We start from the raw sequence: 176,004 nt of genomic DNA on the forward strand, positions 1-176,004 counted from the left end.
AAATTAAAATTTAACTTAACATTCTAATAAATCTGCATATTGTAAAATATTGCGGTGCTTCAGTAAGCAGTTGGCAGTAGGCAATTGGCAATAAACACAGTTATTAACTTTTTTATCAACTGCTTGAGTCTTGCATAAATTACATACCCGTGCTTAGCAATGCCGGGAAATTTGCCTACTGTCAACTGCTTACTGTTCACGTACATCAATTTCTATTCCAAAAATACTTTTGTTGATACTCTCTCTGCGTTTGACCGGTCCACTCACAAGGCGGAATACTACATGCGAGGAATACCAATATCCGGGCACGGATTATTTTGTCAATCAACCCGGCATTGATGGAATCGAATCGATGACACTAAAGTTTTCGAGGCCCATCCAAACGAGGAAGAGAATATAAAAGATAATCAGTATGAAGGATTCTTTTCGGCCGAGAATCATATTGGTTCGCATGAAACTGAAAAGCATAAGTGTTCCAAATGTGAGGGCCCCCATCAAAGGAGCAGCAACTGAAAAGTTAATGACGGTTGCACCCGCTATAAGAATACCTATCGGAATGCAAACCAACAGGTCGAAAATATTACTGCCCAATACATTGGCAATAGAAGTGATGCCGTTCCCTTTTTGCGCTTTTTTAACACTTACAAAAAGATCCGGGATGCTGGTTCCGGCGGCCACAACCGAAATTCCCCAGAGAAAAGAGGGTGTGCCCAGGATCTCTCCGAATTGTATTGCCGATTGTACCAGCATTTCAACACCTGCTAAAATAACCAACAGGCTGCCTGCAAGAATACCCCATTGCTTAAGAGGGCGGATCGCCTCGGGTTCTACCTCCGGTTTGTAATCCATGGTATCTTGATACTGGATGAATATATAGAAGAGATATAAAACCAGGGGCATGAGAGCAAGGAACCGGTCCATCTCTCCCAAAATGATACCTTCACCATCAGAAACTGGATTGAAAATCGCTGCAAATGCAAATGTGATAATTAAAACGGCTACCGAGATAATATAAAATTGTGCTTCTTTGTACACCAGGTCACGATTGGATTCCAGCGGTTCTTTTGATATCAATCCTGCCACAGCCGGTATAACCAAAATGTTAAAAATAGCAGAACCTACAATTGCTGCCACGCCTAAATCAAACTCTCCGTGTAGCAGCGTAGACAAAACTACGGTTGCCAGTTCCGGGAAACTGGATCCAATAGCAACTACAATGGCTCCCTGTACAATATCCGGCAGTTCATAATAAACAGACAACTTTTCGCTTGAAACTTCCAGCCAGTCACTTCCTTTCCAGAGGATTGCTGTGGCAACAATCGCAACTGCGGTCCAAAGAAGCAGGGATAAAATCATCTGTTTTCAAAATGGGTTGAGAGTGTTATGGCGGATAAAATTAAGAAATGATCGGAGAGAAAACGAGTGGCGAGATGATTTAGTGATTTAAAGGAAGGCTTTGCAAAACCTTCTAAAGATCTAATGATGGTTTGATTTTCGATCTGTCTCCTGCCAGATATAGTTCCGAATCCGCCTCCAGCAGCGACTAGTCAGATTCTTTTAAAGATTTGGTGAGGTTCCAACATTTGATTTATACGAGTTGTTCGATTTAGCGATCTAAAGATTTTTGATCTTTTGGCTTCTAAGATTATCGCGGTTTCAAGACTTTTGTAAGAGATAGTCACCAGTTCATTGCATTCTGTGATCACTTTGTTATGGATACCAAATCAGCTAGAGCGTTACAGTTTTATTAATCAATGATCTCGCACATCTCAAAATCCACAAATCTTGTCAAAATCTGCGTGAAATCTATACCGCTGTCGTTTGGCTGTTAAGTACACGTCAATCAATTGATCTGAAATGATTTGTGAGTTTAGCGAAGTCAAGATTTTGGATGCTTTTGGGTTATTGACGCAAAACTTTCATGTTTCAAGACTTTCCGGTAAAAGATAGATCAGTTCATCGCATTCTTCGTTTACTGTAATATTATGTATCAAAATCTTGACACAAGCTTACAATTTTTTTAAAATAGATCGCACATCTAAAATCGAAAATCTCAAAATCTCTAAATCAATCCGCTGCCTTTTTTTAAGTCTTCAACATTTGATTTAATGATTTTCGATTTAGCGATGTAAAGATTTTGGATCAGCTTTGAGGAGTATTAAAACCGGGCTAATCAGTAGATTGCGAATAGAGGTAGATGGTTCGGTGAATGGTTTGATTATACTGCACGTGAACCCGTAAATTTTTCTCGGGAAATTCTACGCGGCCAATTGTTTCAGCCTTATATGGCAAAAGTTGTTCGTGAAGTTTGTAGTGAAACGTGGTTTTTGAAAAGGAGGGAGGCACTTCAACGGTAAATCGTTTACGGGTAAATGTGCTGTCTATTCGGATGTTTTGGGTTCTGACCTGGCCTCCGGAGATATCAAATTCATGAAACGATTCGGTAATCAGGGAGTCAAGTTTTTGGGGAGATTCCAGTTGGTAAACCGGCGTGGATTCCGAGATATATAAAAGGTAGATAGATAACGCGCAGGAGATCACTAACAGGAGAACAATCATTCCTCTTTTTCTTACTGACGACATATCACTCAATAAACCCAATTGTTCTGATTTCTTCTGGTTTCTGTGTTTGTACAATCCCGCAGGGGCTTGTACTTTTAAAAATCCCCCTTCGAAGGGGGAAAGAATCAACAAAGTTGATTCAGGGGGATGACCTTCTGTCACATTCTGTAATCCCGAAACTTCGGGTGGGGTGTTATCATCCCCCTGCGCCCCCTTCAAAAGGGAGATTTTTCGACCACAAGTTAACAATAGATTTACTCTGATGGGATATCGCTTTGAGAAGATTACCGAAAAAAAGGAGATTGACCTCTTTCACTCCTTTCCATTTAAAATTTACAAGAATGACCCAAACTGGATTCCTCCATTCCGCTTTGAGATCGAGAATATTTTTGATCCCGAAAAAAATTCATTTTTTGAGCAAGGAGAGTGCGAGCGCTTTTTAATGTATGATGAAGATCAGCTTGTGGCCCGTTTTGCTGTGATGAATCATGAGGAGCGTGACGCCGCTTTTGAGCCGAAAATGGGCGGACTTGGATTTGTGGAGCTGATAAACGATCAGTCTGTTGCCGATGGAATGATCGCTTTTGCAAAAAAATGGCATTCCGACAGAGGATATAAAGCATTTCGGGGACCCATTAATTTTGGGGAAAACATCAACTTCTGGGGATTACTGGTGGAGAATTTCGAGGAACCGCCCATCTATGGAATGTTTTATCATGCTCCGTACTATAAGCAGCTGTTTGAAAACACCGGCGCTGAAAAGCTGGACGACCACTGGAGCTACAAACGAGAATTTGATAAACCGCTGCCCGGGAGGCTGATACGGATTACAGACCGAATTGAAAGTCGCCCGAATGTGAGCCTGCGTCCCATTGATATGAACAACCTGGAGCGGGATGCAGAATATATTCGGGGAATATACAACCAGGCGTGGCGCGACCAGGATATTGCCGAGAGAGAAGAACAGTTTAACGAACTGGGCCGGGAAGAGATCCGGGAGATGGTGCAAAAGCTCAAAAAAATCATGATTCCGGATAGTGTCATTATTACGTTTGTAGGGGATGAGCCGGCATCATTCGTTGTTTGTGTACCCGATCTGAATGAGATCTCTGCCGAAACCAGGGGACGCCTGCGATGGTGGCACTACCCAAAACTGATGCGTTTCAAAAAGCGGGCTAAACATCTTCGAACCACCGTTTACGGAACTCTGCCCAAATACCGAAAAATGGGACTCGAAGCCCTCACCTTTGTCCGCGGAATTCAAATGACCAAAGCTGCCGCACCCACGCTTGAATATTTAGAGGGAACCTGGGTGAGCGAAAAAAACTGGCTGATGCAGCGGGGTCTGGAGGCGTTGGGGTGCTATCGTCATCTAAAACACACCGGACATATCGGTGGGAAGTTGGGGACAGAAATTTCAGGAAGACACAAGTGACGCTTCGCCGAACACTTGCGCTGTTTTTTCGGCGCAGCGGATACATCGGTGGCAGATTGGGGTTACCGGTTATAGTTCCAATTTGTCTTGATCGACATCGGCCAATTAATCTTTATCCAACGAGTGTTATGCAAATTTCAATTATTTCAATTTTGCATAACACTGAAGAAAGCACCGGGCTATCATTGGTTTTTTGAGTGATTTGGAATATTATGAAGCGTATTGGAACGGATTGTCAAATCTGCTCAATCATATGTTACAGTACCCTTAGATTCAGGCTGCTTCCAACTCTCCTTCTAAAAGTTTCCCTATCTGCTTTTTCGATGTCCCAAGGCGGAGAAGTGCTTTGATCATCAAATCCATAGAAATGCCGGGGTCGCCACCTTCCAGTTTGGCAATTCGTGACTGACTTGAGCCTATCGCACGGGCAAGTTGCTCCTGGGTCCAGCCTCTTTTTGCACGTTGGGCTTTTACCATATTGCTGATATCCAGGCGAATGTCAATATAGGCCTCCTCTTCTGGCGAGAGTTCCAAAAAATCTGCAGTAGAACCTACCCGAAATCCTTTTTCTTCCAGTTGTTGTTGTCTTTTCTTATCCATGATATTTCCTGTACTTAACTATTGTTTATAACGAGTCAGCCGATTTTTGCATACATCAATGACTTTCTGCGGCGTCATTTGTGTTTTCTTCGCGAACACCTCCAATATGACAATAGCATCATCATCGATGAAATAGATAATGCGCCACGTTTTATTTTTGTCGTTAACGCGAAGTTCATGACAGTTCTTTCCAATCGACGGCATTGGTCTGGAATCTGGCATTTCTATTATATCTCCTTTTTGAAGCCTTCTTAACAGAAAACCAGCTTTTATTCTGGCATCTGCCGAGAAAGGCGGAGACTTTACTTCACCCTTAATCCAGACCAGTGGCTTATCATTTTCAGACATAACACAAATATGTCGAATTTGACATAAATAAGCAATAGCACAGGCGGGAAAAGTTACCCCGAAATTATACTTATAAGTATGTAAAGTATTAATATAACAATGTTGTAATACTTTTAACAAGTGGAAACTGAAAGATATTGGAAAATAGACTGGCCTTGAATAGTTGGCGGCAAAAGGACAACGAGTTGAACCGTGAGATGAATCCTTTCATACCGGTCGAGCAGCGAAATTTAAGGGCTGAAAACCTGATGGACCATTGAAAGGATTCTTCACGGTGAACTCGTTGTCCGCCGCCAAGTATTCACAGCCTTGATTTTTTCGTTCTTTTGTATCAAGACAAAAGAACAAAGCATGTGCAACAAATTTACATCATAAAAATGGGGTAAGTCCTCCACAGGCGGGTACTTAACAATGCGTTTTAAAGCGGACGCGGATGGAGTGTGATCGAACTTTTTTGTGTGGAATTAATTTCGCTACTTCAACCAAATCATAATCTCCGCACCGTTTAAACGCTGGGCATTAAGACCTATCTAAGCAGTGGAAGGCTTTGCAAAACTATGACCGTCATCCTGAACTTTCCCTCGGGATCCCTCCGGGGGATTCAGGATCTCCTGATACTGGCTATAAAGACGAATGGAGAATCTGAATCGAGTTCAGATTGACGCATACCCACGGTTTTGCAAAGCCTTCCAGTGAAGTATTACCATAAAAACAGCAGGAAATTCTCAGAGTACAGTCACATCTTCTGTTGACTTACTTTCTGCCAGAATAGTATCGCGAATGTGCAACACATGGTTATCATCCTCGGGATCGAGCACTCCAAGATAAATCCATTCATTTTCTATCAACTTTCCAACTGTTTCTTTATTTGATTCGATAATGGATTTTACTCTTTCCCGGGGAGCATAAATTAAAACCATCAGCCGTAGCGGCAGGTGTTGTAACAGGTTCTCATCTTCGCGAATCGACTCAAGAGGCAATCCGCATTTAAGATCTCCGCCATTTCCCTGTACCACACCATATTTTCCGGTTACATTTTGAGTTACTTTTGTACCGCTGCCAAATTTTTCTATATCTACCGAAGCAAAATAGTAGTGGTTGTTAATCCATTGCGTTACAACCATGGGGCCCTGCAGGATCGCCTCCAGTTTTTTACCGTCGGGATCTTTTTGCCAGTCGTAAGAATGCAGAAAACTGCGTGTTTCCAGATCGAGGTTAGCGGTAAGTTGACGGGGTCCAATTATAAAGGATGCATTGCCGGCCAGGCCCCATTCAGGACGTGTTTCTGCCCAGTCTGATGCCCGCCGATTCGCCTCACGTATTGATGCTTTCTGCTTGTACTCCGAAATATTGAATTGCTCGTAATTTGCATAATTTTGCGCCATTCGCAGATTGGCCCGCAGTTGTTCTACCTGTTGTTGGAACGGGTCCGGTATGTTTCCGTCAAACAGGTGAATGTGGTTGGTCGTGGTATTGTGCTCAGCAGCCAGGAACCAGGTATCATCGGGAATGGCGATTTCGTAATTCTCATTCAGATATTTTCTGACTTTGCTGTCATTGCAAATATTGGCCAGGGCCCGGGCATTATGGCGCCCTTTATTCCCGGCACAGGCTCCGCAATCCAGGCTCGAAGCAAATGGATTATTTGCCGTTTGACTGCCATGCCCGGCAAAAATAACCAGATCCGAAAATTCGTCCCAGCCCATCAGCTCAAATGCCGTCTTTGCAATTTCCGCCTTCACAGGTAACGGTAGTGCCTGAGTTATTTGCGACTGATCAGAGAGCCGCGGGAATAAATTTAAATCGCTAAAATTTTCGGGCTGATCAATGACTTTAGACACATAGTTTTCAATACTATTGACCCAATTAGGAGTCAGCGTCCGCATCAGCATAGCAAGAGCGTAAAAGAATCCAGTGGATTCCACATAGCCGAAAGACGCCGGGATATTGTTTTTCAGAGAAAATCGTAGCCTCTCCACAGCCTGTTTAAGACTGTTGTAATAGTCAAATTTTTCAGATTTGGTTCTGTTGTTTGCCCCGACCTTTTCGGTTGCCTGTATTTCTGCTTCCACTATGGGCGGACATGATTTATGGTGAATCTCTTTTTCGGGATGTATGTAATCCATAGCCACACCAAAAAATCCGGCATAGCCAAAGGTTTCATAATTACCGGCTTTTTCTACGGCACGTCTAATCCGTTCGGAGCGGGTATCAATACAGAATACAAACTGCGCATCGGGTACCGTTTTTGTGCCGTTAGAACCTATTACCGCCTGTTTTTTTATTTTGTTAACAAGCTTTTCCTGATAGGTGAGTTCCATAGCCGTAAGCCAGGCTAATTTCAGCTTGTCTAATTCTTTGCGGTCCTTCTGTTCCGGTTTTATTGATGGCCGGAGATCTTTATTGAGCATTGCACAAAGCGTAAACCGTACAGCCAGGTAATCTTCTAACGTGATGGGATAGAGATCTTGCCAATCACTTTGATTCGACACCCGGAATTTGATATATCCGACCCAACCCGGAAGAGCAAATAGATGATGCTTCAAAATTGGGTTTAACATATCCGGCTCGAAGGATGCTGTAAGATGCTGTATCGCCTCCAGCGGTTCGTCCGGCAGCGAATTGATGACCTGCCGGTTGGGCAGTGTCCGGTCAAAACGAGCCGTTGTCAGCCAGGCCTTGTAAAATCCTGATTTCCGGTTTGGCATCCCCCATTCGGTAGATCCCTCATCCAAAAATACAGTAAGCCATTTAATCATATGCCGGTCTATTTCGCCGAGCAAGTGATTTTTTGTGGTGTCGGTTTCCAACTCTCGTATTCGGGACAACGACTCTTCACCACTAAGCGTTATATCTTGGTCCTGTAACTGCTGGTTGAGTATTTCAATATCAACCTCTCCATTTTTCCAGGCCTGTTGAAAGGCCTGAACAGAAGGGTATCCCTCAATACCAATATCTTTTCGGATCCCGGAAATCGCCTCCTCGAAACGAAGGCCCTCCATGCCGGCAAGCGGATTGGAGGTAACAAAAGAGTAAAGAGGCCAGTTATTTGGCAATTGGTCCGAAAGTGATTGTATGATTGCAGTAATTGATTCTTTATCCATGCTATTTAGCTTAAGTCCGTCTATTGAAGTATTGTGTTTGATTTGGGTTGAGATATATTCAGCAGGTATACATAAAGGCGACGAGATTTTTTATACCACTTTAGTTCGATAGCTAAAAAGGTAGCCAGATACAGCCCTCCAACGGTTAACTGATCCCAGGTAATAGGTAAGGGAACTTCTGCCATTGGAACCTGCTGCATCAACACTGAAATACCATTAAATACAACGGCATATGTCAAAAGTGCCGGGATGATAATGATGGGTAATGCAATAAGCCGGGAGAGCAGGGGCAGAGAAGATTTACCGAGAAAATCCTGGGCTCCGTGGATAACGGTTAACACAATTACGAACGTTAGAAAAAGTCCGCTGTTAAATTCCAGCCCCTTGCCTGTGGTAATGGCAAATATCCATCCTCCGGCTAAACCGCTAATAAGTGTGACGGGCAGGTACCATTGCTTCCAGCTCCGTTTTCTATCTCCATTGTAAGGTGAGCTTTGCTCTATATTGTCACCGGATGAAAGAAACAGGTAAGCTTTGTAGAAACCGTGCAGTATCAGGTGTGCAATAGCAGCTGAAAAGAAACCGAGTCCGCATTGCAGCAACATAAAACCCATTTGAGCAGTCGTTGAACAGGCCAGTTTCTGTTTGATATTTGCCTGCACAAACTTGCTGAACTTTCCGACAAGAGCACCTACTCCACCAACTATGACCAATACCCAAAGCAGATCACTCACAAAGAGAACGGGTGCCGTACGGGTCAGTAATACAGCACCGGCATTCACAAAGCCCGCATGCATCAGGGCCGATGCCGGTGTTGGGGCTGTCATAGAAGACATCAACCAACGCTGGAAGGGGAATAGTGCTGATTGTACGACCGCCCCGCCAATGAGCAGCAGTGCGGCGACCGAAACAGAAGGTTGATCCATGGTATCAGCTAAAGATGTAATCTCTGAAATACTCCATGCCCCGGTAAGAATAGATAGCCATAGAAATCCGGCGGATATAAATGCTGTACTTAATAAAAAGTAATTTCTGGCATTCCTTCTTGAGGCTTGTCCCTCATAATATTGCGTGTATCCACCAATCAGCTCTGCCATGAGAAGCCCCATGCACAACCAGGCTGCAATAAATAATAGAATGTGATTAGCTATAGCCATTAAAATGGCTGCGATCGTGAATAGTGTGCAATTAATTAAGAATCGGCGGAGTTTTTTGTGGCCGGCAAGATATCTGGATGAGTAGGTGAGTACAATGCTGCTGAAAAGAGCAACAGCAGAACTAATGATAAGTCCAAGGTGATCTATAAGCAGTATTTGACCGATATGAATTTCTATAGGATAAAAAAATGATGTAGCTAATATGGAGACAAGGAATAAGGTCAGTGTCCACATAAATCGAACTATTATCGAAGAAAACGGACGGTTCTTTTGTCTTAGACTTTTAATTTCTGATTGAGGCGACATACGATCTTCAATTATGCTTGTGATGAGGTTATGATCTTTGTTTTATTAAAAATGATTCCGGGGAATTCAGGCAATGCAATCCATTAATATTCAGCGATGATCTCAATGAATAGCATTTGCATAGGATGATGTTGCTCTTTGAGCTTTGATAAGATTGGTTTATGTACCCTTAAGACTATTTTACAGCAGTGCATGGGGCTATTTGGAGTTCTCAAAAAATTCAATTTTTATTTGTGATTCCACTTTGACAGACATTCCATTTTTATCTGCATTTTTTAAATGGATCAATAACTTTTCCCGCATCTTTTCCAGTTCTCCTATCCGCTGTTTTGATTCTTGCTCTTCGCTTCCATTGTATTCATAAGAGCGCAGGTTCTTTATGTTGTGAAATGAAATTTTGCTGCTAATAAGACTCATTAGCATTTCCTGTGCTTCGGAAGGGGTAAAGGTGCCTTTTATCAAGGTTAAATCTTTTATAGAAGAGTGATCAGAAAATTCTATTTCGCTGGTAATTTGGTCGTTTCTATTACTCATAAGTTATCTTCGTTAGATTTCCTTTCTTCTGTATTCATTGACATTATGTGTGTTTTATAACTGCCTTTAAATAGAGATGGATTTCTCAATCCTTAGAATTACTATCGTAAAACAGCGTATTTTTCAGGAGTGAAAATAGAGGCTTTTATATATAAGTATTAATTAAATATTTTGATGTTATACATAAACGTTTATTTATGTATTGGTTTTACATAACATCAATGCTCTTTTTCGGAAGGGTAACCCGGTAGTAGAATATGACAGGGGAGGTGGCAGATATTCTATTGATGAGATAGTTGGATGAAAGCTTTAAAAAAGAGAACAATTGTCCTTTCGGTCACAACACTCTTTTTTGAGTAAGGACATATTTTGTGAAGACATAAAGTTGACTGCGTTATTTACAGGATTCTGGAGATTCTTCGACCCAAAAACAAAAGCAGTGTATGGGTCTGCCAGTGACAGATTCATAAAAATACGTCTTGATACAACATAAAAGCCTCATACCGTTTCTTCCCTATTCCTTTTGGACCGCCAAAAGGAATCAAAAACTCCCGGCTATGATTGCTTCCGGGGCATGGTTTGCCCGCACGGGTACACTCTGCGAATGCTCACAAGGCGAGCGCGCAGAGCGATTTCTCCCGTGCTGTGTTGCAAACCATGCAATCCCTCCACCAATCAAGGCCGAAGACCGAGAGACCTAACTTATAATTAAAAGTTGGAACTATGGGCAAATTTTCTGTCACTTCTTCAATGGTGTTGCCCCGCCTGCTTTACTGTCTCTACTTCTGCCAATGTCATCTTAACGAATTTCGTCAGCGTTTTTCTGATGGAGTGAGGTCCCAAAGGAATCCGCCTAACGGATGAAAGGATCTCTTTTTTTATTGCAAACGTATGTCCACACAATGGGACTTCTTGGAGTGTATCTCAATAGGAGTCCTTTGGACAAACCAAAAGAATTAAGAACATCAAACGAATAAATCAGACTAAAATGGGAAACTCCTCAAAATTGAACGATCTAATACAAACCATTAATTTAGCGTGTGATAGTCGAGATTTCATGCCAATAATAATCAGATACCAATGGACAAAAATCATTCACTAAAAAATGCCCTCAACGAGAAAACATCATCAAAAGAGAATAGAAAGACAGAGTTGGATGAGAGGGAAGCTAATCCAAACAGAGAGATGCCAGAGCCGCCCAAAGAAGATATTGTTGATAAATTGTTAAGAGGGTTTATGGCTTTTTTCCTGTCAGTATTCGTAAGTGCAGTCATAGCAGGTATGCTGGAGGTTGCACTAAGCCGGGAGATCTCATTTGGAAGCTGGCCCATGATCGTTGCTACCGCCATTCTTTATTACCCCTTTTATAAGATCCTCACCTGGATGGGATTTTTCAGGCAAAAATGAGAATCATTCTTGTAGTTTACAGTGAATAATCAGTCTTGTTTTAGGTCCTTACTTCATAAACCATTAACGTTACTTTTGTAAATAGAAATAAAGTCTAAAATTTGAGCCTGTTTTTGGGGTCAAGACATATCTGAAAATGAAGGGAGAGATACCATGAAAAAATTTATCAAAATTACATTTATAACCATTGGCGTTGCTATTTTAGTTGTTCTGCTCCTCGCCGGTGGTTTAATTTTGTACACTTCTATTGCTCCATCACCAGATCCTCATTCTTACGCTGAATACTGGCCCGATAGGTTGACATTCCAGGAAGCGGATGAGATTTCCGTTGATCTTGTATCTCAAATGACATTTGAAGAGAAGCTTGGCCAGATGACGGGGGATATGTCCTTTCTTGATATTGCAAGTGGACTCACATCCGTTTTGGTGTTTGAGAAAATACCCATTGTTGCTTCGGGCGAAAACGAACGGTTGAACATTCCTCCCTTCACTTTTACAGATGGCCCCAGGGGAGTTGTGGTAACGGAAGCAACGGCATTTCCCGTGGCAATGGCCCGCGGAGCTACCTGGGATCGGGATCTTGAGTTTCGTGTTGGTGATGCAATCGGGAAGGAAGCGCGCGCCGCCGGAGCGAACTATTTTGGAGGTGTTTGCATCAATTTGTTACGGCATCCGGCATGGGGACGAGCCCAGGAAACCTTTGGAGAAGATCCGTGGCACCTTGGTAAGATGGGCGTATCCCTTATCAATGGTGTTCAACAACATAATGTGATGGCGTGTGCAAAGCACTATGCTCTGAATAGTATCGAGGAATCCCGGTTCAAAGTAGATGTTACTGTGGATGAACGGACGCTGCGGGAAGTCTACCTGCCACACTTTAAAATGGCCGTTGATGCCGATGTTGCTTCCATCATGAGCGCCTATAACAAAGTTCGCGGTGAGTTTGCAGGTCATAACCGATATCTGCTGACCGATATTTTGCGTAATGAGTGGAATTTTAACGGGTTTGTAACCTCAGATTGGCTGTTTGGTTTACGCGATGGTGCAAAAGGTATAAACGCAGGAATGGATGTGGAGATGCCGCTTCAGGAACATTATACCCCTGAAGAACTACATCCTGCTCTTGAATCGGGTGAAATTTCAATAGACCAAATTGATGAGATGGTGCGGCGTGTGGTACGAACAAAACTGCTCTATATCACAAATTCAGATCCGCAGGAGTACGCTGATGAGATCCTGGCGTCTGAGAAGCATCAACAACTGGCACTGGAAGTTGCCGAAAAAAGTATGGTGCTGCTGAAAAATGAAGACGATTTTCTTCCCTTATCCGCCCGTGGAATTGGATCTTTAGCCGTTATCGGTGAGTTGGCGGATTCCGATCACACGGGCGACCGCGGCAGCAGCGGTACACATCCACCTCATATCATAACGATGCTGGAAGGGCTGCAGGAATACAGCAACGGCAGTTTTGAGGTTATTTATAACGATGGCTCAGATTTTGAATCGGCGAAGCAAACGGCAGAACGTGCAGATGCTGTGGTGTATGTAGTTGGATATAAATCAGAGGATGAGGGTGAATATATTACATCAGGTGACCCCGAAGTTGCACCGGAAAATCAGTGGGGAGAGGGCGGTGACAGGCCTGATCTTTTTTTGAAGCCTCATGACCGGGATCTGTTAACTGAGTCACTACCGGTCAATCAGAATTCAGTAGTCACACTTATCGGGGGCAGCGCTATTATGACAAATAACTGGGATCAATTGACGCCATCAATTCTAATGGCTTGGTACCCGGGTATGATGGGTGGCCGGGCTCTGGCAAATATCATATTTGGTGATGTCAATCCAAGTGGGAAATTACCGTTAACTATTCCTGAGGAGGAAGATCATCTTCCATTTTTCCAGGCAGATATCGATTCCATTCACTATGGCTATTACCACGGATATACGCTGTTGGACAAGGAAAATATTGAACCTGCATATCCATTTGGTTTTGGGTTGAGTTATACGAATTTCGAGTATTCAAACCTTCAGTTGGACAAAAAACAGGTTGAAGAGAACGACACTCTTTGGGTTTCAGTGGATGTAACAAATACGGGTGATATGACAGGAGAAGAGACTGTTCAACTTTATATTGGTTTTGAAAATTCAACAATCGAACGCCCGGTAAAACTTCTTCGCGGGTTTGAGAAAGAAAGACTCAATCCCAGGCAGTCGAAAACAATTACACTACCAATAGTAGTTGAAGATCTTGCATGGTACAATCCGGATGATAAAGACTGGGAGGTCGAAAAAATGCAGTATTCGGTGTTAATCGGAGGGTCATCACAACCGGAGGAGTTGTTGAGGTCAGATTTCGGCATACGGTAGTTGCCGGCACGGTATCTTAAAAACCAAAGCTGGTGCAAATGGGGAATAGATGCCGGAGTTGAGGGGGCGCAAGTGACGCTATGCTGAACACTTGCGCCAGTGTGGGAACGTCAGTTTGAGCGCAATGAGGAGGTACGACGAGTGAAGTCGAAAACAAATAATTGCTTCTGCAAAGCCCTCTGTCAATGCATCGGCCGATCATTTTTATTCAACTATGTTATGCAAATTTCAGGCATTTTAAATTTGCATAACATTGAAGAAACAGGGCTTAAATTGGTTTTTTGAGTGATTTGGAATATTATGTAGCGTATTCGAACGGATAGTGAAATCTGCTCAATTATATGTTATTGCTACTTATTAATATAAATTAGTTCAAGGTATGGGACTTAAAATTCATTCAATTGCAGAAATACCTTCTCATGAAAATAGAGAGTACTATTTATATTTACTAGATTTTGGCTGGCATGAACCTCTTGGAGAAAACATTAAGATCTATAATTTTGATGAGCATAGCTTCAAAAGCAGCCAAAAATGAATCTGCTGTAATAATGGGCTTCAAAGGCAGTCATTTTAACGATTGAGGTATTATCCTGGCAGAATATCAATGGAGAAGATGGTGAAGAAAATTTTGCCTGCAATTATGAGTTCGCAACCTATCTATCCTGAAAAGTTTTACATCTGATAGAACTATCAGAAAAAAATGAAAATAGATTATGCCAAAACGAGAAAATGCTATTAATACCACTTAAAGAAGTTCTGTGATTCTGACTATCTGATGTTATCAGTTTAATATGAGCAAATTTTTAGTGATATAGAAAAACAAAAAAGTCTTTTAGATTTTCAGAATCCAAAAAACTAAACCGTGAAGTAGGTTAAAGCAGCAAGTGATGCAATAATTCTTGAATCCAAATTGCTATGAGGAGTTGGCATGAGATTGTAAAATGAAGCTGTTAGAAAATGGTAAAGCGGCGCAACTCAGTAGGATAGATTCGTCGACCTACCTTAACGACGGGCGCAGGCTCGGCCGAATCCTCAACGCCCTCCTGGTTTTAAGTAGCTAACCATCTTTCGTGCGGACGTGTAAGAGCTTGTTGCACAACGAGTAACTGCTGCCGCGCCGCACTAATGCGCAATGTCGTTATATGGCTTAAACACGGCATGCTAAAATATTAGAAAACTTAAGAAGCCTTGCTCTTCAATATAAGACTCTTAAGTATTATTAAACTTTAGCGAGTAGACATTTCATTACGATCAAAAACTATTCTGTATCAAGTCTAGTCCATTTCTTAGAATTATAGACGCTTTTAGCTTTCCTGAAAGTTGATGCTTTAAAGTTTTTTGTGACTTTTTAGCTATTTCTTCGACTACAATACCACAACGACATTCTAAACTTTAATCACATATACCAACTTATTATGAGTACTGACATCAAAATATTACACTCGTCTTGCTGCGCAAGCGGCTCACCTATTAAAGAACGAATCGAAAAAATTGCTGCTGAAAATAGTATAGAAATATCGATTGAAGAATTATCAGACATACAAGAAACAGCTAAATACGGTACTACAACCTTTCCCTCACTGGTAGCAGGAGGAGAGGTTTACGACTATAGAAAGCTGTCGACTGATAAAGAAATATTGTCAATTTTGAATCAATAATTGAGCACGTCAACAATGGAACAATTGACTAATCTCTTTTCGAGTTTTGCAGATTATATTGTCTATAATTTGCTCGAGTTGGAAAAAGCAGGGCTGTTTAGTACAGCCCTGCAATACTTTATCACTACATTTATTTTGATATCTGTGCTGGTAATTTTGGTTACATACATTATGGGTATTGTTACCAGCTATTTGCCAATGGATAAAATCAGGAAATATCTTGAAAAGCATAAAACAACGGGGTTGGGAAATATTATGGCCTCCGCATTAGGTGCTATTACTCCTTTCTGCTCCTGTTCTTCTATTCCATTATTCGTGGGCATGATGCAAGCAAAAATACCGCTGGGTATAGCTCTCTCATTTTTAATTACTTCTCCTTTGGTTAATGAAATAGCAATTGCATTATTTTGGGTGACTTATGGCTGGAAAATTACGGTCATCTATATTATTTCAGGAATTTTATTGGGCATATTTGGCGGTATTATATTAGAAAAGCTGGGTATGGCTAAATATGTAGCCGATTGGTTGCAGGATTTAGATAAAAGTAACACCCGGGTTAAAGAAGATGAGCGATCATTTCTTCAACGGATACCTGAAATAAATGCAGAAGCCTTACAGACAACAAAAAATTTAATGCCCTATATTTTTGTTGGAATCGCTATCGGAGCGTTTATTCATGGCTATGTTCCGCAATCCTTTTTTGAAGAATATATTTCAGAAAGTAATCCTTTAGCAGTTCCCATTGCGGTTGTTCTTGCTATTCCGCTGTATATTGATGCGGTCGGGATTCTGCCGATTATAGAATCCCTGATTGGCAAAGGAGTTCCCCTTGGTACTGCAATTGCTTTTATGATGGCTTCCATAGGCCTGTCACTTCCAGAAGCTCTTTTATTAAAAAAAGTGATGAAGAAAAAATTAATTATTTCATTTTTTACCACCATCGGAATAGGAATGATCTTGTCAGGTTATTTATTTAACCTTGTAATGTGAGTAAAAAAAGTTTATGAAGATTTATGATACCATCATAATAGGTGGTGGGCAAGCGGGTTTATCTGTTGCTTATTTTTTACGAAGGAGTGATTTAGAATATCTTATTTTGGATGATCACAAAGAAGCCGGAGGTTCCTGGTTGGAAACCTGGGACAGTTTAAAATTATTTTCACCATCTGAATATAGCTCCTTACCGGGTTGGCAGATGCCAAAAAGTGAAAATGAATACCCAACCAAAAATGAGTTTATTGACTATCTGAAGGCATATCAAGAACGTTACGATTTTCCTGTTCAAAGAAATACCTATGTCAGTCGGGTAGAAAAAGAAAATGGACTTTTTAAAATTGAAACCAGTGAGGGCGATCTTTGTACAAAGTCACTGGTAAGTGCCACGGGAACGGCGAAAAATCCGTTTATACCCAACTATCCCAATCGTAATGATTTTAAAGGTATACAAATACATTCAGTGACCTATAGAAATCCGAATGATTTCAAAGGCAAAAAAGTACTTGTGGTAGGAGGGGGCAACTCCGGAGCCCAAATATTAGCAGAAGTCTCTAAAGTAGCCGAAACCACCTGGATTACGAAAGAATCACCCGAGTTTCTTCCGGAAGAAATAGATGGACGCTATTTATTTAAGCAAGCCAATGCCAGATATGCTGATGATACGAAAACCTATGAACAAGAAGTTTCTTTGAGTAATATCGTACAGGTTGAAAGCGTAAAAGATGGTTTAAAAAGAAATATTTACGATGCTGTAAGACCGTTCGATTCTTTTTACGAAAATGGGGTTGTATGGCAAAACGGAGAAAAGGAAGCTTTCGATGCGGTAATATGGTGCACCGGTTTTCGATCGAATCTTCAACACTTGCAACCCCTCGATATTATTGAGAACAACCGCATTAAAACTGAACACACGCGCTCTGTAAAAGAACCGAAACTTTGGTTGGTGGGCTACGGCAACTGGACCGGTTTTGCCTCGGCAACTATCTACGGCGTAGGGAAAACGGCCAGAGCAACCGTTAAAGAAATAAAAGAGGAATTTGAAAATGTTTCCTAACGACGAAAATTCCGTTGCCAACAGGTTGTAGATTATGGAAAAAGAATTTATAAACTATTTAGTTTACGTCGCAGTTGGTATGTTTCCTTCCGCCGGCGTTTTTAAGTTGATATTTGAACTAAGTAATTTTTAGTCATGGATGATCACTCATTGGATATCAGTAGCACGGCTCAGGAATTTTATTCTTACTTGAATAATTATATATCGAAAAAAGTAGGCGATCCCCATATTGCTAAAGATTTGACACAGGAAGTCATGTATCGACTGGCTAAAGCAGATGATGAGGATCGAAAAATCCAGAACGTAAAGGCTTGGCTTTTCCAAACAACCCGTCATGTAGTGGCCGACTACTATCGCGATAAAAATAAAAACCCTGTTAATGACATTCGTAGCAATTTTTCGACAAATTCAACCACATTAGAGGCACCTCCACTATCTGAAGTTGATTTTCTTATACCAATGATTAAGTTACTGCCAGATAAATATAGCCGTCCATTACTGATGAGTGATATTAAAGAGCTTCCTCAAAAAGAAATTGCAGAGAAGTTAAACATTGGGCTCTCGGCTACTAAAATGCGCATCAAGAGAGCACGAGAAAAACTACATGAACTATTTACTATTTGCTGTGATATAGAGTTCAGTTCAAATGGAGATTTTGTTAGCTGTACTGTCAAAGATCATTGCGAACCATTGCAGAAGTTTCGAGAAGAATTGTGTCAGGAAAATAGATGCTAAGCAAAATTCTTGTTATCGATCCTATCATGTAGTGCCATATAACCATGCAAATCAAGCGGACACCTTTGCGTTTAGGTTACCTACATTCAAGCGCTTAGAAGCGCCGCTTATTTGCCAAGCCGTTATGTAACCTATCTTCCCATTTGTTCCCAATAGTGGAACTTTATATATTCCTCTATGCGAGTATTTGCCCGAAAAACATTGCGTGAGTTTTGGACTAATCATTCGGACAGCGAAGATGCTTTAAAGTCGTGGTTTTCTGAAGCGGAAAATTCTCAATGGGAATCACCAGCTGATATAAAGGATAAGTATCCACACGCCAGTATTCTTCCTGACAATCGAGTGGTTTTCAATATCAAGGGCAATAATTATCGGTTAGTAGTCAAAATTAATTATGACTACGGACAGGTATTCATCCGTTTTGTAGGTACTCATGCCGAATACGACAAAATTGATGCAACGACAATTTAAAGCGGATTTTAATTATGCAGATTCAACCCATACATACTGAAGACGATTATCAAAAAGCATTGGAGCGTATCGAAGAAATTTTTGATGCTAAGCCCGGTAGTAAAGAAGGCGATGAATTGGAAATATTGGGAATTTTAGTGGATGAATATGAAAAAAAGCACTTCCCTATTGAGTCTCCCAAACCAGTTGAAGCTATAAAGTTTCGAATGGATCAGCTTGGACTTGAGCAAAAAGATTTAGCAAAAATATTGGGATCGAAATCAAGGGCTAGTGAAATCCTATCAGGCAAACGGTCCCTTTCCCTTCGTCAAATAAAATTGTTGTATAAAAAGCTGGGAATTCCTGCAGAAGTTTTAATCCAAGAACCAAAACCGGTTACATAACCAGCAATTCCTGCTGACGGATTCGCGTTGGTTGCTCGACTTCATAGTTGATCGCCCCGCAGCAGAATTGCCAAACCGTTATAATGCTCTCCCACATCTGCAAATTAAGCTCAAAAATTCGTATATTACAGTCATGAAATCTATCTCAAAGAAGAAAAATATCGAATCTATTTCCCGTGATGCTATGAAATCACAAATGGCTTCTTTTCGTATTGAGGGGATGAATATTCCTAAAGAAAGAGCAGATCAAATTCGACGAGAGGTTGTCCGCGAGTTTAAAAATGAGTCTACTTCTTCAAACTCCTAAAGAGAGTAATCATTGGTTCATAATTCTTATCTGCTGCTGCCTGAACGGCTTTAATATATTCAGGCATTCTCTTCTCCGTTATCTTTTCGAAATCGAACCGTTCGAAACCACTTTTTAAAGCAATCAAATCGACAAATAGTCGTGCTGTTCTGCCATTGCCATCCCGAAACGGATGGATAAAAAGAAGCTCAGCATGAAGTGGCGCTACGTGTTCAATCAGTTTGTTATAATCTTCAATTTTGTCTGGTAATGGATCCAAGAATTCTTTTTCAAATTTCTCAACAGCAGAAGGGAGAAATTTAGCAGCAGGAAACATGAAGCCTCCTTTAGACAGATTTACTTGCCTTAAGTCTCCAGCAAATTCGTACAAATGTCCTAAAGCTGTTTTATGGATCATAGACAACAATTCCCAGTTAAAAGTGGCTATCTGGTCCAGTTCAGATTCGAATTTGATTTCTGCCCTTAAAAATCCACGGTATTCTTCTTCAGCAATTTTTTCGGGGTCATTTAAACCGAGTTTGTTAGGCAGTATCTCATCTTCAGATTTGGGCGTGTGGTATTTCATAGATCAATGATAATACGAAATTGGGTGAATCGCATTATAACAAGGCATTTCAAGCGGATTTTGCCACTCTTTGCTTCCATTCAGTTTATAAACTTTGTGGAGTATCCTGATTTTAATGATATTCATTTATTGAACCGGCAAAACCGCTTAAATGCCAAACCGTTAGGTAAACTCAACTAAATTAAAATTATGGCTCAAGAATTTACTTCCGAAGATGCTCCTTTCTTCAAATGGATGAATAATAATCCAGATGGTTTCGTTTTAAATACGAAGAAATCTGAAAAATCATCTTACGCCTATTTTCATAAATCTAACTGTGGCCATATTGGCGGACCTATCGAAGGAAATGGATCAAATCCCTATACCTCAAAAGACTATATAAAAGTCTGCTCTACTGATCCTAAGGATTTATTAAATTGGATAAAATTAAATCGGGAAAATGCTATCGAGCATGCAGTAAACTGTAAAGATTGTAATCCTGATATTGACCTTGATTCTATCAATATGGCTTATCCGTCAGAACAGCACATTCCTTCACATATGGAAGGCGCAAAAAAAGAAGTAACAGTAAATAGATATGAACGTGACCGAAAAGCTCGAAAGAAATGTCTTGAGCACCATGGATATAATTGTGCAGTATGTGAAATGAATTTTGAAGAACGTTATGAAGGATTAGAAGCCAATCCTATTCATGTTCATCATTTAGATCCCATATCACAGGCTAATGGAGAAAGAGAAGTTGACCCTAAGAAAGATTTAGTGCCTGTTTGCCCCAATTGTCACGCAGTAATTCACGCTACTTCTTCCATTTATTCAATAGAAGAAGTAAAAGAAATGTTACAAAATTAAAGAGTTTACCTAACCCGCGCATTAACTCGGACACACCTCGCCAAGTCTCTGTGGTTCTTGGTTTTAAAACTCATCTTTCGTTAGTTGCAAAATAAATAGAATTGCGTGTACCGGTTATGCGTATGCGCAATGTCGTTAGGTAGCGCACTAAAATCGTATTCTAATCGTTGCATAGTACTTATATTGTAATTACATTAAAGATGTAATCTCATTAATCCATAGTGCTATGAAAACGAAACTTGTTCGTATCGGAAATTCCCAGGGAATTCGTATTCCCAAACCTATTATTGAAGAAATTGGGCTTTCAGAGGAAATCGAAATGATTCTTAAAGATAATCAAATCATCCTTCGTTCTGCTGAACAGACTCGCAAGGGCTGGGATAGTGCTTTTGAGAGAATGGCTGAAGAACAAGATGATCAGCTGATTGACAAAGAGGAAGTTGAAGCCCCAAGCAAGTGGGATGAAACTGAGTGGACATGGTAAAACGAGATCTCGTTGAACGTTTTGATGTCTACCTAATATCTCTTGATCCAACGAAAGGGTCGGAAATAAAGAAAACCCGTCCTTGCCTAATCATTTCTCCTGATGAAATGAATCGCCATATTCGAACGGTTATTATTGCTCCAATGACATCAACAATTAAAAACTATCCATCAAGGGTTACAACGACTTTTCAAAAGAAACGTGGACAGATCGTCTTAGATCAAATTCGGACAGTAGATAAACAACGGTTAATCAAAAAGTTGGGAACGATTAGTTCTTCAGCCCAAGACAAAACATTAAATGTACTCCAAGAAATGTTCTCTCCATAGTGCGCATACCTAACCCGCGCATTAAGTGGGACGTGCCTCGCCGTCGGCTGCCGGTTTCCATTTTGTCTGTTTCAATAGTACATTTTAAAACAAGTTCAGCGCTGTTTTGCACGCCCCTTATGCGCAATTTCGTTATGTTTCCTTTTAATTGCTCCCCTCACCATTTTGTTTTTCTCTACAAACCAGAAAAATACATTTGCAAATGTTCGCATATATGCTAACTTATAAGTTATGCGCATTATTAAATTTTACCGAACAGAAACAGGAAATTGTCCGGTGGAAGATTTCTTGCAAAGTCTTCCCGATAAACAATCCAAAAAGATTGAGAAGTTACCCCAATATTTTCAGATTAAAATATCTAAGACAAATATAATCAGTGTTTTATAATTTTTATAAAGTGGAAATAGTAAACATGGGAGTGTAATGGGCCTTGAATAGTTGGCGGGAAAAAGGACAACGAGTGAACCGTGAGATGAATCCTTTCATACCGGTGAGAAGCGAAATTTAAGGGCTAAAAGCGTGATGGACCATTGAAAGGATTCCACGGTGAACTCGGGTCCGCCGCCAAGTATTCACAGCCTTGACCTTTTGGTTCCTTTTGGGTCAAGCCAAAAGAACATAGAGCTTGTAATACTTTTACATTAAAAAAATGGGGTAAGTCTCAAAAAAGGTTGCCTGGACACTTCGAGTTGTTCGTGATTTAGAACAGGTTCCAACCCAATATCTGAAGAAACTCAAAAGCACCGAGGATATTTGGAAAGTACGGGCAACCCTTGGCAACAATACATTTCGTCTTTTAGGTTTTTATGACGGGCCAAACCTGATTGTACTGACCAGTGGTTTTGCCAAGAAAACAAATAAGGTTCCAAAGCAGGAAATTGAAACTGCTGAAGAACGCAAACGTGATTATTACCGGAGGAAAGAACAATGAAAAAAGATGATTTAGAAATATTTATCGATAAGAAAAAGGCAAAGAGCTCAGAGTTTGCAGAGAATTTCGAAGAAGGATATTTGAATTTTAAAATTGGAGCTATTCTAAGACAGGCTCGCGAAAATATGGGAGCAACCCAAGCAGATGTTGCCGAGAAGTTAAATACAACAAAATCTGTGATCTCGCGAATGGAGAATCATGCTGAAGATATCAAGCTTAGCACACTTGCCAAGTATGCGAAAGCGTTGGGAAAGAAGGTCAAACTCGAGATTCAGTAATCAGAAAACATAACAAAGTGGCTCAAGCGGACGAGTTTTGTATACGGATTTCAAAAAAAATCACTGCCTCGCCGCTTAGCTACCAAACCGTTAGTATTGCAATTAAAGTTTGTCTCTTTCAAGAATTAGGTTCTTTACTTGGGTACAAATTTTAAGGTAAAACGTATTCGATTATGAGGCAACCTAATTCTCATAAATATTCTTGTATAGTTCTTATCTCGTCATTAAAGCAGACTTCCTGTTCGGAAACAACAGAATTAACCAGCTGATTCATAACACATACTTTTATGCCGATTCATTAATTTTGTCGTGCATCGAGTCGGGCAGCCGTACGCATATAAAATGCTCATGATTCTTCGATTCTAAAGTCTGAAGTTCCTGATGGTAAAACTTCCACACCAAGTTGCTCATTACCTTTGAAGAATGGCAATCGAGGAAGTAGTCAGGAATACAACTACAAGTCAACTACTGCATTCGACAGCTAGATGTCCGGTCATCATATCATCATTGAGAATACGTTTCAATAAAGGTTCTTCCACAAGATGAAGATATCTCGCTTGTCAGCTACTTTGCATAAATAGTTTAACGAATCATCGATATCTGTATCAATCAGATGTTTAACTTTTTGCGCTTATTATTTACCGCTTAATACTCAATCAACATGGTACGGAAAGGCTATTGGAGTTGTTAATGTAGCAGTGGAATACGAGGGCGAGAGTTATCAAAACGAGTTTAAAGTGTCTTCATCAGACTATCAAGAGACCCAATCAACTGAGTATCGGTAACAACATTTATCATAATGTGAAAACCATATGCAATAGCGTTCTACAGTTGTTATCAAAGTACCTTAAACAGATCTATAATCCAGTTCGACAATTTTATAAGGCAGATTATGACTGCTGAAGATTAAATAAAAGTGTATAGCTATCTAAAATATACATTTCCAACCCGACACAAGTGACGCTACACTGAACACTTGCGCCAGTTTTTTGGGAATAAGATACGTCTCAATAGTCATCCCGCACTCCGATGCGTGATCTCCAAATGTTGATCCTACTGCTATTGGTATCAACGGCATGGAGCCTTTGGCACGTTTGGAGATTCTGAGTCAAGCTCAGAATGACGGTGTTTATGTTATGAAATCTAACCACAGAACTCCCCAATAGTGTCATCCCACACCCCAATGCGGGATCTCCGTCTGTTGCCCTGTTGCGGTCGGCATCAACGGCATGAGCCTTTTGGAACGTTTGGGGATTTCACTTCGTGGAAATCGCCTGTGGCTCGGAGCGCTTTGCGGGGAAAAGATGAGCAGCTCGGGGACCGGAATGACGGTTTTAGCGTTGTTTGCGTATAAAATTGTTCCATTTTTTTTAGAATTGTTAAAGAGTCTTATTCGAATTCACTTTCTTTCAATATTCACCTTCATGCAGTAGTTTAATTGATATAGCAACCTGAATTGTTAGCTTGCCATGATTGAAGGAAGTTCGATAATATACTATGCGTTTTTAGCCGGGGCAGTGTTCGCCGGTGTGTATGTTTATTTCTTTTATGGTTTGAATGATTGGTTACGAAAGGTATATCGATCTGTTCTTTTTGTTGTGGGCCTCATTTTAGTGTATGGTGTAGTTTACCAATGGGGCATGGCCTACTTCGAAGGAATCGAAAAAAGTTACATTCACTCGCTTCAGGTAGTTATTGAATCCGTTACAACTGCGGGTTATGGTGGTGATGCGCCATGGACCAGCGGCTTCATGAATTTTTTTGTGATATGGATGAATCTGACAGGTGTGATTATGGTATTTTTGGCATTCCCGCTTTTTGTGTTTCCAATGATTCGAGAGGCAATTCAACCACATCCGCCCGAGAGCATTGATTTTGAAGATCATGTTATTATCTGTTCCATTTCAAAAAGAGCATCTATTTTACAACAAGAGCTTCAATCGAAATCTATTCCGTATGTAATTGTTGATCTGGACGAGAAAGCCGTGATGGATCTGCATGAAAATGGAATTCCGGTTTTGCTGGGAAATCCCTCGGATGAAGAGGTGCTGAAATCGGCCAACATTAGTAAGGCTCGTGCTTTAGTTGCTGATATGGATGACGAGAATAACGCTCTGATTTGTCTTGCAAGCCGATCACTTAAAAATGAGTTAATTGTTTTAAGTGTGGCCACGGAGGAAAATATGATTCCTTACCATCGCTATGCTGGTGCGTCACAGGTAATACTGCCCCGACGGATCTTGGGAAAAAGCCTGGCAGAACGTGTCATCGTATCGATAACCGAAGATTTACAGGGAGTAACCCAGTTGAGCGATGAATTAGAACTCACCGAAATTTTAATCGAACCAAATAGTGATATTGTTGGTAAAACCATTCAGCAGTCCCAGATTCGGGAGAGGTACGGGGTTAATATTATCGGTGCGTGGTTTTCAGGAAATTTTGTATCCAGCCCCAAGCCCGATAAGGTTATAAACGAGCATACTATACTGCTTCTTGCGGGTTCTCACCAAAATCTGACCGAATTTCGTGCAAAAACGGTATCCAGGCAGCATGATGTTGAGGGGCCCGTAATTATTGCAGGATTAGGTGTTGTAGGCCAGACGATTTCAGAACTATTCAGGGAAAGAGATATCGAGTATATAGTTGTCGATATAGCGGATAAAGAAGGTGTTGATATTGTTGGAGATATCACAAAGAAAGAAACATTGGAGAAGGCAGAAATTCACGACGCTTCTACAATAATATTGGCTGTAAATGATGACCGATCGGCAATTTTTACAACACTTGTTTTACAGCAAATAAATCCAAAGGCAGAGATCATCGCACGCGTTAACGATATAGATAACATAGGAAAGGTATATCGGGCAGGTGCTGATTATGTACTTTCCTTACCCACAGTTACGGGACGAATGTTATTCTCGATGCTAATGGAAGACGATGATATATTATCTACAGATACCCTATACGAAGTGGTGAGAATTGAAGCACCAAAATTAAGCGGCAAAACACTCAGTGAGGCAAATATTCGTGCTGAAACCAGTTGTACGGTAGTAGCTGTTGAGAGAGATGGTGAGCTTATTTCTGAAATGCATCCGAACTTTGAAATCAAAAAAGATGATGAACTTATTGTAGTAGGCAGTGATGAAACGATCAATCAATTCAGGAAGAAATACAGCTAAGAGAATACGGTGCTTTTCTATTTTATTTTCAGAAGGCTTTGCAAAACCGTGGTTATTGGTCAATCTGAACTCGATTCAGATTCTCCATTCGTCTTTATAGCCAGTATCTGGAGATCCTGAATCCCCCGGAGGGATCCCCCGATGTTCAGGATAACGGTCAGAGTTTTGCAAATCCTTCTTTCAACTTTTGAGGTAGTATTGCCGGAAGTTTTATTTAAAATTGATCTCAATAATAAAGGGGTTAAATTACAGAAAAGAGAACATTTAACAGAGGAGAAGAGCGATGGAAAAAAGCTATCCTCAAAAGACGACGCAATCGTTTGCAGTTATAATCATTTCTACATTTGTATTTTTTGCTTTCACTGCATTTAACGGATCTAACCCTGATTTTAACCAGACAACCGGCATTTCTCAGTCTGCACAAGGTGTTGATACAACGGTAACGGCTTCACCATTATCAGGTAAAGAACTTTACATGCAAGCCTGTGCAAATTGTCATGGTGTGGATGGAAAAGGAGGATCAGTTAAACAGCTTGGCTTGCAAACTCCTCCGCCTGATTTTACAGATTGTGACTTTGCAAGTCGTGAACCGGATGGAGACTGGATTGCCGTTGCACACCAGGGCGGCCCCGCAAGAGGGTTTTCAACAGAGATGCCGGCATTCGGAGAGGCAATATCGGTCGGGGAGCTTCAAAAAATTATGGATCATGTACGAACGTTTTGCAGGAATGACAACTGGCCACGCGGTGAATTAAACCTGCCAAGGGCGTTGGTTACCGAAAAAGCTTACCCGGAAGATGAAGCCGTTATTTCTTCTTTTATTGATGTGGAGAATGAAGGTGCTGTAATGAATGAGATTGTCTATGAGCAGCGTTTTGGTGCGAGGAATCAAATTGAGATTGTTTTTCCTTTCGGCTATAGCCAGATGCCCGGGGGAAGCTGGAGCGGCGGACACCTCGGTGATATGGCAGTTGGCGTGAAGCGCGCTTTCTATCACAACTACAACAGTGGAACAATCCTCAGTTTAACCGGCGAAGTTATTCTGCCCACGGGAGATACTGCAACTGGGTTTGGCAAAGGGACGACGGTTTTAGAACCATTTGCCTCTTTTGGTCAACTGTTGCCGGCCGGAGGCTTTTTGCACGTTCAGACAGGGTTGGAATACCCGGTGTTGCAAGATAAAGCAGAAAATGAAGCCTTTTGGCGAGCTGCTTTAGGTAAGAGTTTTAATCCAAATCCCTGGGGACGAACATGGTCGCCCATGGTTGAAATGCTCGGTTCGAGAGAGCTGGAATCCGGCGCTGAAATTCATTGGGATATCGTGCCTCAAATGCAAATCACTCTTAATAAGCGACAGCATATCATGCTAAATGTTGGGTACAGAATACCGGTAGATGACGCCGGCAGAGAATCTCAGTTTATGGTTTACATTTTATGGGACTGGTTTGACGGCGGTTTTTTTGAGGGATGGTAATGCAGATGGGATTCAAAATGATATTCTTAATAGATTAATGAATGGGAGAACGAGATGTATAAAAACCTGATAATCATTATATCACTTCCAATTTTGACGATAGCTTTGAGCGTCAGTATTAATAACTTCCACGCGGATAACCCCGATCCTGTACCTCAAATTCACGGAATGGATCTCCCTAAGGCACAGCAGATGCTTTTTTCGACAGCTGATAATTGCATGAACTGCCATAACAATTTAGTATCGCCAGCCGGCGAGGATATATCCTTTGGAACGAACTGGCGTGCCAGCATGATGGCCAATTCTGCCAGGGATCCCTATTGGCATGCAGCTGTTCGCAGGGAAGTGATGGATCATCCGGAATCTCAGGCCGCTATTGAAAATGAATGTTCTACCTGCCACATGCCGATGGCTCATACCCAGGCAAAAGCGATGGGACAAATGAGCCAGGTGTTTGCCAATCTTCCGGCCAATCAACCCTTAACACAACAAAATATGCTGGCTGTGGATGGTGTATCCTGTACTACATGTCATCAAATAAAACCTGATAATTTCGGAGAGCGCGAAAGCTTTGTCGGTGGGTTCCTAATTGATACCGAAAAGCCGATGGGGCAGCGAGAAATTTACGGACCCTATCCCGTCGACCAGGGGCGATCAAAAATTATGCATTCCTCATCCGGCTTCCAGCAGGTTGAATCGAAACACTTGATAGAATCTGAGATGTGTGCAACCTGTCACACGCTTTACACTCATACATTGGGTCCCGGGGGAGAAGTGATTGGCGAGCTTCCGGAGCAAGTGCCCTATCTTGAATGGAAACACAGCAGTTTTGTGAATGATCAGAGTTGTCAATCCTGCCATATGCCGGTGGTAGAGGGAAGTACGGAAATTGCGTCTGTTTGGGGACAACCCCGGGAGGAAGTATCAAAGCACACGTTCAAGGGCGGGAACTTCTTTATGCAGAGAATGCTCAATCGCTACCGGGATGAACTGGGAGTTCAGGCGTTGCCGCAGGAGATGGATGCCGCTATCAATCGAACCGTAGATCACCTACAGACAAAATCAGCTTATATTTCAATAACGAATGCAGAGGTAGTTGGAGATGAATTAATTGCCGGGGTGGAGATCGAAAACCTTGCCGGGCATAAGCTTCCAACCGCATATCCCTCCCGAAGGGCATGGATCCGTTTTACGGTATTAGATCAGAACGATAATGTAGTTTTTGAATCTGGTGCAGTCATGCCAAATGGTTCGATCGCGGGAAATGATAACGATCAGGATGGCAGCCGTTTTGAACAGCACTATTCAGAAATTACGGATGAAGACCAGGTTCAAATTTATGAAGCTATTCTTGCTGATCCGCAAGATGAAGTAACAACCGGGCTTTTAACGGCTATTCGATATATCAAAGACAACCGAATCCTGCCGAAAGGATTCGATAAATCCACGGCTGATGATGATATTGCCGTAAAAGGTTCTGCAGATAATGATAATGATTTTGCGGGCGGCGGTGATAAAGTTCGATATAGGGTTAAGTTGGATAATTTGAATGGACCATTTCAGGTAACAGCCGAATTGTATTATCAACCGATTGCCTACAGGTGGGCTCAAAATCTCGATTCGTACCAGGCATCTGAGACAAATCGTTTTGTTGGCTACTACAATTCAATGTCTGAGCAATCGTCTGTAGTACTTACCTCTACAAAAATGACAGTTACGAAGTAAAGGCTCCAAACCTGGCACAAGTGTTCAGCGGAGCGTGACTTGTACCCCAAACCTGGCGCAAGTGTTCAGCGGAGCGTCACTTGTGCCACTCACGCCCCTGCCTGTCTTAACTTCCCCACCCATCGAACTTGCGCTATTCAAGAGATAAATGTATTTATCTTAAATGGTCAGACTAACGATCAGAGGAGAGAACAATGAGCAGAAAATACAAATTCTATGACTCAAAGAAGCCCCACTTCGTAAGCTTCGCCATCGTCAACTGGATCGACTTGTTTACAAGGAAAGATTATGTTGATATCGTAACGGAGAGCATGTCGTATTGTATTCAAGAGAAAGGACTGATATTGAATGCCTGGTGTATTATGACCAATCACGTGCATCTGATGATCCGATCGGAACAGAATTTGTTGTCCGATATCATGAGGGACCTGAAGAAGTTTACTTCTTATAAACTATATTCTACAATTCAAGAGCATCCGCAAGAAAGCCGGAAGGAGTGGCTCTTATGGATGTTTGAACAGTCTGGGCAGGCAAATGAAAATAACAAGAACATTCAGGTTTGGCAGCAGCATAATCAACCGATTGAACTGGACACGAATGAGAAAATTGATCAACGGTTGGAGTATTTACATATGAACCCGGTAAAAGCCGGATATGTCATCAAGCCGGAAGATTGGGTGCATAGCAGTGCCCGACAGTATGCAGGATTGGAGGATCGGTTTGATCTGGAGCTGATTGAATAGTTGCCGGAAGTAGAAAAGGCGCAAGTGACGCTACGCTGAACACTTGCGCCAGTGGATTAAAAAATTGCGATTTATTGAAGGCATTCATTTCTTAGCATGATAAAGCAACTTCTCCTATTCAGGGTATTTATGATTCCACCATGCGGGCTGATCCTTCAGGTATTTATCGAACCAAGAGATAATACTCGATTTCCATAAGCTTGTATTTGTTGTAATCCAGAATGTGGTGGTCTTGTCCTTCTACCTGAACGAGAGCTGTTTCCTTTCCAAGAAGTTTGAGTGCCGTGTACATTTGATAACTTTCTCCGGGCGGCACGTTTGTGTCCGCAGCACCAGTCACAAAGAGAAGAGGAGTTGTAACCTGATCCGCTGAATAGAGCGGACTTTGATCAACATAAACTTCTTCGTTGTTCCAGGGGAACGAGTTCGCGGCAGCCACAGAATTATATTGGAATCCCCAGTAACCCACGCCCCAATAACTGGCGATATTGCTGATTCCCGCATGGCTTACGGCAGCAGTAAACAGATCTGTTTCGGTCATCAGGAGCATCGTCATAAATCCGCCATAGGAAGCTCCAATGGCTCCCACATTTTCGCGGTCAGCATATTCGTGTTCATCCAGGAATTTGTTCACGCCGTTGATAATCTCACCTGAAACGATTTTACCCCAGTCATTTACATGAAGGGCAGAGAATTCCTGTCCGTACCCGATGGCTCCGCTCGGCTGCATCACATAAACGATGTACCCTTTTGCAGCATACAGCTCTTTGGGGTAACGTCCTCCAAATGCCCGGCTGACCGGAACCGTGCCCCCGTAGTAGTACGAGATGACAGGATATTTTTGATTGGGATCAAAATCAGGAGGATAGTAGATCACTCCGTCGATTTCAGTTCCGCGATCATTTGTGAAGGTCCACGTTTCATGATCGCCAAACTCAACATGTGCAAAATGCTCTTCGCCGGGATAGCGCAGCAATGTAGACTCATCCTGTTCAACATCATATGAATAGACCTGAACCGGCTGAGAAATTCCCGTGCCCGAATAGACCGCAACGCTGCCATCACTGGAAAAATCTACATCAGAAACTACATCCAGTTCGGTAGATAATTTTGTGAATCGTGATCTTCTCACATCATATTTATAGAGCGTCTTAAAAGATCGATCCGTAGTTAAAAAGTAAATCGTATTTGAATTTTCTCTCCAAATCGCACTGTCGATGGAAGGTGCAAAATCTCGTGTGATCGGGGTCACATCGGCAGATTCGATATTGTAGAGATATGCCTGGTTGTCAAAATCATTTGGAATCGTACCCTCAGGAACATTCACGCCTTTGTCACCAAACATATTTGGACCGCCAGTAAACAGGATCGTTTCTCCATTAGGTGAAAACTGACCACTTCCACCAAAACCGGCTGAGAAAAGTGAATCGGTTTTCATGGTTTCCAGATCCAGTAGTTGATATTCGGTGACATTATAAGGCCGTTGGGAATAATCGATGTGAGTACGTGAGAAGAGAAGTTTGTCACCGTCCGGGCTGATATCATGAAGCGTAGTTGTGAGCCTCCCCGCCGTAAGTCGTTGTGTTGTCCCGTTCGGTACGTTCAGCCTGTATAGAAAATTTCGGGAGTCAAAACCAGGGCGTCGTGCTTCCATCTCTTCCAACAGCTCCACTCCGGAGTCATCCGATTCCGCTTGCTCAGAAACAGAATAGATGATAAAAGTGCCATCCGGGGACCATTCGTAGCTGCCAAAGTTTTCAACATCTTTCAAAAGCCGCTGCTGAGATCCGTTTTCCAGATCAGAAAGCCAAAGTGATGTTTTTTCATCTTTCGATTCTGTGTAAGTGAACCTTTTTCCCTTCGGTGCCCATTCAAGGCTTCCAAAATTTTCCACTCCTTTGTATTCGCGATAGAGATCTCCGGTGTCTGTTTCCAGGATTTCAAGCCATGAATCGCCGTTTCCGTCAGGTGGAGCCGGCTTGTGAATTTGAATCGCTGCGAGGGATCCATCGGCCGAAATACCAAGGCTATTTACAGACGGTTGATTGGAAAGGGTTTCCAGGTTAAGATACTTGTTGGGATGCAGTGATTGCGTGATCTCTGCTTTATCTTTAGTAGATAAGGTGGCTGAAAGATTGAGAGAAGCCCGGGAACTCGGATCATATACCGACCGGATCAATATTTGATGCTTGCCTTGTTCGAGTACCAGGGAATGGCTGTGAGAACCGGCCTCTTGTATAATATGTTGACAGCTTACTTTTTGTGCTTTCTCCTCCCCATTCACATACAATTTAAAAGGGTGATGACTTTCAATTCTTAACGTGGCCTCTGTAAACTGATTCGCATCCAGGTAGAAAGCGGACCAGTAGTTCTTGGGAATATCATCATTATCGGTTTCCAGCTTAAGTGTGTCAGCCTGAACGTATCGCCATTCCAATTCCATATTTTGAGACCAGTCCACCATCCTGCCCTCTTCAGGGCGCCAATCTGATACATCAACCGGTTCAAAGTCCAGCAGATCAGAGATGGTATAGGTTTTATCCTTAATATTCTTCTGATCATGATAGACAGGCATCTCTGTTTCAACAGGCCCGAGTATCAGCCATTCAGAAATTGTTAGCCGGTTATCTTGTGCCAGGGCAGATGTGACAGTTAAAAGAATAAAGGAAAGGGTGAGTACGAAGAATTTCTTTAAACTCATTGATGAATAATTTAGAAACTGTGATTAGAAATAGAAAATGAATTAATAGATGATATAAAGACGAAATAACAGAAATAGATGACGGCGAAAACGTCAAATCATAATCAAAAACTTATATTGAACTGGTTTTTATTTTATTAAACATAACGCTTTTACCGGCTGAAGAACTTTTAAGCGTCCTTTTTGAGGACTTTCTTAAAGAGATCGTGACGATTGCCCAACTCGGGCAAAGGACTTCCGCTCTTCCTGTCTGCCGAAGCCTCGGCAGAGGTAAGCTTCAGACGCTTCTCCCATGAAGATCCCTGGCGGGCAAGGACACTTTTTTGGTCAACCGATAAACACGTTAACTATACTTAAATATACCATTTAATAAACTTTCTGTCTGTATATGAGGTTGTAAAAAGGAACGTTTTACAACTAATAATACTTTAACATTAAACAATATAAATTTTGAATAACTGTAATTAATATCATGAAATACAAAGACAAAGGAATACATCACATCTCAGTCATCTCAGGCGATGCGCAAACGAACGCTGATTTTTATGTGAATAAACTCGGTTTACGAATGGTGTTGAAGTCCGTAAACCAGGATGATCCCGGAACCTATCACCTGTTTTATGCGAACGCTGAAGGGGAGCCCGGATCGAGTATCACATTTTTTCCATGGAAACGAGCCGTGAGATCCAAAACGGGTACAGGAGAAGTAGAGCGAATCTCATTTTCCGTTCCGGTGGATTCTATTTCATACTGGCAGAAACGGTTTGATGATTTGGATATTCCGGCAGGTGGACCCTTTGAGCGGTTCGGCAGAAAAGTACTGCCATTTGAAGATCCCGATGGATTGACGTTGGAGATTGTTGAAGATAACCGATCCAAAGATCTGCCGGGCTGGAAAGATGCAGATGTTCCGCTCGACAAAGCGATCCGCGGATTCTGGGGAGCGAATCTCCTGCTTTCACAAACGGAAGAAACAGCGGAAATTTTGACAGATATTTTAGGATTTAAGAGGGTGGAGGATTCAGGAAATCAAACATTATATGAAACCGGAAGTGATCTTGGTCATTCTGTAATCCTGGAAAAAGCCGATGTGGTTCAATACGGCAAAACCGGCCGCGGAACGGTTCACCACTTAGCATTTCGAACGAAAGATGAAGAGCAATTACAAGAGTTCCGGCAAAAAGTCATCTCGAAAGGATTATCACCTACGAATATTATTGACCGCCACGTGTTCAAATCCGTCTATTTCCAAACACCCGGCGGCGTTCTCTTCGAAATGGCAACAGACGGACCGGGATATCAATCCGTGGCATCCAGTGATGAAAAAATGGGACAGGAACTCTTCCTGCCGAATTTCCTTGAACCGAAACGTGATATAATTGAGCAAAGGCTGGAACCAATTGAGGTGTAAATTCCCCCTTTGACCTGCCTACCGTAGCTTTAGCGAAGGGAGGAGGGGGCATGATTAGCCGAAGGCTGATCGAGGGGGATGACTCGCCGTGCCTTAACACCCCTCTCGATTTTTCAAGAACGATTGAAAAATCATTTCTCCCCTGAAAGGGAGATTATCATTCCCAAACTACTGCATGTTTGTAACTTATGCGATGTGGGGTTTATTTGTCTCGAAGAGATCCCTGCGGGACAAACTTGAACCAGTCAGAAAACTGAAAAAATCCCCCTTCGAAGCGGGGAAAGTTAAATGCGCGCTTAGCGAATGAACTCGCGGGATGGTAGAAGTTACAAATCTGAAATAGCTCTGAGTAGAGTTGCCAAAGTTACAAAACACCCCTCTGACGATTCGCATGAACATTTGCGCCAGTAATGTCGTCGAATTATCTAACAAATACAGCGATGACAGAAAAAAGATGCGCATACATCAAACAAAATCAGCTCTCCACATTCAAAATTAATCAATCCATTCCGTACCTTTCGACCTTATCAAATTTGATCCATTCAACATTCAAAATTCAGTAAATCAGTGAGTGATAAAAAAGTAATTTTTTCGATGGTTGGGGTAAGTAAAGTGTACAAACCCAACAAAACCGTTCTAAACGATATCTACCTCTCGTTTTTTTATGGAGCAAAAATTGGTGTTCTCGGGGCAAACGGCTCTGGAAAGAGTACACTGCTTCGAATTATTGCTGGCGAGGATGAAGAGTACCAGGGAAATATTTCGCGTCAGAAGGGAGTGACGTTTGGAATGTTATCTCAGGAACCAATGCTGGATCCGTCCAAAACGGTCAAGGAGATTGTGCAGGAAGGTGTGCAGGAGACGATAGATTTGATTAATGATTATGAAGCGGTGAATGCGGCGTTTAGTGATCCCGATGCAGATTTTGACAAGCTCATCGAAAAACAGGAGAAGCTTCAAAGCCGGATTGATCACCTTGATGCGTGGGATATAGACAGCAAACTGGAACAGGCGATGGATGCGTTACGGACGCCACCGGGCGATACCTCGGTCGAAGTTCTTTCAGGTGGGGAGGCCCGGCGCGTGGCGTTGTGTCGTTTGCTTCTCAAAAAACCGGATGTGCTGTTACTGGATGAGCCGACAAATCATTTGGATGCGGAATCCGTTGCGTGGCTGGAACAGCATTTGGCAAGATATGAAGGAACCGTCATAGCCGTAACGCACGACCGATATTTCCTGGATAATGTTGCAGGCTGGATTTTAGAGCTGGATCGCGGAGAGGGAATTCCGTTTGAAGGAAACTACAGCTCATGGCTGGAGCAAAAACAGGAGCGGTTAAAAACCGAGGAAAAGCAAGAATCGAAACGGCAGAAAACGCTTCAACAGGAGTTGGAATGGATTCGTCAAAACCCGAAGGGACGGCGGACGAAGAGCAAAGCCCGTATCAACAAGTATGAAGAACTGCTTTCTGAAGAGAGGAATAAGAAACGTGAAGATATGGAGATCTTTATTCCGGCCGGTCCGCGTTTGGGTGATAAAGTGATTGAAGCGGATCACGTATCAAAAGGATATGACGACCGGTTGCTGATTGAGGATATGAGTTTCAAACTACCACCCGGTGGAATTGTAGGAGTGATTGGCCCGAACGGTGCCGGTAAAACCACGCTGTTCAAAATGATCACCGGCGAGGAAGAACCTGACAGCGGAAACTTCGAAACGGGCAGTACGGTGGAGTTGGGGTATATCAATCAGAAAAGACCTCTCGATCCGGACAAAACGATTTGGGAAGAGATCTCCGGCGGACAGGATTTGATCAAACTTGGAAATCGGGAAGTGAATTCGCGGGCATATGTTGCGCGTTTCAACTTCAGCGGGAGTGATCAACAGAAAAAATGCAGTGAAATTTCTGGCGGAGAGCGCAATCGCGTGCATCTTGCAAAAATGCTCAAAGAGGGAGCGAATGTTCTTCTTCTTGATGAGCCTACCAACGATCTGGACGTCCACACTCTTCGTGCGCTCGAAGAAGCACTGCTTGATTTTGCCGGATGTGTGGTTGTGATTTCTCACGACAGGTGGTTCCTCGACAGGATTGCAACGCATATGTTAGCGTTTGAAGGCGACAGCCAGGTCTACTGGTTTGAAGGAAATTATTCTGAGTACGAAGAGAATCGTGAGCAGCGGCTTGGTTCGAAATATCACCCCGAGAGAATTCATTACAAGAAGTTGATGCGGGAGTAGGAAATCCCCCTTTGAAGGGGGAAAGTGAAATGAGCGTATAGCGAATGAACTCGGGGGATGTTTCTTGGACTCCACTCCCAACGTAAACACCCCTCTCGATTTTTCAAGAACAATTGAAAAATCATTTCTCCCCTGAAGGGGAGATTTTCGTGAATCTACTCTTCTCCATCCTCTTTTTCCTCTTCATGATGAGGCAGCGAGATCGAACTTTTCACATGCAGATCGCGCTGGGGAAATGGAATTTCAACGCCGTATTTTTCGAATTTCCGCACGATAGCTTTGTTTAATTCATTACGAACAATTGGGTAATCCTTTACATTGCCGATCCACGCCCGAAGCTGCATATTCCAGGATGAATCACCAAATTCAATGAGGTGACCCTGGGCTTTTGGTTCCGGCATCACGAAAGTGTTTTCGTCCGCCACCTCTTTCAGAGCCTTCAACACGGTATCAAGATCTGATCTGTAGGAAACACCCACATCAATATCGAGCCGGTAGGTTGGATCGCCGTGCGAATAGTTAATTACATTTTTGGAGACGAACTCCGAATTGGGAACAATGATGGAGATATTGTTGACCGTTCGAACTTTGGTTGCCCGAATATTTATCTCGGTTACATCTCCTTCAATATTATTGACCGATACACGGTCGCCCACTGAAATGGGACGCTCAAAAAGAATAATCAATCCGGAGATAAAATTTGAGGTTATATTTTGCAGGCCAAAACCAATACCAACGGAGAGTAATCCAAATATCACAGCCAGGCCGCTGAGGTCAACACCAACAAACTGGAAGGAGACTAAAGCTCCGATGGTAATAATAGTGTATTGAGTAATTCGTGAGAGGGTGTAGGTTGTTCCCTCATCAATCTTAAATCTTTTCAGAATTTTCCGGTTCAGGGCTCTTCGGGCCAATACACCAAGAAAAATAAACCCGGTAATCAGGAGAAGAAAAATGAGAATGGACACCACTGTGACCGGAGTCTCTTTAATCTGGAAAAGAGTCAGGTTCAGAATCTCGTTTATATACTCAAAAATCTCATTCCAGGTCATAAATCAGTTCTTCGTTTCGTGTTCCGCATTTGAAATGATTGCGGACAATTTCTGTTTTAGAAATAAATATACAATTCACTATGAGTTTTCTTACAAACACTATATAGTAAAAGTTTTACAAATATCAACGAATTTAAAGCTGGCTAATATTCTTGATCTGCAATACAAGAAGGCTTTGCAAAACTATGACTGTCATCCTGAACTTTCCCTCGGGATCCCTCCGGGGGATTCAGGATCTCCAGATACTGGCTATAAAGACGAATGGAGAATCTGAATCGAGTTCAGATTGACGTATTCCCACGGTTTTGCAAAGCTATCTACAAAAGATTTGCAGATTTTTTTAAAATAGACATACATACTGGCTCTAAAAATAAATAATGATATGATTGAATCGATAGGTGACTCTCTTCTTTTTGAATATGAACGAATAATCGCATTTCTTCCAAGGCTACTTATTGCCTTTCTTATCGCTTTTATTGTTTACACACTTGGAAAGTGGTTGGCGAAGGGTACAATTACCTTTTTGAAAAAAAGTTCTATCCCGGAAGCGTATCACGACTATTTTGGCAAACTGATAAAGATTATCGGTGCTTTCGTGGCATTTGTTGTTTTCCTGAACCTGATAGGATATCAGACACTTGCAGCCAGTCTTTTGGCGGGTGGTGGACTTGACAGCGGTGATGCTGGGTTTTGCATTTAAAGATATTGGAGAAAATTTCCTGGCTGGATTTTTCCTGGCGTTCAGCCGCCCGTTTACAACGGATGATGTGATTGAAACAGAAGGAATTCTCGGGAAGGTAAAAGGAATTCAGCTCAGGCATACGCATATTCGAACGGCAAACGGTTGTGATGTTTTTGTCCCCAGTGCCCAGTTATTTACCAAGCCGCTTCATAATTACACGTTGGACGGACTTCGGCGGGGAAGTTTTACCGTTGGCATTGATTATGCGGATGATTCTGAAAAAGCGGCTGAACTTCTTCTTGAAACCACAAGAAAAACAGACGGCGTCCTTACTACACCTAAAGCTTCTGTGCAAATCCAGGGATTTGATGCTAATTTTGTGAATATCCAGGTCTTTTTCTGGATCAGTGCAAAAGATCAGGAGGCCGGTTTATCAGTAGTCAGAACCCGGTCGATGAATAATTGCAGAAAAATGTTAATGGATCAGAACTTCACAGTGAGCTCAAACGTTACAACAGCAGTGGATATGAAGCCGCTTGAAGTTCTGTTGCGTAATCAAGATGACGCTTAAAAATTTAGCAGGAAATGAATAAAACTGAGGTCTTTTCAAAAATAAATGAATACAGAATCATGAGAATAACTACCATAATTGTTTGTCTGCTTATACTAACTTTTTCTATTAATCTGAATGATGTTCAGGCACAAATCGATGCCCGAATGCTTCGCCAGCCGGATGTATCCGATACGCATATTGCATTTTCTTATGCGGATGATATCTGGATCGTTTCCAAAGAAGGGGGCATTGCAAATCGCCTGACATCTGCTGAAGGCGTTGAATCTTTTCCAAGATTTTCTCCCGATGGTTCGATGATTGCATTTAATGCCAATTATGATGGCAATCAGGATATTTACGTTGTTTCGACTACAGGAGGAATTCCGAAACGAATAACCCACCATCCTATGGGAGAGCGCGTGTTAGATTGGTTCCCGGATGGTGAATCTATTCTGTTTGCATCCTCAAAAGAGAGCGGCCGGCAGCGGTTCAGCCAATTCTATCAAGTATCTGCCGAAGGGGGTATGGCCGAAAAACTACCGGTTCCATACGGTGAGTTTGGTGCCATTTCTCCGGATGGGAATAGTATCGCTTACACTCCTAAATCCAGATCTAACAGAACCTGGAAACGGTATCGCGGTGGTATGGCACCGGATATTTGGTTGTTTGATCTGGAGTCTTTCGAATCTGAAAATATTACAAACAATCCGGCGAATGATGAGCTCCCCATGTGGAATGATGAGACTGTTTACTTCCTCTCGGATCAGGGAGAAAATCAGAGATATAATATCTGGGCATACAATACTAAATCTGGTGAAACACGACAGGTTACAAATTTCAGTGATTACGATATACACTTTCCTGCAATTGGCCCAAACAGCCTGACGTTTGAAGCCGGCGGACGACTCTACCTGATGGATCTTGAAACCGAAGAATATGAAGAGATCAATGTAGATGTCATTACCGATCAACTCACGATTCAATCCAAAACGGAAGATGTAAGCAGTTTGATTCAGGATGCAACCATTTCGCCCGGCGGAGAACGGGTTCTGTTTCAGGCCCGGGGCGATATTTTTTCCGTTCCGGCTGAACACGGACCCATCTTGAATCTCACGCAAACATCAGGAGTTGCTGAGCGTTTTCCGGCCTGGTCGCCTGATGGCAAATATGTGGCCTACTGGAGTGATCAATCCGGTGAATATGAATTAACCATTCGTGATGAATCGGGCTCAGGAGAAGAACAAATCCTTACCTCAACTGATGAAAAGTTTAAGTACTCACTGCACTGGTCGCCGGACAGCCAAAAACTTGTGTTTATTGACAACTCGATGAGTATTCGCATGTATGATACCGAATCTGAAGAGATCACGGATATTGACCAGGGACTGTGGATGTATGAAGGCGGGTTGCGAAATTTTAGCGCCGATTGGTCGCCAGACAGTAAATGGGTGGCTTATTCCCGCGGGTTAGACAATCTGCAAAATGCCATATTTCTATTTGATACAGATAGCGGTGAGCGGCATCAGGTTACTTCAAGTTATTATCACGACAGGAATCCGGTTTTCGATCCCGATGGGGAATATCTTTACCTGCTGACCAGCCGAAGTTTCAGCCCGGAATACAGTGATTTTGATAATTCATGGATCTATGCAAACTCTACAAAAGTAGCGGTTGTGCCCCTGCGCGATGATGTAGATTCACCATTGGCACCCCGAAATGATGAGGTTAAAGTTGAGGAGGAAAACGAGTCCCCTGAAACTGATTCATCCAACGGAGAAAATGGTGAAGAGGATAAAGAAACTGAAGTAGTTGAAATTGATATTGAAGGCTTCGAAGATCGGTTGGTTGAACTTCCTGTTGATGCCGGAAACTACGGAAATCTTAGTGCGGCGTCCGGAAAAGTGATTTATCTGAAATATCCGAGCACCGGTGCTGATGGCCAGACAGCTGCTCTCGCTTACTTCGACCTGGAAGAGCGGGAAGAACAATCAGTAATTGAGGGTGTTATTGGATATCAATTATCGGCCAACAAGAGTAAAGTGTTGGTTGCCCAACCCGGAAATCGGTTTGGAATTATCGATCTGGCGCCCGGGCAAAGCATTGAAACACCGCTTCGAACCAGTGAACTCTCCATGACGGTTCATCCGCAAGAGGAGTGGCAGCAGATTTTTAATGATTCATGGCGATTTGTACGTGATTTCTTTTACGATCCCAATTTTCACGGAGTTAATTGGAATGAGGTCAAAGAGCGTTATCAAACCATGTTGGATGATGCCGTAACCCGAAATGATGTGAACTATGTGATCGGGGAGATGATTGCGGAACTCAACGCCTCTCATACCTATCGCGGTGGAGGAGATATTGAAAGTGCCGAGACTCGTGGCGTTGGATTACTTGGAATTGATTGGGAGTTGGAAGACGGTGCCTATCGAATCAAAAAAATCATCGAAGGAGCTCAGTGGGATAATGAAGTTCGCTCCCCGCTCGATATGCCCGGTGTTGAAGTATCAGAAGGAGATTACATTTTGGCGGTAAATGGGGAGCGGTTGGATCCCGATGAAGATCCGTATGCGGCATTCCAGGGATTGGCCGGTAAAACGGTTGAGTTGACTGTGAATGATTCCCCCGATATGGAAGGTGCCAGAAAAGTAATTGTAGAAACACTTTCTGATGAAACAAGATTGCGTCATCTCGCCTGGATTGAATCAAACAGGAAACGGGTGGAAGAAGCCACCGATGGCCGGGTGGGATATATTTATGTGAGAAGCACGGGTGTGGATGCACAAAATGAACTGGTCCGACAATTTATGGCTCAGCATGAAAAAGATGCTTTGATTATTGATGAACGGTTCAACAGCGGCGGGCAAATACCGGATCGGTTCATTGAACTTCTGAATCGGCAGGAGCTGGCGCACTGGGCAGTTCGAGACGGAAGAGACTGGAAATGGCCGCCCGTTGCACATTTTGGCCCCAAAGTAATGCTGATTAATGGATGGAGCGGCTCCGGCGGTGATGCCTTCCCGGCATATTTTAAAGAAACAGGATTGGGTCCGCTGATTGGAACGACAACGTGGGGTGGTTTGATCGGAATTTCCGGTTCACCGAATCTCATTGATGGAGGAACGGTAACCGTACCTACGTTCCGAATGTATTATCCCGATGGAACGTGGTTTCCTGAGGGCGGTGGTGTACAGCCGGATATCCAGGTGATTGACGATCCGACTCAACTTGCCAATGGAACAGATCCGCAACTGGAACGAGCCATCGAGGAAACACTGCGGCTCATGGAAGAAAATCCGGATTCATACACAAAACCTGAGCGTCCGGCATACGAAGACAGGTCTGGGAATTAACAAAAATCGTCCTTTTCAGTGTGTGTTTAGTGGATTGAATCAAACAACCTGGCAGAGCGCCGGGCTTTTCGGCTCCTGTCAGAGTTGTGAGCCACAAGCAATTTTCTTCGAAGTAGCTAACCGCGACTCTGACAGGAGCTATCGCACTCTGTCAGGACGCTAAACACATACGAACCCAACGGTAATAGATAAAAACTGTATTTATTGATCTTAGTCAAGTATTTGAAATCTGACCTTAAGCTTCATGGCTGGATGGTTTAATCGAATTTGTAACTATGAAGCTATCGACAAGCGAATCTATTACCGTCTGCTTTAGCCTGACGGGTATAGAGCAAATACAGCGCTCATTGGCTTTAGCCACATACATCACGTGAGTATTACCTCTGAGTCACTTCGTTTTCTTGACGGTTTTTGAAACCTGAGAGTCTGTGGAGGAGCGTAAAGTTATTTATTTCTCCTCTGCCGGCTTCCAGAAAAGAAAACCAGCCATCAAGAGAAAAATTCCGTTTCGGATGACCATTTTCCAGCCAAACTCGCTTCCGAGTAGTGCGCCAATCAGGGAAGATTCACCAAGTTCCCCAAAACAACCACAGTCGCCTTCAATACCCTGACCGAGACCGTAGATGGCAAAAATAAAAAAGACCAGGTAAATGCCGGTGGCAATCGGATCAACAACTTTCGAGAACAAACTAAAAGCAAGCAGTCCACCCACGATAATTTCAATATAGGGAAGAAGATCAATCACAAGAGATTTAATACCGATTGGGATCCATGTGATGTATGCCACAGATTCAAACAGGGCAGAATTATCCTGCATTTTTAAGATTCCGGCAAATACTAAAAGAGCACCAAGAATAAACCGAAAAAGGTATTGAACGTAGGTAATGATTCTTTTTTTCTCCATGAGATTAAATTACGAATATTTTTTTGAAATCATGTAATTCATCGGATACGTGATATAGCTTTAAGTTGGATTTGTGATGAATTAGCTCAACTGGTGAGTTTGTTTAAGAACTTTTAATTGGTACGAATTTGTGTCTGTAATTTAAAGTACTTTTCCATATCTTCACTTTTACGATTAATTCTTTGAATATCGCTGTCTAAAATGACTGACAAACCTCACGATTATTGCGGAATATTTGGAGTTTATAACCACCCCGAAGCCGCAATCCTCACCTACTATGGTTTACATGCCCTGCAACATCGCGGGCAAGAATCAGCCGGAATTGTATCCTCTTACTACGATATTAACAAAGGGCGATATGTGATGCCCATGCACAAAGATTTTGGCCTTGTGCTCTCTGTTTTTGATGATTCCAAGTTGTTCAAAAAAGAGCTGATTGGCCGCTCTGCCATTGGACATAATCGTTATTCTACCTCAGGGTCGTCCAAAAACCCGACCAATATTCAGCCGTTCCGGGTGCATTACAGGAATGGAAATCTTGCCATCGGGCACAACGGGAATCTTACGAATGCAAGAGAACTGCGGGAGCGATTCAGGAAGGAAGGTGTACTGTTTCAAAGTACGTCGGACACAGAATTGATTCTCCATCTGATTTCTCACAGCAAAGAGGAAACGGTAGTAGACCAGGTTTTGGATGCCCTTAACCAAATAGAGGGGGCTTATTGTTTGATGATTTTGACGGATGAGCAGTTGATTGCCGTTCGAGATCCCAATGGATTTCGCCCGTTGGCTCTTGGAATGATTGACGATTCATACACCGTAGCCAGCGAAACATGTGCGTTTGATATCATCGGGGCAGAATATATTCGGGATATTGAACCCGGTGAGATTTTAATTATCGACCGGGAGGCAGATGTCAATCAGAAGCCAAAATCTTATTTCCTGGAACCAAAACCAGGAACGGGATCGAGCCAGTGTATTTTTGAGTATGTCTATTTCTCTCGTCCCGATAGCAAAATTTTTGGGGAAAATGTCGATAAAATACGTCGTAATCTTGGAAAACAGCTCGCAAAAGAACATCCGCTGAATGATGTAATTAAATACTCAACTGGAGAAAACAGGCCGATTGTAATTTCTGTACCCGATTCAAGTAATACGGCGGCGATTGGTTATGCTCATGAAAGCCAGAACAAAGGGTTCGATTGCAAATACGATATTGGCCTGATTCGGAACCATTATGTGGGACGAACGTTTATCTCACCGGGACAGAAACAGAGGGATCAAAAAGTACGAACAAAATTCAATACCGTGCGCGGAGTATTAGAAGGCCGCTCGGTGATTATTGTTGATGATTCGATCGTGCGGGGAACGACCTCCCGCTATCTTGTGGATATGATTCGTGAAGCCAATCCGCTGGAAGTTCACTTTCTGGTAAGTTCACCCCCCATTACAGATCCCTGTTTTTACGGTATGGATTTTCCCGATCCTGATGAACTGATTGCCAATAAATTTAACGGAAATACCGAAGCGATTGCGAAAGAGATTGGGGTTGACAGTCTTCGGTATCTATCATCTGAAGGATTAGTTAGTGCCGTCAAAGAAGCCAATGAATCCCATCATTCCTATTGCACGGCATGTTTTACGGGAGATTATCCTGTGCCGGTCAATTTTGATGTGGAAAAAGAAGAAAATGAAATTGTTTGATGGCATTTGAAACGGCTACATTTTTAACGAGTGCACCCTCGCTGGCCGATTGCCCACCCGAAGATCTGCCCGAAGTCTGTTTTGCAGGACGATCGAACGTTGGAAAGTCCTCTCTGATCAACGCTCTTGTGAACCGAAAACGGTTGGCCCGCACGAGTAATACGCCGGGAAAAACGCAGCAGATGAATTACTATACCATCGATCAAAAGTTTTATATTGTGGATCTTCCCGGGTTTGGATTTGCTAAAGTTCCGGAGAAAGAAAGACAGCGTTGGGGGAAAGATATCAAACAGTATTTGCTGCAACGAAATACGTTGAATATGATACTTCACCTGGTGGATGCAAGACACGATCCCACCCGGCTCGATACAGATTTTTTTTACTGGATGGCATCAAAACAGAAACCGTTTAGTGTTGTTTTAACGAAGACGGATAAGTTATCCGGTAACAAGTTGGCTGCATCCAAAAAAACTGTAAAAAAAACACTGGAAAAGATGAATATTGAAGTGCCGATTATTGTTACCTCATCTGATTCAGGCCGGGGAATGAAAGAACTTCAATCCCTGATCTTAGAATTTGTCAACTATAACTAAACTCATTTGAACCAAAGAACATGTCCTTTAAAGTTTTAATACTTGATAACGTTGATCCCGTTTGCGCGGAAGTTTTTAAAGAACGAAATATAGAATCTGACCAGCGCCCCAAAATAGAGCTGGATGAACTGAAAGAAATTATTGGTGATTACCAAGCGATTGTTGTACGAAGTGGTACAACTGTAGATGAAGATCTGCTGAGCCATGCCGATAACCTCAGAATTATTGGCCGTGCAGGTGTTGGAGTCGATAATATTGATATTCCGGTAGCTACATCAAAAGGTGTTTTGGTAATGAACACACCAGATGGAAATACGATCTCTACAGCAGAACACACATGCGGAATGATTATCGCTCTTGCACGGAATATACCTCAATCTGTAGATCGTGTGAAAAGCGACGGCTGGGATCGAAAGAAATTTATGGGAACTGAAGTTCACAGTAAAACCCTGGGAATTGTAGGCCTGGGTAAAATTGGAACAGAGGTTGCCCTGCGTATGAAACAGTTCGGGATGGAAGTGATTGCATACGATCCGTTTACAACTCAAGAACATGCCAAAGATGTGGGTGTTAAACTGGTTGAACTGGATGAACTTCTTGGAAAATCAGATTTCCTGACCGTGCATACACCGCTGACGGAGAAGACCAAAAACATGATCTCTCTCGAGAAAGCGGATAAACTGAAACCGGGTATCCGATTAGTGAACTGCGCACGTGGCGGTATCTATAAAGAGGAAGATTTAGTACCACTTATTGAAAAAGGAATTGTAGCCGGTGTGGCTCTTGATGTATATACAAGCGAGCCACCAACAGAAGAGTTGTATGAAACGCTAAAAAATCCTGCGATTATTTGTACCCCGCACTTGGGTGCTTCTACTGAAGAAGCTCAGGAAAAAGTGGCTGTTCAAATTGCAACCCAGATTTCTGATGCACTTGAAAACAAAAATTATAAAGGCAATCTGAACAGTAAATCGATCTCACTTCTTACAAATGATGAAGTTCAGCCCTATGTGGAGCTTGCTGAAAAACTGGGAAAAGTCTCCGGACAGATTATGCCGGACAACTCCAATAATTTTTCGTTTGAATATACCGGGCTTTGCACTAAATATTCTGAAGTGCTGACAGATGCCGTATTAAAAGGGATGCTTTCTCAATATGTGAGCGAATCTGTAAACCTTATTAATGCCCGCCACTATGCACTTGAAAGAGGCTTCAAACTCAGTGAAACGAATAAGAGCGAAGACAAGAACTATAACGATCTGATTACCATAAAACTGGGTGACAGTACAGAATATAAGCAGATTTCTGCGGCTGTGTTTGGCCCCGGTGATTATCGTATCGTTGAGATTGATGGATTTGGAATTGAACTTCGTCTGGAAGGTGATATCCTGATGTATCAAAATCTGGATCAGCCCGGAATGCTGGCGGCTGTTTCAAGCACACTTGCCAAGCAGGATATCAACATTGGCGCATTAAGCCTGGGGCGTGAAGGGAAAGGCTCAAATGCTATTACGGCTGTGATTGTAGACAAGCAGCTCAATAACGAAGAGCTCCAAAGCATCTATGATTTAGATGGCGTGAGCAATGTGAAATACATTTCATTGAGCTAACGATTACACACTTCGCCTGCCGATTGTCTTTTTCGGCTGGCGAATTTCCCAATTCACACCACAAATTCGGCAGCTGAAGTGGATTCAGCAGCCGAGCATTTTTTGAAATCTACGCCCTGGATGGCGTAAGTAATGTGAAATATATTTCATTGAGTTAAACTTCCCCCTTCGAAGGGGGAGAGATTGACAAAGTCAATCAAGGGGGATGACTCTTTGATTCGGCATCAATCGATTTTTTAGCAATAAATACTTCAAGCTGGTTCAGGTTTAAATCTTGGATCAGCTTTTTTTATGTCATATTGGGAAGATCTTCTTTAAAAAAAGAAAAGATTAACGAAGAACAATTAAGGTTGCACCTCTGCATAGTTCGTTTTTCCGTTGTAAACATTTTTCTACATATTGTGGAAATCAATAAAAGAAAATAATGTAGATTAATTATCAGTTTACAAAGAGTTTAACTTATAGAAGATCAAAAAACGTGAGATATGAGTGTTGAACCAAAATGGTACATAAAATATGTATATGGCTTAGCGGGGACTGTTCTGACAGTTTATGTGATGGTTATCGCAAAATCGGTGATAGTACCGCTGTTGTTTTCCATCTTTTTCGCGATCTTGTTACTGCCTGTAAGTCAATGGCTCGAGCGGTTTAAAATTCCAAGAGTCTTATCCTCTCTCGGGGCTATTCTTTTTGGCATTATCCTGTTTTCAACCATTCTGTTCTTTTTCTATTCACAAATGACAGACTTTGCTCAGGATGCCGACATGTTTGTTGAACGCCTGAATGAAATGATGGGTTCTGTGAACCAGCTCCTGGGAGATTATTTTGCTATTGAGAGTATTCGCCTGGATCAAATTACGCAAACGCTGATCAATTTTGTACGGGAAAACGTTGGATCCATCACCCAGCAGATAGGTGGAGCAGCATCTACACTTACATCAGTATTGTTAGTTCCTATTTTTGTTTACCTGATTCTTCTACTGAGAGATATTTTGAAGAACTTTCTGTTGAAAACATTTGGCCGGGGAGACTCAGGGCAGGAGACAAAAGTGACGACAATCATCAGGAATGTAAAATCTACAATTCAGAGTTACATAACAGGTGTCTTAATTGTGATTGGTATTCTTTCTGTTCTTTATTCAATCTTGCTTGCAGTGATTGGAGTAGAACATGCTATTTTCTTCGGTTTTTTTGCTGGAATGATGAATATCATCCCATTTATTGGCCCGCTCTTTGGTTCCATACTACCAATCTTTTATGCTTTGATAACGATGGATTCGATCTTCTATCCGCTCATTATTCTACTCGGGTTTTATGTCATTCAACTTTTTGAAGGAAATCTTATTACACCTGTTATTGTGGGAAGCCAGGTAAGTATGAATGCTCTTGTTACACTTTTGCTTCTTGTTATTGGAGCTCAAATCTGGGGACTATCCGGTATGATTCTTTTTATCCCGCTTGGTGCTATTGTAAAAGTAATATGTGATGAAGTCGATCAATTGAATCACTATGGTTATGTAATGGGCCGAACGACTGATGACAAGAGTGAAGAGAGAAGTATACTGGCACAAAAAGTCCGGCAACTTTCTAAAAAAGCGACCTCAGAAAAAAACAACCATTAAATACCAGGATCATATTCGGGGAGTAATTTATCGGGGGAATTTCGTAGCCATTTGCCACAACACTCAAAATTGAGCTATCATTATTTTCCGATACATCTAATAATATCAGTAACTTAACTTCTATTTTATACTTTTTCGTGAATAATTCGAGTTAACATCTTAACAGATATAAGCATTAATAATTATTTTAAGAAGGCTTTGCAAAACTCTGACCGTCATCCTGAACTTGATTCAGGATCTCCAGATACTGACTATAAAGACGAATGGAGAATCTGAATCGAGTTCAGATTGACCAATAACCACGGTTTTGCAAAGCCCTCTTTAACGGTTTTTATAGTAAAACAAACGTATAGTTTCATGAATAAATTGGTAAAGGTGCTACTCTAAAGTATCTTTTTACATGGAGCTAAAGAAGTGAAAGAGATATGTTTTTATGATTGAAGAAATGCAAATCCTGGGACGCTTATTAGCTTCCCTGGCCGTTGGGTTATTAATTGGTACTGAACGCGGATGGAGTGACCGTGAACAGGACGAAGGTGTTCGGGTTGCAGGGATGCGCACATTCAGCCTGCTTGGTTTGTTGGGAGGAGTCTCTGCCTTACTATCCTCAGAGTTTGGTAATTGGTTTTTGGGGGTAGCCTTTAGTGCGGTTGCTATCCTGATCATAACGGCCCATGTGATGGAAACAAGAAAGAGTGGCGATTTAGGTACCACAACAGAATTTTCAATGATGCTTACATTTGTGTTGGCTGCCTGGGCAGCAGTTGGATTTTATATGTATGCACTGGTAACATCGGTTGTGGTTGTTGCTCTTCTGAGTATGAAACCGGTACTTCACAGATGGTTGAGAAATATAGAGACAGAAGAAATTTATGCAGGAGTAAAGTTATTGGTTATTTCTGTAATATTTCTGCCACTGCTGCCTGACAAAGGGTATGGGCCTTACGAGGCGCTCAACCCGTACTGGATATGGTGGATGGTCGTATTAATATGCGGGATCTCATTTGCAGGGTATTTTGCAATTAAATTTATTGGAAATCGACTCGGAACAATAATTACTTCCATTACGGGCGGGCTTGCTTCTTCAACGGCGGTTACGATTAGTCTTGCTCAGTTTGCAAAAGATCAACCTCAAAAAGCTCTGTTTATGGGTGGCGTTATGATTGCGACCTCCATAATGTTTATTCGGGTTACCATTGAAGTTGCTGTTGTGAATGTTGCGTTAATCAGCGATTTATGGATTCCTCTTTCTATAATGTTTTTCAGCGTACTTTTAGGCGGATATTGGCTATGGAATAAAAATGATGAAATTTCAGTAGACACAGAACTGAATCTTGATAATCCGTTTAAAATTGGAATGGCTTTAAAATTTGGAGTACTGCTGGCCTTGATTCTGTTATTGACAGAAGGGATGAAAAATTGGTTTGGCGATCAGGGCATCTATATTTTATCATTAGTTTCAGGGTTGATGGATGCTGATGCAATTACATTATCTCTGTCAAGACAGGCGCTTGGCGACCTGGAAAACGGTGTTGCTACTCTTGGAATTATTATCGCATCGGCAATGAACACAATTGTTAAAGGATTTATTTTTGCGTTCTTTTCTGGTTTTAAAAAGAGTTTAAAATTTATTCTATTGCTTTTTGCATGCGTGCTTCCGGGTTTAATCGCAGCTTTTCTGATGCTCTATTTCTAACCGTATTTTTAAAAAGAGGGCAATATTGCAAGACCAATGAACACCCCTCTCGCAGAAGGCATCACTTGTGGAAAATCTACCCTTGTTTGGGGAGACTTTTTCATTCGTGTTTATGAATCGAACTGAGGTTATAAAATTGGATCTCCAATATCTATCTATATGAACCGAAGAAATACTATTAATTTTTGAAGGGTTTTTACTACGTGTAGAGCAGATCAGCACCTTTACCTTGAGAGATAAGTGATTTATAACTTTTTAATTCTTCCTGAACATCCTCATCAGTAAGATCAATCGTTTTCCTTCTCTCCGCAGCCATATATGCAGCTTGCACAAGTTTGGTAACTTCAACGCCAAATTCCCAATCAAGGAAAGCATCTTTGCCATTCAAAAATGCATTTACGGCATCTTCCTGTTCCGTGTCGTATCCATAAAGTCCGGCTTCATCGGGGTGTACAGGTAAGAGCCCGCGGGTAGTCGTTGATTTTTCGATAGCGGTTTCGGCATCAGCAACGCCTTCGGCGGCTTCGTCACCCACAAAAATTTCGAGGGGAGAGATCAGTGAATTTACTTCCATGGCGTAGCCGGGGCCAATCGCATCCATCCAGAGGCGGAGGCCCTGTTTGTCGTACATCCAGGAGTTTGTGAACTGACCTTTTACAAGCTGACCGGTATCGGGATTCTTATAGGTGATGACTCCCGTTGCAAAATCCTCGGCCGGAGTTTTGGAGTAATCAACCCCAAATCTTTCCTTCAGTTGTTCCCGGTATTTAGGCTGCCCCCATTTTAACAGAGAGGTATCACACTGTACAGATACCGGTTCAAGAAAGAGTGGATCTTTACCGGGTGGTGTTAAAATATGACGGCTGACGGCGATACTATGGCATCCCATATCTGATAAAACTCCGCCACCTTGTTGAGTAGGATCCCAAAACCAGGCATTATGGGGACCTGCATGCTCTTCAGTACTTCGGGCAAGAGTGAAAGATCCCATCGCTTTTTGCTGGGGTTCCAACTGGTCAAGGGCTTTATTCACTGCATTCATATGCAACTGATTCTCGAAATAGGCCGTTTTTAGATTGGCATCCCGGGCTAAATCTACCATTCGCTGAGCTTCTGCTATCGTACGGCCAAGAGGTTTTTCACAAATAACACCTGTTAAATTGGCTCCTTGTTTAACTGCATCGTTGATTTCCTCCATAATGGCTACCCGGGTGTAGTTGGGCGAGTAGATGGCAATTGCATCACAATGGTTACAAACTTCAGTTACGGAATCATAGATTGTAGGATCGCCAAGTCCATTCTCTTTTGCATATTTGGCGAGCTCTTCTGATCCGCCTCGTTTATAGATCGCTGAAATTTCAATATGCCGAACCTGTTTCATGGCCACAGCTAAAAATTTGGCAATAAATCCGGACCCAACAACTCCAATCTTCAAAGTCTTCATCAGTAAATCTGTTATTTATGTTTAGTATTTCTGCGTTGTTAAATTCAATACCATTAATCTAAGGAGTCTGTGCCATTCAAAAAATTCAAAGAACGACTTTTACAGGAATTTAAAAAAGTCTACAAAAAATGTATTGAAGTAAAAGCTGAAAAAAATTTGGAATTTATAAATCAGCGGTTAAATTCAGTTATATCATACATTGGAATAAAATCAAATAAATAAGGAGAATTATGGCCAATTTAGATAATAAATACAGTGATTTAGCACTTTTGTTATTGCGAGTAGGAGTCGGAGTCATTTTTATATATCATGGATGGGGAAAACTGACCGGAATAGAAGGTGTCCAGGGATTTTTTGGAAATGTTGGAATTCCATTGCCGGCTCTAATGGCATGGGTGGTTGCCATCATTGAGTTCTTTGGGGGCATAATGGTGTTATTCGGGGCTTATGCTAAAATACCATATTTGCTTCTTGCTTTCATTATGGTTGTGGCTCTATTTACGGTTAAAATTGGACAGGGCTTTGAGGCCGCAAGAATTGACTTGATGCTGCTGCTTACAACCCTTGCACTTTTCTTTCTTGGAAGCGGAGCCTATTCGGTCGATCATAAGATAGAAAACCGCTAATAGTGTTTTTATTCAATCATCGGATGAGTGAAATTGGTATTGTATTTCTGAGCTTTAATCATTCATCCGATGAATTTTAATAATTCTTTTATTCATCAATTTCCTCTTCTTGAACTTCTGTTAACAGCTCAGTTAATAGCATTCCTTTTTCCCCGATGTAGAAAACAACAATCTTTACAGGTTCATCCCCGATATTTTTTCCATAGTGCCAGGTGTCAATGACTTCGGCAAAAGCATCTCCTTTTTTAAAAATTTTTGATTCACCGCTGTCTTTTAAAATCACCTTCAATTCTCCGTTAATGACATAAGCAAGTGAGGGAACCGGATGGCGATGCCAGCTTGTCTCTGCTCCCGGTTCAAATACAATTTCCAAAGCTGTGATCTCTTCAGAACCGTTTTGAGGATATTCAATATCTTTTCCATTCCAGGTAGTTTCAGTTTGAAGGATTTGTGTGCTTTTTACGGGTTGTTCAGGTGGGGTTTGGGCATAAGCCAAATCAAAAATAAAAAAGAAAGAAGTAGTAATTAGGAGGCCGAAGGAAAAGAGAGATATAAATTTCATGGATATACAGGGCTTGATTTTAGAACTGCTTAGTTCGTTTTAACGATCCTCAAAATGCTTTTTTTCTCGCATATAATCATCATTAGATATTAAGCCCTGCTGCCAAAGTCCGGTGAGGTAATCCAGTTTATCGAGATTGGTTTGAGATGACTCGGTTTTTTCTCTCTCCTTTTTTGCCTGTTGTTTTATACGATATCGTTCAGCTTCGGCAGCTTTCAGAATCATATCAGACATATTCTTTGGATTCTCCAGCCCGATAAGATCCATTCTGCGTGTATTCGTGATGAGCTGTAAACTACCAATCCCGAACTTCTTATCAATCCACCTCTGTTGAATTTTTATGTTGTTGATATTAGCAATATCAACGGTCTCTGTGTAATTCGGATTTACAGACGTAATTGTTTGGTCTGTAATTTTATAGTGTGTATTGGATAGCTCACTGAATTTTTTGTACAAAATGTAAAGCCCAACAATTATTGGTGCGAGCAGGATACCAATTACGAACCACCAAAAATGGTGGCTTTTCTTGGGTTGTAGTTCAATCTTTTTTTCAGCCATAGATAAAAAATAACAAATGATTGGGAACTCTCATTCATCGGATTATGAATCGTTAAATGATAGGTGGCTCCGATGGAGCCATTTCAGTGCAAGGCAACTTTCTTTTTCTATAAACAGGCGGCTCTATCGAGCCATTTGAGATTTCAAAAGAATATATTTGTGGAAAAGAGGCTATTTGATGGGGGCTGATAAAAAATTCTGTAAGGGATCTGATTTTTTCTGTTCATACAAATGGGAATAAACTATAAAACTATAAATGTCTTACTTAAAAGCTCCATTGGAGCTTCCTGTTTATAGAAATAGAAATAGTTTAGAAATAAAAATCTGGCTCTGTAAGAGCCACCTAAAAAACGTAAGTAATTATGGCTAATACATTTTCACAGATCTATCTACAATTTGTGTTTGCAGTACAAAATAGGATGAGTCTGCTACCAAAATCACACAAAGAAGAATTACACAAATACATGACAGGTTTAGTGAGAAATCGCCAAGCAAAAATGCTGGCTGTCCATTGTATGCCCGATCACACCCACCTTTTTGTTGGTTTCAAACCCGGAAGCATGTTAATCTCCGATTTTGTAAAAGAGATCAAAGTTGAAAGTAATGAGTTTGTCAATTACAAAAATTGGTTGAATGGCCGATTTAAATGGCAGGATGGTTATGGTGTTTTCTCCTATTCACATTCTCATATAGACAGGGTTTGTAAATATGTTTTAAATCAGGAAGAGCATCACAGAAGGAGAACATTCCGAGATGAATACATTTCTTTATTGAAAAAATTTGAGATTCAATATGATGAGAAATATCTATTTCATTTTATCGATGAATGAAGTGCAGGAGGCTCCGCTGGAGCCATTCGGTTTAGAGCATCTTTCATTTCTATAAACAGGAGGCTCTAACGAGCCATTATTCAAGAGGCACACATTAAAAGGTGTTAGAGTTCAATAGAGATTTTGTAATAAATAAGCTTTTTAAAAGTTCCTTTGAAGCCTCCTGTTCTTATTGTCGGAATAAATAAGAAATACCACAGCCGGAAGCCCTCTTCCAAAAATAACCAGCCAAATTTTCTTCTAAACCTTCACAATCACTTTATAAAAAAATCGTTCATTTTCGTATCTTTTAGGCTGTTGTTTAGATAAAAATAAGTGCACTATTTTGAAGATTTGGAAAATTGTCGTAGCGATTTGGATGACCGGAGTCATTTTAGCCGGATTCCTCATTCAGATTCCTGAAATACCTATTTTGGAGCAATCGGCAAGAAATCTGTTTCTGCATGTGCCCATGTGGTTTACGATGATGATTGCCTTTTCGATGGCATTCTATTTTAGTGTTCGGTATTTAAACGATGAGCATCTGAAGTGGGATCGAAAGGCAGAAACTGCAACTTCGGTCGGACTACTGTTTGGTATTTGTGGATTGCTGACTGGATCACTCTGGGCACGATTTACATGGGGGTCTTGGTGGACGTTTGCAGAGCCGCGAATGAACCTGGCTGCATTAGCCATGTTGATATTTGTGGCTTACTTTATTCTGCGGTCGGCATTTAACGATCCCGAAAAGAAGGCAAAAATTTCTGCTGTTTATAATATTTTTGGAGTAACTACCATCCCGTTTTTACTATATATTATACCGCGTCAATTACCAAGTTTACATCCGGGGGCTGAAGGAAATCCGGCTTTTAGTGAAATTACTGCGCCTGAACTCAGATATATATTTTACCCGGCAGTGATCGGATTTATTGGTTTGTCTTTGTGGATTATGAATGTTGTAAACCGATATAAAGTTGTGCAGCAAAAGAGTACCGTGAGCGGATCATGAAAGTAAACATACAAGATTCAGTGAACACCGCCGTTGACACTCTGACCAACAGTTACTCCGGCAAATGGGAAGGGGTTGAAAGTACCGAACAAACATCTGCATTTATACAATTCATGGCATCCAACGATCTTATTTTTGTAGTTTTAGGAGTCAGTTTAATAATCTGGTTTGTGTTGCTGTTCTACCTGATCCGGGTGGACAGAAATGTAAGCAAGCTGGAAAAATCATTGAAAGAGGAATCAACAGATGAAACCTAAATTAATTATTGGCATTGTATCTATCATTGTTTTTACATCACTGTTGATGTACAATTTTGGCAACAGTATTAGTACCTACGTGAATTTTGAAGAAGCAGAAGGGCGATCATCTTCACATGTGGTAGGTGTATGGGATTCCTCAGAAGAGTATGGATTTTCGAGAGAAACCATGCAGTTTACATTCCATATGGAAGACCGGGCCGGGAATGTTCGAAAAGTGGTTTATGCCCGTCCGAAACCAAATAATTTTGAGCAGGCTACTCAGCTTGTTGTTATCGGTGAGTTAAGAAATAATGTTTTTTACGCAAACGAAATGCTCATGAAATGCCCGTCTAAATACAACGATTCGCCCGATTTTGAAAAGGCAAGTGCCACAGAGAGTTAGAATTATATGATTGCCGAAGCAGGACGCTGGTTTATTTATCTCGCTTTTATCTCTTCTATTATTACTATGGGGTTGTATGCCTTTGCCTCAATCAAAGAAAACAAAAAGGCTGAACGGTTGTCCAACTGGATTTGGGGATTCAAAGGGGTCCTTGTCATAGGGGCTTCCGTTGCGCTCGTTTACCTTATTATGACGCATCAGTTCCAATACTATTATGTGTGGAACTACACAAGCCTTGATCTCGAAACCAAATATCTCTTTTCAGCTCTTTATGGAGGACAAGAGGGGAGTTTTCTGCTGTGGATTTTCTTTGGATTCTTTGTTGGACTTGGTCTGATCAAATGGACCCGGAAACCGTATCGGGGGCCGGTTATGTTTGTGATGGCATTGACACAGTTTTTCCTTCTTTCTATGATTTTGGGTTTGGATCTTGGAATTGCAAAAATCGGGGCTTCTCCTTTTCGAACCATTGCCCAGGAGATGCCAAATGCCCCTTTTTTACAAGCTAATCCCGACTTCGTACCGCAGGATGGAACCGGTTTGAATGATCTGTTGAAAAGCCCATGGATGATGATTCATCCACCTATCATATTTCTTGGGTTTTCAATGATGACCGTACCTTTTGCCTTTGCAATCGCATCTCTCTGGACTAAAACATATCACGGGTGGATTCGACCTGCTCTCCCCTGGACACTCGCAGCGAATCTGTCACTATTGACAGCTATTTTTCTCGGTGGTTATTGGGCGTATGAAACACTTTCGTTCGGTGGTTACTGGGCGTGGGATCCAGTTGAAAATGCATCTCTTGTTCCCTGGTTAATCGGAACAGCCGGAATTCATGCGATGATCATCCAGCGGAAAAGTCGCCGGGCTCATAAAGCCTCTCTCTTTTTTGCAATACTGGCTTACGTCTCCGTAATCTATCAAACCTTTTTAACGCGCTCGGGCGTACTGTCAGATCAATCCGTTCACAGTTTTGTAGATCTGGGGCTGTATAACCAGTTGCTTGCTTTTATACTGATCGTCACATTTATGGGAATTGGGTTCTATCTCTATCGTTATAAAGATCTTCCATCCCCTAAAGACGAGTCCAAAGTTTTGAGCCGGGAATTTATGACCTTTACCGGCGCAATGCTTCTTTTTATACTCGGTTTAGTTATAATTCTGGGAACAAGCTCGCCCATATTAGGAAAGCTATTTGTTGCTAATCCCACACCGCCTGAGATCCAGTTTTACAATAACTGGAGTATGCCGATTGCAATTATTATGGCCATTGCCACAGTTGTGGGACAGTATCTTTTTTGGGAGAAACACAACTGGGAAAGCCTGGCTGGAGAGTTGATTACCCCGCTTCTTATCACATCAACCGTGGCTGTTATTTCAATTGTCATGGGGAATGTTACTTCTCTCTATTATATGATTTATATCTTTGCCGGTTGGTTTACAGTGATTGGAAATGGAACTGTATTGGTAAAATTATTGAGAAAAAATCCAAAACTGGTTGGGGGTACTATTACACATATCGGGTTTGGAATGCTTTTGTTAGGAATTATTGCTTCTTCTGTTTACACCGAGCCGATGCTGGATCCGCAAACCTCCAATTACAACACCCGGATTGAACAGGGAGAAGTTTTTGATGATGAAGGTTTTCCCATCACACAAAAAGTGGAAATGTTTGAGCTTAAACTCAATCAGCCCAAATTAATTAATGACAAATATATGGTGACGTACGAGGGATACGAACTCACCAATTCGCCTCGGCCCGGACAACAAAATTATCGTCTGAAATTCGAATCGATTGAAGGAGACAAAACTTTTTATATGTCTCCGGAAGTTTACCCCATGTTAACATCCTCGGGACCCAATAGCGTTGAATGGTCTGTTGATCCCCATGTTAGAACAGGTCTGATGAATGACATCTATCTATATGTAGCGGGAAGTCAATACGTAGAAAAGCGAAATGAGGCGATTAAGGAGAATACAGAAAATCAGTCCATTGTACCAGTTGGTGATGAAGAAGCTATCCAGGATGAGCAGGGAGAAGCTCAAATAATTGAGATCAGCCGCGGCGAAACAACAACTGTAGGACCGTTTACATTTACATTCAGGAATTTCGTACCGGCCAGTGAAGAATCACTCCCTGAAAATACACAAATTGGAATTCGTTCCTTGATACATATTGAACACGAACCCTCCGGGCGGGCTTTTGAGGCTGAACCTCTTTTTGCCGTTTATACGGAAGAAGAGAAGAGCTACACCTATTCACCACCTATTGAAATTCCGGAGTGGCAAATGAATGTACTCTTCAGCAGTGTTCACCCTGATTCAGACTCCATAGAACTGAGTGTCTATGGTTTGGATGAAAACTTTGAAGAAGATTGGGTGCTGGTTGTTGCCGAACAGAAACCGTTTGTATCCGTAGTATGGATGGGAACGTTTTTACTGATGGCCGGTTTTTCCATATCAATTTTCCGCCATTGGGCACGAGAGAAAAATACCGCTGAGAAAGAATAAAGAGTCTCCCTTTCAGGGGAGAAATGATTTTTCAACGGTTCTTGAAAAATCGAGAGGGGTGTTCGAAGTCAATGAGACATCTCCCGAGTTCATTCGCTACCCCGAAGGTATGACTTGGGCAAACGGTCATTTCACTTTCCCCCTCCAAAAGGAGGATTTTAATCCGCTTTTTGCCCTTCCTTATAAGCATATTCTAAAAGCATATCCATAGAAACCACATTTAGAACCAGCTCGTTTGTTGCTTCAAGAACAACGTCGGGGGCCATGCCGGCATCATAGGCTTCTTTCCACCTGGGAGCACAAAGGCACCATCGGTCGCCGGGTTTTAAGCCGGGAAAATTATACTGAGGAATTGGAGTGGAGAGATCATTCCCTTTCGATTTGGAAAACTTGAGAAATTCTGTGGTCATGATGGCACAGACCATATGATCCCCATGATCCTCATCTCCCGAATCGCAACAGCCATTTCTGTAAAAACCGGTCATGGGTTCATTACTGCAGGTTTTAATGGGTTCGCCAAAAACATTTCTGGATTGAAATTTCATTTTTCTAAAAAATCTAATTCAAGAGTATTTAAATTTAGTTTCCTGTAAAAACAGGAAGTTCTTGGAATGCCATCCTTATTTTTGGTATGGCAGGCACCATCTCCATCAAGAACGACTTTGTAAACTAATGCATCCTGGTCGCAATCAACCAATATCTCCTCAACCAGAAGTGTATTTCCTGAAGTTTCACCCTTTACCCAAAGTTTATTTCTGCTGGTACTCCAAAACGTGGCTTTTCCTGTTTTTATCGTTTGATTGACCGCTTCGCCGTTTACGGATGCAATCATTAATATTTCACCAGAGGAATATTCTTGTACAACAACCGGCAGAAGGCCATCTCGTTTCTCAAATTGCAATTGAAGTTCAGTTCCTTCTTCAATCGGATTCGTAGAGTTCTTGTCCATTGTTTTTAATGATTTAACTAACTTTTCTCTTTTGAGAATTATAAATATACGACTTAAAAAGAAGCATTAATTAAATGATCTATATAAAAATGGAAATGTCAATCGATGTAATTCATTATTAGTATTTTTTAATTACCTTCATGTGACGGCTGATTGTGCTCAAATCATTGCTAATTAATTGATTTATAGAGTATTTTAAATATCATCCAATACAGACAAAATAAATGAGAGTACAAGTCACACTTTACCTGTTGATAGCGCTGCTTCTTAGCTCGTGCTCTTCTGATCCGGATACTCACCGGTTAACTACATCTGTTGTACCAACTGAAGCCGGAAGTGTAACCCCGGAAGATGGTGAATTTACAGCAAACAGAGATCTTGAGATCTCGGCCATTCCCAATGAGGACTGGGTTTTTGAACGATGGGAAGGAGACCATAGCGGTACAGAAAATCCCGTTGTTATTGAAATGGACTCAGATAAAGATATCGCTGCAATTTTTACAAAGCGAGATTACACACTTACCGTAAATACAGAAGGTGAGGGAACAGTATCTGAACAGGTAGTCCAACAAAAAACGACAGATTATCCGCATGGAACCGTTGTTGAATTGACGGCTGAACCCGCCGATGATTGGGAATTTGTAGAGTGGCAGGGTGATCTGGAGGGATCCGAAAACCCTAAAACCATAACTATTGAGGATGAAACAGAAGTGACGGCTGTATTTTCGCCAGTTTCTTATCCTTTAACGATAAATGTTGAAGGTGAAGGCTCAGTGGATGAAAATGTGATTCAACCAAAGACAACAGATTATCCGTTTGGAACGGTTGTTGAGTTGACTGCAATCCCCGACTCTGCCTGGGCCTTTATTGAGTGGGAAGGAGATATTGAGGATACTGAAAATCCCGTTGAAATTACCATTGATGAGCCGAAAACAGTCACGGTTGTATTTGACAGAACATTTGGATTGACCACGATTCCAATTCCGGAAGAGGGAGGTACAATAGAACCATCCGGTGGAGAATATATACGCGATACCTCTTTTGATGTAGAAGCAATTCCGAATGAGGGATGGGAATTTGTTGAGTGGAGAGGAGATTTTAGTGGAACTACCAACCCGTTCAACCTGACAATGAACGGTAATAAAACACTCGAAGCCCATTTTGAACGTGCTGCCTTTACTCTTGATACGACTACAGTTGGAATGGGAGAAATCTTGCTGGATGTGCTGGTTGGCGAAGAGACGGAGACTGGGTATGAATTTGACTCTGTAGTTGAAGCTACAGCCGTTCCCGCGGATGGATGGGAATTTGTTGAGTGGCAAGGCGATTTAAGTGGTACAGCCAATCCCAATACCATTACGATTGACGGGAATAAATCGATCACAGCCGTATTCAGATTTTTTAACGGAGGAGACGGAACTCTTGGTAACCCATATCAAATATCCAGGCTCGACCAACTGCAGGCGATGCAGGAGGCCCCTGATGCTCATTATATTTTAGTAGATGACGTTGATGCAAGCGAAACGTCAACAGGTGAGGGATTTAATCCCCTGGGAGATAACACCACTCCGTTTACCGGAAGCCTGAATGGAGATGGATTTACAATTTCAAATCTGACGATCGATCGTCCGGCTGAACAATATGTGGGTTTGTTTGGTGTGATTGGAGATGGAGCTACAATTCAAAATGTATATCTTGAATCTGCTGATGTTACGGGTGGAATGGAGGTTGGCATCCTGGCCGGTTCAAATAGCGGTGATATTATTGATTCCTACACGACCGGTTCTGTAGGTGGAACTGATGATGTAGGCGGACTCATCGGGCGAAATAATGGTTTGATACAGCAGTCGTTCTCCAGTGCAACCACGACAGCTTCCAATAACAACGTTGGCGGGTTGGTTGGTAACAACTCCGACACAATTCTGAGTGCATACACCCTTGGAGATGTAACCGGAAATGAAAATGTAGGCGGCCTCGTGGGAGTGAATGCTGTTACCGGTGAAGTTTCTGAAACGTATGCTGCCGGAGAAGTATCTGGCTTCACATCGGTTGGAGGTCTCATTGGAGTGAACAGTGGTATTGTTGATACAAGCTATTGGGATACAGTGGCCACTGGACAAGCAAGCGGGGCAGGATCCGGAGATACAACCGGCATGACGGGACTGACTACACCTCAGATGACTGGTGAAGATGCCGATGATCCCGGAAACATGGATGACTTTGATTGGGATGACGTTTGGACGACTACAGGTGGCTATCCTACCTTTCAGTGGTTGGTGGAGTAGATTACTGGTAAAAAATAATTTCAAAAAAGTGTTGAAAAGAGGTGCAGAAAGGTTTTATATTTGAAGCTCTTGCAAAAGCGGGAATAGCTCAGTGGTAGAGCATCTCGTTGCCAACGAGAAGGTCGCGAGTTCAAATCTCGTTTCCCGCTCCATACTAAAAAAGCCCGATGATTTAGATCATCGGGCTTTTTTGTTATATCAGATTTTTTTACCTAACAATGGTCTCAGATCGTTTTGGGCCAGTTGATATTATATTGAACTTCACACCGATATAATTTTCAAGGAATGCAATATATTTTTTGGCATTTTCGGGCAGATCATCAAAAGTGGAGGCCTCTCGTGTTGAAGAGTTCCATCCTTTAAATGATTTGTAAACAGGTTTCACTTTCTCAACATTTTCGGTATCAAGCGGAAAGGTTTTTGTTGTTTCACCATCCAGCTTGTATTCAGTACAAACTTTGATCTCATCGAATTCATCCAGCACATCGAGTTTGGTGAGTGCAAGTTCATTCATGCCATTAAGTTGAACGGCGTATTTCAGGGCAACCAAGTCAAGCCATCCACAGCGTCTCGGCCGGCCGGTAGTTGCTCCAAATTCCTCACCGCTTTTTCTAAGCAGTTCGCCGCTCTCGCCGTTCAATTCCGTAGGAAAAGGCCCGTTACCTACTCTTGTACAGTAGGCTTTTGTAATACCCATTGCTTGAGTAATGGCCAGCGGAGGAATTCCACTTCCCGTACAGGCTCCGCCCGCTGTAGGACAGGAGGAAGTAACATATGGATACGTTCCATGATCTACATCCAGTAAACTACCCTGAGCTCCTTCAAGAAGAATAGATTCACCATCTTCAATAGCCTGATGGAGAATTTGTGAGGTGTTACAAACAAATGGCTTGACAGTTTCAATTGCCGGTCGTAACTGTTCAATCATCTCATCAGCGTCCAGCGGATCTTCCCCATATACATTTTCGAGGGCTCTGTTTATGTCGTTTAGATTTTTGCGGATTTTTTCATTCAAAGTCACCTCATCAATCAGATCATCCATACGAATGCCAATCCGGGAAACTTTACTGACATACGCCGGGCCGATACCACGCCCCGTTGTACCAATGGCATCACTACCACGGTTTTTTTCTTTTACATTATCGAGGACTTTGTGATAGGGAAGAATCAGGTGTGCAGAGCTACTGATAAAAAGCCTGCCCTCCAGGTTAATATCGTGAGATTGAACTTCTTCGAGTTCTTCAACGAGTGCAATGGGATCTATTACAACACCGTTGCCAATAATACATTTTGAGTTTCCATTAAAAAGTCCAGATGGAATCAGATGCAGAACAATTGTGGTATCATCGAACTTCAGGGTGTGGCCAGCATTTGCACCTCCCTGGTATCGAACAACATATTGAGCATCAGAACTCAACAAGTCAACAATTTTTCCTTTTCCTTCATCTCCCCACTGGGCACCAATAACAATTCGAACAGACATAAAATCCAAAAAAAAGGAGGTGTTTAAACCACCTCCATATTAAAATTTAAAAGGTTTATTAACTACACTACTCTTCATCCTGGTATGAAGCAATAGCTTCATCCAGTGTTTTATAGTGTTTGAATACAGTAATGAGTTTTGTGATAATGAGCAAGCTTTCAATTTTGTCGGTAGGATTTGCAATGCGCAGATCTCCGCCGGCTTTCTTCATGGTTGTGAGTGCTCCAATAAGCATTCCCAACCCTGATGAATTCATAAATTTTACTTTTCCGAGATCAACCACAACATTGGTTTTCTCTTTTTCTATTAACTCATGAAGTTCTTCATTCAAACTGACGGCATCAGGTCCGCCCATCACATTACCTTTAAACGAGATAATTACACAGTTGTATTTTTCAGAAACATTAAAACTCATACGTTCGCTATTTCAGTTGATAGGTTGTTATGATTTGGCCTGCATTGCCCGTTTCTGAAGTTCTACAACGAGCGCGCTTGCTACAAAAAGAGAACTGTAAGTACCTAATATTACACCAATTACGAGTGCAAATGCAAAGCCTTTTAATACCTCTCCTCCAAAGATAAACAGCACAGTTACCACAAACAAGGTTGTTACTGATGTGATTACGGTCCGGCTGAGAGTATCGTTTAAACTTTTATTAATCATATCTTTGAAATCCATGGTTTTATACACCAGTGAATTTTCTCTGATACGGTCAAAAACAACTACGGTATCATTCAAAGAATAACCTACAATTGTCAGGAATGCAGCAATAATGGTTTGATCGATACTTACATCGAAGGGAGCAAATTTTGCCATTATCGTGAAAATTCCCAGCACAATGAGAACGTCATGCGCAAGTGCCGCAATGGCTCCGGCTGAGAAATACCAGCCCTTAAACCTTATAAAGATATAGATGAAGACAACCGCCAGGGCAAAGATAATGGAGTACAGAGCTCCTACACGCAGATCCTCAGCAAAACGAGGCCCTACAAGGTCGGTTTTTTGAACCGTTACCGGGTTGTCTGGATACAAGCTGCTGAATTCAGACATGATCAACTCCCGGGTTTGGGTGATATCTTCTTCTGTATCAACACGCAGAAGAATTTCGCTTTCGGAACCAAATAGTTTTACTTCCGGGGTTGTACCGAGAGGCTCGCTAAGTTCACTTCTTATCTCGACAACATCTACCGCATTTTCAAAGTCGAATACAAATTCCTGCCCGCCCCGGAAATCAATTCCGTATGTCAGACCCATTGTAAAAATTGCAAAAATTGAAATGATAATTAATGAACCTGACAGGAAATAGGCTACTTTTGTGGCTTTAATAAAATCAAAACTTGGTGTTTCAAACCATCTCATAATGTGTACCTGTTTATTTTAATTTTTTTATTTGTTTAACCGAAGTTAACGTCGGCGGTTTTATCACGTGTGAGGTAATCAACAACCACACGTGTAATGACAATTGCACTAAAGAGTGAAGAAACAATACCTGCCATTAACGTAACTGCAAAACCTTTAATCGGACCGACTCCAAAACTGTAGAGTATAATCGCTACGAAAAAAGTAGTCACGTTGGCATCCACAATAGCACTCATGGCATTAGCATACCCGTTATCAATAGCAGCGCGAAGTGTTTTACCTCCCCTCATCTCTTCACGTATCCTGTCGAATATCAATACGTTTGCATCCACCGCCATACCGATCGTTAACACAATACCGGCAATTCCCGGAAGGGTAAGTGTGGCGTTAAAGGCAGCCAGGATTCCAAGAATAAATATAATATTGAGAATCAGTGCAAGATCGGCAATTCCACCTCCAGCGCGGTAATAAACAATCATAAAAAGTGCTACAACTACAAGACCAAAAAGAGTGGAATAGAGACCGGCTTGAATTGAATCTTCACCAAGTGATGCCCCCACGGTTCGTTCTTCAATAATATCAAGCGGGGCGGGAAGTGCACCTGAAAGCAGAATGTTTACAAGGTCTTCCGCTTCTTCAACCCCGCCGAGTCCTGAAATGGAGGATCGACCGTTGTTGATTTTATTCTGAACAGTTGGATATGAGTAGACATAACCATCCAGTACAATGGCTACGGGCCGTCCTATGTTGGCACCTGTAATGCGAGCCCATCGCCGGGCCCCTTCAGCATTCATAGACATGGAAACTTCGGCAGCATTTGTGGTTGGATCGAACGCCACCCGGGCTTCCGAAATTACATCACCTGTCAATTCTATCTGGTTTCGGACAGCTATCAATTCATAAAGTTCGGTGCCGTTATCTTCTGCAAATGGTGTGGCTCCCCACATCAGTTCCATATTTCTTGGTATGAAACTCTGCACTTCTTCCTGTTGGATAAGCCTGTTTACAGTAGATGTGTCTCGTCCGGCGGAATATCCAAAAGAGTGTTGATTGGTTCCTCGGAGATCAAACACTTCAAGCAGGTTTGTTGTTTCATCATCAGCCTGTCCCAATGTGTCAGATTGTAACGTATCGGCCTGTTCTTGTTCCATCTGATTGCTGAAATAATCTGCAATTTGCTGTTTTACAGCGTTGATCTCTTCCGGTTCGGGCAGAAGTCTGAACTCAAGACGTGCTGTTCCCCGTAAAAGATCCCGAACACGCTCTTGATCGTCCACGCCGGGAAGCTCAACTACAATTCGGTTGTTCCCCTGTTGAAGGATAGAAGGTTCGGTTACTCCATACCTGTCTACACGAGACCGGATAATTTCCATTGCCCGGTCAACTGCTTCGTCGCGTTGTTGCCTGAGATAGTTCGTTATCTCTTCATTTGAAGATCGACGCGTAATGTTATCTGCATCAGAACGATAATACCGGCTCAGTAATCCATCGGGATTCCGGCTTTCAAATTCAGCTACAAATTCATCAATAAAATCTGTTCGCTGTTCGAATGCCCGATCTCTTGCCGTCTGTATGATTTCATCAAGTTCCTCATCCGCATATTCGCCGGCAAGTTCCTGCAGCAACTGGGGGGTTCCAACCTCAAGAGTTACATACATACCGCCCTGGAGATCAAGGCCCAGGGAGAGTGACTCCTCACGAAGCTGCTGTAATTTTGCTGCATTTTCTTCCTGGTACTGTACACGTTCAGACGGTACCATATTTTCCATATGTCTCTGTTCCAGCTGCCATTGTATGGTTGGAAACAGATAGTAGATCGTCAGGCCAAGAAACAGGACGATACTACCAATTTTAAATCCGTTATTTTGTGATTTCATAATTTCTTCAGATAATCTTTTGAAAAAGGTTTAATCGTTAAATAATGATAGATATGAACAGAAGGCTGTTTTTGTAAGCACCTCTGTTAAAAGGTTGACAGAGGAGAGAATACTACGGAGCATTAATGCTGATTCCGCTGCTCAAAGGCTGGAGAAAATCGGCAGATCTTCGAAAAAAGAAGAAAAACTGGTTTTTATAAAATCCGTGATGATCGGTGCCGGTATCAGCTTTCAGGAATGAAACATTGAGATCCTGCGGAACCCAGTTGGCGAGAGCTTTTGCAGATTCAGAAAGAACAGAATTAAATCCCGATTTTTGGTTTTGAAAACTATTCCACTGATCAATTAACCAGTCCGATTGGGGTGAATGGTCATTTTCCCCTGGCTGTGAAACAAGGATTTTAAAATGATCTTTATGATTGGCAACCAGTTCAGAAGCTTCCTGAACTAATCCCCAAAAATCTCCGGTCTGGTCTGATAACTCATTAATGGTATTCCTGAGTTCGATCTCACTTTCATTACCCGAAGAAACCACATTGTGATTCAACCACCGGGTAAATGCTGTTTTTTGAGCCTGGCTGGAGAACGGCACAATCAGGTGTGCAAGAAATCCTGCCATCAAACATGTGATGGTTGCCGACCGAAGGATATGGTGAATTCTGTTTTTCATCAGACTTGTAAAAATATAGAGAAACCAATCAGTTGACAAACATTTTTTTTACACTAATGAAAGCCGATTTCAAATAACTAAAACCGATCAAAAAATGTGTTCAAATCGATCTGCTACCTGATTTTCTACACAGAGGTTTTAGATCGTTTATGCTCTCTTTCAAATTCTTGTTTGAGATATCGGCCAGTATAGCTCTCGTCATTTTTTGCAAGATCTTCCGGAGTTCCTGCAGCGATAATTTCACCGCCGGCATGTCCGCCTTCCGGGCCGAGATCAATAATCCAGTCTGCCGCTTTGATAAGATCGAGATTGTGTTCGATAACAATGACCGTATTTCCTTTATTAACCAACTTTTGGATTACATTGACCAGCATACGAACATCCTGGAAGTGGAGTCCGGTTGTCGGTTCATCCATAATATAGACCGTATCACCGGTGCCAATTTTTGAAAGTTCGCGCGAGAGTTTAATCCGCTGAGCCTCGCCGCCACTTAAGGTAGTACTGGATTGGCCAAGCGTCAGATATCCCAAACCAACCGAATTCAATGTTTTTAGTTTTCGTTTGATGGCGGGAATTGAATCAAAAAAGTCTTCCGCTTCACTGATTGGCATCTGCAGTACATCAGAAATATTTTTGCCTTTATAGTGGATCTCAAGGGTTTCCCTGTTGTAGCGCTGACCGTTACAGGTTTCACAATCCACATACACATCGGGCAGGAAGTTCATCTCAATTTTTCGAACACCATCGCCATTACATGCCTCACATCGGCCTCCTTTTACGTTGAATGAGAATCGTCCCTGGTCGTATCCCCGGATTTTAGATTCAGGAAGTTCGGCAAACAGAGAGCGAATATGATCGAATACCTTTGTATACGTTCCGGGATTAGATCGGGGTGTTCGCCCGATCGGGCTTTGATCAATAGAGATAACTTTATCCACATTCTCAATTCCTTCAAACTTTTGATAGGGAAGAGGTACATCTTTCGAATTATAAAACTCATTCGATAAGATAGGGGTTATTGTCTGATTGATGAGGGAACTCTTTCCACTGCCACTTACGCCGGTTACACAGATAAACTTTCCAAGGGGTATTTCGAGGTCCACATCCTTAAGATTATGACCACTCGCCTTTTTAATTTTAAGAGTTCCGCCCGATCCTTTTCTTCGTTTATCAGGATAGGGAATGATCTCTTCATCTCTCAAAAATTTTGTGGTCATCGATTCGGGATCAAGCTCTTCCGGTTTGCCTTCGGTAACTATATATCCACCTTCTGTTCCGGCACCCGGCCCCAGGTCAACCACATAATCGGCATGTTCAATTGTTTCGCGGTCGTGTTCTACAACAATAACCGAATTTCCAAGGTCGCGAAGAGTTTCGAGGGAGTTTATCAGTTTAATGTTGTCTTTTTGATGAAGTCCGATACTTGGCTCATCTAAAATGTAGAGTACGCCTACAAGCTGTGTTCCGATCTGCGTTGCCAGCCGGATTCGTTGAGCTTCGCCGCCGCTCAATGTTTGTGCTTCGCGGTCGAGGGTCAGGTAGTTCAGTCCTACATTCAGCAGGAAATCAAGTCGGTCAATGACCTCTTTTAGTACCTGTTGACCAATCTTTCGCTGACGTTCATTCAGTTTCAGATTGCCGATGGTTTTTCGAAGACTTGAAATATCCTGCTCAACAAGATCGTGAATGTTTAACCCATCAATTTTATAGGATAGTGCCTCGGGGTTGAGGCGGCCCCCACCACAATCGGGACATTTTATTTTTGACAGATACGCTTTCGCTTTATCGCGCTGTTTGTTGGATTTGCTCTCTTCGTACTGCTCCCGAATGATAGATCGCAGGCCGGAAAACTTATGTTTATAGGTTACATTATTCTTTTTGAAATCATAACTCACATTAAACTTCTGGTCACCGCCGCCTTCAAACAGAAGATCTAATGCCTCTTCCGGGAAATCTTCGATAGGAGTGTCGAAATCCAGATCAACTGTGTCCAGTACAGCTTTCAACTGTTTGAAGACAAAAATGTCTCTCGGTTCACCCAAAAACCGTATTGCCCCTTCATTAATTGTTTTTTCGGGATTTTGAATCACAAGTTCACGGCTTACATCATACCGGTATCCGAGGCCATTGCAAGCTTTACAGGCACCATAGGGCGAATTAAAAGAGAAAAGATTGGGGGCCGGATCTTCATAGGAAAGTCCACTTTCGGGATCATATAAATTTTTACTGTACACCTTATCTTTGATCACGCCGTCTTTCTGTATTCCGAGGATCAAGTTTCCATCGGCCATTTCCAACGCCAGGTGAACACTTTCTGAAATTCGTTTTGCGCTGTTTTCCGATATCACGAACCGATCAACTACAACTTCTATATTATGTGTTTTATACCGGTCGAGTTTAATCTCTCCCTCAAGATCAATTAATTCACCATCCACCCGGGCTTTTATATAGCCCTGCTTTTTCATCTGCTCAAATAACTCCCTATAATGGCCTTTGCGTCCCCGAACTACAGGAGCAAGGCAGTAAGCTTTAGTACCATGCTCAATCTCCATGATTGATGAAACAATCTGATCTGATGTTTGTTTTTCCATCTTATTACCAGATTCGTAGGAATAGGGCATACCAATGCGGGCGTACAGCAGCCGGAGAAAATCATATATTTCTGTGATTGTGCCAACTGTAGACCGGGGATTCCGGTTTGTTGTTTTCTGATCGATGGAAATAACGGGGGAGAGGCCATCAATAAAATCGATATCCGGGCGCTCCATCATACCCAGGAACTGCCGGGCGTAGGCAGAGAGCGATTCCAGGAAACGGCGTTGCCCTTCTGCATAAATCGTATCAAAGGCCAGCGATGATTTTCCCGAACCGGAGATACCGGTTAAAACCACAAACTGCTCCCGTGGGATATTAATATCTATGTTCTTGAGATTGTGTTCGCGGGCTCCGCGAATGACAATATTTTCTTGCAATTGGAGTGGATTGAGATTAAAACTTTAAAGATACAAAGAGTTTGTAAGAACAACATCCACTTCAACAAGGAAAAAAAGAAACACATTCATTTTACAAACGCAGTGATGCTGTCAAAAAAGGATGTGAGAGAAATCAATATTCTCATTTTTGTCATACTGGACCCCAATCCGGTATCTCCAAGCATAGTTAAAGAGTGGAGATTCTGTCCCAAGGACTCCTTTGGAGAATCGAGCCTGCCCCGGGAATGCGGGGTTTATAATGACATCCTTTTTGGGCAGCCTTACGTAAAGTTGAATTTTTAAACTTTTGATTATGCTTGAAAGATATTATTAATCCATACGTTTAATCGATTGCAGATTTAAACTTTATCAATTCGATAAATGATGCTTATATTTAAAGTCTTTTAACCGTATCTAAATGAACCAATGAGTACAATCGCCAAACGAGCAAATAAAATTGAAGTCCCCGATCTTATGGAAGGTAATGGATGGCATCCGCTTTCCTGGAATGATAAAGAGATCACACAGCTCCCCGAATATCCCAGTACAGAGGAGTTACAAGATGCATTTGAAGATTTAAAAGCCTTACCTCCGCTGATTACATCCTGGGAGATTGAAGCACTGAAAGACAAACTTGCAAAAGTCTCCGATGGAAAAGCATTTTTATTGCAGGGTGGTGACTGTGCAGAAACGTTTGAAGGGTGCCGATCATCCAAATTGGTAAACCTATTAAAGGTGATGCTCCAGATGAGTTTCATCATGATTCATGAGATGGGCACCGAAGTGGTTCGGGTAGGACGTATTGCCGGTCAATACGCAAAACCCCGATCAAAGGATTTTGAGATAGTTAACGGCGAAAAGATGCTCAACTATCGAGGAGATCTTATCAATAGCTATGAGCCAAATAAGGAAGCAAGAAAACCCGATCCACAGCGATTGATCGAAGCATATCAAAAATCGGCCCTGTCATTGAATTTCTTACGGGCTTTAGCCGATGAGGGATTTGCCGATCTGCAGCATCCCGAACAATGGGAACTCGATTTTATGCATAACAATGAGTTCTATAAGGAGTACGAGGAGATGGTTAGTTCGATCAATAACTCCATTAAATTTATGGAGACGATCACTCCTAATAACAGGTTTAATACGGCTCATAAAGTAGATATCTATACATCACACGAGGCATTGAACCTGTTTTATGATTCGGCTCAAACAAGAAGAGTTCCCCGGAAACAGGGATGGTTTAACCTTAGTTCTCACCTTGTATGGCTGGGAAATAGAACGCAGCAGTTAGACGGGGCTCATGTTGAATACCTGAAGGGAATCCAAAATCCTGTGGGTATAAAAGTTGGCCCTCCGTTTGATATTGACAATTTATTGAGCCTTTTAGACAATATTAATCCATCTCATGAGGCTGGAAAAATTGTTTTGATTACCAGGATGGGACAGGAGAATGTTGAGAAATATTTACCGTCTTACATCCGGGCTGTCAAACAAAACGGTCACCCTGTGGTTTGGAGTTGCGATCCTATGCATGGTAATACCTATGCTACTGATAACAACGTGAAAACCCGAAATTTCAAAGATATTCTTAAAGAGATACATCTGACTTTTGGTGTCCACCGATCTGAGGCAAGTTATCTTGGTGGTGTTCATCTTGAGCTTACAGGTGATAATGTAACAGAATGTGTGGGAGGTGCCAACGGGCTGAAAGAAGATGGGCTTAGTCATAACTATGAAACCTATTGCGATCCTCGCCTTAATTACGAACAAAGTCTTGAAATGGCATTTCTCTTAGCAAAAGAATGGAATAAAAGTTACCAGTAAGAAAGCTTTTTGAATATGAGGGAGAAAAATAGAATCTCCCTTATATTTTTCATTTAAGAGAAAATTTACTCTCAATATTACGATCTGCACTTCTACTTTTTAACAGAGTAAATAGATCAAAGGGGACATCTATGTCTGTTTAAACAACTCTCCGCCAACTTTACAGTTCAGAAAAGACAGGTTGTCCATTATATAATGTCAAACGGTCTGTGAACGTTATAACAATGAAATAAATGCAGAAACCTGAATCAAGGTTGTCATTAAATTCATTGAAATTTTGGTTTGGCACCAAGGTTGCAATATTAATAAGTGAAATAATGAATTAATCTTAACCAAATGGAGATTAGCTATGACACTTATAAAATATAATCAACCTAAAACAGACGTCTTCGGAAAAAGATTTTCAGACATCATGGATGAATTTTTCAATGATGCAGTGGCAACTCGGCAAAACAGATTTGCACCCAGCATTGATATTTCCGAGACGGACAATCAATATATGATTGATGTTGAAGTTCCCGGTATGAACAAAGATGATATCGAGCTCAACATTGAAAATAACACTTTAACGATTTCCGGCGAACGAAAGTTTAAGAAGAAAGAAGACAATAAGCAGTATCACAGAGTTGAATCACACTATGGAAGCTTCAGTCGTTCTTTCACACTACCGGAAAATGTAGAAGTTGATAGTATTTCTGCTTCTTACAACAATGGAATACTAAACATTACCGTTGATAAGAGTGAGCAGCAGACGAAGAAACAAATTAAAATTAAATAATTGAAGAACTGTTCTACTTAGTCCCCTAAAGAGAGCAGGTTAGTTAGCGCCGGAGCCGCATTGAATATGCGCCTCCGGCATCTTTTTGATACAAAGAAATTTTTGAACAATAAGATAAAAATTTCACGTTAAAGTACATTAAAAATCCAATTAAATATTTATCTAAGATGGATAAAATAAAGATTAGTATTGCTGCGATGTTTGCAGTGATTTTTATATTTGTAGGAATGCATTACGCAACCGATAATGGGTCGAATAATGCATCCATGTTTCGGTTACCCGACTTTAATACTACGGAAACTACTGCTGACCAGACTCCGATTACCACTCTGAAGGACTTCAACGATGCAATTGTTAACATTGCAGAGAGAACGAATAAAACGGTAGTAACAATTACCACTACACAAACCGTTACAAGGCGTCAACAATCTCCCTTTTCTTTCTTTTTTGATGATCCTCGATTTAACCAGGAAAGAGAATATAGCCGTCAGGGATTGGGCTCAGGCGTTATTGTTTCTGAGGATGGATATATCCTCACAAACAATCACGTAGTTGAAAACGCAGAAGAGATCAATGTTCGGTTTTTTGACGGCGATGAGATGAATGCTGAAGTTGTGGGAACAGATCCCGCCAGTGATGTGGCCGTTTTAAAAGTTGATGTGGATGAAAGCCTTCCCGCGATCGCCTTGGGGAATAGTGATGAAATCCGCGTAGGAGAGATGGTTTTGGCTATAGGTAGCCCGCTGAATCCCAATTTTGCTCATTCGGTTTCTATGGGAATTGTAAGTGCAAGCGGCCGCTCTTCGCTGGGTTTAAATATGTATGAAAATTACATACAAACTGACGCTGCTATTAATCCCGGTAACTCAGGCGGAGCACTCGTGAATCTTGATGGTGAGCTTGTTGGAATTAATACCGCAATTGCCAGCCGAAGCGGCGGCAACCAGGGAGTAGGATTTGCTATTCCGGTGAACATGGCCCGCGATGTAATGGAGGCATTAATTACGGAAGGCCGTGTAGCAAGAGGTTATCTTGGAATCGGTGGTAGTACGGTTGACAGAACCATGGCACGTGCTCTTGGCCTTAACAGAGCAAGAGGGGTCATCATTGGAGAAGTACTGCCAGACACACCTGCAGCAGAAGCAGGATTGCAAGATGGTGATGTAATTGTATCTTTGGACGGTGAAGAAATTGAAGCCTACAGAGATTTTCAGGTTGCCATCGGAAGTAAAAAACCCGGCGATGAGATTTCCCTTGAAGTCATCCGCGATGGTGAACAGATGGAGTTCAATATAGAACTGGCCGAGCGCGATATGGAAGAGATGGCAGGCAACACAAGAGTAGATGATGATCGCATGAACGATCTGAAAGAAGCACTCGGATTTTCTGTTGAAGATTTAACAAACTCTATTCGACAGCAGCTTCAATTAAACGAGAATGTTGATGGAGTTGTGGTAACGAATATTTCCCAGGGAAGTCCTGCAGCCCGGCAAGGATTGCAACGCGGCGATGTAATTACCCAGGTAGGAGAGCAAGCCGTAACAAATCCAAATGAGTTTTATGGTGCTATTCAAAATTATATTGATGATGAAACTGATGCCGTTCTGCTGCGTGTAAACAGGCAAGGTAGAAATGTTTTCATAGCTATCGAATTGATGTAAGCAAACCATATGTGGTTATGGTTAGGGTTGAAGCCTCTGTCTTTGCTGGCAGGGGCTTTTTTTTATGTCTTGGAGAGACGCTGACTTGTATTTTGTCAAATTCAGGTAATTGGCACTGTCAAAATCGCAAACCTGTGGGTGGTGGCATATCTTTTGCTATAACATTACATGAGGTAATATTATGGACTATAAAGATTATTATAACATTTTAGGTGTGTCCAGGGATGCGTCCCAGGACGAAATTAGGAAGAAATACAGGAAACTGGCAGCTAAATACCATCCGGATAAAAATCCTGATGATGATAGCGCCGAGGAGAAATTCAAAGAGATCGGTGAAGCCTACGAAGTTCTGAAAGACCCGAAGAAGCGAAAATTGTATGATAAAGTCGGGTCTGATTGGAAAAAATATGAACAGGCCGGTGCCAGTGCTGATGATTTTAACTGGAACCAATATGCAAACCAAGGTGGCGGCCAGCGAATTAATATGGAGGATATTTTCGGTGGCGGAGGCCGAGCGGGAGGTGGCGAGAGTCCATTTTCCAGCTTTTTTGAAACGATTTTTGGCGGGGGCGGCGGTGATCCGTTTGCCGGACGCCAATCCCAGGCACGTCAATATCAAAGCAGAACGGGCCGGAATGTGCGCCAAAAAGGGCATGACACAAAGGCCGAGGTAGATGTAAACCTAAAGGATGTACTCACCGGTACAGAGAAACAGTTTCGAATAAACGGGGAGAGAGTTAAACTTAAAATTCCCGCCGGTATAGAAGATGGAAAACGACTTAAACTGAAAGGGAAAGGACAAACTTCGCAAATGGGAGGTCCAAAGGGGGATCTCTACCTGAAAGTGAACGTCAGAGAGCCGGAAGGTTATGAAAGGAGAGGCAACGATATCTATCAGAAAGTGCCGCTGGATCTCTATACAGCTGTTTTAGGTGGGAAGCTGACAGCCCAGACACTCGAGGGAAAAATCAAGTTGGATATTCCGCCGGAAACTCAAAATGGCAAAACATTTCGTTTGGCCGGGAGAGGTCTTCCGCAGTTCAAGAGAAAGGGAAAGAGAGGAGATTATTTCCTGAGAACAGAAATTCAAATTCCTGAAAATCTCACCTCAAAAGAGAAAGAGCTTTTTAAAAAACTGGCTGAAGAGCGGAAGAATTGATCAGTTCATAATTGAAAGATGTTGAAGTTTCAACTCGTAAAAGTAGTGGATTATTTTTTCAAACCAATCAAAGATTTTTACTTTCTGCTATCAACAAAGCTCTTATCTTAAAAAGAAAAACAGACAGTTATGCATCTATTAATTTCACTTCTACTTCTCACCGGCTTTTATTCCGATTCACATGAAACTGAAAGATGGGGGCAGATCGGGCATTATGTTTCGGGCGAAATTGCTGAAAAACATATGAATGATCTCGTAAAAGCCCGGGTACAAAAGATTCTTGGTGATCGGTCCATCGCCATTTCAACGGTTTGGATGGATGATATCCGTTCGGACGATAGCTACGATTTTGATACATGGCACTATGTAACCATCCCGGATGGTGAGAAGTACGATCCTGAAATCCAGGAGGAAAGTGGCGATATTATATGGGCGCTGGAGACGTTGATTGAGGAGCTAAAAGAGGGAGATCTGACGGAAGACGAGGAAAGGGAAAAGCTGAAGCTGGTGATGCATATGATCGGCGATATTCATCAGCCGCTGCACGTTGGAAACGGCGAGGACCGGGGCGGAAATGATGTTCGCCTCCAATGGTTTGGTGATGATTCCAATATACACCGGGTGTGGGATAGTGGAATTATTGAGTCCTTTCAAATGAGTTATACGGAGCTTGCCGATGAGTTAAATACTGCAACATATGAACAAGTTGAAAACTGGCAGAATGATTCGGTGAGAGACTGGGCGTACGAGTCGATGGATTACCGCGATGAGGTGTATGACCTGCCAGACAATATGCGGCTTAGTTACGAATATAGATACTATAAAAAAGGTATTATCTACAAGAGATTACTCCAGGCAGGTGTACGAATGGCCGGCGTTTTAAATGAGATTTATGCAGAGTAATCTTTCGCCTGACGATTATAGTTTTTAGATCTAAACTCGCAGATATCTCCCCTTGAGGGGAGTACCCGACAGGTATGTCGGGGGAGGGGTGTCCAATGCTATTCGCGTATTTACACCCCCCTCCTAAATTTTGAAAACATAAAATTTAGCTTAAACACTCATCCGATGAATAGCCTCTATAAAATCTCTCGATTGCCCTTTCGGCTGTTGAATTTTGAGTATTCAAAACGTTTACTCGGCAGGCGAAGAAGACAATCGCCAACCGGGTGGCTTGATCTCTCGTCCGTCGATAGTCTTTTTCTTCGGACGAATCAGAGATAGCGCGAGCGTCTCGCTCGTGCTTCATTTACAGTGTATCTACTCGAATTCATCGAATAAATATTTCGATAAAAAATTTCAGAATTCGCTAATCCACTTATCAGGAGTGATTGATACTACGATATCTTCTCCAACACATCTGCGTGAACATTAAATGCATTTTGTCCCCAGAGTATAAACCGAACGGTTTTAACATGTTCAAGATCTGCGGATAGGTTTTGGTTCCGAAAGCCCCGTCCGGAATGCATGCCGGAACCTCCGGTTTTGCTGTTTAATACTGGCTTCCCTGTATAAAGAGTTCTCGGAATTAATCCCAAAGATTCAGTTGTTTTCCAAATCGGGAATCTGAATACCAAAAGATTTTGTTATATTGATCAGTGTAAAAACAAAATGTACGAACTATGTCAACCACCCAATTAGAAAAAGAACTTATTAAAAACACCAAAGGTCTTCCCGAAGATGCCCAACAAGAGATCGTAGATTTTGCCAAGTTCATCAGACAAAAAACATTAAAGAAAACACAGAATTCTGTTTCCATTGAATTGTCAAAGTTAAGCAAGTCTCAGGCTACTCACCTCGAAGAAGAGTTTACAGACTACAAAAAACTCTTTCCGAATGTATAGCTATGTTGCCGATACCATGGCTTTAATTCTTTGGCTTGAGAAAAGAAAAATGCCTCCTAAAGTTAAAAAACGATTTTTGGAAGCCGCAAAGAAGGAAGCTGAAATCATTATTCCTTCCATGGTATTTGCGGAATTGGGTTACCTTTCAGAAAAAGGAAGAATTGATACAAATTTAATTGAATCACAAAATCTGATCCAAAATAACGCTTCATTTAAAGAACATACTCTCTCCTTTTCTACGATTCAAGAAGCATTTAAAATTGAAGACATTTCGGAATTACATGATCGTTTGATTTCCGCTGCCGGAAAAGAATTAAATCTTCCAATTCTTACAAATGATCCCGAGATACATCGTTCGAAATATGTGGTAGCAATTTGGGATTGATTTAAGTTAATAGAAAAGATTCTTAGGGATTAATTAATCTTTAATATCATTGAGAAGTTACCCCGAAATTTGCATTGTTTAATCTGAGATAAAGCGAGCAGTATCCCGATCCATCCTATCATGTGGACACAAGTTTATCTATATCTATAAGACGTCTACCGGAATGAATCATCCATAGTTTTCAGGGGATCCCTCCACTGCAATCCGAAGAAAGCGCTGCGAACGCACGGATGGATCTCACTGATACAGGCTATCATGCCTGCACGACTCCATAAGAATCTTGGTTTATACTTGAATAATGTAGATGTGTCCACAAGATAGGGTTCGTCGGGGTCTCGCTCGTGCTTCATTTACAGGGTATTCACTCGAATTCATCGAATAAGTACTTCGATAAAAAATTTCAGAATTCGCTAATCCACTTATCAAGAGTGATTGATACTACGATATCTTCTCCAACATATCTGCGTGAACATCAAATGCATTTTGTCCCCAGAGTACAAACCGAACGGTTTTAATATGCTCTAAATCTATAGATAGCTCTTTGACAGCCGTTAATGCAATTTTAGCAGCCTGTTCCATAGGATAGCCGAATGCACCGGTTGAAATAGCCGGGAAAGCTATGGATTCTAATTCATTCTCATCAGCTATTTTCAGTGCGTTTACATAACAATTTCTGAGAAGCTGGTCTGCCGGTTTATCCCGTCCATACACCGGGCCAAGACAATGAATAATATGACTGTTTGGAAAGTTTGGGGCTGATGTAATAACAGCCTCACCGGGAGTGATGGGGGCAAGACTCCTGGTTTCTTCGGTAAGCTCCGGATCACCGATTCTGTGAATGGCTCCAGCCACTCCGCCTCCGATTTGCAGTTGGGCATTCGCCGCATTTACAATGGCATCACAATCGGGTTGGTCTACAATATTTCCACCGTCTAATTCTATGATAACGTTGTTGAATTTTTTTTGGATCATGGGATTGTTAACTAAAAATTATGAAGTTGACTCTCAACTTTTCCTTAATTTGGACCTGTTACTCTCAAAACTCGCACAAAAAGCATTCACAGAGCCTGTCAGAGTAACAAGAAGCCCATATTCGAAGCGCTTTCCATCTCTAAATTTACCAAAAAGTATATGTTTTTTTGGCAGAATTATGATTGTAATGTCCGAAAGCGCTTTCTATAAAAATAGACATTGTAAGGGCTTTTTTCGAATGCTATTGAGGTTTTTTAATTCGCCAAAAAAGAACTGTGTTAAGACATTGTTAAGACAAAATAATGAAAAGGGCTTCCAATGATAAAAGATGCAATTATGACACTATCTTAGAAAATAGATTGGAAAAAATAGTAGTCAAACTCTTGAATTAAGTGCTTTTAGCCCCCTACCTTTTAATCGAGTTGATAAAACATCAATCTCAAATAAATCGCAATTAATAAATATCAAAATGAAAGCATTAAAAATTGTAACCGCAGTTAGTTTCTTATTTATTGCCAGCATTGCTGTTGCCAGTGAAGTACTTGCTGATAACACAGTGGCAAAAGACTCAACAGCTGTTACAAGTGTTGAAAATGAGAAAGCACTCTTTAACAAACTGGAAACAGGATTGATTTACAGTCTGAATTCCAACGTTAACGGAGTTGTTGAATCATCTCTTTATAATGCAGTTAATTTTAAAATTACTTACCCGGAATTTAATTCCGAAAAAGTAAAAGAGATCCTGGCCAGAATGGCAAAAGAGGGAAACAGTCATACACTGAGATATAAAGCGTATCTCACATTGGCTTATTACCAACACCCAGATCAATTTGGTTCTCCTAAAGCTCTGTTATCTTTGCTGAATAACAAGCATGATAGCGGAATCTTTTTCCATCTACAGACAATAGTAGAGGCTAATCAGTTCACATCGAAAATCAACTAATCCCACTTAATGGTATCCTGATTCACTTTGTAGAATCAACATCAAACTCAAATAAATCGCAATTAACAAATATCAAAATGAAAACATTAAGAATTGTAACCGCGGTTAGTTTCTTATTCATCGCCAGTATTGCTGTTGCCAGCGAAGTACCTGCTGATAACACAGTGGTAAAAGATTCAACAGCAGTTGAAAAGGTTGAAAATGAGAAAGCACTCTTTAACAAACTGGAAAAAGGATTGATTAACAATCTGAACTCCAGAATTACAGGAGTTGTAGAATCATCCATGTATAACGCAATCAACTACAAAGTTGAGTACCCTGAATTTTCTTCAGATAGAGTAGAACAGATCCTTAACAGGATTGCCGTTGAGGGAGAAAGCCACTCACTGAGATATAAAGCATATCTCACACTGGCTTATTACAAGAATCAAGATCAATTTGATTCTCCTGAAAACCTGCTGTCACTGCTTGATTACAAGCACCAGGATGGAATTTTCTTCTATCTGCAGGAGATCGTACAGACAGATCAATTCACATCGAAAATCAATTAATCCAATTTATCGGCAACCTGACTCAGTTTGTAGAACCAGGCAATGCCGATAGCTAATCAATGGAGCAGTTTTAATAAAGACTGTAAACCACCATACACCCATCCGGTTGATTCCTTCTTTGAAGAATGCGAATCAACCGGATTTTATTTTTTATCATAAAAAAGGAGGTTCTTATGCGAACAGAAAAAAAAGTTTCGAATGGAACCCTGAGTTTACCTCAAGAAATTTTATCCTATTTGAAGTTGAAGGATGGAGAGACCGCAAGTTTAGAAGTCAATGAAGACGGCTCGGTAACCATCCGCAAGAAAGAAACAATCGCCGATTTGAAAGGAATTATTAAAAAAGGCGAAACCCCCGATCTGCACGCAAACGGGGATTATGAATTTGAGACGTCATCAAAACAACGGGAGAAATTATGAAAGTTTTGACTACAGAAATTTTACTGGCATATCTTGTAGAAGATCATGAACAAAGCCACCATGCCGACCTGTTTTTTGACTCGGCATCTGAGGCGGAAACCTATTTTTTGAACAATATTGTATTGAACGAGGTAGCAACTTTTTTCGAAGAGAATGTGAAATTTGATAAATGTGATATTTTAAAGGCGCTTCGGGCGCTGGAATCAAATTCACAAATTCGGTTCGAGAATCGCGAAATTGTTTCGGAGGCGATTGAGATGTACTCTATCAGCCGGGAATCTTTTTCGGAATGCCTGAAGTCGGTAATTAACGTCGGCTTTCAGATGAAAAATTTAAAGGCTCTCACTAAAGAGAAGAACGGATTTTTACCCGTCCGAAAACTGCCAGTTATTTAATGAGGGGTTCATCAAAGTGGCAGTATCCATTGGTATAAGTTTTGGTTACTGAGTTTTTAAGCCGGTAATCTACAATTTCTGCAGTTCATTAAGATCAAAAAGGGACATGTATTCCAAGTTGTTGGATTCATTTTTAAAAATTATCAAGATAGCATTCTGTTTTCTTTTGAGGACTTACCCCATTTTTATGATGTAAATTTGTTGCACATGCTTTGTTCTTTTGTCTTGATACAAAAGAACGAAAAAATCAAAGGCTGTGAATACTTGGCGGCGGACACGAGTTCACCGTGGAATCCTTTCAATGGTCCATAACGCTTTCAACCCTTAAATTTCGCTTCTCACCGGTATGAAAGGATTCTTCTCACGGTTCTCTCGTTGTCCTTTTTCCCGCCAACTATTCAAGGCCGGTTATTTTCCCAAAATCACCATTTCCACTTGTTAAAGATCTTAAACTACTGTTATTTATTACTTTAAATTACTTAAATTTAAAATTTCGGGGTAACTTCTCGTTTTCTTTTAGCTTGACATAGGTAAAATATGAGAATATAAAAATAGTAATGCTATATAAGAGGGGCGCCTGCAAATGATGAGCAATTGAACTCTCTGCTGATGATTGAAAATCTCTAAAGTAGTAAATAATAAAACGCCCTACAGTGAAACTGATTACAAAAACTGAGGTTTTAAGTCCTGCTAATTTTATTCTTTCAAAGACAATCCATGCAATAGTTATTGAAAGAATGATAACCAGTATTTCGTATATCTGGGTGGGATGAACGGCCTGAACAGATGCAAAATAACTTAGTGGGTTTTCAGTAATTTGAGCTCTGTGCACGAAACTATCACGGGGGAAAACAACGCCCCACGGCATATCGGTTTCCTTTCCATAGCAACAGCCATTCAGAAAGCATCCTGTTCTTAAGAAAATTAAAGTAACGGCTACATGGGGAATTAGTTTATCTGAGGTTTTCAGAAAAGGGAGTTGTTGCCATTTAGAAATGCCCCATAAGGTGAACAACGATAGATATAACCCTCCAAACAGGCTAAAATTTGAAAGTGCAAATTTGTAGATAATAGATGGATCGAGTAGCGTTCTCTCCAGGAAAAATGCAGCATAAAGAATTCGTGATCCAATGATAAATGAAACACCGATGATACCAGAGATGAACCAACGATGATAACGGCTTATGTCATTTTGTTTAAGAATTCCCAAGAGTTTATATAAGAAATAAAGTCCTCCTGCTACTCCAAAAAATTTATAGGAGCTTACTGAATACGGTACACCACTGATAGAAAATTCAAATAGTGTTTCATACATAGAGTGAATATGATTGGAAGATATTTATTAACAACCCTTAGGATTTTTATAGTTCATTCATTTCCAAAACTCAGGAGGTAATCGTTCTGATGACCAACTTCCTGTCATCATTTCAGGTTTGGATGTAGTGCCCATTAACCAGTAACCTGATAATGTATATTTGTCTTCTCCTTTTATTTCAAACTCTCCAACGTAGGTGATACCAACTCCCTGTTCTTTACCTGTTAAAGTTAGGCTGTTGTCTGTAAATACACCATGCAAGTAAATAACCTCTTCATCTTCATCCTCAGCAGTATAAATATTATAGGCTGTTTTCATACTCGAATTATCAGAGAATCCGGAGGTAAGCTCATCTTCTACATCGTATATAATCATCGTTGCTTCATATTCCTGGCTATTCTCAATAATTTCCAATTGAAGTACAAATGGTTGCTCAACACCTATAAATTGGTCAAAGTCAATTTCTTCAAAATCATCTATTTCACACCCCTCTGCAAGATCTTCATCTTCTTCGATATCCTCGGAGTCAAAGTTGATTTCTTCAATGACCAGGGTACCATCCCACCTGCCGGTAAGATCTTTGCTTAGCTCATCATCTCCGTCGTCGTCACCATTTTCATCAGGTTCACTAAAAACTGACAATTCATTCATTGCACCAGCAATTATATCGGTGACCTGTTTCTCAAAATTCCCCCAAATATCCACGGATTTAAATTCCCAGTTACCTTCCGGAACCACCATCTCAAATTCTGTAGTATTGCTTACATAGTCGGTTAGCCCAATTAACACCTGAGTAATATTATCAAAATTTGAATCGGTAGCTTCAGCTACCACAATATCGCATTCACTTCCGGTTTTACTTTTATCCACTATTTTAACTCCACCCCATTTTGGATTGCGATTCAGCCAGTTTTCAGGATTTCGAGCTCCTTTTGATGTATTGTAAAGATTCTTTAGAGACTCACTTAAATCTTTGGCCATTTCACTGTTATCAATAATTTCATCTATGGGTACATATCCACTCAGGTAATCTTTTATTGCATTCTCTACTTGCTCGAGTTTTCCATCTCCATCCAGAGGAGCATCAACTGCTTTCTCCGCATTATCTATGTAATTATTTGCGTTTTCCACCATTCCCATACCTTCACCCAGTGGCGTTGCCTCTTTTACTGCTTCAATGAGTACAGTGGCTCCTTTATTTATTCCTTCAGCTCCCTCTTTTACAAAAATCTTGTGTATATCAAGATCTTTTTCCTGAGCCATTTCAATAAATTCTAAATTATTGTTGAAATCAGCGAAGATACTATTCGCTTTTGTATCGAGTTCTCCTTTCTCTAATTTTTTCCAAAAATCATCTTCATTTTCAGACTCTTGTTTGGTTTCTTCTCTCAACCAGTCATTATAAAGTTGTGACCTTTCCTCTTTTGTTAAATTTGAAGCAACCGTTAAAACTCTTGTCCGGGCTCTTTTGGAAGAGCCGGAAATCCATCCAAAAAAATCTACCATGGCCCCTTTTAAGTCTTTTTTTGGAGTATAATATTCGAAAATATTTCCTGCATCATTTAATTCATCACGATGTTCAGCAGCAAAAGCAGAAAAGGAATCTAAGGTTTCTGCAACTTTCATTAACTGCTCTTCCGTCATCTCTTCTTCCAAAAATTTACTCTTATAGTCATTCGAAAAAGCTTTGATGATAGTAAACATGCCATCCTGTTTTACTGCATGTGCTTCAACTAAAAACAGATAGGCATCTCTCACATCAGTTTTGTCTACATCCGGTGATAGCGGCGAATCTCCATTTTCACAGCTACTCAGAATCAACATTACTATTCCCACAAAGAAAAGTGGTACGGATATAATTTTCAGGTAAGATTTCATAGCCCCGCCTCAATGTTAATTAACTGTAGAATACTCTTTTATCTACTTTTTAAATTAATCAATTCCGCATTTTGGTACGCTTTAATTGAATAGTACTTTCTCTATAAATGATGTAATCATTTCACCTACGATCTTATTTATCAAGTTTTTTCAATCTTAGAAGGCTTTGTAAAACTCTGACCGTCATCCTGAACTTGATTCAGGATCTCCAAATACTGACTATAAAGACGAATGGAGAATCTGAATCGAGTTCAGATTGACCAATAACCACGGTTTTGCAAAGTCCTCTCTTAATTACGCGGGATCAACAGATCAGGACTCTACAATTTATACGTTGGATGGAGTGAGAGCACCTGCAATATGGATGAGGATATATTTAATTACTGGAATTAAAGCTGTTACTCAGGAACCTATCTAAGCTGACAATCTCCCGTTTAGATTTAACATTATGTCAGATATCTGCCAACTCCGTTTAATTACCTGTTGATAGGGTGTTTTGTTCGTCAGGATTCTGCAATTCCGACAGTTCTTTATTTGGAGGTACGGTTTTAGCAACAACTCTAAATAAAAAGGCACAAATATTAGCAAGTTATGAACTTCAATAAATTTACGATAAAAGCTCAGGAGGCTGTTCAGGCTGGTATTGAGCTTGCACAAAATGAAAATCACCAGGCGGTTGAACCGGCACACGTTTTACGGGCACTGATTTCTGATCCCGAAAACGTAACGGTGAATATGCTGAAAAAAATTGGTGCAAATATTCCCAATTTGCAGGAAAGACTGGATCGGATGATTAAAAAATTTCCGGTTGTGAAGGGTGCGTCTGTTTCCGGACAGTATCTTTCAAATAAGACCAAAGAGGTTTTTGATAAGGCCCAAACTGAAGCCGATGAACTCGGAGATGAATATATCAGCTCCGAACATGTTCTCTTAGGTATTTTACAAGTTTCATCTGAAGCGGGATCAACCCTGAAAGAGATGGGTGTTCAGAAAAAACAGGTGTTACAGGTTCTCAAGGATGTTCGCGGATCACAAAAAGTGGATGATCCCAACGCCGAAAGCCGCTACCAGGCACTGGAAAAATATGCCCGGAATCTGAATGAACTGGCTGAAAAAAATAAGCTGGATCCTGTCATTGGACGCGACCAGGAGATTCGGCGGATTATGCAGATTCTTTCCCGCCGCACAAAAAATAACCCTGTACTAATTGGTGAACCGGGGGTTGGTAAAACGGCGATTGCTGAAGGGCTTGCTCTGCGAATTGTACGTGGTGATGTACCGGAAGGCCTGAAGACCAAACAGATTGTAGCCCTGGATATGGGGTCACTTGTGGCCGGAACAAAATTCAGAGGTGAGTTTGAAGAGCGCCTGAAAGCCGTTGTACGCGAAGTGATCGATTCAGACGGTGAACTGATTCTCTTTATTGACGAAATTCATACTTTGGTTGGAGCCGGTGCTACCGAGGGGTCTATGGATGCCGCCAACATCTTAAAGCCGTCACTGGCAAAAGGTGAACTCCATGCTATTGGAGCAACCACGCTGACCGAGTACCGAAAATACATTGAAAAAGACAAAGCTCTTGAGAGAAGGCTTCAAACTGTATATGTAGGTGAGCCTTCGGTGGAAGACACTGTATCGATTCTGAGAGGTTTGCAGGAGCGGTACGAAGTCCATCACGGGGTTCGCATAACGGACGCTGCAATTGTGGCGGCTGCGGAGCTATCTCACCGATACATTGCCGAGCGATTTCTGCCGGATAAGGCGATAGACCTGATTGATGAAGCTGCATCCCGGTTACGTTTGCAGATCGATTCAATGCCGGAAGAACTGGACCATATCGAACGGCAGATTCGTCAGCTTGAAATTGAACGGGAGGCTCTGAAGCGAGAAAAAGACGATGCCAAACTCAAATCAAATGAGAAAGAGTTGGCTGACTTGGAAGAAAAACGAAGCTCCATGCGAGCTCAATGGGATTTGGAAAAGAATCTCATTCAAAAAACCCGCGAACTCAAGCAAGCCATTGAAACGGCAAAATTGGAAGCCGACAAAGCCGAACGGGAAGGATTCTACGAAAAAGTGGCTGAGTTGAGATATGGAACCATCACGCAGCTTGAAAAAGATCTCGACAAGACGAAAGAGGAACTGAATGAAGTTCAGGAAAACAAATCACTCCTGAAAGAACAAGTTGAAGCGGAAGAGATTGCGGAGATTGTCTCTCGCTGGACCGGCATTCCGGTAACGAAGATGCTATCAAGTGAACGGCAAAAACTGTTGATGCTTGAAGATGAACTTCATAAGCGAGTAGTTGGTCAAGACCAGGCGATTGAAGCTGTATCTGATGCCGTAAGAAGATCTCGTGCAGGATTACAGGATGAAAATCGCCCGATTGGATCGTTTATGTTCCTGGGATCTACAGGTGTGGGTAAAACTGAGCTGGCCCGATCTCTGGCTGATTTTCTTTTTGATGATGAAGACGCCATGATTCGAATTGATATGAGTGAATACATGGAAAAACACAGCGTCAGCCGTTTGATTGGTGCACCTCCCGGCTATGTGGGATACGATGAAGGTGGTCAGTTAACCGAGGCGGTTCGAAGAAAACCCTATTCCGTAATTCTCCTGGATGAGATTGAGAAAGCACATCCGGATGCGTTCAATATACTGCTCCAGGTTCTTGATGACGGCCGGTTGACCGATAATAAAGGCGTAACGGTAAATTTTACCAACACGATTATTATCATGACCAGTAACATCGGCTCTCACCTGATCTCAGAAGAGATTGAGAAGAGTGGTGGAGAGATGGACGAGGATACATACAGAGATCTCCAGGCTCAACTGCTTGAAAAACTTCGAAAAACTATCCGTCCGGAGTTTCTGAACAGGATTGATGATGTGGTTGTATTTCATCCACTGGACCAAAGCCATATCCGTCAAATTGTGGATATTCAGTTGCGGCGAGTGGAGAAAATGCTTGGACGAAATAAAGTGTCACTCAAAATTTCGGATAAAGCCAAAGATTGGCTTGCAACCCGGGGTTACGATCCCGTGTATGGTGCACGTCCGCTGAAGCGGCTCATTCAAACGGAGATCGTCAACCAACTTGCCAAGCAGTTGATTAAGCGCGAAGACGATACTGAAATGGTTGAGTACGAAGCGACCGTCAGTAAAGATGGAAACAGCCTCGAATTCGTTGAAGTGTACAGTGACGCCGAAGCGTGGGCGGATTAAGGGTAGTGAAAAGGCAAAACGCAGAAGGCAAAAGTTTTCGTCTGTCGATTGTTTTCTTCGGCGGACGAATTCCCAAGTCAATAAACATTTAATCCGGCAGGCGAAAAGAACAATCGCCAGCCGGTTACTTTTCACTTTTCCCTTTTGCGTTCTGCCTCGCCATCTACCACCAGCCAAGAATAAGGCCTGCCAAAACCAATCCCACCACATGATATCCGTTATCCAGGAAGTGGAGTTTCATTGGAACTTCAGTAAAAATTCCGGTTGCACCAGCAAGTGAAAACACAAAACCGGCTCCGGCTCCAAATCCTATGAGGGCACCGTTTGCGGCTCCCACAACCCCAAGAGCTGTTATGAACAGGGCGAGGGAGACGACCCCAATAAATTGAAGGATAAAGGAGTAGAGATAGATAATAGGGTTGGGCTGTTCCATCGTTTCAGGGTCTAAATTCCGGAGTTTCATCCAGATATTCCCGAAAAAAACAGGGCTGTACCACAAAGCCCCCAATGCAAAATAAACCACCGTTGCTACAATAACTGTAATCCAATTGAGTGAAGTAAGTAGGTCAGACATGAGTGTGGGGTTAAGAGTAAAGGTTACTCTTATTTAGTTAATAAAATCTGAAAAAAGCAATATTATTGTGATAAGAGACTGCTATCAAAGCATTTAGTGCCATAATTTATTCCTAAATATACTCTCTAAACTACACATATACTGGCGAAAGCGTACGTATCTGTTTAGCGGCTGAAAGCAGAATTTTTTTGATCTCAGATTGGAGATATGCGATATTCGATCGCAGATCTAAGAGGAAGAGGTTCAAATCGTATATCTGAGATCAAATATCTCCAATCGCATATCGGTATTCCATACTCTACAAGGTTCTCTATTCAACGGTTAGATTGACAATCATTCGCTAAGCACATACAAGCGGACGCTTGCGCCAGCAGAGGAGATTTTAAAACAAAGAGAATCAAATGAAAAGTAGATGAAGATCCGCGAAGTCTGGGAGACTTCGCGGATCTGGTATAATCGGCTCAACCTAACAAAGACTCCGGATTCAACCCTTTCAACTCCTCTTTCACAAATTCCCGCCCTTTTCGTATCAGCTCTCCGTCGCAATACACATCCGGCCCGATGCAGACCAGGTCCCAGTGAATACTGCTTTTGTTACCGTTCGGTGCAATGGCATAATCTTTTCCGAGCGTAAGGTGATTGGAGCCGTAGATTTTTTCATCAAAAAGAATATCATACATCGGTTCTTTAATCACCGGATTTAATCCAAAACTAAATTCACCAAATCGGCGGGCCCCCTCGTCTGTATCCAGAATTTCTTCGAGAGCGATGTTGTTTGAGGAATCAAAATCCACAACAACGCCGTCTTCCACTACAAGCTTCACAAATTCGAACGGTTTACCCTGGAATACAGAAGGTGCGTACGTGATCTGCCCGTTCACCGAATCAAGAATAGGAGATGAAAAAAGTTCACCATCAGGAATATTTCGTTTTCCAAAACAAGGGATCCAATTTTGTCCCTTTACAGAGAATTCGATATCCGTGCCTTCTCCTTTCAGCCGGATCATATCAGTCTCACGGAGAAGTTCTTCCAGAGGAACCATAGCTTTTTGAAGGGATTCGTAATCAAAAATACAGGCGTTGTAATAGAATTCTCGAAATTTCTCAGTTGGCATTTTCGCATTCATTGCAAATGCCGGGGAAGGATATCGTAATACAACCCAATTCGTTTTTTCAACACGCTCTTCATAATGAACGGGCGTGAGAAAATGTTTAGAATAAGCACTGTTCTCCTCTTTTGAGACGGCAGAATTTTCATAAATATTTTCTGATGCACGAATTCCAACAAATGCATCCATCTGGCGCATGAGGGGTAGCTGGTCAACCGCAGCAATATGTTTCCAAAAATCTGGTGTCCCGCTTTCCAGCATGACCCGGTTCACTTCGGTATCTTCAATCCTGATGAACGGATTTGCATCTCTTTTTCGAACTTCCTCCACCAGAGCTCTCATAAGGCCTATTCCATTCAGGCCAATGAGTTGAAGCATGATATTTTGCCCCGATTCCAGTTCTGTACTGTGTTCGAGCAATTTCTGTGCAAGTTGTTGATCTTCTTTTGTATACATCTGTTTTGTTAATTGTTGGTTGGTCGTTAGTGGATTGTCGTGTCAATGGTGCGAATGTTTGTACTAATGGCGCGAGCGTCTCGCTCGTGCCCGTGATATAAAGCACAAGCGAGACGCTTGCGCTATCTCGTCCAGGCCATCCGTCAGACGGGTTATGTGGCAGACAACGAACAACAAACGACTACCTTTATTTTTTTAGTTCAATAATTTCATTACAAAGTTCCAGTTCATGTTGCTGATTTGAGGCGATTACAACCATTCGCCCTGAATTTTTAAACTGATCAACCAGCGTGGTGATAACCTCTTTGCCGGCCTCATCTAAATTTGAACCGGGCTCATCGAGTAGTAATATATCTGGATTATGGATAAATGATGCTGCCAGTTTTATTCGCTGCTGCTGACCCGTTGACAGTTCACCAAAATTGATATCTATTAACTTTCTTGCTCCAAGTGGTTCAAGCAGATCTGCAAGTGATTGTTTGGGATTCAATGACCGCACATTTTGAATAAATTCAAGATTTTCCCGGACGGTCAACTCCTCATAAAGTTGGATATATGGAGCAGCGAAGCCTAAAACTTTTTTTAAATCTGTACGGTTGATATCATGCCCGTTTACTCGCCATTGAACAATTCCTGAAGTGGGTTTTAAAAGCCCCGCCAGGCATTTCAAAAGGGTAGATTTCCCTGAACCGTTGATACCAGCAATTCCTAAAACAGGTGTATTTGTTTCTATGGAGAGATTACTAAAAACGGTCTTTGACCCGAATCGCTTTTCCAGGTTGTCAGTATTTAATTGTATCATCAACAAAAGGTAGCCTGAGTGCAATCAAAAAGAAAAGTTTTTTTAAATGAAGCTCTTATTTTCTAAGAAATAGGAAATGTGATAAATTACCATAAATATCATCATTTACGTATTGACTCGTAACCTCACTCCTCAACACATTATGGAGCAGATTTCAGAACAAATATCTCAAGAACTTCTCCAGGAACTTCCCGATCAGGTACAATTTTTCACACCCGATGAACTGCTATCAGCTGGATTTCCATACATAGTTGTCGAAACAATTCGAAAAAATGTGGCATCCACTATCGGTTCTGAACTACATATGCCTGAATCCAAGTGGGTTCAACAAGAAGACGGGAACGTCCAACAGGCCTGGCAGAATTTTATGGATATATCTATAAAACATTTGCGATTCCCGGCCTCCAAACTATCATATATACTGGCAGAAGCTGTAGAACAGTGCCTGGAATTGGCCCTGAAACCACGACAGGCTGTACCCGAATTGATTTTCAGAACACGTGATACTATCGATTTTGAAACGGCTAAAGTGAGAGTAGAATCGCTGGAGGTAAATAAACAGCTTGGCCTGGCCCTCTTGCGGTATATGGAAAAGAAAGAGAAAGATGAGATTACGATTGAGCAGGCGAAAGAACTGGTGAAAAAGATCGATGAGAGGCTGGCTGAAAATTACCATCCGCTTAACTGGGCACAGGTGCTTAAGCCGGTTTTTGAAATCGCGGGGCCTTCTGTGGATACCGAACTTTTCCAGATTTTCTTTGATGATAAAGAGAAACCCGTTTACGCCCGAAAATTCGGTCAACTGAATGATAATCTCAATGAAACGGAACTGATTGAAGTACTGAGTTCGGCAGATCTGCTGGATATTGATGAGGATGAAGATGAGCAGCCGGAGCTTTTTGTGCCGGTTGAAGAGGAGTCGGAACCTGAAAAAGTGGTAGAGATTGAAAAAACCGACGAGGATGAAAAAGTTATTACACCCGAGGAAGAGCAGGTGGTGGAGGAATCGGACCAAAAAGATCATCGGGAAATTCAGCTTGAGGAACCCGAAGATTTTGAGGAACCGGAAGAAAAAACGGTTGAGCAGGATCAACCGGAAAAGAAGGAGGACTTTGTTGCTGAGGATCCCACGGATGCAGAAGATATTGATGACACAGAAGAAGAGGAGGAGCAGGATGAAAATATTGTAGATCTGTTTTCCCAAATAAGAGAGGATGATCTGTTTGAGGAAGACAAGAATGAGCAGTCATTATCACTTGTTGAGAAGGAAGATGAGCAAGATGCTGAAGATGACAATATCACCCTGCTCAGTAAATTTAAGTTTGATGATAGCGGAGAAGATCTGCTGCAGGATGATACTCAAGATGATACAGAGACTCCTGAATCATCCGGGAAAGAAAACCCCTCATCAATCTACGAGGAGATGAATCTTGTAAAAAATGACTTGACAGATGTTCAGGAAAACAAAGATTTTTTTGAGACATCCCCTGAAGAGAGCGAGGAGAATGAGGAGGAATTTTCCCTTAACATTGAAAATAGGGAGAAGGAAGAGGTTGAAACCGAACAAGAAGAGTCCACGCAGCCAGAGCCGGAAGCTGTGGATTCCGATGAAGAAGAAGATGATCAACCTATGTGGCGGTCTTTCCTGGAAAGAGACGATCTTGATACAGATTCGGGGTACGAGTATGACGAAGATTCTGAGGATGAATCTACAGATGAGTTTGAAGAGGAGATGGATGATGGGTTTATAGAGGAACCGATCTATGATTTAACAACCGATGATGAGGCCCCTGACGAAAAAATAAAAAAAATTTCCAGGTGGCTGGACGATGAGAAAGATCGGTTTATTGATGAAATTTTTAAGGGGTCAGACGCAGCTTACGAGCAGGCGTTGTTAGAAATAATGGATTTCCAAAACTGGAAGGCTGCATCTATGTATCTTGAGAAAGAAGTTTTTTCAAGAAATAAAGTAGATGTGTATGATGAAGCAGCAGTTGATTTTACAGATCGGTTGCATAGCTTTTTTTTAGAAAACAATTCAAAACAAGACAATTGAGATTAAAATGACAAAAAACGGAAAAGTACAACGGTTACAAAAACTAAGAGAGGAAGCAAAAAAGGGCGGAGGTGAAGTTCGAATAAAAAAACAACATGATAAAGGAAAACTAACGGCGCGGGAGCGTATTGACATATTGGTGGACAAAGGAAGTTTCGAGGAGATCGATGCCTTTGTAACTCACCGAAGCCAGGCTTTTGGGCTGGACGGTAAGCAAGTTTTGGGGGATGGCGTAGTAACTGGTTTTGCAAAAATTGAAGGCCGGCCTGTGTATATCTTCAGCCAGGATTTTACGGTTTTCGGCGGATCACTTTCCGAAACTCATGCAGAGAAGATTTGCAAAATTATGGATCTGTCCATGAAAAACGGTGTGCCGATTATCGGGTTGAATGACTCGGGCGGAGCGAGAATCCAGGAGGGAGTGAGTTCTCTCGGTGGGTATGCTGAAGTTTTTTGGAGAAATTCCATGGCTTCGGGAGTCGTACCGCAAATTTCAGCTGTGATGGGCCCATGTGCCGGTGGAGCTGTGTATAGCCCGGCACTGACCGACTTTGTATTTATGGTAAAAAATACCAGTTATATGTTTGTTACAGGCCCCAACGTGGTAAAAACAGTGACGAACGAAGAAGTTACCTCTGAAGATTTAGGCGGTGCAAGTGTGCATGGTACGAAATCGGGTGTAGCCCATGTTACAACCGAAAACGATGCTGAATGCCTGCGCCAAATTCGGCAGATGATGACGTATGTTCCGCAAAACTGCGAAGAGAAAGTACCGGCTCAAAAATCAGTGGAACCTGATTCTAAGAAAGCAGCTCAACTGGATGAACTTGTACCACTGAATCCCAATAAGCCGTACGATATAAAAGATGCTATATCAGGTGTGATGGATAAAGATTCCTTCTTTGAAATCCATGAGAGCTATGCTGATAACATCGTGGTTGGCTTTGCACGACTTGATGGCCGAACAGTGGGAATTGTTGCAAATCAGCCTTTATCACTGGCTGGCGTGCTCGATATTGATGCGTCGCTGAAAGGTGCCCGGTTTGTTCGCTTCTGCGATGCATTTAACATTCCGCTGGTTGTCTTTGAAGATGTTCCGGGATTCCTGCCGGGAACCGACCAGGAGTGGGGCGGAATTATCAAACACGGAGCTAAACTGCTTTATGCATTCTGTGAAGCGACTGTGCCAAAAATGACCGTCATTACCCGGAAAGCCTATGGAGGAGCGTACGATGTTATGAACTCCAAACATATTCGTGCCGACTATAATGTGGCCTGGCCGACGGCAGAAATTGCCGTGATGGGGACCAAAGGAGCGGTTGAGATCATCTTCAGGAAGGAGATTGCAAATGCCGACGATCCCGAAGCAAAACAGAAAGAGCTGGAGGATGAGTATAACGAAGAGTTTGCACATCCATACAGGGCAGCGGCCCGCGGCTTTATTGATGATGTGATTGAGCCTTCAGAAACGAGAGAAAAACTGATTAAAGCGTTTGAGTTGAGCCAGAATAAAGTCGATTTCATACCCAAGAAGAAGCACGATAATTTACCGATTTAATAAAAAGAACCTGGCAGAGCACGAACGAAGTGAGTTCCTGCCAGAGTTCTTTATTCTTTTATACAAAGGCAATGGCGAGTCTGCTACGCCAAAGACTTCGTTGACCATGGACTCTCAGTCAGGATTGAGTTCCTGCCAGGTTCGGTCGTGAAACGCACAGGAGACTGTCCGAAATGGATGTGAGAGAAATCAATATTCTCATTTTTGTCATTCCGGACCCCGATCCGGTATCTCCAAGCATATTTAAAGTCTGGAGATTCTGTCCCAAGGACTCCTTTGGAGAATCGGGCCTGCCCCGGGAATGCGGGGTTCAGACATGACATCTTTTTGGAGAGCCTCCAAATATTTCAAGCACACGCGAGAAGTCGGAGCTGAGAGTTCGATAATGATTAGAAGCGGAGCTTCAATGGTGGCGTTCCGAAGGAGGACCTTCGGAACGAGTAAAGTCGGATTTGAGAATTCGAGTAAAACACAAAAAATAATTTAGTGTTTTGGTGTTTTAGTGGCTACACTTTTTAAACAATCCTAAAACGACACTCGCAACTCTGCCAGGAATCCGAAAAGCACGGATACTCTGGCAGGTTGCTGAGAATATGCTATCCCGGGTATCCTCCGCCGGTGATATAATTTCGCAGGGATTTGATCTCTACTTTTTGTTGGTCAATGACGGATCGTACAACATCACCGATTGAAATTACGCCGGCTAATTGCTCTCCGTCTCGTACCGGCAGATGCCGGATTTTGTGTTCCGTCATCAATTTCATGCAGACCTTTACGTCATCTTTGGGCTGAACGCAAATTACATCCGAAGTCATAATATCTTTGACCGGTGTATTTTTAGATTGCCGTCCCTTTAAAATCACCTTATCCCTGTAATCTCGTTCAGAGATAATTCCGTTTAAATTTTCATCATCAATAACCAAAAGAGCACCGATACCCAGTTCCGACATTTTTTTAATGGCAACGAACACTGTGTCATCTGAGTGAATCGAGTAGATTTCAGATCCTTTGTGATTGAGCAAATCTATTACTTTCATGGCAGTTCCCGTTTTTTTAGAAGTAAATATCTATTTTTAATAAACGGTTTTTTTTATGATTTGCAAGTATTTTTAAAGATAAGAGGGTCTGATAATGTAATGGTTCTCCAAAAATCATGGTTATCTTGGTACATTGAATGAATATGAAGAAGCTAATATGATAGAAATTAATTGATATGGATCTCTTTGAGGAAGGCAGTTCAGGTGATTCAATACCGGAACAAAATTATGAAGATCAACCCTTAGCTACACGAATGAGGCCGCACTCTCTGGATGAATTTGTGGGACAGGATCACCTGGTGGGCGAAGGAAAAATGCTTAACCGGATGATTAAAAGCGGTGTGATCGGGTCTCTTGTATTTTACGGACCACCAAGTTCGGGAAAAACAACCTTGGCTCATGTTATATCAAGAGAGATTGATGCCCGGTTTGAAGTGATCAATGCTGTTCTCGATGGTATTAAAGAGTTGAGGAAGGTGGTCTCAAAGGCGGAGCATCAGAAAAAAGCCACAGGGAAAAAGACCATACTTTTTGTGGATGAGATTCACCGGTGGAACAAAGCCCAGCAGGATGCGCTTCTGCCGCATTTGGAATCCGGGGTTCTGACATTAGTGGGAGCTACAACCGAAAATCCGTTTTACACACTTGTGAGTCCGTTGCTTTCTCGCTGCCAGCTGTTTGAACTATATCCGCTAACGAAAGATGATGTTTTTGTAATGCTGGAACGTGCACTGAAGGATGAGGAACGAGGGTTGGGTTATATGGATATTTCAATTTCTGATGAAGCCGTTGATCACTTTGCCGATTATGCCGGTGGCGATATTCGAAATGCGCTTAATGCATTAGAAGTAGCAGCTCTCTCCACACCGAAAAGTGAAGATGGGAGCGTGAAGATTACGCATGATATTGCAAAAGAGTCGATTCAAAAAAGAAGTGTGCGGTACGATCGGGCCGGGGATGAACATTATCACTACGCCTCAGCGTTTATTAAGTCGATGCGGGGTTCGGATCCTGACGCTGCACTATACTGGTTGAATGCCATGCTGGAGGGTGGGGAAGATCCACAGTTTCTATTTCGGCGAATGCTCATATTTGCTTCCGAAGATGTAGGTATGGCCGACCCTTACGCTATAACGGTAGTCCATTCTGCTCACGAAGCTTTTCTAAAAACGGGTATGCCGGAAGGATTCTATTTTTTATCGCACGCATGTATATTTTTGTCCGTCAGCCCCAAGAGTAACAGTACAAAAGCGATCTTTGAGATTAACAGCGAGATCAAAAAGAAAGGAGCTGGAGAGGTTCCATCACACCTGAGGGACAAGACGGCAAACAAATTGGCGTCCATGTATTTAGACGCCAAAAATGCGTCGGACGATTACAAGTATCCTCATAGTTTTACCCGCCATTGGGTTCGGCAGCAATATCTTCCCGACAGCTATAAGGACAGATCCTGGTTTGAATTCGGAACGGAAGGAAGAGAGCCCACTCTTCGTAAAAGGCTTGAAAAAATTAAGAATAAAGAAAAAAAGTAATAATCGGTTCATATAAAAAAACATGCCCGGAATTATCCATTCCGGGCATGCGAAGTATTGGAGCTATTGCTCGATGTCTACCATAACATGAGTTCTTCGTATCAGGAAGTTCTTTGTTGTCAATCACTGATCTAATGATAGGGTGTTTTCAAATAATTACCAAATAAAATTAGTCAAATATTTATAAATACATAGATAATTAAGTTATTATAGTATATTGTAAGCGCTTTTTTTAGGCATAGATGGATTTTAACGATTTAAAAAAATTTAGAAAAATTGATTTCCCCAAACTGGCGCAAGTGTTCAATCCGGTATTTCAAAGCATAAATTGGAATAAAGTTAGATAATGTCTTCCTGGAAAAAATCTTTCTACAATCAGTAAGCCAAGGATGTCACTTGTGCCAAGTTTTTTGCAAAGGGAAAGGGGCACAAGTGACGCTTCGCTTAACACTTGCGCCAGGCGGGAAACGGGCTATATCGGCTGCTGAATTCGTGAATAGTCTTAGAAATTTCGCCAGCCGAAAAAGACACTCGACAGGCGAAGAACTTAATTGGAATGAAAATATTTTAAGCCCTGTTTTCAGGGAAAAGAAAAATTATGAGTCATATACACATATTATCCGCAACCGACCGGCCCAACTCTAATGCTCTAAAAGTGGCCGGTTATGCCAATCAATTTTTATCGAAAAAAGCGACAACAAGGATTTTTTCCCTGAAGGATTTTCCAATTCGGGATGTAGCAGGAGGGAAGTACAATGACAAACCTCAATCCGTAGAAGAGTTCAACGAAAAATTCCTCTCTGCAGATGGGTTCGTGTTTGTGATTCCCGAATACAACGGCGGGTTTCCGGGAATTTTGAAACTTTTTTACGACTACCTGCCATTTCCTAAAGCTTTTAATAAATCACCGATCTGTCTGATTGGAGAAGCAGCCGGGGCATTTGGTGCGTTACGGCCGGTTGAACAATTTTCGCAGCTGTTAATTTACCGACAGGCCCATATTTTCCCTGAGCGGATATTTATCCAGCGAGTCAATGATTCTTTCGACGAGGAAGAGGGACTCATATCTGAGAAAATGCAGAAATTGTGGGAAAAACAACTCAACGGCTTTCCGGATTTTGTAGAGAAGATAAATGCCGGTTTAGTTGAGGCGTAGCATATACCCGACTCCGTGGAGAGTAACTAAAAACCTGGGATCGTCAGGATTCTTTTCAATTTTTGCTCGCAATTTAGAGATGTGTACATCCACCGTTCGGGTGTTTGTACTGTATTCATATCGCCAAACTTTCTCGAGGAGATCATCTCTCGAGATGGGACGATTGGCATTTGAAAGAAAAAACTCAATGATTTCTACTTCGCGCGTGGAGAGTTCTTCCTCTTTTTGATTCGGTTTTAGCACTTTACCGTCATTCAGATCAATCTTAAAATCTCCGAGTTTTAGCAATTCCGCAGGACCGGATTTAGAGTATGCATTGGCTCTTCGTAATCTTGCCCGAATTCTTGCCAGTAACTCCTTAACTCCAAACGGTTTTGTGATATAATCATCGGCGCCAAGATTAAGTCCGGTTACTTTATCAATTTCCTGGTCTTTGGCAGTAAGCATAATGACGGGAAATGTGTACTTCAGATCACGGATCTCCTTGCAAATATCATAACCGCTCACATTTGGAAGCATCAGGTCCAGAATCATCAGATCCGGCTCAAACTGCTGAACGGTTTCGACAGCTTCAGCACCATCTTCAACCACAGCTACTTCGTAATTTTCGGCGCTAAGTGTGTCTTTCAGGGTAAAAACAAGGCTGGGCTCGTCTTCTACAATTAAGATTTTTTTCGATTTATCCGACATAATTATCTAATTCAATACTTTTTGGTAGATTTATTTCGTCCTCGCTTTCCTGCCGGTCATACTCCTCAGGTATTTCTACAAGAGCTTTAAAGGTTAAGGTGAACGTTGCACCCTGATCTGGCACACTATGCACAGATATTGAACCTCCATTTAATGTGACAAGATTTTTAACGATAGAGAGACCCAGGCCATGCCCTTTTGTTTTTGCTGTTAATGAATTTTCGACTCGGTAAAATTTGTCAAAAATATTTTTTTGAGCTTTTTTGGGAATTCCTTCGCCCTTATCAGTCACCGAGAGATTTACAGATTTAGAATCGGAACGTAGATGAATTTGAATACTTTTCTGATTATGACTGTATTTGAGACTGTTCTCAATAAGATTGTTTAAAATTGTTTCCAGGTGATCGGGATCAATCATTACAGGCGGGACTTTTTTATCAGCTTTAAATTCAAAAGAAAATCCCTTCTCTTCTATATAGGCCTTGTTATCCTGGTAATACTCTTGAACGAGGTTCTTCAGTTGATAGGGGGCTTGTTCAACAACTGTTTGTCCGGAATCAACTTTAGCAACATCCAGCAGTTTATCGATCATTTTTCTGAGCCGGATCGCCTCGCTGTAAATATGCGAACCATAATCTTTTAATCGCGATGCGTCCGTTACACGTCCGTCGGAAAGATTTTCTCCGGCGGCCTGCATAACTGCCAATGGAGTTTTTAATTCGTGAGTTACATTAGCCAGGAAACCGGCCTGCCGGCGAGCAAACTCCCGCTCTCTCTGAGCATTGATAAACATAAAGATAAATGCTCCAAACAGTACAATGACGGCAATTCCAAGAAGCACAAAATTTCTGTTTACAGATGCTTTTGTGGCTGCTACCGAGGGAGATTCAAGGAATGCTGCATATAGCACCCAATTATCCAGAAGATCCGGGAACCGTTGACGGATATCCACTTTCGCCCTGTTGTATGTAAACTGATCGTCACTGCTTAATAAGATATCATCCTGCATCCAGTCTCTCAGCCAAACCACAATACCCGATTCATCAGGTGATCCGATTTTGCTGGCCAGTTTTGGTTTCATCACACGGTTTAACAGGTAATTTTTATCAATAAGAAAATTTATATGTCCAACAACTTTTTGTTCACTGTTGTTAATCAATGCAAAAGTCATGGAGCGATGTGCATCAAACTCCACACGTGTGTTCCAGCGATAGTCTTGAAGCGAAACAGTGTTCATCCTTGTTTTTGAAATTCCAATCCCGTCACATGCTTCTTTAGGTACTTCATTATCTACCACAAAGGATGATGTTTGCCGGTCAAACCGATATAGATCCCGATCCGGGTGCCAGCAACCGATCCGCTCATCAGGTGTATAATAAATATTCGAGAAAAGTGAGTCCTCAATGGCACTGGCCAGAACTTCTCTGAAATGAGGTGGAAAATTTTTGTTCTCCTCCCAGGTATCTTCAAGATCGCTCATATCCAGCTTGCTGATGCCGCGAAACGGAGAGTAAAAGCGATGTCGTACAGCATGGGTAAACTCTTCCAACTGAGACTTTCGGTTTTCTTTTGCTGATTCAATGGAAGATTCTCGAAGAGCATACAGTGAATAGACATTTAACCCGGTCAGCACAACAACCGCTAAAATACCAACGCCAAGGAAGAACCATCGAAGCGTATTACTCTGTTTATATTTGTTAAAGATTGATTTCATGTTGAGTACTGAATTGTATGTAGGCTAATCCTGAAACTTAAATGAAAATAAGAATACTTTCAGGTACTAAAATTTTGAGGACTTATCCCATTTTTGTAAGTGTAAACTTATTGCATGTTGTATGTCCTTTTGTCTTGATACAAAAGAACGAAAAATCAAGACTGTGAATACTTGGCGGCGGACACGAGTTCACCGTGGAATCCTTTCAATGGTCCATCAGGTTTTCAGCCCTTAAATTTCGCTCCTCGCCGGTATGAAAGGATTCTTCTCACGGTTCTCTCGTTGTCCTTTTTCCCGCCAACTATTCAAGGTCGGTTATTTTCCCAAAATCACCATTTCCACTTGTTAAATGTATTAAACTACTGTTATTTAATACTTTAGCATACTTAAACTTATAATTTCGGGGTAACTTCTCCTAAAATTTTCAGTTGTACGACAAATTGTGCTTAGCTTGGTCACACCATTCAAAAAATAGCGCGAGTGTCTCGCTCGTGCTCTGAAAAAATGGCCACAAGCGAGTCAACTACGCTAAAAGCTTCGTCGACCGAGGACGCTTGCGCCATACCCCAATTTCCAATTTACCCATCTTCGGCTGACCACTGGTTATTGGATCGATCTACATCCGGGAATTTAAAATCCGGATCAACTGTCACGTTAACAACGGGGATTTCAGATGAAAGTTGGATCTGTTTTGTTCTGTAACCATTTAACCAGTGTTCTACGTCTACTTTTTCTGTTTGAGTTGTGTTGTCTTCAAACTCAACTTGAACGGTTACGGGCATTGGCACATTACCGTGGTCTTCAATATTTATCAGGATTTCACTGTCGTTTTGAGAAACATTTGTAACGCCATGATCGAGCACCCAGGTTTCGTAATACCAGGATCGCCAGAACCATGAGAGATCCCGACCGCTTACATCTTCGTATGTTCTGAACATATCCCACGGGTAGGGGTGCTTAAAAGCCCAACGGTCGATAAATTCCCGGTGGGCTTCCATAAAGAGTTCATCACCAAGAAGTCCTTTCAGAGCATAAAGAATGGATGCCGGTTTATCGTAGGAGGCTACACTATAGCTGTTGGCATAGTAATGATAATCAGACCACCGCATGAGCTCTCCCTCAAGTTCAGTTCCTGCAATCTGCATGTAACTGGCAAATACATCCAGTTGATCAAACCGGTCGGGACTATAATAGTCGGCAGAAGCGAGGTTATCATGAAATTGAGTAAACCCTTCATCCATCCATGTGTATCGTCTCTCATTTGTACTTAGTATCATTGGAATCCACATGTGGGCCAGTTCGTGTGCGGTTACTCCATACAACCGAACGGTTCCGGCGCTATTGTAATCGCCAATCAGGGTCATCATAGGGTGCTCCATTCCGCCGCCGATAATACCGGAACCTTCAACCGATGTCATATGCGGCCAGGGATAGGCTTTACCCGTGTACTCCGCTAAAAAATCAATAGAGTGTTGTGCGTATTCGGTTTGATCGGTCCAGAATTTGGCCGGTTCGCGATAAAATGTGTTAATTCGTGTATAGTCCATCTCACCGTCGCCGTCAACATCTCCGGCTTCGGTTCGGGCACTTTCCCATTTTGACTCTAATGTGGCACTGAATGCTACATCCCTCACATTATAGGCCTGGAATCTCCAGGTAAGTTTTCCATCTTCGCTGTCAATTGTAGCTTCGTCCAGTTCCTCAAAATCGGCAATCGTTATCACTTCGTCACTCTCACCCGCCTGCCGGTATCTGTCGAGCATTTTCTCTGAGAGCGTGCTCCCGGGATTCATAAACTCCCCGGTTGACATCACCAGCCAGTCTTCTGGTGCGGTGATAGTTACATCATAATCGGCAAACCCGTGATAGAACTCGGCCTTTCCTAAAAATGGATCATTAAACCAGCCGATTACATCATCATAAACAGCAATTTTTGGATACCAATAAGCTATATAATACAGGTTGTTGTTGCTGCGCCCCATGCGTCCTGAGCCATCCCCTGCAGCTCCGTGTTCGGGAATTTCGAAAGACCATTCAAAACCAAATTCCATTGATTCGCCGGATTGCAACTCCTCTTCAGGGTAGATGTAAAGTGTGGTGCCATCCAAAATGTAGCCCCCCTCTTCCTGGGTCCACCGTCTGTATATATTTGTTTCCTCAATTTCAGAGCCCTCAACAGTGATTCGGGTCAGATCTACTCCGCCTGTAATCTCTACATATTCGTTCTTTGGAAGACCCGCCTTGTGCAGGTTTTGTGCAATTTCAACCACAATTACCCGATGTGATTGGGGGGAGTTATTTTCAAACGTAACTTGCGAATTCCCATGAAGCATATTTGTTTCGGGATCGATCTCGGCATGGAGGGTATAGTAACTGTAATTTTGCCAGTAATTTTCGCCGGGTTCGCCTGTTTCGGTTCGGGTACCATTATTTACAGCCATTTGATACGATGCCGGAGGGTGTACCGGGTAGGGAAGAGGACGCTCAAGTTGGTTAACAAGTGTCTCCAGATCCCGGGATGGTTCCTGAACCTGATCGCTGGTAGAGCATGAAGAAAAAATAAAAATTGTGAGAAAGAGGAGGTAAGTAACTGGTTTGGAAAAAAATTTCATTTCAAATATTCTGCTTGGATGAACTTTAGATGCAATATCGGGTTTAAAAGGATTGATTTAAAAAAAACGGATACTTTTATTGGGGTTAAATTTAACCTCTGCTATTGATATCTCATAGAAAAAAAGATTCATTCTAAAAAGATTATCAATAATGAGGGCTTTGAAATACCGGATATATTTCGACTTCGCTCCGCTGCGCTCAATAGGACGTCAGTTTGAGCGCAATGAGGAGGTACGACGAATGAAGTCGAAAACAAATGATTGCTTCTGCAAAGCCCTCAATAATGCCGGTTCCATGGATAAATTTAATCTTCATGAATCATAAAAAGTTTTAAATACGCATTGATAAAAGTAATAGTATTCATTGCAGACTCATTGATTTAAAGATGTCATCATCTAAACCAGTTGAGACGAAATTGCCTCATTAACACTGAAAGGAGGTATAACGTTTAGTTTTCAAAGTATTTTCCTGAACAGTTAGTACGCTTTTCAGCTTCTTTCGTTAAATTAGAAGATATAATGAGTTGATATTTTAACATGAATTAACCATTATCGGTTTAAGTAAATTAATAACTAATCAACAAAACATTATAACAGGGACAGTATGGACATTGAAGAGATTAAAAAATGGTATATAGAAGCACTGAGTAAGTATGTGGAATTTTCCGGCCGAGCCCGGAGACAGGAGTTTTGGACCTTTACATTGGTTAACTTTGTAATTTCTGTTATTCTTGCAGTTCTGGATAGTATGATTGGAATGGGGTTCGGGTTCATCGGTACACTGTTTAGTCTTGCCATTATTCTTCCAAGTATTGCAGTTGGGGTTCGCAGACTCCATGATATTGGAAAAGAGGGATGGTGGCTTTTGATTGGATTGATTCCCATTATTGGTTTAATCGTGCTGATCTACTTCTACGTTCAGGATAGTGAACCCGGCGCGAATGTATATGGGCCAAACCCGAAAGGAATTTAATCCGCAGCAGATCATTATTAATCACATATAAAAACTGACATGGAAGAAAAAAATAAACCCGATGAATTTCCTGAAGAAAAACAAAGTACTACTTCAGGCGAAGCTGATGTAAGCCAGGTAAGGCTGTTTGGAATTATAGGATATATTTTCCCAATTCTGTTTTTCCTGCCGTTAGTAACGGAGGCAAAAGACAACACTTTTGCCAAATATCATGCGAACCAACAACTGCTGCTATTACTTTTCCTGATTATTGGAAATACGGCTGCAAGTATATTAACTGTTATTCTGATCGGATTGCTCATTTATCCGATTGTGTGGATCTACGGCCTTGTTTGTATGGTGTTGGGAATACTAAATGTTGTAAATGACCGGGAAAAACCGCTTCCCATTATTGGAACCATTACCACACTCATTAAATAACTCAACAGGGATGATATTGGAAAAGCCTTTTCATAATTATGGAAGGGCTTTTTTTATGATCTCGATTGTTTATACTATGCTTTTTATGGAATGAATAATTTTACAGAGTCATAGGATGAGTACACAGACTGTTTGTAATAATCCAGCAAATTTACTGGTCTGATGATTGTAAGACAAAAGGGTTGTACACCCCTCCCGCCTAAAGGCGGACTCCCCTGAAGGGGAGATCCCTATGAAAAATAATTGCTAACGAACGATATAAAATATGATCAAAACAAAATCTATTGCATTGTCTGCCATTGCAGCCTCGCTGGCTGGGTTTCTTTTTGGATTTGATACCATCGTCATTTCCGGTGCCGATCAGCCGATCCAGGAACTCTGGCAAATGAGTGATCTTTTTCACGGGACGTTCATTATGTCGATGGCGCTTTGGGGCACCGTAATCGGAGCTATCTTTGGAGGCATTCCTTGTGATAAATACGGAAGACGAAAAACACTTTTTTGGATAGGGGTTCTATATTTATTGTCGGCGTTGGGTTCCGGTTTAGCACCTGACCCGTACATTTTTTCCATCTCCCGTTTTATTGGCGGATTAGGTGTGGGGGCCTCATCTGTAGCAGCACCGATCTACATTTCAGAGATAACCCCTGCAAATAATCGCGGCAAGCTTGTAGCTTTATACCAGTTCAACATTGTATTCGGAATATTGATTGCCTACCTGTCTAACTACTGGATTGGAACGAGCCTGGGTGAAAACGCCTGGCGCTGGATGTTGGGAGTTGAAGCGATTCCGGCTGCAATCTATGCACTTTTTGTGATTGGTATTCCTGAGAGTCCCCGCTGGTTAGCTATCAAACAAAATGATGAATCGACCGCCAAAAAGATATTGAAGCAGCTTAATCCTAAAGCGAATATCGAGAAGATGATGACGGAGATTAAGAGTTCCGTTTCGAGTGATCCGGAAGCATCAAAATTCTTTTCCGGGCGGTTCAACTTTCCCATTATGCTGGCGTTTTTGTTCGCTTTTTTCAACCAATTATCAGGGGTGAATTTTATTCTCTACTACGCTCCGCGGATTTTTGAACAAGCCGGAGTTGCTGCCAGTGATGTTTTGGGAGCCTCTGTACCGATCGGAGTTGTGAACCTGATTTTTACTCTTATTGGAATGTACCTGATCGACAGAGCCGGGCGAAAATTGCTGATGTACATCGGCTCTTTTGGATATATCGGCTCGTTATTGGGTGTTGCGTGGGCATTTTATACCGGTGCAGAAGGCGTGATTGTGGTTGCATTTCTGTGTGCTTTTATCGCATCTCATGCCATTGGACAGGGAGCCGTGATTTGGGTATTCATTTCTGAGATTTTCCCCAATGCCGTACGGGATTACGGGATGTCTCTGGGATCAAGTACACACTGGATTTTTGCCGCAATTATTGCACTGATCACCCCGACAGTTCTGAGTACATTTTCGGGAGCCCAGATCTTTTCCTTCTTTGCATTCATGATGTTCCTGCAACTTCTCTTCGTTTGGAAACTGATGCCGGAAACCAAGAATATCACTCTCGAAGAGATGGAAGTGAAACTGGGAATCAGCCGCGAGGTGCTGGAAGAGGTTGTGGATAAGGATAAACTTTGATGTGTGATAAAAAGATTAGTAGAAAAGGGATGAGTTAACACACTGTTACGTTACCCATCTGACGGAAAAAACAACCGTCTGATGGGATTTATAAAGCTTTTGATGGCGCGAGCGTCTCGCTCGTGCCCGCAAATAAAGTTTATCTCCCTGCCTGGCGCAAGTGTTAAATCCGGTATTTCAAATTTTAAATTGGAATAAAGTTAGATCATCTCTTGCTACAAAAATTTCTCTACAATCAGTAAGACAAGGATGTCACTTGTGCCATTCTTTTTGCAAAGGGTAAGGGACATAAGCGACGCTTTCGCTTAACATTTACGCCAGTCGAGGGCACGCGCATACACCCAAACGCATCTTACCAAGCGTTCCAAAAAGGAACGCATTCGATTCATCTGAGTTTGTTCGATTTTTGCCCACCAGACCTTCCTGACGGAAGGCAGGCTCTGCTGTTTCCGGAATTAAATTACGAAGAGGAACACAGAGTTTGACGTTTTCTTAGAAACACTATTTAAAATCAGTGCAAGATTACCCTTTTATGAACTGATTGATGTTCCCTTATCGTATATAATAGTGAATTCACCGACAGTTGAATCAAATTTTTTCTGTTAATAAAACTAAATTAAGAAACACATTTGTGTTCAGAAGTCGCTTCAAACAAATGATTTAATCCTTAATCCATATAATTCAATTTCCAAATCCTATGCGCACCCTTCAATCGCTATTCTTCGTCTTTTTTCTTGCTGCAGTTACCGTTTCAGCCCAACCGGTGGAGCCCCCAATGATTTATCAATTCCCATACCTTTGTCCGAATTGCAATGAGGAGATGGAGATAACGATTCGGGTATCTGCCGACGGTACATCTATCATAGAAAGACAAACAATTTCAACAACTCCCATCGTTGATCCGGAGTTTGATGACAGCGATTATCTTCCGGGTAATCTGATCTCCGGTCCGATGACCAACGCCCGTACGGGTAAGATTCAGCACTGGGAAATGGAGATAGGAACAAAATTTATAGAGGTTTGGGAGGATATTTTGCCTGAAATGGGAGAGCGATATGTTGATGAAGATTTAACGAAAGCGGTAGATGAACCAGGAGAATCGAGCTGGAGTGTAGATAATTTGACGGTACATGTTGAAGATACGGGTCAGCAGGAGACGATACAGGGATTCCCGGCCACTATTTATGAGGTAGAGGTACGTTTTGAAAAGACGGATTTTAATCCTGATGGAGAGGAGACGTCACGGGATGAAATGAACTACCAGTTTCAACTTTGGCTGTCTGAGGAGATGCCCTTCACTCCACTTCCATTTCACTACGCACCATTTAAAGAGAAACGAATACCACCCTATAATCTCTCCCCGATTAATGATCTTGTGATCTCAACAATGCTCGACAAGATAAAGGACAAAGGCGGATTGGTAAAAAGTAAGCTTATAGTTGAGGATGAGGAGTGGACGGTTGGATTGAAAAATGTACGGGCAACACCTCCAGTGCCCATGCATAAGTTTGAAGATCTGCCGGTTGTTTCTGCATCGCAGGTTGATAACTTTGCAGGTCCGCTTTTTATCGTTTCAATGCTTCGGGATGGAGAACTGAGTGAGATGGGCAGCGGTACTATTCAATTTGATGACCGGGAAATATCAGCCAGAAGCGCATGGAAAGTGAATGATGAGGGAGACCTTGTAATTGTTGTAACGGCGGAGGATGAAAACACAACTTTTTTTCTCGTCAGGCCCTTGAAAGGGTTACCCGGTGTAGCAACATTTGATGTAAAAAACCGGCCTGAAAGATCTGTTCTACGGTCGATGAGTGAAGAAGAATTAGCAGAACATTCGAACTCGTTTCAAATGTATGGTCTGGTTTCCGGGGAACCATTTCCAACAGTAATAACCGGTTTTCAGTCGGGAAGTGTAACCATTGAAAATGCAGGTAATGATATTATAAAAGGCCGAACAAGCGGAGAGGTTTTAGCGCTTCCGACGGATCAGATTTCTGAAATCGAAGCTACCCCTTTTGAAATCACATTCACGTCAGAATCAGGGCTGGAGAAATTTCAGTTCAGAAGTCCCGAGGCGAGGGTTGCAGGGAGGTAATTCAATCAAGGAACAAGTTGGGATTTAAAAAAAGCATAAAGCATCAACTAATTTAAAAATCTTTCACATCTGCCCATCATTTTGTTATTTGAGAGAAATCAAAATAATTGGGTGTGTATGATCAACAGAAAAGAATTTTTAAAACGAATGGGCGGCACGGCAGCGGCATTAACAGCCGTCCCGTTTCTGAATCCGGAAAAGACAGCAACAGTTGCAAACGATTTAAAGCAGTTTTCGGGCAACCCTGAGGAGATCGCCCGAAATGAGGATTTTTGGCGCACGGTTCAACATGCGTTTACGGTTGACCGGAGTCTGATCAACCTGAATAACGGGGGCGTGAGTCCGGCTCCTGAAATGGTGCAGGCAGCCATGAAACGTCACCTGGATTACATGAACGAGGCTCCGGTTTATACCATGTGGAAGGTGTTGGAACCGCAGAAAGAGGCGGTCAGGCAGCGCCTCGCCGGTAATTTTGGAGTAGATCCAGAAGAGATCGCGATCACCAGAAATGCTTCCGAGGGATTACAAATCTGTCAGTTTGGGTTTGATCTGAAGGAAGGCGATGAAGTGTTGACCACCACGCACGACTACCCGCGAATGATCAATACCTTTAAACAACGAGAGCGGCGGGAGGGGATCAAACTGAAACAGTTTTCACTGCCGATTCCAGCCGAAGATGACGACGAGATTGTCCAATTGTTTGAGGAGAATATCACACCAAAAACAAAACTGATACTGATGTGCCACATCATCAATATTACAGGACAGATTCTGCCTGTAAAAAAAGTGGTAAACATGGCTCGCGAAAAGGGAATTCCGGTCATTGTGGATGGAGCTCATTCCTACGCCCACTGGGATTTTGACCACTCCGATCTGGACTGCGATTACTATGCAACAAGCCTGCACAAGTGGCTCTTTGCACCTATCGGATCGGGAATGCTCTATGTGAAGAAAGATAAAATCAAAGATCTGTGGCCTCTGATGGCGGCCCCCGAGCAGAAAGAGGACGACATCCGTAAGTTCGAAGAGATCGGTACCCATCCCATTGCCAATTTTCTCGCCATTGCCGAGGCGTTGACTTTTCATCAAACCATCGGCCCGGAACGAAAAGGTGCCCGCATGAAATACCTGACCGATGTGTGGGTGGACCGGCTCATCGATCATGAAAATTTTATCCTTCACACCAGCCGCGATCCGAACTATGCCTGCGGCATTGCTACAGCACAGATCAGAGGAGTGGATAGCAGAGATCTGTCGAATTATTTGTGGGATGAGCATCATATACTGGTTACACCGATTATGCATCCAGAGTTTGAAGGGATTCGGGTCACACCCAGCGTGTATACAACCATGGAAGAGCTGGACCGGTTTAGTGCTGCCATGCAAAACGTACTGGAAAATGGAATATAGGAAACCGCGGAGAGGCAGCAGAAGTATCAGCAAAGTTTCAAATAGTCTCAAAAAAGCATCTGCGTTCTCACAAGCGATTCTGCAGCTGGCTTTATGACAATAACATCTTAAAATGTCATACAAAACAAGACTTCTTAATCTGCATCAGTTCTTACTTTTCGCCTATACTCTCATGCGTGAAAGAACCACCTGACCGAACCATCATTCAAACAAAAAACGCACCGGCTGCTATTGGCCCCTACAGCCAGGCAATTCTGGTTGGGAATACGCTTTATGCGGCTGGGCAAATTGGACTTGTACCGGAATCCGGAGAATTGGTGGGTGAGGACCTTGAATCGCAGACCCGGCAGGCACTCCACAATCTGCAAGCTGTTTTGGAAGAAGCCGGTTTTACAATGAATGATGTTGTTTCCGTTGATGTGTATCTCAGTGATCTTAATGATTATTCAGCTTTCAACGAAATCTATGCCGAATACTTTTTAGAAGGCCGTCCGGCAAGAGGCGTGGTGGAGGTGTCAAGAATACCAAGAGATGCGAAAGTAGAGATTAAGCTTGTTGCTGTAAGATAAATAGAAAAGCCCGATTCGATCTGAACCGGGCTTAGGAAGTTACAGTTGTGAAGATCGTTATCTACACAGCAGAAAACTCAATTTTCTCAGCCTCAAAAGCTTCATCGAGCGGTGTATCTGCGATGTGATTGGTGTAGTTGCTAATCGTTTTAAGTGCAGCAATCAGGTTTATCTCCAACACATTTTGCTTTGTATATCCGGCGTCAATGAATGCCTCTATCTCGGAATCATCCACGAAACCGCGTTTATTTATAACGGCTCTAACGAAGGTTACCAGTGCGTTATACTTTTCATGGGGGACAGATTCACCATTTCGTACCGCATCAACAATCTCACGATCTACATTTAACTGATTTTTCAAAATGGTTGAGTGAATGGCTGAGCAGTAGTGGCATTCATTTTCAATGCTGACGGTCAAAATGGCCAACTGCTGTTCTTCTGCACTGAAACTGGTTTTTCCAACAATCTCGTTGAGTTTGAGGTATCCTTCCAACACGGCAGGAGCCTCTGCAAATTCGCCAAGTAAGTTGGGAACAAACCCAAAGTTCTCTTTGGCTGCATTTAGTAAAGGTTTCGATTCTTCAGGTGCGTTTTCTGTAGTATAGATTGTAAAGTTCATAATGGTTTATTTGGTTTTATTTGAGGATTAAAAATGCTTTGTTTTAGTTGTCGCGATTTCGAGATAGTCATTTGTTGAGGATTGTCCCCCTTTGAAGGGGGCAATGGGGGATGATTTCATAAGACATGATTTTGATTTTCAAATGTGATTTCAAATAAGGTTCGTTTGGTCATCCCCCTGAATCAACTTTGTTGATTCTTTCCCCCCTTCAAAGGGGGAATTTCCTTATCACGAATTTGAGTTAGTCAGAAATTGTTTTTTCAGGCCCTTTCAAATCCTGATTAACCAGGAAAATGAGTGGAATTGCAAATGCAAAGTGACGCAGCAGTGTCACCACAGGTGTCATGGCGGATTGATTCAACCCTGCAACTCCGGCGCCAAGTAACGGCAGCATAAAGAGCCATACCAGGGCGATCGTTTCAGCCGTCACAAAGATGAACGGGCGTACCCAATGCGGACCCCACAGATGCGGTGCGATGGCACTATAGAGAATAGCAAGCAGTACCCCGTTTCCGTAGTGACCAAAGATTCCATAGACAAATCCAAGTCCTGTTTTTTGTCCGAGCAGCCCGGGAATATCCCACCACTGTCCTGTAAAGATGAGTCCTACAATATCAAACAAAATGGTACCTAAAACTCCGGCAATAATTGCCTTCGTCCAGTTTAGTTTTTTCATAGCGTTTTATGATTTAGTTCTGTTTTCAATTCGCTATGATGATACATGAATACTGCGGGCATGCGAATGACCGGTTTTCCCGTATACTTACCAATTCTTCCCTTATTTACTGTTTTGCACTTTTTTTACGATAAGCTGAGGGGGACATTCCTGTTTCTTTCTTGAAAAAACGACTAAAATGGGCCGGTTCCTCGAACCCCAGTTCAAAGGCGACCTCCTTCGCAAACTTATGAGTGTTTAAAAGGTTCTTCTTGGCTTCCATCACCAGGCGATAATGGATCATCTCCAGAGGGGTTTTTTGGCCGGCTGCTGCAAATACATTTGATAATGTTTTTGGTGATTTATGCAGCATATCGGCATAGTTTTTTACCTGGTGGTGCTCTTTAAAATGTTGTTCAACCAGGATGTTGAACTGTCGTATCAGCTCAGTATTTTTTTTACCTAAATTTTCAGGAAAGAACTGTTTACGGGCCAGCCGGGTACTTTTAATGATGAGCCGTTTTAAAAGCATTCTCAGCATTTCGCCCTGGATATTATCACGGGTGTTCAGTTCATCTTTAAAGACCTGGAACAGAGTTTCAAATTTAGGTTTCTCCCCTTCATTTAGCTGAACTACCGGCCGTTCAGAAGATCCCCAAAAGAGTAAGCCTTCGCATGATACTTCATCATCATTTTCGTGAATACAGTAAAATTCACGGTTAAACAGCAGTATAAAGTACTCGCCGTCAAAGGTTGAATAGTCGGGGTTTTGAAGCGGGGTGAGGCAGATCAACTGATCTTTTTTAAGGGAGATACGTTGTCCGTCAGCTTCAAATGGAAAGTCTGGCCCCCGATTCCAGATCACTTTAAAAAAATCGCTTTTATTATATGGGTGAAGATCTGCCTCCTGATCAGCCAGCAGAATCTGTCCTCCAAGTTCTGGATTCCGGTATGTGTAAATCATCGAATGAGACTTTCATTGTTTTATAAAGAGTCTTATAGATGATTCAGAGGGGAGATTTCTTACTGTAGTTAAATTATATTCTTCGTTAGGGTGAATCAATTATCGGGAATCAATACAAAAAGCATTTAAAAATTTAGATATCAATACTATCGTTATATCTTAACGGATCAGTTAATTAATGTAGAGTAACAAAACTTATGGATTCTTCAGAACAAGAAGAGATGAAGCAGGTGATCCTTGAAAAAATCGAGGACACCGAACAGGAAATTGAGCAGTTGAAGGAGTTAACGAAACCGATTCAACCCGATGCTGCTTACGGACGTCTGTCCCGGATGGACGCCATCAACAATAAAACGATTAATGATGCCGCATTAAGGGAGCAAAAGAGCCGTCTCCAAAAACTGCAGCGGGCTTTGGAAAAATTGGAAAAGGGTAACTACGGAACTTGTGTTAAATGTGGAGACTCTATACCCCTTGGCCGTCTTAAGTTTATGCCCTGGACTACAAAATGTGTGAAATGTGCTTAATGTAATTTCATCTTTAAGAGACTTTGCAAAATTCAAACCCAGTGTCATTCTGAACTTGGTACCTGTTTAGCGATCTGACAGACGAAAAAAGCCATCTCGGCACAGACCTTCGCCCCACCCTTCGCCCCTTCCCGCGGGGGGGTGGGGAGGGCGAAACAATGAATGGCCTGGAACAAGGAGTCTTTCACGCGCTAAACACGTACTGAACTTGATTCAGAATCACCAAGCTTTTTTTATGAGTGGAGATCCTGAATCGAGTTCAGGATGACTCACTCGGTTTTAAAAAGCCTATTAAATGACTCACACTCTTATCATTCAATAAACGAACTTACTGAACCTGTGTGTGTTACCATAAGCTTGTGCATCGCTCGTGTACAAGCGATGTAAAGCATGCTCCGATCTACTTCGGTTTTATAATTTTTATGATCCACATACGGTACAATTACCCGGTCGAATTCGAGTCCTTTTGCCAGGTGGGAGCTTGTAATCAAAACTCCGGATTCCAGGACATTGCTTCCCGGTGAAAGCAGGTGAATGTTTTCTGTGTGTTTCTTCAGATAACGATGCAGTTTTTTAGCCTGTTTTTGTGTTTTACACAGTATTCCCAGAGTATTTTGATCGGAGGCTTCAAATTCCCTGACGTTTTCCAGAATGGCTTTATGTTCATCTCTTGTTTTATCAAAAGCTAAAACCACAGGCTCCTCACCGTATCGCTCAACCGGGTCTACATCAGCCCGGGGAGAGATCTGTTGCGTAAACTTTGTAATCTCATATGTAGAGCGATAGCTCTTGGTCAGTGTTACAGCATCTGATTCAGAAAATATATTTTGAATATCTTCAGAAGAGGTAGAACTGTATGGATTTACATTCTGATTCGCATCTCCCAAAATTGTTTTGTTGCAGGGAAATAAGCGGGAAAGAACAGCGTATTGTACAGCCGTATAATCCTGCATTTCGTCTACAATAAGGTGTTTTACTTTGCCAAATGAATCAACTCCCTCAAGTTGTATTTTTAGATACATGAGGGGAAACAGATCGGAATATTCAAACGTAGATCGTTTGGCGTATTGGAACATCTCAGGGTTTTCCAGCCAGTCATAAAAACCTTTATAGAGGACCCGCAGATTATCGCTGCCCATCATCGCTTTTACCTGTTTGCGAATCTCTTTTTTCTCTTCCTTTTTCAGCGTGTATTTAAATTCGCGCTTTGCTTTATTGATCACATCTGTTGCAATGGCGGTTTGTCTTCGCATTAGCGGCAGCTGAGAATTTGCATTATAGCGCTGGCGGAGATACCGGGCAGAGATCGTTTTAAAACGGATCTTAATATCATGAGCCTGGAAACGATTTCGTTTAAGCCATGCTGCATAGTTATTTAGTTTCGAAAGAAAATCTGACGTTGCTTTATATTCAATACGTTTAATAAAGTTGGGATCGTGGTCTTCCAGCAGCTTATTTACCTGGTCGAAAAAACCTTCGAATTTATATTTGTCACCCAGCACACGATTCGCTAACTCCTCCATCTCCATTTCGGGAATAGTATCTTCTCCCAACTCCGGAAGTACGTTCGATATATAGTTTGAAAACACCTTATTGGGAGAGATGATCATAATATCCCGCGATGTGAGCGAATCTTTAAACCGGTACAACAGAAATGCAATTCGGTGCAGTGCAATGGAGGTTTTACCTGAACCGGCAACACCCTGGATAATCAAAACCGGAGAGGTCTCATTCCGAATAATTGCATTTTGATCCCGCTGAATAGTGGCAACAATGTTCTTCATCTTGTCATCGGCGGAACGGCTCAGCTCTTTCTGCAGCACATCATCACGAATGTAGAGATCCGATTCCAGCATCATCTCCATCTCTCCGTCAATGATGCGGAACTGACGCTTCCGTTCAATCTCTCCTTCCCGTGTACCGGTGGGAGCTTCAAATGAGGCCTGTCCCGGTTCAAAATCATAAAACATACTTGAAACGGGTGCGCGCCAGTCGTGGATCAGGTTTTCATTTTCTTCCTCATCAAAAAAAGAGTGAATACCCACATAGATGGGATCGGCGTTTGATTCGTTCACCTCCTTAAAATCAATTCTGCCGAAATAGGGAGTTTTGATCAGTTTTTTGAGCCGCTCTTTGTAAGCCACAGCTGCTTCACCGGATATTGCCTGCATATTCACCGACTGTTTGATAGATGCTTTTTCCGCGGCATCCATTCCGGTTTTATTTTCATAGAGATAGTTTTTCTGCTCCTGAAGTTCTTTATGCTGCCGGTTTACATTTTCATCAACATTGATGTAGGCATCTTCAAGCTTTTCTATGATTTCGTCCAGGTACTTTCTCTCGTCCGCTTCGGTGGGGTTAAACATCTGTAATAGTTTTTCTGAAATTTTACAAACGCTTAAGGTAAGGAGTAATTGCGAGAAGATGTAGGAATTTCAAACAATTTAAACCATTAGAAGAGTAATAACATGCAGTGGGATAGCAGTCAATAATACCGTTTACTTCAGATGACTGCCGCCAAAAAAGTCTTTTTTAAAAGAAAAATTAAGTTATAGTGATGGTTTGAAGAGTTTTTTTCTTACTTTGGTTGTCACCTTTCCCAACGGGGGCTGATTTTATTCTCTGTGTATAGCAAGACGAAAGTAAGCAGGGTGTTAAAATTAAGCTTCACGGCAGTCATCCTTTTAGCCAGATTAATTGTAGTGCTTCCGGCAGACATTCGTGAACTATGGAAAGCATTCGGGTATAACTACATACCCAGAGATAGCGAAGCGAGCCGTTTAATCTTGTTGAATAGGATACAATAAGCTTATAAGGAGAGAGTTTATGAGAGGGTGAAATCTATTGACTCTAAACCGGGACTGTAGCAGGAGAGAACAAGTTACTCTATCTAAATGAGCTTTACGGCTTTTAAATGTTTATAAAGTATTAACATTTATTGCTGCAGAATAAACCCGAATATATTTTCAAATGAAACTTTCATTTGTGTACAGAAATTTTAAAAAAGTGAATTATGATTAAGGAAGTGATTGATAAATTAAAATCAAGCCGTAAATCGGAATCCGAAAGGTTACTTGAACGCCGGCGAGCCGTTGTGGCAAATGGTGTTGGAGTATTTAATACGGCGACAGTTGCATCGGCATACGGGGCTACTATTACTGACGTGGACGGAAAAGAGTGGATCGATTTTGCCGGAGGGATCGGAGTGGTAAATGCAGGCCACTGTCCCGAATCTGTAGTAGAGGCTATCCAGGAACAGGCTGCGAAGTATATTCATACCAGTTTTAATGTGGTTACCTACGAACCGTATCTGGAACTCTGTGAAAAACTGATAGAAATTTTGCCTCATGGTAAAGAGACCAAAGCGATGCTGGTTAGCACCGGAGCGGAGGCGGTGGAAAATGCGATCAAAATAGCACGTCAGGCTACGAAACGTCAGGCGGTTCTTTGTTATACGGGAGCTTTCCATGGGAGAACAATGATGGCCATGACTTTAACCAGTAAAATCGATTATAAACGCAATTGCGGGCCGTTTGCACCTGAAGTGTACCGGCTGCCATTTCCGAATTATTATCGGTATAACCGAAAGGGAGATATGGACGAATTTGTGAACCATGAGCTAAAGCGGCTCCATGAAAGTTCACGAAATGTGGTTGACCCTGATAACCTGGCTGCCATTATCATTGAACCGGTGCAGGGCGAAGGCGGGATTAATCCGGCCCCTGCAAAATATTTGGAAGGCCTGCGGAAGTTCTGCGATGCGCACGGAATTATGCTGATTTTTGACGAAGTACAGAGCGGTTTCGGGCGAACGGGAAACTGGGCCAGCTGGCAGAATTATGGAATTACACCCGATATCTCCACCTATGCCAAATCTTTGGGATCTGGAATGCCAATCGCGGCTGTATTGGGTAAAAAAGAGGTGATGGATGCCGCAGCGCCCGGAACCATTGGCGGAACCTATATCGGGAATCCCGTCTGTTGTGCCGCTGCACTGGCAACTATCGAGTATATGAAGGAGATCGACCTGAATAAGCGGGGAGTGGAAGTAGGTAAAATTATACGAGCACGGCTGGAGAAACTTCAGGACAAGTGCCCTCAGATTGGAGATGTAAGAGGGCTTGGAGCCTTCCTTGCCGTCGAGTTTGTTAAAAACGGAGATCCCCGTCAGCCGGATGGCGAAATTACCGGGAACATTGTAAAAGCATGTGCAGAGCGAGGACTTGTTTTGTTAAGTGCAGGAACGCATAAAAATGTGCTCCGAATATTATCGCCGCTGGTTATTAGTGACGATCAGCTTGAAAAGGGACTGCAACATTCTTGAAGAAGAAACTCTGAAAGCCTGCGGGGTAAAAGCATGAAACCATTTGCAATTGCCGGTGTTCAGATGAATGTATCCGCCACTCATTCCAACGTGGAGATGATGAAGGTAAAACTGGATATTCTCATGAATCTCTACCCGTGGGTGGAGATGGTGGTGTTCAGTGAACTGTGCGCATATGGGCCATTGATTCACAACGCTCAGGAAATAGACGGTCCTTTTGAGCTTGAGATGAAAAAGATGGCTAAAAAGCACGGTATATGGCTGCTTCCTGGATCTATCTTTGAACAGAGGGGTGAGGAAGTATATAACACGGCCTCAGTGTACAATCCCGCTGGCGAAGTTGTGGCCCGTTATAGTAAAATGTTTCCCTTCTATCCCTATGAAGCGGGTGTAACACCGGGCAAGGAATTTTGTGTGTTTGATGTGCCCGAAGTCGGGAAATTTGGGGTTTCCATCTGTTACGATATGTGGTTTCCAGAAACCATTCGAACGCTGGCGGTGATGGGCGCTGAGGTGATTTTACATCCTACTCTCACCGGTACAATCGACAGAGACATCGAGCTCTCTATTGCCAGGGCATCGGCTGCAACCAACCAGTGTTACTTTTTTGATATCAACGGACTCGGGTCCGGTGGAAGCGGCCGTTCTATTATTTGTGGTCCCGATGGCAGGGTTCACTATCAGGCAGAAACCATAGAAGAGCTTATCCCATCGAAATCAACCTTGAGAAAGTAAAACGGAGCCGCGAGCTGGGAATTTTGCGATTGGGTCAGCCCCTGAAAAGCTTTCGTGATCATATCGGAGATTTTACGATTTACCAGAATGGAGCAAAACATGAATATCTGGAGTCACTGGGCCCCCTTCAAAAACCTTCGAGAGTGAGCGAATTAAAAGATTTGAAAATGCAGGAAAAGAGCCTAAAAACGACGGAAGATACAACTGAATATAAACGACCGTCTGACTGATATACTGGTTCAACAGGAAACTAAATGATTGGGATTATTGATTTTATAAGGGGAATAGATTTCAAAAATGTGAGACTTTTTTGAAAAATTAGATCGGAAGCAGTGTGTAAAATGTGATTGTTAATAATTCTAAAAAAGAAAATGATGGCAGCCAGTAAACAAAAAACTACTCCTTATTTTAACGTTGCACAACTCAGAATTGATTTGTGGAATACGTTACGCTCAGAAGTTCAGGCCATTCAATCTGCCGACGGCGATGTGAATGAGATTCAGAAGTATAAAAAAGAGGCGCTTTCTTTGGTTGAAAACCTTGCATCCATCGAACAGTATTATGCGTTTCCTGGAAAAAACAGGGTGTTAAATATTGGGAAAGCACTTGAAAGAGAGGAGTTTGTTGCCGCTCACGGAAAGGTGTCAGATCTGGTACGTCAACTTGTAAGTGACTCCTACCGAAGCAATTCCAAATTTACCAGTAATGACGAGGAAGATGAAAGTGAGAGCCAAGAGAACAAACGATCGCAATGGGATTCCCGGAAGAATTATTTTGAAGTACTGTTTGTAGATGATTTGTCAAAAAATGAAGAGCAGGCATTGCGAAGTAAAACCCGCGAGCTCGAAGATATGGATGAGCAATTGGTTTATGGCATTACCGTGCAACGCTCGTTCCAGGATGCCCTGATTGCACTGCTTGTTAACTATAACATACAGTCTGTGGTCATTCGCTATGCCCCGCCTTATGAATCAGAAAATATAAGTGAACCTTCTCCGGCCTTTCCTGGGACAGATAATTAAACAGGATTACTCATCCAATGCAGAGGAGGAACTGGGCCCCCTTCTTGGAAAATGCGTTAAGCAATTTCGCCCCGAACTGGATGTCTATTATGTAACAGATACGGCCCTTCAAAATCTGAAGGATTCAACGATCAAAAATTTCCGTCGATATATTTTACCGTAAGGATGATATCCAGGAACTGCATCTTGCCATACTCCGCGGAATTCGTGAGCGATATAAAACACCATTTTATACGGCTTTAAAGGGGTACAGCAAAAAACCGGTTGGGGTATTTCATGCCATGCCGATTTCCAGGGGAAATTCTGTATTCAAATCCCGCTGGATCAGGGACTTTGGTGATTTTTATGGGCGGAACATTTGCCTGGCTGAAACCTCCTCAACAAGCGGCGAACTGGATTCGCTTCTCCAGCCTACAGGTACTTTAAAAGAAGCTCAGGAGATGGCCGCCAAAGCGTATGGTGCCCGAGAAACATTTTTTTGTAACCAATGGCACGTCAACTTCTAACAAAATTGTTCAGCAAGCCCTTGTTGAACCCGGCGACCTGGTATTAATCGACAGGGATTGCCATAAATCGCATCACTACGGACTGGTTCTGGCCGGGGCGCTTCCGGTCTACCTCGATTCCTATCCCATCGAAAAATACAGCATGTATGGCGCCGTTCCGCTCCATGAAATCAAGGAAACACTGCTGGATCTTAAAAAGGCAGGCCGTTTAGATAAAGTGAAGATGTTATTGCTAACGAACTGTACGTTCGACGGCCTCGTGTATAACGTGGAAAAAGTGATGGAAGAAGTGCTGGCGATTAAACCGGATATGATATTTTTGTGGGATGAAGCCTGGTTTGCCTTTGCGGGTTTTACATATACCTACAAGCAACGTACCGGCATGTTTACAGCGAACAAGCTGTATCAAAAATACCGGACAGAATTGTATCGAAAGAAATACAAAGAACATATCGATTCACTTGGCAAGGATGATATTCCGCTTATGCCCGATCCCGATCAGGTAAAAATTCGGGTCTATGCTACGCAGAGTACGCATAAAACGCTGACCAGTTTTCGCCAGGGTTCCATGATTCATATTTGGGATGAAGAGTTCGGGCGTCTGGCCTCTGATAGTTTCCAGGAAGCCTATATGACACACACTTCCACATCTCCCAATTACCAAATTCTTGCATCATTGGATGCCGGTCGGCGCCAGGTACAATTCGAGGGATATGAACTTGGTGAAAAAAGCCTTGAACTGGCAATGTCAATCCGGGCTAAAATTCATGACCATCCGCTTCTCCACAAATATTTTCGTGTCCTTACGGTTAAGGATTTTATACCCAATGAATTTCGCTCTTCGGGTCTGGATGAATATTATACACGATCAAGGGAGGATGGAACCGGATGGAGGACGCATGGGAACACGATGAATTTGTTTTGGATCCAACAAAGATTACGCCTGTCTGTCGGACTGTCGGGCATTGATGGCGACACCTTTAAAAATGAATACCTGATGGATCTGTATAATATCCAGATCAATAAGACCTCGCGTAACTCCATTCTTTTTATGACCAGTATCGGGACCACCCGGGGGAGTGTAGCTTACCTGATTAATACCTTGTTGGATATTGCAGAAAAATTGGAGGAAGAGGATCGCTCCCTCAATAAAAAAGAGAAAGAAATTGTAGATAAGCGGGTAAAATCTTTGATGGAGGATGTGCCGCCGCTTCCCGATTTCAGTCATTTTCATGAATCATTTCAGGCGGTTCCGGGTGTTCCCGGAGGTGATATCCGGCAGGCCTATTTTCTGGCCTATCAGCAGGATAATTGTGAATACATTCCTCTTAATCAATGTCTGGATGTGATGGAAAACGGACGCGGACTTGTATCAACAACGTTTGTAATTCCCTATCCGCCAGGGTTTCCTGTACTGGTACCGGGGCAGGTGATCAGCGAAGAGATTGTTCGGTTTTTGTTGGCGCTGGATGTGAAGGAGATTCATGGGTACCGGCCTGAACTGGGACTTAAAGTTTTTAAAGAGGATGTACTCAGTAAAAAAAGTCTCAACAAGTTGAAGCTGAAATACAAACAACAGAAAAAAAGAATTAACAAACATGAGTTCAATAGCAGAAATTGAGGAAAAGAGTCTGACGCTGTCCAAAAAGGATGTCGATTCTGAACTCGATGTCAGAATCTCCACTACTTTACACTATGTTTGGAGATACCGGATCAGGGTCCGGTATGACAAAATTAGAATATCGAACTATCCTCTTACATCTTTCTTTGAACAAGCCTCACGTTTCATCATCAATTGCAAAAATTGAATCCTGAACTCACGATAACCAATTATTTAATTTTAAATTTAAAATACCATGGCTAAAAAGAAGAACGAAGTGAAACCATTAAAAGGCTTGTCTGATATTAGGCGATTTTTTCACCGCAATGAAGAGCCGATCTACTTTATCAGTGCTACCAATTTCAATCTTTTGGGTGCCGATGAGTGGATCAAGGGATTTAAGTTCATCTGCTATATTGAGTGTTTTAATGGTCTTCATCCCAATGTTTTTTCGCCAAAGGAAGAATTGCCGCACGATGAGTTTGAAAGCATTGAAGACATCAACAATTACCTGCTTAAACACCCTGAAGTTCAGGAATATATCAACTCACGTAAAAAAAATGGCAAAGCGGGCAAAGCGATGTTCCTGATGTTTGATGAAGAGACAGAAAAACTTGCCAAAAAACTGGGGCTTGAAGTCTGTTTCCCATCCGCTAAAATGCGGACCTCCATGGATAATAAGGTCAACACAAACCGCATTGCCGAAAAAGCAGGGGTTGCCTGTGTACCGTATGTACTTTCGAAAGTGAAGGATTATGATCACCTGCGGGAAGTTTCCAAAAAGCTGGGAGATGATCTTGTTATTCAAACTCCTTTCGGAGATTCCGGACACACTACATTCTTCATTTCTGATAAGGAAGATTTTGAAAAGTATGAGGAGGAGATCGTCAAAGAGAAGGAAGTAAAGATTATGAAGCGGATCAATTGCCGGGGATCGGCTATTGAAGCGTGCGTAACCCGTCATGGAACCATCGTTGCGCCGTTGATGACCGAACTGGTCGGATTTCCCGAACTCACCCCATATAAGGGCGGCTGGTGTGGAAATGAGATTTACTCTGATGCCTTTACACCGGATATCCGCAAAAAAGCACGCAAATATACCCGGATGCTTGGCGATCAGCTCCGTGAAGAGGGCTACAAAGGATATTTTGAACTTGATTTTCTGATTGACCAGGATAATGGTGAAGTCTATCTCGGAGAATTGAATCCGCGGGTAACCGGTGCAAGTTCTATTACCAATCACGCTGTATTTGCGTTGGCAGATGCCCCGCTGTTCCTGTTTCACCTGATGGAATGGATGGATGTGCCGTATGAACTGAGTGTAAAGGCGATCAACGATCGCTGGGCGAAGCCGGAAAATGTAGATACCTGGAGCCAGCTTGTCATCAAGCATACCGAAGACAGTGTTGAACTGATCACTGAGGCACCCCCTTCCGGAATCTGGAAGAAGCAAAAAGACGGCAGTATCGAATTTGACCGGATGGACTCCCACCGGCGGGCCGTAGAGTCGGAAAAAGAGGCTTTCTATTTGAGAATTGCCGACAAAGGCAAATACCTTTACGAAGGTGCAGATATGGGTATCCTGGTGATGAGAGGCCGTTTGATGACAGACGATTTTAAACTGACCAAACGGGCCAAAGAGTGGATCAAGGCCATTCAGGATCATTATGTTACGGAAACTCCCGATAACGAAGAGGAGTTATCCGAAGAAGCCTCTGTACTTACCGGTTTTAAATTAATGTAGCAATTATAAATTTTAGTTAAATCTGCACAAGCCGGAAATTATCGGCAGTTTTTTGTTATTGGCCGTTGGAACGAGTCAAGCTCCGAGGTTTTAGGATTACGAAAAACACACAGCAGTCAGAACTATAGTGGTTCAAAAATTCCGGTAAACCCGAGTGGCTTACTCATTAATACTGAAGTGAAATTTTCCAGTTAAATAAGTAATAAAATGACATTTAAAAGTATCAACCCGTACAACGGAAAAGTAATAGCTGAATATCCTGAGCAGTCTGAGGATGAAATCAACGCCATTCTTCAAAAATCGAAAGAGGCATTTGAGTCGTGGCGACAGGTTCCGATTGAGGAACGAGCTGAAATGCTGAAAAAAGCAGCAGAACTGCTTCGGAAAAACGTGGACGAATATGCACGTACCATGACCCTTGAAATGGGGAAGCCAATCAGTGAATCAAAAGGCGAAATCAACAAATGTGCCTGGGTGTGTGAGTTTTACGCGAAAAACGCCGCCCGATTTCTGGCCGATGAAGTGATAGAAACCGATGCATCCGAGAGTTTTGTGAGTTATGATCCTATGGGAACCGTGCTGGCGATCATGCCGTGGAATTTCCCATTTTGGCAGGTATTTCGCTTTGCTGCACCCACACTGATGGCCGGAAATACAGGTTTGTTGAAACATGCTTCCAATGTGTTTGGATGTGCCACTCATATTGAGGATTTGCTTCGGGAAGCAGGTTTTCCCGAAGGAGTTTTTCAAAACCTGATCATTCATCACGACAAAACAGAACAGATTATTAGCAATGACATTGTGAAGGCGGTGACTCTGACCGGCAGTGAGGTTGCCGGCCGATCAGTGGGAAGCCTGGCAGGTAAATATCTTAAAAAGTCAGTATTGGAGCTGGGTGGCAACAATGCGTTCATCGTGTGGGAAGATGCCGATATGAAACAGGCCGTAGAGACCGGGGTGACAGCCAGGATGATGAACAGCGGTCAGAGCTGCATTGCGGCAAAACGGTTTATCCTTGTCGGAGAAGCCTATGATAAATTTTTGCCGGAATTTCTGGAGCGGGTCAAATCCCTGAAGAGCGGAGATCCTGTGGATGAATCAACTGAACTGGGACCGCTGGCGCGGAAAGACCTGGCAGACCAGCTTAATGAACAGGTTAAAAAATCTGTTGACCAGGGAGCAGAACTGCTGACCGGGGGCAATCAGGATGAGGCGTATCATGAACCCACTGTTCTGGACCAATGTAAAACCGGGCATGCCTGCATTTGATGAAGAGACATTCGGGCCGGTGGCTGCAATCATCAGGGCAAAAGATGAGGATGAAGCGTTTCGCCTGGCATCGCAATCCAAATATGGTCTCGGGGCTACAGTGTTTACGAGGGATATAGACCGGGCACGCAAAAGCATTGATAAAATACCGGATGGCGCGTTTTTTATTAATGAACTTGTAAAGTCAGATCCACGCCTGCCCTTTGGCGGAACGAAAAATTCGGGATATGGCCGTGAACTTTCCAAAGAGGGGATACTCGAATTTGTGAACAAGAAAACGGTGTATGTGAAATAGACTGTTTTCTTTCAGATCAATCTCCGTCTGGCGCAAGTGTTAAGCGAAGCGTCACTTGTGCCCCTTTCCCTTTGCAAAAAACTTGGCACAAGTGACATCCTTGGCTCACTGATTGTAGAAAGATTTTTTCCAGTAAGGCATTATCTAAATTTATTTCAATTTATGCTTTGAAATACCGGATTTAACACTTGCGCCAGTTTGGGAACTACAAGTAGTTTTAGTCGCATCTGTATTGGGCTAAAGCCCTTTAAGTTACTCACTCTTCTCTTTCAGTTTACGAAGTATGTGTTTAGCGAAAGATTGTCAATCTAACCGTTGAATAGAGAACCTTGTAGAGTATGGAATACCGATATGCGATTGGAGATATTCGATCTCAGATATACGATCTGACCTTTTTTTTTAAGATCTGAGATCAAAAAATGTCGGCAGAGCATAAATATTCGAATAAGATTGTCTATTACCGTCTGCTTTAGCTGACGGTTCCCAAAAGAGCAAGCAACAAGTGGCTTTAGCCACATTACTACAAATACCGGCTTCCCCACGCAGCGGTAACCAACCCTATATATTTGGCATCATCCTGATTTGATAACAGATGGTCCGCGTCATCCAGAGAGATAAAACTCTTGGGATGTTTGGCAAGTTTGTAGATATGAGCAGCGTTGTCTATCCCTACGGTTTGATCGACAGGGGAGTGAAAAATGAGTAGAGATCTCTCCAAATTACGGATGATCTTATCCATAAGTTGTTCTTCAAGATCGTCTAAAAACTGTTTTTTTATAGTAAATGTGCGACCGGCCAGGTTTACTCTCGCTTCTCCTTTTTTTTCGATCTCTTCCCTCTTATCAAGCAGGTGATGAGTAACATGGTCAGGATTACAGGGAGCTCCCACGGTTACAACCGCCTCGCTGGATTTGATTTGATGAGCAGCCTGCAACACTGCTGCACCGCCTAAAGAGTGCCCCATCAGCATTCGGGGTGCTTCCCACTCATTTTCCATATAATCAGCTGCAGCGACAAGGTCATCCACATTTGATGAAAAATTTGTATCGGAGAAATCACCTTCACTCTCTCCAAGGCCGGTGAAGTCGAATCGAAATACTCCAAAACCACTACCGGTTAACGCCTTGCTGATATTGCTGACAGCCCGAAGATTCTTACTGCATGTAAAGCAGTGTGCAAACAGAACTGTTCCTCTCGAAATTCCATCATCCGGCTGATCCATCTTTGCCGAGAGTTCAGCTTCCTGGCTTCCGGGAAATGTTAGTTTTGTTGTTTTCATTTATGATTAGCTGCTTATTTTGATCGAAAATTTTTTTGAAAGGAATTCCCCTTCTATGTGGGAGGGTAAAAATCTCCCCTTGAGGGGAGTCCCCGGTTTACCGGGGGTGGGGTGTACATCCCCCGAGTTCATTCGCTAAACGCTCATTTCACTTTCCCCCTTCGAAGGGGGATTTTTAAATTCACTATCCATATTCTAAACTCACTTTAATTCAAAGATTTCATCGCCTCAAGCAGCGCATGAAACTCCTCTCTGCATTCACCGCATTTGTTAAGGTGATCTTGAACCAGCGGCATCGCCTTTTCGGCATCTTTCCCCTGGAGTTTTAATTCGGCAAATTCGTGAATCTGATCGAAGCATTCATCACACCCAATTTCATCCGGGTGCACATTTTGTGCCATGCCGATCAGTTTTTTGATTATCGCTTTATTCAATTTCATTGTGTATTTGTTTTATAATCTATAGATGCACTGACTTTCAGACTTCTTACATCTTATCTAATATTTCTTCCGGATTGATACCTTCGGCTTCCATGCTTTTTTTAAGTTTTAACCTTGCATCATGCACAAGTTTATAGATAGCATTTCGATTACTGTCCATCATATCCGCTACTACGGTCATAGGTATCTGATCGATCATTAAGTGCTGTAAGACCTTTTTTTGCTTTTCCGTTAGTTGCTCATCCATAATCTTCATCACTTTTTTTACCAGGATAGATTCATGGGTGATTTGATCTGGTCCGGCCTGTTCATGTTCTATTTCAACGGCATCTTTTTCCTCGGGATCATACGAACTGTATTGTTCAAGCGAGATATCGTTATAGCGCTTTCTGCGAAGTTCGGAGTATCCTTCACGCACGGCTATTTTCATCGCCCAGGTAGTAAACTTACTTTCGCCGCGGAATGTATCTATGTTATCCAGGACTTTTAGCAGAGAGTCCTGCGTAATATCTTCGCAAAATTGATTCAGCCCCCTGTCAACGTTTTTGTACAGTACCGATTTTAAACCTTTGAGCATGTAACTTCTCAATTGTTTTATGGCCTGTTCATCGGGTGGGGGAGTAAGAGCCTGGATCCAATCCTCATTTGTTGAGTAAGATCTTTTATTTTTATCGCGTCCTTTAAACCAGTCGAGCATAAATTTTTAGCAGTTAAATGAAAACCCTGAGTAGGGAAGACCTATGAAAATAATACGATATTTTATCATCCTTTTAATATCACAAATAATACTCTTTCCATCGAATCTTTTTGCACAACAGTTTGAGGGCTGGAAAACGGATACGAGTAAGAAAAATATTGACCTCTCCGAACTCAAATCCGGTGGCCCACCTAAGGATGGAATTCCGGCAATCAACGATCCGGGTTTTGTTTCCAGCGAAGAAGCCGATTCGTGGATAGAAGCGAATGAACCGGTTATTTCTTTTGAATTGAATGATGTTGCAAGAGCCTATCCTCTGCAAATTTTGATATGGCATGAAATAGTAAACGACAACTTTGAAGGAGTTCCGGTTTTAGTCACATTCTGTCCGCTTTGTTATTCAGCTATTGTTTTTGATCGGCGAATTGATGGAGAAACTCACGAGTTTGGGGTATCAGGATTTTTACGGCATTCCGATATGATTATGTTCGACCGAAAAACAGAATCCCTCTGGCAGCAGTTTACGGGCGAGGCTGTGGTAGGAGAGTATACCGGGAAAGAGTTAAAGATTCTTCCGAGTCAGATCATTTCATATCAACAGTTTAAAGAAGCGTATCCGGATGGAGAGATTTTATCAAAAAACACGGGTGTGGACCGCCCGTATGGAAGAAATCCCTACTCCGGGTACGATGATGTTAACAATACACCATTCCTGGCTGGAGATATTGAAGATGACCGGTTGAAGCCACTTCAAAAAGTGATCGGGATCCAGGTAGATGATCATCAAAAAGCGTATCCCTATTCCATGAGTAAAGAAGAAAAGGTAATTAATGATCAGATTGCTGATCAGCCAATTGTTGTTTTTCATATGGAAGGGGCACGTTCAGCTTTGGATGCACCTGAGCTTTCCAATTCCAGGAAAGATGGATCTACCGGAGCATTTTACAGAGTAGTAGATGGTGAAACGCTTACTTTTTTTAATGATGGATCTTCCATTAAAGACAGAGAAACCAACTCAACCTGGGATATTACCGGGAAGGCGATCTCCGGCACGATGGAGGGGCAAAAACTGGAACCTGTTTTATTTGGAGATTATTTTGCTTTTGCGTGGCTGGTCTTCTGGCCTGAAACGGAAATTTATAATTAAGACGAATTTTTATGGAAACGTTTGATGCAATTGTAATCGGAACCGGGCAAGCAGGCCCCTCTTTAGCTGCCAGATGCGCCAGTGAAGGGTTAAAGACGGCAGTTATCGAGAAAGAGAATTTTGGCGGAACCTGTGTAAATACGGGTTGTACTCCCACAAAAGCGATGGTGGCCAGCGCTCGTGCAGCACATATGGCCCGGCGCGGAGCAGACTTTGGTGTCCATATTTCCGGTGACATTCATGTGGATATGAAACAGGTTAAGGCCCGAAAGGATAAACTGGTTGAGAGTTCAACCACCGGAGTTGAAAATTGGCTAAGGGGAACAGAAAATCTGACAGTCATAAATGGTCACGCCAGGTTTACCGGTAACCACACCGTACAGGTTGGGGGACGAACGCTGACTGCTGAAAAGATTTTTATCAATACCGGAGCCCGGCCGTTTGTACCACCTGCACTTCAAAATGTTAATGCCATGACCAATAAAGAGATATTGGAGCTCGAAGAGGTCCCCGAACATTTGGTGATTATTGGCGGAAGTTATATCGGGCTGGAGTTTGGACAAATGTTTCGAAGATTTGGTAGTGAGGTTACCATTGTTGAACAGGGATCAAAAATTATCGGTCGGGAGTCAGAGGATACATCAAACACCTTGCAATCTGTTTTAGAAGAGGAAGGAATTAACTTTCGCTTGAATGCAAAATGCATTAGTGGTATACAATCAGGAGATGGGATTACAGTAAACGTTGACTGTGAAAGTGGACCGCCGCAAATTACGGGTACACATCTGTTGGCTGCTACCGGCCGCAGGCCAAATACTCATGACCTTGGGCTCGAACACACAGATATTGAAACCGATGGTCACAGCTACATCAAAACAAATGATATTTTACAAACAAGTGTGGATGGAATTTGGGCTTTGGGTGATGTAAATGGTAAAGGGGCCTTCACGCATACTGCCTACAACGATTTTGAAATTGTGGCTGCCAACCTGTTTGATAACGATCCGCGAAAAGTCTCAGACCGCATTTTGAATTATGCGCTCTATACCGATCCGTCTTTGAGTCATATTGGAATGTACGAGCATGAGGCAAGAGAATCTGACAAAAATATACTGATTGGCTACCGGGAGATGTCTCGGATTGCTCGCGCGAAAGAGCGGGGAGAGACCAAAGGATTCATCAAAATTCTTGTAGATGCCGATACTGAGCGAATTTTAGGAGCAACTATTCTTGGAGCCGATGGAGATGAAATTATCCACTCTCTTTTGGACATCATGTATGCCGGTAAACCCTATACGGTCATCAGCAGAGCAGTTCACATACACCCAACTATTTCTGAGTTGATTCCTACAATCTTACAAAATCTGGAACCATTAGAATGAATACCTGGTATCTGCCAATTACCATTTTGCCTGGTATTGGGCTTTTAATTTTAAGTACATCTACTTTGATCGTTTCTCTAAACGAAGAGTTGGAACGTTTGCTCAAAGATGCAACTACGAACCAGAGGCTTATCCATAAAAAGTTATCGCAGATGAAACTGTTAACATACGGTTTGACAGGCTTCTACATTAGTACGGCGCTTATGGTGCTTAGCGGTCTGGTTTCTTTTTCAACAGTCTCATTGGGAATCGGGTCTGAAATCCTTATCACTGGTGTCTTTTTCATTTTTTTATCACTGGTTATTTTAGTTGTTTATTCTATGCGGGCTGTACAAATCAGGCACCTACATTTTGATGAATGTCTGAAGAACATTGAGTAACCGGATAAAGCTTTCAAAGAATTTTAAAAAGGAAAAGATGCCATATATCGAGATTATTGAACCTGAAAATGCAACTGGAGAACTCAAAGATATTTACGACCGTTTAAAGGAAAGCCGTGGTAAATTAGCTCAAATTCACAAGATTCAGAGTCTGAATCCGGAGTCAATTACTACACATATGGATCTCTATATGTCCATCATGTTTAGCAAATCTCCGTTAAGCAGAGCTCAGCGAGAGATGATGGCTGTGGTTGTATCATCATTTAATAATTGCCAATACTGCAGGCTCCATCACGGGGAGGCTCTAAACCACTACTGGAAAAACAGAAAGAGGGTAGAGCGGCTTGGCGAGGATTTCAGGAAACTTGAGCTTAATGATATAGATCACAGCCTGTGCAGACTGGCCCAGAAATTAACCGAATATCCCGATCATATTGATGAGGAAGAAGATATTAAACCTCTTAAAAATACCGGCCTTTCGGATCGTGCAGTATTAGATGCTGTGTTAGTTATCGGTTATTTTAATTTTGTGAATCGAATTGTTTTAGGGCTTGGAGTTGAAACTGATGAACAGGAGATTCAGGGATATAACTATTAGCTTCGTAGTCTTGTCCAATTAAAACAGAAAATTATGCGTTTAATAATAAAAACGGCAATCCTATTCATTTCAATAATGTCATTCTCATCAGCCTATGCGCAGGAAGGGATGAGTACTGAGCAAAGCGATTATTCGGTAGAAGAAACGGCCGAGCGGCTTGAAAAAATCCTGGCAAAAAATGGTATTACTATTTTTAAAAAAATTAATCACCAACAGGGTGCAAAAGGTGTAGATATGGAGTTATTACCGACTATATTATTTATTTTTGGCAATCCAATGCTTGGAACTCCAATTATGCAGTGCAGCCAAACTGCCGCCATTGATCTTCCACAAAAAATGTTGATTTGGGAAAATTCAGAAGGTGTTGTACAGATTGGTTATAACGATCCGGACTTTATCAAAAATCGTCACTCAATCAAGGATTGTAACAAGGTCCTCAAAAAAATTGGCAATGCACTACAAAATTTTGCCACTTCGGCTGCGGGTAGATAAGTACATCCCGGATGAATCAATTAGTTTTTGTAAGAAAACTCATAATGTCCTAAGAAATCGTCAAAATCAAGGCGCGCGCAGTCCCAAAAAGCGTCCCGACTACTCGGGAAGCAGTTTTGGGTCAACCGGAACGCAGAGATTGACGTTTTCTTAGAGACACTAATTAGAAATGTTTTTTTAAACCTTCAACCCCCAGTTCATAAAGTCCTTCAAGGACCTCTTTCATCTCATTTGCTGCTTCATCTGCAACATTAAATGTCGAAGACCAGGTAAATTCGGAATGATTCTCATCTAACTCTTTAACCTGGATCGTTCCGATATAATCTTCAATTGGCATGGGCGATTCTACTATGGAATAGGTCAATTTTTTTTGATCGTTGTCCAGACTTTCAAGTTTTTCTTTTACCTTTCCTCCATCCTGCAGATACAAAGTTCTTTCAGCGCCTACACCAGAACCATTTGTTATACAGCCAGTAATCGCTTCCACAAACCGGTTTAATTCACCAAAATTACCAGCCAGTTTCCAAACATCATCCGAGGGGGCTTCAATAGTACCGCTAACTTTTGCTTTATGCATTTTATTCATTGTTATGAGATTGTAGATCTTATTCGTTTGTTAGACGGAGTGAGGTCGAAGAATCTTTCGGGTCAATGTAATTTTTTGAATTCGTCATAGTAATCATGGCTAACTATTCATTGTTGAAATATGAACAGTTTCAAAAAAAAGCTGATATGCATCACTCAGGTCGTTAGGTTTACAATTTTTCAAAAAGTATAGTCAATCAGGTAGCTACAAAATCACGAAAACACAAAACTATTTATGCTTTTGTGGCCTCTTTTCAAGTTCACTACTAAATTGACGAGAAGTTACCCCGAAAATTATTTCATGAGGGCTTTGCGAAACCGCGGTTACTGGTCAATCTGAACTCGATTCAGATTCTCCATTCGTCTTTATAGCTTGAATCTGGAGATCCTGAATCAAGTTCAGGATGACGGTCAGAGTTTTGCAAAGCCTTCTTCATATGAACTATATGTTATTAACAATCTTATTGTTAACACTTTATATAAAAGGAAATGTATTTTTTTCTTGTTTCACTGCTCTGCTGTGAAACAGAATCCAGGTGGTGCTCTGCTCCACCCTATACTGGCTTAAACGGGCAGCAGAGCAGCCCAGATTACCATCTCGGAGCAGAGCACCGAGACGAGAGTAAGTTGCAGTTCGTTTTCTGTATTAAAAAATGGGGTAAGTCTTCTAAGTTGAGTTATTAATTCTGACACTAAATGAATTTACTGGTTGCTACATTAGATTGGTGAAGAAGAATTTTGATTGAAGTCGGTAAATTTTTCTCTCCTGATTCAAGGCAACTTTAATGTTGACCTTTTAAATGCTTTGCACAGCATTTTCAATCTATCCAAACAGATTGGGCATAAAACTATATTCAATTCAAAGAATGCTCGTAAGATTATCCGTTTAAATCACTTCTTAATTACAGGAATAACTACGTGTGAACAGTTGACGATTTTCTGTAAGAGGTATTTTTTTCATGAGTTTAAGATATGTTTTGAAATTACTTACTGTAGCTGTGATATTTTTTATCTCATTTATCCAAATTGAGGATGTTATAGGGCAAAGCTTTGGTGATTCACCTTCCGACTCAACAGAAATGGTAACGGATGCAGATGCCCCAAATGTAGAACCCTACAGATCGGAACGGTCAGCAATGTCACATCTTTTAGCATTACCCTCATATCTTTTTCACTGGAGTACTCGTCCTGTGGGATGGGGAGTGAAATGGGCAGAAACTAAATTGCCAAGACTTCTTCAGGGAGAACGTGGTGATTTTGGTGTATTCCCGCTTTTTGAGCTCGGAGGAGAAACCGGTTTTTCATATGGAGCCCTGATATTTCACAGAAGCCTGTTTCATGACAATCATAACTTGAGGTTTGAAGGACTTTTTGGATCAAGCAGCTACAATGAATTCCACTTCGAGTACACCATTAGCAATTTCCTTTCAGAAAATGGAAGCCTTGTTCTCGAAACGGAATATGGCAACAAGCCGAACCGAACTTTTTTACTCGGAAATAATATCGATTTTGATGAGCGGAGTTTTTTTGAGAGGGAGGAGTTTTTGGCGTCTGTTGAGTATAGTCATAAAATTACCGATGATAAATTTATCCGGTTCAAGCCGCGGTTTTTAAATAAAAAGATATCGCAAAGTGAGCCGGAAGATGAAGACGTTGAGGAGGACGGGTATAACATATTTCCGGAAAATTTAACCGGAACAACTTCACTTCTGTCGATGGGTACTTCGTTTGAATGGGACGGTGCAAAAGGACTGCCGCGGGTTACTCATGGCACGCGATTTTTTACAGGTTTTACCTGGAATCGTTCACTAAACAGAAATGATTTTCACTATGCTGAGTACAACATAGAAGTAAACCAGTTTATTCCAATTTATTTTTTACATGAAACGCGCCGGTTTGCTTTAAAAGCCAACATGATTAAAACTGAAAGTTTTCGGGGGAAAGAAACTCCTTTTTACGATCTGCCATCTCTCGGAAGTTCAAATGATCTGCGGGGCTTTTCAACAGATCGATTTCGCGACACAGGTTCGCTGTTGTTTACACTGGAATACCGCTATCCGATATGGAATTTTTCTGACATGGTTTTTTTCATTGATGAAGGACAGGTATTTAATCATTATTCAGAAATTGGGATCAACCGATTTAATACCAGCTACGGTTTTGGTTTCCATCTGATTTCATCTAAGGGTTTTGCTCTCCGTTCTGAATTTGCATTTAGCAGAGAGACATCCCGCTTTATACTACTAATTTCACCAAATTTCTGATTTCTGTTTTGAAACTGAATACTAAATATTTTAGAAATAAATACCTGTTTGTGGTATTGGGAATCTTTTTGTTCCAGGCTTGTTCTGCTTCAAAACCATATACAATGGATCCGGTAAAAACATTTGACCCGGATACAACAAGAATTCCCGAACCCAAAGAGAATAACTCCTATCAATATTGGGATCGTATTGATAATACTATTTTTCATCAGATTGAGAAGCCGCTTGATCTTAATAACGTATTTCGATCATCCGGCCGTGTTTTAGGTGTGGCAAATGCCAGGCAGGCGGATAATATTAATCATCTGGATGAACCGTCCGAGTCGAGTTGGTATAACTATCGGCACTACTACAATCCCATGAGTCCTGAACAATTGGCTGTGGGTCCGAATACCGTTCAACCCGATACTACCGGTGAGTGGACTATATTCTCCGGTAAACTGGAGGGAGCGAATCCTGGTTTTTTTATTGAGGATTCATCTGGCAACCGGTTTCTGATAAAGTTCGATGGTCCGAGTTATCCCGAACTTACAACTTCGGCAGAGGTAATAGGTACGAAAATATTTTCATGCCGCTGGTTATAATGTGCCGGAATCAACAATCACCTACTTTAATCCCGAAAAGGTGACGATTGGTGAGAATGTGGTGGTAAATGACGATGGGAGGGAGCGGCCAATGACCATGAAAGACTACGAAAGTATTATAGCTGATAAGCCTCGTGATTCAGAAGGTCGGATACGGGCCCTCGCCAGTAAATTTGTTGATGGAGTACCGGTCGGCCAGTGGGCATTTGAGGGTACCCGTCCGGATGACCCCAATGACCGGGTTGACCACGAACACCGCAGAGAAATTCGTGGTATGCGGGTTTTGAGTTCATGGCTCAATGATACAGACCGGCGGGATGCTAACACGATGGCTGTTTATACGGATGAGGGATACATCAAACATTATGTGCAGGATTTTGGAAATACTCTTGGAGCGAATGGTCCTGGAATTCACGAACCTATTTACGGCCAGGCTTATTTGATTGATCCAAGATATATGGCACTGAACGCTATTACGTTCGGGATATTGGTAAATCCCTGGGAAACCATCAATGCAGAGGAGTATATTCCTTATCCATCAGTGGGATATTTCCGTTCTGACGTTTTTAAACCGGGGCGTTGGGTATCGGCTCATCCACTGCCGGCTTACGAAAATATGACCCTGCGCGATGCTTTCTGGGGTGCCAAACAAGTGATGAGTTTTACTGATGAGAATATCCGCGCTATTGTTGAAACAGGCGATCTTAGCAGTCAAAAGGCGGAAGAGTACCTGATTAAAACCCTGATTGAGCGAAGAGATAAAATTGGGAAGTACTGGTTCCGAAAGATCAATCCAATCGACAAATTTAAAGTGGAGCGGAATGAAGATAAAATCATACTGGAATTTACAGACCTGGGAACCGAAAAAGGACTTTTCGAGAAAAAATCAACAAAGTACAGGTACTCATTGAAATCAAAAGGCGGCCAGGTTTTCGCGGAAAATGAAGAAACCGGTTCAACCCGTTTTACTCACACTGTGTCGGCACCGGCAGCAGATGAGCCACGGGTTTTGATCTATGAAATTGTAACTTTTAGAGACGGGGTTGAAACTGAGGAAAGAAAGGTGACGGTGTATGCAGTGGAAGATCAAAACGGTTTGCGAATAGGAGGTATTCAGAGGCAGGGATAATTACAGAATTATGCTATATAAAATTCACAATCAGGTAAGATCAATAATCTTCGATATCCGGAAAGCTGACCAGAATATGAAAATTTCAAATTCATTTTTATTCAGTTTTTGGCTGTTATCGCTGTTTATTCTCTCCTCCTGCTCCTCATCGGAACCCTTTTACGCATCTCCGGAACTTGAAGAAAATCTGTCCCAAAACACCTATCAAAATGCGGATACGCTCCACACATTCATCTTAATTGGCGATACGGGGGATCCGAAGCTGGATCAGCCCGACCCGCTGATCTCTGCCATGCAGCATCACCTGGAGGAGTCGCCCGGCCGAAGCTCCGCCGTTTTCCTGGGAGATAATATCTACAGCAGCGGCATGCCGGCCGACCCGCAGCACGAGGAGCGAAAGCTTACCGAGGATAAAATTTCGGTTGCGCTTGAAGCTCTCAAAAATATTGATCATCCATCGTATTTCATTCCCGGGAATCACGACTGGCGCTACGGGCAAGAGGGAGTGATTGCGCAGGGGGAATTTATAGAAGCTTATCCCGGAATTCAGGCAGCGATGGAGCCATCGCACGGATGCCCCGGGCCTTTTTACACGGTGTTTGAAGATCAGTGGCTGCTGATTGCGCTCGACTCGGAATGGCTGGTGAAACAGGGGCAGCGGGCTGAAACGGACCTGAGCCGCTGCCGGTTCAAAACGCACGATGAGGTGATGAGTGAGGTGGAATCCATCGTAGCTAATCATCCCGACAAACAACTGCTGGTTGCCACCCACCATCCGCTCTACAGTAACGGCTCGCATGGCGGATACTACACGTTGAAAGATCACATCTTTCCCCTCACAAACCTGGAGAGCTGGATGTACCTGCCGATGCCGATCCTTGGAACAGTGTATCCCGTGTATCGAAAAATTGGCAATTCGAGCCAGGATATCCCCAACAAAACCTATCAGAGGTACAAAAACGACCTGCTGAAAGCCACCAGCGAGGCGAAAACTCGTGTGTTTGCCAGCGGCCACGAACACAGCCTGGCATTTTTCGACAAGGGGGATCATTTTGCGATTGTCAGCGGATCAGGTTCCAAAAAATCACCCGCTAAAGATGGCGAAGGGGCTGATTTTGTATACTCAGAGTATGGGTTTTCAAAACTCATCTCCTTTAAAAACGGCGATCTGGCCGTTGAGTTCTGGGTCCTTTCGGATGAGAATCCGGCCGGGAAACGGGTGTTTTCAAAACGGATTTCTGACCGGGAGTATAACGTGGATGACGAACCGGATTATGACGTCTCGAATGATACGAGTGCCATAGAAACCCGCAAAATTGCACCCGGACCCGGATATGAGGCCGGCGCCGTGAAACGGGCTATTTGGGGAGATCACTACCGCGACGTCTGGACCACTCCGGTTGAGATGCAGGCTGTTAATCTGAATGAATATGATATCCTGAGCATAGGAGGTGGTCAGCAGTCGGTTTCTATTGTGGTAGAAGGATTCCAGCGGGACCCGGAGTATCATGCGATCTATACAGAAAGATCCATCGGAGGCTCTGCCCAAGATACTTCGCGAAACCTTTGCGAACGACATTCTCCAGGATCAGATTTCGGCGGCTCATCCCTACGGAGCGCTGGTGGTTGCTCCGCTGGCCGATGCCGCCGGCGTGTACCAGACCGCACCTGATCTCAGATATATTCCCGAAAGCTCCGGTCTGCCTACTCCGGGTGATCGAGGGGCCGCACCGGTTCTGATTGAAGAATTTGTGAGCACAAAATGGTTTCAGGAACAGACCAACAAGACAGTGAACAACATTTTGAGCACCGACCGGGTGTGGACAAAATCGCGGGAAGAAAACCGGTATCGCGTGAACCAGGAACAGCTGCTCAGGTCTCGGATGTTCGACATGTTTATCGGCGACTGGGACCGCCACGACGGGCAGTGGTTCTGGGCGGAAGTTGAAGCAGATGAGGGCGTTCTGTTCGAACCTGTTCCGATCGACCGAGACAATGCATTTTTTACCAGCGACGGACTGATTCCCAGCCTCGCCAGCCGCCAATGGGCTCTCAGGAAATTTCAGCACTTTGACGATGACATCCGCGACATAAAGGGAATCAACTTTAACGCCATGCACCTGGACCGATGGTTTCTAACGGAACCGGATCGCGACACCTGGTTTCGAGTTGCGGAGGAGCTTGAAACAAACCTGACCGAAGCGGTTATCGAAAATGCCGTGAAGGAACTTCCCGGAGCCGCCTATGATCTGACGGGCAAAGAGATTGCAGATAAACTAAAGGCCCGGCGCACAAAGATCCGGGAATTTGCAGAACGCTACTACAATGTGCTATCCGATGAGGTGAATGTGTTTGGTAGCAAACGTACGGACTATTTTCATATCGAGCGGCTGAACAACGGCGATGTTCGCGTGTCGCTTCAAGACGAAGATGAATCCGGGGCAAAACGATACGAACGCCTGTTCCGGGCTCAGGAGACGGACGAAATTCGTTTGTACGGGTTCGATTCCGACGACACATTTAAACTCACCGGCACAGACAACAGCGATATACTGGTCCGGTTGATTCCCGGCGAGGGAACAGATATTCTCAAGGACGATGTGACAGAAGTCGGAGGTCGAACGAATGTGAAGGCCTATGACACCTACAACGGGCTGCAGGCCAACACCAGCAGCGCAACAAAAATAAAATATTCTGATGATCGAAAAGTGCACCGGTATGATCGCGAGGCGTTTCAGTACAATATAACCGCTCCGCTGCTCACGGGCGGATTTAACCCGGATGACGGTGTGTTTTTAGGAGGCGGTGTGATGTACGTTCGTCACGGTTTTCGGAAATCGCCCTACGCCAGTATGCACCGTGTCAGCGCCAAGCATTCCCTGTTGACCTCCGCTTTTTCATTCAGCGCCGAAAACAGTTTTACGGAGGCCGTTGGCTCGCTTGATTTTACGATCGATCTCGATGTCCTCGCTCCAAACTACAAAGCAAACTTCTTCGGGCTTGGCAATGAGACGGAGCAGCTTGTAGATGACCGTTCGTTCTACCGTTTCCGCATGGACCAGGTGCACCTGAGAACCTCGCTGCAAAAACGGATCTCTTCTATCACTCAATTCAGAATCGGTCCGGAGTACGCCTATTTCAGCCCGTCCGAAACACCGGGACGGTTTATCAGCAGTGAAGAAGCCGCGCTGGAGCCGGAAGATTTTCAAGGTCACCATTTTGGGGTGATTGCATCGTCTTTTCAAATCAACTCTGTTGATGATGAGATTTTTCCCCACTATGGATTCCGTTTTCGTACAGACGCGTCGCTGAATCTCGGTCTCGAAGACAATAGTGAATCGTTCGCAAGACTGGGCACCGAAGGGACGCTCTACTATACGCTTGAAAAGCTCACCAGCACGATTGGGTTCAGGATCGGGGCAGAGACCAATATCGGGGATTTCAACTTTTTTCGGGCCAATACGCTTGGAGGTAACTCACTTTTGGGAGATCACGGCCGGCTGCGGGGTTTCATGCGCGACCGGTTTGCCGGGCGAACTACCTTTTACCACAACTTAGATTTGCGCACGAAACTCTTTGATTTTCAATCCTATCTCTTCCCGGCAAGCGTGGGTATACTTGGGCTTTTTCGACAATGGACGGGTATGGCTTGACAACCAGAATTCCAACCGCTGGCATCAGGGGTACGGTGGTGGGCTCTGGATCAGCCCGTTCCGCCGGGTAGTACTGACAACTACCTATAGTTTCTCTGATGATGATCAGCTGTTTTCAATCAACTTTGGATTTAATTTTTGAACTTATGTTTAATAAAGTTCACCCGAATTATTCACGAAAAAGTATAAAAAATAAGTTAAGACACTGATAATATTTCATTTATCGGAAAATGATAGTAGCTCAATTTTGAGTGTTGTGGCAAATCGCTACGAAATTTGCCCGTGCACTGCGTTAAAGTTGAAATGCTTTACTCAGGGTACTCAGGTACCCTTCCGTCATCATTTCCTCTTCGCCTTGTGCACAACCAAATTTCTTGGTGCATAATCCGGGTAAATGGACTCTATGAGTTAGTAAATTCTTGCACTACTAATTTCATCTCGTTCGAACCCAAGCATTTGATTAGAAAATAGGTAAGAATTCAGGGTTACCTCTCATCTTAATAGTAATCTGATAATGCTTTAAATAATGACCAGGAGTCTGTCGAAGTCACTTTAATTAAATGTATGTTATGCCATACTGACTTCTGTCATTTTAGTAGGCTTTCATTAATTGTCGTTAAATTGTTTATGCTGAGTATAGCAAGCGAATAATTGGTAATAAAATTGAAAAATAAACCAGGGAACGATGGGAAATATTGGAATGATTGAAAATATCCGTAAAAACTTCTTCGACATTAAGAAGAAAGAGTGGCCTAATGCACTTTTGATGTCTCTCTTTTTCTTTATGGTTATTGCCACATTCTGGATCCTGAAACCCATAAAACGTGGGCTTCTCGTCAATTTCTATCAGGATAATCCTTTACAGTTTCTGGGGACAAGCTTTGCCGGAGCTGAAGTGGAACAACTTGCCAAAGTTATAAACATGATTGTTGTTTATGCTATCGTTATTCTGTTTACATGGCTTTCCCGGAAACTTAAAAGACAGCATTTAAACCTGTTTTTAAATCTGTTTTTTGGAGGTTTGTTTATTGTTTTTGCAATGCTGATGAATAATCCCGGAGCAGCTACAAGCTGGTCTTTTTACGTATTGGGAGATATGTTTAATTCAGCCATGGTCACGTTTTTCTGGGCATACTCCAATGATATTTTTAATTCAGATCAAGCTAAAAGGTCGTATGGCATAGTAGGTCTGGGAGGTATTATTGGCGGTATAGTTGGCTCAACCATTGTTGTAGGGTATGTGAATGAACTCGGGCGGCCAACTTTACTATATCTAAGCCTTATCCCCTTAGCAATTATGATCGGGATCGGTTATATCGTGAACGCCCGGTCGCAAAATAAACAGGAATCATCCCAAAAGGCTTGTGCTGAGGGAAGGCGTTGCAGTGCCGTTTTTGAAGGTGCAGATATCGTTTTCCGGTCTAAATACCTGCTTGCCATTGTAGGGATTATAGGATTGTATGAGATCGTCTCCAACATTGTTGATTTTCAACTATCGGCCACCATAGCATCAACCGTAAGCGGAGATCTGGAAAAGGACGCCTATTTTGGTGTAGTAGGACAAATTACAAGTATCGTTTCCCTGGTTGTCCAGCTATTTCTTACCAGTTTTATAATGAAGAGATTTGGCGTGGGAATAGCCCTTCTGTTCTTGCCTATAGCCATAACACTTGGTTCCGTGGGGTTTCTCATTTTCCCAAGCCTGGTATTTGTAACCATAATGTCAGCCAGTGATAACAGTTTGAATTACTCCATCAATCAATCAGCCAAAGAAACCCTCTACACACCCACCAATCAGGACGTAAAATATAAAGCCAAGGCTTTTATCGACATGTTTATTCAACGCTTTGCTAAAGTGATCGCCGTGGTTTTAAACTTAGCAGTAGCTGCCTGGATCGGACTCGAAAACGTACGTTGGCTATCAATAGCTTGCCTTATAATAATGGTCGGCTGGATATTTCTGGTTCGTTATGCCGGTAAGGAGTTTGAAAAGAAAGAAGCGGGATAAATCATTATCAAATTGAAGAAACTGATTACCAATTTTTATGATATAAGAAACGATGAATGGAAGCAGGTACTGTTGATCTTTAGCCTCCATTTTATCTTAATGGTGATTCTCTATTTTTTAAAACCTGCACGCGACAGCCTTTTTCTTACCGAAAATGGGCCAAGTGAACTGCCGTTCGTTTATATTTTGCTGGCTGTGGTTTCAATTCCAATCTCGCAGGTTTTAAGTGATATGATGAGCCGTTACCCAATCCGAACCGTGCTGATTTGGACACTGGGATTTCTTTTGATGAATCTACTTTTGCTGCGTTGGTTATTTCGCCTTCAGATGGATTGGATCTTTATGGCGTTTTATGTGTGGGTAGGAATATTCGGAATCCTGGTTATTTCACTTTTTTGGATTTTGGCTAATTCCGTATTTAAGCCGGCGCAATCAAAACGGATATTTCCTTTTTTAACGTTGGGGGCAATATTGGGTGCAATTGCCGGTAGTGAAGCTTCAAGCATAACTGTGGAATGGTTTGGATTGTCTACCGAAAATTTACTCTATGTGTGTATGTTTCTGCTTCTTCCTGCTATCGTTTTTATCTACTTTATCCAGGGTGAATCGCAAAAAACAGATAAAAAGAAGAAAACGGACAAGCAATCAAAGCAAATAGAATCGTTTACAAAAGCGGTAAAACATGTAGGCCAGTCAAAGTATCAATTAGCAATAGCTGCAATCATTGGGCTAACTATGATCACTACAACATTTACTGATTATCAGTTTAAGGCAATAGCTTTTGAGGTGTATCCCGAGAAATCTGATCTTACATCCTTTATGGGCACTTTTTATGCGGGAGTCAGCCTTGCTTCGCTGGGGATTCAGGTTTTATTATCATCGCAAATTATTAAAAAACTTGGCCTTACCGGTGCGGTACTTTCAAGGCCTGCCGGAATGATGATTGGAGCTATTTTAATGGTGATTGAGCCTGTACTGGCATCGGTTGTTATACTGAATGGTTTTGATGGAGCTACAAGATATTCTATCGATAAAACTGGCCGTGAACTACTCTTTCTTCCTCTTCCTCAGCACATAAAAGAACAGACCAAGGTGTTTATTGATATTTTTGTGGATCGGTTTTCAAGAGGAATTGGGGGGGTGTTGTTGCTCGGTTTTATTGTACTGTTGAATTGGTCTCCTTACATGCTTACCTATATGGTTATTGCCCTGCTTCTGATTTGGATTATGCTTGGAATAAAAGTTAAAAGGGGATATGTAGATAAATTTCGCCACTCTGTTCAGAAGCAATTGATTGGAACTGACAGCCTGGCAATAGATCTTAATGAGTCATCAATCTATTCCGTATTCAGAGAATCTTTAAAAAGCGAAGATTCAACACAACTCTTACATACCCTTCATCTGCTCGATAACAGCAATACAGAAAAAATCGCGGAAGATTTAAAACCCTTGTTAAAATACGATAATTCCGAAATTAGATTAAAAGCTCTTAAGCTACTCCAAAATAATGAGAGACATGATTTTTCTCAGGAGGTAATGGCACTTTTGGAGGATGAGGAACCCGAGATACGACTTGAGGCGATCTACTATTTATGTCAACATTCAAAAGAAGACCCTACTGCGGTTATCAAATCATATCTGGAAAAAGATGATCTCAAATTGAAGTCAGCCGCTTTTGGTTGTGCAAGTAAACATGGAGACTCCGCTGTAGATTTGGTAGATACGGACTTTTTTGAGAAGCTAATGTCTCAAACAGGAAAAGATGCAATCGTTATTAAGGCCCAGATTGCCGATGCTTTGGGATATATAGAGGATGATTCTATCTCCCGTAAGTATTTAAGTAAACTGCTGGAGGATGAACACCCCTCTGTTGTTAGAAAAACAATAACGAGTATGGGGCGCCTGCAGAACGACCGATTCATCCCGCTTTTGATTGAAAAGATGCAGGATTTTAAGTACAGATTTGAAATCAGAAAAGCGTTGTCGGAATATGGAAAAGATCGTCTTCTTTTATACAAAGACCGTTTTTTTGATGAAAATTTAAGTGATCAGGTACATAAAAGTATTCCCGGAATTTTTGCATATGTTGATGATCAAGCCTCTGTAAATCATCTTTTAGAAATGCTTGATACAGACCGGCCGGATGTTCGTTATCATGTGATTAAAGCTCTAAACAAGTTACACAGAGAGAACCCCTCCTTAAATGTAGATGATTCGATCGTTCAGAAAAGAATTCATGGAGAAGCTTTAAACTACTTTAAGCTTCTGAATATCAGACAAATACAGCCAGGAAATCTTCCCAACCAGATATTGCTTCGTGCCATCACGGAAAAAATGGAACAGACAAAGGAACGTATATTCAGGCTGCTTGGACTCATCTATCCAACCCAGGATATTTACGGATCCTATTTAACTCTCCAAAGTATTTCATCCGTTAAAAGATCAGCCGCCATTGAATTTCTCGACAATATACTGAGAGATAAAGATCACAGATTGGTTTTTCCTATTGTTGATGACCGTGATGATGATAAAAAAATTAAGATTGGACGCGATATGTTTGAACTAACTGAGAAGCGTTATGATGAAGGCATATTACAACTTATTGAAGGCGATGATTTATGGCTGAAGGTTTGTGCTATCTACAGCGTATCTTCACAATGCCCCCAAAATCTGCAAATAAAGGTAAAAGAGGCAATCCAGTCATCCAACGAAATGATTCGGGAAACGGCCGAGTTGGTACAAAAAAGAAATTCCAAAAAACAAAATTCTTAGAGAATGGAAACTACCATTGAACGAGTGATTTTTTTACAGGGTATTGAGTTGTTTAAGGATATTCCGTCGGAACAACTGGCACATCTTGCCGGAATTACCAGGAGTTTTGTTGCCGAAAAGGATGAGGTTTTATTTAAGGAGGGAGATTCTTCAAGATCTCTGTATTTACTTATCAATGGACATATAAAACTAACCCGAAATGGAGAGCTTAGAAAAGAAGTTGACAGCGCAGAAGCGATAGGAGTTTGGGGATTTTTTGACGGTGAAGACCGATTGATGACGGCAACAAGTAAAGAGCAGAGCCATTTTTTAAAGATAGACCGAATGGATTTTTATGATCTGCTTGAAGATAGAGTTCATTTAAGTGAGGAAATTCTCAAATATTTTGTAAAGAGAATACGAAAACTGGTCGAGGTATCAGATGTGATCGTTTAAATAAAAGAGTGTGTTAACCCGTGTGATTCCACCAAAGAGATGCCAATCGGCACAAAATCAGCGGTGGCCGGGTTTGTATTGTAAAGTTCCCTCAAGATTGATAAAAAAATAGCACTATGAAAAAGTACATTTTCGGATTTACACTTATTTTTTTTCTTGCAGGCTGTTCCAGTACGAACGTCTCTCACCAGGAAAGTGATTCTAACCAGAACTATAATGAACCGGTTTATTCTGTCTATTTAATAGGAGATGCCGGTGCTGCAACACTTGAACCCAGAGAGCCGGTTTTAGAAGTTTTGCATACACAGCTCATGCAATCAGGCGAGAGAAGTTCTGTAATTTTTCTTGGCGATAACGTTTATCCGGATGGATTGCCGCCAAAAGGGGGTGAAAAGCGGAATCAATCTGAAACCAGAATTCTTTCGCAACTCGAAACTGTGGAAGATTATCCCGGCCGGGTTGTGTTTATACCCGGCAACCACGACTGGAACACATCGGGTCGAGATGGATTGGAGTGGCTTAACCGGCAGGAGGAGTACATAGAATCGTATCTCGATCGCGGAAATGTATTTCTGCCGGATAACGGTTTGCCGGGTCCTGTTTCTGTTGAGCTTGTCACCCATGCAGATTTTAATATCCAATTAGTTCTCCTCGATACTCAATGGTGGCTGCACCCATATGATAAACCCCTGGATGCAGGAGTAGAAAATGAAGAGGATCAAAAACATGAAATTTTGCAAGATCTGAAGGAAATTGTCGAAAAAAATATTGAAGATGAAATTGTAGTTGCATCCCACCATCCGCTATTTTCACTTGGCAGACACGGGGGAAAATTTCCAACCTCTACTCATTTTTTGCCTCCGGTTTTTGGGTCAATTTATGTGGCCTACAGAAATATCCGTGGTTATCCCCAGGATATCGCCCGGTATGACAATTTAAAAGAGGGTTTAATGAAAAGTTTGGAAGAAAAGGAGGGATTGATCTATGCATCGGGCCATGAGCACAGTTTGCAATTTATTCCATATCAAAACGGACAAAATCGGCAGTATCAACTTGTGAGCGGATCAGCATCCAAGCCATCTTTTGTTAAGAAAAGTTCCGGAGAGAATAGTACATATCGGGGAGAAGGTTTTATTGCGATACGTTATTTTCGCGATCAAACCAAGAGAATTGAGTTTTGGAACGAAAGTGGATCTATTGTCCATCAACGGATTATTGAGGCAGATGAATAAACTTGAAATATCAAAATAACGTGTTTACCGGTTAAGATTATTTTGAAGAGTGTCCCCCTTTGAAGGGGGCAATGGGGGATGAAAAGTACTCGATTTAAACCAAAATCGGGTATTTGAGTGAAATCAATACTCATAAGGCCATCCCCCTCGCCTTACAAAAATAGATTCGGTTCGTTATCTCTCTTCCAAGAGGATTTTTTTAATATTTCATTAACCTTGTAATCGCGTTCGAATGAATAATCGGGTATCTAATGGATAACAAATATAAAGTTCTCTTTTTTGATCTGAATGAAACTCTTCTTGATCTCACTGAAGTTCGAAAATCAGTTGGCAGCGTATTAAATGGGGGAGATGATGTAGTATCTCTGTGGTTTGAAACCATGCTCCATTATTCTCTGGTAGCCAATGCCAGTGATGAATACCATAATTTTAGTGAAATTGGTGCCGCAGCTTTGCTAATGCTTTCGAAAAACAGAAATATCCAACTTGATATGGATGATGCCAAAAAAGTGCTTACTCCCATTCGCAACGCACCGCCTCATTCAGATGTACCAAAAGCACTTCAGGATTTAAGTGACAAGGGATATCGAATGGCTGTACTTACTAACTCACCGCGGGAAGGAATGAAAGCCCAATTACGAAATGCCGGAATAGATACGTTCTTTGCACAAACACTGAGTGTGGAGGATATTGGTATTTACAAACCCGATCGAGATGTCTATCGATGGGCAGCCCGTAAAATGGAGGTTGCTCCAAATGATTGTCTGTTTATTGCCGCCCATGGTTGGGATGTGGCGGGCGCAGGAGCAGCCCGAATGCACACGGCTTTTCTGAGCCGTCCGGGACAAAACCTCTATCCACTTGCCCCGGAACCAACGTACAACGTATCTGATTTGAGGCAACTCAGTTTACAACTATAGCAGACTTCTAAAAATTAAAGAGGGTCGTTCAAGGCTGTATTTTTTTAAAATAACTAAGGTTGAGAGGTAAGGGTTTCATTCAAGAACTCATCTAATCTCTAATTAATCAAAACCTGATTACTATCAACAACTAAAAATAATATTACATTATGAAACGATTACCATTATTCGCAACCCTGCTTACTACTCTTCTATTTATTTTTGCATTTGCAGGTCCCCAAAATGAAATTGATAATACTGAAGCATCAACCCCCTGGACATTGGATGAGGCTCACAGCACCATTCAGTTTTCGGTAACCCACTTTTTTACACCGGTGACAGGAAGATTTGAGGATTATCAAACGGATATTCAATTTGACCCAAATGACCTTGAAAACAGCAGTATTGATGTTACGATTCCGGTTAGCAGCATTAATACCCAAAATGACCGAAGAGATAACCACTTGAATTCAGAAGACTTTTTTAATGCTGAAAACTGGCCGAATATTTCATTTACAAGTGATGAAATTAGAAGTACCGGAGACAATGAATATGTTGCCGTAGGCAATCTGACAATTCGCGAAGTGACCAAACAGATTGAACTCCCCTTTACTCTTTTAGGCGTGATGGATCACCCAATGAAAGAGAACGTGAAGGTAGCAGGCATTACAGCAAATACTACCATCAACAGAACCGATTACGGAGTGGGAGTAGGCGACTGGGCTGCAACGATGGTTGTAGGAGACGAAGTTGATATCAATTTAAACCTTGAGCTGAACAGTCAATAAGTTTTCCCATAAGTTCCCAAATCTGAAAAAAGCCGGGCGCGACATACGTGTTCCGGCTTTTTTTAAAAACCTTGACTCTGGACCATGGTACAGGGCTTATATTATAAATGAGCAGAATTTTTCACTAAAAGAGGAATCGATATTATGCCATTTAAAAAAGGAGAAGTTTACAAATGTCCTGATGAAAATTGTGGATGTGAAGTTACCGTAACCAAAGGAGCGTCACTCATATGTACTGGAGAAGGGCCGATAGGTGATTGCTTAATTCTGGGTGTCCTTAAAGGATCAACGCCCGGCCGAAGTCAAACAGTGGTTGGACAACACCTACCCGGCCATCAAAAAGCAAGCTCAGCGGGAGGATGCCGAGATCCACTGGGCCGATGAAACCGGGGTGCGCAATAGCTGCCAGCATGGGCGCTCGTACGCCCCCAAAGGTCAAACGCCGGTCCGAAAGAGCATGGCCAAACGGTTGTCGGTTAATATGATCTCTACGGTCACCAATCAGGGCAAGGTTCAATTCATGATCTATTCAGATACGATGAATTCAGAGCGGTTTATCGAATTTTTGCAGCAACTAATCAAAACCAACTCCAGGAAACTCTATGTGATTGCCGATAATCTGCGGGTTCACCACAGTCGCCCGGTCACCGAATGGGTGCAGGAGCATGAAGACCAAATTGCCCTGTTCTTTTTGCCTGCGTACTCCCCGGAAAAAAATCCAGATGAATATTTAAACTGTGACCTCAAACAGGGGATGTCTCAAACTCCGGCTCCCAAAGACCAGTCTACGTATACAAAAGCTGGGATAGATCTACGCTTCAAGTGAGACGGCTATTTATTATGATCAAAGTAAAATTATCCGGGTAGCAGTTACTGAGGCTGTCAAAAAAACCGAAATACCGTTCATGCTAAACTAAATAAATGACCCTTCATGAATGCCATAATCTTAGAGTCAACTATCACCTGTTCAAATTGTGGGCATAAATCAACTGAAACCATGCCAAAGGATTCCTGTCAGTATTTTTGGGAATGTCCGAAGTGTGAAGAGATACTAAAACCTAAGCAGGGTGATTGCTGTGTATTTTGCTCGTATGGCGACAGTTCATGCCCACCTGTTCAGCAAGATAAAAATTGTTGCTGATTAAATATTCAAGCGAACTGATCATACATATACATAATAGCCCGCAGTTACTCCTCAACAATTACCCATCCGTACATTTTTGTGGCCTCATGGGGTATACAGAAATATTTGTAGGTACCGGCTTTTTTAAAAGTATGAGTAAAAGTCTGATCAGGACTTAACATACCGGAGTCGAAAGCCTTGGAGCCTTCAGGTAGTTGAACACTTCCTTCAATGGCAGCTTTAGAAGGATCGCCGGTAACAGTGTGGGCAAGAAGCGAGCTGTTGGTCCATTCCACTGTTTCACCAACGTCTATGCGGACCGTATCCGGTGTAAATTTCATTGTATTTGTCATTCCTACGGTTGCAGCGGGTTCAGCATTAATTGTTTTTACTGCTGGGGTATCCTTATTTATATCATCTTTTTGATCCAACGCTGATGAAAATGCAGTAAAAAAAATGAGTGTTAAAACTGGAAAAAAAAGATATAATTTTTTCATTATTCAGGGTCTGTCTTTAAAAAATGAGTGAAGATTTTATCAGGTACAGTATTACAATCTGTCGGGAGACTACTGGCCCTGCAATAGTTCAGTTATCGAAAAGATTCGATCCGGCTTGGCACAGCCCATTTATTAATTCAGGCAAACCGGATCGATTGGAATATGGTTATTTTCTATTAGCTGATATCTGTAAGTTCTCGAACATTACGTGCCAAAATGGTAGCTGCATTCCGTTTGGCAGTTCGAATCCTGTTTGAACGTTCTTGTGTACAAATTTTTGCTCTTCCATATTGGGCATCATAGGGGGTACCATCAGATGAAAATGTTTGCGTCCTGGTGTAACTTCATCATCAAAGGCAAGTTCATACCCCTCTTTACGCACATATTCAGTCAACATGCCGTGTATAAGTCGTGGTTTGTCGAGCACTTCTTCGTTTTTACGGATTTCGCCCATGCCCCAAAACGCAAAATAGGTATATTCAGTAGGCATCAGTGCGGTGCCGATTCGGCTGGATCCATGCAAAATGGTGTTGGTAACCACTCCTCCGAATGTTGGGTATTCAACTCCGTGAGTGGCAAGCATACCACAACATCGTACTTCATATGTATTCCCTTTTTCATCTTCCCAGCTGGCCTTAAATTTTACCTGATCTTCTGATTTTTCAGCGTCGGCCGACGTGGCATCCAGGGCTTCGATATTCAGCTTACCATTTCCCATCACAATATTCTTGTTGCCAAATGGTGATGGCTTTTTCATCTCTGTATATTGTCCATCTTCAACAGCTCTTGCACCCGGTGGCAATCCATTTATACCAGGAGTACCTGCAAATGCCCGCGGAACCTCCGGCGTGCCAAAAACATTTGGATCTAATTTTCTTTTTGATGGAAGTATGACGAATACTCCACCATCCTCCTGTGTAATATTAACAGAAAGCGGTCCGCCGAGAAGCTCCTGAGGCTGTGCATTCATATGAGCTTTGAGATATCCTTTATAAGGTGCCATATCCTGAAGCATCTCCATCTTTTGCTTCATTTTTTGGTTTTGTTGTGCATCAGCGGTTTGATAAACTGATGATATTCCCACGAAAAGTAGTAGCACAACAGATAAGTAAGTAATCCGCCGAACGATATAACTTCTATTCCATTCCATAATATGATTCCATTTGTTTTTTATTTGCAATTAAAAATATTTGCTATGTAATATGCTTTAGTAAAGATCACATCTTTTGTTACTATGTTGATGGTCTTTGAAGGGAGAATCTTACCAAAAAACTCGTTTTTGGATGATAAAAGTAGTTGTGGCAGGGAATAGTTCTTACAGCTTCCGTAACACCTGGATATTTTTTGTTTCTAAAATCGAATATCAGAGGTTCACTTAAAATCTGTTATGAGAAGGCTTTGCAAACTCTGACCGTCATCCTGAACTTTCCCTCGGGATCCCTTTTCGGGGGATTCAGGATCTCCAGATACTGGCTATAAAGACGAATGGAGAATCTGAATCGAGTTCAGATTGACCGATAACCACGGTTCTGCAAAGCCCTCTTATGAATCACTCTCGGTTTTTGCCGAACTGCTCGAAATGTGTCGTTGTGAAACTTGTTCAGATGAGGCCCATGTTAGTTTATGCGGATCAAACCCGTTCACTATGGAGGGTTTTATGATTTTAAAGTAGGGAGAGACATCGAAATCACGCGGAGCAAATAAACTGTGATGGCGAATATGTAAGATCTCTTCCTGTGATTTTTTTACGGCTTGGCTGTCTTCTTTGTCTACATCAAAAACCGGCAGTATTGGGTATTGTACTAATTGATAGGCCTGGGCAATTAGAGAGGAACATATGGCTTTAGTTGGGTCACCGCTGCCTAAGGCAAGTAGTTTTCGGCGGTGCTTTCTGGGAACCGGAGGACTTTGAATCAGGTAACGGGCAAGATCAATGATATTTTTCAGATCATATTTATAGCCGATCTTATCTCTCATAAAATTGATGACTTTTTGAATATCGTCATCTGAAAGCCCCACAGGCCGGCAAATTCTTGTGTGCAAATGGCAATACCTGCTCAGGGGAACTGCCTGTACGCCATCCGTAATATCTGCTTCAATCAATTCAGGTTCTTGAGATGATTTTTCTGAATTTATTTTACTATAACCAGTATAAAGGGCTGCATGCGACCAGGTTGATTGGGTGATATATTTTATGGCCATACTAATCCTGCTGGTCCCTTCTACTAACAAGATGTCTCCTGCTTTAAGTGCAGCTTCAAGTTCTTCTCTTGAACAAGTTGATACGGATTCCTGCTCTTCGTCACTTTGTGAAAGGAAATGAGCCAGCCGATATCCGAATTTATTAAGTAATTTATTCATGAGCCTGAGATTAATTAATCACGGTACAGAATTGATGCAATACCTAACCAATTTCTTACAAATTGTATAGCACCGATAACAAAGATATTTGGCAAAAAGACGGTTTAGCAAAGCCTTCTGGTATCGTTTTACTTTTGTGTGATTTTAATTAGACTTTTCAAAGTAAGTAAACCAAAGCGCTCATCGTCTATAAACTTTATATCCTTTTTTGGAACATTAATTCATTCAAATTAAATCAAAAATTCTATGAACGTATCGGAACAACTATTAAGCATCCTCGAAAATGAAGGCGTAAAACATATTTTTGGTGTGGCCGGTGATGCCTTAAATCCACTTGTTGTGGCACTCGGTAAACAAGACAAGGTTAAATGGATTAAGATGAAGCACGAAGGCAATGCCTCCTTTGCTGCTTTTGCTCAGGGTGAATTAAATGAAAATATTGGCGTTTGCGCCAGTACCGTAGGTCCGGGAGCGCTGCATCTGGTCAATGGTTTGTACAATGCTAAAAAGGAGCGGTCTCCGGTATTAGCTATTACGGGGCAAGTACCTGTAGAACATCTCGGAACCAATTACCATCAGGAAGTAGATTTGACCAAGGTTTTTGATGACATTTGTGAATATCAGGCCATTATCCGTTCTCCTGAAGAAGCTCCGAGAGTTATTTTACGGGCAATGCGTATTGCCATTAATAATAAATGTGTGTGCCGGGTTGAATTACCTGCCGATATTGCTGAAATGAAAGCCGAGAACAAAGATTTTGTACATAACGTATTTCGATCAAAATCCACGGTTACACCGCCCGATGATCTATTGGAAGAGGCTGTCGAGCTTATCAATGAAGCGGATAAGATAGGTATTTTAGCCGGGGCGGGCTGCCGTTCTTCACGCGAAGAAGTGCTACAATTTGCAGAGAAATTGAAAGCTCCAATTACCCACACCGTAAGAGCTTCAGATATTTTTGATCATAATAGTGAAAATGTAGTTGGCCTGACCGGGCTCATAGGAAATCCGTCCGGTTATAAGGCTGTGATGGGTTGTGACCTTTTAATTATGCTGGGGACAGACTTTCCTTACACTAAATTTTTACCGGAAAAAACAAAAACCATCCAGGTGGACATCCGGCCCGGAAATATCGGGAACCGTACATCAGTTACGTTGGGCATTCACAGCGACATCATACATGTAGTTCGTTATTTGAACGAGAAATGTATGCCTAAACGAGATGATACATTCGTCAAAAAACTAAACCGGGAATTTATAGAGTGGAAGCAGCATAATTGTGAAACTTCGGATGGAGAAAAAGATTTTAAAATCCTCCATCCTCAGATAGTGGCTCGCGAAATTAGCGATATTGCTTCAGATGATGCCATATTTGTAATTGATACCGGGACCTCAGCTATTTGGTCTACCAATTTCATGAATTTTCATTCGGGGCGAAGAATCATCGGTTCCTTTAACCACGGGTCTATGGCCGTGGGCTTGCCCGCGGCGATCGGAGCACAATTGCAATTTCCGGAACGTGAAGTCTGGGCACTGGTGGGTGATGGAGCGTTTAATATGTCACTACAAGATTTATCAACGGCTGTTGAATACAATTTGCCGATTAAGATCGTGGTGATGAATAATGAAGAGCTTGGCTTTGTGAAGATAGAGATGGAAGAAGCGGGAATGGCCCCGAATTATGATGCACTTGCTGTTAAAAATTTCGATTTTGGAGACTTTGCAAAAATGCTTGGGGGAGAAAGCACGGATGTGAAAGAAGTAAAAGATATCATTCCAGCGATAAAAAAAGCCAAAAATTCCGACAAAACATTTATCATCAATGCACACACTGCTCCCGGGGAGTTGTCCTTACCTCCGCAGATTGAATTTGAGCAAGCCAAAAATTTTGGTATATCAAAAATTAAGGAAGTCATTCAAGCAATAAAAGGTGATAAAAGATCATGGGACAATATTAAAAATGAAATTGGTGCACTTTTAGATAAAGGGAAATGAGAATATCCGCAATAGCAATATTTTTTTGTGAAGGTTCTTTTAAACTTTCATCTTAGCCTCTTAATTGGACAGCACCGGATTATATCAATATTGGCATAACACATAAAAACAACCTAACAAGAATATTTCTATGGAATTATCAAACAAAAAAATTCTGATTACCGGAGGAAGTGCCGGTATAGGAAAAGCCTTGGTTAAAGAATTTTCCGAAAGAGAAGTCACCGACATTGCCGTGATGGGAAGAACCCGGGAAAAACTGGATGAATTGGAAAAAGAATTTCCCTCGGTACAATTTCTAAAAATTCAGGGAGATGTATCTCAACTGAAGGATATAAAAGATGCGGCAAATACCGTAAAAGAAGAATGGGGTGCTCTGGATATTTTGGTCAATAACGCCGGAGTGGTTAGTGCCGGATTACTGGAGGAGATCAGTGATGAAGATATCGTAAATCAGATCAATGTTAATTTGACCGGGTTGGTTTTTATGACAAAGTATTTTCTGCCCTTGCTTAAAGAAAGCCGGGAAGGAGCCATCGTAAATATTTCTTCAGGGTATGGATATCTTGGCATGCCGTTCTACAGTGTCTATGCAGCCACCAAAGCAGCAGTAAAACACTTTTCGGAAGCGATGCGAAGAGAACTGGCGGAAACTCCTATTCATGTTATGACCGTCTATCCCACTTCAACAAATACTCCCATGATGGAATCGGCTACAGTCGATGCTGAGGATATGGATACGCCCGAAGAGGTTGCACAGGCTTCCATAGAAGGACTGCTTAATAAGGAAATTGATGTGATTCTGGGAGGCCAAAAGCGATTAGATGATATCCGGCTAAATTTTGAAGAGCCGCTTGAGATGGATAAAAAAGCGGAAAAGGCGTTTGAATCATTAAAGAAACGGGCTGAGCATCATCGTGCGATGTGATGGATTATATAGATCTTCGCGTTTACTGGTTGGATTAAATATTCTGAAATCCCCCTTTTGAAGGGGGAAGCGAACGTAGTGAGCAAGGGGGATGACCAGATGAGTATTGATTTCACGCTAATTTTTAATGTTTGCTTCAAATCAAGTACTTATCATCCCCCATTGTTCCCTTCAAAGGTAATGTCACTAACATTAGTTATTATTAGAGTTTTTCCCCGATACTTTTGAACGGTCAAAAGTATCCAAAACCCGCCGGGCTGGTGATTGCTTCAGTCGGGATTTGCGGTCCGTTTTGCGATGTAAAAACAATGGTCCATATCACTCTGTCGCCGTAATCAACGATTGATCCGGTATGTTTTTACAACCATCGCATGCACTTCCCGCAAATCAACCACCGCCTTCAGCAATCAAAGGCCGGACCGATTGGGACCTTCAACACGCCACCATTCAATAGTAAATTTTTTGATATTTTTTGATTGATATAAATTTACAGTTAGCGTCATTGCCTTCAAAGGGGGGACACTCTCCAAAACTACCTCAACCGGTAAACGCGTATCGATCTATTACTATTCATGAACCATATTTGATGTAATAGAACTCAATTTCTTCACTCATAATTATAGAAATAACATGCCATTTATTGAAGTCATTGAACCGGAAGAAGCCGCAGGTTCCTTAAAAGAAATTTACGACGATCTGATCCAGAGCCGGGGAAAATTGGCGATGGTGCATAAGATTCAGAGCCTGAATCCCGAGAGCATCACTGCTCACATGGATCTTTATATGAAAGTGATGTTTGGGAAGTCTCCTCTCAAACGTGCTCAGCGTGAAATGATGGCTGTGATAGTTTCAGCGGTAAATCAGTGTGAGTACTGTCAGTTGCACCACGGAGAGGCTCTGAATCATTATTGGAAGGATGATGAAAAAGTTGAACAGCTTCGAAAGGATTATAATAAATTGAATCTTTCTGAAGCCGATCTTGAACTCTGTAAACTGGCCGAAAACTTACGGTACATCCACACGCCCTCAATGAAGAAAGCGATATCAAACCACTTAAAAAACTTGGACTCTCAGATAGAGCCATCCTGGATGCAACCTTAGTGATCAGCTATTTCAACTTTGTAAACCGGATGGTTTTGGGACTCGGCGTTGAGACGGATGAAGCGGAAATGAAAGGCTATAATTATTGAAATTCGTCCTTGACTCTGGACCATGGTACAGGGCTTATATTAATGGTGAATAGAAACTTTTACTAAAACAGGAATCGATATTATGCCATTTAAAAAAGGAGAAGTTTACAAATGTCCCGATGAAAACTGTGGTTGTGAAGTTACCGTAACAAAGGGAGCACCGCCTTCCTGCGGAGGAACTCAAAACCCAACTTGCTGCTGTGGTAAAACCATGGTAAAGAAATCATAAACCTATCAACAGTCAGGGTGAGTAACACTGGCTGTTGTAATTTTAAGTATTTCAAATACAATGATTGAAGAAAAACTGAATACGATGAAGTACCAAAATACAACCACATTCAAAATTGGGGAAGTGGCAAAACGCGCGAATGTCAATAAGGAAACGGTCCGCTATTATGAAAAAAGAAAGCTGATCCCCAAACCCGATCGCCGCCGGTCCGGCTATCGTATTTTTACCCAGCGGCATATCGATCAAATCCGGTTTATCAAACGGGCCCAGGAGCTGGGTTTTACCCTGAGCGAAATTAAGGAGCTTCTGGAGCTTCGAATGGATAAAAACACAACCTGTTCGGAAATTAAAAGCGAAGCGCAGGAAAAATACCGTGATGTCGCCGAAAAAATTGAAGATCTGCAACGGATCAAAAATACGCTTTTGGAGTTGATTGATTCTTGTGCGGGTGAAGGACCAAAAGGAGAATGTCCTATTCTCGGCGCATTGGAAGGAGAAAATAAAACGGGTGAAGAGTTGCGGTAAAAAATGAGTTTTTTAATCCTTATTTAAGTATTTGCTTAAATAATAAATTTATTATCTTATGGATGAATTAAAATCAAAGTTATGAACAAACAAACCTGCATTCGGGAAGTTGCCGATTTAAATCAAATCAATCGTTGTATTGAGACGATACAGGAAGTGGATTCGTCGATCATCACCCTGACAAATATTTTAAAACTGGCCGGAAATGATGTGCGACTCAAAATATTGTATCTGCTTCACAAGGAAACCTCTTTGTGTCCGTGTGACCTGAGTGACATACTGGATATGACAGTCCCAGCTATTTCTCAACATCTCAGAAAACTAAAAGACGGTGGCCTGGTTGCTGCCGAGAGAGACGGGCAAACCATTTTCTATTCCATTACGGAACCGTATCAGAAATTATTAAAACCCATTTTTGATCAAATAAAAGAAAATCATGTATTGGAGGTTTTAGCCGCATGAAAAATGAAAAGCAATCCAAAAACGACAAGACTTTATTAAGTGCCGGACTGGGTATCGCTTTTATCGCTTCTCTATGTTGCATCACCCCTGTGTTTGCATTTCTTGCGGGTATTGGCGGCATCGCTTCGGTATTCTCATGGATGGAACCGGTTCGTCCTTATTTAATTGGACTGACCGTTTTGTTGCTGGTCTTTGCCTGGTATCAAAAACTCAAGCCGCGTACCCAGGAAGAAATAGAATGCGCTTGTGAAGAGGATGAAAAACCATCTTTTTGGCAATCGAAAGCTTTTCTTGGAGTGGTTACGGTAATTTCAGTATTACTATTGGCCTTTCCCTATTATTCAAATGCTTTCTTCCCGGATTCCGATCAACAAGAAGTGGTATATGTAACCCCTGATCAGGTAGAAACCGTCACTTTCAATATAGAGGGAATGACTTGTGCCGGCTGTGAAGCTACGGTTGATAATGCTGCCCGAACGGTGGATGGTGTTGTTGAAGTGAAGGCTTCCTACAAAGAGCATTCAGCTGAAATCACTTATTTGAAGGACAAAACCACCCGTGCAACCATTATTGCTGCCATTAACAAAACCGGATTCACTGTGGATGAGGACAAAACCCAAAATTAACTATAAAACTATGATGATTAATGTAACACTCGAATCAACCTTAACCTGCCCGAATTGTGGGGAAAAAGTAACCGAAACCATGCCCACAGACTCCTGCCAGTTTTTTTGGCAATGCCCTAATTGTGAAGAAGTGGCTAAACCAAAACAAGGCGACTGCTGTGTATTTTGTTCCTATGGTTCTGTTGCATGTCCACCGGTACAACAAGAAAAAAACTGCTGCTGATATAGTATGAGTAAATTGGATTTTATTAAACGGAACAAATACACCAAAGCAGGATTTTGGTCAGCACTCATTGCCGGAGTATGCTGCTTTACCCCACTGCTGGTTTGGGGCTTTGCCTTTGCCGGGATAGCCGCATATACGGCTTACATCGATTTTGTAATCCTCCCGATCTTTTTTGTGGGGCTTGCTGTTTTTGCATTTGGCTACTATAAATACAAAAAAGGGGAGCAGTCCAAATCAGTAGCAGATTCTTAGCGTTAACTGACCGTAAAAAACAGGTGATCTCACAATATTTATTACAAGATTTAAAATTTTAAAAACCCACTTATGACTTCTCAAACTTTCGATCTTATCGTAATCGGAACCGGATCGGGCGGATCTGTAACAGCCGGTAAATGTGTCAAAGAGGGGTTGAACGTAGCCCAGATTGATGCACTTCCCTTTGGTGGAACCTGTGCCCTGCGCGGATGCGATCCCAAAAAAGTATTGGTGGGAGCAGCAGAACTGCTTGACTGGAATCACCGCATGATGGGAAACGGCATCACGTCTAAAGCTTCCATCAACTGGCAAGACCTCATGCAGTTCAAGCACTCCTTTACCGAACCGGTACCTGAAAAACGTGAAAAAGGCATGAATAAAGTGGGCATCAGCCCCATTCACGGAGAAGCGTCTTTTGTAGATGAGAAAACTATCAAAGTAAACGGTGATCAATACACGGCCGAACATTTTCTGATTGCCACCGGAGCTATCCCGGCTCCCATACCCATTGATGGTTTTGAACATCTTACCAGCAGCACCGAGTTCCTGGAACTTGATCAACTGCCCCAAACCATCATTTTTGTGGGCGGTGGATTTATTTCTTTCGAGTTTGCAAATATCGCTGCCAGAGCCGGAAGTGATGCACATATTATCCATCGTGGAAAACAGCCTCTTGAAAATTTTGATGAAGACCTTGTTCAAATAGTTCTTGAAAAGGCAGAAGAAACCGGCGTTCAGGTTCATCTGGAATCTGAAGTCACAGCTATTCAAAAAACGCATGATGGGGTTTTGGTAAAAGCAACATCCAATGGCTCTCAACTGGAGCTGCGTGGGGGAATCGCTGTTCACGGGGCGGGACGGATTCCAAATATTGAAGTACTTCAACTGGATAAGGCAGGAGTTAAGTTTTCCCGGAGCGGCATCGAAGTAAACGATTATTTACAAAGCGTCAGTAATCCCAACATTTATGCCGCCGGGGATGTAGCAGCTACCGATGGATTGCCTCTGACCCCCGTCGCCGGGTTTGAATCACATATGGTGGCCTCTAATATTCTGGAGGGAAATCATAAAAAAGCCAACTACCCCGCACAACCGACTGTTGTCTTTACCATCCCTCCGCTTGCCATGGTGGGCTTAACCGAAAAACAGGCAAAAGACCAGGGATACGATATAAAAGTGAAATTTGATGAGACTGGCGACTGGTATTCCTATAAACGTACCAATGAATCTCATACCGCGTACAAAACCATCATCAATAAAGAAAACGGGCAGCTTTTAGGTGCTCATATTCTTGGTGACAAATCTGAAGAAATAATCAACCTATTTGCCATGGCTATGAATCAGCAAATGAAGGCTGTAAAATTAAAGCAGATGATCTACGCGTATCCTTCGCACGCTTCGGATATTCCGTACATGGTTTAATCAATCAACAACAACTCCCCTCTGCGTTTTCTCCACTTGAAAAACTGATAGAATCTCCACAATCAAAAGCCCCGTAATGTACCGAACGGTCGCCGCTAATGGTGAAATGATCAGCAAAGCGGGTTTCTTCCAGCATGGCAGCCGTATTTCCGCAGACCAACATCGGTTTCCCGGTTTCAAAAATGTGGTGATCATCCAGCTCAAAACGGTGTGGTGCGTGCGGAATGGTTCCGTTATAGACGGCCACCTGACCGTAATCTTCGCAGATATCTTCCAGGCTTTTAAGTTTAAATGCACGAATAGTCATGGAATAGAAATTGATCATACCGGCTTTTTCTTCAATTTCGGGATCGTCGAGAGTAATTTTGGATTGGCTGACCACCCGGTAATCAGGGCAGTTGTACTCTCTCAGCATCCGCCGGAAATCTTCGGTGTACATCGCTCCCGCAAGACACTCGCCATACAAAACCGGATCATTCTGCAGCTCTTTGGGAATCCTGCGATCTGCAAACACATCTGAAAAATAGAGTTCCCCGCCCGGTTTCAAAACTCTGAATATTTCAGAAAAAACCTGTCGCTTATCGGGGGACAGATTGATCACACAGTTTGAGATCACCACATCCACGGAGTTATCTTCGATCCCTGCAGTAACCAGATCTTCGATATAACCGGTTCTGAAGGAGACATTGGATTCATCAAAACCAAATGCGGCCATCTGTTTGCTGGTGTTTCGTTTGGCTACCTCAAGCTGCTCCTCCGTCATATCGATACCGATGACATGGCCTTCCGGGCCTGCCAATTTTGCCGCCAGAAAAGCATCTCTGCCCGTTCCGCATCCGAGATCAAGCACGGTTCTTCCTTCCAGTCCAAGAGGAATAGGAGAACCACAGCCATAAAAACGGGTTAAAATTTGATCTTCGATCAGTTCCAGAATCTCTTTTTGATAATGCGGCAGTGACTCTGTTGTACAGCAGGCACTGGTTTTTAAATCACTGCTGTTTTGAAGTATTTTTCCGTAGTATTCTTTTACGTTATTGAGTTTTGAAGTAGTATGCATCGACTTTCGGGATTTGATTACTGTTTGAGGCAGGATAAAATTTCCTGGCTGTTTACCTCCCAATGAGATCCTTTCCAAACAATATTTTCATCTTTTATGAGGAGAGCCTGAGGAGATTCATGACGAATCTTTAGCAATGAAGTAACTGCATTTGAAATATCTCGTTGCCGGATTACATCAACAATATATAAGTCGGCAAATTGATTCATCTTCTCTGCATTTGAATCCAGTTCATCTTTGGTAATAAAACTTACACTGCAGCGATTGCTGTGTTTGTAAATTAATTGAGGACGATCTTTGGATTTTTCAAGGAGTGTTCGAATCTCGTCCGGATCGGAAAAAGTCTTCCAGACAGAACGGTGTTCTGGATTTTGATCTGTTCTCTTTCTTTTAAATAAGTTGAATAATTTCATTCTGTTGTTGTTTTAGAGAAAACAAATTTAAATTTAAAAAAGCACCATCTGGTAATAAATTACATAGATTCCTGCCAAAATGAGCAGTATGCCGGTTATTCGTTCCATGTGGGGAAGAATTTTTCTCAGATATTTCATGAGAAGATCTTTGGCAAATACGGAGAGAAGAATCGCACCCACCATCATACTGCTGATGCCGGCAAAATAAGCTCCGATGTAAGAAGCTCCTTCTAAAACTGATTCAGCAGCCATCGCCTGTGTGGCAACAACAAGGAAGAGAGGAAAGAGGCAGCCCAACGCTCCGATGGCATAGGCAATACCAAAGACAAGGGCTTCAACGGCTTCTGATCTCTCCGTTGGATTTCTCAGATTTACCGAAAAAGAGATATTCTTTCCTATAATCATCAAAAATCCAAGAACGGTTAACAGGCCGCCCATTCCCACGGTAATCCATTTCATGTATTCCTTTAAAATCTGAGCGGCTACAATAATCAAAAATCCCGCGATGGCGTATATCACCAGAATCCCCAAAATACTAAGCATGGCCAGTTTAAATCCTCGTCCCAGTCTTTTTCTAAGAGATGGGCTTCCCTCAGAATTTCGAGAGATAAAAGCCACGATATAGCCTGGTAATAATGCAACCGCACAAGGAGCCAGGAAAGCCAGAACTCCCTGTATGAAAGAAAATGAGACAAACTCCATTTATGATGCGCTTACTAACTGATCAAACAAAGCCTGGTATTCCTCTTTACTGAGAGCAGTATTGCTTTTAACAAATTCAATGTATCCGTCCCGGTTGATACCGACCGTTGTAGCCTGGGCTTGTACTCCAAAATCGATCATAATATTTGGATGGCCCCAGGTTGAGGGATAGGTGATGCCTTCCTCTTCAACCAGGTTGGAAATCACTTCTTTAGTATCGGTCGGGTCGATGCTGATGGAGATAAAGTTCAGGTCGTCTTTGTACTCAGGATAGAGCTCTGAAAAGACGGGCCAGTTTTTTGCACAGGTCGGGCACCATGAGGCCGTGAAGTAAACAATCATCGGTTTGTTTTCTTCTATCGTCTGTTCGAGGCTCACAGTGTTTCCTTCCAGTGTGGTAACCTCAAAGTTGGGAGCTTTCTCTAAATCAGCGTTTGAGGAGCTTTGTGCAAAGCCGGAGGATATTAAGCCTGCAGATATAGTTAAAAAGAGTACAAAAGAGTAAATATTAATTGATTTGAACATAATTTATACGGTCTGTTTTTGATTCACTTTTCTTATCCTATTTAAATAAAATGGATGATTGTTCATGATTAGAATGTATAAGCAGAACAAGTCTTACCCCTGTTAATCTAAAGTGGTTAAACTCCGAGGCTGTCCAAAAAGGATGTGAGAGAAATCAATATTCTCATTTTTGTCATACCGGACCCCGATCCGGTATCTCCAAGCATAGTTAAAGAGTGGAGATTCTGAATCGAGTTCAGAATGACATCCTTTTAGGACAGCCTCAAAAAAGATAAAAGTCCCCCTTCAAAGGTGGAAGCGAGCGGAGTGAGCCGGGGGATGACTTTCTAAGTTCTGGAATGCCCGATTCTTGGTTTTGATGCATTACACCCCTCCCGGCTAAAGCCGTACTCCCCTCAATGGGAGATAGATCATCCCCCATTGCCCCTTTGAAGGGGGACACTCACCAATATGCGCATACTTTATCAAAAAAATATGGGTTTAAAGTGGATGCCTCGTGGGCTCTGCCCTGAGGTAGTTCATTTTTGTTTTTACACAATTCTAAGGAGATGATTTTCAGAGCCTTTAATACGGTTTGTTTTCATGCGATTCGTTTGCAGACTTTTTTATCCGTCTGACCGAAAAGGCAACGGTCTGACGGGATTTGTACTGCAAAATAATTAGTGAGTGTTTTGCTGGTATTTATCAAAACTTGTGTGATTGTACTCCTCTTCGTTTATAAATTTGAGAAGTGTAGTAAACTCTTTCTGATCTGAATAACCGACTTTATTGCCAATGACCGAAAAATCACTATCCAAAAAAATGATGGTGGGTGTTCCCCGGATTCCAAATTCTTTGCTCAGTTCTTTTTTTGTGATTCGTTCATCGGCAAAGATAATTTCTTCGTCAGATTCAATATCAATTCGAACCGGATAGAAATGATCGCTCAAAAGAGTTTGAATAGCTGGGTTCGGAAAAACTTCTCGCTTCATGCGCTTGCAAACGCTGCACCAGTCCGCCTCCATAAAGAGCATAATTTTTTTGGGTTGATCTTGATTCGATTCAACCATCTGATCGAAAGGTATCCAGGGAGTTGAGACACTGCTATCCTGTCCCAAAAGGTTTGCAGGACCGATAAGTATCAAGAAGGTGAAAAGTGTAACTGTGATGGATCGTATATTTTTCTTCATGGTTGAAAATATTTTTGGTTATAAATCAATTTCTATTTGGCAGGCCGAGATTAAATCCACCCTCACTTTTGTTTAAGCTAAAAAACAGCGAAGCAGATAAAACATACGTTGTAGAAGGCTGTGTGCCGGTGACGTTTCGATAGATGGGGAGTTCTCCCGATACCTGCATTGACAAACGGTCTGTGAGTTGATATCCAAGGCCAGGTTCAAAATTTAACCACTCACCGCCTGTGCTTGGCAATTCCACTCCGTTTCGTAAATCGGATCCGGCCGTCCTGTATTTCATTCTCAGGTTATAAGAGAACCTGTTGAGCAGGGGACCTGTTACACCAAGCAGAGAGTTAAGTTCGTTGCCAAATTCGAAATTATCGTTACTGTTAAAACGTTCGGCTGAGGTGGTTTTCTTGATTGCGTTCACAGTGAATAGCGTGATATTCTGAGCTCGCAGTGTGTATGAAAAAAACGTCCAGGCTGTATAATCCCATGAACCTGTTCCCGGCTGCATATCTGCATTCAACTGAATTCTATCTAAAGTTTCTGAAAAAGATCCTGTTGGTATCTTAGCTCCTCCGCCAATAATGAGTTGATAAGGTTTCCAGAGAGATTGTTTGATGAGATTGTATTTAAGCATCACAAGGGCATCACCAATCCCCCCTGTTTGAAGAGTTTGAGAGGTTGAGGGGTTTTGCAATCCTGTCACTCTCTCCTTTGTTACATAAGAAAAAGTACCGGTTAACGAAAGCCTGTTCGTAATTCCATAGTTTGCTTCCAATAAATTGGTAAATGTGCTCCGGTCGGCAGATCTGTTGTTTAACTCTTCTGAACCGGTATATAGTTTATCGATATTGTTAAAATGTGTAGTGAACCCAAGTACTAAATTTCCCTGTTCTATTGAACCAAGAGATTGCGCACCCACCAGCGGAGCACCTGCACAACTGCATGTTTGTGCTGATATGGAGTTCATAAAAACTCCATCGCTGATCAACAAAAAAATTGTAATTATGGCCGCTTGTAAAATTTTATATTTGTGAATCATTTAATCCTAAGTGGTTTAATTCCCCGACCTTCTGGGCCGGAAAAGATTAAAGTTCCCCCTTCGAAGGGGGTAGCGAGCGGAGTGAGCTGGGGGATGATTTTCTAAGCTTTGTGTTGTCCAGACCTTGATTCTGAGACACAAGAGTTCATCCCCCATTGCCCCCTTCGAAGGGGGACACTTCACAATAAACGCATACATTGTTAAAAAAAATTGGATTATATGTTGATATCTCGTGGGCTCTGCCCCGAGGCAGTTCATTTGATACTGTTATGAAGATAACGAGGCAAAAAACTGGTATTTATGAAAATCGGTATTTGGTTTTGCAATGCCTCTTATTTAACAGATGTCTTACTCATATTGAATCTTACCTTTTAAAAAAAACAAAACATCAAGTAAGACATTTATGACCTGAACCATCTATATGCCAGATATCACTTTAAATATTTTAAAATAAATGGTGTGAGATATGTTGATCGGAAAAATTTTAAAAACTGTCCCTTTGGTCGTACTTGTTTTTAGTATGATTTTTATGATATCCTGTAATACTACGTCGAGCAGTGGCGGCGGATCTTCTTCAGTATCTCCAGAATCTTCAGGAAGTGAATGGCTGATACCGGTTCAGGAAGTTGTTGACGGTGGGCCCGGAAAAGATGGTATCCCTTCCATTGAGAATCCAGCATTTAAATCGGTAAATGAGGTTAACTATGTACAGGACAACAGACTTGTAATCGGTGTGAAGATTGATGATGAGTTACGCCTGTATCCTCACCAGGTGATGGACTGGCATGAAATTGTGAATGATGAGATTAATGATCAGCATTTTTCATTAACCTATTGCCCACTCACAGGAACCGGTATCGCCTACGATAGAGAGATTAACGCAGACATCAATGAATTTGGTGTATCAGGATTGCTTTATCGAAATAACTTAATTATGTATGATCGAAAAACGGATAGTAATTGGTCGCAGATGCAACTGCGGGCAGTCAATGGAGCATTATCAGGTATAGAGGGAGAAACGATCCAGGTAGTTGAAAGTACCTGGAAAACGTGGAAAGAGATCTATCCGGAAGCTAAGGTACTCACAACAAATACAGGATTTTCACGCAATTATTCGGGCTATGCGTATGGCCAGGGATACTTAGTCAATGACAATCAATTTGTTTTTCAACCCAAAAGAGATGATGACCGTCTTGAAAATAAAACTATTGTTCACGCAGTGATGGAAAGCGAGTTCAGGGGCGAATTAACTGTGATGAGAATCTATCCAATCAAAAAACTTACAGATGAGATCCAGGTTATCCAGGAAAAGTTTAGAGGAAAGAATATCGTATTTGCCGGCAGCTCTTCCGACCAACTTGCAGTCTCTTTTATCAATAAAACCCAAGATGGATCTATCCTTGATTTTGAACCGGTTCAGGATGAATTACCCATTGTTATGAAAGATAATGAAGGGAACCAGTGGAATATTTTTGGAGAGGCCGTAAGTGGTCCCAGAACAGGAGAACGCTTAACAGCAACCCGATCCTATAACGGCTATTGGTTTGCTTTTGCTGATTTTTATCCCAACTCGTGTATTTATCCGATTGGAGATTGTTGAAAGATGGGTCTTATAACCTGAGTTCGATTGTTAAATTTGGATTATTGAGTTCCCCTCTTGTTTAAGGAGGGGCAAGGCTGACATTACCCATAAAATCTCAATTTTTGAGATGATATCTTTACCAAGGTTTATTGGAAAGGTTGAGTATCATTCATAATAATAGGCTATCAATCGTAACATTCATCTTGTTCATTTTGTCTTGAAACAAAAGAACCAAAAATTCAAGGCGGTGAAAGAAGAGGACTTACCCCATTATTGTAAGTGTAAACTTAATGCATGTTGTATGTCCTTTTGTCTTGATACAAAAGAACGAAAAGATCAAGACTGTGAATACTTGGCGGCGGACATGAGTTCACCGTGGAATCCTTTCAATGGTCCATCAGACTTTCAGCCCTTAAATTTCGCTCCTCGCCGGTATGAAAGGATTCTTCTCACGGTTCACTCGTTGTCCTTTTTCCCGCCAACTATTCAAGGTCGGTTATTTTCCCAAAATCCCATTTCCACTTGTTAAATGTATTAAACTACTGTTATTTATATCTTTAGAATACTTAAACTTAAAATTTCGGGGTAACTTCTCGGTGAAAGAATTGGCGGCGGTCACTGAATCTCTGCTACCTTTTATCAATGGTCCACCGCGTTTATAGCTTGTTAACATCGTTAAGAGCCGGTATGATAAAAGGTCTCCGCAGATCTTCAGGCTCCCTCAATCCGCCAATTCTTTCGAGGCCGGAGTTGTTCTGACCCTAAAATAAATCAACTCTAAAACGGCAATGAATGGATGTTGAAATAACTATTATTCTTCTTTCAAAAAGCGTATTGCAAATCTATTAATAAATTATAAACGGATATTTTTCGAAAATATACCTAACAGCTTTAAGTCAAGCATTACCAATACTTTACATAGACTAAATTAGTCATATTTGAAATTACATGGGTAATGTCAGATGGGCAAGGGAAGGTAGCCTTAGGTTTTTGAGTCTTTAATGTTGCTATTTCATCGATTGAACCACTCCAAGAAGCTATCTAAAAAACAGATGATTTGTCACGATAGACGAGATCTAATAAAAGCGCGGCTGTCCATGAGAAGTTATCAATGCCGTATGCTTCCCCGGTATCCGTATCATAGTACTCTCTGAAACCACTATTAAAGGGAAGTTGGATAATTGAATTTTTTACCTGTTTCACATAGTCGTTAAAACCATATTGGTTGAGCCCTTCACTAAGAAGCCAATTCATATTTATCCAGACCGGTCCCCGCCAGTAAGTTCGTGCAGAGTAGTCCTCACCGCTTCTGTCGTAACTCGGGGCGGGGAAACAGGTATCCGTCATCTGACAAAAGCAATGTGTATTTAAATAATTGAACATTTTTTGCTTTTGTGAGCTATTTGGTACTCTTGCAAATAGCGGAAGAAAACCCGAGAGAACTCTTGCTTTTATTTTTTTGGAAGCTTGTAAATCAAAATCGTTATACATCTGTTCTTTAGAGTTCCACAATTTCTGATTCATAGCCCCGGCTGTTTGATCTGCCTTCTTGTTAAAAGGTTCAGGATTTTCTCCAATCAGCTCTGCTATTTCAGCAAGATCTCTGTTGGCTCTGCAGAGAAGTGTATTAAAAAGAACATCTTGTACCAAGAAGGGGCAATGATCCTCACTGATCTGTATCTCATCATAATTTCGCTTCCGAAAAAAATCGACGAGATAGACATATTTGTCATATTCCTCATTTGAAGGACGTTCTTCGGCATTTACATGAATATCATCTTTTCGTTCATATTCAGGTAGTTCTCTCTGATCGATGTCAAATCGATTCAAAATACTGTCCCAGATGGGCGAATTATCCTGCCCGGACTCCCAGGGATGTCTGATGTAAACTAATCCTTCGTTAAAAGGATCGCGCTCCCTGTATAGGTAGTCGTGCCAGGAAACTAATTTTGGGAAAAGTTCTTCTGCAAATTTAAGTGCTTGTTTTCGATTCGATGCATGTTCGACAAGATGCCTGACACCGGTAGCGTGAATGGGCGGTTGACATATACCGGATGTTTTTACCGAATCGGGAGCATTATCGGATCTCTCGGTTTGCCAAAATTCATGTCCGGGGAAATAGTCACCATTCAATTCCTTTGAATTGAAGACAATATGAGGAACCATTCCGTTTTTCCATTGACCGTTAAACAGATGGTTCAGCTCAGTTTCGGCCCGGTCTTGATTATAATGCGCATAACCCATCGCAATAAATACAGAATCCCACGACCATTGATGAGGGTACTGGCTTGATGAAGGCACCGTAAATGAACCCGTCCAGTTATTGTTCAATATCTGCTTTGCAGTTTGTGCGAGTTCTTTTAAATCTTTTTTTGTGATTTCCGGAGACGGATTCTCCATTTTCAATAATTACTTCGTTAATATTATGTGCCAGATTCAACGAATTTCAAAAGTTCTGACTTTCAAAGAAAGGTTTAATTCCTCAGAAAATTTAAAACTTATTGTTATCCATATTTCTGTCTCTTTCAATTATTTGACTCAATGAACGTGAATATTCTTACGTTTCATTAATTCTTGTAAGAGTAATGAAGTTCAAGCCTGCCCTCAAAAAATGCGGACAGGCTTGAAAGAACTGCTTGGTTTACTTCTTGAAGGCTTTGAAAACTCTGACCGTCATCCTGAACTTGATTCAGGATCTCCAGATACAGGCTATAAAGACGAATGGAGAATCTGAATCGAGTTCAGATTGACCAATAACCACGGTTTTGCAAAGCCCTCTTCTTATTTGCTGTGTTTAATAGACCCGGAGATTGGTGCACCGTTGGCTATATTGTCGAACATGGGAGAGTTTTTCTCAGCCGCTTCTTTAATCTGCTGTAAAATCTCCTCATTCGCATCGGTTTCAACTTCAACCTCATAGTTGATTTCGGGAAATCCCGACCGGACGTTGTCGTCAATATCCAGGTAACCCCTCAAGTCAAACGGTGCAGACACCTTTATTTTGAGGTTTTTGTAGTCGATGTTATGAAAATTGGCATTGGTTACCCACCCGATGGTCAGGCAACTGCCCAGAGAAGCGAGCAAAAGCTCCATAGGGTCAACGGCTGTGTCTCCGCCTCCAAGCGGTTTTGGTTCATCCGTGGTAATTTCAAAGCTTCGGGCTTTGCTAACAGCAACGGCTCCATCCTTCCAAATGGTTTCGGTTTCAAATCCACCTTTGCCTTTAGAGGGATCTTTGGCAACGGCTTCTTTGGTTTTCTGAGTAAGTGTCAATGTCGAGTGTTTGGCATGTTGCAGACATAGTATGTTTAGTTTTAGGTTTAGGTTAGAAATAAAAAAAAGCCTCACCACATATTTCAGTGATGAGGCCTTTTAGTGAATGTTAGAATTTTTAGAACATAACACACCTTTCCCCATCACATGTTTTGTGACAACAACATGTGGTGGTGGAGAAAAGATGTTTAGAGTTCATATTGAATAAATTTTGTATGAATTTGTTTACCTGTATTCCGGATTTTATGCTCGTTCCGAAGGTCCTCCTTCGGAACGCCATCCTGAAGCTCCGCTTCCATTCAACCTTCATATCAATCAAAAGGACTCAAACATTACATATTATACATTTCCAGAAGCAGAGCTTCCAACGGCATTATACCGAAGGAGACCTTCGGTACAAGTAAAGTAAAAATAAAGGGTATTTATCGATACTCAGGATTTTCAAAATTCCAACGAGTTCCGTCATCCCAATCCTGCCGGGAATTTCCATACTTGGGATAGCCATTGTTCTCCTTCAACATTTTGGCAAGATGCAGAAGATTGTAGGTCATAAAGGTGGTATTTCGCTGGGTAAATTCATTATCAAATCCAACCGGCCCGTTTTCACTTTCATCGCCATAGCTGAGGCCGGGTCCGGCTTCACCAATCCATCCGGCATCAGCCGTAGGAGGGATGCTATAGCCAATATGTTGAAGCGCATAAAGAATTCCCATCGCGCAGTGTTTAATTCCATCTTCATTCCCTGTGACCAGGCAGCCACCAGCTTTTCCATAATACTTATACTGGCCTTTATCATTTTGAAGGCCACTCATAGCATAGAGCCGTTCAACCAGTTTCGTGGCTGCCGATGATTTTTCTCCGAGCCAGATAGGCGTGCCAATAATCAGAATATCAGCGGCATCTACCTCTTTCCAGATCTTCGGCCAATCGTCTTTATCTGCGCCATGTTCAGTCATATCCGGGTATACGCCGTATGCAATATCGTGGTCAGCAAAACGGATACATTTCGCATCCACCCCCTCTTTTTCCATGATGTTCATCGACACATCAATTAATGTACGTGTGTGACTTTTACGGGGAGATTTTTTAAGCGTACAATTAACATATAACGCTTTCAGATTTGAGAAATCAGGTTTTGAGTTAGGCATAGATCAGTTTGTCTTCAATATTTCAGCGGAGTTATCAGTTATTATGTTTTTATTCAATTATTTTTTAAAACGTTACAACTTTATAGTCATCTACAATAAATGAGCGGATGCTTGGATGATCGTCGTAGTCATCAAGCAGATCGACATCTGTTTTTTGAACCTCATTGATCACACCAAATGCTTTCGAGCAAAATTTGCACACACCATGAATGTTGTCTTTAATGGCTGCATACAAGGGATGGGCATCGTGCTCTTCATCTTCCAGTTTTGGAATCCAGGTTGTACCGGCGCCATCAAAAATAATTTTAACGTCATCATCATGGTCTTGAAGTTCTTTAGCAAACTCCATTGCATTAACAACACGCCCGAGAGCTTCATGGCTTCCTGCTTCGCTTAAAACAACGATTGCTACTTTATTCATTGATTGATTTAAATTTAGTTCGAATTAACAGTAGTTGGACGTTACAGCTCGATACAATCTTACCTGTAAATGCATTACTAAAGGCTTTGCAAAACTCTGACCGTCATCCTGAACTTTTGACCTCGGGATCCCTCCGGGGGATTCAGGATCTCCAGATACAGGCTATAAAGACGAATGGAGAATCTGAATCAAGTTCAGATTGACCAGTAACCACGGTTTTGCAAAGCCCTCTTATTGTGATAATCTTTTTCTGAATCTTGCAGACATCAATTGCATAAATACTGAACGGCAAAATACTCGTTTGAATCTGTCCAGGTATGAACATTCTTAAAGTGTGGCTCCGTCATATTTCTGAATGAAGAGAGCGTATATTTATGAGAATTTTCAGTATGGATGGTTTCGCCTTCTTCAAAATGGATCTCTTCACCGGCAATTTTAACAGTCTGCTCCACAGTACTGACCAGGTGCATCTCAATCCGGCTTTTTTTCTCATTGAATATCGCTTTATGCTCAAACCGGTTTAAATCAAAATTACCATCAAGTTCCTTATTGATTCTTTGTAAAACATTCTTATTAAACTGAGCGGTTACTCCCTCGGAATCATCATAAGCGGCAAGCAGAGTTTCGCGGTCTTTAACCAGATCAAATCCAACCAGCAATCCGCCATGTTCATCTAATGAATCGGCAATCAAACCGATAAAATCTTCAGCATCTTCTTTCGTGAAATTTCCAATGGTTGATCCGGGGAAATAGATAATTCGATCTGCCTCATCTGGAATTTTTGGCAATTCTATAGGCTGAGTATAATCAGCAGCTAAAGGTTGTATTTGCAAGTTGGGATATTCTGCACGGAGGATGTCAGCTACATCATCTAAAAAGGTTTTTGAGATATCCACCGGTACATAGGAGTACAAATCTTCCAGGTGATCGAGCAACAAACGAGTTTTTAAACTGCTTCCACTTCCCAATTCAACAAGTTGGATATTTTTGCCCAGCTTCTCTGAAATATCCCGGATGTTTTTTTGCATGATGTTCAGTTCCGTCCGGGTCAGGTAATATTCGTCCAGCTGGCAGATCTCATCAAAGAGTTGCGAACCGCGATTATCATAGAAATATTTACTTGGCAACGTTTTTTGTGTCTTTTGCAGGCCTTTAAGAACATCTGTTAGCATCTCTTCCGAGATTTTCTTTTCCCCTAAAATAGCTTCCATAAAAATTTTCTTTAAATCAGGTTTATTCAGTAGATGTATTTAGTGATGTTAATCTTACCACATTAAACTCAGAAATTCTGTTCGTCATTCAAATCTATTAAAGTAATGTCAGTTCGAAATTTGTTTTCGACTCCACTCCGCCCCAGTAGCAGGTTGGAACCTGTACCGTAAAGGATTTCTTTGGAGTGCTCAATCTGATGTTCATCATTATCTTAAAGCCGAACTCAGGAGAAAGTAAGATTTTGGTTTGTTCCCTCGTCTAATACCTGTCTGCATACTTTTTTGATTAAAAAATTTAACATGAAAAAAATAAGGGAAGGCGACTACTCAGTAAAAAAATATGTTGCTGTGGTTTCGGCCTTTATTGTGGCAGCAAGTTTGTTGGTAGTACTTACTACGTTTGCCATTAATATGCTAACTGCTACGGGGGATCTGAATCGGTTGATGGTTCAGTGGGCCCAGAATAACAGCAACAACGATTCACTAATAGTTGATTACCTGGAGACAGGGGATCAATCATCTCTTCTTGCGTACGAGTCTTCCAAATCTGCACAAAAAGAGGTTGAAAACGTGATTGATGAATTGATGACGGATCAACCCAAAGCTAATATTGTGTTCTCGGTATTTTCATCTGATGAAATACATCCCAATGAGATCAACGGTTTGATCCGAATTTTTACTCTCTTTTCTGAAACGGATCAGATACAGATGATTAAGCAGACCTGGTTTGATCTGCAAGAAATACAACAAAAGAAGGAGGTTCTTTTTGAATCTTTGATATCGGAAAGCAATCCACCCGTGAATGTTCCTGACAGTACGATGAACAGGCTTGAGGAGTTAAAACAAGGAACTTATACACTTTCAAGAGAAATGATCCTGGGGAGTTCAAGCGTACTTCTTATGCTGAAACGCTATTCGCTGTGGGTTACAATATTGCTGGGAATTCTCATAGTGTTGATTGGGGTGATATATACAGTAAGAGGAATTAAGCAGATCAAAAGAGCCGATAATTTATTGCAAGAACGGGATTATCTTGCGCTGTTTCCGGAATTAAACCAGTACCCGGTATTCAATATATCCGCAAGCGGTGATCTCGGATTTATTAATCAATCTGCATTACAACTGTTTCCATCTTTGCAAAAGAAAGGCCTTAACCATCCCTTCCTGGAAAAACTAAAGAGTGAAATGTTCAATCTTTCAGAAAAATGGGGATCAACATCCATCAAAGAGATTAATACAGGCGGGAAATATTACCAGCAGGTGATCAATTTTATATCAAAAGAAAAGGGGATTCATGTTCACTCCATTGACATTACACAATTGAAGGAGGAGCAACTTAAACTTTCGGAGTCTCTGGAGGAAAAAAATATACTGCTTGCAGAAATTCATCACAGGGTAAAAAATAACATGGCAGTTATATCGGGACTTTTGGAACTGCAGGAGATGCTCGGTGACAGCCCTGAAACGGCACTTGCAGAGAGCCGGTCCAGGATTCAGTCTATGGCTATTGTCCATGAACTTCTGTATCAATCGGATTCATTTTCGGCCATTGATGCTGCACAGTATATCAACAAACTTGGAAATCACCTCCAGGTCAATTTTAGCAGAGTTCGGGAGGTTCACAGTGATGTTTTTATGGGTGATGATGCCACAATTAACATCAATCTGGCAGTACCTCTCGGGCTGCTGATCAATGAGATTGCCTATTACATATTTACGATAATTTCAGAGACTGAAGATAAGATTAGTATCCATTTGTCAATGAAGCAGATGGAGGATCAGTATTGTGTACAGATACAGGCATCAGGTAAACAGGTGAAAAACAATTTAAATGGCGATACCTCAAATCTGCGATTAAACCTGATTCAAAAACTACTCAAACAGATAGACGGACAATTGAAATATCCCGAATCCGATCATTTCACCATTCAAATAGTGTTTGATAGTACCATCAAAAAAGGATCAAACAGTGCATATCTCTAATCTTTTTATATATGAAATGGAGTAAAGTAATAATTAGCGGAATCCTGGCTACCTTTTCAATGGATGTTGCCATGAATGGTGCCATGTACTTTTTGGAAATGAACCCGACAAATATCCACCCGGCGGCAGCTTTTCTGTACAATCTCGGGGTTGAACAGTCGCAGTTAGCTACTTTACTGCACTACTGTTACGGAACACTTTGGTCTGTTGTATTCGTGTACACCTTTGAGGAGGATGTCTCTGAAAAACGGGGAATTCAGCTTGCTGGTGTTTTGTGGCTTTTTATGATGTTGGTTTACAGCCCGATTATCGGGTGGGGATTTTTTGGTATGGGCAATGCAAAACTGCTCACTGCAGAACATCCGCTCTATCTAACCTCTACGGGCGAGTACCTGTTTATGACACTTTTGGTGCACCTGGTGTACGGAACGGTTTTGGGATTTTTAAGCCGCAAATTTGTGATACAAAAGTAGGAGGTAAGATTATTTTTCCTTACTCCATCTATATTATGTAATCGAAATTAAATAAAAACAAAATAAACATGGATAGACTAAATAAACTTTCGGGTATTGCACACTGGCTTCCGCGATTTGCACTTGCGGCCATCTTTATCTATCACGGGTTCCCAAAAGTAGCTATGGCAGGAGAAGTGGCAGCTATGATGGGAATGCCCGTAGCAATGGTATTTATGCTTGGAGTGGTGGAAATTGGAGGCTCCTTACTACTTCTCTGGGGCGGAATAGGTCCCGAATGGGCTACAAGGCTTGCCGGAATACTCTTTACAGTTGTGATGATTGGTGCTATCGCCATGGTCCATGCCCAGTTTGGGTGGAACTCAATAAATATGGGTGATAATGGCGGACGAGGTATGGAGTTTCAAGTGCTTATAATAGCCACCTCTCTGCTTTACACTTTTAAAGGAAATGCACTTAACAAGAAAGTAACTGCATCACAAGCAGGCTGATAATTTTATGACTCCCATAAAGAGACAGGTGAGGGGATTTGATCATCCTCTCGCCTTTTTTAATAAGAAATGATTTATGGGAATAGACCGTAAATATCTTTTCGATGTGCTGCGCGGGCTAATTCGATTTTATTATCAGAAGGCTTTGCAAAACTATGACCGTCATCCTGAACATCGGGATCCCTCCGGGGGATTCAGGATCTCCTGATACTGGCTATAAAGACGAATGGAGAATCTGAATCGAGTTCAGATTGACGCATACCCACGGTTTTGCAAAGCCTTCTATCATTTAAAAAAAATCCGATTCTGTAATCCCCTGCCCGTAAACGGTATGCATTTTGCTTTCCTTAATGGATTTGATATTTGTAATTTTATCAAGAGAGGGTGCCTTTTTAATTTTTAAAACAGTCTTCTTAATCTTTTCTTTGGTGGGCTGGTTTTTAATTTTTTGAAGGTCTTTTTTGAATGATTCGAGATAGATTACTTGCATTTAACTATCAAGTATTTCCATGATCTCTTTTTCAGGAACTGTTTTTGTCCGATCAGCTTCATCTAAAAGTATTGACATACCAATATCTTCCATTTCTTCTGCAGTCAGAGTTTTTGATTCCAACCCCATCTTTTTTAGTAAGGCCAAATCTTTTTTGTTTTCACTTTTGATAATAAGAGCATCCATAATTTGAGCCTCAGCGTTTAATTTGATTTCAATAGATAACGCAAGATAACCCGTAACAATTTTGTTTCATGCAGATAATTATTCTCGAACAGCGATCCTTTTTATAAAAAATGAAGTTCATAAAATGTTAGAGAACTTATTTGGAGAGGTGTATTACTTCTGCTCAAATCCATCCCGAGAGCCTTTTTTGACGTAGAGATCGTTTCCAGAGTATCAAAATAAAAAACCCTTGCAATCCATAAGTAATTGAACTGCAAGGGTTTAGAGTACCTCGGGCCGGACTCGAACCGGCACTGGCATTTTGATGCCAATTAGATTTACAATGCTGTATCATCAATTCCTAACTGTTCATAATGAGCAGATTTTTTATTCAAGGAAGCGATTCATGGGAATAGATTGTAGATCTCTTTCGAATTTCCAATAGTTATAGTTATAAATCGATTCCAAAAATAGAGAACAAGGTTATTCATGTTCCGGTTGATGCGTCAATCTTAAAGTAATTTGAGAGATCTTTCCCTTTAAATTCGCATAAAAGGAGAAAGGGAAAGATTTTATTTCAAATCAATAACAGGGAGGAAGTGATGATTATTTATAATCGAATATTCTCAATGGCAATTTTTATCGTCTTTATGACGATGATTTCTTGTAAGGATAATTCAACAAACAATAACAGCCCTTCAATTGAGATTAATGACGCGACAGCAACACTTTTTCAATTGAATACCGATGGGTGTGATTTTGGTTCTGGTAATATAGGAAGCGCTTTCCTGATCGAATTAAATATTGATTCATCATCAGACATTGAAATTGATGGGATTGAATTTGATATAACATTTGTAGGGGGAGCGGAATTTGAAAATTCGTTTACTGATGATTTTGATTTGACCAATGATGGGCTTGAATTTATTAGATGCTTTCGGTTTGGAGAAACTCAAGAAGTTATAATGGATATAAGAATTTTAGCAAATGACGAAACGATTGAGAGTAATGAAATTACTATTAGTATAGATAGGCCAGATGGTGCTAATAAAGAGATTGATTCATGATTATTTATCAAATTGAATTAACCATCTATACATATTGAATTAATCACATAAAGGGAAAAATACCACAAGAGGGTAGATAGGTTGATTTCATAAAAAATCTCAGATACTTCTGGTTATATAGCTAACGAAGAACACCGTTAGTCGCGTTCTTCGGTTTGATTAGCTCATTTTCCTTCGCCGGGCTTGGTCTCTGGCTCTTCAAACTCGTAATCAAATAAAAAACCCTTACAAGTCTGTAGACTCATAAGGGCTTATAAAAAGTACCTCGGGCCGGACTCGAACCGGCACTGGCATTTTGATGCCAATTGGATTTTAAGTCCA

The 176,004-nt window shown here is 41.9% G+C and carries 155 protein-coding genes, 1 tRNA gene and 1 pseudogene; 100 read left to right on the forward strand and 57 right to left on the reverse strand.

Going from position 1 to position 176,004, the window contains the following annotated elements; translation table 11 throughout:
* Nucleotides 1-324: 324 nt before the first annotated feature.
* Complete coding sequence (locus U5K72_16415; GenBank protein ID MDZ7720401.1) at nt 325-1,356, reverse strand: sodium:calcium antiporter; 1,032 nt, start codon at nt 1,354-1,356, stop codon at nt 325-327.
* An 813-nt stretch (nt 1,357-2,169) separates the two neighbouring features.
* Nucleotides 2,170-2,781 (reverse strand): hypothetical protein, encoded by a 612-nt coding sequence (locus U5K72_16420; protein MDZ7720402.1) that lies wholly within the window; start codon nt 2,779-2,781, stop codon nt 2,170-2,172.
* Nucleotides 2,782-2,824: 43 nt separating this feature from the next.
* On the opposite strand from U5K72_16420, the gene U5K72_16425 reads away from it, so the two are divergent.
* On the forward strand, nt 2,825-3,997 hold the full coding sequence (locus tag U5K72_16425) for a hypothetical protein (GenBank protein MDZ7720403.1): 1,173 nt from the start codon (nt 2,825-2,827) through the stop codon (nt 3,995-3,997).
* 273 nt (nt 3,998-4,270) lie between these two features.
* Here U5K72_16425 and U5K72_16430 read toward each other — a convergent pair whose 3' ends face one another.
* The 5 genes from U5K72_16430 to U5K72_16450 form a co-directional block, all read right to left on the reverse strand.
* Nucleotides 4,271-4,597, reverse strand: coding sequence for a helix-turn-helix domain-containing protein (locus U5K72_16430; GenBank protein ID MDZ7720404.1), 327 nt, complete (start codon nt 4,595-4,597; stop codon nt 4,271-4,273).
* 18 nt (nt 4,598-4,615) lie between these two features.
* Nucleotides 4,616-4,945, reverse strand: coding sequence for a type II toxin-antitoxin system RelE/ParE family toxin (locus U5K72_16435; GenBank protein MDZ7720405.1), 330 nt, complete (start codon nt 4,943-4,945; stop codon nt 4,616-4,618).
* Nucleotides 4,946-5,670: 725 nt separating this feature from the next.
* Nucleotides 5,671-8,049 carry a DUF2309 domain-containing protein gene (locus tag U5K72_16440; protein ID MDZ7720406.1) on the reverse strand — a complete coding sequence of 793 codons (2,379 nt, stop codon included), beginning with the start codon at nt 8,047-8,049 and terminating at the stop codon, nt 5,671-5,673.
* Between the two features lie 20 nt (nt 8,050-8,069).
* Complete coding sequence (locus U5K72_16445; protein MDZ7720407.1) at nt 8,070-9,440, reverse strand: proton-conducting transporter membrane subunit; 1,371 nt, start codon at nt 9,438-9,440, stop codon at nt 8,070-8,072.
* Nucleotides 9,441-9,710: 270 nt separating this feature from the next.
* Complete coding sequence (locus U5K72_16450; protein ID MDZ7720408.1) at nt 9,711-10,046, reverse strand: hypothetical protein; 336 nt, start codon at nt 10,044-10,046, stop codon at nt 9,711-9,713.
* A 1,080-nt stretch (nt 10,047-11,126) separates the two neighbouring features.
* Here U5K72_16450 and U5K72_16455 point away from each other — a divergent pair.
* The 9 genes from U5K72_16455 to U5K72_16495 all read left to right on the forward strand — a co-directional run bounded on the left by U5K72_16455 (nt 11,127) and on the right by U5K72_16495 (nt 19,427).
* The gene (locus tag U5K72_16455) at nt 11,127-11,453 is read left to right on the forward strand and encodes a hypothetical protein (protein MDZ7720409.1); all 327 of its coding nucleotides are present in this window, start codon (nt 11,127-11,129) and stop codon (nt 11,451-11,453) included.
* Nucleotides 11,454-11,606: 153 nt separating this feature from the next.
* Nucleotides 11,607-13,823 carry a glycoside hydrolase family 3 C-terminal domain-containing protein gene (locus U5K72_16460; GenBank protein MDZ7720410.1) on the forward strand — a complete coding sequence of 739 codons (2,217 nt, stop codon included), beginning with the start codon at nt 11,607-11,609 and terminating at the stop codon, nt 13,821-13,823.
* A gap of 1,415 nt (nt 13,824-15,238) precedes the next feature.
* Nucleotides 15,239-15,481: a thioredoxin family protein gene (locus U5K72_16465; protein ID MDZ7720411.1), complete on the forward strand. Its 243-nt coding sequence runs from the start codon at nt 15,239-15,241 to the stop codon at nt 15,479-15,481.
* Between the two features lie 15 nt (nt 15,482-15,496).
* On the forward strand, nt 15,497-16,471 hold the full coding sequence (locus U5K72_16470) for a permease (GenBank protein ID MDZ7720412.1): 975 nt from the start codon (nt 15,497-15,499) through the stop codon (nt 16,469-16,471).
* A gap of 13 nt (nt 16,472-16,484) precedes the next feature.
* Nucleotides 16,485-17,531, forward strand: coding sequence for an ArsO family NAD(P)H-dependent flavin-containing monooxygenase (locus U5K72_16475; GenBank protein MDZ7720413.1), 1,047 nt, complete (start codon nt 16,485-16,487; stop codon nt 17,529-17,531).
* Nucleotides 17,532-17,666: 135 nt separating this feature from the next.
* Complete coding sequence (locus U5K72_16480) at nt 17,667-18,266, forward strand: sigma-70 family RNA polymerase sigma factor (protein ID MDZ7720414.1); 600 nt, start codon at nt 17,667-17,669, stop codon at nt 18,264-18,266.
* Nucleotides 18,267-18,443: 177 nt separating this feature from the next.
* A complete protein-coding gene (locus U5K72_16485; GenBank protein MDZ7720415.1) occupies nt 18,444-18,737 on the forward strand; it encodes a type II toxin-antitoxin system HigB family toxin in 294 nt (97 codons plus the stop codon).
* A gap of 14 nt (nt 18,738-18,751) precedes the next feature.
* Nucleotides 18,752-19,120, forward strand: coding sequence for a helix-turn-helix domain-containing protein (locus tag U5K72_16490; protein MDZ7720416.1), 369 nt, complete (start codon nt 18,752-18,754; stop codon nt 19,118-19,120).
* Nucleotides 19,121-19,253: 133 nt separating this feature from the next.
* Complete coding sequence (locus tag U5K72_16495) at nt 19,254-19,427, forward strand: hypothetical protein (GenBank protein MDZ7720417.1); 174 nt, start codon at nt 19,254-19,256, stop codon at nt 19,425-19,427.
* Here the strand turns inward: U5K72_16495 and U5K72_16500 are convergent.
* Nucleotides 19,408-19,992, reverse strand: coding sequence for a Fic family protein (locus U5K72_16500; GenBank protein ID MDZ7720418.1), 585 nt, complete (start codon nt 19,990-19,992; stop codon nt 19,408-19,410). The genes U5K72_16495 and U5K72_16500 overlap by 20 nt on opposite strands.
* 189 nt (nt 19,993-20,181) lie before the next feature.
* Here U5K72_16500 and U5K72_16505 point away from each other — a divergent pair, with 189 nt between their 5' ends.
* The 9 genes and pseudogenes from U5K72_16505 (at nt 20,182) to U5K72_16545 (ending at nt 29,984) form a co-directional block, all read left to right on the forward strand.
* A complete protein-coding gene (locus U5K72_16505; GenBank protein MDZ7720419.1) occupies nt 20,182-20,841 on the forward strand; it encodes an HNH endonuclease in 660 nt (219 codons plus the stop codon).
* A gap of 226 nt (nt 20,842-21,067) precedes the next feature.
* The gene (locus U5K72_16510) at nt 21,068-21,325 is read left to right on the forward strand and encodes an AbrB/MazE/SpoVT family DNA-binding domain-containing protein (protein MDZ7720420.1); all 258 of its coding nucleotides are present in this window, start codon (nt 21,068-21,070) and stop codon (nt 21,323-21,325) included.
* The gene (locus U5K72_16515; protein ID MDZ7720421.1) at nt 21,319-21,654 is read left to right on the forward strand and encodes a type II toxin-antitoxin system PemK/MazF family toxin; all 336 of its coding nucleotides are present in this window, start codon (nt 21,319-21,321) and stop codon (nt 21,652-21,654) included. The genes U5K72_16510 and U5K72_16515 overlap by 7 nt, the downstream gene beginning before the upstream one ends.
* 673 nt (nt 21,655-22,327) lie before the next feature.
* Nucleotides 22,328-22,585 (forward strand): annotated as a pseudogene (locus U5K72_16520) (type II toxin-antitoxin system RelE/ParE family toxin).
* Nucleotides 22,582-22,863: a helix-turn-helix transcriptional regulator gene (locus tag U5K72_16525; protein MDZ7720422.1), complete on the forward strand. Its 282-nt coding sequence runs from the start codon at nt 22,582-22,584 to the stop codon at nt 22,861-22,863. Before U5K72_16520 ends, U5K72_16525 begins: the two are co-directional and overlap by 4 nt.
* A gap of 1,469 nt (nt 22,864-24,332) precedes the next feature.
* Entirely contained in the window at nt 24,333-26,042 is a 1,710-nt protein-coding gene (locus U5K72_16530; GenBank protein MDZ7720423.1) for an NAD-binding protein, read from the forward strand.
* Nucleotides 26,043-26,325: 283 nt separating this feature from the next.
* Entirely contained in the window at nt 26,326-27,516 is a 1,191-nt protein-coding gene (locus tag U5K72_16535) for a cytochrome c (GenBank protein MDZ7720424.1), read from the forward strand.
* Between the two features lie 168 nt (nt 27,517-27,684).
* The gene (locus U5K72_16540; protein MDZ7720425.1) at nt 27,685-29,241 is read left to right on the forward strand and encodes a hypothetical protein; all 1,557 of its coding nucleotides are present in this window, start codon (nt 27,685-27,687) and stop codon (nt 29,239-29,241) included.
* Nucleotides 29,242-29,435: 194 nt separating this feature from the next.
* Nucleotides 29,436-29,984 carry a transposase gene (locus tag U5K72_16545; protein MDZ7720426.1) on the forward strand — a complete coding sequence of 183 codons (549 nt, stop codon included), beginning with the start codon at nt 29,436-29,438 and terminating at the stop codon, nt 29,982-29,984.
* Nucleotides 29,985-30,147: 163 nt separating this feature from the next.
* Here the strand turns inward: U5K72_16545 and U5K72_16550 are convergent, their stop codons facing one another.
* On the reverse strand, nt 30,148-32,685 hold the full coding sequence (locus tag U5K72_16550; GenBank protein ID MDZ7720427.1) for a prolyl oligopeptidase family serine peptidase: 2,538 nt from the start codon (nt 32,683-32,685) through the stop codon (nt 30,148-30,150).
* A gap of 472 nt (nt 32,686-33,157) precedes the next feature.
* Between U5K72_16550 and U5K72_16555 the strand changes: the two genes are divergently transcribed.
* Nucleotides 33,158-34,096 carry a VOC family protein gene (locus U5K72_16555; GenBank protein ID MDZ7720428.1) on the forward strand — a complete coding sequence of 313 codons (939 nt, stop codon included), beginning with the start codon at nt 33,158-33,160 and terminating at the stop codon, nt 34,094-34,096.
* A gap of 567 nt (nt 34,097-34,663) precedes the next feature.
* Nucleotides 34,664-36,334, forward strand: coding sequence for an energy-dependent translational throttle protein EttA (gene ettA, locus U5K72_16560; protein MDZ7720429.1), 1,671 nt, complete (start codon nt 34,664-34,666; stop codon nt 36,332-36,334).
* Nucleotides 36,335-36,489: 155 nt separating this feature from the next.
* Here ettA and U5K72_16565 read toward each other — a convergent pair whose 3' ends face one another.
* Nucleotides 36,490-37,386, reverse strand: a complete 897-nt coding sequence (locus tag U5K72_16565; protein ID MDZ7720430.1) for a mechanosensitive ion channel — start codon at nt 37,384-37,386, stop codon at nt 36,490-36,492.
* Between the two features lie 382 nt (nt 37,387-37,768).
* Between U5K72_16565 and U5K72_16570 the strand changes: the two genes are divergently transcribed.
* From U5K72_16570 to U5K72_16580, 3 genes are read left to right on the forward strand one after another with little or no spacing between them, the layout of a single operon-like run.
* Nucleotides 37,769-38,086: a hypothetical protein gene (locus U5K72_16570; GenBank protein MDZ7720431.1), complete on the forward strand. Its 318-nt coding sequence runs from the start codon at nt 37,769-37,771 to the stop codon at nt 38,084-38,086.
* Nucleotides 38,046-38,639 (forward strand): mechanosensitive ion channel, encoded by a 594-nt coding sequence (locus tag U5K72_16575; protein ID MDZ7720432.1) that lies wholly within the window; start codon nt 38,046-38,048, stop codon nt 38,637-38,639. The genes U5K72_16570 and U5K72_16575 overlap by 41 nt, the downstream gene beginning before the upstream one ends.
* 14 nt (nt 38,640-38,653) lie before the next feature.
* The gene (locus U5K72_16580) at nt 38,654-41,974 is read left to right on the forward strand and encodes a PDZ domain-containing protein (GenBank protein MDZ7720433.1); all 3,321 of its coding nucleotides are present in this window, start codon (nt 38,654-38,656) and stop codon (nt 41,972-41,974) included.
* A 448-nt stretch (nt 41,975-42,422) separates the two neighbouring features.
* On the opposite strand, the gene U5K72_16585 is transcribed toward U5K72_16580, so the two are convergent.
* Nucleotides 42,423-42,878, reverse strand: a complete 456-nt coding sequence (locus U5K72_16585; GenBank protein ID MDZ7720434.1) for a MauE/DoxX family redox-associated membrane protein — start codon at nt 42,876-42,878, stop codon at nt 42,423-42,425.
* Nucleotides 42,879-43,079: 201 nt separating this feature from the next.
* Between U5K72_16585 and purF the strand changes: the two genes are divergently transcribed.
* From purF to U5K72_16610, 5 genes are all read left to right on the forward strand, one after another.
* On the forward strand, nt 43,080-44,582 hold the full coding sequence (purF, locus tag U5K72_16590) for an amidophosphoribosyltransferase (protein ID MDZ7720435.1): 1,503 nt from the start codon (nt 43,080-43,082) through the stop codon (nt 44,580-44,582).
* Nucleotides 44,582-45,175: a ribosome biogenesis GTP-binding protein YihA/YsxC gene (gene yihA, locus U5K72_16595; GenBank protein ID MDZ7720436.1), complete on the forward strand. Its 594-nt coding sequence runs from the start codon at nt 44,582-44,584 to the stop codon at nt 45,173-45,175. The genes purF and yihA overlap by 1 nt, the downstream gene beginning before the upstream one ends.
* Nucleotides 45,176-45,195: 20 nt before the next feature.
* Complete coding sequence (serA, locus tag U5K72_16600) at nt 45,196-46,785, forward strand: phosphoglycerate dehydrogenase (GenBank protein ID MDZ7720437.1); 1,590 nt, start codon at nt 45,196-45,198, stop codon at nt 46,783-46,785.
* A 485-nt stretch (nt 46,786-47,270) separates the two neighbouring features.
* Nucleotides 47,271-48,407 (forward strand): AI-2E family transporter, encoded by a 1,137-nt coding sequence (locus tag U5K72_16605; GenBank protein ID MDZ7720438.1) that lies wholly within the window; start codon nt 47,271-47,273, stop codon nt 48,405-48,407.
* A 433-nt stretch (nt 48,408-48,840) separates the two neighbouring features.
* The gene (locus tag U5K72_16610) at nt 48,841-50,103 is read left to right on the forward strand and encodes an MgtC/SapB family protein (protein ID MDZ7720439.1); all 1,263 of its coding nucleotides are present in this window, start codon (nt 48,841-48,843) and stop codon (nt 50,101-50,103) included.
* A gap of 199 nt (nt 50,104-50,302) precedes the next feature.
* On the opposite strand, the gene U5K72_16615 is transcribed toward U5K72_16610, so the two are convergent.
* Complete coding sequence (locus tag U5K72_16615) at nt 50,303-51,547, reverse strand: Gfo/Idh/MocA family oxidoreductase (protein ID MDZ7720440.1); 1,245 nt, start codon at nt 51,545-51,547, stop codon at nt 50,303-50,305.
* A 230-nt stretch (nt 51,548-51,777) separates the two neighbouring features.
* On the opposite strand from U5K72_16615, the gene U5K72_16620 reads away from it, so the two are divergent.
* Nucleotides 51,778-52,173: a DoxX family protein gene (locus U5K72_16620; protein MDZ7720441.1), complete on the forward strand. Its 396-nt coding sequence runs from the start codon at nt 51,778-51,780 to the stop codon at nt 52,171-52,173.
* Nucleotides 52,174-52,261: 88 nt separating this feature from the next.
* Here U5K72_16620 and U5K72_16625 read toward each other — a convergent pair whose 3' ends face one another.
* Nucleotides 52,262-52,735: a cupin domain-containing protein gene (locus U5K72_16625; protein ID MDZ7720442.1), complete on the reverse strand. Its 474-nt coding sequence runs from the start codon at nt 52,733-52,735 to the stop codon at nt 52,262-52,264.
* Between the two features lie 39 nt (nt 52,736-52,774).
* Nucleotides 52,775-53,293 (reverse strand): hypothetical protein, encoded by a 519-nt coding sequence (locus U5K72_16630; GenBank protein ID MDZ7720443.1) that lies wholly within the window; start codon nt 53,291-53,293, stop codon nt 52,775-52,777.
* 362 nt (nt 53,294-53,655) lie between these two features.
* Here U5K72_16630 and tnpA point away from each other — a divergent pair, with 362 nt between their 5' ends.
* The 5 genes from tnpA to ccsA (U5K72_16655) all read left to right on the forward strand — a co-directional run bounded on the left by tnpA (nt 53,656) and on the right by ccsA (U5K72_16655) (nt 58,267).
* The gene (tnpA, locus tag U5K72_16635) at nt 53,656-54,123 is read left to right on the forward strand and encodes an IS200/IS605 family transposase (protein MDZ7720444.1); all 468 of its coding nucleotides are present in this window, start codon (nt 53,656-53,658) and stop codon (nt 54,121-54,123) included.
* A gap of 325 nt (nt 54,124-54,448) precedes the next feature.
* Complete coding sequence (ccsA, locus tag U5K72_16640; protein ID MDZ7720445.1) at nt 54,449-55,111, forward strand: cytochrome c biogenesis protein CcsA; 663 nt, start codon at nt 54,449-54,451, stop codon at nt 55,109-55,111.
* Nucleotides 55,108-55,368 carry a hypothetical protein gene (locus U5K72_16645; protein ID MDZ7720446.1) on the forward strand — a complete coding sequence of 87 codons (261 nt, stop codon included), beginning with the start codon at nt 55,108-55,110 and terminating at the stop codon, nt 55,366-55,368. The genes ccsA (U5K72_16640) and U5K72_16645 overlap by 4 nt, the downstream gene beginning before the upstream one ends.
* Nucleotides 55,358-55,753, forward strand: coding sequence for a cytochrome c maturation protein CcmE (locus U5K72_16650; GenBank protein MDZ7720447.1), 396 nt, complete (start codon nt 55,358-55,360; stop codon nt 55,751-55,753). The genes U5K72_16645 and U5K72_16650 overlap by 11 nt, the downstream gene beginning before the upstream one ends.
* A gap of 6 nt (nt 55,754-55,759) precedes the next feature.
* A complete protein-coding gene (gene ccsA, locus U5K72_16655) occupies nt 55,760-58,267 on the forward strand; it encodes a cytochrome c biogenesis protein CcsA (GenBank protein MDZ7720448.1) in 2,508 nt (835 codons plus the stop codon).
* Nucleotides 58,268-58,425: 158 nt separating this feature from the next.
* Here ccsA (U5K72_16655) and U5K72_16660 read toward each other — a convergent pair whose 3' ends face one another.
* Together U5K72_16660 and hisI are read right to left on the reverse strand one after the other, a co-directional pair.
* Nucleotides 58,426-58,812, reverse strand: coding sequence for a DUF2237 domain-containing protein (locus U5K72_16660; protein ID MDZ7720449.1), 387 nt, complete (start codon nt 58,810-58,812; stop codon nt 58,426-58,428).
* A complete protein-coding gene (gene hisI / locus U5K72_16665; GenBank protein MDZ7720450.1) occupies nt 58,809-59,216 on the reverse strand; it encodes a phosphoribosyl-AMP cyclohydrolase in 408 nt (135 codons plus the stop codon). Before hisI ends, U5K72_16660 begins: the two co-directional genes overlap by 4 nt.
* 224 nt (nt 59,217-59,440) lie before the next feature.
* On the opposite strand from hisI, the gene U5K72_16670 reads away from it, so the two are divergent.
* Both U5K72_16670 and U5K72_16675 read left to right on the forward strand, forming a co-directional pair.
* Nucleotides 59,441-61,501, forward strand: a complete 2,061-nt coding sequence (locus U5K72_16670) for a hypothetical protein (protein MDZ7720451.1) — start codon at nt 59,441-59,443, stop codon at nt 61,499-61,501.
* A 77-nt stretch (nt 61,502-61,578) separates the two neighbouring features.
* Nucleotides 61,579-61,653: transfer RNA gene (locus U5K72_16675), tRNA-Gly, on the forward strand.
* Nucleotides 61,654-61,709: 56 nt separating this feature from the next.
* Here U5K72_16675 and U5K72_16680 read toward each other — a convergent pair.
* The 6 genes from U5K72_16680 to uvrA all read right to left on the reverse strand — a co-directional run bounded on the left by U5K72_16680 (nt 61,710) and on the right by uvrA (nt 69,863).
* Nucleotides 61,710-62,984, reverse strand: coding sequence for an adenylosuccinate synthase (locus U5K72_16680; protein ID MDZ7720452.1), 1,275 nt, complete (start codon nt 62,982-62,984; stop codon nt 61,710-61,712).
* A gap of 67 nt (nt 62,985-63,051) precedes the next feature.
* On the reverse strand, nt 63,052-63,399 hold the full coding sequence (locus tag U5K72_16685) for an STAS domain-containing protein (GenBank protein ID MDZ7720453.1): 348 nt from the start codon (nt 63,397-63,399) through the stop codon (nt 63,052-63,054).
* A 27-nt stretch (nt 63,400-63,426) separates the two neighbouring features.
* Nucleotides 63,427-64,344 (reverse strand): protein translocase subunit SecF, encoded by a 918-nt coding sequence (secF, locus tag U5K72_16690; protein ID MDZ7720454.1) that lies wholly within the window; start codon nt 64,342-64,344, stop codon nt 63,427-63,429.
* A 35-nt stretch (nt 64,345-64,379) separates the two neighbouring features.
* Nucleotides 64,380-66,221, reverse strand: coding sequence for a protein translocase subunit SecD (secD, locus tag U5K72_16695; protein ID MDZ7720455.1), 1,842 nt, complete (start codon nt 66,219-66,221; stop codon nt 64,380-64,382).
* A 112-nt stretch (nt 66,222-66,333) separates the two neighbouring features.
* The gene (locus U5K72_16700) at nt 66,334-66,891 is read right to left on the reverse strand and encodes a hypothetical protein (GenBank protein ID MDZ7720456.1); all 558 of its coding nucleotides are present in this window, start codon (nt 66,889-66,891) and stop codon (nt 66,334-66,336) included.
* A gap of 125 nt (nt 66,892-67,016) precedes the next feature.
* Entirely contained in the window at nt 67,017-69,863 is a 2,847-nt protein-coding gene (gene uvrA, locus U5K72_16705; GenBank protein ID MDZ7720457.1) for an excinuclease ABC subunit UvrA, read from the reverse strand.
* 426 nt (nt 69,864-70,289) lie between these two features.
* Here uvrA and U5K72_16710 point away from each other — a divergent pair, with 426 nt between their 5' ends.
* From U5K72_16710 to U5K72_16730, 5 genes are all read left to right on the forward strand, one after another.
* Nucleotides 70,290-71,690 (forward strand): 3-deoxy-7-phosphoheptulonate synthase class II, encoded by a 1,401-nt coding sequence (locus U5K72_16710; protein MDZ7720458.1) that lies wholly within the window; start codon nt 70,290-70,292, stop codon nt 71,688-71,690.
* 349 nt (nt 71,691-72,039) lie between these two features.
* Complete coding sequence (locus U5K72_16715; protein ID MDZ7720459.1) at nt 72,040-72,468, forward strand: Hsp20/alpha crystallin family protein; 429 nt, start codon at nt 72,040-72,042, stop codon at nt 72,466-72,468.
* A gap of 167 nt (nt 72,469-72,635) precedes the next feature.
* On the forward strand, nt 72,636-74,129 hold the full coding sequence (locus U5K72_16720; GenBank protein MDZ7720460.1) for a Do family serine endopeptidase: 1,494 nt from the start codon (nt 72,636-72,638) through the stop codon (nt 74,127-74,129).
* A gap of 181 nt (nt 74,130-74,310) precedes the next feature.
* Complete coding sequence (locus U5K72_16725) at nt 74,311-75,288, forward strand: DnaJ C-terminal domain-containing protein (GenBank protein ID MDZ7720461.1); 978 nt, start codon at nt 74,311-74,313, stop codon at nt 75,286-75,288.
* A gap of 129 nt (nt 75,289-75,417) precedes the next feature.
* Nucleotides 75,418-76,191: a S1/P1 nuclease gene (locus tag U5K72_16730; GenBank protein ID MDZ7720462.1), complete on the forward strand. Its 774-nt coding sequence runs from the start codon at nt 75,418-75,420 to the stop codon at nt 76,189-76,191.
* Nucleotides 76,192-76,625: 434 nt separating this feature from the next.
* Here U5K72_16730 and U5K72_16735 read toward each other — a convergent pair whose 3' ends face one another.
* Nucleotides 76,626-76,826 (reverse strand): hypothetical protein, encoded by a 201-nt coding sequence (locus U5K72_16735; protein ID MDZ7720463.1) that lies wholly within the window; start codon nt 76,824-76,826, stop codon nt 76,626-76,628.
* 84 nt (nt 76,827-76,910) lie between these two features.
* On the opposite strand from U5K72_16735, the gene U5K72_16740 reads away from it, so the two are divergent.
* Nucleotides 76,911-77,132, forward strand: a complete 222-nt coding sequence (locus U5K72_16740; GenBank protein ID MDZ7720464.1) for a DUF2281 domain-containing protein — start codon at nt 76,911-76,913, stop codon at nt 77,130-77,132.
* A complete protein-coding gene (locus U5K72_16745) occupies nt 77,125-77,517 on the forward strand; it encodes a PIN domain-containing protein (protein ID MDZ7720465.1) in 393 nt (130 codons plus the stop codon). Before U5K72_16740 ends, U5K72_16745 begins: the two co-directional genes overlap by 8 nt.
* Nucleotides 77,518-77,955: 438 nt before the next feature.
* On the opposite strand, the gene U5K72_16750 is transcribed toward U5K72_16745, so the two are convergent.
* On the reverse strand, nt 77,956-78,489 hold the full coding sequence (locus tag U5K72_16750; GenBank protein ID MDZ7720466.1) for a macro domain-containing protein: 534 nt from the start codon (nt 78,487-78,489) through the stop codon (nt 77,956-77,958).
* A gap of 469 nt (nt 78,490-78,958) precedes the next feature.
* Between U5K72_16750 and U5K72_16755 the strand changes: the two genes are divergently transcribed.
* The 4 genes from U5K72_16755 (at nt 78,959) to U5K72_16770 (ending at nt 80,797) form a co-directional block, all read left to right on the forward strand.
* Complete coding sequence (locus tag U5K72_16755) at nt 78,959-79,432, forward strand: hypothetical protein (GenBank protein ID MDZ7720467.1); 474 nt, start codon at nt 78,959-78,961, stop codon at nt 79,430-79,432.
* A 77-nt stretch (nt 79,433-79,509) separates the two neighbouring features.
* Nucleotides 79,510-79,983, forward strand: a complete 474-nt coding sequence (locus U5K72_16760) for a hypothetical protein (GenBank protein MDZ7720468.1) — start codon at nt 79,510-79,512, stop codon at nt 79,981-79,983.
* Between the two features lie 173 nt (nt 79,984-80,156).
* A complete protein-coding gene (locus U5K72_16765) occupies nt 80,157-80,402 on the forward strand; it encodes a hypothetical protein (GenBank protein MDZ7720469.1) in 246 nt (81 codons plus the stop codon).
* On the forward strand, nt 80,399-80,797 hold the full coding sequence (locus U5K72_16770) for a hypothetical protein (protein MDZ7720470.1): 399 nt from the start codon (nt 80,399-80,401) through the stop codon (nt 80,795-80,797). The genes U5K72_16765 and U5K72_16770 overlap by 4 nt, the downstream gene beginning before the upstream one ends.
* 475 nt (nt 80,798-81,272) lie before the next feature.
* Here the strand turns inward: U5K72_16770 and U5K72_16775 are convergent, their stop codons facing one another.
* Both U5K72_16775 and U5K72_16780 read right to left on the reverse strand, forming a co-directional pair.
* Nucleotides 81,273-82,112: a prolipoprotein diacylglyceryl transferase family protein gene (locus U5K72_16775; protein ID MDZ7720471.1), complete on the reverse strand. Its 840-nt coding sequence runs from the start codon at nt 82,110-82,112 to the stop codon at nt 81,273-81,275.
* A gap of 57 nt (nt 82,113-82,169) precedes the next feature.
* Nucleotides 82,170-83,990: a hypothetical protein gene (locus tag U5K72_16780; protein MDZ7720472.1), complete on the reverse strand. Its 1,821-nt coding sequence runs from the start codon at nt 83,988-83,990 to the stop codon at nt 82,170-82,172.
* A gap of 591 nt (nt 83,991-84,581) precedes the next feature.
* Here U5K72_16780 and clpB point away from each other — a divergent pair.
* Nucleotides 84,582-87,218: an ATP-dependent chaperone ClpB gene (clpB, locus tag U5K72_16785; GenBank protein MDZ7720473.1), complete on the forward strand. Its 2,637-nt coding sequence runs from the start codon at nt 84,582-84,584 to the stop codon at nt 87,216-87,218.
* 163 nt (nt 87,219-87,381) lie between these two features.
* On the opposite strand, the gene U5K72_16790 is transcribed toward clpB, so the two are convergent.
* From U5K72_16790 to U5K72_16800, 3 genes are all read right to left on the reverse strand, one after another.
* On the reverse strand, nt 87,382-87,792 hold the full coding sequence (locus tag U5K72_16790) for a DUF1761 domain-containing protein (protein ID MDZ7720474.1): 411 nt from the start codon (nt 87,790-87,792) through the stop codon (nt 87,382-87,384).
* Nucleotides 87,793-88,253: 461 nt separating this feature from the next.
* Complete coding sequence (locus tag U5K72_16795) at nt 88,254-89,357, reverse strand: aminopeptidase (protein ID MDZ7720475.1); 1,104 nt, start codon at nt 89,355-89,357, stop codon at nt 88,254-88,256.
* A 187-nt stretch (nt 89,358-89,544) separates the two neighbouring features.
* Complete coding sequence (locus U5K72_16800; protein MDZ7720476.1) at nt 89,545-90,159, reverse strand: ABC transporter ATP-binding protein; 615 nt, start codon at nt 90,157-90,159, stop codon at nt 89,545-89,547.
* 142 nt (nt 90,160-90,301) lie between these two features.
* Here U5K72_16800 and U5K72_16805 point away from each other — a divergent pair, with 142 nt between their 5' ends.
* A complete protein-coding gene (locus U5K72_16805) occupies nt 90,302-92,215 on the forward strand; it encodes a hypothetical protein (GenBank protein ID MDZ7720477.1) in 1,914 nt (637 codons plus the stop codon).
* A gap of 7 nt (nt 92,216-92,222) precedes the next feature.
* Complete coding sequence (locus tag U5K72_16810) at nt 92,223-93,773, forward strand: acyl-CoA carboxylase subunit beta (protein MDZ7720478.1); 1,551 nt, start codon at nt 92,223-92,225, stop codon at nt 93,771-93,773.
* Between the two features lie 596 nt (nt 93,774-94,369).
* Here U5K72_16810 and U5K72_16815 read toward each other — a convergent pair.
* Nucleotides 94,370-94,810, reverse strand: a complete 441-nt coding sequence (locus U5K72_16815; GenBank protein MDZ7720479.1) for a CBS domain-containing protein — start codon at nt 94,808-94,810, stop codon at nt 94,370-94,372.
* Between the two features lie 176 nt (nt 94,811-94,986).
* Here U5K72_16815 and U5K72_16820 point away from each other — a divergent pair, with 176 nt between their 5' ends.
* Nucleotides 94,987-96,342 (forward strand): replication-associated recombination protein A, encoded by a 1,356-nt coding sequence (locus U5K72_16820; GenBank protein MDZ7720480.1) that lies wholly within the window; start codon nt 94,987-94,989, stop codon nt 96,340-96,342.
* A gap of 598 nt (nt 96,343-96,940) precedes the next feature.
* Nucleotides 96,941-97,498, forward strand: coding sequence for an NAD(P)H-dependent oxidoreductase (locus tag U5K72_16825; GenBank protein ID MDZ7720481.1), 558 nt, complete (start codon nt 96,941-96,943; stop codon nt 97,496-97,498).
* Here U5K72_16825 and U5K72_16830 read toward each other — a convergent pair.
* The 3 genes from U5K72_16830 to U5K72_16840 all read right to left on the reverse strand — a co-directional run bounded on the left by U5K72_16830 (nt 97,484) and on the right by U5K72_16840 (nt 102,514).
* Entirely contained in the window at nt 97,484-98,188 is a 705-nt protein-coding gene (locus U5K72_16830) for a response regulator transcription factor (protein ID MDZ7720482.1), read from the reverse strand. The two genes, U5K72_16825 and U5K72_16830, sit on opposite strands and share 15 nt — an antisense overlap.
* Nucleotides 98,178-99,902 carry a HAMP domain-containing sensor histidine kinase gene (locus tag U5K72_16835; GenBank protein MDZ7720483.1) on the reverse strand — a complete coding sequence of 575 codons (1,725 nt, stop codon included), beginning with the start codon at nt 99,900-99,902 and terminating at the stop codon, nt 98,178-98,180. The genes U5K72_16830 and U5K72_16835 overlap by 11 nt, the downstream gene beginning before the upstream one ends.
* 578 nt (nt 99,903-100,480) lie before the next feature.
* The gene (locus U5K72_16840; GenBank protein ID MDZ7720484.1) at nt 100,481-102,514 is read right to left on the reverse strand and encodes a M1 family metallopeptidase; all 2,034 of its coding nucleotides are present in this window, start codon (nt 102,512-102,514) and stop codon (nt 100,481-100,483) included.
* A gap of 604 nt (nt 102,515-103,118) precedes the next feature.
* Between U5K72_16840 and U5K72_16845 the strand changes: the two genes are divergently transcribed.
* From U5K72_16845 to U5K72_16870, 6 genes are all read left to right on the forward strand, one after another.
* Nucleotides 103,119-103,487 (forward strand): DUF805 domain-containing protein, encoded by a 369-nt coding sequence (locus U5K72_16845; protein MDZ7720485.1) that lies wholly within the window; start codon nt 103,119-103,121, stop codon nt 103,485-103,487.
* A 39-nt stretch (nt 103,488-103,526) separates the two neighbouring features.
* Nucleotides 103,527-103,907, forward strand: a complete 381-nt coding sequence (locus U5K72_16850; GenBank protein MDZ7720486.1) for a hypothetical protein — start codon at nt 103,527-103,529, stop codon at nt 103,905-103,907.
* 265 nt (nt 103,908-104,172) lie between these two features.
* Nucleotides 104,173-105,543, forward strand: coding sequence for a sugar porter family MFS transporter (locus U5K72_16855; protein ID MDZ7720487.1), 1,371 nt, complete (start codon nt 104,173-104,175; stop codon nt 105,541-105,543).
* A 775-nt stretch (nt 105,544-106,318) separates the two neighbouring features.
* Nucleotides 106,319-107,638: a hypothetical protein gene (locus U5K72_16860; protein MDZ7720488.1), complete on the forward strand. Its 1,320-nt coding sequence runs from the start codon at nt 106,319-106,321 to the stop codon at nt 107,636-107,638.
* Between the two features lie 117 nt (nt 107,639-107,755).
* Nucleotides 107,756-109,048, forward strand: a complete 1,293-nt coding sequence (locus U5K72_16865; protein MDZ7720489.1) for an aminotransferase class V-fold PLP-dependent enzyme — start codon at nt 107,756-107,758, stop codon at nt 109,046-109,048.
* A 176-nt stretch (nt 109,049-109,224) separates the two neighbouring features.
* On the forward strand, nt 109,225-109,617 hold the full coding sequence (locus U5K72_16870; GenBank protein ID MDZ7720490.1) for a RidA family protein: 393 nt from the start codon (nt 109,225-109,227) through the stop codon (nt 109,615-109,617).
* Between the two features lie 61 nt (nt 109,618-109,678).
* On the opposite strand, the gene U5K72_16875 is transcribed toward U5K72_16870, so the two are convergent.
* The 3 genes from U5K72_16875 to U5K72_16885 form a co-directional block, all read right to left on the reverse strand.
* Nucleotides 109,679-110,236 carry a carboxymuconolactone decarboxylase family protein gene (locus tag U5K72_16875; protein ID MDZ7720491.1) on the reverse strand — a complete coding sequence of 186 codons (558 nt, stop codon included), beginning with the start codon at nt 110,234-110,236 and terminating at the stop codon, nt 109,679-109,681.
* Nucleotides 110,237-110,477: 241 nt separating this feature from the next.
* Nucleotides 110,478-110,912: a hypothetical protein gene (locus tag U5K72_16880; GenBank protein MDZ7720492.1), complete on the reverse strand. Its 435-nt coding sequence runs from the start codon at nt 110,910-110,912 to the stop codon at nt 110,478-110,480.
* A gap of 106 nt (nt 110,913-111,018) precedes the next feature.
* The gene (locus tag U5K72_16885; protein MDZ7720493.1) at nt 111,019-111,855 is read right to left on the reverse strand and encodes a helix-turn-helix domain-containing protein; all 837 of its coding nucleotides are present in this window, start codon (nt 111,853-111,855) and stop codon (nt 111,019-111,021) included.
* Nucleotides 111,856-112,052: 197 nt separating this feature from the next.
* On the opposite strand from U5K72_16885, the gene U5K72_16890 reads away from it, so the two are divergent.
* Nucleotides 112,053-112,382 carry a TraR/DksA C4-type zinc finger protein gene (locus U5K72_16890; GenBank protein ID MDZ7720494.1) on the forward strand — a complete coding sequence of 110 codons (330 nt, stop codon included), beginning with the start codon at nt 112,053-112,055 and terminating at the stop codon, nt 112,380-112,382.
* A gap of 311 nt (nt 112,383-112,693) precedes the next feature.
* Here the strand turns inward: U5K72_16890 and U5K72_16895 are convergent, their stop codons facing one another.
* A complete protein-coding gene (locus U5K72_16895; protein MDZ7720495.1) occupies nt 112,694-114,748 on the reverse strand; it encodes a 3'-5' exonuclease in 2,055 nt (684 codons plus the stop codon).
* A gap of 647 nt (nt 114,749-115,395) precedes the next feature.
* On the opposite strand from U5K72_16895, the gene U5K72_16900 reads away from it, so the two are divergent.
* The 8 genes from U5K72_16900 to U5K72_16935 all read left to right on the forward strand — a co-directional run bounded on the left by U5K72_16900 (nt 115,396) and on the right by U5K72_16935 (nt 123,877).
* A complete protein-coding gene (locus U5K72_16900; protein ID MDZ7720496.1) occupies nt 115,396-116,706 on the forward strand; it encodes an aspartate aminotransferase family protein in 1,311 nt (436 codons plus the stop codon).
* A 33-nt stretch (nt 116,707-116,739) separates the two neighbouring features.
* Nucleotides 116,740-117,441 (forward strand): carbon-nitrogen hydrolase family protein, encoded by a 702-nt coding sequence (locus U5K72_16905; GenBank protein ID MDZ7720497.1) that lies wholly within the window; start codon nt 116,740-116,742, stop codon nt 117,439-117,441.
* Between the two features lie 374 nt (nt 117,442-117,815).
* Complete coding sequence (locus U5K72_16910; protein ID MDZ7720498.1) at nt 117,816-118,463, forward strand: hypothetical protein; 648 nt, start codon at nt 117,816-117,818, stop codon at nt 118,461-118,463.
* A 281-nt stretch (nt 118,464-118,744) separates the two neighbouring features.
* Complete coding sequence (locus U5K72_16915) at nt 118,745-118,969, forward strand: hypothetical protein (protein MDZ7720499.1); 225 nt, start codon at nt 118,745-118,747, stop codon at nt 118,967-118,969.
* Nucleotides 118,920-120,590 (forward strand): hypothetical protein, encoded by a 1,671-nt coding sequence (locus U5K72_16920; GenBank protein ID MDZ7720500.1) that lies wholly within the window; start codon nt 118,920-118,922, stop codon nt 120,588-120,590. The genes U5K72_16915 and U5K72_16920 overlap by 50 nt, the downstream gene beginning before the upstream one ends.
* A gap of 235 nt (nt 120,591-120,825) precedes the next feature.
* Entirely contained in the window at nt 120,826-122,313 is a 1,488-nt protein-coding gene (locus U5K72_16925) for a biotin carboxylase (protein MDZ7720501.1), read from the forward strand.
* Between the two features lie 207 nt (nt 122,314-122,520).
* Complete coding sequence (locus U5K72_16930) at nt 122,521-123,582, forward strand: aldehyde dehydrogenase family protein (protein MDZ7720502.1); 1,062 nt, start codon at nt 122,521-122,523, stop codon at nt 123,580-123,582.
* A complete protein-coding gene (locus tag U5K72_16935) occupies nt 123,533-123,877 on the forward strand; it encodes an aldehyde dehydrogenase family protein (protein ID MDZ7720503.1) in 345 nt (114 codons plus the stop codon). The genes U5K72_16930 and U5K72_16935 overlap by 50 nt, the downstream gene beginning before the upstream one ends.
* A 520-nt stretch (nt 123,878-124,397) precedes the next feature.
* On the opposite strand, the gene U5K72_16940 is transcribed toward U5K72_16935, so the two are convergent.
* The 3 genes from U5K72_16940 to U5K72_16950 form a co-directional block, all read right to left on the reverse strand.
* Nucleotides 124,398-125,156: an alpha/beta fold hydrolase gene (locus U5K72_16940; GenBank protein MDZ7720504.1), complete on the reverse strand. Its 759-nt coding sequence runs from the start codon at nt 125,154-125,156 to the stop codon at nt 124,398-124,400.
* A 206-nt stretch (nt 125,157-125,362) separates the two neighbouring features.
* Complete coding sequence (locus tag U5K72_16945) at nt 125,363-125,596, reverse strand: hypothetical protein (protein MDZ7720505.1); 234 nt, start codon at nt 125,594-125,596, stop codon at nt 125,363-125,365.
* A gap of 46 nt (nt 125,597-125,642) precedes the next feature.
* On the reverse strand, nt 125,643-126,293 hold the full coding sequence (locus U5K72_16950; GenBank protein MDZ7720506.1) for an RNA polymerase sigma factor: 651 nt from the start codon (nt 126,291-126,293) through the stop codon (nt 125,643-125,645).
* Nucleotides 126,294-126,336: 43 nt separating this feature from the next.
* Here U5K72_16950 and U5K72_16955 point away from each other — a divergent pair, with 43 nt between their 5' ends.
* The 5 genes from U5K72_16955 to U5K72_16975 are packed head-to-tail and all read left to right on the forward strand — an operon-like array spanning nt 126,337 to nt 130,292.
* The gene (locus U5K72_16955; GenBank protein MDZ7720507.1) at nt 126,337-127,440 is read left to right on the forward strand and encodes a DUF3179 domain-containing protein; all 1,104 of its coding nucleotides are present in this window, start codon (nt 126,337-126,339) and stop codon (nt 127,438-127,440) included.
* A gap of 11 nt (nt 127,441-127,451) precedes the next feature.
* Nucleotides 127,452-128,822: an FAD-containing oxidoreductase gene (locus tag U5K72_16960; protein MDZ7720508.1), complete on the forward strand. Its 1,371-nt coding sequence runs from the start codon at nt 127,452-127,454 to the stop codon at nt 128,820-128,822.
* Nucleotides 128,819-129,202 (forward strand): hypothetical protein, encoded by a 384-nt coding sequence (locus tag U5K72_16965; GenBank protein ID MDZ7720509.1) that lies wholly within the window; start codon nt 128,819-128,821, stop codon nt 129,200-129,202. Before U5K72_16960 ends, U5K72_16965 begins: the two co-directional genes overlap by 4 nt.
* A 37-nt stretch (nt 129,203-129,239) precedes the next feature.
* Complete coding sequence (locus U5K72_16970; protein MDZ7720510.1) at nt 129,240-129,800, forward strand: peroxidase-related enzyme; 561 nt, start codon at nt 129,240-129,242, stop codon at nt 129,798-129,800.
* A gap of 33 nt (nt 129,801-129,833) precedes the next feature.
* Nucleotides 129,834-130,292, forward strand: a complete 459-nt coding sequence (locus U5K72_16975) for a DUF302 domain-containing protein (GenBank protein MDZ7720511.1) — start codon at nt 129,834-129,836, stop codon at nt 130,290-130,292.
* Nucleotides 130,293-130,455: 163 nt separating this feature from the next.
* On the opposite strand, the gene U5K72_16980 is transcribed toward U5K72_16975, so the two are convergent.
* Nucleotides 130,456-130,869: an SRPBCC family protein gene (locus U5K72_16980; GenBank protein MDZ7720512.1), complete on the reverse strand. Its 414-nt coding sequence runs from the start codon at nt 130,867-130,869 to the stop codon at nt 130,456-130,458.
* A gap of 967 nt (nt 130,870-131,836) precedes the next feature.
* On the opposite strand from U5K72_16980, the gene U5K72_16985 reads away from it, so the two are divergent.
* From U5K72_16985 to U5K72_17040, 12 genes are all read left to right on the forward strand, one after another.
* Entirely contained in the window at nt 131,837-133,141 is a 1,305-nt protein-coding gene (locus U5K72_16985; protein MDZ7720513.1) for a BamA/TamA family outer membrane protein, read from the forward strand.
* A 104-nt stretch (nt 133,142-133,245) separates the two neighbouring features.
* Nucleotides 133,246-133,725, forward strand: coding sequence for a hypothetical protein (locus U5K72_16990; protein MDZ7720514.1), 480 nt, complete (start codon nt 133,246-133,248; stop codon nt 133,723-133,725).
* A gap of 1 nt (nt 133,726) precedes the next feature.
* A complete protein-coding gene (locus tag U5K72_16995) occupies nt 133,727-134,854 on the forward strand; it encodes a hypothetical protein (GenBank protein MDZ7720515.1) in 1,128 nt (375 codons plus the stop codon).
* 76 nt (nt 134,855-134,930) lie between these two features.
* Nucleotides 134,931-136,526, forward strand: a complete 1,596-nt coding sequence (locus tag U5K72_17000; protein ID MDZ7720516.1) for a metallophosphoesterase — start codon at nt 134,931-134,933, stop codon at nt 136,524-136,526.
* 2,666 nt (nt 136,527-139,192) lie between these two features.
* Complete coding sequence (locus U5K72_17005; protein MDZ7720517.1) at nt 139,193-140,515, forward strand: Npt1/Npt2 family nucleotide transporter; 1,323 nt, start codon at nt 139,193-139,195, stop codon at nt 140,513-140,515.
* Between the two features lie 12 nt (nt 140,516-140,527).
* On the forward strand, nt 140,528-143,287 hold the full coding sequence (locus U5K72_17010; protein ID MDZ7720518.1) for an Npt1/Npt2 family nucleotide transporter: 2,760 nt from the start codon (nt 140,528-140,530) through the stop codon (nt 143,285-143,287).
* Between the two features lie 3 nt (nt 143,288-143,290).
* A complete protein-coding gene (locus U5K72_17015; GenBank protein ID MDZ7720519.1) occupies nt 143,291-143,722 on the forward strand; it encodes a cyclic nucleotide-binding domain-containing protein in 432 nt (143 codons plus the stop codon).
* 116 nt (nt 143,723-143,838) lie between these two features.
* The gene (locus tag U5K72_17020) at nt 143,839-144,954 is read left to right on the forward strand and encodes a metallophosphoesterase (GenBank protein MDZ7720520.1); all 1,116 of its coding nucleotides are present in this window, start codon (nt 143,839-143,841) and stop codon (nt 144,952-144,954) included.
* Between the two features lie 251 nt (nt 144,955-145,205).
* A complete protein-coding gene (locus U5K72_17025; GenBank protein ID MDZ7720521.1) occupies nt 145,206-145,874 on the forward strand; it encodes a haloacid dehalogenase type II in 669 nt (222 codons plus the stop codon).
* A 149-nt stretch (nt 145,875-146,023) separates the two neighbouring features.
* The gene (locus U5K72_17030) at nt 146,024-146,641 is read left to right on the forward strand and encodes a YceI family protein (protein ID MDZ7720522.1); all 618 of its coding nucleotides are present in this window, start codon (nt 146,024-146,026) and stop codon (nt 146,639-146,641) included.
* A 271-nt stretch (nt 146,642-146,912) separates the two neighbouring features.
* Nucleotides 146,913-147,467 carry an IS630 family transposase gene (locus U5K72_17035; GenBank protein ID MDZ7720523.1) on the forward strand — a complete coding sequence of 185 codons (555 nt, stop codon included), beginning with the start codon at nt 146,913-146,915 and terminating at the stop codon, nt 147,465-147,467.
* 105 nt (nt 147,468-147,572) lie between these two features.
* Complete coding sequence (locus U5K72_17040; GenBank protein ID MDZ7720524.1) at nt 147,573-147,782, forward strand: GDCCVxC domain-containing (seleno)protein; 210 nt, start codon at nt 147,573-147,575, stop codon at nt 147,780-147,782.
* A gap of 47 nt (nt 147,783-147,829) precedes the next feature.
* Here the strand turns inward: U5K72_17040 and U5K72_17045 are convergent, their stop codons facing one another.
* From U5K72_17045 to U5K72_17055, 3 genes are all read right to left on the reverse strand, one after another.
* Nucleotides 147,830-148,261, reverse strand: coding sequence for a plastocyanin/azurin family copper-binding protein (locus tag U5K72_17045; GenBank protein ID MDZ7720525.1), 432 nt, complete (start codon nt 148,259-148,261; stop codon nt 147,830-147,832).
* Between the two features lie 166 nt (nt 148,262-148,427).
* Complete coding sequence (locus U5K72_17050; GenBank protein MDZ7720526.1) at nt 148,428-149,411, reverse strand: hypothetical protein; 984 nt, start codon at nt 149,409-149,411, stop codon at nt 148,428-148,430.
* Between the two features lie 392 nt (nt 149,412-149,803).
* A complete protein-coding gene (locus U5K72_17055) occupies nt 149,804-150,622 on the reverse strand; it encodes a YiiX/YebB-like N1pC/P60 family cysteine hydrolase (GenBank protein MDZ7720527.1) in 819 nt (272 codons plus the stop codon).
* Nucleotides 150,623-150,868: 246 nt separating this feature from the next.
* On the opposite strand from U5K72_17055, the gene U5K72_17060 reads away from it, so the two are divergent.
* The 10 genes from U5K72_17060 (at nt 150,869) to U5K72_17105 (ending at nt 158,477) form a co-directional block, all read left to right on the forward strand.
* A complete protein-coding gene (locus tag U5K72_17060; protein ID MDZ7720528.1) occupies nt 150,869-152,617 on the forward strand; it encodes a thiamine pyrophosphate-binding protein in 1,749 nt (582 codons plus the stop codon).
* Nucleotides 152,618-152,747: 130 nt separating this feature from the next.
* Complete coding sequence (locus tag U5K72_17065) at nt 152,748-153,542, forward strand: SDR family oxidoreductase (GenBank protein MDZ7720529.1); 795 nt, start codon at nt 152,748-152,750, stop codon at nt 153,540-153,542.
* A gap of 630 nt (nt 153,543-154,172) precedes the next feature.
* Nucleotides 154,173-154,643, forward strand: a complete 471-nt coding sequence (locus tag U5K72_17070) for a carboxymuconolactone decarboxylase family protein (GenBank protein ID MDZ7720530.1) — start codon at nt 154,173-154,175, stop codon at nt 154,641-154,643.
* Nucleotides 154,644-154,814: 171 nt separating this feature from the next.
* Nucleotides 154,815-154,961: a hypothetical protein gene (locus tag U5K72_17075; GenBank protein ID MDZ7720531.1), complete on the forward strand. Its 147-nt coding sequence runs from the start codon at nt 154,815-154,817 to the stop codon at nt 154,959-154,961.
* A 60-nt stretch (nt 154,962-155,021) separates the two neighbouring features.
* Nucleotides 155,022-155,486, forward strand: coding sequence for a MerR family transcriptional regulator (locus U5K72_17080; GenBank protein MDZ7720532.1), 465 nt, complete (start codon nt 155,022-155,024; stop codon nt 155,484-155,486).
* An 81-nt stretch (nt 155,487-155,567) separates the two neighbouring features.
* The gene (locus tag U5K72_17085) at nt 155,568-155,948 is read left to right on the forward strand and encodes a metalloregulator ArsR/SmtB family transcription factor (GenBank protein MDZ7720533.1); all 381 of its coding nucleotides are present in this window, start codon (nt 155,568-155,570) and stop codon (nt 155,946-155,948) included.
* Nucleotides 155,945-156,574 (forward strand): mercuric transport protein MerTP, encoded by a 630-nt coding sequence (merTP, locus tag U5K72_17090; GenBank protein MDZ7720534.1) that lies wholly within the window; start codon nt 155,945-155,947, stop codon nt 156,572-156,574. The genes U5K72_17085 and merTP overlap by 4 nt, the downstream gene beginning before the upstream one ends.
* Before the next feature lie 13 nt (nt 156,575-156,587).
* Nucleotides 156,588-156,797 carry a GDCCVxC domain-containing (seleno)protein gene (locus tag U5K72_17095; GenBank protein ID MDZ7720535.1) on the forward strand — a complete coding sequence of 70 codons (210 nt, stop codon included), beginning with the start codon at nt 156,588-156,590 and terminating at the stop codon, nt 156,795-156,797.
* 6 nt (nt 156,798-156,803) lie between these two features.
* Nucleotides 156,804-157,052: a mercury resistance system transport protein MerF gene (locus tag U5K72_17100; GenBank protein MDZ7720536.1), complete on the forward strand. Its 249-nt coding sequence runs from the start codon at nt 156,804-156,806 to the stop codon at nt 157,050-157,052.
* A gap of 72 nt (nt 157,053-157,124) precedes the next feature.
* Nucleotides 157,125-158,477: an NAD(P)/FAD-dependent oxidoreductase gene (locus U5K72_17105; protein MDZ7720537.1), complete on the forward strand. Its 1,353-nt coding sequence runs from the start codon at nt 157,125-157,127 to the stop codon at nt 158,475-158,477.
* Nucleotides 158,478-158,481: 4 nt separating this feature from the next.
* Here U5K72_17105 and U5K72_17110 read toward each other — a convergent pair whose 3' ends face one another.
* The 6 genes from U5K72_17110 to U5K72_17135 all read right to left on the reverse strand — a co-directional run bounded on the left by U5K72_17110 (nt 158,482) and on the right by U5K72_17135 (nt 163,379).
* Nucleotides 158,482-159,534 (reverse strand): methyltransferase domain-containing protein, encoded by a 1,053-nt coding sequence (locus tag U5K72_17110; GenBank protein MDZ7720538.1) that lies wholly within the window; start codon nt 159,532-159,534, stop codon nt 158,482-158,484.
* Nucleotides 159,535-159,551: 17 nt separating this feature from the next.
* Nucleotides 159,552-159,947: a bacillithiol system redox-active protein YtxJ gene (gene ytxJ, locus U5K72_17115; GenBank protein MDZ7720539.1), complete on the reverse strand. Its 396-nt coding sequence runs from the start codon at nt 159,945-159,947 to the stop codon at nt 159,552-159,554.
* 33 nt (nt 159,948-159,980) lie between these two features.
* Entirely contained in the window at nt 159,981-160,649 is a 669-nt protein-coding gene (locus U5K72_17120; protein MDZ7720540.1) for a cytochrome c biogenesis protein CcdA, read from the reverse strand.
* Nucleotides 160,650-161,174: a TlpA disulfide reductase family protein gene (locus tag U5K72_17125; GenBank protein ID MDZ7720541.1), complete on the reverse strand. Its 525-nt coding sequence runs from the start codon at nt 161,172-161,174 to the stop codon at nt 160,650-160,652.
* A 659-nt stretch (nt 161,175-161,833) separates the two neighbouring features.
* A complete protein-coding gene (locus U5K72_17130; GenBank protein MDZ7720542.1) occupies nt 161,834-162,343 on the reverse strand; it encodes a thioredoxin fold domain-containing protein in 510 nt (169 codons plus the stop codon).
* A 25-nt stretch (nt 162,344-162,368) separates the two neighbouring features.
* Nucleotides 162,369-163,379 carry a hypothetical protein gene (locus U5K72_17135; GenBank protein ID MDZ7720543.1) on the reverse strand — a complete coding sequence of 337 codons (1,011 nt, stop codon included), beginning with the start codon at nt 163,377-163,379 and terminating at the stop codon, nt 162,369-162,371.
* A 466-nt stretch (nt 163,380-163,845) separates the two neighbouring features.
* Here U5K72_17135 and U5K72_17140 point away from each other — a divergent pair, with 466 nt between their 5' ends.
* Nucleotides 163,846-164,979 (forward strand): DUF3179 domain-containing protein, encoded by a 1,134-nt coding sequence (locus tag U5K72_17140; GenBank protein ID MDZ7720544.1) that lies wholly within the window; start codon nt 163,846-163,848, stop codon nt 164,977-164,979.
* 1,023 nt (nt 164,980-166,002) lie between these two features.
* Here the strand turns inward: U5K72_17140 and U5K72_17145 are convergent.
* The 5 genes from U5K72_17145 to egtD form a co-directional block, all read right to left on the reverse strand.
* Nucleotides 166,003-167,361: a trehalase family glycosidase gene (locus tag U5K72_17145; protein ID MDZ7720545.1), complete on the reverse strand. Its 1,359-nt coding sequence runs from the start codon at nt 167,359-167,361 to the stop codon at nt 166,003-166,005.
* 381 nt (nt 167,362-167,742) lie between these two features.
* A complete protein-coding gene (locus tag U5K72_17150) occupies nt 167,743-168,234 on the reverse strand; it encodes an OsmC family protein (GenBank protein ID MDZ7720546.1) in 492 nt (163 codons plus the stop codon).
* Nucleotides 168,235-168,656: 422 nt separating this feature from the next.
* Nucleotides 168,657-169,382: an NAD(P)H-dependent oxidoreductase gene (locus tag U5K72_17155; protein ID MDZ7720547.1), complete on the reverse strand. Its 726-nt coding sequence runs from the start codon at nt 169,380-169,382 to the stop codon at nt 168,657-168,659.
* Nucleotides 169,383-169,446: 64 nt separating this feature from the next.
* Nucleotides 169,447-169,803 (reverse strand): hypothetical protein, encoded by a 357-nt coding sequence (locus U5K72_17160; protein ID MDZ7720548.1) that lies wholly within the window; start codon nt 169,801-169,803, stop codon nt 169,447-169,449.
* 266 nt (nt 169,804-170,069) lie between these two features.
* Nucleotides 170,070-171,014, reverse strand: a complete 945-nt coding sequence (gene egtD / locus U5K72_17165; GenBank protein MDZ7720549.1) for an L-histidine N(alpha)-methyltransferase — start codon at nt 171,012-171,014, stop codon at nt 170,070-170,072.
* Nucleotides 171,015-171,314: 300 nt separating this feature from the next.
* On the opposite strand from egtD, the gene U5K72_17170 reads away from it, so the two are divergent.
* From U5K72_17170 to U5K72_17180, 3 genes are all read left to right on the forward strand, one after another.
* The gene (locus U5K72_17170) at nt 171,315-172,997 is read left to right on the forward strand and encodes a sensor histidine kinase (protein ID MDZ7720550.1); all 1,683 of its coding nucleotides are present in this window, start codon (nt 171,315-171,317) and stop codon (nt 172,995-172,997) included.
* A gap of 11 nt (nt 172,998-173,008) precedes the next feature.
* Entirely contained in the window at nt 173,009-173,470 is a 462-nt protein-coding gene (locus tag U5K72_17175) for a hypothetical protein (GenBank protein ID MDZ7720551.1), read from the forward strand.
* 68 nt (nt 173,471-173,538) lie between these two features.
* Entirely contained in the window at nt 173,539-173,961 is a 423-nt protein-coding gene (locus U5K72_17180; GenBank protein ID MDZ7720552.1) for a DoxX family protein, read from the forward strand.
* A gap of 289 nt (nt 173,962-174,250) precedes the next feature.
* Here U5K72_17180 and U5K72_17185 read toward each other — a convergent pair whose 3' ends face one another.
* Complete coding sequence (locus tag U5K72_17185; protein ID MDZ7720553.1) at nt 174,251-174,451, reverse strand: hypothetical protein; 201 nt, start codon at nt 174,449-174,451, stop codon at nt 174,251-174,253.
* A complete protein-coding gene (locus U5K72_17190; GenBank protein MDZ7720554.1) occupies nt 174,452-174,637 on the reverse strand; it encodes a hypothetical protein in 186 nt (61 codons plus the stop codon).
* A 608-nt stretch (nt 174,638-175,245) separates the two neighbouring features.
* Between U5K72_17190 and U5K72_17195 the strand changes: the two genes are divergently transcribed.
* Nucleotides 175,246-175,683, forward strand: coding sequence for a hypothetical protein (locus U5K72_17195; protein MDZ7720555.1), 438 nt, complete (start codon nt 175,246-175,248; stop codon nt 175,681-175,683).
* Nucleotides 175,684-176,004: the final 321 nt, after the last annotated feature.

This window comes from Balneolaceae bacterium (assembly GCA_034521495.1).
Lineage (GTDB): Bacteria > Bacteroidota > Rhodothermia > Balneolales > Balneolaceae > Rhodohalobacter.

What these genes read in the sequence shown, in the direction of transcription:
- U5K72_16415 (MDZ7720401.1), bottom strand. Translation starts at nt 1,356, where the DNA reads ATGATTTTATCCCTGCTTCTTTGGACCGCAGTTGCGATTGTTGCCACA.
- U5K72_16425 (MDZ7720403.1), top strand. Translation starts at nt 2,825, where the DNA reads ATGGGATATCGCTTTGAGAAGATTACCGAAAAAAAGGAGATTGACCTC.
- U5K72_16430 (MDZ7720404.1), bottom strand. Translation starts at nt 4,597, where the DNA reads ATGGATAAGAAAAGACAACAACAACTGGAAGAAAAAGGATTTCGGGTA.
- U5K72_16435 (MDZ7720405.1), bottom strand. Translation starts at nt 4,945, where the DNA reads ATGTCTGAAAATGATAAGCCACTGGTCTGGATTAAGGGTGAAGTAAAG.
- U5K72_16440 (MDZ7720406.1), bottom strand. Translation starts at nt 8,049, where the DNA reads ATGGATAAAGAATCAATTACTGCAATCATACAATCACTTTCGGACCAA.
- U5K72_16445 (MDZ7720407.1), bottom strand. Translation starts at nt 9,440, where the DNA reads ATGTGGACACTGACCTTATTCCTTGTCTCCATATTAGCTACATCATTT.
- U5K72_16450 (MDZ7720408.1), bottom strand. Translation starts at nt 10,046, where the DNA reads ATGAGTAATAGAAACGACCAAATTACCAGCGAAATAGAATTTTCTGAT.
- U5K72_16455 (MDZ7720409.1), top strand. Translation starts at nt 11,127, where the DNA reads ATGGACAAAAATCATTCACTAAAAAATGCCCTCAACGAGAAAACATCA.
- U5K72_16460 (MDZ7720410.1), top strand. Translation starts at nt 11,607, where the DNA reads ATGAAAAAATTTATCAAAATTACATTTATAACCATTGGCGTTGCTATT.
- U5K72_16465 (MDZ7720411.1), top strand. Translation starts at nt 15,239, where the DNA reads ATGAGTACTGACATCAAAATATTACACTCGTCTTGCTGCGCAAGCGGC.
- U5K72_16470 (MDZ7720412.1), top strand. Translation starts at nt 15,497, where the DNA reads ATGGAACAATTGACTAATCTCTTTTCGAGTTTTGCAGATTATATTGTC.
- U5K72_16475 (MDZ7720413.1), top strand. Translation starts at nt 16,485, where the DNA reads ATGAAGATTTATGATACCATCATAATAGGTGGTGGGCAAGCGGGTTTA.
- U5K72_16480 (MDZ7720414.1), top strand. Translation starts at nt 17,667, where the DNA reads ATGGATGATCACTCATTGGATATCAGTAGCACGGCTCAGGAATTTTAT.
- U5K72_16485 (MDZ7720415.1), top strand. Translation starts at nt 18,444, where the DNA reads ATGCGAGTATTTGCCCGAAAAACATTGCGTGAGTTTTGGACTAATCAT.
- U5K72_16490 (MDZ7720416.1), top strand. Translation starts at nt 18,752, where the DNA reads ATGCAGATTCAACCCATACATACTGAAGACGATTATCAAAAAGCATTG.
- U5K72_16495 (MDZ7720417.1), top strand. Translation starts at nt 19,254, where the DNA reads ATGAAATCTATCTCAAAGAAGAAAAATATCGAATCTATTTCCCGTGAT.
- U5K72_16500 (MDZ7720418.1), bottom strand. Translation starts at nt 19,992, where the DNA reads ATGAAATACCACACGCCCAAATCTGAAGATGAGATACTGCCTAACAAA.
- U5K72_16505 (MDZ7720419.1), top strand. Translation starts at nt 20,182, where the DNA reads ATGGCTCAAGAATTTACTTCCGAAGATGCTCCTTTCTTCAAATGGATG.
- U5K72_16510 (MDZ7720420.1), top strand. Translation starts at nt 21,068, where the DNA reads ATGAAAACGAAACTTGTTCGTATCGGAAATTCCCAGGGAATTCGTATT.
- U5K72_16515 (MDZ7720421.1), top strand. Translation starts at nt 21,319, where the DNA reads ATGGTAAAACGAGATCTCGTTGAACGTTTTGATGTCTACCTAATATCT.
- U5K72_16525 (MDZ7720422.1), top strand. Translation starts at nt 22,582, where the DNA reads ATGAAAAAAGATGATTTAGAAATATTTATCGATAAGAAAAAGGCAAAG.
- U5K72_16530 (MDZ7720423.1), top strand. Translation starts at nt 24,333, where the DNA reads ATGATTGAAGGAAGTTCGATAATATACTATGCGTTTTTAGCCGGGGCA.
- U5K72_16535 (MDZ7720424.1), top strand. Translation starts at nt 26,326, where the DNA reads ATGGAAAAAAGCTATCCTCAAAAGACGACGCAATCGTTTGCAGTTATA.
- U5K72_16540 (MDZ7720425.1), top strand. Translation starts at nt 27,685, where the DNA reads ATGGATCTCCCTAAGGCACAGCAGATGCTTTTTTCGACAGCTGATAAT.
- U5K72_16545 (MDZ7720426.1), top strand. Translation starts at nt 29,436, where the DNA reads ATGAGCAGAAAATACAAATTCTATGACTCAAAGAAGCCCCACTTCGTA.
- U5K72_16550 (MDZ7720427.1), bottom strand. Translation starts at nt 32,685, where the DNA reads ATGAGTTTAAAGAAATTCTTCGTACTCACCCTTTCCTTTATTCTTTTA.
- U5K72_16555 (MDZ7720428.1), top strand. Translation starts at nt 33,158, where the DNA reads ATGAAATACAAAGACAAAGGAATACATCACATCTCAGTCATCTCAGGC.
- U5K72_16565 (MDZ7720430.1), bottom strand. Translation starts at nt 37,386, where the DNA reads ATGACCTGGAATGAGATTTTTGAGTATATAAACGAGATTCTGAACCTG.
- U5K72_16570 (MDZ7720431.1), top strand. Translation starts at nt 37,769, where the DNA reads ATGATTGAATCGATAGGTGACTCTCTTCTTTTTGAATATGAACGAATA.
- U5K72_16580 (MDZ7720433.1), top strand. Translation starts at nt 38,654, where the DNA reads ATGAATAAAACTGAGGTCTTTTCAAAAATAAATGAATACAGAATCATG.
- U5K72_16585 (MDZ7720434.1), bottom strand. Translation starts at nt 42,878, where the DNA reads ATGGAGAAAAAAAGAATCATTACCTACGTTCAATACCTTTTTCGGTTT.
- purF (MDZ7720435.1), top strand. Translation starts at nt 43,080, where the DNA reads ATGACTGACAAACCTCACGATTATTGCGGAATATTTGGAGTTTATAAC.
- yihA (MDZ7720436.1), top strand. Translation starts at nt 44,582, where the DNA reads ATGGCATTTGAAACGGCTACATTTTTAACGAGTGCACCCTCGCTGGCC.
- serA (MDZ7720437.1), top strand. Translation starts at nt 45,196, where the DNA reads ATGTCCTTTAAAGTTTTAATACTTGATAACGTTGATCCCGTTTGCGCG.
- U5K72_16605 (MDZ7720438.1), top strand. Translation starts at nt 47,271, where the DNA reads ATGAGTGTTGAACCAAAATGGTACATAAAATATGTATATGGCTTAGCG.
- U5K72_16610 (MDZ7720439.1), top strand. Translation starts at nt 48,841, where the DNA reads ATGATTGAAGAAATGCAAATCCTGGGACGCTTATTAGCTTCCCTGGCC.
- U5K72_16615 (MDZ7720440.1), bottom strand. Translation starts at nt 51,547, where the DNA reads ATGAAGACTTTGAAGATTGGAGTTGTTGGGTCCGGATTTATTGCCAAA.
- U5K72_16620 (MDZ7720441.1), top strand. Translation starts at nt 51,778, where the DNA reads ATGGCCAATTTAGATAATAAATACAGTGATTTAGCACTTTTGTTATTG.
- U5K72_16625 (MDZ7720442.1), bottom strand. Translation starts at nt 52,735, where the DNA reads ATGAAATTTATATCTCTCTTTTCCTTCGGCCTCCTAATTACTACTTCT.
- U5K72_16630 (MDZ7720443.1), bottom strand. Translation starts at nt 53,293, where the DNA reads ATGGCTGAAAAAAAGATTGAACTACAACCCAAGAAAAGCCACCATTTT.
- tnpA (MDZ7720444.1), top strand. Translation starts at nt 53,656, where the DNA reads ATGGCTAATACATTTTCACAGATCTATCTACAATTTGTGTTTGCAGTA.
- U5K72_16645 (MDZ7720446.1), top strand. Translation starts at nt 55,108, where the DNA reads ATGAAAGTAAACATACAAGATTCAGTGAACACCGCCGTTGACACTCTG.
- U5K72_16650 (MDZ7720447.1), top strand. Translation starts at nt 55,358, where the DNA reads ATGAAACCTAAATTAATTATTGGCATTGTATCTATCATTGTTTTTACA.
- ccsA (MDZ7720448.1), top strand. Translation starts at nt 55,760, where the DNA reads ATGATTGCCGAAGCAGGACGCTGGTTTATTTATCTCGCTTTTATCTCT.
- U5K72_16660 (MDZ7720449.1), bottom strand. Translation starts at nt 58,812, where the DNA reads ATGAAATTTCAATCCAGAAATGTTTTTGGCGAACCCATTAAAACCTGC.
- hisI (MDZ7720450.1), bottom strand. Translation starts at nt 59,216, where the DNA reads ATGGACAAGAACTCTACGAATCCGATTGAAGAAGGAACTGAACTTCAA.
- U5K72_16670 (MDZ7720451.1), top strand. Translation starts at nt 59,441, where the DNA reads ATGAGAGTACAAGTCACACTTTACCTGTTGATAGCGCTGCTTCTTAGC.
- U5K72_16680 (MDZ7720452.1), bottom strand. Translation starts at nt 62,984, where the DNA reads ATGTCTGTTCGAATTGTTATTGGTGCCCAGTGGGGAGATGAAGGAAAA.
- U5K72_16685 (MDZ7720453.1), bottom strand. Translation starts at nt 63,399, where the DNA reads ATGAGTTTTAATGTTTCTGAAAAATACAACTGTGTAATTATCTCGTTT.
- secF (MDZ7720454.1), bottom strand. Translation starts at nt 64,344, where the DNA reads ATGAGATGGTTTGAAACACCAAGTTTTGATTTTATTAAAGCCACAAAA.
- secD (MDZ7720455.1), bottom strand. Translation starts at nt 66,221, where the DNA reads ATGAAATCACAAAATAACGGATTTAAAATTGGTAGTATCGTCCTGTTT.
- U5K72_16700 (MDZ7720456.1), bottom strand. Translation starts at nt 66,891, where the DNA reads ATGAAAAACAGAATTCACCATATCCTTCGGTCGGCAACCATCACATGT.
- U5K72_16710 (MDZ7720458.1), top strand. Translation starts at nt 70,290, where the DNA reads ATGAGTACAATCGCCAAACGAGCAAATAAAATTGAAGTCCCCGATCTT.
- U5K72_16715 (MDZ7720459.1), top strand. Translation starts at nt 72,040, where the DNA reads ATGACACTTATAAAATATAATCAACCTAAAACAGACGTCTTCGGAAAA.
- U5K72_16720 (MDZ7720460.1), top strand. Translation starts at nt 72,636, where the DNA reads ATGGATAAAATAAAGATTAGTATTGCTGCGATGTTTGCAGTGATTTTT.
- U5K72_16725 (MDZ7720461.1), top strand. Translation starts at nt 74,311, where the DNA reads ATGGACTATAAAGATTATTATAACATTTTAGGTGTGTCCAGGGATGCG.
- U5K72_16730 (MDZ7720462.1), top strand. Translation starts at nt 75,418, where the DNA reads ATGCATCTATTAATTTCACTTCTACTTCTCACCGGCTTTTATTCCGAT.
- U5K72_16740 (MDZ7720464.1), top strand. Translation starts at nt 76,911, where the DNA reads ATGTCAACCACCCAATTAGAAAAAGAACTTATTAAAAACACCAAAGGT.
- U5K72_16745 (MDZ7720465.1), top strand. Translation starts at nt 77,125, where the DNA reads ATGTATAGCTATGTTGCCGATACCATGGCTTTAATTCTTTGGCTTGAG.
- U5K72_16750 (MDZ7720466.1), bottom strand. Translation starts at nt 78,489, where the DNA reads ATGATCCAAAAAAAATTCAACAACGTTATCATAGAATTAGACGGTGGA.
- U5K72_16755 (MDZ7720467.1), top strand. Translation starts at nt 78,959, where the DNA reads ATGAAAGCATTAAAAATTGTAACCGCAGTTAGTTTCTTATTTATTGCC.
- U5K72_16760 (MDZ7720468.1), top strand. Translation starts at nt 79,510, where the DNA reads ATGAAAACATTAAGAATTGTAACCGCGGTTAGTTTCTTATTCATCGCC.
- U5K72_16765 (MDZ7720469.1), top strand. Translation starts at nt 80,157, where the DNA reads ATGCGAACAGAAAAAAAAGTTTCGAATGGAACCCTGAGTTTACCTCAA.
- U5K72_16770 (MDZ7720470.1), top strand. Translation starts at nt 80,399, where the DNA reads ATGAAAGTTTTGACTACAGAAATTTTACTGGCATATCTTGTAGAAGAT.
- U5K72_16775 (MDZ7720471.1), bottom strand. Translation starts at nt 82,112, where the DNA reads ATGTATGAAACACTATTTGAATTTTCTATCAGTGGTGTACCGTATTCA.
- U5K72_16780 (MDZ7720472.1), bottom strand. Translation starts at nt 83,990, where the DNA reads ATGAAATCTTACCTGAAAATTATATCCGTACCACTTTTCTTTGTGGGA.
- clpB (MDZ7720473.1), top strand. Translation starts at nt 84,582, where the DNA reads ATGAACTTCAATAAATTTACGATAAAAGCTCAGGAGGCTGTTCAGGCT.
- U5K72_16790 (MDZ7720474.1), bottom strand. Translation starts at nt 87,792, where the DNA reads ATGTCTGACCTACTTACTTCACTCAATTGGATTACAGTTATTGTAGCA.
- U5K72_16795 (MDZ7720475.1), bottom strand. Translation starts at nt 89,357, where the DNA reads ATGTATACAAAAGAAGATCAACAACTTGCACAGAAATTGCTCGAACAC.
- U5K72_16800 (MDZ7720476.1), bottom strand. Translation starts at nt 90,159, where the DNA reads ATGATACAATTAAATACTGACAACCTGGAAAAGCGATTCGGGTCAAAG.
- U5K72_16805 (MDZ7720477.1), top strand. Translation starts at nt 90,302, where the DNA reads ATGGAGCAGATTTCAGAACAAATATCTCAAGAACTTCTCCAGGAACTT.
- U5K72_16810 (MDZ7720478.1), top strand. Translation starts at nt 92,223, where the DNA reads ATGACAAAAAACGGAAAAGTACAACGGTTACAAAAACTAAGAGAGGAA.
- U5K72_16815 (MDZ7720479.1), bottom strand. Translation starts at nt 94,810, where the DNA reads ATGAAAGTAATAGATTTGCTCAATCACAAAGGATCTGAAATCTACTCG.
- U5K72_16820 (MDZ7720480.1), top strand. Translation starts at nt 94,987, where the DNA reads ATGGATCTCTTTGAGGAAGGCAGTTCAGGTGATTCAATACCGGAACAA.
- U5K72_16825 (MDZ7720481.1), top strand. Translation starts at nt 96,941, where the DNA reads ATGAGTCATATACACATATTATCCGCAACCGACCGGCCCAACTCTAAT.
- U5K72_16830 (MDZ7720482.1), bottom strand. Translation starts at nt 98,188, where the DNA reads ATGTCGGATAAATCGAAAAAAATCTTAATTGTAGAAGACGAGCCCAGC.
- U5K72_16835 (MDZ7720483.1), bottom strand. Translation starts at nt 99,902, where the DNA reads ATGAAATCAATCTTTAACAAATATAAACAGAGTAATACGCTTCGATGG.
- U5K72_16840 (MDZ7720484.1), bottom strand. Translation starts at nt 102,514, where the DNA reads ATGAAATTTTTTTCCAAACCAGTTACTTACCTCCTCTTTCTCACAATT.
- U5K72_16845 (MDZ7720485.1), top strand. Translation starts at nt 103,119, where the DNA reads ATGGACATTGAAGAGATTAAAAAATGGTATATAGAAGCACTGAGTAAG.
- U5K72_16850 (MDZ7720486.1), top strand. Translation starts at nt 103,527, where the DNA reads ATGGAAGAAAAAAATAAACCCGATGAATTTCCTGAAGAAAAACAAAGT.
- U5K72_16855 (MDZ7720487.1), top strand. Translation starts at nt 104,173, where the DNA reads ATGATCAAAACAAAATCTATTGCATTGTCTGCCATTGCAGCCTCGCTG.
- U5K72_16860 (MDZ7720488.1), top strand. Translation starts at nt 106,319, where the DNA reads ATGATTTATCAATTCCCATACCTTTGTCCGAATTGCAATGAGGAGATG.
- U5K72_16865 (MDZ7720489.1), top strand. Translation starts at nt 107,756, where the DNA reads ATGATCAACAGAAAAGAATTTTTAAAACGAATGGGCGGCACGGCAGCG.
- U5K72_16875 (MDZ7720491.1), bottom strand. Translation starts at nt 110,236, where the DNA reads ATGAACTTTACAATCTATACTACAGAAAACGCACCTGAAGAATCGAAA.
- U5K72_16880 (MDZ7720492.1), bottom strand. Translation starts at nt 110,912, where the DNA reads ATGAAAAAACTAAACTGGACGAAGGCAATTATTGCCGGAGTTTTAGGT.
- U5K72_16885 (MDZ7720493.1), bottom strand. Translation starts at nt 111,855, where the DNA reads ATGATTTACACATACCGGAATCCAGAACTTGGAGGACAGATTCTGCTG.
- U5K72_16890 (MDZ7720494.1), top strand. Translation starts at nt 112,053, where the DNA reads ATGGATTCTTCAGAACAAGAAGAGATGAAGCAGGTGATCCTTGAAAAA.
- U5K72_16895 (MDZ7720495.1), bottom strand. Translation starts at nt 114,748, where the DNA reads ATGTTTAACCCCACCGAAGCGGACGAGAGAAAGTACCTGGACGAAATC.
- U5K72_16900 (MDZ7720496.1), top strand. Translation starts at nt 115,396, where the DNA reads ATGATTAAGGAAGTGATTGATAAATTAAAATCAAGCCGTAAATCGGAA.
- U5K72_16905 (MDZ7720497.1), top strand. Translation starts at nt 116,740, where the DNA reads ATGAAACCATTTGCAATTGCCGGTGTTCAGATGAATGTATCCGCCACT.
- U5K72_16910 (MDZ7720498.1), top strand. Translation starts at nt 117,816, where the DNA reads ATGGCAGCCAGTAAACAAAAAACTACTCCTTATTTTAACGTTGCACAA.
- U5K72_16915 (MDZ7720499.1), top strand. Translation starts at nt 118,745, where the DNA reads ATGCCGATTTCCAGGGGAAATTCTGTATTCAAATCCCGCTGGATCAGG.
- U5K72_16920 (MDZ7720500.1), top strand. Translation starts at nt 118,920, where the DNA reads ATGGTGCCCGAGAAACATTTTTTTGTAACCAATGGCACGTCAACTTCT.
- U5K72_16925 (MDZ7720501.1), top strand. Translation starts at nt 120,826, where the DNA reads ATGGCTAAAAAGAAGAACGAAGTGAAACCATTAAAAGGCTTGTCTGAT.
- U5K72_16930 (MDZ7720502.1), top strand. Translation starts at nt 122,521, where the DNA reads ATGACATTTAAAAGTATCAACCCGTACAACGGAAAAGTAATAGCTGAA.
- U5K72_16935 (MDZ7720503.1), top strand. Translation starts at nt 123,533, where the DNA reads ATGAACCCACTGTTCTGGACCAATGTAAAACCGGGCATGCCTGCATTT.
- U5K72_16940 (MDZ7720504.1), bottom strand. Translation starts at nt 125,156, where the DNA reads ATGAAAACAACAAAACTAACATTTCCCGGAAGCCAGGAAGCTGAACTC.
- U5K72_16945 (MDZ7720505.1), bottom strand. Translation starts at nt 125,596, where the DNA reads ATGAAATTGAATAAAGCGATAATCAAAAAACTGATCGGCATGGCACAA.
- U5K72_16950 (MDZ7720506.1), bottom strand. Translation starts at nt 126,293, where the DNA reads ATGCTCGACTGGTTTAAAGGACGCGATAAAAATAAAAGATCTTACTCA.
- U5K72_16955 (MDZ7720507.1), top strand. Translation starts at nt 126,337, where the DNA reads ATGAAAATAATACGATATTTTATCATCCTTTTAATATCACAAATAATA.
- U5K72_16960 (MDZ7720508.1), top strand. Translation starts at nt 127,452, where the DNA reads ATGGAAACGTTTGATGCAATTGTAATCGGAACCGGGCAAGCAGGCCCC.
- U5K72_16965 (MDZ7720509.1), top strand. Translation starts at nt 128,819, where the DNA reads ATGAATACCTGGTATCTGCCAATTACCATTTTGCCTGGTATTGGGCTT.
- U5K72_16970 (MDZ7720510.1), top strand. Translation starts at nt 129,240, where the DNA reads ATGCCATATATCGAGATTATTGAACCTGAAAATGCAACTGGAGAACTC.
- U5K72_16975 (MDZ7720511.1), top strand. Translation starts at nt 129,834, where the DNA reads ATGCGTTTAATAATAAAAACGGCAATCCTATTCATTTCAATAATGTCA.
- U5K72_16980 (MDZ7720512.1), bottom strand. Translation starts at nt 130,869, where the DNA reads ATGCATAAAGCAAAAGTTAGCGGTACTATTGAAGCCCCCTCGGATGAT.
- U5K72_16985 (MDZ7720513.1), top strand. Translation starts at nt 131,837, where the DNA reads ATGAGTTTAAGATATGTTTTGAAATTACTTACTGTAGCTGTGATATTT.
- U5K72_16990 (MDZ7720514.1), top strand. Translation starts at nt 133,246, where the DNA reads ATGGATCCGGTAAAAACATTTGACCCGGATACAACAAGAATTCCCGAA.
- U5K72_17000 (MDZ7720516.1), top strand. Translation starts at nt 134,931, where the DNA reads ATGAAAATTTCAAATTCATTTTTATTCAGTTTTTGGCTGTTATCGCTG.
- U5K72_17005 (MDZ7720517.1), top strand. Translation starts at nt 139,193, where the DNA reads ATGGGAAATATTGGAATGATTGAAAATATCCGTAAAAACTTCTTCGAC.
- U5K72_17015 (MDZ7720519.1), top strand. Translation starts at nt 143,291, where the DNA reads ATGGAAACTACCATTGAACGAGTGATTTTTTTACAGGGTATTGAGTTG.
- U5K72_17020 (MDZ7720520.1), top strand. Translation starts at nt 143,839, where the DNA reads ATGAAAAAGTACATTTTCGGATTTACACTTATTTTTTTTCTTGCAGGC.
- U5K72_17025 (MDZ7720521.1), top strand. Translation starts at nt 145,206, where the DNA reads ATGGATAACAAATATAAAGTTCTCTTTTTTGATCTGAATGAAACTCTT.
- U5K72_17030 (MDZ7720522.1), top strand. Translation starts at nt 146,024, where the DNA reads ATGAAACGATTACCATTATTCGCAACCCTGCTTACTACTCTTCTATTT.
- U5K72_17040 (MDZ7720524.1), top strand. Translation starts at nt 147,573, where the DNA reads ATGAATGCCATAATCTTAGAGTCAACTATCACCTGTTCAAATTGTGGG.
- U5K72_17045 (MDZ7720525.1), bottom strand. Translation starts at nt 148,261, where the DNA reads ATGAAAAAATTATATCTTTTTTTTCCAGTTTTAACACTCATTTTTTTT.
- U5K72_17050 (MDZ7720526.1), bottom strand. Translation starts at nt 149,411, where the DNA reads ATGGAATGGAATAGAAGTTATATCGTTCGGCGGATTACTTACTTATCT.
- U5K72_17055 (MDZ7720527.1), bottom strand. Translation starts at nt 150,622, where the DNA reads ATGAATAAATTACTTAATAAATTCGGATATCGGCTGGCTCATTTCCTT.
- U5K72_17060 (MDZ7720528.1), top strand. Translation starts at nt 150,869, where the DNA reads ATGAACGTATCGGAACAACTATTAAGCATCCTCGAAAATGAAGGCGTA.
- U5K72_17065 (MDZ7720529.1), top strand. Translation starts at nt 152,748, where the DNA reads ATGGAATTATCAAACAAAAAAATTCTGATTACCGGAGGAAGTGCCGGT.
- U5K72_17070 (MDZ7720530.1), top strand. Translation starts at nt 154,173, where the DNA reads ATGCCATTTATTGAAGTCATTGAACCGGAAGAAGCCGCAGGTTCCTTA.
- U5K72_17075 (MDZ7720531.1), top strand. Translation starts at nt 154,815, where the DNA reads ATGCCATTTAAAAAAGGAGAAGTTTACAAATGTCCCGATGAAAACTGT.
- U5K72_17080 (MDZ7720532.1), top strand. Translation starts at nt 155,022, where the DNA reads ATGATTGAAGAAAAACTGAATACGATGAAGTACCAAAATACAACCACA.
- U5K72_17085 (MDZ7720533.1), top strand. Translation starts at nt 155,568, where the DNA reads ATGAACAAACAAACCTGCATTCGGGAAGTTGCCGATTTAAATCAAATC.
- merTP (MDZ7720534.1), top strand. Translation starts at nt 155,945, where the DNA reads ATGAAAAATGAAAAGCAATCCAAAAACGACAAGACTTTATTAAGTGCC.
- U5K72_17095 (MDZ7720535.1), top strand. Translation starts at nt 156,588, where the DNA reads ATGATTAATGTAACACTCGAATCAACCTTAACCTGCCCGAATTGTGGG.
- U5K72_17100 (MDZ7720536.1), top strand. Translation starts at nt 156,804, where the DNA reads ATGAGTAAATTGGATTTTATTAAACGGAACAAATACACCAAAGCAGGA.
- U5K72_17105 (MDZ7720537.1), top strand. Translation starts at nt 157,125, where the DNA reads ATGACTTCTCAAACTTTCGATCTTATCGTAATCGGAACCGGATCGGGC.
- U5K72_17110 (MDZ7720538.1), bottom strand. Translation starts at nt 159,534, where the DNA reads ATGCATACTACTTCAAAACTCAATAACGTAAAAGAATACTACGGAAAA.
- ytxJ (MDZ7720539.1), bottom strand. Translation starts at nt 159,947, where the DNA reads ATGAAATTATTCAACTTATTTAAAAGAAAGAGAACAGATCAAAATCCA.
- U5K72_17120 (MDZ7720540.1), bottom strand. Translation starts at nt 160,649, where the DNA reads ATGGAGTTTGTCTCATTTTCTTTCATACAGGGAGTTCTGGCTTTCCTG.
- U5K72_17125 (MDZ7720541.1), bottom strand. Translation starts at nt 161,174, where the DNA reads ATGTTCAAATCAATTAATATTTACTCTTTTGTACTCTTTTTAACTATA.
- U5K72_17130 (MDZ7720542.1), bottom strand. Translation starts at nt 162,343, where the DNA reads ATGAAGAAAAATATACGATCCATCACAGTTACACTTTTCACCTTCTTG.
- U5K72_17135 (MDZ7720543.1), bottom strand. Translation starts at nt 163,379, where the DNA reads ATGATTCACAAATATAAAATTTTACAAGCGGCCATAATTACAATTTTT.
- U5K72_17140 (MDZ7720544.1), top strand. Translation starts at nt 163,846, where the DNA reads ATGTTGATCGGAAAAATTTTAAAAACTGTCCCTTTGGTCGTACTTGTT.
- U5K72_17145 (MDZ7720545.1), bottom strand. Translation starts at nt 167,361, where the DNA reads ATGGAGAATCCGTCTCCGGAAATCACAAAAAAAGATTTAAAAGAACTC.
- U5K72_17155 (MDZ7720547.1), bottom strand. Translation starts at nt 169,382, where the DNA reads ATGCCTAACTCAAAACCTGATTTCTCAAATCTGAAAGCGTTATATGTT.
- U5K72_17160 (MDZ7720548.1), bottom strand. Translation starts at nt 169,803, where the DNA reads ATGAATAAAGTAGCAATCGTTGTTTTAAGCGAAGCAGGAAGCCATGAA.
- egtD (MDZ7720549.1), bottom strand. Translation starts at nt 171,014, where the DNA reads ATGGAAGCTATTTTAGGGGAAAAGAAAATCTCGGAAGAGATGCTAACA.
- U5K72_17170 (MDZ7720550.1), top strand. Translation starts at nt 171,315, where the DNA reads ATGAAAAAAATAAGGGAAGGCGACTACTCAGTAAAAAAATATGTTGCT.
- U5K72_17175 (MDZ7720551.1), top strand. Translation starts at nt 173,009, where the DNA reads ATGAAATGGAGTAAAGTAATAATTAGCGGAATCCTGGCTACCTTTTCA.
- U5K72_17180 (MDZ7720552.1), top strand. Translation starts at nt 173,539, where the DNA reads ATGGATAGACTAAATAAACTTTCGGGTATTGCACACTGGCTTCCGCGA.
- U5K72_17185 (MDZ7720553.1), bottom strand. Translation starts at nt 174,451, where the DNA reads ATGCAAGTAATCTATCTCGAATCATTCAAAAAAGACCTTCAAAAAATT.
- U5K72_17190 (MDZ7720554.1), bottom strand. Translation starts at nt 174,637, where the DNA reads ATGGATGCTCTTATTATCAAAAGTGAAAACAAAAAAGATTTGGCCTTA.
- U5K72_17195 (MDZ7720555.1), top strand. Translation starts at nt 175,246, where the DNA reads ATGGCAATTTTTATCGTCTTTATGACGATGATTTCTTGTAAGGATAAT.